The sequence below is a fragment of the Mesorhizobium sp. P160927 genome (assembly GCF_057766385.1).
Map to the genome: position 1 here is coordinate 782450 of NZ_JBYMDW010000001.1, position 223025 is coordinate 1005474.

Below are 223025 nucleotides of genomic sequence, written 5' to 3' on the forward strand. Positions count from 1 at the left end.
CTTTTCGAAGGACATCAAAACGCTGGACGACCTCTTCGTACACACGTTGCGCGACATCTATTACGCCGAAAAGCAGATCGAGAAGGCGTTGCCGAAGATGGTCGACAAGGCAACCGATCCGCAATTGAAGGCCGGCTTCGAAAAACACCTCGAGCAGACCAAGGGCCATATCGAACGCGTCGAGCAGGTGTTCGAGCTGCATGGCGTCAAGGCCAAGCAGGTGAACTGCCCGGCCATCGACGGCATTCTCGAGGAGGCCGACGACGTCAGCGGCGATGTCGACGACAAGGACGTTCTGGATGCCGCGCTGATCGCCTCCGCGCAGGCCGTCGAGCACTACGAAATGACCCGCTACGGCACCTTGATCGCCTGGGCCAAGCAGCTCGGCCGCAGCGACTGCGCCAATGTGCTGGCCAAGAATCTCAAGGAAGAGCAGGCAACGGATCGTAAGCTGACCGAAATCGCGGAAAGCAAGATCAACCTGCAGGCCGCCGAATAGGGGCTGAAAGCCGGGGCCGGCGGCAACCGCGCCGGCCCCGGCGGACCGGGTTGGAACCGAGCGGGGTGGTCGCCCGTTCCAGCTGATCTTTCTCACGGGGAAATCATCATGGCGCCGCGCCCGGCCTGGAAAGGCTATCTGAAGCTCTCGCTGGTCACCTGCGCCATCGAACTGACCAACGTGGTCACCCATGCCGACAAGGTCTCGTTCCATATCCTGAACCGCAAGACCGGCAATACGGTGAAGCGGATCTATGTCGACGCCGAGACCGGCAACCCGGTCGAGGACGGCGACGAGATCAAGGGATACGAGATCGAAAAGGGCGACTTCGTCCACATAGAGGAGGATGAGATCGAGGCGGTGCAGATCGAAACCTCGCACACGATGAGCCTCGACGGCTTCGTCGACAAATCCTCGATCCGGCAGATCTATCTCGACACACCCTACTATGTCGCGCCGGCCGACAAGGTTTCGGAAGAGGCCTTCGCCGTCATCCGGGATGCGATGGCGGGCAAGAAGATGGCCGGGCTGGCGCGCATCGTCCTTTATCGACGCGAGCGTCCCGTGGTCATCGAGCCGCTCGGCAAGGGCATGGTGCTGACCACGCTGCGCTACGACAACACGGTGCGCCAGCCGGAGACTGTCTTCGGCGACATCGAGGCGGTGAAGACCGACCAGGAGATGACCGATCTGGCCGAGCTCATCATCGACAAGAAGAAGACGAAGTTCGATCCCTCGAAATTCGACGACAAATATGAGGACGCCCTGCTCGAACTGATCCGCGCCAAGAAGGCGGGGCACAAGGCGCCCAAGGCCAAGGAGGCGCCCAAACCCTCCAATGTCGTCAACCTGTTCGACGCGCTGAAGAAGAGCCTGTCGTCGGATTCGGCGCCAACCAAGTCATCCCCGGCGAAAGCCAAGCCGGCGGCCAAACGTGCCAAGGCGAAAAGCGTTGCGCCGAAGCGCAAATCGGCCTGAGGATACGAGATGGCCAGCAGCCTCGAACAGTACCATTCGAAGCGTGACTTCAAGAAGACCGCCGAGCCGGCGGGCAAGGTTGCGCGCGGCAAGCAGGACGGCGGCATCTTCGTCGTCCAGAAGCATGCCGCCACACGGCTGCATTACGATTTTCGACTTGAGTATGACGGCGTGCTGTGGAGCTGGGCGGTGACGCGCGGTCCGAGCCTCGACCCGCACGAAAAGCGGCTGGCCGTGCATGTCGAGGATCACCCCATCGACTATGCCGGCTTCGAAGGTACCATCCCCAAGGGCGAATATGGCGGCGGCTCGGTCCTCGTCTGGGACGAGGGCACCTGGATGCCCGAGGGCGATCCGGCCAAGATGATGGCGAAGGGCCACATCAACTTCGAGCTCGAGGGGCACAAGCTGCATGGCAAATGGCATCTGGTGCGGCTGCGGCCGCGCCCTGGCGAAAAACGCGACAACTGGCTGCTGATCAAGTCGGACGATGCCGCCGCACGCCCCGGCGAGGATATTCTGCAAGACGAGCCGAAATCGGTGAAATCGGGCCTGACGATCGAGGAGGTCGGTGAAGGCAAGGCGGCCAAGGGCGAGAAGCCGAAGGTCTGGCATTCGAACAAGCCGGCCGCCGGCAAGGCCAGGACCGGCGGCAAGAAGCTCGATTTCATCGAGCCGCAGCTCGCCACGCTGGAGCGCGACGCACCCTCGGGCCAGGACTGGCTGCATGAGGTGAAGTTCGACGGCTACCGCATGCAGGCGCAGATCGCCGGCACCGACGTTCGGCTCCTGACCCGCACCGGCCTCGACTGGACGGAAAAATTCGGCGGCGAGATCGCGGCCGAACTCGCCGCGCTGAAATGCAGCGACGCCATCCTCGACGGCGAGATCGTCGTTCTGGCCGACAGCGGCGTGTCGTCCTTTGCGCTGCTGCAGCAGGATCTGTCGGCGAAGCGGACGAATCGCTTCATCTATTACGTCTTCGACCTGATGCGGCTAGACGGCAAGGATTTGCGCCGGGAGCCGCTTGTCGAGCGCAAGCAGGCCTTGCAGGCCCTGCTCGGCGAACCTTCCGACGCCGCGGCGGTGCGTTTTTCCGACCATTTTGCGGAACCCGGCAAGATCATGCTGGAACATGCCTGCCGCATGGGGCTGGAAGGCGTCGTCTCAAAGCGCGCCGATGCGCCCTACCGCGGCGGGCGCGGTCCGACATGGGTCAAATCGAAATGCACGGCACGGCAGGAATTCGTGATTGGCGGCTATCTGCCGTCGGACAAGACCGGACGCGGCCTGCGCTCGCTGCTGGTCGGCTATTTCGAAGACGGCGGCCTGCACTATGCCGGCCGTGTCGGCACCGGCTTCTCCACCAAGAGCGCCAACGACCTGAAGAAGAAGCTCGATGCGCTGAAGGCGGACGCCTCGCCCTTCGATGCGGCCGTGCCGAAGGGTAAGGGCCTGGTCTGGGTCAAGCCGGAACTGGTCGGCGAAGTGGAGTTTCGCAGCTGGACGTCGGACCGTATAATACGCCATGCTTCGTTCCAGGGGTTGCGCGAGGACAAGCCGGCGGAGGAAGTCGTGCAGGAAAAGCCCAAGGCAACGGGAACAGGGGCCACGGGAACCAAGGCAGCGACAGGCAAGAGCCCCGCCAAGGCCAAGCCGGCGGCAGGCAACGCCAACACGGCAGCAACCGCGGCGAAAACCACCGTGAAGCTGTCCCACCCGGACAAGCTTCTGTGGCCCGACGAAAAGATCTCGAAGCAGGCCCTGCTCGATCATTACGCGCTGGTATGGCCGCGCATGAAGCAATTCGTGGTCGACCGCCCGCTCAGCCTGGTCAGGGCGCCCGATGGCGTCGGCGGCCAGCGCTTCTTCCAGAAGCATGCCTCGCCCGGCATGCATGCGAAAATCGAGAAGACCAAGGATCCCACGGATGGCGAGGAAATCCTGTTCATCCGCGATTTCGATGGCATCGCGGCGCTGGTCCAGCTCGGCGTGGTCGAGATCCACATCTGGGGCTGCACCATCGACAAGCTTGAACAGCCCGACCAGATCGTCTTCGACCTCGACCCCGACGAGGGCGTCGATGTGAAGGCGGTGCGCGAGGCGGCGCTCGACATCAGGGGCAAGCTCGACGAGCTGTCGCTGCCCAACTTCGTCAAGACATCGGGCGGCAAGGGCTTTCACGTCGTCGTTCCGCTGAAGCCGTCGGCGGATTGGGCCGAGGTCAAAGGCTTCGCCCATGATTTTGCCAGGGCGCTGGAGCAAGGCGCGCCGGACCGCTACACCGCGACGCTGTCGAAGAAGGCGCGCACGGGAAAGATCTTCGTCGACTATTTGCGCAACGGCAGCGGCGCGACCACCGTCGCGCCCTACTCCTCGCGCGCCAAGAAGGGCGCGACGGTGTCGATGCCGGTGACCTGGGCCGAGATCGAGGCCGGCCTGCCGCCGAACGCCTTCCCGATCGGCGACAAGACGACGCTGAAACGGCTTTCCGAAGCCGATCCCTGGGTGGATTTCTTCAAGAAGGGCAAGGTGCTGAAGCGGGGGTAGCTCGACTTCAACGCTGCGGGACTCTCACCCCAAAAACACCCTCTCGAACGCCTGCTTGCCCGGCGGCGAGAAAATCACCGCGCGGCTCTCTTTCTCGCGGCGCGCCCATTTCTCGGCAAGAATCTTGTCGAGGATGGCGGCGCCCAGCGTCCCGGCGAGGTGCGAACGCCGCACGCTCCAGTCGAGGCAGGCGCGGCACACCGGCCGCCGCGGCTTGGTGTAGACATCGATGCCGATCGCCACGAAATGCGATGCGGCGGACGGCCCGAGCCTGATCTCCTTGTCGTCGCGGACCAGTATGTTTTTCTCGACAAAGCGGTCCAGCATCGCAACCGCCTGCTCTCCGGCGAGGTGATCGTAGCAGACGCGCGCGACGCGCATCGCGCTGTCGCGCGGGCCCGGCCGGACGCGCCTGGGGCCAACGGCTTCCGCCACGCCGGTGATAGCCTCGATCATGCCGGCCACCTGCGGGCCGGCCAGACCGTAATAGCGATGCCGGCCCTGGCTGGCCAAGGTCAGCAGCCCGCCGTCCATCAGCTTGGACAGATGCGAGGAGGCGGTCGGCAGCGACACGCCGGCCTCCAGCGCCAGTTCGCTCGCGGTCAATGCCGTGCCGCCCATCAGGGCGTTCAGCATGTTGGCGCGGGCCGGATCGCCGACCAGGCTGGCTATGCGGGCAATGTCGGGTCCTTCACGCATGGTTTGATCCTCATCGAAGCATTCTTGTCAGGTAAGCATTATTCTCCGATGAGATCAAGGAGACGAGGATGGCCGCACGAACCGCTTTCACCCCCGAACCGGTGCCCCGCCGCCAATCGTTCCCGTTCGTCACCTGGGTCCGCTCACGGCTGCTGGCCCGCTGGTATGACCGCCATTCGCAGCGCCGCGACCTCTCGGAGATCGACGACCACCTGCTGCGTGACCTCGGCCTGACACGGGAGGAGGTGCGCCGCGAATGCGCGAAATCCTTCTGGCAGGCGTGATCGCCAAGTCATCTGCCTAGCAGATCGGGTGGCACGACGTTTCGAGGCCGCTCGAACTATCGGCGCGAAAGCCATCAAGGAGAAAACGACCATGACCATCACCTGCTTCATCCGTTATGAGATCGACCCGTTCGGCAAGGCCGCCTTCGAGGAGTATGCCCGCAACTGGGGTCAGGCCATTCCACGCTGCGGCGCCGATCTGATCGGCTATTTCGCGCCGCATGAGGGCTCGGCCACGACGGCCTATGCCGCCTACAACATCGAAAGCCTTGCCGCCTACGAAGCCTACCGCGCCCGGCTTGCCGCGGACCCCGCCGGCAAGGCAAACTATGAGTTCGCCAGGCGCCAACGCTTTATCCTCAGGGAGGACCGCATGTTCCTGAAACTGGCTTCCGGCCCGCATGCGCCGCTGGTGAAGGCATGATCGCCGTCATCTTCGAGGTGCAGCCGGCGCAGGGCAAGCGCGATGCCTATCTCGGCATCGCCGCGAACTTGCGCCCGCTGCTCGACCGCATTGACGGGTTCATCTCCGTCGAGCGCTTCCAGAGCCTTGCCGACCCGAACCGGGTGCTGTCGCTGTCGTTCTGGCGCGACGAGGAGGCGGTGAAGGCCTGGCGCAACACCGAAGAGCACCGGCAGGCGCAGCAGGCCGGGCGCGGCGGTATCTTTGCCGGCTATCGGTTGCGGATCGCGCACGTGGTGCGCGACTACGGACTGACCGAGAGGGACGAGGCGCCGGCGGACAGCCGCGCGACGAATGGATAGCGCCGTTCCTTCCCGCTGCTACGCATTCCCGATCAGCACGCCCGCCGCGAACACCAGGGCGCCGCCCAGCACCACCTGGAAGGCGGCGCGCAGGAACGGGGTCTGCATGTAGCGGTTCTGGACGAAGGCGATGGCCCACAGTTCGAAAAAAACCACCACGGCGGCTACCGCCGTCGCGGTCCAGAAATGCGGGATAAGATAGGGCAGCGCGTGGCCGAGGCCGCCCAGCGTCGTCATGATGCCGACGGTCAGGCCGCGCTTGATCGGCGAACCTCTGCCCGACAGCTTGCCGTCGTCGGAAGCGACCTCGGTGAAGCCCATCGAGATGCCGGCGCCGATCGAGGCGGCGAGACCGACGAGAAGCGTCTGCCAAGTGTCATGGGTGGCAAAAGCGGCGGCGAAGATCGGCGCCAGCGTCGACACCGACCCGTCCATCAGCCCGGCCAGGCCCGGTTGCACATAGGTGAGGATGAACTGGCGCTGCTCGGCGGTCGCCTCCTCGACCTTGACTTCGCCCGGCACATGTTTCTGCTCCAACGCATGCGCCGAGCTTTCATGGCCTTGTTCGGCCGCGGCCAGATCGTCGAGCAGTTTGCGGGTCGAGGCGTCAGTGGTGCGCTTGGCCGCCTCGACATAGAACAGGTAGGCCTGCCGCTCCATCGCCTCGGCCTGGCGGCGCACAGCCTCGATGCCGAGCGGCCGCACCAGCCAGTCGGGCTTGCGCTCGAAATAGCCCCTCACATGCTCACGGCGGACCAGCGGAATGCGCTCGCCGAAACGCTTGCGGAAGAGTTCGATCAGCGAGTCGCGATGGCCGTCTTCCTCCTCGGCCATGGCCTCGAAGAGTTTGGCCGATTGCGGAAAAGTCTCGGACAATCCGTCCGCATAGGCCCGGTAGATACGCCCGTCATCCTCCTCCGATGAAATGGCCAGCGCCAGGATCTCCTGTTCGGAGAGCGATTCGAAGGAGCGGCGGCCGAAGCCGAAAACACGGGAAAGCATGAGGAAATCACCCTAGTTTAGAATTGTTCTAAACTATGATTTGCAACGTCCATGGTCAATCGTGCGCTTAGCCACAGTCAAGAATAGTTGAAGCCGGGCACTGGGCGTCACTCTTCATATCAGCGAATGTTCACCTATATATGGGGGCCAAGCAAAAAAGGAACGAGCTGATGACGGACAAGAAGCCTCCGCACGCCTACGACCCGAGACCGGTCCTCGATCTCATCGCCAGCATCGAGGCCGACCTGCAGCGCCTGAAGGGACTGGTCAAGCAGCAGGTCGAGAAATTCGACCCCGCCAACCCGCACAACAAGGCACCCGACGGCAAGCTGACCGAGGAAGGCGTCGAGTGCTGCTACCGCATGTTCGACGAAGGCAAGTCGCGCTATTCGGTGGCCCAGCAGATGAAGATCTCGTTTGCCGCCGCCACGCATCGGTTCAACAACTGGCGCAAGCTGGGCGGCAGCAAGCGGCAGCGGACATTGCTGGGGTGAATTGCGACATGCGGGCGTGACGGCCGCAACGCTGGATACATTTGTATCTTTGATCACAATCGCGAACTTTGTCCCGGTCACATCTTTTCGTTGGCATCGCGCGAGCCTTTGCGTGCACCATGGCCGGATTGCATCGCCACAGGACCCGCCATGACCACCCCTCCCGGCATCGCCGACATCCACGCCGCCGCCGCACGGCTCTCGGGCCTGATCGTCGAGACCCCCTTGATCGAATCGCAGGAGCTGAACAGGCGCTTCGGCGGCCGCATCCTGTTCAAGCCGGAGACGCTGCAGCGGACCGGCTCGTTCAAGTTCCGCGGTGCCTACAACAAGCTGTCGACGCTGAGCGAGGCGGAGCGTTCTCGTGGCGTCGTCGCTTTCTCCTCGGGCAATCACGCGCAAGGAGTGGCGGCTTCCGCCGCCATGTTCGGCGTCAAGGCGGTCATCGCCATGCCGGCGGACGCGCCTGACATGAAGATCGCCAATGTCCGCAAGATGGGCGCCGAAGTGGTGCCCTTCGACCGTTTCAAGGACGACCGCATGGCGGTCGTGCGCCCCTATCTCGACAGGGGCATGGCGTTGGTGCCGCCTTTCGACGATCCGGCCATCATTGCCGGCCAAGGCACGATCGGACTGGAGCTGGTGAGGCAGGCGCGGGCGCTGGGTGTCTCGCTCGACGCGGTCGTCATCCCCTGTGGCGGCGGCGGCCTGACCAGCGGCATCTCGGTTGCCGTGAAGGATACCTCGTCCGGCACCGCGATCTGGGCGGTCGAACCCGAGCATTTCGACGACACGCGCCGCTCGCTGGCGGCGGGCGCCAGGGTGTCGAACGAGCCGGGCCATAGTTCGATCTGCGACGCCATCCTCACCGCCGAGCCGGGTGCGATCACCTTCGAGATCAACCGCCGCAATCTCGCCGGCGCCGTCGCCGTCTCCGAGGATGCCGTCAGGCAGGCGATGCGCGACGCCATGGCCTTTCTGAAGCTGGTGGTCGAGCCCGGCGGCTGCGTCGCGCTGGCGGCGCTGTCATCGGGCGAGATCGAGCTGTCGGGCAAATGCGTTGCCGTGGTGCTGTCCGGCGGCAATGTCGATTTCGGCACCTATGCCGGGATCATGGCGGCGTAGGGCGGCACGGTTCAGCTCTCGTCAGTCCAGCGTGCGCCTGAACCGCACCAGCGCAACGCCGGCGAACAGCGCGACAAAGACCACCAGCCAGCCGATCTCGGTCGCCACCGCCGGCAGTTCCGCGCCCTTCAGCATCACCGCGCGGGTGATGCGCAGGAAATGCGTCAGCGGGAAGATCTCGCCGAAGGTCTGCGCCCAGTCCGGCATGCCGCGATAGGGGAACATGAAGCCCGACAGCATGATCGAGGGCAGGAAGAAGAAGAAGGTGAGCTGAAGCGCCTGCATCTGCGTGCGTGCGATCGTCGAGATCGTGTAGCCGAGCAGCACCAGCGACAGCACGAACACCAGCACCGCCGACAGAAGCAGCGTCATCGAGCCGGTGAACGGGATGGCGAACAGAAGCTTCGACGCCGCCAGCACCACCCCCACTTGCACCGCTCCGACCGCCAGGTAGGGCAGCACCTTGCCCATCATGATCTCCAGCGGGCTCGACGGCATCGCCAGGAGATTCTCCATCGTGCCGCGCTCGGTCTCACGCGTCAGCGCGATCGAGGTCATCATCACCATCGTCATCTGCAGGATGACCCCGAGCAGGCCGGGCACGATGTTGTATTGCGAGATGCCTTCGGGATTGTAGCGGCGATGGACGACGACATCGAGCTGGCCCCTGGCGGCTTCCGCCGCGGCTTCCTGCGTGCCCTGCGCTCTCAGCAGCGCCTGGCCGGCGATGGTGCCGAGCGTCGAGATGGCGCCGCTGGCGACCGCCGGATCGGTGGCATCGGCCTCGATCAGGATTTGCGGCTTGTCGCCGCGCTCGACGCGCCGGGCGAAATCGGCCGGGATGGTGACGACGAAAGCGACGTCGCCACGCGCCATCAGGAACTCGGCCTCGTCCGCGCTTTGCGCGACATGGTCGAAGCGGTAATAACCGGTGGTCTGCAGCGCCGCGACCATGGCGCGGGTATAGGGATCGCTGCTGGTCGCCACCAGGGCCGCCGGCAGGCTTTTCGGGTCGTTGTTGATGGCGTAGCCGAACAGCACGAGCTGGATCAGCGGCACGCCCAGCATCATGGCGAAGGTAATGCGGTCGCGCCGCATCTGGATGAACTCCTTGATCAGCAGGGCGCCGAGCCTGGCGAAGGAAAAGACGCTGTTCATGCCATGTTGTCCTTCGATCCCGACATGAACTGGATGAAGACATCCTCCAGGCTGGTTTCGCCCGGCGTCACCGTCACGCCCTTGTGCTCTCTCTCGACATCGGTAAGCGCGCCCTCGAGCTTCTCGCGGTCGGAACCGACGACGTGCAGCGTCGCGCCGAACGGCGCCACCTGGTCGACGCCGGGGCGGTCTTGCAGCGCTTGCGCCACCTCGTCGAGCTTTGGACCCTGCAGTACGAAGGTGGTCAGGCCCGCATTCTTCACCACGTCGGCGACGGTGCCGGTGGCCAGCATCTTGCCATAGGAGATGTAGCTGATGCGGTGGCAGCGCTCGGCCTCGTCCATGTAATGTGTGGACACCAGCACGGTCAGCCCGCCGCTCGCCAGGCGATGGATCTCGTCCCAGAACTCGCGCCGCGCCTTCGGGTCGACGCCGGCCGTCGGCTCATCCAGCAGCAGCAGTTTCGGCTTGTGCATGATGCAGGCGGCCAGCGCCAGGCGCTGCTTCCAGCCACCGGACAAGGTGCCGGCCAGCTGATTGCGGCGCGTCGTCAGCCCGAGCTCCTCCAGTGTGCGCGAGACATAGTCCTCGACCGGCCGCAGCCGGTAGAGCCGCGCCACGAATTCGAGGTTCTCGCCGATCGTCAGATCCTCGTAGAACGAGAATTTCTGCGTCATGTAGCCGACTTCGCGCTTGATCCTGAGGCTGTCGGTGCGGATGTTGAAGCCCAGCACCGTGCCTTCGCCCTCGTCCGGCGTCAGCAGGCCGCACATGATGCGGATGGTGGTGGTCTTGCCCGAGCCGTTGGGGCCGAGGAAGCCGACGATCTCGCCCTCGGCGACCGACATCGTCACATGGTCGACGACGGTCTTGTCGCCGAAGCGCTTGACCAGGCCGTGAACGTCGATGGCGTTCATTTTCCCATATCCGCGAGATCGACATCGACGATCTGGCCGGGCTGCAGCGGCCCCGCATCGCCCTCCGGCCGCGCCTCGACGAGGTAGACCAGCTTCTGCCGGTTTTCGAGGGAGTAGATCACCGGTGGGGTGAATTCGGGATCGGGCGAGACGTAGCTGACGCGCGCCTTCACCCCCGGGCCGCAGCCGTCGCAATGGACGCGGAGCAGGCTGCCGACCTTGACCGAGGAGAAGGCGCTTTCCGGAATATAGACGCTGAGCTTCACCGCGCCGTCGGGAAGCACCGAGATGACCGGCGCGGTCGGGCCCGCCGTGTCGCCGGGATTGCGGATGACGTCGTTGACGCGGCCTGGCGAAGGTGCCGCCAACACCCGTTTGGAGAGCCGCCATTGCGCCTGATCCAGTGCCGCCTGCGCCTGTTTGACCTGATTGTCGGCGGCCTTGATCGTTTCGGCGCGCGCCGGCAGGCCGCCGACCGACAGGTTGGCCTCCGCCTGGCCGACCTGCGCATTGGCCGTCTCCAGCGTCGCGGAAGCCGTGTCGAAATCTGCCTGCGTGCCGGCGCCGCGTTTGAACAGGTCGCTGGCGCGGTCGAATTTTCGCTTTGCGTCGGCGGCCTGTGCCTTGGTCATGTCGACCTCGGCCTTCAGCACGGCGATCTCTTCCGGCCGCTTGCCGACCTGGAGATCGGCATACTGCGCCTGCGCCTGGGCCAGCGCCGCCTGCGCTTGCGCCACCGCGATCTTGGCGTCGGCATTTTCGAGTGTCACCACGGTGGCTCCCGGCATGACGCGGTCGCCTCGCTTCACCGCCACCGTATCGACCTGCGCCACCTCGATCGGCGCCAGGAGCACATAATCGCCCTCGACATAACCGACGGCGAGCGGCGCCACCGGCGCGCAGGCGCCGAACAATTGCGCGGCGAGCGGCAGCGAGCACAGAAAGCTCATTGTTTTGATCCCTTCATTCCTGGTCCCTTCCGGGCGGCCAGTATGGCGCCGAGATTGTCCGTGGTGACCGCCACCACCTTGGCGGCCTCGGCGGCGCCGATGTCGCGCCAGCCCATGCGGCGCATGACAGCCTCGCGGCCGATGCGGAAATAGATGACCTGCCCGATCAACGTGAACACAGTGAGCCGGGTGCGTTCGCTCTCGGCCGGCTCTCCGGTGGCCTGCTCCCAGATCTGGCACAGCCGGCGGTGCGTCGGCTCAAAGACGCCGTCATAGATGCGGTCGAGCGCCGCCGTCGGATAAGACAGCTCGCGCAGCACGAATTGCACGATCTCTCCGGCCTGCGGCTGAGCCACGATGAAGCCGACCATCCGCTCGAGCGCCGTGAAGAGCTGCGCGCCTGCCGCTTCCGGATCGCTTGCCGCCGCCTGTCCATGGCCGAGCCTCTCGCCTGCGCCCAGTGCCTGCCCGGCGACGGCCTGGATGGTCGCGACGATGAAGTCGGCGGCAGCGGCGCGAAGACCTTCCTTGCCGCCGAAATGATAGGCGATCGAGCCTATATTGGCGCCCGCCTCGGCGGCAATCTGGCGCGTCGAGGTGCCGTCGAAGCCCTGCCGCCCAAACAGTTTCAACGCCGCCTGGACCAGCGCGGCGCGCGTCGGCTCTGCCGGGGAGGTCTCGCGGCGGGGCCGCCTGGCATCTGGCAATTTGATCATGCAAAAGACTTTAATCAATCGATTGATTAAAGTCAACTTGCATGCGGCGCTGTCTTGCCATCGCGCGCGGCAACCGCTTTAGTGCGCGGCCATGGGCAAGGAAGTCGAGCGTAAATTCCTGGTCTCCAGCACCGCATGGCGGGATCTGGCGGAAGCCGATATCCGCATTCTTCAGTTCTATCTCGCCACGGCACCCGGGCGAACCGTCCGCATCCGCATCAGTGATGGCGCCTCCGCCAAGCTGACGCTCAAATTCGGCAGCAGCGCGCGCGAGCGCGACGAATTCGAATATTCGATCCCGCTGGAGGAGGCGGTGGAGATGCTGGACTTCGCCATCGGACGTGTCATCGAGAAGACACGTCACCATGTTAGGCATCGCGGCTATCTCTATGAAGTCGATGTCTTTGGCGGTGCACTGGCGGGACTTGTGGTGGCCGAGCTCGAGACGCCAGAAGAGGTTCCGGACGAAATGCTGCCTGACTGGCTCGGCCGGGAAGTGACCGGCGAGCAGAAATTCTACAACGCGTCGCTCGCCCTCGGGGGGATACCGGAGATCGCCGCATGAGCTTTCGTATCGATCCGCGCCTGCCGCTGACCGGGGAGGTCAGGCGTATCCTTGCCGAGGAGATCGGCAAGGCCCTGCTGCATCTGGAGATGGCGCACACCCGGCCGGAACAGGGGCTGCACAAGTGCCGCAAGCGGCTCAAGAGCGCGCGTGCCTTGTTGCGCCTGGTTCGTTCCGGTGACGAAACTTTCTGCGCCACGGAAAACCAGTGCTATCGCAATGTCGCGGCGCTGCTTGCCGGTCCGCGTGAAGCCACGGCCCTGATCGAAACCATCGATCGGCTGGCGGCGGACTTTGGCAGGGAAAGCACCGGTAGCGGGCTTGATGCCGTGCGCGACAGGTTGATCGTACGCCAGCATGATCTGCACGAAGGCGCCGGGCTGAAGGCGGCGATCGGGGCGGCCACCGCCGCCTGCGAAGACGGCCTGAAGCGCATTGGAACCCTTGCTTTGCCCGATCAGCCGGAACAGGCCGCCGACGTGCTTGCCGAAGGCGCCCGCGTCGCCTTGCGGCGTGCAAGGAAGGCGCTCGACAAGGCCGGCGCGCGCGGTGAAGCCGACGATTTCCATGACCTGCGCAAGGCTGCCAAGACGCATGGCATGCACCTGTCGCTGCTGGGCAGGCTGTGGCCGACCCCGATCAAGGCGCGGCGCAAGGCCGTGGATGAACTGGGCGAGCGGCTCGGTGAACTGCACGACGTGTTCGTCATGCGCGCGCTGCTCGAGGCGGACAGCGAGCCGCTGGGGCCGCCCGAGGACACAAAACTCCTCGGCAAGTTGCTTAAGCGCTCGGAAAAGAGCCTCAGGAAAGCCTGTCTCGCCGAGGCCGCCGAACTGTTCGGCGACAGCCCCAAGCGCGCGACGAAAAAGCTCGCCCGCAAGGCACGCGACGATCTTGCCGGCGCTGCCTCGCTGGAAGACACGAACGCCACCGCCAATTGACAGCGGCTGGCGCTCAGCCGCCCGTCCGTGGTAATCGCCGTATGGAATGACCAAGCCCGGCGACACGCTCCTGGATCGACTTGGCCGCTGGCTTGCCGGCCGGTTGCAGGACGAATCCTCCGGCTATGAACCCTATACGCCATCGGACCCAGAAACGCTGCGCCGCACGTTGGAGCCGGGCGACATCCTGCTGATCGAGGGCAACCAGAAGATTTCGGCGGCGATCAAGTACCTCACACAGTCAACCTGGTCGCACGCGGCTTTCTATGTCGGCGACGCGCTGGCCGAACCGGAGGACGGTACGGAACGGCGGCGGCTGATCGAGGTCACGCTCGGCGAAGGCAGCGTCGCCGTACCGCTGTCGCGCTACCGGACCTACAACACCCGCATTTGCCGCGCGAGCGGACTGGCGCCGGAGGATCGCGACAAGGTGGTCGCCTTCATGATCGGCAAGCTCGGTTTGAAATACGACCTCAAGAATATCTTCGACATGCTGCGCTATTTCCTGCCGACGCCGCCAGTGCCGGTGCGTTGGCGCCGCCGCATGCTGGCGTTTGGTTCCGGCGACCCGACACGCGCCTTCTGCTCGACGCTGATTGCCGAGGCTTATGGCCAGATCCGCTACCCGATCCTGCCCGAGATCACCCGCGCGCCCGGCCGTGCCTCGGCGCAGTCGAACTATTCGCGCAGGGAAATCCTGCACATCCGCCACCACTCGCTCTATACGCCACGCGATTTCGACCTGTCGCCGTTTTTCCGCATCGTCAAACCGACGCTGGAATACGGTTTCGACTACCGGCAGATGGTCTGGGACGACAAGGCAAGCACAGACGCCGAAGCCGCAAAGGCCGGAACAATCGCCTCAGACACGTGATGGCTTCGGCCTGGGTCAGGACATGCCCTGTGGCGCGGCCTGTCCGACGAGGTGCATGCGTTTCACATGGCGGCCTACATCATGCCGAAACCGCTACAGGGCCCTGGTTTTCGGCTCTGTGTTCGACCCAGACATGGACCGGTTCGTCCCGGCCGCGGATGCTCACCGGTCCATGATCGCGCGCATTCAACTGTGTCGCGGGCGATTCCGCCTTCGCGGCCTCGATCAGTCGTGATCCAAAACAGATATTCGCCTGAACCTCACGGCACAGCGACTGCAAACGGCTGGCGACGTTGACAGTGTCGCCCACCACCGCGAAGGACAGATTGCGCTCGCTGCCGACAGCGCCGATGACGACTGCGCCGTATTGTGCACCGATCCGAACGTCCAACGGCGGATATCCCCTGGACACACGCTGCACATTCCAGTCTTCGAGTGCGGCGATCATCGCTTCAGCGCACTGAATGGCGCGAGTCGCGTCGTCATGGCTGGCTTGCGGAACCCCGAATGTCGCCATGATGCAATCGCCGATATAGTTATCGACGGTGCCGTGGTGGTCGAAAATAACCTGCTCCATGCGACGGTGGAACTGACGCAGAAGTTCAAACACTGCTTCGGCCGGATGATCCTCGGAATAATGTGTGAAGCCGACGATGTCGGCGAACAGCACCGCGATATTCTGCCGGCGGACCGGGCCGAAGGGCTCGTCATCCGTGGCGAGCTGGTCGACGACGTTGGGCGAAAAATGCCGGGCAAGATTGGCGCGGGCACGCTCTGCCTTGACATAGTCCTCCGACAGACGTCGGGAACGAGAGACGACCAGCGCCATGATCGCGCCGATAATCAGCACAACCAACACATTGGTCGCCTGCGCGAACGTATCGACGAAATTGGGGTTGAGATAGAGCCTTAACCGCTCTGTCATCGGCAGCGAATAGAGGTTCGTCGCCGGAATGACGGTTCCCGGATGAAAAATCACCCATCCCACCCCGATCGCCCACGTCAAGGCCGCGAGCGCGCCGAGATAGAGCGCCAATCGTGTCGAAAGGGTCAGCGCGCCAAGGCATACGAAAATCAGCAGGAATTTGAAGCTGCCCTCGCGCAGTTGCATTGCGGCCGGCACCACCTCCGCGGAAAACGGGTTGGGCGTTACCAGCAGAATGGTCAACAGAATGATGTCAAGCGTACCGACGAGGTAACCGATCCACCATGGCCCCGTGCGACGGCGCACAAGAAGAAACTGGATCAGGCCGACGAGCTGGAACAGCACGAGGCCCGCCAGCACGAAGAGCAGTGAGGCATCCCAGCGGCTGATCAATGAAAAGAAGCAGGAGATCACAGCGAGCGATGCCGTACGCGCCCAGAACTGCAATGCAGCACCCTGGCGTTCTGCGCGCTCCCGCAAATTCTTCAGGCGCGAATAGCGGCGAAGTTCAAGTGTCGGTGAGGTCGGCATAGCATCACTTCGATTTCACGGGGACGAGTCACGCATTCGGCAAACTCGCCTACTACAGTCTGGCCCGCCTACTACAGTCTGGCAAATCAGTGTGCGAATTCTATCATGAATGTTGGTGCCGGATCTGTTCTATCCCAACGCGCCCTACCGGCGCGGTCGGTATCGCGGGCCGCGTGGCTGGTCCGGGCGGCCAGCCGGTGGCGAATGGTGGCAGTCGGCGCCGCGGGAGCGGTGCGCGACAAGCTCAGCCGCCAGGTGCAGCCAGGCTCGGGATGATTGGTCAGGCCGGCAGGGGGTGGCGTTTTGCAGGAGCGGCGGGCTGGGCGCCGGCATCGCGCGGATGCGGGCCGATCGGCATGATCGCGGGAAACGGCGTCGCCCCGAAGGCAAACGTCCATTTGTAGCCGGTGAGCCCGTCCTCGGGCGTCGTATGCTGGTCGTGATGGGCGAGCAGTTTGGCGCGCTCGGCCAGCTCCTCCGCCTCGCGCCGCACCATCTCCGCCGTCTCCGGACGCATCCGCCTGGAGAAGCTGACGAAGGTCGCCCCCTTCTCGATATGGCTGATGGCCCAGCCGATGAAATTCTTGTTGGTCATCTCGAACAGCGGCCTGAGTGGCCCCTCGAAATTCCACTGGATCGGCGTTTCGACCAGCAATTTCGCCGACAGGCCACGGCCAAGCGCGATCAGGCCGAGCTGCTCGAGGTCGCGCAGATAGAGGAACATCGAGGCTTCGCTCAGGCCTTGCGAACGCATGATGCCTTCAGGCGTGAATTTCTCCGAGAGCATGACGAAGATGAACAGCAACGCCGGCCGGCCGGCGAGCCGGCGCTCGATCTCGGGCGCGATGTGGTTGACCGGCCCCGGCCCGCGGTTCATCGAGCCGAGCACGTTGTCCAGCTCGACGCCGGCGGCGGCACAGATATCCACCAGCCGGTCGAGCTTGCAGTTCTTCTCGTGGAAGATGCGCTTCACCGTCGGCTCGGAAACGCCCATGCGCTCGGCAAGCTCACGATAGGTGACACCTTTCGCCTTCAGCGTCCGCTTCAGCGCCTCGAAGATCAGAGCGTTCATGGGATGCACCTCTTGCCGGCATTTTAGTATCGATATTCGATACTAGCGGTAATCGAGCTTCCGGAAAAGTATCAAAAACCCTAGCTACCCGCCTGTCATCACAGGAGAACAGCCATGAACCGTTTCATCCTCCCAGCCTTTGCCGCCATCATCGGCATCGCCACCGCACCCGCCGTCCGGGCCGGCGAACTCTGGCGCGCCACGGGCCTCGAACAACCGGAATCGGCGCTGTTCGATGCCGCCAACAATCGCATCATCGTCTCCAACATATCAGGCAATCCGGGCGAGGCTGACGGCAACGGCTATCTCAGCCTGCTGTCGCTGGACGGCAAGACGGTCACCCAGCATTGGACCGACGGCATGGACGCGCCCAAGGGCATGGCGATAGCGGGCGGCAGGCTCTATGTCGCCGACATCACCAAGATCCGCGTCGTGGATCTGGCCAGCGGCAGGCTCATCGCCACCATCGCGGTGCCGAATGCGGTCTTCCTCAACGACATGACCTCGGACCAGACGGGCAAGGTCTATGTCAGCGACATGCTGGCCGAGACGATCTATCGCATCGACGGCGACAAACCGGAGCTGTTCGCCAGGGATGCGTTGCTGGCTTCACCCAACGGCGTCTTCGCCGATGGCGACAGGCTGATCGTCGCCTCCTGGGGCAAGGGCATCAAGGCGGATTTCAGCACGGCGGAGCCCGGCGGGCTGCTGGCCGTCGACCTCGCCACGAGGAAAATCACGCCTTTGCCCGGCGCGCAGAACTTTGCCGACCTCGACGGCGTCGTCGCCATTGGCGACGCCATCTATGCCACCGCCTACATGACCGGCACGCTCTACCGGTACAAGGCCGGCGGAACCCCGGAAGCGGTGGCGCATTTCAAGCCCGGCAGCGCCGACATCGGCACCGACGGCAAGTCGATCCTCTATGTGCCGCTGATGAGCGAGGGCGAAGTGGCGGCATTGAAGCTCGACTGAGCACCGGCGCTTCGGGGTCGATCCATGCGACCCATGCTAACAGCCGTGGAATGGACCGTGCTACGACGGTCGATCCCACGGTAATGGTCAAGGAGGATTGCCATGGACGACCGGGAAATCAGGGCGGCCCTGGATCGCCACTGGGCCGCCTCCGATGCCGGTGACTTCGAGGCCGAACACGAGATCTACCGGGAGGATGCGGTGCTCGACTATCCGCAATCGGGCGAGCGCATCCGCGGCCGGCGCGACATCCAGTCGTCGCGCGCCGCGCAGCCGGACCGCAAGCGCTTCAGCGTGCGGCGGATCACCGGCGCCGGTAACCTCTTGGTCACCGAATATGTGCTGACCTATGACGGGCGGCCCTCCTATACGGTCAGCATCATGGAGTTCCTTGACGGCAAGGTCGCCCGCGAGACGCAGTATTTCGGCGATCCGTTCGAGCCGGGAGCTTCGCGGGCGCAATGGGTCGAGCGGATGCCGTGAGTCACGGGGAGGATCATCAGCCGCTCGCCCGCTCCGAGCTGCCGGACGATACGGCCGCCCTCGCCCGGTTTCTCGTCGGCAAGCTGGTGGTGCGCGACTTGCCCGAAGGCAGGGTCAGCGGCCGCATCGTCGAGACGGAAGCCTATGTCGTCGGTGACGCGGCCGGGCACGGCTTTCGAGGGATGACGCAGCGCAACCGGTCGCTGTTTCTCGAAGCCGGGCACGCCTATGTCTACCTCGCCTATGGCACCTCCTTCATGCTGAATGTCTCGAGCGAGACGCCAGGGGTGGGGACCGGTGTGCTGATCCGGGCGCTGGAACCGCTGGAAGGCGTCGCGATCATGCGGCTGAACCGAGGCGTCGAGCGCCTGCGCGACTTGGCGCGGGGGCCCGGAAGGCTGGCCGCGGCGTTGCGGATAGATCGTTCGCTCGACGGGATCGACCTGTGCCGGGAAGGCCCGCTGTGGCTCGCCCACGATGAATGTGAGCCCTGTGCGATCGGACAGGGCATCAGGATCGGCATTTCGAAGGACGCCGACCGCCTGCTGCGGTTCTACGTCAGGGAAAGTCCGTTCGTCAGCGGCCCGGCATCGCTCAATCGTTGAGAGACAGCTGCTCCGCCCCTTGTTTCCCCGCCAATTGGCCCCGCGCGTCGCGGATCGACGCGGCATAGGTCACCAGCGGCGGCTTGACGCCGTGGTTGATCAGCATGCGCCGGATCTGCGGCGAGGCGCCCGAGATGATGAAGCGCACGCCGGCGCGCCCCGCCTTGTGGGCCGCGCTTTCGATGACATTGGCCGCCGTCGAATCGAAAAGCGGCACGGCCGAACAGTCGAGCACGAAGTTGCGGCGCTGGTCGGCGATGCGGTCGAGCACGCTGCCGACGGTGGACGCGGCACCGAAGAAGAAGGCGCCCGAGATGCGGTAGACGACGGTGTCGGCGTCGCTTGCCTCCGCGGAATCATAGGCGCGGGCGCCGCCGACGCTGTCGGCGACGTCGTCCTGCGCCAGGTCCGCCTCGACCGCGACGGACTTGGCCATGCGGTCGATGAACAGGATCGAGCCGAGCGCGAAGCCGACGACGATGCCTTCGGTGAGATCGCGGAAGACGACGATGAGGAAGGTCGCCATCAGCACCAGCGCATCGCCGCGCGATGCCATGAGCAGCGTGGCGAAGGCTTGTTTCTCGACCATGTTCCAGCAGACCACCGCCAGGACGCCGGCAAGGGCCGCGAGCGGGATGTAGCTGGCAAGCGGCGCCGCCACCAGCATCAGCACCAGCAGGATTCCCGAATGGACCATGCCCGAGACCGGGCCGTGCGCGCCGGCCCGCACATTGGTGGCGGTGCGGGCGATGGTGCCGGTGGCGCAGATGCCGCCGAACAAAGCCGACGCGACGTTGGCGAAGCCCTGCGCCACCAACTCGCAATTCGAGCGGTGCCGCCGGCCCGTCATGCCGTCGGCGACGACGGCCGACAGCAGCGATTCGATGGCGCCGAGCAGCGCGAACGCGATGGCGTCCGGCAAGACGTCGAGCATCCTGCCGAAGCTGACGGGTGGCATGCCAGGCCATTCCAGGCTGCGCGGAATGCCGCCATAGCGCGTGCCGATCGTCTCGGCCGGCAACGCCAACAGCGCCACGACCAGCGAGGCGAGCCCGATGGCGATCAACATGGCCGGCCATTTCGGCCGCCAGCGCTTCAGGAAGACGATGGTCGCGATGGTCAGCGCCGCCACGGCGGTCGCCGCGAGGTTGATCGTGCCGGCTGCTTCGCCAAGCTCGATCAGCTTGGGCACGAACGGTCCGGGCTCCCGGCCCGGCAAGGTCAGCCCGAACAGTTCGACGATCTGGCCGGAGAAGATGATGACGGCGATGCCGGCGGTGAAGCCGACAGTGACCGGATAGGGAATGAACTTGATGTAAGTGCCGAGTCGGAGATAGCCGATGGCAAGCAGGAACACACCGGCCATCATCGTCGCCAGCAGCAGGCCGTCAACGCCGACGCGCGCCACCGTCGCCGCCACCAGCACGATGAAGGCGCCGGCCGGCCCGCCGATCTGGAAGCGGCTGCCGCCCAAGGCCGAGATGATGAAGCCGCCGACGATGGAAGTGTAGAGGCCTCGCTCCGGCGTCACGCCAGAAGCGATCGCGATCGCCATCGACAGCGGCAGCGCGACGATGGCGACAGTCAGCCCGGCGATGACGTCGGCCTTGAAATGCGGCAGGCGGTAGCCCTCCCGCCAGACGGTCACCAACTTCGGCGTGAACAGCTCGGAGAATGTCGGCTTCACCGCCTGATGCACTGCCTGACGCGCTTGATCCATGAACTGCCCCTGCAAAAGGCGGCGGGATCGTCGGCAGGACTGTCGGCGGTCGCCGTCGCGATTTATTCCGGCTCAGCCTTGGGTTCCGGCGGCATGGCGGGCTTGAGGCGCACGCCCCTGCCGCCGCGCTCGCTGGCCTGGTTCTCGCCGATCAGTTCCACCCCGGCTTCGTCGAGAGCCTGGATGACCTTCATCAGCGTATCGACCACGCCCCTGACCACGCCGCCGCTCGCCTCCATGCGCTGGATGGTGGGAAGCGAGACGCCGGCGCGCTCGGCGAGCGTCCTCTGGTCGATGCCGGCCAGCGCCCTTGCGGCGCGCATCTGCGCGGCAGTGATCATCGGCCGGAATCCCCGTCTGAGCCTGCTGACATAACGTATAATACCATTATTATCATGTTTCAAGCTTCATTAATGAAGTTTTAGACGTAACCACTGCCGGCTAATATCCATTTTCTTCGATACTCACCAAGGATTTCGGGTAGGGTGGTGCAACAGAGGCGGGGGGTACGCGGGTGAACGTTTTCAAGACCTTGGTGATATCGGCAGGCTTGCTGTCGACGGTTTTGTCGCTGACAGGCTGCGGAGGCCACCTCATCAACAGGTTGATCTGACTCAGTCAGGCTCCTCGCTCACCGCCCTACGCCGTTGCAGAAGCCTCGCCACCAACCAGCATAGCATCGCCCAGGCGAAGCCGGCACACCAGCCCGCCAGCACATCCGACGGCCAGTGGACGCCGAGATAGATGCGGCTGACGCCGACCAGCACTGTCGTCAGCACCGCCAGGAACAGCACGTAGACCTTGGTCGTCCGGCCCGGCAGGAAGCGCGCCGCCAGCGAACCGAGCGTGAGGTAGGTCACCGCCGACAGCATGGCATGGCCGCTCGGGAAGGAAAGCGACATCTCGTCGACGAGATGCGAAACCAGTTCCGGGCGTGGCCGGTCGACGCCGACTTTCAGCAGGCTCGACAGCACCTGGCCGCCCGCCACGGCAACGAACATGAGAAGCGCCGTCGCCGGGCGGCGAATCAACAGCAGATAGATGATCGTCGCCGCCGTGATCAGCACCAGAACACTGGAGCTGCCGAGACTGGTGATATCGCGCATCGCGCCTTCCAGCCATGGCGGACCGATCGGGATCGCCGGTTGACCGGCCCGGCGGAATGCAAGGAGGATTTCGGTATCGAAGGCGTGCGGCGTGGTGGCCCGTGCCACCTCCATCAATTCCTCGAACCCCCACAGCCCACCGGCGATGACCAGGCCGGCCAGCAGCACCGGGAATTCCACCCGGTTGAGCAGAGCCTTCGCGACGTTCTTCATCGGCACCGTTACATCCGCCCTTGCAGATACGGTCCAAGCGTGATCAGCGCGACTGCGGCGATCGCCAGCGCGATGCCGGCCGCCTGCAGCGCGTTGACGCGCTCGCCGAAGAACACCAGCGCAACGACGTTGACCGAAACCAGCTGGATCACCGCCGAAAGGCTGAACGATACCGACATGCCGAATTCGCGGATCAGCCGCAGCATGATCAGATTGCCCAGCGAATAGAGCGCCAGCGTCAGCAGGATCTTGCCCAGGCTGGGCGCCAGTCCCCATTGCTTGGCGGCGGTAGCCGCCAGGAGGAAGATCACCGTCGAAAAGCCGAGCTGCAGAAGTCCCGAAAAACTCAACGTCCCGTCCCCCTTCGAAGCGGCTTTCGCCTGATAGCGCCGACCTTGTTTCCGAAGCGTGCCGGTACGTCAAGCGACGTCGTTCAAACGAGGGTCTTGGCAACCGCGAGGCTGAAGCTCAATGTGCCGCAATCGCCCAGCCTGTCGATAGAAGGGCGGCAAGGGGTTCATGATTCGTATTTTTCAGAACTTGGCGCGGCGCTGGAGCGAGCTTTCCCTTGCTCTGCAATTCGTCGTTGCCGGCGGTTTTGGGCTCCTGGTCGTCATGGTGATCGTCGGGACCTGGGTGACGACGCAGATCCGGGACGGCGTCATTCGCAATTCGGCCGCCACGACGGCGCTCTATGTAGACAGCGTGATCGCGCCGCTGCTGCCCGACCTGCGCAAGAGCGAGGAGCTCAGCGCATCCGTCAAGCAGGCCCTCGACGAGACGCTCGGCCAGGGCGCGCTCGGCAAACGCCTGGCGTCCTTCAGGCTCTGGCGCCGCGACGGCACGATCCTCTATTCGAAGGACCCGGTTTTGACCGGCCGCCGCTTCGACCTGAACGACAATCTGCGTTCTGCCTTCCAGGGCAGCGTCGTTGCCCAGTTCGATACGTTCGACGAGAACGAAGACAAGGAGCGGGCCGCGGGTGTGCCGTTGCTCGAGATCTACAATCCAGTGCGCGAGCCCTGGTCCGGCGAAGTGGTCGCCGTCACCGAATTCTACGAGGTCGCTAGCGATTTCAAGGCGACCCTTGCTTCCGCCCTGCTGTCGAGCTGGCTGGTCGTGGCAGGCACCACCTTGACGGCATTCCTGCTTCTGTCGGGAATTGTCCTGCGCGGCAGCCGCATTATCGACGACCAGCGCGGGGCGCTGCGCCGCCAGGTGGCGGAGCTGCAGGGCCTGGTGACGCAGAACAGCGCCTTGCGGCATCGTGTGCAGCGGGCGTCCCGCCGCGCCACGGCGCTCAACGAAAGATATCTGCGCCGGATCGGCGCCGATCTGCATGACGGCCCTGCCCAGCTCGTGGCGCTGGCCGCGCTGCGCATGGACAGTCCGGTGTTTACCGGCGACGGCCATGGCAGCGAAGGCCGCTCGACCGAGGTCGCCATGATCCGCAAGACGCTGGAGGATGCGATGCGCGAAATACGCGGCATCTGCACCGGTCTGGTCCTGCCGCAGATAGAAACGGCGGCGGCGGCGGACGTTCTGCGGCTGGCCGTCGAGGAGCATGAGCGCCGGACGGGCACATCGGTGACGCTTACGATGCCGAAACATTTGCCGGAGCCTGGCGCTTCTGAGAAGATCAGCATTTATCGCTTCGTGCAGGAGGGGCTGAACAATGCCTACCGCCACGGACGGGGCAAGGATCAGGCGGTGCGTGCAGGCATGAAAAATGGTCGGTTTTTCGTTGAAGTATCGGACGGCGGACCGGGCTTCGATCTGGCGCGGGCAGAGGGGTTGGGCCTTGCCGGTCTCAGGGAGCGGGTTGAAAGCATTGGCGGCCAATTCGAAACACTGACAGGGCCGAAAGGCACGAAGCTGGTGATCCGTCTTTCGGTCGAGGAGCAAGCATGATCGGCGCCATCCGCATTGCCATTGTCGACGATCATCCGCTGTTCCGCGAAGGCGTGACGCGCAGCCTGTCGGAGATCGGCGGCTTCGAGATGGTCGGCGAAGGTGCGACCGCGCAGGACGCGGAGCGCATCGCCTCGACCATGCAGCCCGACATATTGCTCATCGACATTTCCATGCCGGGCGGCGGCCTGGCCGCGGTTGCCAGCATCCTTGCCGACCATCCCGCCCAAAAGATCGTCATGCTGACCGTTTCGGAGGCGAATGCCGATGTGACCAAGGCCTTGAACGCCGGGGTGCTCGGCTATGTCCTCAAAGGTGTCGGATCGCGCGCGCTTGCCGATATCCTGCGCAACGTGGCAACCGGCGAAAGCTATCTTTCGCCGATGCTGTCAGCCCGGCTGCTTTCCGATGTGCAGTCCCTGCAGCCCGCCAACGGGGTCGCGGACCGGCTGCGGCAGCTCACCGGCCGGCAGACCGAAATACTGCGGCTGGTGGCGGAGGGACTGAGCAACAAGGAAATCGCCTTGCGCCTGGAGCTGCAGGAGAAGACCGTCAAGCATCACATGACGGGGGTGCTGTCGAAACTCAACGTGCGAAACCGTACTGAAGCGGCCCTCATCATGCGCGAGTTTCGCGACCGCGACAGGGACCGTTCGTAGCCATCGCGGAACGCCGCGAAACGAGGTCACCTCCGCCGGGGGCGGCGGAGGTGACGTGTGAAACTGGTCGTTGCCTGTCGACCAACTTCACAAGGCCGAAATTCATGGGGCCGCAATTCATGGGGCCGAAATTCAAAGCGCCTTGAGCCGGCTGGCATCGGCCGGTGTGGCACGGCGATCGATGATCGTGCGGCCGAGCTTATCCATCATGCTGAAACGGCCGTTCTCGATCTTTTCCGTCAAGCCGTCGGGGTGCTGAACTGTAATCTTGTTGCCGTCCACGTCGACCGTGTCGCCGGTCATGGCGTTGACATGGCTTGTGCTCTGGTCGCCCTGGCCCTGGCTCTTACCCTTTCCGCTATTCCCGCCGCCGCTGTTTCCGCCATTGCCACTGTTGCCGTTGTTGCCGCCACCGTTGCCGTTGTTACCCCCACCACCGTTGCCGCCATTGCCACCGCCATTGCCGCCGCCACCGCCGTTGCCGCCCTTGTCGGCATGTGCGGTCGCGGCATCGAGTCCAGGCACGAAGCCATGGAAGACTATTTCATAGGGAGCGATGGTTAGCGCCAGGACGGCCGCCGATCCGATAGCCAGACGGCAACAACGGGCCGTGATCGATCCACGCATACTGATCTCCGTCGATTGAGCCGGCGTGCCCACCCCAACGTCGCAGTGCAACAACATCGCCGAAAGACGTGGTGGCCGGAAGCGACCCCCGACCGTTGCGTTTGTCCCCCAGGACCTTTGCAGGCGCAAGATCGGACCAAAGTCCCAGGGCGACGCGTGGAGAATCGCCCTCGCGAGTGAGCAGCAGCGGAGATACCATGTCACGAAAATGTGATCAGCCTGCCGTAAGCGGTCGAACAGGCAACAAGCTCCAGCCAAAACCAAGCCAGAGGTTCCCATGACCGAACATCGATCCCCCGACGCCCGATTCCGCACCAGCCTGCTCGAGGAAAACGAGGGCCCCGCCAACAATCCTAGCCAAAACCGCACCATGGGCGAGATCATCGCCGCGCGATTCTCGCGCCGCGGCTTCCTCAAGGGTTCGCTTGCTGTTTCGGCGATCGCCGCCACCGTCAGCCCGCTGGCCATGATCGCCGCCGACGATGCCCGTGCCGCGGAAGGTTCGGCCTTCAAATTCGACGAGCTGGAGGCCGGTATCGACGACAAGCACCACGTCGCGCCCGGCTACGACGCCGACGTTTTGCTGCGCTGGGGCGATCCGCTGTTTGTCGATTCGCCGGAATTCGACCCCACGAAGCAGTCGGCGCAAGCCCAGGCCAGGCAGTTCGGCTACAACAACGACTATGTCGGTTACATTCCGCTCGACGGCTCGGCCGAACATGGCCTGCTGGTGGTCAACCACGAATACACCAACCCGCATCTGATGTTCCCGGGCATCGTCAAGATCGTCGAGAAGGACGGCAAGAAGTCGGCCGAGGTGGCGCCGCTCTCGAAGGAGCAGGTCGATGTCGAGATGGCCGCCCATGGCGGCACCATCGTCGAGATCCGCAAGGAGGGCGGCAAATGGCGGGTGATTCGCGACGGCAAGCTCAACCGCCGCATCACCGCCAACACCGAAATGGCGTTGTCGGGCCCGGTCGCCGGCCATGACCGCGTGAAGACCAATGCCGACCCGTCCGGCGTCAAGGTGTTCGGCACCATCAACAATTGCGCCGGCGGGGTCACGCCCTGGGGCACCTATGTGATGTCCGAGGAGAACATCCATGGCTACTTCTCCGGCGAGCTGCCGGAGGGCCACAAGGAGGCCGCCAACTACAAGCGCCTCGGCATTCCGGAAGGCGCCTATGAATGGGGCGCGCACTATGACCGCTTCAACCTGGCCAAGGAGCCGAACGAGCCCAACCGCTTCGGCTGGATCGTCGAGGTCGATGTCAACGACCCGGCCTCGGTGCCGCGCAAGCGCACCGCCATGGGCCGCTTCAAGCATGAGGGCGCCGAATCGATCGTCGCCAAGGATGGTCGCGTGGTCTTCTATCTCGGCGACGACGAGCGCTTCGACTATGTCTACAAGTTCGTCACCAAGGGCATGTTCAACGCCGGCGACCGCGCGGCCAACAAGGATATGCTCGACGACGGCACACTGCATGTCGCAAAATTCGCGGAGGACGGCTCGGTCGAATGGATGCCGATCGTGTTCGGCCACGGCCCGCTGACGGCGGAAAACGGTTTTGCCGGCCAGGCCGACGTGCTGATCGAGACACGCCGCGCCGCCGACCTGCTTGGCGCCACCAAGATGGACAGGCCCGAAGACATCCAGCCCAATGCCGGCAACGGCAAGGTCTATGTCATGCTGACCAACAATTCCAAGCGCAAGGCCGATCAGGTCGACGCCGCCAACCCGCGCGCGGAAAACGCCTTCGGCCACATCATCGAAATCGTCGAGGACGATGGCGATTTCGCCGCCACCAAGGGCAAGTGGGAAGTGCTGCTGAAATGCGGCGACCCGTCGGTGGCGGCCGTCGGCGCCACCTTCTCCACCGCGACGAGCGCCAATGGCTGGTTCGGCATGCCCGACAATTGCGCGGTCGATTCGGCCGGGCGCCTGTGGGTCGCCACCGACGGCCAGGGCCCGAAGGCCACCGGCCGCACCGACGGCCTGTGGGCGGTGGACACGGAAGGATCGGCGCGGGCGACCTCGAGACTGTTCTTCCGGGTGCCGATCGGCGCCGAGATGTGCGGCCCGCAGTTTGCGCCCGACGATCAGACCGCCTTCGTCGCCGTCCAGCATCCGGGTGACGGCGGCGAGGATTGGGAAGCGTTCGGCCGGCCCTCCTATTATGAGGACCTGTCAACCCGCTGGCCCGATTTCAAGCCCGACATGCCGGTGCGGCCGGCGGTGGTCGCCATCACCAAACAGGGTGGCGGCAAGATCGCCATCTGAGGTCACGCGAGACAAAAAATGAGAGGGGCTCCGGCGATCCGGGGCCCCTCCTTTGTGCGACATCGTATTCAAGCCTCGGGAAAGATTGGAAATTTACACGTGGCGCCCTAGATCGTGATCAGGAGATCATCGCCATGCCCAAGTCGATCTACGACCGTGGCCTGCTCAAACCTGACGAAGTGGCCACCTTGCAACGTGTCTTCGACGAGGCCTGCCGCCGACGGCAAGCGCATCCCGAATCCGCCGAGGCGCGTGAATTGGCGCTCACCTTGCTGGCCCTCTACAATGCCGGCATGGTCGACGAGGAGATGCTGACCGAAGCTGTCGGTTTCCGGCGGCTGGAGCCGAAATCGGCGTGAGGCCGACGGAAAATGTTGTCCTATGCGGTCGCTCAGCGTGATGCGCCGGAGGGGCGGGATGAGCCGGCGATCCGAGCAGCTATCGCCTTGGCCAATATGCCGGCATTGGCAAAGCAGCCGCGGATGCTCGGCCGCATGCCGGTGAACCACAGGCCGGGCAGTTTCGGATCGGCCTGGCCGCCGTTGAAGAGCGGAACGCCCTTGTCGTCGAGCACGCCGAGATTGCCGACCATCCGCTCCAGCCCGGTGCGGTAGCCCGTCGCGGCAATGACGATGTCGGGAGCGATCAAGCTGCCATTGGCCAGGGTGACGCCGTCGCGGGTGAACTCCCGAACCCCGGGCACCACCACGATCCTGCCCGATTTGATGGCATCGACGGCGCCATCGTCGGCGGCGATCGCGGTGTAGTCCGAGCTCAGGCGACTGGCGCCGCCGGCGGGCGCGGGTGGCATGCCGAATTTGGTGAGATCGCCGAATACCAGGCGCTGCGTCACCGCCATCACCGCATCGGCGACGCGCAGAGGCAGGCGCGCCATGAGCGGCGAGAGGCGGTGCACGGCGATCTTGCCGACGCGCTTGGGCAAAAGGGCGGGGCCGTTGCGGGCCGACAGCCAGACAGCGGCGGTATCGACACCCGCCAGATGATTGAGTGCGTCGAAGCCCGAATTGCCGGCGCCGACAACCAGAACCTTCTTGCCCGCATAGGCATGGGCATCGCCAAAATCCGCCGAATGGATGATCCGGCCCGCGAACGCCTGCATCCCCTTCCACTGCGGCGTGAAGGGTTCCCGGTCGCGGCCGGTGGCGACAACGACATGACGTGCCAGGCGCGAGCCGGCGCCGGTGCGCACGAGCCAGTGATCGCCCCTGAACGTGATGGCCTCGACGGAAACGCCAAACTCCACCGGCAGACGATTCGCCTCATGGAAATCGCTCATATGACGGATGACGACGTCCCGGTGCGGAAAAGCGGGGGTGCCCTTGGGATAGGCAAGGCCGGGCAGCGCCGAGAGATCGCGGTGGGTGTTGAGGTGCAGCTGCTCGTGGCGCCGGCGCCAGGGCTCGGCCAGCCGGCTTTCCTTCTCCAGGATCGCCGTCGCCACGCCGGCCTTCATCAAGGCCCTCGCGACGGCCAGCCCGGCGGCGCCGGCGCCAATGACGATCGCCGGCTCGACCGTCTCCGCCTGCTCCACCATCGATCTGCTTGTCGTATCAGCCATTCACTCTCGAATCCCATTCGCCCTCGCGGCAGCCCCTGAAGGCTCGCAGGCCGCTGTAACAGTTTGATCGCGCGCAAGAACCCGAACGGCAACTCGATGCCGATTTTCGATGGTCCCGCGCCGAGGCGGCTTCGCTTCCGGAGCGTTCCACCGCCCGGCGCAAACAGCCGGTCGCGGCACCGCGTCAAAACCACGACATGGAGCGGATTACCCGCTTCTGTCCGAATACATACAACCCTATATGGCATATCGGCGACATCGGCGATAATCAGGTCGCGGCAAAGTGATTGATTCGAGGTCCGGGGGCAGGCGGATCTCGTCACGGACGCGGGCATTCGAAACCGGCAACCCGATTTCGGCTTCCCTGCGGAAAATCAAGACGCCGTGGCGCGTCTTGCGTGTCGTCGGACACGTCGCGCCACGGACGGCACGCGGAATCTCGACCATGCCCTCCTTGCGGATCTATTTCGACAACATCCTCGAGGGGGCCTCGCCCAAGGTCGAGCGCCGGGCGCTGACGCATGTCGAACGGCTGGCGCTGGTGCGCCGCCATGGCGGCTTCTCGCTCGCCTATTCCACCGCCGTGCAAAGCAAGCTTTCCTATTTTGGCGATGCCGACGGTTACATCGCCTTCGGCACCAAGATGAAGCATCATTTCGCGCTCGGCGATCCCGTGGCGGCGCCGGATCGGTGGCCCGATTACATCAGACGCTTCGTCGAGAGCGCCGGCGGCCCGTGGTTCGTGCAGATCGGCGAACAGACCGCCCAGGTCCTTGCCGGCCTTGGCTACAAGATCAACCGGCTGGGCATCGACACGCGCCTTGTTCTGCCCGACCATGACTTTTCCGGCAAGCGGAACGAAACGGTGCGTTATTCCGAGCGCTGGCTGCTGAAAAAGGGCTTTTCATTCGAGGAGGACAAACGCACGATCCATCTCGACGAGATCTCCCGGCTGTCTCAAAACTGGCGCGGCGACCGCATCGTCAAGCGATGGGAGATGGGTTTCCTCAACCGACCGTTCTACGATCAGCTCGGCACCGATATGCGCCGTTTCGTGCTGCACGGTCCCGATGGCGATCTGGTCGCCCTGCTCGATTTCGATCCGATGTTCGCCGACGGCAAGGTGATCGGCTACACCACCGCCTTCAAGCGCAAGCATATCGATGCCTCGCCGCATGCCGAGATCGGCCTGACCAAATTCGCCGTCGACCGCTTTCGCGACGAGGGCATTTCGGTGGTGACGCTCGGCCTGTCGCCGCTGGTCGATGTCGGCCCGAGCGGATTTGCCGAAAGCGAGTTCTGGCGCAACACCTTCCAGCGCGCCTACGATTCGCCCTGGGTCAACCGCCGCAGGTTCAACCTGCAGGGACAGGCGGCATTCAAGCGCCGCTTCCACGGCGCCGAGGAGCCGGTCTATATCGCCTTTCGCGAGGGGACCTACATCGAGATGCTGGGATTGCTGCGGCTGGTCAAGGCCATTTGAGGCCTCTCTCACGACTTTAGGGCCGCGTCAGTTCCTCAGCCGGTAGCCGGTCCGGAAGATCCAGGCGACGATCGCGATGCAGACGGCCAGGAACACCAGCGTCATGCCGAGGCTGACGACGACCGAGACATCGGCCTTGCCGTAGAAACTCCAGCGGAAGCCGCTGATCAGGTAGACCACCGGGTTGAACAGCGTGATCGTCTTCCAGATGCCAGGCAGCATGTGGATCGAATAGAAGCTGCCGCCGAGGAAGGTCAGCGGGGTGATGATCAGCAGCGGCACCAGCTGCAGCTGCTCGAAGCTTTTCGCCCAGATGCCGATGATGAAGCCGAACAGGCTGAAGGTCACCGCCGTCAGGATCAGAAAGGCGAGCATCCAGAACGGATGTTCGATGTGCAGCGGCACGAATAGCGAGGCCGTGGCCAGGATGATCAGGCCGAGGATGATCGACTTGGTCGCGGCGCCGCCGACATAGGCGATGACGATCTCCAGGTAGGAGACCGGCGCCGACAAAAGCTCGTAGATCGAACCGACGAATTTCGGGAAATAGATGGCGAATGAGGCGTTGGAGATCGACTGCGTCAACAGCGACAGCATGATCAGTCCCGGCACGATGAAGGCGCCATAGGCGATGCCGTCGATTTCGGTGATGCGCGAGCCGATGGCGGAGCCGAAGACGACGAAATAGAGCGACGTCGAGATGACCGGCGAGATGATGCTCTGCAGCACGGTGCGGAACGCACGCGCCATCTCGACCCGGTAGATCGCCCATACCGCACGCAGGTTCATGGCTCTTGCCTCAGGAGATTGACGAAGATCTCTTCGAGCGAGCTGTTCTTGGTGTCGAGATCGCGGAACTCGATGCCGGCGGCCTCGAGATCCCGGATCAGCGAGGCGACGCCCGGCCGGTCGCTCTGGTTGTCATAGGTATAGATGAGTTGTGTGCCGTCCGGCGACAGTTCGAGCGCGTAGCGCGAGAGCCCGTCGGGCACGTTGCCTAGCGGCGCGCGCAGCTCCAGCCTCATCTCCTTGCGGCCGAGCTTGCGCATCAGTTCGGCCTTGCCCTCGACCAGGATGATCTCGCCGCGGTTGATGACGCCGACGCGGTCGGCCATGGCCTCGGCTTCCTCGATATAGTGCGTGGTGAGGATGATGGTGACGCCGTCCTCGCGCAGCCGGCGCACCATCGCCCACATGTCCTGGCGCAGCTCGACGTCGACGCCGGCGGTCGGCTCGTCGAGGAACAGGATGCGCGGCTCGTGCGACAGCGCCTTGGCGATCATCAGCCGCCGCTTCATGCCGCCCGACAGCGTGATCGCCTTGGCGTCCTTCTTGTCCCACAGCGAAAGGTCGCGCAGCACCTTCTCGACGAAGGCCGGATTGGCCGGCTTGCCGAACAGGCCGCGGCTGTAATTGACGGTCGCCCAGACGCTCTCGAAGGCGTCGATGGTGAGTTCCTGCGGCACCAGCCCGATCATGCCGCGCGCGGCCCGATAGTCCTTGTTGATGTCATGGCCATCGACGGTGACGGTGCCCGACGAGCGGTTGACGATGCCGCAGACGATCGAGATCAGCGTCGTCTTGCCGGCGCCGTTGGGGCCGAGCAGCGCGAAGATCTCGCCGCGTTCTATGTCGAGGCTGACTTCCTTGAGCGCGGTGAAGCCGGTGGCGTAGGTCTTGGAGACCCCGGAAATGGACAATATGGAGGGCATGGTTGAAAACGGCTGCCTGAAAGAGGTGACTTGATATAGGCCTGTTGTCGCCCGGTGCAACCGCAAGTCCATGCCCTGCTGCCAGTTCTGGACATCGAAGCTCGAGGCTGGCTGGGAATGCGCCGCGTCTATCCGGAAAATTGTCCTGCGGCGTTCAGCCTCGCGGCAGGACGCCGCTTTGACCTGACCCTGCTTCGGGCCTATCCTTCGCCGGTATTGGAAGCAATCCCAGGAAAATGTGAACGGTTTTCCGTCCGGAATGCGTCGAAAAAAATAATAGCAGCCGGAGCCCGCCATGGACCCGCTCATACTGTCGCGCATGCAGTTCGGCGCGAATATTTCGTTTCATATCCTGTTTCCGACAATCACCATTGCCCTTGGCTGGGTGCTGCTGTTCTTCAAGCTGCGCTACAACGCGACCAGTGATTCCGCCTGGATGCGCGCCTATTTCACCTGGGTGAAGGTGTTCGCGCTGTCGTTTGCCATGGGCGTGGTTTCGGGCGTTACCATGAGCTTCCAGTTCGGCACCAACTGGCCGGGCTACATGCAGCATGTCGGCAACATCGCCGGGCCGCTGCTCGCCTACGAGATCCTCACCGCCTTCTTCCTCGAAGCGGCCTTTCTCGGCATCATGCTGTTCGGCTTCCGCCGCGTCTCCAACCGCATCCACACGCTGGCGACGGTGCTGGTCGCCGGCGGCACGACGCTGTCGGCGTTCTGGATCATCGCGCTCAATTCGTGGATGCAGACGCCGGCCGGCTTCGAGATGCGCGACGGCGTCGCGCACGCCGTCGACTGGTGGGCCATCGTCTTCAACCCGTCCATGCCCTACCGGCTGGTGCACATGCTGCTCGCTTCGGGGCTGACGGTGTCGTTCCTGATCGCCGGCCTGTCGGCGCTGCGCTACCTCAACGGCGACCGTTCGGAATCGATGTGGAAGGCGCTGCGCACCGGCGTCTTCACCGCGGCGATCCTGATCCCGGTCCAGATCCTGGCCGGCGACCAGCACGGGCTCAACACGCTGGAACACCAGCCGCAGAAGATCGCCGCCATGGAGGCCAACTGGAACACCGGTCCCAACGTGCCGCTGGTTTTGTTCGCGCTGCCCGACGAGGCGGCCAGGGAAAACAAGTTCGAGGTCGCGATTCCGGACGGGGCCAGCCTTATCCTGCGGCACTCGACCGCCGGCGTCGTGCCAGGGCTGAACGACTATCCTGGCAACCATCCGCCGGTCTTTCCGCTCTTCTGGAGCTTCCGCATCATGGTCGGCACCGGGCTTTTGATGCTCGCCGTCTCCTGGTCGGCCGCCTTCTTCCTCAAGCGCCGGCACGCGCTGCCAAGACCGCTCGCCATCCTGATGGTGCCGATGGCGTTGTCGGGATGGCTGGCGACGCTGGCCGGCTGGTACACCACCGAGATCGGCCGCCAGCCCTGGCTGGTGACCGGCGTGCTGAAAACCGCCGACGCCGTCGGCCCGGTGGCCGGCAACCATGTCGCGCTGACGCTTGCCATTTATCTCCTCCTCTACGTGCTTTTGCTGATCGCCTATCTCGGCGTGCTGGTGCACCTGGCGCTGAAGGCGGCCAAGGATGGCGACACCTCGCCGCTGCCGGGGGTGATGAAGACGGCCATGTCGCAACCGGCGGCGGGAGAGTGAGCATGTCTTCATCGCAGGTCCGCGCCGCCCCTCACCTGCCTGCCGGCATCCTCTCCCCGTATAGTGACGGGGAGAGGGGCGCTGTCGTCGCCGGTTTCGCCAATCATCATCGTGGTAGCAGGAAGGGCGCCGGCGCTGCGGCCAGCCTCCTACTCCCCGTCACTATACGGGAAGAAGTGCCCGGCAGGGCGATGAGGGTCAGCGCCAACCCCGACAATCGATTTAAAACGATTGCTTCAAGCGGTAGGGCAGTGCACCCGGCCCATCGCGGCTGGGAGATATACCGATGACCTTCGACTGGCCAACCGCCCTCCCGCTGATCTTTGCCGGCCTGATGGGCCTTGCAATCCTGATCTACGTCATCCTCGACGGCTTCGACCTCGGCATCGGCATCCTGTTCGCCGCCGCCGAAGACACTGAGCAGGACACCATGATCGCCGCGATCGGCCCGTTCTGGGATGCCAACGAAACCTGGCTGGTGCTGGCTGTCGGCCTGCTGCTGGTCGCCTTTCCGCTGGCGCATGGCGTCATCCTGACGGCTCTCTACATTCCGGTCTTCGTCCTGCTGGTCGGCTTGATCCTGCGCGGCGTCGCCTTCGATTTCCGCGCCAAGGTGCCGGCAGGGAAGAAACATCGCTGGAACCGTATTTTCTTCCTGGGCTCGCTCATCGCCTCGCTGGCGCAAGGCTATATGCTGGGCGTCTACGTGCTCGGCCTCGATGTCGGACCAGGCGGCATGGCGTTTGGCGTGCTGGTGGCGTTCTGCCTGGCGGCGGCCTACGCGGCGATGGGCTCCGCCTGGGTGATCTACAAGACCGAAGGCGCGCTGCAGAAGAAGGCGGTGCTCTGGCTGCGCACCGCCCTGGTGCTGACCGCGCTCGGCATGGCCGCCGTATCGCTGGCGACGCCGTTCGCCAGCCCGCGCATCTTCGCCAAATGGTTCGTCTGGCCTGAGATGCTCTATCTGTCGCCGCTGCCGATCGTGTCGGCGCTGCTGTTTGCCTGGCTGTGGCGGCAGACCTTCCATCTACCGAGACCTGACGATCGCCATTCGCTGACGCCGTTCCTGACGCTGGCCGCCATCTTCGCGCTCGGCTTTGCCGGCCTGGCCTGGTCGTTCTATCCCTATGTGGTGCCCGATCGCCTGACCATCTGGCAGGCGGCGTCGGCGCCCGAAAGCCTGGCGATCATCCTGGCCGGCACCGTGGTGGTGCTGCCGGTCATCATCTTCTATTCGTTCTATGCCTACCGCGTGTTCGGCGGCAAGGCGACGGATCTGACGTATGATTGAGGCTTGGTAGAGCGGCAGGCAGGCCGGAGGGGAGGCTGTCCCGCCGGCCTGTCGTCCCTTGTGCACCCTGGCGAGCAACTAATTGCTCGCCGACAGCACCAGCACCGGCTTTTCGCTATAAAGCGCCGGGAAAAGCGTCTTCAAATTCGCCACCTTGGGCAGGTCGTTGTAGACGATGTAGGGATAGGTCGGGTTCAGCGTCAAAAAGTCCTGGTGGTAGTTCTCGGCCGGGTAGAAGGTCTTGCCTGTCTCCAGCGTGGTGACGATCGGCTCGCCGAACACTTTGGCCTTGTCGAGCTGGGCGATGTAGCTCTGCGCGATTTTCTTCTGGGCGTCGTTCTCGGCGAAGATCGTCGAGCGGTACTGGGTGCCCGAGTCCGGACCCTGGTAGTTGAGCTGGGTCGGGTTGTGGGCGACCGAGAAATAGACCTGTAGCAGCTGGCCGTAGGTCACCTTGGACGGATCATAGGTGATCTCGACGGACTCTGCATGGCCGGTGCGGCCGGTGCCGACCGTCTCGTAGACGGCGTCGTCCTTGGCGCCGCCGGTATAGCCCGAGACCGCCTTGCTGACGCCCTTGACGTGCTGGAACACACCCTGCACGCCCCAGAAGCAGCCGCCGGCGAAGATCGCCTTCTCGGTGCCGATGGCCGCCTTTTCGTCGATCGCCGGCGGCGGGACCTTCACGGCATCCTCGGCGGAAATGGCCGGCGTCAGCCAGAAGGCGGCGCCCGCGACGGCAAGGGCGAGTGCGGCGAGCGCGCCGCGGACAAAGCCTGTCGAACGGTTGTTGATAGTGGTCATGGTTGCACTCCTCATGGCTTCCATTTGGGATCAGTCTATTGGATCAGCTACGGTGGCGCGATGCGTGAGTTGCGGCGGAGGCTCACATTCGCGTGCGCCTCCCGACTGTCCCCGGCTGGACAGGGAGCCGCCAGGGACAGAAGGCCAATCTCAATTGGCGGTGGCATCCGTCGCCGGTTTCATCGCGTCCGTCGCCGGTTTCATCGCATCCGTGGCGGGTTTCATGGCATTCGCGGCTGGCTTCATGGAGTTGGTGGCCATCGGGTCGGCCGGCTTCATCGCTTCGGTTGCCGGCTTCATCGCATCGGTTCCCGGCTTCATGGCGTCCGCGGCCGGCGCCATGGCGTTGGCGGCGGGCTTCATCGCATTGGTGGCATCGTCGGCGCGCGCGATGCCGCCGGCAAACAGCGCCGTGGAGCACAAAGCGAGGGCGAGCGCCGGCAGCGTCAGGCGGGAGAAAGTGGTCATGGTCGGTTCCTTGGGTTTACGGGTTGATGGCACGCCTTTTGGCGGCCGGGCTCTTGCACCGCTGCTCTTGCGGCGGCGCAAATCTCTGTTTGAACAATTCCGCTCGAACGCGATCTAATTGGCGGCTGCGGCCAGGATCGGTCCGCCGCCGGGCGACTGCACCAGCACGGCGGTGCTGAGGCCGCCCGAGGCCGCCGGCAAATCGAGCGTCTTGGCGACGCCGCTCCAGCTGCCGAGTTTTGTCAGCGCATGCACGACATTGGCATGCGGCAAGGTGCGGCCGGTGTTTTCGCCGCGCGCCACCGGCACCTCGACGACACCCTTGGTGTAGCGCACCAGCCAGACATCGGCGTGGCCGCCCGGAGCGGCTCCGGCGCCGATCGCGACCTTGCCGCCCTCGAGCAACAGCGACGGGCCTCCGGCCTTGGCCGTAGCCGCGATCAGATGTTCGATCTCGCCGGGCGCGGCGCCGACGACGTCGGCATGGCCGTTGACCACCACTTGCGGCGTGAACGGCCCGTCATGGCCGAGCGGCGGCTCGTAGGACACCTGGCGCTGGGTGAATTCCTGCTTGCCGAACGTGTCCTTCCAGCCGAGGTAGTCCCAGTAGGTGACGTTGAACGACAGCGCCAGCACGCCGGGTCGGTCCTTGACCCTGATGAGGTTGGCGTTGGCCGGCGGGCAGGACGAGCAGCCCTGGCTGGTGAACAGCTCGACCACGGTGAGCGGCTGGGCGACGGCGCCGGCGAGCGATCCGGCGAGCGCCAGCGCGGCGAGGCCGGACAGTGCGAAAAACCTGCTTGATAGGACTGGCGACATCGGCTTGCTCCGTGGGGACGACGCCACGATGCGCCGCTCATATCCCCACTTCGCCGCGACCGACCGTTTCGTTACGGCGCTCACCGGTTTGTGATTGAAGGCGCCTCTTCCCTGCGGGCGTCATTGGCGAACTCGGTCGCCGCATACGATCTCCCCACCAAGAGGGGGAGATCGTCTACGTCACTGCGTCAGTGCCGTCTCCGAGGGCCGCTTGTTGTAGTCGCATTTGCCCGTGACGTTGTAGAAGAAGTCGGCGTTGCTGACAGGCGCCGGAACCGAGTTACCGCCGTCTTCCCAGGCCTGATAGGCTGTCGCGCCGCAAGGCACGACGCTGAAGATATCGACGATCTGGCCGGTCGCGGTCTCATTGTAGGTGACCTGGTTGGTCTGCGGATCCTTGACCCCGCTGTAGAGTCGGTTCGAGGTGGTCGGATCATTTGTCTGGAGGTATTGCGGGTTCCCTGATGGCACATACATCTGCAGAGAGAGGCCACCCATCTGGCTGACGTCGATCGATGCGCCGGGGCCATTGGCGGGGTACATCGTGTCGACACAGTAATAGGACGTGCCACTCGCATCTTTCAGGAGCGTCACGCCGTTTGGCGGGTTTTTGCCGACGGTGCAGACCTGCTTCTGCACCAGCGTGGTGACGGTCTTGCCGGTTGAATCGGTGGTGAGGACGTTGACATTGGTGGTGCCGTAGCCCTTCGGGTCCCCGGTGTTCCCATACGTGTAGTCGATCGTCATCAGCGGCTTGGCCGTCGTCCCGCCGAATTGCGTGCCGTAGAGCGTCATCTTCTTGTTCCAGTAACCCGACACCCCGGAGACCTTGAAGGTGGCATTCACCAGTGCCGGCGGCTTGCTTACCGCCGCGCCGACGGCGATCGGTACGGTGTTGATCCTGGCAATCGACATGAAAACGGTCGGCATGGCGAAGCTTGCCGTGGCCTGCGCCGTGGTGGCGGTGGTGGCGGTGCCGGCCACGAAGTTTGTCAGCGTCGCGGTGCCCTGCCCGCCATTGGCGGCGAAGGAATCCTGCAACAGCGTCTGGCGTTGCGCCAGCGTCGACGTGGTGTCCATGGTGGTGATCGTCAGGATCGCGGCATCCAGCGCCTGCTGCTGGTTGGATTTGGTCTGGACCGCGCCGGTATAGTCGACCGAGAAGCCGATGACCGCGATCAGCGGCATCAGCATCACCAGGAAGAGCGGCATCATCGACCCGCTGCGGGAGCGGGCAAAGCCGCGCAAAACGCTGAACATTTCAAACCCCCGACAGACATTAGCGAGCGTGCAATTACCACGCAGCCGCCAAACCAAGCTCTAATGTGATCGATCAAAGTTTATGCATTCCTTCCACGAGGGCCGGTTTTTTCGATTCTTTTGCCGATCTCACCGCTTTGTGAGTGGTAAGGCAGCCCTTGGGCGCCAAGCCTTGCCGCCGCTTGCCGCCCCTGCTAAAGCGCGCGGCATGAGCACGCCCCTCGACCACATCCGCAATTTTTCCATCGTCGCCCATATCGACCATGGCAAATCCACGCTTGCCGACCGCCTGATCCAGTCGACCGGCGGGCTGGAGCTGCGCGACATGAAGGAGCAGGTGCTGGACTCGATGGACATCGAGCGCGAGCGCGGCATCACCATCAAGGCGCAGACGGTGCGGCTGAAGTACCGCGCCAACAATGGCGAGGACTATATCCTCAACCTCATCGACACGCCCGGCCATGTTGACTTCGCCTATGAAGTGTCGCGGTCGCTCGCCGCCTGCGAGGGTTCGCTGCTGGTGGTCGACGCTTCGCAAGGCGTCGAGGCGCAGACGCTCGCCAATGTCTACCAGGCCATCGACAACAACCACGAGATCGTCGTGGTGCTGAACAAGGTCGACCTGCCGGCCGCCGAGCCCGAACGCATCCGCGAGCAAGTCGAGGAGGTGATCGGCATCGACGCCTCCAATGCCGTGCTGATCTCGGCCAAGACCGGCCTCGGCATTCCCGATGTGCTGGAAGCCATCGTCCACCAATTGCCGCCGCCGCGCGAGGGCGATGCATCAGCACCCTTGAAGGCGATGCTGGTCGACAGCTGGTACGACGCCTATCTCGGCGTCATCGTGCTGGTGCGCATCATCGACGGCGTGCTGAAGAAGGGCCAGACCATCCGCATGATGGGCACCGGCGCCAAGTACCTGGTCGAGCGCACCGGCGTGTTCACGCCCGCCCGCATCAATGTCGACGAGCTCGGCCCCGGCGAGTTCGGGTTCTTCACCGGCTCGATTAAGGAAGTGGCCGACACCCGCGTCGGCGACACCATAACCGAGGACAAGCGCCAGACCGCGCACGCGCTGCCCGGCTTCAAGCCGGCGCAGCCGGTGGTGTTCTGCGGCCTGTTCCCGGTCGACGCCGCCGATTTCGAGGACCTGCGCGCCGCCGTCGGCAAGCTGCGCCTCAACGACGCGTCCTTCTCCTATGAAATGGAAACCTCCGCCGCGCTTGGCTTCGGCTATCGCTGCGGCTTCTTGGGTCTCTTGCATCTCGAAATCATCCAGGAACGGCTGGAGCGCGAGTTCAACCTCGACCTCATCGCCACCGCGCCCTCGGTCGTCTACCGGCTGCTGCTCAATGACGGCTCGATGAAGGAACTGCACAACCCGGCCGACATGCCCGACGTGGTGAAAATCTCGGCGATCGAGGAGCCGTGGATCCGCGCCACCATATTGACGCCCGACGACTACCTCGGCGGCATCCTGAAACTCTGCCAGGACCGGCGCGGCATCCAGGCCGACCTCTCCTATGTCGGCAAACGCGCCATGCTGACTTACGACCTGCCGCTCAACGAAGTCGTCTTCGACTTCTACGACCGGCTGAAGTCGATCTCGAAAGGCTACGCCTCGTTCGACTATCACCTGACCGACTATCGCGAGGGCGACCTGGTGAAGATGTCGATCCTGGTCAACGAGGAGCCGGTCGACGCGCTTTCCATGCTGGTGCACCGCACGGCGGCCGAAAAGCGCGGCCGCCAGATGTGCGAGAAGCTGAAGGAGCTGATCCCGCACCATCTCTTCAAGATCCCGATCCAAGCCGCCATCGGCGGCAAGGTCATCGCCCGCGAAACCATCTCCGCCCTGCGCAAGGACGTGACCGCCAAATGCTACGGCGGCGACGTGTCCCGCAAACGCAAGCTGCTGGACAAGCAGAAAGAGGGCAAGAAGCGGATGCGGCAGTTCGGCAAGGTGGATATCCCGCAGGAGGCGTTTATCCAGGCGCTGAAGATGGGGGATTGAGAAGCCGATTGGCGCGCGGAGCGCGCCAAGTCATCGATCCGGTGGATCGATGACGGCTTCGAAAGCGGGGGAGTTGCCGGAGGCAGCCGGCCCCCCGCCAGCGCGGCGCTGACACTGCGCGGTGGAGAGTAGCCACAACGTCCCGTCACCCTTGCATCTCTACCCCACCGTATCGTTGCCCCGTTTCGGGGACATCGCCTTTTGATGCGCAATAAGCAGAAGGCACGAAGCTCCCTGGAAAGCGCCGAAAGCCTAAATTTTATTCCAATGCCGACTTCAGAGCGGCGGAGGTCGACTTCGGCATCAACTCGCTAGCGCTGTACATCCATCAGCATTTTAGGCATGGTCCAAGAGTCTTGGTTGGATCGTGTCCCTCCAGCCACATGGCACGCCTATACACAACGGTCTTAACCCGCGTTTTCATCTCACGGCCCCTCCCATCACGGGAGGGAACACACTTACGGCTTCTTTGGTAGAACTTTGCCGAGGCTACAAGTGCCTTCTGTTTGTTATGTCTTCCGAGGTTAGAGGCCCTTGGCGCGGCGCCAGCATTGCTTGATGGTGTCGTGAGAAGCGCGTTTCGTCCGAATCCTTGGAAGGTTCCACCGGTACGGTCTTTACCCCCACAAAGCCGCACTTAAGACTGTCTTAGCGGCTGTCATGCCTAAAAGTCATTATCGAAATCGATCGTGCCTGGTCGCGGATGTAGCTAGGAATTATATCCTAATTATATACGTGACAAAGTACTGGCGATTCGATAGCGTCGCCATTGCGTGACAGGCCGGGATTCAGCATAGAATACAGTCATGAGGGTGACTGGGGTAATTAGGCACAGAAAGGCAAACGTCGCGTTCTCTTTGTGGAGCGACGAGAAGCTGAAAACAAAGGACTTCCCTCTCAGTAAGAAGAGGGGGAAAGGCTATCCCCTTACCCGTCGTTGGCGGTGGCAGATCATAACCTTTACCGCCCAAGGGCGGAATTATAGGGTTTTGGTTGCTTACCATGCGCTCGTTCCAGAGTTTATTGTCACGCTGGGCGAGGAAGTCGGCGGTGATTGTCGTGTACTGGCGAGATGGGAGTTTCATGCCAACCACGGCGGTTGGCATGTTCATACGGTCTGCGGCGATACCGACAGCTTGTCAGTAGGCATCGTCAAGCCGGCAGGGACGAGGCGAATTCCAGAGTCGAGGTCCTACCATCGCCACATGAAAATGCTTAAGGATGGGCATGCTATGAGTGAGGAGGTTGCTACGGCGATTGCGTGCAGCCTTGTCGGCATGGAACACCAACACGATATCTTTGCAAAAGACGCGATGCCATGGGCTTGAAGGACCAACTATGCAGGGCGTTCTGTGAGAACGTCCAAGTCACCGCCTTTAGCGGTGGCATGGCTATTGGCACGCCCTATCAAAACTTCATTTCCGGAGACCCAATCGGCATATACGCGCTTGGCCCTAAGGCTGGCGTGTATCGCCTTGTCGATAACGCCCTCACGATAGCCTTCCTCGAAGCTGAAGGCGCCACAATGGACGTTGCCAGCCGCAGGGAGGCATTATCCCAGATCCTGGAGCAGCATGGAGCGGCCTATGACGAGGAGATGGGAGAAATTTTTAGAGAAGGCATCGCTGAAGCCGATCTGCCAACGGCCATCCTCGAATTTTCAGCCCTGCTGCTTCGCCTGAACGATCTGATTCTTTTGACAGTCGAACGTGTAAGGAATGCTTTCGAGGATGACGTGAGGGCCGCAATCAGGGAAGAGATGGACAAGCGTGAAATCAGGTATGTTGAAGGGAAGCCTGTTTCAGAGGAACTGAAGGACATAACGCCCGATATGGTTTTCTATCCGGTGAACCGAGACCCTGTCGCGCTCTTCATCGCCACCAACGAAGCCAAGATTTGGCAGGCAATGCTATTGCGTGTGATAGCGGAAAGCGTAGTGCACCAACCTCTATCGGTGGTGGCGGTGCTAGAGACAGAGAATTCAATCAGCCAGAAAGTACGCCTTCAAGCTGATAACCGACTTGATGCGCTGCCCAGATACAAAAGTGGTCCTCATGATACGATCCAACGAATCGCCCGCGTCGTCGTCGGCAACGAAGCAGCAAGCGTCCACTGACACAAAGCGCTTTAACAAAACGCTTCAGCGGATGCTTAAGACGCCGCCGAAGCCCCATGAACCGCAGAAGGTGAAGCCCGCTAAGGCTTCGCCTTCCTCTTCCTCAAAGCAATAAGCCTTCGCGCCTTCTGCTTAGGCGATACCGCTTTCACCGATCCGCCGATAGGAAAGGCGCTTGCCTTCGATCTTGGCAAGCAACTGGTCGTGGCGTTCGGTATCGGTGATCTTAAGCGCGGTGCGGCGATTGTAGCGGAAATCAAACTCGGCAAGGTAGCGGTGCAAGTGAGCTTCGCCGCAATGCTGGTAGACGCCAACCATGCCGCGCCTGGAGACCGAGAACACGTTCTCAATCGTCTTCGAATGGATCGACACGCCGTCCTCATAGCGGACGTATTCGCCAGCCGAATGGTTGGTCGTCTTGTGTGAGGTGTATTCCTCGCCGGTCGTGGTGTAGAGCTTGGACTCGTCGGTGTAGAGCGTCGAGTTGCGGCCGGCATTGCGCACCAGAATATCGCGCACAACAGCCTTCGTGGCGTGCTGGACGTGAACCATGCCGGCTCTGCCGCCGCGCTCGACAAGGCCGATAACGGTGCGCTTCGGCTTCATCTTGCGCTTCAAGCGCGGCTGGCCTTTGCGCGTTAAGTCGGCTGGACCGCTTGGCGGAGAAGGCAAGACCGTTGAAGCCGACGAAACCTACATCGGACGCGTCGACCGCGATTACATTTCGCCGCAGCGCGGTGCAGCTGGTGCGCGGACATGCCCTTCTTGGACGAAGCCATGAGGAACGTCGCCAGAAGCCACTTGTTCAAGGCGATCTTGGAGCGCTCGAACACGGTGCCGACAGTGACGGTGAACTGCTCACGGCATTACATGCAGTTGTAGAGGCCGGGGCGGTGAGCCTTGCCAACCATCTTGGTGATACGCGTCTTCCGCCTTCGCTTCACGGATGCGGTGCGCCATGAACCAAGCGTTCTTGTAAGTGATGCCAAGCATACGCCGCACGCATCCATTTGGAAGCGCAGCGGTCGGGATTGGCATTGCCGCAATGCGGGCAATTAGGCCCATGCGGCCAAGGTCGGCGTGTTGAAGAAGTCAAATCGGCAATGGCAACTTCCTTTCGCGCCACCCCACCCTTTAAGAACGCTCCGCCCTGACGTATTCTCTCCCCGGCTTGGGGAAGACATCGCATGCGTTCCACTCCAGACCTCATCGCCGCCACCGGCCTCGCCATCGGCGGCATCTTCGGCCTTGCCGGCACCTTCGTTGCCAGCGCTCCGCTGCGTGAATCCCTCTGGGCGATCGACGGCGTGGCGCTCGTCGTCGCCACCGCGCTGCTCACCATGAAATACCAGCGTCTCGGCAATGATTGCGTCGCCGCCGGGTTCCTGACATTCCTGGCCGGCGAAAGCTTGCTTCTATCCGGCAATGCGGCGGGGCTGGAAGCGAGCGTGCCTTCCTATGTCGGCGGCATCTCGCTGTGGGCGGCGGCGCTGATGCTGATCAGCGTGCCCAATACCTTCGCGCTGTGGATGCGGTTCACCGCCTTCGTCGCGGCCGCGCTGTTCCTGGCCTCGGTCGGCATGGTGCTGTGGGGTTCGCCCTTGCTGCCGACCTCGGCGCCGCTGCCGGCGGCAGGCTATCCCTTCCTGGTGGCGACCTTCGCCGGTTGGATCTGGACGTTGGTGAAGCCGGCGCGGTGAGCGGGACCGCCTTGTCTCCATGCGTCGGCGCCGCCCCTCACCTGCCTGCCGGCATCCTCTCCCCGTAAACGGGGCGAGGGACGCTGTCGTGGCGGCTTTCGCCAATCGCCACCGCTTGCACAAAAGGCGCCGGCGTTGCTGCCAGCCCTCTCGCCCGTTTACGGGGAGAGATGTCCGGCAGGACAGTGAGGGGCGGCGCCGACCTTGGCGATAGGAACAGTCCGCCTGAACCATGGCCGGCCCGTATTGACATCAGGTCCACGCATTGGACGCGGGCCGATTGGGGGATTATCCGTGAAAAAGATCTATGCAAAACCGACGCTGAGCAAGCGCGAGACGCTTTCGGCCGTGACGGCTGTCGCGTGTCCAGTGTCGGTCTGCCTGCGCTAAAGACGTTTTCCGGGAACGGGCAGGCCTGCTGCCGCCGCTGGCTCTCCCGCGACAAATCCCAGCAGGGTTGGTACGAATTCATACCAACCATCCGGCTCGGTTGATCGCGCGGCGCGGGGCCGGTACACAAATCTGGCGGCGGACCTTCATCAGGTCGCTAGTGGCCGGCGCGGGGCTCAGGCAATTGTCTCACAGGCATCGCGCCGGCCATCTTTCCCGAACGATATGAGTGTGGACCAAAGGCGCTCCACATCGCCCGGAGGTCCCGGTTTGACCTTCGCCAGTTTGATCTGAACGCTGCTGGGGACCGGGCTGGTACGTCGAGATCATCCCCCGTCCGCGACAGGAAGAACAGCGTCGGCGCGACGTCCAAGATTGGCGCCGCGCCCGCGTCAGCTTTCAATCCAGACCTTCTCGAAATGCTGCTCCAGCGCCTGGTGCTGTTCGCAGCCTTCGATGCCCTTGCGGTAGGTCCGGTAGACGGAGCGCCAGTAGGGCTGGATGATGATGCCTGAGTCGCGCAAATTCTGCTCGATCTTGGCCATGATCTCCTTGCGCGCCTTGGGGTCGGGCATGGCGAGCGCCTTGTCGAGCAGCTCGTCGAACTCCTTCGAGGCATAGGCGCTTTCGTTCCAGGCGGCGCCCGACTTGTAAGCCAGCGCCAGCACCTGGACGCCGAGCGGGCGGCCGAGCCATTCGGTGCACGAGAAGGGATATTTGCTCCAGTCGTTCCAGAAGGTGGCGGCGGGCAACACGGTGCGCTTGATCTTGAGGCCCGCCTCGCGCATCTGCGCCGATATGGCGTCGCCGGTGCTCTTCTGCCATTCGACGTCGACCGAGATGAGGTCGTACTCATGGTCGGCCTTGCCGCTCTCGGCCAGCAGCTTCTTCGCCGCCTCCATATCGCGCTTGGCCGGGCCGATATCGGCATATTCGGGGTGCATGGGGCCGACATGGTGGTTGTCGGCGGGCTTGCCGCGGCCGTCGAGGCCGAGCTTCAGCACGGCGGAATTGTCGACGGCGAGCTGCGCGGCGCGGCGCACCTTGATGTCGTCATAGGGCGGATTGGCGACATTGAAGCGGGCGACGATGGTCGAGCCGGTGGCGATCTCGGAATTCTTCAGCCCCATCTTGTCGGTCTGCGAGACGGCGTCGGAAGCGGTTTCGTGGTCGGTGTCGATCTCGCCGGATTCGAACGCCGACAGCATGGCGTTGGGGTCGGAGCCGTAGTCGATCCACTGGATGCCATCCAGATAGAACTCGCCCTTCCACCAGGGCTTGTCCCTGCGCTTGACCTCCGCACCCGTCTCGGCGTCCCATTTCACCAGTTCGCACGGGCCGGTGGTGATCGCCAGCGCCTTCATCGGATCGCCGTCGCCATCATAGGAGCGGTGCATGATCAGCGCCGGATAGTCGGCCATGCCGGCGATCAGCGAAATGTCCGGCTTCGGCAGATTGAGCTTGATCGTGTAGTCGTCGAGCTTCTCGATGCCGCCATCGACCACCTTCTTGGTGTCGGCATTGACCAGCGCGCCCATCCGCGCGGCGACCGAGTTGCCGGCAACGCCAGCCTCGCACCAGCGGGTGAGGTTGTGGATCACGTCGTCGGCGTTGAAGGCGTCGCCGTTCGACCAGGTGATGCCCTTGCGCACATGCAGCGTCAGCGTTTTGGCGTCATCGCTCATCTCCCATTTTTCGAGCAGCCAGGGCTCGAAGGAGAAGTCGGTGTTCCAGCGCACCAGATATTCGTTGCAGTGGCGCGCGACGTTGGACATTTCGACGCCGTCGAAGGTGCGCGGGTCCTTGAATCCCTTGACGTTCATGGCGACGCGCAGCACGCCGCCCTTCTTCGGCTCGGCGGCGCGGGCGGGCGTCGGGGCAATGCCGCCCAGCGCAAAAGCGCCGGCGGCGCTGACGCCGAGGCCGGCCATCAGCGCCACATATTCGCGACGGCTGATGCCGCCCGCCTTGAAATCGGCGGCGACAGGTTTGGCGCGCGGGTGAAGTTTGCGGTCGGTCAGCATGAATTTCATCGTCGTTCCCTTTGTCGTTGGTGCATGCCCAAAAGTGCCCAGCAGCTTTAGGACGAGGCATGCACGGAAACAGGCTGCGCCCCGGCGGACAAGCCGACGCGGCGCGGCTGCGACCGCCGGGGCGCCATTGCCTGAGAGGGAATGATAGGGCTGGGTGACGTTGCGGAATGTTCTGGAATCCGCAGGAGTTGTGCGGAGCTCCGCAGGGGCCTTTACCTTCGTCATCCTCGGGTCTGCGCCGCGTCGCCGCGCTCCTTGCTCCGCCCGTCACGACGAAGCGATGGCGGCGCCCAACAAAAAAACCCGGCGCGAGGCCGGGTTTTTCAAGCGATGCATGTCAGCCGCGGATCAGCTCACCTGGACCTTCGACGCGGCCTGGTCCTCGGCCAGCTTCTGCTGGAACATCTGCGCGAAGTCGATCGGGTCGAGCATCAGCGGCGGGAAGCCGCCATTGCGCGTCGCCTCGGCGATGATCTGGCGGGCGAAGGGGAACAAAAGGCGCGGGCATTCGATGAACAGGATCGGCAGCATGTGCTCCTGCGGGAAGCCCGAAATGGCAAAGACGCCGCCATAAACCAGCTCGACGTTGAACAGCACTTCCTGGTCGAAGGAAGCCTTGGCGTTCAGCGTCAGATTGACGTCGAACTGCTTGTCGGAAAGCGGGTTGGCGTTGACGTTGACATTGATGGCGATGCCGGGGGCCTTGTCGCGGCCGCGCAGCGAGTTCGGCGCGCCGGGGCTTTCGAAGGACAGGTCCTTCACATACTGGGCCAGCACGTTGAGCGATGGTTGCGCCGCGTTGCCGTTGCCGTTGGCGCCGACCGGCGCGTCATCATTGCTGGCCATGAGCCTTATCCTTTTCCCCTGGGCAGTCTCGCTCACCGAATTGAATCGGGGCTGACCGAATTGAAATCGGGCGTTCGCTACCATGGCCGGCATGACAAGACAAGGTTTGCCGCCCGGTGGTTCCGAGGCAATCGACGCGGACGCTTTGTGACGGGAAGATCATCGCCGAGGGCAGTGCCGCCCCTCACCTGCCTGCCGGCATCCTCTCCCCTTATAGTGACGGGGAGAGGGGTGCTGTCATCGGCGCTTTCGCCAATCGCCAACGTTGCAGGATTGAGCGCCAGCGCCGCCCCAATCAGCCCTTTCTCCCCGTCACTATACGGGGAGAAATGTCCGGCGGGACAATGCGGCGCCGGCCTCGACAAAACAGACCGGAACGCCGCGGCCGCGAGCTAGTCGTCCTTCAGCCGCCGCCACGGCGAATTGTGGTCCGGGCCGCGCTTCAGGTCGTCCTCGCGCGAATAGTCGCCGTAGTCGAGGTCGATGACCTTGTCGCGCTGCCGGCGGAAGCCGCCGGTGGAGAAATTGCTGGCCACGACGATGCGGCCCTTCAGCTTGCTCCAGGCAAGATCGCGCACCGGCGGCAGGAACAGGAGCAGGCCGACAATGTCCGTGATGAAACCGGGAATGATCAGCAGGATCGCCGCCACCACGATCATGGCGCCATGGGCGAGCTGGCCGCGGGGGTCGCGGCCGGCGGCCATCTCGGTGCGGATACGGGTCATGACGCCGAAACCCTGGTGGCGCAGCAAAAGCACGCCGGCGAAGCTCGAGGCCAGCACCAGGCCGACCGTCGCCAGCGCGCCGACCTCACGGCCGACGACGACGAAACCGGCGATTTCCAGCAGCGGAAGCGCCAGGAGAAAGAGGGGAAGCAGCGAAATGCGCAAGTCTTTACCGATCATTCGATTGTTTTGTCCCCCTGGCGGCCAATCGCCGCTGGCACGGAGGCTGTTAGATAGGTATGCCTGCCTTTGATTTGAATGATTGCGCCTTGCGTTCTATATGCTTTGAATGGTGAACGCTATGCGACCGCGGCCTTCGGCTGGACGGTCCGGCCTAGAGGCAGGGATTGATTGGCGGAAAATATGGGCTTCTTCGACTTCGGCACGATTTTCTTCCTGATCGCGGCGGTGGTGATCTTCTTCCAACTGCGCAACGTGCTGGGCCGCCGGACCGGTAGCGAGCGGCCGCCTTTCGACCCCTACACGGCGGCGCGCACCGACAAGGACGCCACGCAGAAGCCCGAGAACGTCGTTTCGCTGCCGCGCAAGCGGGCGCCTGGCGAGCCGGCGGCGGCCGACACCTATACGGCCATCGACGCCTTCGCCAAGCCCGGCACCGATCTCAACAAGGGCTTGCGCGCGATCAAGGACAACGACTCCTCCTTCGACCCCAAGGGGTTCGTCGACGGCGCCAAGATGGCCTATGAGATGATCGTCATGGCCTATGCCGACGGCGACCGCAAAACGCTGAAGAACCTTCTGTCCCGCGAGGTCTATGACGGCTTCGTCGCCGCGATCGGCGAGCGCGAGGCCAAGTCGGAGAAGATCCAGTCCTCCTTCGTCGGCATCGACAAGGCCGACATCGTCTCGGCCGAGATGAAGGGCGGCGAGGCGCATGTGACGCTGCGCATCATCAGCGAGCTGATCTCGGCGACGCGCGACCAGGCCGGTACGGTCATCGACGGCGATCCCGAGACGGTGGCCGAGGTCAAGGATGTCTGGACCTTCGCCCGCGACACACGCTCGCGCGATCCGAACTGGAAGCTCGTCGCCACCGAAGAAGAAGACTGAGTCCGAAAAAGGCAGGCTCCGGTGTCGCTGTCGCCTCTCCTTGTAGAAAGGTCCTTCGGCGGCCTGCCCGGCTGGGGCGACGACGACCACCTGCCGGCCTTCGCTGCTTTTGCCCGGTCCGCCTTCCATGTGCCGGTAAAACCCTATCGCAGCGGTGCGCTCGGCGTCGATTTCGGCGCCTTCGCAGGGGCCTATGCGCAAGCACGCGAAGCCCCTGCCGCCAGTTCGTCCGAAGCGCGTGCCTTCTTCGAGCGCCATTTCGTGCCCATGCTGGTGCGGCCGGACACCGGCGCCGGTCTCGTCACCGGTTTCTACGAGCCGCAAGTCGAGGCATCGCCGGTACGGACGGAGCGTTTCTGCGTGCCGCTGCTGTCGCGTCCGGCCAATCTCATTGACGTGGACGACGCCAACCGGCCCGCCGGGATGGATCCTTACCTCGCCTTCGCGCGCCGGACCGCCGATGGGCTGGCCGAATATCCCGACCGTGGCGCGATCGAGCGCGGCGCGCTCGCCGGCCAGGGGCTGGAGATCGCCTGGCTGGCCGACAAGGTCGATGCCTTCTTCATCCATGTCCAAGGCGCGGCGCGGCTTGTCATGACGGACGGGCGGCTTAGCCGCGTCACCTACGCCGCCAAGTCAGGCCAGCGCTTTACTGGCCCCGGCAAAATCCTGAGCGGGCTCGGTGAAATCCCGCTGGCGCAGGTGACGATGCAGTCGATCCGCGCCTGGTTCAAGGCGCATCCGGAGCGGGTCGACGAGATCCTGTGGCAGAACCGCTCCTACATCTTCTTCCGCGAGGCTGCAGTGGAAGATGCCGCGCTCGGTCCGATCGCCGCCGCCAAGGTGCCGCTGACGCCGGGCCGCTCGATGGCCGTCGACCGGCTGCTGCACACATTCGGCACGCCCTTTTACATCGACGCGCCGACGCTCACCGCCTTCGACGAAAGGCCGTTCCGGCGGCTGATGATCGCGCAGGACACCGGCTCGGCCATAACAGGGCCGGCGCGGGGCGACCTGTTCGCCGGCTCGGGCGATGCCGCCGGCGAGATCGCCGGCGTGGTGCGCAACGCCGCCGATTTTTATGCGCTGGTGCCGCGCGCGCTGGCCGGGGGCGCGAGATGAGCAAGCGCGGGGATAAGCTCAGCGACGACGATCGGGTGCTGTGGAACCTGGTGGCGCGCACCGCCAAGCCGCTCAAAGGCCGCGCCGCCGTCGACATTCCGGACATGGCCGTCGATGCCAGGCCGACGCCGGCGCAGCCGGTCCAGCCTTCCGCCAACGCGCCGGGCACGGTAAAGCCGAAGATCCAGCATGTCACGCACCGCCTCGACGAGCCGACGCTGGACAAGCTGCAAAAAGGCCGGCTGCCGATCGAGGGCCGCGTCGACCTGCATGGCATGACGCAGGACGAGGCCTATTCGCTGCTGTTCTCATTCCTGCACCGGGCGCATGCCGGCGGCGTCCGCTATGTGCTGGTCATCACCGGCAAGGGGTCTTCCTCGGGCGGCGATGGCATCTTGCGGCGCGCCGTGCCGGCCTGGCTGTCGACACCGGCGTTCCGGCCGCTGGTTTCCAGTCACGACCATGCCGCCCGCAACCATGGCGGCTCGGGCGCGCTTTATATCAGGTTGCGGCGGGCGCGCTCATGACGCCGTTCGGCGAGCGGCTGCGGGCGCTGCGCGCCGCGCGCGGCGTCAGCCAGAAGGACATGGCGGCGGCGATCGGCGTCAGCGCCGCCTATCTCTCGGCACTGGAGCACGGCAGGCGCGGCGCGCCGACCTGGACGCTGATCCAGAAGATCATCGGTTATTTCAACGTCATATGGGACGATGCGGAGGAGCTGGCGCGGCTGGCCGAAACCTCGCATCCGCGGGTGAAACTCGATACGTCGGGTCTTTCCCCCGCCGCCACCGAACTTGCCAATCTTCTGGCCGAGACCATCGAGAAACTCGATGAGGCCGAGCTTCTGCGCATTACCGCTTCGATCCGCGCGGCGCTGGGCCGGCGGTCTTAGCTTGACGGCGCCCGTCGGCGAGCAGCAGGCGGGCGCCGTGCTGAGATCAATTCTTGCCGGCTGTGCTGCCGCCATTGCCGCCACGACCATGGTCGCCATGACCCTGGCCCCCATTTCCACCTCCCAGGCAGTCCGAAGCGCCGGCCTCGCCGCAACAGCGGCCGGCCCACAAATCGTTGAGGTTGGTGTTGGCGCAGCTTGGAATGGTCTGCCCGGCCAGAGCGGATCCGGTCAGCGCCGCAACGGCAGCCGCGGCGAGGAGAGTGTTGCGCAGAAAAGCAGTCATTTGAAGTCTCCATGATTTGGGTTTTTATCGTTCACGGCTATGTGTCGCCGGGCGAACGGAAATGGTTCACGGAGGGATGAAAGATTTACTGGAGAGCGACGCAAGACGCGCGATCGGCAATGTTAGCGCCGCCCCTCATCTAACCGGCATCTTCTCCCCGTAGAACGGGAGAAGGGGCAACCTCGCCACCCTTCTTGCACCACTAACAATTGGCGAAACCGTTGATGACGGCACATTTCTCCCCGTCACGGGGAGAAATGCCCGGCAGGGTAATGACGGGCGGCGCCGGCCATCGCAAGGAAAAAGCGGGAAGACACTTTCGGCACGAGAGCTGCGCGGTTCGAACCCGCGGCGCTCTTTGCTACTGCACCGAGCCGACCAGGACCTGCTGGCCGCCGCGGATCGAGACCCAGCGGCCGGTGTTGTCGATCGCCTGCCGCTTGAGGAAGCGGTAGCCGGTCTGGTCCCAGGACTTGACCTTGTCGGTCAGATTGTCGAGCACATAGTCGCCGCCGTCGGTGCGCACCGTCAGCACGGCGTGGCCTTCACCGTCGGGCTTGCGGACCACGGTTATCAGGAGGTCGGCGAGCGACATGCCCATGCGGGACAGCTGGCGCCGCTTCTCCAGCACGTAGTCCTCGCAGTCGCCGGCGCCCTTATCCGGATAGGCCCAGACCTCGTCCTTGCCGTAAATGTCCATGTCGCTCATCGGCTTTACGGCGGCATTGACCCTGGCGGTAACGTTGACCAGCTTGCGCATCAACCCCTCGGTCAGGACCGCCGGCGCGAGATTGGCCGGGCGGATCGAGCATTCGCCTGGACGCTGCTTGCAGAAATCGTAGTGGCCGATCGGCTGCGAGGTGAGGCCCCCGGTCGCCATGGCGCCCGAAGCCCAGGCCGGTGCCATCCAGCCCCCCGTTAACGCCAGCCCTGCTGCCGCGCATACGCGCAGCCTTCGCATGGTTGAGGAATTCATTGTCCCCGCTCGCCCTGTTGTTAACGAAACGTTAAGGGCGATTTACACTCCGTGTCAATTACGACGTCGGCCTCATTTGCGGCATGGTTACCAGCAGGGAGGCGCAGCGGCCCTTGTGCAACAGAATCGGACCCGCGGCCGGTTCCGTCTGCAAAACCGCCTACCTCTTGGCGGTGCGGACCAGCTTCGGCTTCACCGGGACGCGGTTCTGGCGGCCATAGCTGGTGATGAAGTCGACGATGCGCGGCACGATTTCGGAGCGGAAGCGCGAGCCGTTGAAGACGCCGTAATGGCCGACTGCCGGCTGCATGTAGTGCGCCTTCTTGTCGCCGGGAATGTTGACGCACAAATCCTGCGCCGCCTTGGTCTGGCCAAGACCCGAAATGTCGTCGTTCTCGCCCTCGACCGTGAACAGGGCAACGTTGCGTATGACGGACGGATCGATCCTGGTGCCGCGATGCGTCATCTCGCCCTTGGGCAGCGCATGGCGCACGAAGACCGTGTCGACCGTCTGCAGATAGAACTCCGCCGTCAGGTCCATCACCGCCAGATATTCGTCATAGAAGTCGCGGTGCTTTTCGGCGTTGTCGCCATCGTGCTTCACGAGGTTCATGAAGAATTCCTTGTGGGCGATGATGTGGCGGTCGAGGTTCATGCTCATGAAGCCGGAAAGCTGCAGGAAACCGGGATAGACCTCGCGGCCGAAGCCCGGCACTGGCCAGGGCGCGCGCATGACGACATTGTCGCGGAACCAGTCGATGCCCTTTTCCTTGGCCAGCAGGTTGACGGCGGTCGGGTTGCGGCGGGTGTCGATCGGTCCGCCCATCAGGGTCATCGTCGAAGGCACGAACGGGTCGCCCTTCGCTTCCATCAGCGCCACGGCCGCAAGCACCGGCACGGAAGGCTGGCACACGGCCATCACATGCGTGTCGGGACCCAGCGTGTGCAGCATGTCGATGACGTAGTCGATATAATCGTCGAGATCGAAGCTGCCATCGGCCAGCGGCACCATGCGGGCGTCGACCCAGTCGGTGATATGGACGTCGGCATAGGGCAGCATCGCCTCGACCGTGCCGCGCAGCAGCGTGGCATAGTGGCCCGACATCGGCGCCACGATCAAAAGCTTCGGGTCGGCCTTGCGCCCGGCAGGAACGGCGCGCTCGAACCGGACGAGATTGCAGAACGGCTTCGACCAGACTGTCTTTTCGGTGACCGCGACGCTCGTCCAGTCGACCACCGTCTTGGCTAGGCCGAATTGCGGCTTGCCGTAGCGGCGCGTGGTGCGCTCGAACAGCTCGGCGCCCGCGGCGATCGAACGGCCCCAGGGCATATGCGAAACCGGGTTGAGCGGGTTGGAGTAGAACAACCGGACCGCGTCGGCATAGAGCCGCGCCGGCTGCAGGGCGGCGTGGTTCATTTCGTAGAGCTGGTAGAACATACGTTACCCCGCGACCGAAGGGACGACGATCAGCGCCGTGCCCAGATGTCTCGCGGGAACGTTAACAACTAATTGCTGCGATGCAATACGTCACGTGGCGTGACCAATGCTTCTTTCGTTGAAAGCCTTTAAAACCTGGCACGGCCGGCCCAGCCGGCTCAATGTGCAGTGCCGAAATGTGTACGATATGTGTCGCCTGCACCCGACCATGATCCCGAAAGTTCCCGGTTGCTCCGCTGATCCGCGGTCGGCAAGAGATCATGGTCAGGAGACGATCAAATCAGACGCGCGCCATGCAGACGGAAGTCTGTCCGGAGCCGACGAAGCCGAGCTGGCCGGCGGCGCCTTTCGACAGGTCGAGCACCCGGCCCTTGATGAAGGGCCCGCGATCGTTGATGCGCACGACGACGCTGCGGCCGTTGTTCTTGTTGGTGACCCGCAATTTGGTGCCGAAAGGCAGGGTGCGGTGGGCGGCGGTCATCGCCGAGGGGTTCATGCGCTCGCCCGATGCGGTCCTCGAGTGCAGCGCGTACCAGGAAGCGCGGCCACACTGACCGGCGGCGGCGGTTGCCGAAGTGGCGGAAGCGCCTACCATCAGGCCAGCAGCGATCGTTACCGCGACAAGCGCGGTCTGTTTCGTGGTCTTCATATTTGGGGGATGGCTCCGTTTTTGACAGACCCAAGCCGTTAGGTGGGAAATAAGGCAGGAAATGCGGCAGTGATCTGGCGGTTCCATGGCAAGATCACACGTTTGGAGTCGGCGGGTAACAGTTTGTCAGGGATTTTCGGACCGGACTTCATCAGTTATCGATGATGTTCGTGCCGATATCCGAGATCCGTTTGACAAGATCCGATTAATCTCCAAGTAGAAACCGCTGGGATCGAGCCACTTCCTCTGGCTCTTTCATCGCGGCTATGGCGCCGCTGTCGATCGACTGGGAAAGCGAGATCCGACAATGAAACTGACCAAGAATCTGCTGGCGTTGATTGTACTCGCGATCGGTGCGTTGTGGTCGCTGCAAGGCATCGGCGTGGTCGGCGGCAGCTTCATGACCGGCCAATCGCAATGGCTCTATATCGGCCTCGCCGCCATGCTGGCCGGCCTGGCGGGACTGGTATGGGCGAACCGTAGGCAGGGTTGAGGTTCGAGCAAACGCGCCCGGTGCTGAGCGCGCCGGCCGTGACCGCGTTCACTGCGACCAGTACTGCCAGGCCCAGTAAAAACTCTCGTCGCGCGGTGGCAGGCGATCGCGCCCGGCGCGAAGATGGATCGGCGCCGGCGAGTGCGGGCTGTCCTCACTTTCCGCGTTCTCATCGGAAGCAAGGCCGAGCAGCCAGGCGCCGACATGGGCAAACAACACGGCGGTGGAATGGGTCATCGTCATTCTCCTTTTCCGATCATTCCCGCCCCGCCCATGGGACCAGCACGCGCTCGATGCGGCGGATGGTGAATTCGAGCACGAAGGCGATGGCCGCGATCACCAAGATGCCCATGATCACCACGTCGGTGACGAGAAACTGGGCCGCCGACTGGATCATGAAGCCAAGCCCGCGCGTCGCCGCCACCAGCTCGGCCGCGACCAGTGTCGACCAACCGGCGCCGAGCGCGATGCGCAGGCCGGTCAGGATCGAGGGCAGGGCGCTGGGCAGGATCACGTGGCGGACCACTTGGCGCCGAGTCGCACCAAGCGAACGCGCGGCGTTGATGCGCTCCCGCGAGACGCCGCGGACGCCCGAGGCGGTCGACAGGGCGACCGGCGCCAGCATGGCGATGGCGATCACCAGGATTTTCGAAGGCTCGCCGATGCCGAACCAAATGATGACCAGCGGCAGGTAGGCCAGCGGTGGGATCGGCCGCAGGAATTCGAGCAGCGGATCGAAGATGCCGCGCCCCACCGTGCTGATGCCGATGGCGAGCCCCACCGGCACCCCGACCAGGATGGCGGCGACCAGCGCGGCAAAGACGCGGCCCAGACTGGCGACGACATGCTGCGACAGCGTCGCGTCGACGCTGCCGTCGTTCATAACCACGATGAACTTGTTCCACACGGCAAGCGGCGAGGGCAGGAACACCGGCGACACCAGTTGCAGGCGGGCCGAGAGTGTCCAGAGCGCCAGCACCGCCAGGATGGTGGTGGCGCTGACCATGCGCGCCGAAACGCCCGTCCGTTTCGCCCGTGGCCTGGACCAGGGCACCGACAGGCCGTCGGTTTCGTCTGTCCTTGAACCGGGCCGTTCCGTGTAGGAGGAAATGGTCATGCCGCCTCTCCCTCGAAGATCGCGTCGGTCAGTTCGCCGCGCGCAGCCCCGAAGGCCGGATCGGCCTTGATGGCGCGAATGGGCTCGCCTGCCGCGTAACGCCTGGAGAAGCACGGCTCGAAGGTTCGCACCACGCGGCCCGGGCCGGGCGCCAGCACGACGATGCGGGTGGCGAGCACCAGCGCCTCCTCGATGCCGTGCGTGACCATCAGCACGCCGGCATGGCTTGCCGTCCAAAGGTCGAGCAGCGTCGTCTGCATGCGCTCGCGCGTCAGCGCGTCAAGCGCGCCGAGCGGCTCGTCGAGCAGCAGGAATACGGGTTCGGCGGCGAGCGCCCGGGCAAGGCCGACACGCTGGCGCATGCCGCCGGAGAGCTCCCAGATACGTTTGTCGCCGGCTTCAGCGAGTTTGACCAGCGCCAGCAGTTCATCGGCGCGGCGCGCCCGTTCGGCTGGCCTCACACCGCGCAACCTGAGCGCGAAGGCGACGTTCTCGCGCGCCGTGAGCCACGGAAACAGAGCATCGTTCTGGAACACCACCGCCCGATCAGAACCGGGCCCGGTGATCGGCTTGCCATTGACCGTGGCACTGCCGCGCGCGGGCGTGACCAGGCCTGCCGCGACGTTGAGCAGCGAGGTCTTGCCACAGCCGGAGCGGCCGACAAGGACGACGAAATCGTCCTTGGCAACGCCGATCGACACGTGCTCGACGGCGGGTGCCGGCTGGCCGTCATAGTGGATGAAGATCTTGTCGAGCACGAGATGCTGCATGGGCCTCGCCGATTTGAAGGATATCCGCCTGCCCCGAAACCGCGCCTCGTCTGCGACTTCGGGACAGGCAACGCGCGGCGTCAGGGAAGGAGAGCCGCGTGTGCGACGCGTCAGTTCGAGGCCAGCGCCTCGGTGACGTATTTCGAAGTGACATATTTCGAATAGTCCGGCAGCACCGCGTCGACCTTGCCTTGCTCCTTGAGGAAGGCGGATGCCGCCGCGATCGCAGTGACCGTGCCGCCGCCGAGGAACTTCCCGGATGCCTGCTCTTCAAGGGTGGGGAAGACGTAGCCCTTGAGCAACTCCGGCACCTCTTCCAGCTTGGCGCCCGTGAGCTTGGCGATCGCCGCGGCCTGCGGCGACGACACCGACCAGGCGTCGGGCTTGGCGAGATAGTCCCCATAGGCGGTGCCCGTCACCTTGACGAAGTCGCGCACGGCTTCCGGGTTCTTCTCGGCGAAGTCGGTGCGCACTATCCAGGCGTCGAAGGTTGGCGCGCCCCAGGCGGCGACCTGCGAGGAATCCAGCACCACCTTGCCGGATGTCTTGATCTGGCCCAGCGCCGGATCCCAGACATAGGCGGCGTCGATATCGCCGCGCGCGAAAGCGGCGGCGATTTCCGGCGGCCTTAGGTTGAGGATCTGGACCGATTTCGGATCGACATTCTCGTGCTTGAGCGCGGCAAGCAGGCTGTAATGCGTCGTCGACACGAACGGCACGGCGACCTTCTTGCCGGCGAGGTCCGCGACCTTCCCGATGCCGGCGCCGTTGCGGGCGACCAGCGCCTCGGATTGCCCGATCAGGCCGACGACGAAAATGGTCTGGATCGGCAGTTCTCGGCTTGCGGCGGCCGCCAGCGGGCTCGAGCCGACATAGCCGATATCGACCGAGCCGGAGGCGACGGCGGCGATGACATCGGCGCCGGAATCGAACTTGCGCCAATCGATGCTGGCCTTGGTGGCCTTCTCATAGGCGCCGTCGGCCTGCGGCACTTTCGAGGGCTCGACCACCGTCTGGTAGCCGATGGTGATCTTCAAGTCGTTGGCCATGGCCGGGCCGAGGAAGGCGGCGCCGGCAAGGGCAGCGGAAGACAGGAGGAGGATGCGTCGCGAAATGCTGGACATGAAAGGCTCCTTGAAAGGAAAAACCGGATTGCATGTCCATAGTTCGCTAATTCCATGGTTCTTGTAGAGTTAAATCCTTCCAAGGAAGAAGAGCTTATTGGAAAAAAGCCACCGCCGGCGGGTCGCCACGGCGGAAGTGACGGTTGCCGGCGTCCAAGAGCGGCGGCCCACCAACTTTGACCCGAGGGCGCGACCTCGACGGTTGCAGATACAGACAGGTTCAAACGAGATTCCGATTTTTCCCTACTTCCTGCAAACTTGTGCTTCAAACTGCAGAGAATTTAAAACCGGGTTCCGCGTACCGGCATTTAAGTATAGTAACCTTATGGACATAGGAGTGAGGTGCCGATGCCAGGCCATACCAAGCGTATTATGGCGACTGCTGGGGGTACTGGGTTCCGGCTGCAGGCCTTCGTGCAAGTCAGCCATGTTTTCCGTGTCATCGGTGTCACAAGCCGGGGGTAAAATCGCCACAACGGCTTGAAAACCAAGCAAGATCAACCGCAATTGGCTTGAATATCATGTCGCTGGAATTTATGTGTCATGGTGGCTTCGGCGCGGCGGGGAGGCACCCGAGGCGTTTCGCAACGGATGGCTTAGGGCCATCGCAGGACAGAGAAACGTTCGGTTCATGCTCACCAAAAAAGGCAAGTACGGCCTCAAGGCGCTCGTACATCTCGCGCACATGCCCGCCGGACGGCTCGCCTTCGTCGGCGATATCGCAACCGGCAACAACATCCCGAAGAAATTCCTCGACGCCATACTGGGCGAGCTGCGCAATGCCGGCTTCGTCCAGAGCCGCAAGGGCAAGGAGGGCGGCTATCGCCTGGCCCGGCCCGCCGACGAGATCAAGGTCGGCCACGTCGTGCGCGTCCTCGACGGGCCGTTGGCCCCGATCCCCTGCGCCAGCCGCACACAATATCAGCGCTGTGAAGATTGCAACGAGGCGACATGCCAAGTCCGACATCTGATGCTGGAAGTCCGGCAGGCGATCGCCGAGGTGCTCGACCAGCGCAGCCTCGCCGAGATGCGCGACATTGCCGACGACCTCCCGGTCGCGAGGGACGACCTGCCGGTGGTGCGGAACGGCCTGTCGGTCGCGGTGAAGGCCCAGGCCTGAAATCGGTACTTCGCAGGGGGCTCGCTCGCGCATGACCGGGCGAACCAACCCGACCCGTTCCATCATCATCGTTGGCGGCGGCGCTAGCGGCGTCGTGCTGGCCGCGCATCTGCTCAAATCGCCCAATCCGGACCTGCGCGTCACACTGATCGAAAAACGCCCGCATTTCGGCCAGGGCATCGCCTATTCGACGCTGCTGTCGGCGCATGTGCTGAATGTCAGCGCCGCCGGCATGAGCGCCTACGCCGACGATCCCGGCAATTTCTGGCGCTGGCTGCTGGAGCGGGGGTTTGCGACACCGGAGCAGGCTCCGGTCTATGCGCCGCGCAGCCTCTATGCGCTTTATCTCAAGGAATTGCTCGACGACCTGGAAGCGCGCGAGCGCGAGGCCGGCCGGCTGCGCCTGATCCGCGAGGAGAGCCTGTCGATCACGCCGACTGCGTCCGGGGTCGAGGTGGCGCTCGCCAACGGCACCAGCGTGGTCGCCCATCTTGCCGTGCTCGCCACCGGCCATGACGAACAGCCCGCGCAGGGCCATGCGATCCGGATGGGCTCGGAAGCCGACACCGCGCTTGATCCCGATAGCCGTATCCTGGTGCTGGGCACGGGCTTGAGCATGGTCGATGCATTCCTTTCCCTGGAGCAGCGCGGCCATCGCGGCGACATCATCGCGGTGTCGCGGCGCGGCCTGCTGCCCTCGCCGCATCGCAAGGGCAATCCGATCAAACTCGACGTCGCCGATATCCCGCTCGGCACCCAGCTCTCCTATTTCGTCGGCTGGTTCCGCGACCTCATTCGTGAGAACCAGAAGGCCGGCGTCGACTGGCGCGACGTGGTGGACGGCCTGCGCCCCTTCAACCAGAAGATCTGGCAGAACTGGCCGGCCTCGGCCAAGCGCCGCTTCGTCGAACACACCAAGGCCTGGTGGGACATCCATCGCCACCGCATAGCACCCGAGGTCTACGCCAGGGTGACGGAAGCCGTGCAATCGGGCCACGTCCGGCCGCTCGCCGGGCGCGTCGTCGGCGTCACGCCGGGCGACGGCTTCGCGGTGGAGGTCCAGTCGCGCCATACCCAGCGTCTCGAAACATTCGACGTCGCCCGCATCTACGATTGCTCGGGTATCGTGCGCGACATCTCGACCTCGCCGAACAGCGTGGTGCGCTCGCTGGTCGGCCGCGGTCTGGCGCGGCCGGATCCGCTTCGCATCGGCCTCGACGTCTCGGCCAATTGCGAGATCATCGCCGCCGACGGCACCGTTTCGCGAAAAATCCTCGCCGTCGGCCCGCTGACGCGCGGCACCTTCTTCGAGATCGACGCCATTCCCGATATCCGCGTCCAGTGCGCCAGGCTGAGCAAGCGGTTGCTAGGCTAAGCAATCTCGGCGGGTGATCGCCTTCCGCGATCGCACCATATCCGGCTGAGTGCAGTCTGGTATCTATTCGGCCGGAACAACTTCTGTCTTTAACTATAAGACGGCAGGACTAAAGTCTTGCGCGCTGGTAGGCCTTGGTCCGAGAGGCCTTCAAACGTTCTGTTCTTGTCCATTGGACGTTCCGTACTTTAGTCAATTGATATATATACGAGACGTGACGCAGTCCCGTTGCCAAGGCGTTCTCATCCTCGACCGTGCGGAAGTGCATTTCAGCCGGCGCGAAGAGCCATTCTGGTTCGGCGCATCGATCACCGCTCTCCTAGTGGCGACATCGCGCGCCCAGCTTACGAGTTCAAGCTGGCCGCGGGCTATCCAGCGGACAAAGAATGGCCGGTGCGGGGATGCTTGGGTTGGAAGCAGGTCGCACCGGCCATCGCGGGTTAGGCTTCGATTGGGATCGTCCCCCGCATGGCCAAGCTACACATATATTAGCGATTGCTCAACTAAGACTGAAGTCCCTCCAGCTACCGGCCGGAGGGATGGCGTTCAGCCGCCCAATGCCTCACACACAGCGCGCGCGGTCTCGGCGCCGGAAAAATTCTGCTGGCCGGTGATCAGGTTGCCGTCGCGCACCGCAAAGGCGCGCCACAGGCCGGCCTGGACATAGTTGGCGCCGATCGCCTTCAGCTCATCCTCGATCCGCCACGGCATCAGATGTTTGCCGCGCTCCAGCGCACCCATCCCCCAGGTCGCTTTGTCGGCGAAATCCTCCTCGATATTCGCGAACCCGGTCACCGTCTTGTCGGCGACGAGCAGCGAACCGTCGGCGCGCCTGGCATAGCGCAGCAGCGCTGTGCCATGGCAGAGCGCCGCGGCCACCTTGCCCGCTTCGTGGAAGGCGACGAAGATCCGTTGCAGCGCTTCCGCCCGGGCGTAGTTGAACATCGGCGCCTGGCCGCCGGCGACGACGATCGCGTCGAAGCCGTCGAGCGCGATCTCCGCGACAGGCCTTGTGTTGTCGACCAGGCTCGCCAGTTTCGGGCTCGAGATGAAGCCGAGCGAGATGAGGTCGGTTTCCGAATAGCCCGAGGGATCACGCGGATCGCTCAGCGCGTCCGCCTCGCATCTGCCGCCATCGGGCGAGAAGATCTCGACGTCGTAACCCCGCTCGGTGAAAACGAACCACGGATGCGTCAGCTCGCTCCACCAGAAGCCGACCGGCCAGCCGGTCGTGGTCGAGACGGCCGGATTAGCGATGACGATCGCCACCCGTTTCGGCCTGCGCGCATTGACCGGATTGGTATCCCGTACACTCATCCTGGCTCTCCTTCATGAAGCTGTCGCCGATAAAGCCGAATGCTGCAATCTGGCCGTATGGGCGGGCAAAATCCGCTTTCGCCGCCGCCGGGCGTTGCCTACGGTGGCGGCATGGCACCACGCGGCAGACTTTACGGTTGTCCAGTCGAGTTCGCGCTCGACGCACTGGGCGGCAAATGGAAGACGGTAATCCTGGCCCGGATCAAGCAAGGTCCGCTGCGCTATTCCGAGTTGCGCCGATCGATCCCTTCGCTTTCCGACAAGATGCTGACGCAGCGCCTGGCCAACCTGGTCGAGATCGGCTTTGTCGCGCTGGAGGCGTCGCCCGACGGCAAGGGACGCTATGTCTTGACCGAGCGTGGTCGCGATCTGGCCACCACGCTGCAAGCGCTCTACGACTGGGGCGATGTGCACGGGCGCGCGGACGGCGTCCGCTTCCGCACCGACACCGAGACCCGGCAAGGCGCCTAGATCTTTTATTTTACGCAATTCCCTAGGGAAAGCGCGACGCGCTTTTCCCTGGAAAACCGATCGCACTTTTCCTGGAATTGCTTTAGCTCCCGCCGGCAAGCGCGCCGCAAAAACCCGCGACATCGGTGATGGCAGCCTCGCCGAGGAAGCCAAGCGTGGCTATCGAGCGGTCGCGGGCCTCACGGTTGCCGAAGCCGCAGGCGTCCTCGATCACCACGGCGACAAAACCATTGTCGGTCGCCTGGCGAACGGTCGGCTCGATGCCGATCTCCATCGCCACGCCGGCGAGCGCGACGGCGCGCACACCGCAATCGCGCAAGGCAAAGCTCAGCGCCGTGGAATCGAAGGCCGACATGGTCAGCTTGTCGAACACCGCCTCGTCGGCGCGTGGCGCGAGTTCGGGAACGATCTTCGTCGCCTCGGCATCGCGCGGGAACCAGGGCTCGACCGTGTCTGGACTGTCACGCCGCTGCCAGGCCATGGCGGTGCGCAGCTGGGTGGCGCCCATCCACCTGCGTGGCAAGGAGAGATGGCGTGTGAACGCCACCCGCATGCCGGCCGAGCGGGCTGCTTCGAGGACGCTGCCGGTGCGCTCGACGATGTCGGCCGCGCCAGCGATCTGGCGGCAGATGCCGACCTGCATGTCGTAGATCACCAGCGCCATGCGGCGGGGATCGCACCATTCAGCCAGGCTGGCGGGGATCTCGATGTCTTCGCTGGATCGGATCATGCTGCCGTCCGGTCCCATGGCTTGGCGATGTCGACAGTCGGGTCGAACAGATATTCGAGCGGCAAGGGGGCGGGGTCGAAGGCAAGAAAATGCCATTCCAGCAGCCCGGCCTTCGACAGCGGGAAGTCGTCGGTGTAGTTTCTTGCTTCTTCGACGCTGTCGAGCTCGAAAACGACGATGACGCCGCCGACATCGGCGCGCGCATGGTTTTCGCGCACGATGCCTGCCTTCCAAAGCCGCCAGACATTCGAGACTTCATCGCGCAAATAGGGTTTCAAATCGTCGAGGGTGACGCCGGGCTTGAAGTTGTCATAGGCGAGGATCTTCATCGGCCGTCTCCTTGAATTGATATGGCGAATGTTCGGCTAGCACGGCGAAATCGGCGGCGGCAACGAACGAGGTGGTTCGTTAGACGCCTCGCCTGGGACGGGCCCATGGAATTTCATTCCCCGTCTGGCCACCGGATTGGCACGATCTATCTTCTTTCCAACTGCGATCGGCTGGAAAAGACGCTAGGTTGACCCATGGAGGCTCCGACATGAGCGAGCATAGAAAAACCACGGCCGACAGTGGCTCCTCGGACAGCGCACTCTCGCGCCTGCGCCCGCCCTATGCGTCGTTGCTCGATCTGATAGGGCAGACGCCCATCGTCGAGCTGACCAAATTCGACACCGGAAAATGCCGGCTGTTCATCAAGCTCGAGAGCCAGAACCCTGGCGGCTCGATCAAGGACCGTATCGCGCTGTCGATGATCGCGGCGGCCGAGAAACAGGGCAAGCTGAAGCCCGGCGGCACCATCGTCGAGGCGACAGCCGGCAATACTGGCCTTGGCCTTGCCCAAGTCGGCATTCCCAAGGGGTACCGCATCATCCTGGTGGTGCCCGACAAGATGTCGCGTGAAAAAATCCAGCATCTGCGCGCGCTGGGCGCGGAAGTGCGCATGACGCGTTCCGATGTCGGCAAGGGCCATGCCGAATATTACCAGGACATGGCGGAGAAAATCGCCGCCGAACTGCCCGGTGCCTTCTACGCCAACCAGTTCGCCAATCCGGCCAACCCGCTTGCGCATCAGACGACCACCGGCCCGGAGATTTTCTCGCAGCTTGACGGTGATGTCGACGCGGTGGTGGTCGGCGTCGGCTCGGGCGGCACGCTGACCGGGCTTGGCCGCTACTTCGCCGAGGTGTCGCCGAAGACGGAGATGGTGTTGGCCGATCCGGTCGGCTCGGTGCTGGCGCCGCTGATCAAGACCGGCAAGATGGAAGAGGCGGGAAGCTGGACGGTGGAAGGTATCGGCGAGGATTTCGTGCCGCCCAATGCCGATCTGTCTCTGGTCAAGAAGGCCTATTCCATCACGGACAAGCAGAGCATGCTGGCGGTGAGGGATCTGTTGTCCCGGGAAGGCATCCTGGCCGGTTCGTCTTCGGGCACTTTGTTGTCGGCGGCGCTGCGCTATTGCCGCGAGCAGACGGTGCACAAGCGCGTCGTCACCTTCGTCTGCGACAGCGGCAACAAGTACCTGTCAAAAGTGTTCGACGATTTCTGGCTGGCCGAGCAGGGCTTGGCCGAACACGAACAGCATGGCGACCTGCGCGACCTCGTGATGCGCACTCACCGCACTGGCGATACCGTCTATGTCGGGCCGGACGAGAGCCTGCTCAACGCCTATGGACGCATGCGCCGCTCCGATGTCTCGCAACTGCCGGTGCTCGACAATGGCAAACTCGTCGGCATCGTCGACGAGAGCGACATCCTTGCCCATGTCGACGGCCCCTATGACGGGCGCTGGGAGCGCTTCAACGGCCCGGTGCGCACGGCCATGACCTCGAACCTGCACACGCTGCAGGCCAGCCAGACGCTGGACGCGCTGCTGCCGGTGTTCGACCGCAACGAGGTCGCCATCATCTTCGACGGCGACGAGTTCGTCGGCCTGATTACCCGCATCGACCTGATCAACCATTTGAGGCGCGCACGATGACAACATCCGGAAAGAACCGCCTGGCGTTCTCGACGCGCACCATCCATGGCGGCCAGAGCCACGACCCGCTGACCGGTGCGGTGATGGTGCCGATCTACGCCACCTCGACCTATGGCCAGCAGTCGCCCGGCGTGCACAAGGGTTTCGAATATGCCCGCAGCCAGAACCCGACGCGCTTCGCCTTCGAGCGCGCCGTGGCCGATCTCGAAAGCGGCTCGGCGGCTTTCGCGTTCGCCTCCGGCCTGGCGTCGATCGCCACGGTCCTCGAATTGCTCGATTCGGGCGCGCATATCGTCGCCACCGACGACATTTATGGCGGCTCGTTCCGGCTGATGGAGCGGGTGCGAAAGCGCTCGGCCAATCTGCAGATTTCCTTCGTCGATTTCACCAATCTGGCCGCGGTTGAAGCCGCGATCCGGCCGGAAACAAAAATGCTTTGGGTCGAGACGCCGACCAATCCATTGCTGCGTATCGTCGATCTCGAAGGCGTAGCGGCGTTGGCGAAGCGCAAGGGGATCTTGTCCGTCGCCGACAACACCTTCTGCAGCCCCTATATCCAGCGGCCGCTGGAGCTCGGCATCGACATCGTGGTCCATTCGACAACGAAATATTTGAACGGCCATTCCGACATGGTCGGCGGCGTTGCCGTGGTCGGCGACAACAAGGATCTGGCCGACCGGCTGAAATTCCTGCAGAACGCCATCGGCGCCATATCAGGTCCGTTCGACAGTTTTCTGGCGTTGCGCGGTTTGAAGACCCTGGCGCTCAGGATGGAGCGCCATTCCGCCAACGGCCTGAAGATCGCGCAGTGGCTGGAAGCGCGAAAAGATGTGCGCCGCGTCATCTATCCCGGGCTTGCCAGCCATCCCCAGCACGCCATCGCGGTGCAGCAGATGCATGCCTTCGGCGGCATGATCACCGCTGTGCTCGATCGCGACCTTGCCGGCACCAAACGCTTTCTCGAACGCACGCAGCTGTTCACGCTGGCCGAAAGTCTTGGCGGGGTGGAGAGCCTGATCGAGCACCCGGCGCTGATGACGCATGGTTCCATTCCCGCCGAGAAACGGGCTGAGATCGGCATATCGGATTCGCTGGTGCGGCTGTCGGCGGGGATCGAGGATGGCGACGATCTGATCGCCGATCTGAATCAGGCGCTGGGGGGCTGAGTGCCTTCGGCATGACCAAGGAGCCCGCGTTGCTCGCTGCATGCTCCGAGGCGCGCCTTGCTCCGCCCCACGGACTGATGGCCGTCTCGCCGATCTGAGCCAGATCAAGCGTCGTGTTTGTGGCGGTGCTTTCCGCGATCCTTCTCGGCGTGCGACTCTCCGGAGCGCACCGGCTTGGAGTTGTCCTTATCGCGGCGCCCTCGGTGCTGGTCGCCTATCGGAGATAGCGGCACGCCGTGGCGCGCGGTTTTCGTTTCGAGACGGGTGATGAAGATATCGAAGCGATTGGGCATCGTCCGGTCAGTGCTCCGTCGTACTGTCGGGTTTGTTGTCGGAAAGCCTGACGTCTGTCGGCAAGGCACTCGCGGCCTGCTTGGTCAGGCTGGTGTCGTTCCGGGCTGGCAGCCGCTTGTCCTGGCGTGCGGCAATCCGGTCGCGACCGGCATAGTAGGGTTCGAAAGCATCCTGTATCGTCAGGCTGTCCATCCTGTCCTCCCTTGGGAATCAGGGGCTAAATCTGCCAAAACCGGTTTCGTTCCCTACTGTGGCGAAGGAATGGCGATTGGCTTAAATCAGTGTGAGTTTTGCAAGCCGGCGCCAGCCATGCCAAATGGGTTTGGCGGGCCAAACAGGGGCTGCACGGAGACGGCATCGGTGACTGGCGAGACGGGCAAGCGAAGCTATGTGGTCGGACAGACCGAAATCGCGGCCCGTCCGCTCGATCCGGCGCTCTACCTTGTGGCGACGCCGATCGGCAACCTCGCCGATATCACGCTGCGCGCGCTGGAGACGCTGGCCTCCGCCGACATCGTCGCCTGCGAGGACACGCGCGTGTCGCGCGTGCTGCTCGACCGCTACGGCATTCGCCGCCGCACCACGGCCTATCACGAGCACAATGCCGGCGAGGCCGGGCCGAAATTGATCGCGGCGCTCGAAGCCGGCCAGAGCGTGGCGCTGATCTCGGATGCCGGGACGCCGCTGGTCTCCGATCCCGGCTACCGGCTGGTCGGCGAGGCACTCGACCACGGCCTCCGCGTCGTGCCGATCCCCGGCCCGTCGGCGCCGCTTGCCGCGCTGACGGCGTCGGGCCTGCCGTCGGACGCCTTTCTGTTCGCAGGCTTCCTGCCGGTTAAATCGGGACAACGCCTGGCCCGGCTGGAGGCGCTGAAAGCCGTGCCGGCAACGCTGATCTTCTTCGAATCGCCGCGCCGGCTGGCCGAGTCGCTCGGCGCCATGGTCGAGGCGCTCGGCGGCGAGCGCAAAGCCGCCATCGGCCGGGAATTGACCAAGACGTTCGAGGAGATGCGCACCGGCACGCTGCGGGCGCTCGCCGACCACTACGCGGCGGCCGATACCCCCAAGGGCGAGATCGTCGTCTGCGTCGGCGCCGCCGAGGCCAAGACCGACGAACCTGAAGACATCGATCGCCTGCTTTTGTCGCTCGCCGCTGAAATGCCCGCTTCCAAGGCGGCGGCGGAAGCGGCGAAAATGACCGGCGGCCAGAAACAGACGCTGTATCGGCGGCTGCTCGAGCTCAAGGACAGACCATGATCCCGAACCGAAGGTCAGCGAGTGCAAAAAGCGGAAACCGGTTTTCAGAAAAGGTCATGGTCAAGCAAAGAGAGAGAAGCGGTGGCTGAGCGCCCGAGCGCCAGCCGCCAAAAGGCCTACCGGCGCGGCCATCGCGGCGAATGGCTGGCAGCGGCCGCGCTGATGTTGAAGGGCTACCGGATTCTCGCGCGCCGCCACCGCACCCGCTTCGGCGAGATCGACCTGATCGCGCGGCGTGGCGACCTCGTGCTGTTCGTCGAGGTCAAGGCGCGCCACACGCTGATCGAGGCCATGGAGGCGATCGGCCACGAATCGGAGCGCCGCATCGAGGGTGCGGCCGATATCTGGCTGTCGCGACAGCCCGACTATGGCAGGCTGTCGATGCGCTTCGACATGGTCGCCGTGCTGCCCTGGCGCTGGCCGGTGCATGTCCCGAATGCGTTTTATGGAAGGAATTAGGCTCGTTGCCGGAGGCAATCCATTCGTCGAGGTTAGCGCTGCCCTCATCGCCCTGCTAGGCACTTCTCCCCGTATAGTGACGGGGAGAAGGAGGCTGCCGCACCCTTGGCGCCTAACCTGGAACGCGTTGGTGGTTGGCGAAACCGGCGGTGACAGCGCCCCTCTTCCCGTCACTATACGGGGAGAGGATGCCAGCAGGCAGGTGAGGGGCGGCGCTGACGTTCGGGGATAGGTGACTGCAATCGAACCGGTCGCTGCGCTCACCCCCAGATCATCAGGGCCACCAGCCCGGCGATCCCCACCACCAGGCGCCACCAGCCGAACAGCGAGTAGCCGTTGCGCGAGACGTAGTCGAGCAGGTATCGCACCACGACCAAGGCCGTGACGAACGCGGCAACGAAGCCGATGGCGATGATCGGCAAGTCGGCCGAGGTCAGCACGTTGCGGTTCTTGAACAGGTCGAAGGCAAAGGCGCCGACCATGGTCGGGATGGCGAGGAAGAAGGAAAATTCCGCCGCCGCCCGCTTGTCGACACCCAGGAGCAGCGCGCCGACGATGGTCGAACCCGAGCGCGACGTGCCGGGGATCAGCGACAGGCACTGGAACAGGCCGATCTGCAGGTAGAGTCTAGTCGGGAAGCGCTCGACGTCGCGATAGACCGGTTTGAGGTTCATGCGGTCGACGACCAGCAGCACGCCGCCGCCGATGATCAGCATGATGCAGATCAGTCGGGGTGATTCGAACAGCACCGTCTTGATGAAGTCATGCGCCAGCGCGCCGATGATCGCCGCCGGCAGGAAGGCGATAAGGATGCCGATGACGAAATGCCGCGTCAGCCGGTCATGCGGCAGGTCGAGGAGCATCTGCCACAGGCGCCGGAAATAGACGCTGAGGATCGCCAGGATGGCGCCGAGCTGGATCAGGATCTCGAAGGCTTTGCCGGTCGACTGGAACCCGAGGAAATGGCCAGCGAGCAGGATGTGGCCGGTCGAGGACACCGGGATGAATTCGGTCAACCCCTCGAGCAGGCCAAGCAGCAGGGCTTCGACGATGGTCTGGCTTTCCATTTCTACCTCGGCATTGGCGTGACGGCTAACAGAATGGCTTGCTTGTCATGGCGCCGAAGTCCCCCTATAGGTCGCAACACCCCTGACGGCCCGCTAGCCGGGCGGCCAAGACTTACCGGTGCGTCCTGCGATTCGCCAGTGTGGCAATCCGGAATTCGCCACACCTGGGACGAGCGCGATGCGCGAATTCCGGATTCTGAACCATCCCAGTGCGCTTTATCATCGCGGAACCATGCTGACGCTTTTCCACCATCCCATGTTCGCCACCTGCCGCTTCGTCCGCCTCGCCTTTGGCGAGTATGGCGAGGAGTTGGCGCTGATCGAGGAAAAGCCGTGGACGCGGCGCAAGGAGTTCCTGGCGCTGAATCCGGCCGGGACACTGCCGATCCTGCTGGCCGAAGGCGACGTGCCGATCATCGGCGCGACGGTGATTTCCGAATATCTCGACGAGACGCGGGGCGTGCTCAAGCGCGACAAGCGGCTGTTCGCCGAGGACCCGATGCAGCGCGCCGAAATCCGCCGGCTGATCGACTGGTATCTCAACAAGGCCGAAAGCGAAGTGACGCGCCATCTGGTGCGCGAACGCGTGCTGAAGCCGGTGATGCCGGAAACGGCGGGCGGCGGTTCGCCCGATTCAGGCGCCATCCGCGCCGCGCGCGCCAATATCCGCCAGCACATGAAATACACCAACTGGCTGGCCGGCACCCGTCACTGGCTGGCCGGCGGCAGGGTCACCTATGCCGATCTGGCGGCCGCCGCGACGCTGTCGGTGCTCGACTATCTCGGCGAGATCGACTGGCGCGAACACCCCGCCGCGCGCGAATGGTACACGCGGGTGAAGTCGCGGCCCTCCTTCCGGCCGCTCCTGACCGACCGCGTGCGCGGCCTGTCGCCGGTATCGCACTATGCGGATCTCGACTTCTGACGCGCCAAAACTGCGCGCGCTGATCGACGCGGAGGCGCGGCGCGCCGGCTTCGACGCGGTCGCCGTCACCGCCCCAGATGCCATCCCGCTGGCGCCGGCCCGCCTGGCCGAATTCATCGCCGACGGCTTTCACGGCTCAATGGACTGGATCGCGGAGACGATTGCGCGCCGCGCCGAGCCATCCACGCTGTGGCCCGCCGTGCGCTCGATCGTCGTGCTGGCGATGAATTACGGGCCGGGCCATGATCCGCGCGACGTGCTGGCCAAGCGCGATCGCGGCGCGATCTCGGTCTACGCGAAAAACCGCGACTATCACGAGATCATGAAGGGCCGGCTGAAGCAGATCGCCGGCAAGATCGTCGCGCGCGCCGGCGGCGACGTGAAGGTCTTCGTCGACACGGCGCCCGTGATGGAAAAGCCGCTGGCTGAAGCAGCGGGCCTGGGCTGGCAAGGCAAGCACACCAATCTGGTCAGCCGTGAGCACGGCTCCTGGCTGTTCCTCGGCACCATCTTCACCACGGCCGAACTGGAACCGGACAAGCCCGACATCGACCATTGCGGCTCCTGCCGTGCCTGCCTCGACGCCTGCCCGACCGACGCGTTCCCCGCGCCCTACAGGCTCGATGCCCGGCGCTGCATCTCCTACCTCACTATCGAGAACAAGGGGCCGATCCCGCATGAATTTCGGGAAAAGATCGGCAACCGCATCTATGGCTGCGACGACTGCCTCGCCGCTTGTCCTTGGAACAAATTCGCCCGCGCCGCGTCCGAGGCCAAGCTCGCCGCGCGCGACGATCTGCGCGAGCCGCCGCTCGCCGATCTTTTGGCCCTCGACGACGCTGGCTTCCGCGCCTTCTTCTCCGGCTCGCCGATCAAACGCATCGGCCGCGACCGTTTCGTCCGCAACGTGCTGATCGCCGCCGGAAATTCCGGCGATGGCGCACTTGCCGGCGTCGTCCGGGATCTGCTCGGCGATGCCTCGCCGCTGGTGCGGGGCGCGGCAATATGGGCGCTGGCGCGGCTGGTGCCGGAAACCGAATATGCCGAACGGGCCGCGAACGGCTTGAACAGCGAGGACGACGCGGCGGTGCGCGAGGAATGGCGCCTGGCGCGGCCAAACAGGGCACATGCATGAGCGAAAAACAGGTCTTCATTTTCGGCGCCGGTTATTCGGGCAAGGCCTTTGCCCGTGCCAATAGGGGAGCCGCCACGATCGCCGGCACGACACGCTCCGAGGAAAAATTCGAAGCGCTGCGCCAGGCCGGCATCGTCCCGCTGCTGTTCGACGGCAAGTTGACGAACGAAATCGGCGATGCGCTGGAGAAAACCACGCATCTGGTGGTTTCGGTCGGTCCGGAAGAAGCCGGCGATCCGGTGTTGAATGCCACCCGCCAGGCAATCGCAGGGATGCCGGAGCTGGAATGGATCGGCTATCTCTCGACCGTTGGCGTCTATGGCGATCATGGCGGCGCCTGGGTCGACGAGACGGCCGCCTGCCGGCCGGTGTCGAAGCGCTCGGTCACGCGGGTCGAGGCCGAGCAGGCCTGGGAGAAGCTCGGCCGGGAAATCGATTGGCCGGTGGCGATCCTGCGCCTCTCCGGCATCTACGGTCCGGGCCGCAACGCGCTGGTCAATCTGGAAAACGGTACTGCCAGGCGGCTGGTCAAGCCGGACCAGTTGTTCAATCGCATCCATTGCGACGACATATCAGGCGCGCTGTGGCATCTGATCAGCGGCAATAGAGGCGGCATTTTCAACGTCACCGACGATGAACCGGCGCCGCCGCAGGATGTCGTCGCCTACGCCGCACATCTGATGAGCGTTGAGCCGCCGCCCGAAATCCCCTTCGACACCGCCCAACTTTCGCCCATGGCGCGGTCCTTCTATGGCGAGAACAAGCGTGTCGCCAATGCGGCGATCAAGGCGGCGGGCTATCGGTTTCGCTTTCCGGACTATCGCGCCGCTTTCGACCATATGTGGGCAAGCGGCGACTGGCGTGACGGTGCGCCGCGCAGCCCGATGAGGGGCGCGGAGGGCTAGGATGATCGAAGCGTGGCGCTTGGCGTGGTATGATTCGGCGATTGCAGCCACGGGGGTGCGGTTCATGAAATCATCGATGCGGCCGCTTGGCGCCAGAAATGCGTTATTGGCGGCAGCGCTGGCTCTGGCAGGCCTCGCCGCGCAGCCGGCAGCAGCCGAGGAACGGGCGAAAGACCTGTTCGGCGCCGAGAAGCTGCCGACGGCCACCGCCCCGCAATCCTTCGGCTTCTATTCCAAGGGCTGTTTTGCCGGCGGTGTCGCCATCCCCATGGACGGCCCGACCTGGCAGGTGATGCGGCCATCGCGCAACCGCCGCTGGGGCCATCCGGCCATGATCGCCTTGATCGAAAAGTTGTCGCGCGACGCCGTCGCCGACGGTTGGCCGGGCCTGTTGATCGGCGACATCGCGCAGCCACGCGGCGGCCCGATGCTATCAGGCCATGCCTCGCACCAGATCGGGCTCGATGCCGACATCTGGCTGACGCCGATGCCCGACCGCACCATGACCAGGGCGCAGCGCGAGACCATGAGCGCCACCTTGATGGTCGACGACAAGACGCATCTGGTGAAGGACGCGCTGTGGACGGCGGCGCACACGCGGCTTTTGAAGCGCGCGGCGAGCTATCCGGAGGTCGAGCGCATCCTGGTCAATCCAGGCATCAAGAAAAAGCTCTGCGACACGGTCAAGGGCGACCGCTCCTGGCTGCGCAAGATCCGACCGTTCTGGGGCCACGACTATCATTTCCACATGCGCATAGGCTGCCAGCCGGGCTCGCCCAATTGCAAGGCGCAGGAAACGACGCCCGATGATGACGGTTGCGGCAAGCCGCTGGCCTGGTGGTTCACGGAAGAGCCGTGGCGCCCCAACAAGAACCCGGATGCGCCGAAGGCGCGCGACCTGATGACGATGGCGAACCTACCCAAGGAATGCCGCGCCGTGCTCGACGCACCCGGACCGGCCTCCGCCGAGGCGGCGACCTATCACAGTGGCGCCGTGCCGGTCGCGGTGGCAGGGCCCGAACCGGAAACGCCGTCGCAGCCTGCCACCACGGCCAGTGGCGGCGGCGATCTGCCAGGCGCGGCAAATGCTTTCGCGGCGACGCCCAGAATGGGCGCGCCCGTTCCCCGGCCACGGCCGCCGGTTCCCGGGTCACAGCCGCCGGTGAACTGACTGCCAGCAGGTCATTTCCTGCGGCCAAAGATTGCCGCAGACGAGCCGATCGCCGAAGCCGGCGTTGCCCCTCATTGTCCTGCCGGACATTTCTCCCCGTATAGTGACGGGGGAGAAAGGAGCTGATCGTACCGATGACGCCCTTCTTTTAACGTTGGCGATTGGCGAAATCATCGACGTGAGCGCCCCTCTCCCCGTCTCTATCCGGGGAGAGGATGCCGGCAGGCAGGTGAGGGGCGGCGCCTGCGCTTGAAAACCGGCACTGAAGCGGCTTTCCCTTTGTGGGGTCATGCGCTAGTCAACGACCGGGCGGTGAGAGGCTGCCGAAAAGAGGCGGACGAAGAGCATGGCAGGCGAAGACGACACCTCGTTGCGGTTTCCGATCCTGATCGGTGACATTGGCGGCACCAATGCGCGCTTTTCGATCGTGCTCGACGCCAATTCCGAGGGCGGCGAGCCGATCATCGTCCAGACCGCCAATTACAACACCATCGATGAGGCGATCCAGGCGGCGGTGCTCGACCGCTCCTCGGTCCGGCCCAATTCGGCGGTGCTGGCCGTGGCCGGCCCCGTCGACGGCGACGAGATCGAGCTCACCAACTGCCCCTGGGTCGTCAAGCCGAGGCAGATGTTCGCCAATCTGGGGCTGAGCGACATCGTCGTGCTCAACGATTTCGAGGCCCAGGCGCTGGCCGTCGTGGCGCTGGGCGAAGAGCATATGGAAAAGATTGGCGGCGGCACGCCGGAGCCCAATGCCGGCCGCGTCGTGCTGGGTCCGGGAACCGGGCTCGGCGTCGCCGGGCTGGTCCACGCGCTGCATCACTGGATCCCGGTGCCCGGCGAAGGCGGCCATATGGACATCGGGCCGCGGACGCCGCGCGATTTCAAGGTCTTCCCGCATATCGAGAAGCTCGAGGGCCGCATTTCGGGCGAACAGATCCTGTGCGGACGCGGTCTCGTCAACGTCTACCGGGCGGTGGCCAAGGCGGATGGCAAGCCGTCGCCCTTCACCACGCCGGCCGAAGTCACCGCTGCGGCGCTGGCCAAGACCGATCCGGTGGCGCAGGAAGCGCTCGAGACCTTCGTCACCTGCCTCGGCCGCACCGCCGGCGATCTGGCGCTGGTGTTCATGAGCCGGGGCGGCGTGTTCCTCACCGGCGGCATCGCGCAAAAGATCGTGCCGGCGCTGAAACATGGCAATTTCCGCGCCGCCTTCGAGGACAAGGCGCCGCACAGCGCGCTGATGCGCACCATGCCGGTCTATGTCATCACCCATCCGCTGGCCGCCCTTCTCGGCCTTGCCGCCTATGCCAGGAACCCCTCGCTGTTCGGTGTCCAGACATCGGGCCGGCGCTGGCGCGACGAAGTTAGTCACCCCAAGGCATAGGCAAGCCGGCTGCTTGGCGTTAATAGGGGGGCCGAATTGCCCGGCCACGGGACGCGGAAACCGACAAAGCCCTCTGATTTGACACTTCAAACTCCAAACAAGCTGAAAGCCAGGCCCGGCGAGGTCACAGCGGTGCTGCGCCGCATTCTCGCTGAGAACAGCCGTGACTATCGCTGGACCTATGTGATGGTCATCACCTGCTCGCTGATCGTTTCGGGCACGACCGCCTTCACGGCCTGGATCATGGCCCCGATGGTCAACCAGATCTTCTACGAACGGCGTGGCGACGCGATCGTGTGGATCTGCGCCGGCTTCATGGCGGCCTTCCTGCTGCGCGGCTTTGCCGGCTATGGCCAGGCGGTGGCGCTGGCCAAGATCGGCAACAATCTGGTGGCGCGCTACCAGAAGCGCATCTTCGATCACCTGATGAAGCTCGGCGTCGGCTTCTTCAACGACACGCGTTCGGGCCGGCTGGCGGCGCAGGTCAACGAAAACGTCGGCGGCATTCGCGACCTCCTGTCGTTGACGCTGACCTCGATCACCCGCGACGCGGTGACGCTGATCGGCCTGCTCGGCGTCATGGTCTACCAGGATCCGGTCCTGTCGCTCAGTTCGCTGCTGATCGGCCCGCCGCTAATCTGGGCCGTCGTCTACCTCACCCGTCGCGTGCGGCGCATAACCCGCGAATCCGTGCTGATCAATTCGCGCCTGATCGGCGCCGTTCAGGAGGCCACGCAAGGCATCGCCATCGTCAAGGCCTTCACCATGGAGGACGAACTGTCCGGCCGCATCGGCAAGCTCGCCAGCGACGCCGAACAGCGCTCGAACAAGATTGCCCGCGTATCCGAACGGCTGTCGCCGATTTCCGACATGCTGGCCGGCTTCGCCGTCACTTCCGTCATCGCCTATTCCGGTTACCGGGCTCTGGTTCTCGGGCAGCCGCCGGGCGCGGTCTTCTCGTTCATCACCGCGCTGATCCTGGCCTATGATCCGGCGCGCCGCCTGGCACGCATGCAGGTCGGCATGGAACGGGCGCTGGTCAATGCACGCATGATCTACGAGCTGCTCGACCTCGAGCCGAAGCAGGGTGACGCGCCTGGCGCCACCAAGGCAAACTTCACCACGGGCGAAGTGCGCTTCAACAACGTGTCCTTCCGCTATGTCGAGGAGGCGCCTGTCCTTCAGGACCTCAGCTTTGTCGCCGCGGCCGGCAAGATGACCGCCGTCATCGGCGCATCCGGTGCCGGCAAGACCACGCTGGTAGCGCTGCTGCAGCGCTTCTACGACGTCGAGAGCGGCGCGATCGAGATCGATGGCCAGGACATTTCCAAGGTCACCAAACAGTCGCTGCGCGGCTCGATAGCCTATGTTTCGCAGGCGCCCTACCTGTTCGAAGGCACCATCCGCGACAACATCCGCTATGGCCGCCCCTCGGCCACCGATGCCGAGATCGAGCAAGCCGCGCGACTGGCCGCGGCCGACGAGTTCATCCGCCAGCAGCCGCAAGGTTATGACACGCCGGTGGGCGAGAACGGCGCCACGCTTTCCGGCGGCCAGCGCCAGCGCGTGTCGATCGCCCGCGCCATCGTGCGCCAGGCACCGATCCTGCTGCTCGACGAGGCGACATCGGCGCTCGACAACGAGGCGGAAGCGCGCGTCCAGCAGGCGCTCACCAAGGTCATGGAAGGGCGCACAACCATCGTCATCGCGCACCGCCTGTCCACCGTGGTCAATGCCGACCACATCATCGTGCTGGAACAGGGCCATCTGGTCGAAGAGGGCACGCACGCCTCGCTGATGGCCGATCCGCACAGCGTCTATGCCCGTTTCCATCGGATACAGGGCGTCAAGGGCCTGGGGCTTGTCGACGACAGCGCCCCGGTCGAGACGTCGGTTCAGGAACTAGAGACCCAGAACATCGCCGGGAGCACGGCATGAGCGAGACAACATCAGGCGAGCCGGCCAGCGATATGGGCCTTGTGGTGGTCGGCGCCGCCGGCCGCATGGGCCAGACGCTGATCCGCGCCATCCACGCCATTCCGGGCGCCCGCGTCATCGGCGCGGTCGAGCGCCCGGATTCGCCTCACCTGGGCAAGGATGCAGGCGAACTCGCCGGCGTCGGCCGCATCGACGTGGCGATCGGCAGCGATCCGTTGCCGGTCTTCGCGAGGGCCGACGGCGTGCTCGATTTCACCACTCCGGCCTCGACGGTCGAGTTCGCCGGCTACGCGGCGCAGGCGCGCATCGTCCATGTCATCGGCACGACAGGCTGTTCGGCCGACGACAACGCGAAAATCGCTGCCGCGGCCCGCCACGCGACGATCGTCAAGTCGGGCAATATGAGCCTCGGCGTCAATCTGCTGGCGGTGCTGGTCGAACAGGCGGCACGCGCGCTCGATGCCGATGATTTCGACATCGAGATCCTCGAAATGCACCACAGGCACAAGGTCGACGCGCCTTCGGGCACGGCGCTATTGCTCGGCGAAGCGGCCGCCGCCGGGCGCGGCATTGCGCTGGCCGGCAATGATGTGCGTTCACGCGACGGCCATACGGGCGTGCGACAAACCGGCTCGATCGGTTTTGCCACGCTGCGCGGCGGCTCGGTGGTCGGCGACCACAGCGTGATCATGGCCGGCACCGGCGAGCGCATCACGCTGTCGCACCACGCCGAGGACCGCGCCATCTTTGCCCGCAGTGCCGTCAAGGCCGCACTTTGGGCGCATGGCCAGAAGCCGGGACTGTATTCAATGCGGGACGTGCTTGGGCTTGCCTGAAACGACCCTGAACCATCTTCGTTCTTACGCAGGACGGAAAACCGTTACACACTTTTCCTGGAATGCTCAGACCCCAGAGGAGCAAAAATGTCGAGAACCCTCGTGCTCGTGCGCCACGGCCAGAGCGAATGGAACCTGAAGAACCTGTTCACCGGCTGGCGCGACGTCGACCTGACGGAGCAGGGCCATGCCGAGGCCAAGGCCGCCGGCCAAAAACTCAAGGCGCGCGGCCTGAAGTTCGACATCGCCTTCACCTCGGCGCTGATCCGGGCGCAAAAAACCTGCCAGCACATACTCGACGCCGTCGGCCAGAGCGACTTGCGGACCATTCGCGACCAGGCGCTGAACGAGCGCGACTATGGCGACCTCTCCGGCCTCAACAAGGACGACGCGCGCCAGAAATGGGGCGAGGAGCAGGTGCATGTCTGGCGCCGCTCCTATGATGTGCCGCCGCCCGCCGGCGAAAGCCTGAAGGACACCGGCGCCCGCGTCTGGCCCTATTACCTGCACGATCTGCAACCGCATGTGCTGCGCGGCGGCACGGTGCTGGTCGCCGCGCACGGCAATTCGCTGCGCGCGCTGATCATGGCGCTGGACGGCAAGTCGGGCGAGGAGATCGTCAAGCTGGAACTCGGCACCGGCGTGCCGGTGATCTACCAGCTCAATGCCGATTCGACCGTGGCTTCGAAGGAAGTGCTGGAAGGCTAAGCCGGCAAGCGAGCAGCGGGTTTAAAAAAGCGCGTTGACAGCAATCGCTTGCCCGCTTATTGAGCCCGCACCAGCCCAGATGGCGGAATTGGTAGACGCGCACGGTTCAGGTCCGTGTTCCGCAAGGAGTGGAGGTTCGAGTCCTCTTCTGGGCACCAAATTCCAGTTTCGAACCATTCGACCGGTTCAGAAACCCTGAGAAAAAGCCCGGTTCGTCCGGGCTTTTTTCTTGCGCGATGACCTGCCCTCCTGGCCAGTCCCCGAACAAACCGCTTCAAACCGCGCGCCCCCTTCGCTACGCTCGCAACCATGTCTCAATCCAGCACCGCGATCTTCGGCGCCCGCCGCGACCAGGCCTTTCCCGTCCTCGCCGAGGCGGACATCGAGCGCATGCGCCGGTTCGGTGAGGCCAGCACCTATGCCGCCGGCGAGCACATTTTCGAGGCCGGCGATGTGTCCCCGGGGCTGATCGTCGTCCTGGCGGGCAAGCTAGATATCACCCAGGACGGCAAATTTGGCCGGCGCGAGACGATCGTCACGCATGGGCCCGGCAACTTCGCCGGCGAGCTGGCGCAGCTTTCGGCCCGTCCCTCGCTGGTCAATGCGCAGGCGGCCGAGCCGGTCGAGGCGTTCGTCATCTCGTCGCGGCGGCTGCGCGACCTGATGGTTCAGGAGGCCAATCTCGGCGAGCGCATCATGCGGGCGCTGATCCTGCGCCGCGTCGGGCTGCTCGAGAGCGGCACGATTGGTCCCATCATCGTCGGACCTGCCGATAATGGCGACGTCCTTCGCCTGCAAGGCTTTCTCGCCCGCAGCGGCCAGCCCCACCGCGTGCTCGATTCCAAAACCGATCCTTGCGCGAAAACCCTGTTCGAGCACTTCCATGTCGATCCCCACCATCTGCCGGTCGTGCTGTGCCCGAACGGCAGGCTGCTGCTCAATCCGGCGGAGAAAGACCTCGCCCGCTGCATCGGCCTGCTAAGGCCGGTCGACGCCAGCAAGGTCTATGACGTCGCTATCGTTGGCGCCGGGCCGGCCGGTCTGGCGGCGGCGGTCTACGCGGCCTCGGAAGGGCTGTCGACCATCGTGCTCGACTGCCGTGCCTTCGGCGGCCAGGCCGGCGCTTCGGCGCGCATCGAGAATTATCTCGGCTTCCCCACGGGCATTACCGGCATGGCGTTGATGGCGCGCGCCTACAACCAGGCGCAGAAATTCGGCGTCGAGATGGTCATCCCCGACGAGGTGAAGCTGCTCGGTGCCGCCACCGACGGTGCGCATTACCAGCTTGCGGTCGGCGACGGCGAGACGGTGCGCACCCGCTCGGTGGTGATTGCCAGCGGCGCGCGCTATCGCCGCCTCGATGTCGCCAATCTCGCCGAGTTCGAGGGCACCTGCGTGCATTATTGGGCCTCGCCCATCGAAGCACGGCTTTGCGGCGGCCAGGAAGTGGCGCTGGTCGGCGCCGGCAATTCGGCCGGCCAGGCGGCCGTCTATCTGGCCAGCCAGGTCAGGAAAGTGGTGCTGCTGGCCCGTGGCGGCAGCCTCGAGGCCTCGATGTCGCGTTACCTCGTCGAGCGCATCAGGGCGCAGCCGAACATCGAGGTGCTGACCGGCGCCGAAATCGAGGCGCTGGACGGCGAGGACGCCAATCTTGCCACGGTACGCTGGCGCGACCGCTCGAGCGGCGCCTCGACGACGCGGCCGATCCGCCATCTCTTCCTGTTCATCGGCGCTGACCCGAACACCGACTGGCTCGCCCAATCCGACGTGGCGCTGGATGCCAGGGGTTTCATCCGCACCGGATCGGACATAGCATCGGCGCATGGCGTGATGGAGACCAGCCGCAGCGGCGTGTTCGCCATCGGCGACGTGCGCTCCGGCTCGGTCAAACGCGTCGCGGCGGCTGTCGGCGAGGGCGCCCAGGTGGTGGCGGCGTTGCATGCATTTCTTGCGCGGGACGGCAGCCAGGCCGACGCGCCTCACGTATGATCCCGCAAAGTAGGAACCGGTTTTCGGAAAAGATCATGCTTCAAATGAGAGATAGGTCGGGAGAGTGTGATGGCGGATGAATGCAAACACGCCGCTGGGATCAAGGACGTGACGCCGAGCGCGCTCGGCTGCGAGGAGTGCCTGAAGAGCGGTTCGTGGTGGGTGCATCTGCGGCTCTGCCGCACCTGCGGTCACGTCGGCTGCTGCGACGACTCCCCAAACCGCCACGCCACCAAGCATTTTCATGCCACCAGCCATCCCGTCATAGAGGGCTACGACCCGCCGGAAGGCTGGGGCTGGTGCTATGTCGACGAGGTCTTTCTCGACCTCGGCGACCGCACGACCCCGCAGAACGGCCCGATCCCGCGCTTCTATTGACTGTTTCCCAGAGCCGGGGAAAAGCCGGTTCGGCCTGCTTTATCGCACCGAGCCCGTGACGGTCCGGTCGACATCCGGAACGGATTTGCGATCGTTGCCGGCAAGGGCTGCAATAAGCAGCAGGCTGGCCACGACCGGAACGAACAGCACGGCGATGCGGGCCTGTACATGAAGGATGGCGCGCCATTCGCTGCGCTTGTCGGGGCTGTCGCTCATCATACTCACTTTGCCATGGATCCCCCCGCGAGGTCACATAGGCCCGAACGGTTAAGCAAGTCCTTCCGACTTCGTTAACGCAGCTATTCAAGGACGGGTTCAGCCGAGCCCGATCCGCCTGGCGCCTTGCCGAAACAACGCCTCGGCATCCGGCTCGAAGCGGAACGTGGCGATGAAATCGTCGGCGCGGTAGTCCGGCAACGTCTTGCGAATGCCGGCGGCAAAGGCGCGCGCCTCGTCGAGGCGCCCCGCCAGCGCCAGGCAATGTGCCGCGATCGCCAGGATGATGGCGTGCGCGTTGGGCCGGGCCGCTGCCTTCAGCGCCCATCCAGCCGCCTCCTCGAACTGGCCAAGCCGGACATGCGCCATGGCCCGCGCCCCCAGCATGCCGAACAGCAGCGGATCGAAAGGGCTGAGATGGCGCGAATGATCGGAAGAGCCGATCGCCGCCTGCGGGTCGCCCGACTGCGAATGGACGAAGGACAGCGCGTAATGGCCGAGCGCGAAATTGGGGCTGAGTTTGACCGCCTGTTCCAGTTCGCTGAGTGAGCCGTCCTGTTCGCCGCGCAGCCACAGCGCGCGGCCCATGGCCCAGTGCGCGGCCGGATTGTGATCATCGACCAGCAGGCTCTGGCCGGCGCTCTCGAAGGCGAGCGCGCTTTCCCGGTCGCGGTCGCCCCAGCGCTGGAAGGCGTTCTGCCAATGAGTAAAGGACAGGCCGGCATAGGCGCGGGCAAAGGTCGGATCGAGTTGCAGAGCCCTGGCGAAGAAGTGCCGCGCCGTTTCGTTCTCGGCCTGTGTGAAACGGTACATGTGCCAGAGGCCGCGATGATAGGCCTCCCAGGCGTTGAGCGAGTTGGGCGCCTTGAGCAGGGCGCGGTTGCGCTCGACGGTTTCGATCTCGGCCGAGATCGACGACACGATGCTGTCCCCAATGTCGTCGAGCACGGCGAAGATGTCGTCCGGACGGCGCTCGAAAGTCTCGGCCCAGACGATCCTGGCAGTACGCACCTCGACCAGTTCGACGCTGACGATCAGGCGGCCGGTCGGGTTGCGCACCGCGCCGGTGGCCACATAGTCGACATTCAGCCGGCGGCCCGCCTCCTCGGGCGCGATGGCTTCCTCGGCCAGCGCAAACACCGATCCGCGCGCGATGACGAAGAAATCCCGCAGCTTGGCGAGACGGGTGATGATATCGTGCGTGAAACCGTCGGCCGGTCCGCCGCGCGTCTCTCCGGCAAACGGCATCACCGCCAGCGAAGCGTGGCTCGGCTTGGTGGTCTCGGCGACGGTCGGCCCGGCCACCGGCTGCGATACCATGGACAAGGCGGCCGGCCGCCGCTCGCGGATCGCATGCCAGGCCGCGCGCAGAGGCGCGAAATCCAGGTCTTCCGACCCGAACAGCTGCTCGGCCGCCGCCAGATGTTGCTCGGCCGCGCCGACGGCGCCACGCCGCGCCAGACTGGCCAGCAGCGCCCGGTGCGCGCGCTCCTCGAACGGCGACAGTTCCAGCCATCTGTCGAGATGAGCGACGGCTTCGTCGCAATCCGCCGGCAAGGTTTCGACGAGCCTTTCCAGCACGGCCACGTGCCAGGCACCGAAGCGACGGCGTTGTGCCGTCAGCCAGCTGTTGAAAAGCGGGCTTCGCGATAGCTCCAGGCCGTCAAGGAACTCGCCGGCGAACAATTTCGCCAGCGCCTGCAGGCGCTCGACACCAAGCGTTGCGATGCCTTCGAAGCCGGCGCGGCTGACCTCCAACGCATCGACAAGGCAGGCGCCGAGATCGAGCGCGACCGTATCGTCCTGCGTGCGGACACGGCGCCGGTCCGGCGTGTCGAGAGCGCGGCGCAACTTGCTCAGGCACCAGCGCAGTTCGCCTCGCGGATCGTTGGGCACGTCCCACAGAAGTTCGCACAGGCGGCTGCGCCCCACCGGATGTGGCGCCAGCACGAGGTAGGCAAGCAGCGCTCGCAGCTTGCGCGAGGCCGGCAACGCCGTTGGCACGCCGTTACGGGTGATCGCCAGCGGCCCGAGCAGCCGCACCGACAGGCACGGCATGCCGCTGTCCTGCCTCGACGCTGCGGATTCCACGTCCGTTTCCACGCCTGCTCCCACGCTGGCCTGCCGGCCCTTGCTCTAGCACCAAACATGACACGGCGCATCCGGCGGCGAATCTCGTGCCGGCAGCGGTCCTTGCCGCATCGCTGGAACGTCAGTGTTAGCGCGGCAAGGTCTCGAAACCTCGCCGCCTAGGCCGCCGGTTTGTAACCGGCCCGTGAAGATCAACACGATCGAGGAGATCAACGATGTTGAACACACAAAGCATCAGGAGCACCGCAGGGCGCGGCCGCCTGTTCGATAGCATTCTGGACACCGTCGGCGACACGCCGGTGGTGCGCATCAACAATCTCGCGCCGGCGCATGCGACCATCTTCGTCAAGGCCGAGTTCTTCAACCCTGGCGCCTCGGTGAAGGATCGGCTGGCGCTCAACATCATCGAAGAGGGCGAGCGCAGCGGCGCGCTGAAGCCGGGCCAGACCGTGGTCGAGGCAACCAGCGGCAACACCGGCATTGGCCTCGCCATGGTCTGTGCGCAGAAAGGCTATCCGCTCGTCGTCACCATGGCCGACAGCTTTTCGGTCGAGCGCCGCAAACTCATGCGCATGCTGGGCGCCAAGGTGGTGCTGACGCCACGCGCCGAAAAAGGTTTTGGCATGTACAAGAAAGCGATCGAACTGGCCGAGGCCAATGGCTGGTTCCTTGCCCGCCAGTTCGAGACCGCCGCCAATGCCGCCATCCATGAAGCAACGACCGCGCGCGAAATCCTAAACGATTTCGCAAGCTCCCGGCTCGACTGCTTCGTCACCGGCTATGGCACTGGCGGCACCGTCGTCGGCGTGGCGCGCGTCTTGCGCCGGGAACGGCCCGATGTCCGCATCGTGCTCTCCGAGCCGGCCAATGCGCAACTGATCGGCAGCGGCAAGGCGCAGGAGCGCGGGGCCGGCGGCGCCCCCGCCGCCAGCCATCCGGCCTTCGAGCCGCATCCGATCCAGGGCTGGACGCCGGACTTCGTCCCCAACGTGCTGCAGGAGGCGATCGACGCCAGCCTCTATGACGAGGTGATGCCGATCGCCGGGCCAGAAGGCATCAAATGGGCTCGGGCGCTGGCCCAGAAGGAAGGAATCTTCACCGGCATTTCCGGCGGCGCCACCTTCGCCGTGGCGCGTCAGGTCGCGGAGAAGGCGCCACCCGGATCGGTGATCCTATGCATGCTGCCTGACACAGGCGAGCGCTACATGTCGACACCGCTGTTTGACGGCATCGAGGCCGAGATGGACGCCGACGAAATGGCCCTGTCGCGCTCGACGCCCGGCTGCCAGTTTCCGGCGGCTTGACGGGAGGCTGTCATGGACATCGCGCAGGAAAGCCTTGGCGTGTCGGCCGAGGAAACGCTTGACCCCGCCGACTGGGCCGGTTTGCAGGCCTTCTCGCATCAAATCATCGACGATGCGGTGGACTACCTGCGTGAGGTGCGCGAGCGCCCGGTTTGGCGGGAAATGCCCGGCGAGGTGCGGGATCTTTTCACCGCACCCCTGCCGCGCTCGCCGGCACCGCTTGCCGTCGTGTACGGAGAGGTCTCCCGCACCGTTATGTCCTATCCCATGGGCAACATCCATCCGCGCTTCTGGTCGTGGTACATGGGGTCCAGCAACTTCACCGGCGCGCTCGGCGATTTCCTCGCGGCGATCCAGGGCTCCAACCTGGGCGGCGGCAACCATGCCGCCGGGCTGATGGACGGCCAGGTGGTGAACTGGTGCAAGCAGATGCTGGGCTTTCCGGCCTCGGCCTCCGGCACGCTGGTCAGCGGCGGCTCGATGGCCAACATCATCGGGCTGACGGTGGCGCGCAACGTCAAGGCCGGCATCGACGTGCGCGAGCACGGCGTCGCCGCGATCGAGAAGCCGCTGCGCTTTTATGGCTCGGACCAGATCCATTCCTGCCACCGCAAGGCGATGGAAGCGCTGGGCCTCGGCAATCGGGCGCTGCGCCGCATCCCGACGGATGCCGGACTACGGATCGACATATCGGCCTTGCGCACGGCGATCGTCGAGGACCGGGCAGCCGGGTTCAAGCCGGCCTGCGTCATCGGCAATGCCGGCACGGTCAACACTGGGGCGATCGACGACCTGCGGGCGCTTGCCAAACTCGCTCACGAGGAAGGCCTTTGGTTCCATGTCGATGGCTGCATCGGCGCGCTGATCGCCATCGCCCCGCAAAATGCCCACCGCGTCACCGGCATCGAATGGGCCAATTCGGTCGCGCTCGATCCCCACAAATGGCTGCATTCGCCCTTCGAGGTGGGCTGTGCCCTGGTCAGGGACGCCGCCGCGCACCGCCGGACATTCGCGGTGACGTCGGAATATCTGGAATCGACGCCGCGCGGCCTCGCTTCCGGCGAATGGCTACACGATTATGGTCTGCAGACGTCGCGCGGCTTTCGCGCCTTGAAAGTGTGGATGGCGCTGAAGGAACATGGTGTCGAAAAGTTCGGCCGCCTGATCGACCAGAACATCGCGCAGGTCTCCTATCTGGCCGGGCTGATCGAGGCCGAGCCTTCGCTGGAACTGGCGGCAGCTCCGACCATCAACATCGTGTGCTTCCGCTACCAGCCCGGTTTGGCGGGCGAAGCGCTGAAGGCGCTCAACACCGAGATCATGCTGCGGTTGCAGGAGCAAGGCATCGCGGCGCTCTCCGACACCACCGTGCATGGCGGGCATTGGCTGCGTGTGGCGATCACCAACCATCGCACCCGACGCGACGATCTCGATCTGCTGGTGCGTGAACTGGTGAGGCTCGGGCATGAGATCACGGCACAGGGCCACGTGTCTTCCTAGTTCCCGGCCGCCGTGCGAACCTGCCCGCGATGATTCGAGGGAGGTCGGCGGTGACGCTGTTTCGCATGCTTGCGCTGGCGGCACTGGTCCTGGCCAACTCGGCCGAGGCCGCCGACATGGCCTTTTTCGTCAAGAACCTGCGCAAGGAGGGGGTCGCGGTCGAGCTGTTCAGCCGCGATCGCGAAACCGTCTGGCCGGGCAACGACAAGGTGTTCCTCGTCGATCCCGGCTCGCGGAAATCAGTGCCGATCTCCTGCAACCAGGGCGAACGCATCTGCTATGGCGCCTGGGTCGATGGCAATGACAAGATTTCCGCCGGCGTCGGGCCAGACAACGACCAGCCTTGCGATACCTGCTGCTTCATCTGCGTGGAGCACACGACCGAAACCATCGACCTTGTGCCGTAGCGGCGCTTCGGTGCAGGAGCCAACCCGGTGCGTCAGTCCGGAAGGCCGGCCTTGCGAAAGCCATCGACGAAGTGCTCGCGCGTCGCGTCGTCGCGGAAGGGCTCCGTCCAGACCCAATGCCGGGTCGTGAAATGCGGGTTGCCGACGAGGAACAGTTCTACCTCCGTGCGCGCCTCCTCGAGCCGACCAAGTTGCGCAAGGCTTGCCGCAAGGAAGCGGCGTGAGCTCGTGCGGTAAGTCTCGTCCCGGCGCAGCGTCTCGACGGCGGCTGCGTAGTCGCGCGCCGCGTATTGCGCCTGGCCGAGCGTCAGATAGTACCAGCTCGGTGGAAACGGGTTCAGCCGGAACGCCTTGCGGATTTGCTCCAGGGCCTCCTCGACCCGCCCGGCCAGGGTCGTTATATCGGACAATGTCGCCCAGGCATCGGCCTCGTTCGGGTCGAGTTCGAACGCCCTGGCGAATTCGGCATCCGACTCCGCGAACTTATGCTCATAGGCAAGCAAATTGCCGAGCACCCAGTGGCATCCTGCATCGTTGGGATCGATCGCGACCGCCTTGCGCGCCAGCTCCAGGGCAATGCGGCGGTTAGGGTCAATCGGCTCGCCCCAATGCACCCATCCCATCCAGTGGTTCATGGCAAGCCAGCGATAGGCCTCGGCGTAGTGGGGATCGAGCGCAACCGCGCGCGTCAACATCAGATGCGCTTCCCGTGCGGTCTGCGGCGAATCATCGATCAGCTTGCGCGCCCGCACGCACAAGTCGTAGGCGTCGAGATTGGTGGGCCGGTTGCGTGGCGGCGGCGCGCGCAGCCGGCCAAGCAATGCCTCCACGATCTTGGCGGTCACCTCGTCCTGGACGGCAAAGATATCGTCCAGGCCGCGGTCGAAACGTTCCGCCCATAGATGGTCGCCGCTCGCCGCGTCGACCAGCTGCGCGTTGATGCGTACCCGCCCCGCAGCGCGCCGCGCGCTGCCCTCCAGCAGATAACGAACGCCGAGTTCCCTGGCGATCTCGCGCACGTCCATTGCCTTTCCCTTGTAGGCGAAAGTCGAATTGCGCGCGATGACAAACAGGCCGGAGATCCTCGACAGGTCGGTGATCAGGTCTTCGGTCAAGCCGTCGCAGAAAGAGTCCTGCCCGGCATCGTTGCTAAAATTGACGAAGGGCAGCACCGCTATGGAAGGCTTGTCCGGCAGCGGCAAGGGTTTTGGCTTGGCGCCGGCGAGCTGTTCGACGGCCCCCGTGAAGCGATAGCCGACGCGCGGAACGGTCGTGATCCATTCCCCGCCTCCTTCACCCACAATGCCTGGCGGGCCGAGCAGCTTGCGCAACTGCGCGATCTGGACGGTGAGGTTGCCTTCCTCGACGGCCGTGCCGGGCCACGCCGCGTCCATCAGTTCGGCTTTTCCCAGGATTTCGCCGGGTTTTGCGACGAGCGCCGCAAGCAACTTCAGCCCCCGATAGCCGACGGCCACGGGATCGTCGTTCCTAAGCAGCGTTCCCGCGCCCGGATCAAGCACGAACGGACCAAAGGCGAAGCGCTCTCCCTGCATGGGCGCATCTATAGAGCAATTCCGGGAAAAGTGCGAAGCGGTTTTGCCGGGAAACGCGTGGCTAGCTCTCCCCGAGAGTGGCGTCAAAACAAAGAGTTATCGCAAGTTTGGAACTTTTGAGAACTATTTGGGAGGGCTTAATTACGGCGCCGCTCATATCCTGCAGAATTCAATCTCTTTCCGGGTGAGGTCCACGGTTCCCGACGGTGTCGGACCCCCAAACCCAATGGAGGTTGCCCCAATGGAGGTTGCCATGAACAGTACAATCACATCGATCCAGCATCGGGCAGTGCGGCCGGGTGTGCCCGTCCAACGATCGTCGCATCCGCGCTCCCTGCGAAGCATGGTGGCAAGCTGGCGCGAGCGGACACGCTTTCGCTGGGACCTCAAGCGACTATCGGAGGTCAGCCCGCATCTGATCGATGACATCGGCATGACGACACGACAGGTCGAAGCAGAGATCGCCAAACTGCCATTCTGGCAGCGCTAAGGCGAAAATGCCGCGACGATTTGGAGGGGATTGCCGAGCATCGTGCCTTTAGCATCCGCCCGCGTCATGTCATGATCCTGCATCGGCCGTGGGGGCCGATTCTACATCGGGGGTTTCCATGTCCTTCACATCCGCGCGCCGGCTCGCCGCCGCGTTTTCGCTTGCCGTCCTGTTTGTACCAGCCGCCCATGCCGGCGACGTCACCTTCGCTGTCAAGAACAGCCATCCCAACGCGATGCGCCTCGAACTCTATAGCCAGGACCGCGACTATGTCTGGCCGGGCGATGGCAAGGATTTCTATCTCGACGACGGCGAGACCAAGTCGTTGCCGATATCCTGCAACGAAGGCGAATCGATCTGCTACGGGGCCTGGGTCGATGGCGATGAGGGTACCTATTGGGGCGTCGGTCCCGGCAACAAGGAAAAATGCGAGGATTGCTGCTACACCTGCAGCGGCGGCGAGACCGAGGAGATCGATCTGGTCCCCTGACCGGTTTGCCAGCTTGACGGTTTTCCTGTTCGAGCCATAGCTTGGCCATGCATGCCGCCCAAAACCGGTTCGCGGCTTTGGCGCAACGACATGCATGGAAACAAGACCATACCAAGGGCACGCCGCGCCTGTGCATTCAGACGCGGCGTACTCCAGGCAACAGGAGCATCGCGATGGCCGGCACGGTCGAGGGTGAAAAAATCGACGTCGGGTTTTCCGGCAAGCGCTGCATCCACTCGCGCAATTGCGTGCTCGGCGACCCGCATGTCTTTGTGCCCAATGCGCCGGGCCAATGGATCCATCCCGATGCGGCCAGCGTCGAGAAGATCGTCGCGCTGGCCGAGAACTGCCCCTCGGGCGCCATCACCTATGCGCGCAAGGATGGCGGCCCGCGGGAAAAGCCGCCCGTGGTCAACACCGTGCGGCTGCGCGAAAACGGCCCGCTGGCGGTGCATGCCGAGATCGTGCTTGGTGCCGAGACGTTTTTCCGCGCCACGCTTTGCCGCTGCGGCGCCTCGCAGAACAAGCCGTTCTGCGACAACAGCCATATCAAGGCGGGCTTTGCCGCCACCGGAGAACCGGCGCTGAAGGACACGCCGGCGCTGGAGGTCCGCGACGGCCCGCTGCGGGCGACGCCGACCACGAACGGCCCGCTCAAGCTCGAAGGCAATGTCGAGATCGTTACCGGCACCGGCCACACGGTCGACCGCACCACGAAGGTCTTCCTGTGCCGCTGCGGCCACTCGGCCAACAAGCCGTTCTGCGACGGCAGCCATAAGAAGGTTGGGTTCGTGGGATAGGTGGGTAGCCAATCTCCCTCTCGGGGGGAGATGTCCCGCGGGACAGAGGGGGCGCCTCTTGCCAACCTTTCAATATGTTCTCCACCGCGCCAGTGCCGCGTCCCTTGGCCCATCTCTCCCGGCTTTATCCGCAAGCCGGTATCGGCTAAGGGCAGGCAACCAAACAATCTGCCCGGACTTTCGCCCAAAATGACCGCCAAGACCAAGCCCGCCCCTCTCTTCCTCGGCATCGACACCGGTGGCACCTACACCGATGCCGTGTTGTGGTCCGAGACCGAAGGTCCGCGGGAGGGGCCGAACAAGGGCAAGGTGCTGGCCAAGGCCAAGGCGCTGACCACGCGGCATGATCTGGCCGTCGGCATTTCGGGCGCCGTCGATGCGGTGCTGGAAAAGGCGGGCACCAATCCGGCCGACATCAAACTGGTCTCGATGTCGACGACGCTCGCCACCAATGCGCTGGTCGAGGGCCAGGGCGGCCGCGTGGCGCTGGTCATGATCGGCTTTTCCGAGGCCGATCTTGCCCGCGATGGTTTGAAGACGGCACTCGGCACCGACCCGGTGGTGTTTTGTGCGGGCGGCCATGATGTGCATGGCAGCGCCGCCAAGCTCGACCTGTCCGGATTGGAGGCGATGCTGCCGGAACTCGGCGTGTCGGTGTCCGGCTTTGCCGTATGTGCCTATTTCGCCACCCGCAACCCGGCGCACGAGATCGCCGCCCGCGAGCTGATCCGCGACAGGACCGGCCTGCCGGTCACGGCGAGCCATGAGCTATCGGCCAAGCTCGGCGGTCCGCGCCGGGCGCTCACGACGCTGCTCAATGCCAGGCTGATCTCGATGATCGACCGGCTGGTGGCGGCGACCGAGGGGTTCCTTCAAGCCCGCAACATCGCCGCTCCTTTGATGGTGGTGCGCGGCGATGGCGCGCTGGTTTCGGCGGCGTTTGCCCGCCAGCGGCCGATCGAGACGATCCTCTCCGGTCCCGCCGCCAGCCTGGTCGGCGCCCGCCACATGACCGGGTTCGACAACGCGGTGGTCTCCGACATTGGCGGCACCACCACCGACGTGGCGGTCCTCGATGGCGGCCGGCCGCGGCTCGATCCGGAAGGCGCCACCGTCGGTGGTTTCCGCACCATGGTCGAGGCGGTCGCGATGCGCACTTTCGGCCTCGGCGGCGATTCCGAAGTGATGCTGGAGGATGGCGCGCTCAATCCGAAAATTCTGCTCGGGCCGCGCCGCCTGGTGCCGCTGGCGCTGTCCGGCATGGCGCATGGCGAGGCGGTGACCGCGGAACTCGAACGCCAGTTGCGCGCGCCCAACACAGGCCGCATGGACGGCCGCTTCGCGGTCCGCACCGGCGTGCCGGACAGGCTCGCCGCGGGGCTGACCGCCCCGGAGGCAAAGCTCTACGAAGCAATCGGCGCGACGCCGCTTGCCCTCGACAGGCTGCTGACCTCGAATGCCCAGAATGCCACGCTGAACCGCCTGGTCTCGCGCGGGCTGGTGCATATCTCGGGCTTCACCCCGTCGGACGCCGCGCACGTGCTTTGCAAACAGGCGAACTGGGATGCCGCCGCCGCCCGGCTTGGCGCCGAACTGTTCGCCCGCAGGCGCGATGGCCGGGGCCAGGCGATCGCGGCCTCCCCGCAAGCGATCTCGGAACGGGTGCTCTTGACCCTGACGCGCTGGTCGGCCGAATACATCCTGGAGACCGCTTTTGCCGAGGACGGGCTCGACGGCGCGGCGACGGTGGCGCATGCGCTGGTGCAGCGCGCCGTCGATGCCCACCCCGGCATCGCCCGCCTCAGCGTCGCGCTCGACCGGCCGGTCATTGGGCTCGGCGCTTCGGCGCCGCTGCACTATGCCGGCCTGGCGCCCTTGGTCGGCAATGACTGCGTCGTGCCCCGGGATACCGACGTCGCCAACGCGCTTGGCGCCGTCGTCGGCCAGGTCAGGGTTTCGGCGGAGGCCCGCGTCAGCCAGCCCACGGAAGGCCTGTTCCGGCTTGCCTCGGGTGAGACGGTGCGCGATTTCCTCGACGAGACGGCGGCGATCGCGGCCGCCGAGGCCGATGTGCGGGCGATTGTCGCCCAGCGGGCTCTTGATGCCGGCACCGACAGTGCCGAGATCGACGTGGCGACGGAGTTCCGGGTCTCGACTGTCGAAGCGCAGCGCATGTTCATCGAAGCGCATATCGTGGCGGTGGCCTCGGGCAGGCCGAGGATAGCGGTGTGAGGAGAAGAGCCATCTCCCCCTCGTCGGGAAGATTGGCTAACCGCCCAAAATGCCCCACCTTCACCCTAAGCTGAATTGACCCTGCACCCCCTGACATGCCAAACGCCCCGCAACGCCTTTCATCTGGAGTAGCCTGATGACCGATCGCATCGAGATCGCCGGATTGCGCATTGCCCGCGAGCTGCATGACTTCGTCGTCGACCAGGCTTTGCCCGGCCTCGGCATCGAAGCGGCGCGTTTCTGGGACGGGTTCTCGGTCATCATCCATGATCTGGCACCCAAGAACCGGGCGCTGCTGGCAAAACGCGATGCCATGCAGGAAAAGCTCGATGGTTGGTATCGCGACAATGGCGCGCCCATCGACATGGACGCCTACAAGGCGTTCCTGAAGGTGATCGGTTATCTCGTGCCAGAAGGGCCGGCCTTCAGCGTCTCGACCGACAATGTCGACCCGGAAATCGCGGTCGTGGCCGGACCGCAGCTGGTGGTGCCGGTGATGAACGCGCGCTATGCGCTCAACGCCGCCAATGCACGCTGGGGCTCGCTCTATGACGCGCTCTATGGCACGGACGCCATCCCCGAAACGGATGGCGCCGAGAAGCGCAAGGGCTTCAACCCGGCGCGCGGCGCCAAGGTCATCGCCTGGGCCAAGGATTTTCTCGACCAGTCCGTGCCGCTCACCTCCGCAAAATGGGCAGGGGTCAACGGCCTGTCGGTCGCCAACGGCGCCCTGAAGCTCAGCGCCGGCGCCGGCTCGACGACGCTGGCCGATCCCAGGCAATTCGTCGGCTATCGCGGCGACGCCGCCAATCCGCAAGCCGTGCTCCTGGTGAAAAACGGGCTGCATGTCGAGATCGTCATCGACCGCGACAACCAGATCGGCCGCACCGATCCGGCTGGCATTGCCGACGTCATCCTGGAATCGGCGCTGACCACCATCCAGGACTGCGAGGATTCGGTCGCGGCCGTGGATGCCGAGGACAAGGTCGTCGTCTACCGCAATTGGCTCGGCCTGATGAAGGGCGATCTCGCCGAAGAAATCAGCAAGGGCGGCAAGAGTTTCGTCCGCAAGCTCAACCCCGACCGCGCCTACATCGCCCCAGCCGGCGGCCCGGTGACCGTGCCTGGCCGCTCGTTGATGCTGGTGCGCAATGTCGGCCACCTGATGACCAATCCAGCGATCCTGGACCGCGACGGCAACGAGGTGCCGGAAGGCATCATGGACGCGGCGATGACGGCCCTGATCGCGCTGCACGATGTCGGGCCGAAAGGACGGCGGATGAACTCCCGCGCCGGCTCGATGTATGTCGTGAAACCCAAGATGCATGGCCCGGAGGAGGTCGCCTTCGCCGTCGAGATGTTCGACCGTGTCGAAGCCCTGCTCGGCATGGCCCAGAACACCATCAAGATGGGCATCATGGACGAGGAGCGGCGCACCACAATCAACCTCAAGGAAGCGATCCGCGCCGCGAAGGAGCGCGTGGTGTTCATCAACACCGGCTTCCTCGATCGCACCGGCGACGAGATCCACACCTCGATGGAAGCCGGCCCGATGATCCGCAAGGGGGACATGAAACAGGCCGCCTGGATTTCCGCCTATGAGGCCTGGAACGTCGACACGGGCTTGGAATGCGGGCTCGCCGGCCATGCCCAGATCGGCAAGGGCATGTGGGCGATGCCCGATTTGATGGCCGCGATGCTGGCCGAGAAGATCGCCCACCCCAGGGCCGGCGCCAACACCGCCTGGGTACCGTCGCCAACGGCGGCGACGCTGCACGCCACGCACTATCACAAGGTCGATGTCCATGCGGTTCAGGCCGCGCTGAGGACCCGCCCGAAGGCGAAGCTCGACGACGTATTGTCGGTGCCGGTGGCCGTGCGGCCCAACTGGACGCCCGACGAGATCCAGCGCGAACTCGACAACAACGCGCAAGGCATTCTGGGCTATGTCGTGCGCTGGATCGACCAGGGCGTCGGCTGCTCCAAGGTTCCCGACATCAACGATGTCGGGCTGATGGAAGACCGCGCCACGCTGCGCATCTCCTCGCAGCACATCGCCAACTGGCTGCGCCATAAGGTCTGCTCGGAAATCCAGGTGATGGATTCCTTGCGGCGCATGGCGGCAATCGTCGATCTGCAGAACGTCGGCGACCCGCTCTACCGGCCGATGGCCGCCGACTTCGAAAAGTCGATCGCCTTCCAGGCCGCCTGCGACCTGGTGTTCAAGGGAACAAGCCAGCCCAACGGTTACACCGAGCCGGTGCTGCACAAGCGCAGGCTGGAGCTGAAGGCCCATCAAGGGTAGGACGATGTCGCGTTGAAAGAGTTTGGAGCGCCGACTGGATGTCGCCGGTCCGCGTCGGCGAAGACGGCGGCGTCAGCCCAGCGGCAATGTCGTGCCGAAGGCGGCAGGCTCTTATGGCTGGATACGGTTCCTTTGCTTTTTTCAGCTAGTGCTGGCTGGAAGGCTACGGAGCATTGGCATGGCCAACACGATGGCGATCGAAAAGAAACTGTTGAATTCCGTCCATGACCGGGCGGTTTTCCAGCGCCGCGTGCGCATCCTGTCTCAGCGGCTGGCCGACGAACTGGGCCCGGCCGGCACCGTTCTCGATCTTGGCTGCGGCGACGGCTCCATCGCCAAGGCGATCATGGAAAAAAAGCCGGGGCTGACGTTTCGCGGCATTGACGTGCTGATCAGGCCGCAAACCCATATCCCGGTCGAACTGTTCGATGGCGGCACCATTCCCGCCGCGAATGGCTCCTATGACTGGGTGACGATCGTCGATGTACTGCATCATGCCGACCACCCGGGCCATCTCGTGCGCGAGGCGGCCCGCGTGGCGCGCAAGGGCGTTGTCATCAAGGATCACCTGCGCGAAGGCTTCGCGGCCTACCAGACGCTTCGTTTCATGGATTGGGTGGGCAACAAGGGGCACAATGTCCGCCTGCCTTACAACTATCTCTCCAAGGCGGAGTGGGACGCCGTTTTTGCCGCCGCGGGTATCACACCCCGCACCTGGCGTGAGAAGCTGTCGCTCTATCCGTTCCCGGCCAGCGTGTTTTTCGACCGTCGCCTGCATTTCATCTCGACCTTGCGATAGGCAAGGCGGACCGGCTGTTGACAGCTTCATTGACGGGCGCCGTGAAGGTGGGGTGCATGCGTGTGCTGCCGCGGGCAGGCCCTACGCCGCCTGCGCCACGCGCTCCGAACTCATGCGATAGGAAATTGCTTCGGCCAGATGGATGCGGCCGACAGCTTCGCTGGCGTCGAGATCGGCGAGCGTGCGCGCCACTTTGAGCACCCGGTGGTAGGCCCGCGCCGAAAAGGCGAGTTTTTCGCTGGCATCCTTGAGCAGCGACAGGCCGGCGGCGTCCGGCATGGCGATCGTTTCGATGACGGCTGGAGAACAATGCGCGTTGGTGGTGGCGCTGTTGACGCCGAGCCGCTCGAAACGCTCACGCTGAATGGTGCGGGCACGCGCCACCCGCAGCGCCACGTCGGCGCTCTTTTCCGCCCGGTCGGGCCGGATCAGGTCGCTGGCCGAGACCGCCGGCACTTCGATCCTGAGATCGATGCGGTCGAGCAGCGGACCTGAAATACGCGCCTGGTAATCGGTGCGGCAACGGTCGCCGCGCAGGCAGCGATAACCCGGTTCGCCGGCCATGCCGCAGCGGCACGGGTTCATTGCCGCCACTAGCTGGATGCGGGCCGGATAGGTGACGCGATGGTTGGCCCGTGCGATCATGCAGTCGCCGGTTTCAAGCGGCTGGCGCAGCGCATCGAGCGTCTGCGGCGTGAATTCGGGAAACTCGTCGAGGAACAGCACGCCGTGATGGGCAAGCGACACCTCGCCCGGCCGCGCGCGCAGGCCGCCGCCCACCATCGCCGCCATCGAGGCCGAATGGTGCGGGGCGCGGAACGGCCGCCGGTCGGTCAGCTTGCCTTCGCCGAGTTCGCCGGCCACCGAGGCGATCATCGAGACTTCGAGCAGTTCCTTCGGCGCCAGCGGCGGCAGGATCGACGGCAGGCGCTGCGCCAGCATCGATTTGCCCGAGCCTGGCGGACCGATCATGAGCAGATTGTGCCCGCCGGCGGCCGCCACTTCCAGAGCCCGCTTCGCTGTCTCCTGGCCCTTGATGTCGGCAAGGTCGGGCAGGTCGCGTGCCGCCGCGCGGATGCCGGCCTCCGGGCGCGACAGCACCTGCGTGCCGCGGAAATGATTGGCGATCGCAATCAGGCTGCGCGGCGCGAGAATGTCGAATTCCCGCCCTGCCCAGGCTGCTTCCGGCCCGCAAGCGAAGGGGCAGATCAGCCCTTTGCCTTCGCCATTGGCGCCGATTGCCGCCGGCAAGGCACCGGCAACGGCGGTGATCGTACCGTCGAGCGATAGTTCGCCCAGCACGACATAGCCAGCCAGCATGTCGCCCGGAATGGCGCCAAGGGCCGCCATCAAGCCGAGAGCGATCGGCAGATCGTAGTGGCTGCCTTCCTTCGGCAGATCGGCGGGCGCCAGGTTGACGGTCACCTTCTTCGACGGCATCGACAGGCCCGACGCATGCAATGCCGCCTGCACCCGCTCGCGGCTTTCCGCCACCGCCTTGTCTGGCAGGCCGACGATATGCATGTTGACCTTGCCGGGCGCGATCATCACCTGCACATCGACCGGCACCGCCTCGATGCCCTGGAAAGCGACCGTACGAACCCGCGCCACCATTGTCTGCCCCCGATGCCGGCTCGCCCTTGCCCTTGTGAACGGGCCGCGAGTGACGTCAACGCAAGACAACCACGGATTTCAGCCCAAGGCAAGAACATTACAGGAACAAAGTAGAGTAAACGCATGGCTCGCGCCCGATCATGACGGCCTCATCGCCAAGAAGGTGTTCCAGCCCTGCTCATTTCTACCGATGCGGAAGCTGTGGCTGAGAAGCTCCATGCCGGCGGCCTCGATGCGCGCCGCGAAGGCGTCCCTACGCCAGTCGACGCTATGGTACTTGCCACCCGTTTCGCCGTCACCATCTCGCATCGAGACGACGAAGGCACCGCCTTGGCGCAACGAACGCGCAATCTTCTCCAGAACTTGGTCGATCTGGTCGCGAGGCACATGGATCAGCACGGCGAGCGCCACCACCGCGTCGTAGGGACCGCCAAGCTCGTCGGTGATCACGTCGAGGAGTTCGCCTGCCTTGCCGCGCGCGGCCTGCAGTTCGAGAAAGCGTCGTGTGGCGTCGGTCCGCCGGACCTCGACCCCAAGGGCCTCCAGGAAGTCCGCGTCGCGGCCCGGGCCGGATCCGATTTCCAGGATGCGGCCGCCCGCTCCGGCGATCGCCGCGGCGCGCTCGAGCGCGGCCCTGGTCTCGTCATAATGGACCGCATAGTCCTCATCCGACTCTATCGTCCGACGGCTTTGGGCCAGAACCTCTGCCGGTATCTTCATCGTGTTCTCCCATCGGTGTGTGTCTGACGGATTTGGTCAAATCGAGAACATCACGCGAACTGGCAGTTTGCGCCGGTTGCAGCCGGGTGGCGTCCGGTTGCAAAAGCGGAACATGGTTAATACAAAATGAAAACGGAAAACAGGGCCGCGAAGCATGATCGCGGAATGGCGGTTGTGCCGCCATTCATCGTCGGGCTCGGTATCTAGCTCTTCGTTTCGTTAGACCGGTGTCACGGCGAGGGATGTGCGGTGACGTTTGGCGTCGCCGCTTTTTTTGGATATTGGCGCAGCCATCAGCACGGTTGTCAGCCTGATAGCGTTGGCCGTTGCCATACTCAACCGGCTGCCTGATTAGGATCTGTGAAAGAGGCTTGCGCCTACTGCCGCTTTTCCTCCACGCAATCCCAGAACAGGCTGGCGATGTCGGCGCCGCCGAAGCGCTTGACCTCGCGCACGCCGGTCGGCGAGGTGACGTTGATCTCGGTCATGTAGTCGCCGATGACGTCGATGCCGACCAGGATGAAGCCGCGCTCTTTCAGCGACGGCCCGATGCGGGCACAGATCTCTCGCTCGCGTGTCGTCAACTCGGTCTTTTCGGCGCGGCCGCCGACATGCATGTTGGAGCGGGAATCGTGCTCGGCCGGCACCCTGTTGATGGCGCCGACCGGCTCGCCGTCGATCAGAATGATGCGTTTGTCGCCCTTGCGCACGTCCTTCAGGTAACGCTGCACGATATAGGGCTCGCGAAACATCTGGCCGAACATTTCGAGCAGCGAGGCGAGATTGCGGTCGGCTTCCAGCATATGGAAGATCCCGGCGCCGCCATTCCCGTAGAGCGGCTTGACGATGATGTCGCCGAACTCCTTGCGGAAGGCGGCGACTTCGAGCGGATCCTTGGTGATCAGCGTATCTGGCATCAGGTCCGGGAACTCGGTGACGAAAATCTTTTCCGGGCTGTTACGCACCCAGGCCGGGTCGTTGACGACCAGCGTCTTTGGATGGATGCGCTCGAGGATGTGGGTCGTGGTGATGTAGTTCATGTCGAAGGGTGGGTCCTGGCGCAGCAGGACGACGTCCATTTCGGACAAGTCGGTGCGCACCTTTTCGCCCAGCGAATAGTGGCTGCCCTTTTCGTCGCGCACCGTCATCTCCTCGACGCGGGCAAACACCTTGCCGTCGCGCATCGACAGCCGGTCGGGCGTGTAGTGGAACAGCTGATGGCCGCGCCGCTGCGCCTCCAGCGACAGGGCGAACGAGGTGTCGCCGGCGATCGACACGGTGGAGACATGGTCCATCTGGACGGCGATTTTCAACTTCATGGCAGGTCCCCAGCGTAGTCGACGCAAGCGATATAAGCGTCGCGGCGCGTTCTGCCAATCGCGACGTTTTGAACATTGGGATCAGCAAGGCGCGTCTGCCGGTTGCAGACAAGACGAGGACTGACGTCATCGCTTTCTTAAGCCTTGCCGTGCGACGGTAAGCTCCGAATGCAGCGGCCGACCTGACGCAGCGCCGGGCACCCGATGGAACGACGATCATGAACGCGCTCACTGCCGTCCGCGCAGCCTCGACCCAGCAGCTCGAACTCACCATCCTGATGCCATGCCTTAACGAGGCCGAGACGCTCGCCGTCTGCATCGGCAAGGCCAGGGCGTTTCTGGACCGATCCGGCATAGCGGGTGAGGTATTGATATCAGACAATGGCAGCACCGACGGCTCGCGGGAGATCGCCGCGCAGGGCGGTGCTCGTGTCGTCCCGGTGGCGCAGAAGGGCTATGGCGCGGCGCTTCTGGGCGGCATCGCCGCCGCCAGGGGTCGCTTCATCATCATGGGCGACGCCGATGACAGCTATGATTTCGGTGCACTGGAGGCATTCGTGGCGCGGCTGCGCGGCGGCGCCGATCTGGTCATGGGCAACCGCTTCCGGGGTGGCATAGAGGCTGGCGCCATGCCGCCCCTGCACCGCTATCTCGGCAATCCGGTGCTAAGTTTCGTCGGCCGCCTGTTCTTCCGCATCAAGACCGGGGATTTCCACTGCGGTCTGCGCGGCTTCAACGCGGACAGCATCAGGAAGCTCGATCTGCAGACCACCGGGATGGAATTCGCAAGCGAAATGGTGGTGCGCAGCGCGCTTGCCGGCCTGCGTATCGAGGAAGTGCCGACCACGCTCAAGCCCGACGGCCGCGGCCGGCCGCCGCATCTCAGGACCTGGCGCGACGGCTGGCGGCACCTCAAATTCCTGCTGGTCTACAATCCGCGCTGGATGTTCTTCATTCCAGGCGCGGTGCTTTCAGGCCTCGGCACGCTGTTCGCGGCGCTGCTGGTGTTCGGCCCCTTGCGGGTGGTCGACAATCTTTCGCTCGATCTCAACACCTTCGTCGCCGCCTGTTTCATGATCGTCACCGGCATCCAGCTCATCACCTTCGGTGCCATTTCGCGATACTATGCCGAAATTACCGGCATCCTGCCGCGAAGCCGCGGGTCGGACTGGCTGACCAGGACCATCAGCACCGACCGTCTCGCCGCCAATGCCGGCATTTGCTTTGCCGCCGGCTTCCTGTTCTGCCTCTATGCCGTCATGCGCTGGGCCCATCTCAATTTCGGCCCGCTGGACGATTCCGAAATTCCGCGCATCGTCGTGCTCGGGTTGAGCCTGATCGTCATTTCCTTCCAGGCCTTCTTTTCGGCATTCCTGCTCGGTGTCCTGGAAATCCCGGTCAAGCGACTGAAAGCTGGCCTTTCCCAGGAAGCGCCGGCCAGCGAACAGCAATGACCGACGTGCTGCCGGCGCTTGTCCAGGCGCGCCCGTTCCGCTTCATGGTGGTGGGCATCGGTGCGGCGGGATTGTTTTTCGCGCTCTCGTGGCTGCTGGTTTCGCTGGGCGTTTCGCCGTTCGCCGGCAGTGCCATCGCTTATGCAACGGCGTTCGTCATCGCTTATCGGGCGCAACGGGGCTGGACGTTCGGTGCGGAACACGATCACAAGGTCGCGTTCCCGCGCTATCTTACGCTGCAAGCCGGATGCGCCGCTTTTGCCGGCCTTGTCTCGCAGCTGGCGGTGACGCATTTCGGCCTGTCGCCCGTCGCCATGTCGGCGCTGGCGACGGGCGTGACAAGCACCATCAGCTATGTGGTCTCGAGACTGTGGGTGTTTCCGGCGCGCGGCCACGGCAAACTCGGGAAAACCGTGTAGCGGTTGTCCGTCCGGTCGAGCCAAGACCAGGAGTGGTCCAGCGCCTCCGCGACGCACCGTGCTTTACGCTTTGTGAAGCGAGAGGCACTAGCCTGTAGTCCCGACCATCGGCCGAAAGTCGCTCCATGACCGCTGCCCATGCCGCGATGCCTTCAAAGCACACCGCCCGTCCCTCCTGGCGGGCGGACATGCTGGCGGCGCTCCTCGCGGCCCTGGTGCCGCTCCTGGTCTATGCCATCGCCGGATTTCCACAACTGGCCAACCCGGCGGGCGACAATGACAGCCTGCTGCAGCTGGTCGAAGTCCGCGATCTTCTGGCCGGCCAGGGCTGGTTCGACCTGCACCAGTACAGGATGGGACTGGACGGCGGCTTCGTCATGCATTGGTCGCGGCTGCTCGACGCGCCGCTGGCCCTTGGCGTCCTTGTCATGTCGGCCCTGACAGGCAATGTCGCCCTGGCTGAACAGGTCGTGCAAGTCGCCTGGCCTGCCCTGCTGTTCTGGCTGGCGGTCTTCTTCCTCATCCGCGCCGCTCGCGCTTTCGCCGGCGGCCACGCTGTCCTGCCCGCCGCCGTGGTCGGTGGCGCCGCGCTCTACTACCTCGGCATTTTCTCCCCAGGTTCGCTGGATCATCACAATGTGCAGCTGACGCTGATCCTGGCGAGCCTTGCCTTGCTGCTCGAGGCTCCCTTGCTCCGGCCGGCCGCCTTGCTTTCGGGCATCTGCGCCACGCTGAGCGTGGCCATCGGCATGGAAAGCGCTCCCTACGCCGGCACCCTTGGCGCCGCTGTCGCGCTGCTGTTTCTTGGCGATAGTGCTCGGGAAAGGCTGACCGCGAGGGATTTTGGCCTCGGCGTCGCCGCTGTTTCGGCTCTCGTCTTCGTCGCCACCGTCCCGGCATCCGCATGGACCCAGGCACAGTGCGATACATTTTCGATTGTTCAGTTCGCCTTCGCCGGACTTGCCGGCGCGGGGCTGGCGATCATCGCCTCGTGGAAGGCCGCCAGTGCGACCGTCGCCGGCCGCCTGGCCTCGCTCGGCCTGCTTGGGCTAGCCCTTGCCGCTGTCGTCGTATTCCTGTTCCCGCAATGCCTGGCCTCGCCCTATGCCAACCTCAATCCGCGCCTCAAGGAGATATGGCTCAGCCATATCGACGAGGCGCAGCCGATTTTCCAGATCGTCACCCATGATCCGGCCAGGGCGGTGGCCCGGTTTGCCACCCCGCTGGTGGCCATCATCCTGATGGCGCTCCGTATCGGCCATGGCTGGCGTCGGCAGGACAGCCTTGTCGGCTCGCTGCTGGTGGTGGCGTTCCTGGTCAGTGCCTGGGAAGTTCGCGGCTCGACCTTCTCCATCGCCTTCGCGGTGATCCCGCTTGCGGCATGGATCGCCCGCTGGCGCCAGCGTGCGCAAACCAGTCCGTCCAACGGCGCCGCACTCAGGATGGCCGCGGCCTGGCTGATCTCTGTAAATGCAATCTGGGCAGGCGCTGCCGGGGCGGCGTCTAGTGCTTTCCAAACCGACGCGGCGGCCACCAGTGCCAAGGCCGACGATGCGGCTTGCCTTGGCAAGGCCTCGTTCGCGGCGCTCGGCCGGATGCAGGCCACGACAGTCCTTTCGCTGTCCAACCTCGGCTCACCGATTCTGGCCTTTACCAGTCATCGCGTGCTGGCCGGGCTGTACCACCGCAATGTCACCGGAAATCTGGTTGCACTGGATGCCTGGCTGGGCTCGGAGGCGGACGCCAAAACCGTCATCGAAAGCCGCCATGTCGGCCTTGTCGCGCTCTGCCGTGGCAATGCGGAAAGCCACCTGCTCCTGGCCAGGGCACCGGAGGGGTTCCTCGCCAGGTTGATGAGCGGCGATGTGCCGAACTGGCTGGAGCCGGTGGCACAAACCCGAGGTGCCCCGCTGGAGCTTTATCGCGTCAAACCAAAGGGCTGAAAATCCAAGTGTTTGACGCATCTTTTAGCCGGCTTCGCGACGGTGTCGCGGCGAAAGCCGGACCCCATTTTTCGGGATCGTGCTCCGGCCACGAAAATCGGTCAGTGGGATACGTTTCCTAAAGGGTTTGCTGCCAGTCTGGAAATAAATTCCGACGACAAAAGCAGGGACGAACAGGGACACCGATGCAAACTCCGTTTGGCACCGGTCAGGCAAACAGGGAAAGCACGGATCTGGCGTTCACCGATCCGTTGACCGGGCTTGGCAATCATCGCCGCTTCTTCGACAAGGTCGATCGCCTGATCAGCGACCGTTCCGACGATCCCGCGCCCTTCACGGTCGGCATTCTCGACCTCGACGGCTTCAAGCCGATCAACGACCTGTTCGGCCACAAGGCCGGCGACGACATCCTGATCCAGGTGGCGATGCGGCTGCGCGCCTCGATGGACGGCCATTCGACGGTCTGCCGCATCGGCGCCGACGAATTCGCCTTCCTCTACCCGCTGGTGTTCTCGGAGGAGGCGGCGGCGGAAAAATCCCGTATGCTGATCGAGATCCTGTCGGCGCCCTACGATGTCGGCGAGCGCACCGCCAGGCTCTCGGCCTCGGTCGGATGCTCATTGTTCTATTCCGGCGACGAGACTACCGAGATCCTCATCAACAAGGCCGAAACGGCGCTTTACCATGCCAAGCGCTCCGGCCGCGGCCGCGTCGTCGTCTATACCCGCGAGATGGAGGAAGCCGCCAAGCGCGTCACCCGCATCGAGCAGGCGCTGCGCCGCGCCGTCTCGGCCGGCGAGGTGGAGCCGCATTTCCAGCCGATCGTCGATCTCACCACGCGCCGCACGATCGGCTTCGAGACGCTGGCGCGCTGGACAGACCGCGACCTCGGCGCGGTGCCGCCGACCGTCTTCATCCCCATCGCCGAGGAGCGCGGCATCATCGGCCCGCTGTCGCAGCTCGTGCTGCGCAAGGCCACCGAGGCCGCCAGGAGCTGGCCGAAAGACCTGTTCCTGTCCTTCAACCTGTCGCCTTCGCAGCTCGTCGACCAGAACACCGGCCTGCACATATTGGCGATCCTCGACCGCACCGGCTTCGATCCGCGCCGGCTGGAGATCGAGATCACCGAGACCGGCCTGATGAACGACCCGGCCTCGGCCGCGCAGATCGTCGAGGATCTGCGCCGCGTCGGCATACGTGTCTCGCTCGACGATTTCGGCACCGGCCAGTCCTCGCTCGGCCGCCTGCGCGAGTTCCATTTCGACAAGCTCAAGATCGACCGCGCCTTCGTCTCCTCCATTCTCGATGACCGGCCGTCCGAACACATCATCCGCGCCATTCTCGCCATGTGCGAAGGGCTTGGCATGGACGTCGTCGCAGAAGGCATCGAAGAGGAAGCGCAGGCCGACCGGCTGGTCCAGTTTGGTTGCGCCGGCGGGCAGGGCTATCTGTTCGGCAAGCCGGCCGATGCCGACGCCACATTGGGCTATCTCCGGGATTCCTTCCGTGGCGCCTTGCGCGCCAAGGCGATCTGAGCGGCAGGTTTCGGCGCTGCCCGCCATGCGGCGATGCCTCCTGGCGGGTCAAGCGCGGGCGCGATCGCCTTTTTGTCAGACATAAGCCCGGAAATCAGTCTTTTCGCCCTTGCCCGCCGGACGTGTCTGGCTAGGATGCGCGCCGGTTGACCCGGAGACGAAAAATCATGATGCCATCGGCGTATTTTGCCGACCTCGAAGGCGCTTCGGTGCTGATCACCGGCGGCGGCTCCGGCATCGGTGCGGCGCTGACCGAAGGGTTCATGCGCCAGGGCGCCAAGGTCGCCTTCATCGACATCGCCGATGCGCCCAGCACGGCGCTTGCCGATCGCATCGAGAAGGAGGTCGGCCATCGTCCGCTCTATCTCAAGACCGATCTGCGCGACGTCGAGGCTTTGCGGGCGTCGGCCGTGAAGGCAGCCGAGGCGCATGGCGACCCCACGGTGCTGGTCAACAACGCCGCCTGGGACGAACGTCATGCCGTCGAGGATGTCACCGTCGAGTTCTGGGACAACAACCTTGCCATCAACCTGCGGCCGCATTTCTTCACCGCGCAGGCCGTGGCACCAGGCATGAAGCGTGCCGGCGGCGGCTCGATCATCAATTTTACCTCGACCTCCTATCTGATCAACCATCCCGACATGCCGGCCTATACCGCCGCCAAGGCGGGCATACTCGGCCTCACCAAGGGTCTGGCCGGCAAGCTTGGCCCCGACCGCATCCGCGTCAACGCCGTCGCGCCCGGCTGGGTGATCACCGAGCGGCAGCAACAGCGCTGGGTCACCGAACAGGCGCTTGCCGCCCATGTCGCCAAGCAGTGCATCAGGGACGTCATGCGGCCGGACGATATGATCGGCACGGTCCTGTTCCTGGCCTCGGATGCCTCGCGCATGCTGACCGCGCAGATGCTGGTCGTCGATGGAGGTTTCCTGTGAGCCCGGAGTTTGCCAGCAGCGTGCCGGCAGTCGCGGCGCTCGATTGGGGCACGACCCGCCTTCGGGCCTGGCTGATCGACGGCGTCGGCAAGGTGCTTGCGGAGCGTCGCGGCGACGATGGCCTGATCACCGCGCGCGAAAAGGGCTTCGCCAACGTTCTGGAGGGCCATCTGGCAGCGATGGGCGCGCCGGAGGAATTGCCCGTCATCATCTGCGGCATGGCCGGCTCCCGCCAGGGTTGGCTGGAGGCACCCTATGTCGGCGTGCCGTCGCCGCTCGGCGCCATTCTCGGCGGCGCCGCTAGGGTGCCCGGGCAGAAGCGCGACATCCGCATCATTCCCGGCCTCGCCCAGCGTCTGGCCGACGCGCCCGATGTCATGCGCGGCGAGGAGACGCAGCTTGCAGGCGCCGGCCTGCCGGCCAAGGGCCGCGAATTGGTCTGCATGCCCGGCACGCATTCGAAATGGGTTCTGGTGGAGGACGGCGCCGTCGCCGGCTTCGGCACCTGGCCGACGGGCGAGCTGTTTTCCGTGCTTGCCGCGCACTCGATCCTGCGCCACTCGCTGGGTGAACATCCGGGCCCGGTTGCTCCAGACAATCCGTTCTTCCGCCGCTGGTGCGAAACAGCGCTAGGCGATGGCGGCGACGTCACCTCTCGGCTGTTTGCCATCCGCGCCGCTGGCCTGCTCCAGGACCTCGAGGCCGATGATGCGGCCGCCTGCCTGTCCGGCTTGCTGATCGGCGGCGAGATCGCTTCTGCCCGGCGCCGGCATGGCGCCGGCGCGACATCGGTCGTGCTGATTGCCTCGGGCGCGCTGGCCGGGCTCTACCAGGCCGCCCTCGGCCTTGCCGGGCTTGGTGTGCGGACAGTCGACGCGGACGAGGCTGTACGCGCCGGTCTCATCGAGGCCGCGCGGGAGAATGGCATGATTACCAGAAGCGGAGCCGCCATATGACCGAGACCGCACCCTTTCCAAAACTCAAGCGCGGCCTGGTCGCTATCTTGCGCGGCCTCAAGGCAAGCGAGGCGATCGCCATCGGCCAGGCATTGTTCGATGCCGGCATCGAGGCCATCGAGGTGCCGCTCAATTCGCCCCAGCCGTTTTCGTCGATCGCCAGGCTTGTTCAAGTGCTGCCGAAGACAGCTTTGGTCGGCGCCGGCACGGTGCTGACGGCGGCCGACGTCGACAGTCTTCACGCGGCCGGCGGACGACTGCTGGTCAGCCCCAACATCGATGCCGAGGTGATGGGCCGCGCCGCGCGTTACGGCATGGTCACCATGCCTGGCGTGTTCACCCCGACCGAAGCCTTCCAGGCGATCCGGCTCGGCGCCTCGGCGCTGAAATTCTTTCCGGCCAGCGTGCTCGGCGCATCGGGCATTTCCGCGATCCGGGCGGTGCTGCCGGCGCAGACGCTGGTCGGCGCGGTCGGTGGTGTTTCGGAAAAGGACTTTGCCGGGTACAAGGCGGTTGGCGTGACGGTCTTCGGGCTTGGCTCCAGCCTGTTCAAGCCAGGCATGAGCGTCGATGATGTGGCGGCGCGCGCCTACGCAGCCGTCACTGCCTGGGATGAGGTATTCGGAGAAGCATGATGAGTGAACCGATCGTTGCCGTCTTTTCCGATCATGTCTGTCAGCTCGGCGAAGGGCCAAGTTACGATCCCGGCACGGATGCGCTGTTCTGGTTCGACATTGTCAACAGCCGGCTCATGGAAAAGCCCTTGGCGGGCGGTGCGCTGAAAATCCACGAGCTTGGCCAGATGGCAAGCGCGATCGCCATCATCGATGACAAGCGACAGCTGATCGCCACCGAAACCGGGCTTTTTGTCCGCGACGTCGCCACCGGCGCAATGACGCTGCACACCGCCATCGAGGCCGACAACCCGGTCACCCGTTCCAACGATTCCCGCGTCCATCCCTGCGGTGCCTTGTGGGTCGGTACCATGGGCAAGGGCGAGGAGAAGGGCGCGGGCTCGATTTACTGGTTTTTCAAAGGCGAACTGCGCCGCCTGTTTTCGGATATTACCGTGTCCAACTCGATCTGCTTTTCATCCGACGGCGCGCTTGCCCACTACACCGACACCTCGACCGGATTGCTGATGCGCGTTGCCTGCGATCCGGCGACCGGCTTGCCCGTCGGCGAGCCGAAGATCTTCGTCGATCACCGCTCGGCCAAGGGCTATATCGACGGTTCGGTGCTCGACCGCGACGGCATCCTGTGGAACGCCGTCTGGGGTGGCAGCGTCCTCGAGGCCTATGGGCCGGACGGCAAGCTCGTCCGCACGGTCGCCATGCCGGTGACGCAGCCATCCTGTCCGGCCTTCGTCGGCAGGAATGCCGATCGGCTGGCCGTGACCTCGGCCTGGTCGGGCAAGAATGAAAAGCAGCGTCTGCTCGACCTGCAGGGCGGCATGACCTTCCTGATCGATATTCCTGTCAATGGCCGCCTGGAACCGCGCGTCCTGATCGCCTGACTTTGCCGGGCCACGGGGCCACGGTTCTCAATCCCGGCGCTGTCACGCAGGCGTCCGGCGCGCGTCGATTTCGCGAAAGCCGATTGCGCGGGCCGTGCGATGGTAGGCCATCGCACTGTCGAGAACCTGCCACATCATGCCAATGCACAAGCCGAAACTCATCCTTGTCCACGAACCCGAAAAGGTGTGTTTCGACCGCTTGCTCGCCGACGGTCATGCATCGCAGCGTGCCGCCGAAATCTCGTCCTATCTGGCCCAGTCGACCGATCTCGCTCTCGAATTCGATGCGCTGGCCGCCGCCTGCGAGGCGCGCGGCCTGTCCTTTGCGCCGGTGGTGCTCGACGATGCCGCCAAGGTGCTCGACGGTGAGGATCCGCGAAGCGCGCTGGTCTGGACGCTGACCGACGGCGTCGCCTATTTCCGTGGCGGCGCGGCCCCCGCTTTGGCAAGACTGGGCGGGTTCAACACCATCGGCGCCGACGATTCGCTGTTCGCGCTCTGCCAGGACAAGTTCCGCTCCGGCGCCGTGCTTGGCGCGCTCGGCCTGCCGGTGCCGCGGGCCGGTCTTGCCCGGGATGGCAAATGGCTGGTCGAGGCGCCCGCTTCCGCCGCCGGCTGGTTCGTCAAGCCCAACCGGCTCGGCGCCAAGATCGGCATCTGGCCGGATTCGCGCGTAACCGATCTCGATCACGCCCTGGAGCTTAGCCGGCGTGTTTTCGCCGCCTATCACGACGATGTCGTCGTCCAGCCCTATGTCGCCGGCCGCAACGTCCGCGCCAGCTTCCTTGGGCTGATGCGGGATACCGGCGTCGAAGCGCTCGGCGTCGCTTTTGTCGAGTCGGGAGGTGATTTCCAGACCATGGAAGACAGTTTGGCGCTCTATGGCGGGACCGGCGAAGCGGCAAGGGCGGCGGGCCAATATGCCGAGCCGGTACTGCTCCCGGTTGGCGAAAGTCAGCCGGGCGCTGATGCCGCAATCCGCCGCATCGCGCAAAGGCTGATCACCGGGCTCGGCCTGCGCGACGTGTTTTCCGTCGACCTGCGCGTCGAGGCCGACGACACGGTTCATCTGATCGAGTTCGAGGTCTGTCCCGGCCTGCCATGCTTCGATTTTCGCGCTTATTGCGCCTCGCAATGGGGGCTGAGCCTGGCCGACGCGATGGCTGAAACCGCGGCGAACAGGCTTTCGCGCTAGATACCCTCGACCAAGACGATCTCGCCGTCGGCGACCTTCTGGCGGATGGCGACGGCGCGTCGGTATTCCGGCGAGTGGTAGCAGTCATGCGCGGCGGCCAGCGATTCGAACTCGATAAGCACATTGCGCGCCCGCCCCGGGCCCTCGGCTTTCTCATGCTCGCCGCCACGGGCCAGGAATTTCGCGCCGAAGCGCTCGAAAGCTGGTTTTGCCGCCGCGACGTAGTCCTTGTAGCCTTCCGCGTCACGCACATCGACGCGGGCGATCCAGTATCCCTTGGGCATTCTTTTTCTCCTTCCGTGCCGGCTCGTCAGGCCGATCGCATTTCTTCGAGTATCGCCTCCGCCGCGGCGCGCCGGTTGCTGGCCGCGACGATCGGGCGGGCGACGACAAGATGGCTGGCGCCGTTGCGAATGGCTTGCGCCGGGGTCACCACCCGCTTCTGGTCGCCATGGTCGCTCCCCGCCGGCCGGATGCCGGGCGTCACCACCGCCATGTCCGGGCCGACGATGCGGCGCACCGCTTCGGCTTCCGCGGCCGAGCAGACGATGCCGCCCATACCGGCATGCAGCGCCTGTTCGGACCGCCTCAGCACCAGCGTGTGTGGGTCATATTCATAGCCGACATCGATCATGTCCTGCTCGTCCATCGAGGTCAGCACGCTGACGGCGAGCAGGCAAAGCTCGCTGCCGCGCGCGGCCTCCACCGCCGCCTGCATCGCCTTGGGATAGGCGTGGATGGTCAGCATGGTCATGCCCATCTTGACAATGTTCTCGACGCCCTTGGCCACCGTGTGGTCGATGTCGAGCAGCTTCATGTCGAGGAAGATTTTCGTCCCACCGCTGGCCAGCTCCCTGGCAAAGTCGAGGCCGCCGGCAAAAGCCAGCTGATAGCCGATCTTGTAGAAGGAGACGACGCCGTCGAGCTCGCGCACCGCCTGCTCGGCCTCCTTCACGGTCGGCACGTCGAGGCCGACGATCAATCGCTCCTGCATGGAATGAGGCTGCATGGTTGCGGCGGTCACGCCTCGACCCGGATCGACAGCATGCGCGAGGTTTCGATCAGCGTGCGGCATAGGTGCTCCATCGATTTGTGCAGTCTTTCGTCACGGAAATGGCCGTCCCCGTCGAAGGCGTCGCCACCCTCCGGCACCGAGCATTCCGGTGTCACCACTTCCATCTGGCAGCGCACCAGCACGGCACGCAAATGGTTGATGCAGCGGATGCCGGCGAAGTGCCCGTTGGAGGACGAGCAGAGGCCGGCGATCTTGCCGGCAAGCGGCCTGACCGACCGGCCGCCATCCCGTCGCACCCGGCTCACCCAGTCGATCGTGTTCTTGAGCAGCGGCGGAATCGAACCGTTATATTCGGGCGTCGCGATCAGCAGCCCGTCATGGGCGGCAATCAGCCGCGCCAGCCTCTGGGCGTTTTCAGGAACGCCGTTTTCCTGTTCCAAGTCCTCGTCGAGGATCGGCAAGGGGTAATCGGCAAGCGAAATACGGGTCACCTCGGCACCTTGCACCGCAAGTTCCTTCTGCGCCACGTCGGCGGTCCTGCCGCTATAGGCGCCGCTGCGCACCGAGCCGGCGAAGACGAGGATTTTCGGGATCACTGCCATGGGCCACCCTTGTTCCCGGACAGGTACAGCCGGAGGCCGCGCAAATCAACGCGCCAGCGCGAAAATCGAAAACGACCTGGCGTAAACGCCTGATGGGTGCGTCGAAATTCAGGTCAGGGCGAGTCGAAAATGGCTGATGCCGAGAACCGGAGCGGAGCGTACTTTCGTACGTGAGCACCGGAAGCGCAGGTGTCAGCCATTTGCAGGCCGGCCTCACCTGAATCTCGGCGTATCCTAATGTGCCTCGCGCCGGTAGATCCACAGCTGCGTCGGCGGGATGTTGCGGAAGATGAAGTCGAAATGCTTCACCGTGTAGTTGCCGCGGCCGGCCGGGATCGGCGACATCGGACCATAGGTCAGTTGCACGATCGGCCGTCCGACCGGAATGCGGTCGAGCAGGCTCTCGATATAGGCGATGCGCTGGGCGACCGGGAAATTGAGCAGCGGCACGCCGGAAACAACGCTGTCGAACATCATCCCGCTCCTCTCGCCAAGCGTGGCGTCGAGGTTGAAGGCATCGCCCTCGATGACGTTGACGCCGGGGTAGATCTGGCGCAGGTGGCGCACGAAATCGGTGGAATATTCGACCGCGTAGAGGTTTTCGGGCCGCACGCCCTGGGCGAGGATGGCGCGGGTGATGACACCGGTGCCGGGGCCGACCTCGAGCACCGGCAGGCCGGACTTGGGATTGACGATCGAGGCCATCTTGCGCGCGGTGATCGAACTGGTCGGAACGATCGAGCCGACCGTCTTCGGCTTGTCGATCCAGCCCTTGAAGAATTTGAGTTCGTCGTCGAACTTCTCGGCAAACGCCTTCCGCAGTCCGTGACCACGTGCCATGCAAGCTCTCCTCAGCGCGCCCCTTGAAGCTACTTAACACCTGGATGACGCAAGGCAAGGCGCGGCCTTGCCTATGGCGTGGATAAGATAGTTTTCGTCGCGTCTCAACGCTCGCCGAAAGACTCGAAAAAGTCCTTCATGCGGGCGAAAAAGCCGCTCGATTGGGGGGAATTGTCCTGCGAGGAGAGCTGTTCGAACTCTTCCAGCAATTCGCGCTGGCGACGCGACAGGTTCTGCGGCGTCTCGACCGCGGTCTGGATGTAGAGGTCGCCGACATTGGGCTGGCGCAGCACCGGCATGCCCTTGCCCTTGAGCCTGAACTGGCGTCCGTTCTGCGTACCTTCGGTCACCTTCACCTTGGTCTGCGTGCCGTCGAGCGTCGTCACCTCGAAGGAGCCGCCAAGGGCAGCGGTGGTCATCGAGATCGGCACCTTGCAATAAAGATCGGCGCCGTCGCGCTGGAAGAATTCGTGCGGCTTGACCGCCAGAAAGATATAGAGGTCGCCCGATGGCCCGCCGCGCAGTCCGGCCTCACCCTCGTTGGCCAAGCGGATACGGGTACCGTCCTCGATGCCGGCCGGGATGTTGACCGACAGCGAACGCTCCTCGGTGACACGGCCCTGGCCGGCGCATTTCGGGCAGGGATCCTTGATTGTCTGGCCACGGCCCTGGCATTGCGGGCAGGTCCGCTCGATCGAGAAAAACCCTTGCGTGGCGCGCACCTTGCCGTGGCCGTTGCACATCGAGCAGGTGACCGGCTGGGTGCCCGGCTTGGCGCCGCTGCCGGAGCATTCCGTGCAGGAGATCGAAGCCGGCACGCGGATTTGCGCGGTCTTCCCCGCGAAGGCTTCCTCCAGCGAGATTTCCATGTTGTAGCGCAGGTCGGCGCCGCGCTCGCGGCCACCGGAAGAGCGGCGCTGGCGGCCGCCCATCATGTCGCCGAAAATGTCCTCGAAGATGTCGGCGAAGCCGCCGGCGCCAAAGCCCTGCGCGCCATTCATCCCACCCTGCTCGAAGGCGGCATGGCCGAAACGGTCATAGGCCGCGCGCTTCTGCGGGTCCTTCAGCGTCTCGTAGGCTTCGTTGATTTCCTTGAACTTGTGCTCGCAGGAATGATCGCCGGGGTTGCGGTCGGGATGGAACTGCATGGCGAGCTTGCGAAAAGCGCTCTTGAGCTCCTTCTCGTCGGCGCCCTTTTGCACGCCCAGCGTTTCGTAGAAATCAGCTTTCATTTTTTCCCGCAGTCCGGATGTTCAACGTCTTGATGCAATGTTGCGTCGTTTGCCGGCACGTTGTTTCGATTTAGGAGCGGTGCTGCCCGTATGCTAGGGCCGGCGCGAACTTGTCCGTCGTTTTGAGTGATTTTTTCTGAAGTGCGCGCCACTATTTCAGCAAGGGTTGCAAAAAAGCCCGGCCTTGCGCCGGGCTCTTCGCATTATCCTGCCGTCAGGCTGCTCAGGCCGACTTCTTCTTGTCGTCGTCTTCGTTGATTTCCTCGAAATCGGCGTCGACGACGTCAGAGTCCTTGGCGGCATCCGCCTTGGCGTCGGCTTCCGCCGCTTCCTTCTGCGAGGCCTCGTACATGGCCTGGCCAAGTTTCATGGAAGCTTCGGCAAGCACCTGGCTCTTGGCCTCGATGTCGGCCGGATCGTCGCCCTCGGCAGCGGTCTTCAGCGCTGCGATCGCGTCCGAAATCGCCGTGCGCTCGGCCTCCGAGACCTTGTCGCCATATTCCTTCAGCGACTTCTCGGACGAATGCACCAGGGCTTCGGCCTGATTGCGGGCCTCGACCACGGCGCGACGCTTCTTGTCGGTATCGGCGTTGGCCTCGGCATCCTTGACCATCTTCTCGATGTCGGCGTCGGAAAGTCCACCCGACGCCTGGATGCGGATCTGATGCTCCTTGCCGGTACCCTTGTCCTTGGCCGAGACGTTGACGATGCCGTTGGCGTCGATGTCGAACGTGACCTCGATCTGCGGCACGCCGCGCGGCGCCGGCGGAATGCCGACCAGGTCGAACTGGCCGAGCGCCTTGTTGTCGGCGGCCATTTCACGCTCGCCCTGGAAGACACGGATGGTCACGGCGGACTGACTGTCTTCGGCCGTCGAGAACACCTGGCTCTTCTTGGTCGGGATCGTCGTGTTGCGCTCGATCAGCCGGGTGAACACGCCGCCCAGCGTTTCGATGCCGAGCGACAGCGGCGTCACGTCGAGCAACAGCACGTCCTTGACGTCGCCCTGCAGCACGCCGGCCTGGATGGCGGCACCGAGTGCCACGACCTCATCCGGGTTGACGCCCTTGTGCGGCTCCTTGCCGAAGAACTGCTTCACGATCTCCTGGATCTTGGGCATGCGGGTCATGCCGCCGACCAGGACCACTTCGTCGATCTCGCCAGCCTTCAGGCCGGCATCCTTGAGCGCCGCCTTGCACGGCTCGATGGTGCGCTGGACGAGGTCTTCGACCAGGCTTTCGAACTTGGCGCGCGTCAGCTTCAGCGTCAGGTGCTTCGGTCCGGTCGCGTCGGCGGTGATGAAGGGCAAGTTGATTTCGGTCTGTGTCGTCGACGACAGCTCGATCTTGGCCTTTTCAGCCGCCTCCTTGAGGCGCTGCAGGGCGAGCTTGTCATTCTTCAGGTCGATGCCCTGTTCCTTCTTGAACTCGGCCGCCAGATACTCGACCAGGCGCATGTCGAAGTCCTCGCCGCCGAGGAACGTGTCGCCATTGGTCGACTTCACCTCGAACACGCCGTCGCCGATTTCGAGTACCGAAATGTCGAAGGTGCCGCCGCCAAGGTCATAGACGGCAATGGTTTTGCCTTCCTTCTTGTCGAGGCCATAGGCAAGCGCTGCCGCGGTCGGCTCGTTGATGATGCGCAGCACTTCCAGGCCGGCGATCTTGCCGGCGTCCTTGGTGGCCTGGCGCTGGGCGTCGTTGAAATAGGCCGGAACGGTGATGACCGCCTTCTCGACCTTCTCGCCCAGATAGGCTTCCGCCGTTTCCTTCATCTTCTGCAGGATCATGGCCGAGATCTGCGAGGGCGACTGCTTCTTGCCGCCGGCCTCGACCCAGGCATCGCCATTGTCGCCCTTGACGATCTTGTAGGGGACAAGCTTCTTGTCCTTCTCCGTCACCGGATCGTCATAGCGGCGGCCGATCAGGCGCTTGACCGCGAAGATGGTGTTTTCAGGATTGGTGACCGCCTGGCGCTTGGCCGGCTGGCCGACGAGGCGTTCGCCGTCGCCCGAGATGGCGACGATGGAAGGCGTCGTGCGCGCGCCTTCCGCATTCTCGATTACCTTCGGCTCCTTGCCATCCATGATGGCGATGCACGAGTTGGTGGTGCCGAGATCGATACCGATTACTTTTGCCATTTTTCTAGTCTCTCCGCTAAGCAGGCTCTCAGGACCCGGGTAAGGCGTTCCGACGAAAGCCCCTGTTCACAAGAAATACCGTCCACCCACCGGTTCTCCGGCGCCGCACGGCTTGGCGCGTATATAAGAACAGGCGGCATCGCGCGCAAGCATTCTGCGCAACGCTTCCATGAACCTTTCCGCGCCGGCCCGCGACTGATGTCCAGGTGCCGCATGGCGCGGCCCCGGAAAGGAAGCCCCCCATGACTAGCAACCCAGAGACTCCATGGTCTCCGGGACCAACAGGAGCTCGGCGCGACCACCGCCTTCGGGACGGGGTCGATGCGCTGGGCTTCCCGCTGATTCCGTTGACCCTGCGCAGGAGCAGGCGTATCGTCACTGCGAGGAAAGCAGACAATTCGATCAGGGAAGAACGAGCCGGACCACCGCGCCTTGCCCTGATTTGCGCGGCAAGTCCGGACGTCTCTCCCCTGGACTACGGGGGTAGTGTCATGTCTCGCATCCGCGGCGCGTTCGTGCTTTTTTTTGAGTTCGACAACCGCTTGCGCGGTGCCTTGCAGGCCGGTGGCCTGCTGGCTCTGGCGCTTGCCGCCAACCTGTGGCTGAGCGCCGCCGCCCAAGCGCAGGAAACCCAGATCATCTATCCCGGCTCGATGGCGGTCACCGGCTTTCCCGGCACCATCATCCCCAATTTCGACGAGGGGCTGCCGCCCGGCGTCGATCCGGTCGACGAAACCTTCATCGACATCTCGCGCGCCACCTTGCGCGTCTTCGACGTTTCACACCTGGGTGGTCCGGCTTCGGGCCAGCTCGTCTTCACGCCGCCGCCCTTCGAGGTGACAGCAGGCCAGATCGGTGAGGTGTTCGGCCTCACCTATGATGACGCCGTGCGCGACGGTGTGCCGTCTGGCGTTCCCAACCTCTATGCGGCCGCTACCTCGCTGCATGGCATTGAGATCGTCACGCCGGACGCAGACAAGGACGGCAGGCCGGAGCGGCAGCGCCGCGGCACGGCGGGCGCCACCTTCATGGAGGGCCAGTTCGGCACCGAAAACGGCGGCGGACCGGGCACCATATGGAAGATCGACGGCATCACCGGCCAGGTCGCCAAATTCGCCGACCTCGACACCAACAGCGGACCCGGCATCGGCAATATCACCTTCGATCCCGCCCACCGCCAGTTCTTTGCCTCCGATCTCGACACCGGCCTGATCCATCGCATCGACGCCGACGGCAGACTGGTCGACACGTTCGACCATGGCGTCGCCGGCCGGCCGGCGCATGGGCTGGCCCCGGTCGCCGACGACGGCGCGGTGATGGACCTACAGGGCGCGGCCTTCGACTCCGAGGACCCCGACAGCTGGGGCTACACCCAGGACGAGCGCCGGGTCTGGGCCGTCTCCTATCATGGCGGCCGGCTCTATTATTCGGTCGGCGAAAAGTCGGAAATCTGGTCGGTGGGCATTGCTCGCGACGGCACCTTCGCCGGCGATCCCCGCTGGGAACTGACTGTGAAGGCCGACAAGGACTACGCCGTCACCGACATCGCTTTCGACAACAGCGGCTTCCTGTATCTCGCCCAGCGCGGCCCGATCGAAAACCGCTATGATTACAGCCGCTTCGCCGATTCCGGCAAAGGCGAGGTCATCCGCTACTTCAGGGAAAATCCCGACGATCCCTCGACGGAATCGGTCTGGGTGGAAGCGCCGCAGGAATATGCGGTCGGCTTCCCGCAAGGCAACAGGCAGTCGGCCGGCGGCCTCGATCTGCAATATGGCTACGATGCCGACGGCAATCTCGACACCTCGGTCTGCACCCAGACCTTGGTCAACACAGGCGACAAATTGCGCGACAACCCCGAGTTCGCCGAAAAGCTCGCCGTGGGCGGGCCGCTTGCCGTGCATGGCGTGCAGATCACGCCCAAGGAGCTGGTCAAGCCGGACAACGTGCCGCCCTTCGGCTCCTGGTTCGTCGATTTCGACGGCTATTTCGAGGATCCCGAAGTGGAAGGCCATGTCGGCGACGTCGCCGTCTGGCATCCCTGCGAGGGCCGGGCCGGCTATTATGAGGAAATACCGGGCGGTTATGAGCCCCCCTTCTACCCGCCGGATTTCCCACCGCCCGGCAATCTGCCTCCGTGTCTCGATGTGGAGGACGTGCAGTATTACTGCACGCCGCGCGGTCTCGAGGCCGATCTCTATCTCCATGACCATGCCGGCTTCGGCGGCGATTCGATCAAGGCCCAATCCAGGACGCCAGGCGTCGCGGTGACCTCACCTATGTCGCATGCACCGGGCAAGCCCTACACGATCGACATCACCGGCCACTATCCGGGCGACAGAGTGGATGTTGGACTTTGCTTCTACAGGAAGTCCGACAAGGACAAGGGTGGCTACTACCCTTGCTGCAAGATGACCTTGCCGCTCCGGACCCCAGCCGTCAGTTGCGAACGTTGAGGAGGCAAAGATGAACAGTCTTGCCCCATTCCCGCTCGCGGCCAAATCTCCCAAAACCGTCATGGAGACGATCATGAAACCCCTGTCACTCGCCAGGCGCGGCGCGCGCTGGCTGATGGCGGCCGGGATCGCGGTCGCCCTTGCGCCCGCACTGCCGGCATCCGCCGCCCAGACCGTCCAGGCTCTCACCAGCCAGGATGTGCAGCCGCTGCAGTTTGACAATCCGCGCATCATCAACCCGGAACCCGGACGTGTCGTGCCGTTCTTCACCAAGACCGGGGGCCAGCGCAGTTGCGACTATGTCTTCTATACCTTGACCTTCGGACTGCGCGGCAATCCGCAAGGCTTTGCCAATCCGGCCCTCGAGGCCGCGCTGAAGAAAGCCCGGCTCGACTTCAAGGACCAGCTTCCGCACGGTCTTTCGATCGTCAATGTGACCGTCTCCGGCGACGGCACCGATGCATCGGGTGGGGCCTTGCCGGGCGCTGTCGTAAGCGCTTCGGCCGGCCCCAACGACACGGCAACGGTTTCCGATTTCCGGATTTCCGCCAGCGATCTCGATGGTTCGGGCGCACTGAACGAACGCGTCATCACGTTCCGCATCACCGCCAAGATCGACCACGGCGCGTTTCCAGCGCCGGTCAACGTCGACAACCAGGGCATGATCAAGGTCACCGGCGGCACCGGCACGGGCACCATTATCCTGTCGCAGGATCCGGGCAAGCCGGACGACGGCAACATCGCGACCGGGGAAAAGACCTCGATCCGGATCGACCTCACCAAATGCGACAAGCAACCCCCGCCTCCAACCGACCACGGGTGTTTCAAGGTCGAACGCGGCACGGTTGACTGCGTGCCCGGCGGTGGTGCCTTCATCTATCACATGCCTGTCGGCCCCGAAATGAGCGGCAAATGGGTGCAGGTGTCGACGACCTCATCAGGCATCAGCATCGTCCCCGACACTCAGAAGGTGCCGGCGGGCGGCGGCGTGCTCAACTGGAAGATCGTCGGCGCGTCACCCGGCGACGTCATCCACCTCATCGTCACCGGCATCGAGACCTATGCCGGACCGAAGGAGGGCTGGGGCCTGTGCTGCACGCAAACCATCGACATCGTCATCCCGCGTGACCAGAGGTGCCCGCCCAGGGATAAGGAACCGGACCTCAAGGTTGAAAAGCATGCCGACGTCACACGCTGCACGATGGGCGGCGGCTGCGACTTCACCATCCGCGTCACCAATGTCGGCACAGCGCCTTACAACGGTAAGATCGTGCTCGACGAGGTGACGCTGCCGGCCGGCTCGACGCTGAGTTCAGGGCCCAATCCGCCCTGGGTCTGCGCGCCGGGAACCACCCCGATGACGTGCACCTACCCGGTGACCACGCTCGCTCCGGGAGCCTTTGTAGACCTCAAGCTCGGCTTCAAGCCGGCCGGAGGCTGGCAAGGCAGCGTGCTGCGCAACTGCGCAACCTATAATTACGGCGCCAGCGGCAAGCCGCTGTTCGGCAGCCAGGCCAATGACCGGGGCTGCGCCTCGATCCCGATCTGCCGCCGCGGCGACCGCAATCCGGATTGCCAGCCGCCGGTCGAGAAGAAGGTCGACCTGATCCTCAAGAAGCGTGCCCGCACCGAAGTCTGCACCGCCGATGGCGTCTGCACCTTCATCATCGACATCATCAACAACGGCACATCGACCTATAACGGGCCGCTGACGGTGATCGACAACTACCCCGGCGGCGCGCCGGCATCCTCGACCTCCGGGCCGAGCCCCCCCTGGACATGCGGCCCTAACGGCCCCGGCCAGTTCCGCTGCGACAATGCCGGCATCTCGCTGCCCGCGGGCGCTTCGACGCCGATCTTCGTCAAGGCGGTCATGGCGGCCGGCTACCGGTCCGACACGGTCGAGAACTGCGCCGAGGTGAAGGCCATCCCCGGTGAGGTCGATCTCACCAACAACAAGGCCTGCGCCAAGGAACGCATCCGCCATCCCAATAGCGGCCAGCCGACCTTGCGCATCACCAAGGCGTGCAACGGTTCGCTGGCCGGCGCGGCGCTGGTGTCCTGCCGCATCACCGTCGCCAATGTCGGCACGGCTGCCCCCACCGGTCCGGTGCGGGTCGACGATGCCGCCACGCTGGTTTCGGGCGGCGCGCCTGTGCAGATCCAGACCGTGACCCCTGACGGCGCGGAATGGGCATGCGGACCGGTTCCGGCCAATGCGTTGTCGTGCCAGATACCAGGCGCCGTCATGACGCCTGGGACCTCAAGGCATTTCGACGTGACGGTTTGGGCCAATGGCGAATTCGAGAACTGCGCGCGCGGCTCCTATGGGCCGGCGCAGGGCGACGACGTCGTCTACCCCATCGGCCAAGCCTGCGCCAAGGGCGGCGGCTCCTCGACCATCCGTGTCGAGAAGACCGGCGACCGCGAATGCAGGCTGAGCCAGCCCTGCTCGTTCGACATCACCATCACCAATGACGGGACGAGCCCCTTCTCGGGCCCGGTCCGCATCGGCGATGCGATCGGCGTCGATGGGCTTGGCCGGCTGGAAGGCGTCGCGATCACTTCGATCGAGCCGCCCTTCGGCTGTTCGCCGGAACCGACGACCTTGCCGGCCTCCTGCATCGCCAACCTGACGCTCGGCGCCGGCGAAAGCCGCTCGTACCGTGTGACAGTGGTCATCCCCGACGATGGGCGTCTTGCCAACCTGCAGGGTAATGTTAACGGCCGGAACTGCGTTGGCGTGCTCTCTCCCGAGACACGGGTGCAGAACGGCGGCGACGTGCTGTCCAACGACGCGACCAACGTGCAGGGCGATCGCGGCAAGGCCTATGCCTGCCATCCCTTCATCATCACGCATGAGGTGAAGAACCAGTGCTCGCGGGGCTTTGTCATGAACGACGCCGGCAGATGCGTCTGCCCGGAAGGCACCACCTTCCGCAATGGCCAGTGCACCGGCGGCGGCACCAATGTTCTGCCGACACCTCCGCCGCCGCGCTGCGTGCTGCTCGAAGGCCAGATCCGCACCGAGGACGGACGTTGCGTCTGCCCGCGCGGCACGGAGCTGGAGAACGGAAAATGCGTCGGGACCGACAAGCCCGAGCAGTGCACCATCCGTGGTCAGGTCCACAATGCGGACGGGGACTGTGTCTGCCCGCAAGGCACCGAGGTGCGAGACCGGGCCTGCCGCCAGATCCGGCCAAAGCCTCAGCAGTGCCGCATCCCTGGCCAGTTCCGCAATGCCGATGGCGATTGCGTCTGCCCGCAAGGCACCGAGCTGCGCAATGGCGCCTGCCGTCCTGTCGGGCCGAAGCCCGAGCAGTGCACCATCCGTGGCCAGGTCCACAATGCGGACGGGGACTGCGTCTGCCCGCAAGGCACCGAGGTGCGAGACCGGGCCTGCCGGCCGATCAGGCCGAAGCCTGACCGGTGCACCATCCGAGGCCAGGTCCATGACTCAGATGGCAATTGCGTTTGCCCGAAGGGTAGCGAGGTGCAAGGCAATGCCTGTCGGCGCAAGCAGCCGCAGTTGGAGCAGTGCGACATACGCGGCCAGGTCCGCAACAAGCGCGGCGAATGCCTCTGCCCGCGCGGGACCGAGGTGATCGACGGCGCGTGCCGCAAGCCCAGGCAAGAGAGCGAATGCGCGCCGGGTTCGCAGATGGTCAACGGCCAGTGCCAGCCGATCTTCAGGCGGCACTGTCCGGAAGGCATGGTCGGGCGCTATCCGAACTGCCGGCCGATGCGCGGGCAGCCATCGCTGGAAATCGATCCGGGGCAGTTGCTGCAATTGCTGCCGCGGCGCAGGCAGTCGATCGACCAGCAGCAAGACCCGGTGCCAAACAGGGTGCTGAAGCTCCAGCAGCAGTAAGCACCCGCGCGACACCAAACGAAAACCCGCTGGAGCAATCCGGCGGGTTTTTCTTCATGATCCAGGCAGGCGAAGGTTGGCGGCGACAGGATCGGGAACGCCGCGACGTTACCCTGCCTGTGGAACCGCTGTACTGGCGCCCTCGACAAGTCCCCGGGAGCGCTTTAGGCAGTCGGTACGCAGCGATCGTAGCAAAAGGGCGCCCGGAAAGGCCGCGAGATGAGCAAAAAAACCTTGATCGCACCGTCGGTGCTGGCATCGGATTTCTCGAAGCTCGGTGACGAGGTCGAGGCGGTGGCGGCGGCCGGTGCCGACTGGATCCATCTCGACGTGATGGATGGGCATTTCGTGCCAAACATCACCTTCGGCCCGCCTGTCATCAAGGCGATCCGCAATCGCACCAAGGCCTTTTTCGACTGCCACCTGATGATCGCGCCAGCCGATCCCTACCTCGCCGCCTTCGCCGAAGCCGGTTGCGACGGCATGACGGTGCATGCCGAGGCCGGGCCGCATCTCGACCGCTCGCTGCAGACAATCAGGAATCTCGGCAAGAAGGCGGGCGTCTCGCTCAATCCGGCGACGCCGGAAACGGCGATCGAATATGTGCTCGACCGGCTCGACCTGATCCTGATCATGACCGTCAATCCGGGTTTCGGCGGGCAGGCCTTCATCCCGGCAATGGTCGACAAGGTGAGAAGGATCAAGGCGCTGATCGGTGACCGGCCGATCCGCATCGAGATCGACGGAGGCGTCTCGCCGGAAACCGCCCCCTTGGTCACCGCTGCCGGCGCCGACGTGCTGGTGGCCGGTGCTGCCATCTTCAGGGGTGGCAGTGTCGAGGCTTACCGCGCCAATATCGAAGCGATCAGGGCGGCGGCCGACAAGGCCGCCGGCTAACACAGCGCGGTCATTCCGGGGCCAATTGCTGCGGACCGGCGTCGTTGGAAGGGCGTGGTCTGCCGCATATCCGAATCAGGCTGCGCGGCGATCTGATTCGGGCAGTCGCCTGCTGTCTTTGCGCGCGACAGAAAAGATGCTCGCATGGGAGCACAAGAAACAGATGATCCTGCGTGCATACAAACCACGTTAAACTTCTGCTGGTTGTAGAAATATTCGAATTCTCGCGATCGGCTCCGCGCATTTGCGTATATTTCATTGTCCTAAAGTACAATAGCGCGATCTTCTGCTTGAGTGCCGGAAGCGTAGCGCTGTATGGTACACGTACGGAGAGAGAATTTCGGACTCGAATTGCCCAAGACGACAGTAAGGGGACAAGGAGTCGCTTTTGACGTACGGAGCTGCCAATCTGAGCGACGACGGGACCGGAGCCAAGAGCACACTTGCCAGCACGGTCTATCATCAATTGCGTGATGATCTTCTCGGCGGCGCTCTTGAAACCGAAAGCAAGCTGCGCGTCGAGTGGGTCGTTTCCAAGTATGGCGCCGGTGCCTCTCCGGTTCGTGAAGCCCTCAATCGCCTTGCCTCCGAAGGTCTCCTTGGCCGCCATGACCAGCGTGGCTTTTTCATCATGCCGGTCAGCGCGACGGAACTCGAGGAACTGACGCGCACCCGCTGCTGGCTCGAGGAGCGGGCCTTGCGCGAATCCATTGCCCACCGGACCGCCGAATGGGAAGAACAATTGGTGCTGGCGCTGCATCGGCTGGGGCGGGCCTCACGGCTTTCGTCGCAAAGTAGCTCGTCGCTCAATCCGGAGTGGGAGAAAGTGCATCGCACTTTCCATCGGGTGCTGATCTCGGCGTGCCGGTCGCACTGGCTGGTTGGCTTCTGCGACCAGCTTTCCGATCACGCCTACCGCTACAGGCAAATGGCCAATGACGGGGAGAGCATCCAGCGCGACGATTTCGCCGAACATCGGTTGATTGCTGAAAATGCGCTGGACGGAAATGCGGATGGTGCCGTCCAGGCCCTGATCGATCACTACCAGCTGACCGCCGCCATGTGCATGGAACGCTTCAGGCAAGGCGAGGCACCCGCCGGTCCGGGTCAGCGCGCCCAGCGTTGACGGCTGTTTGGTCGGCGCCCTCTGCCGTCCCATCCCTCGAATCTTTTCGGTGGACGCAGGGCAGCCTGTCGCGGCCTTGACGGCAGGGCTGGGAAACGCGAACTCTTCGTCGCGTGCCGCCGAGACCGCGGCCGGCATCACCCTGGGAAGATGTCATGAGCAATCATCTGTTCGATGCGTTCCGGTCCCGGATGCCGGCGCCTGGGCATATGTTGATGGAAACCGATGATGGACGCTCGCTCACCTATGGCGACATGCTGGCACGCTCGGCGCAGCTTGCGCATGCGCTCCTGCAAATGGATGTCGCGCCCGGAGACCGGGTTGCCGTGCAGGTCGAGAAGAGCCCGGAGATGGTTTTGCTCTATCTCGCCTGCGTGCGCGCCGGCGCCGTCTTCCTGCCGCTCAACACCGCCTATACGCTGGCCGAGCTCGGCTATTTCTTTGGGGATGCGGCACCTCGGGTGATCGTCTGCGATCCGGAACGGTCGGCGGACATCCGTGGGATGGTCGAGCCGTCCGGTGCCGTCGTGGTCACGCTCGACCGCGGTGGCCAGGGATCCCTGGCGGACCAGGCATCGCGTCAGTCTTCCGAGTTCCACGATGTGGAGCGCGGCGCGGACGACCTTGCGGCGATCCTCTACACGTCGGGAACGACCGGCCGTTCGAAAGGCGCCATGCTCAGCCATGAGAATCTCGCCTCGAACGCGCGGGTGCTGGTCGAGCAATGGCGGTTCACCAGGGATGACGTGCTGATCCACGCTCTGCCGATTTTCCACACGCACGGCCTGTTCGTCGCCACCAACGTCACCCTGATGGCCGGCGCCTCGATGCTGTTCGAGCAGAAATTCGACGCGGGCCGCATCGTCTCGCTGCTGCCGCGCGCCACCGCCCTGATGGGCGTGCCGACCTTCTATACCAGGCTGCTGAAGCAGGACGGGCTGGATCGCGAGGCGGCGAAAAACATCCGGCTGTTCGTGTCTGGTTCCGCGCCGCTGCTGGCCGAAACGCACAAGGCCTGGCGAGACCGTACCGGCCACGCCATCCTCGAGCGCTACGGCATGACCGAGACCAACATGAACACCTCCAATCCTTATGAGGGCGAGCGGCGCGCCGGAACGGTCGGCTTCCCCTTGCCCGGCGTGTCGCTGCGCATCGCCGATCCCGATTCCGGCAAGCCGCTTGCCCAGGGCGAGGTGGGCATGATCGAGGTCAAGGGCCCGAACGTGTTCCGCGGCTACTGGCGCATGCCGGAAAAGACCAAGGCGGAATTCCGCGCCGACGGCTTCTTCATCACTGGCGACCTCGGCATGATCGACGCCGACGGCTATGTCCACATTGTCGGTCGCGGCAAGGACCTGATCATCTCAGGCGGCTACAACGTCTATCCGAAGGAGCTCGAAAGCGAGATAGACGCGCTCGACGGCGTCCTGGAAAGCGCCGTCATCGGCCTTGCCCATCCGGACTTCGGCGAAGGCGTCACCGCTGTGGTCGTGCGCTCGCCCGCGTCGCGGATCAGCGCGGCCGAGATTCTCGACGCTATCACCGGCCGCATGGCGAAGTACAAGCATCCCAAACGGGTGATCTTCGTCGACGACCTGCCGCGCAACACGATGGGCAAGGTGCAGAAGAACCTTTTGCGCGACAGCTACAAGGATCTCTACATCCCAAGCAAAGCCGGCTAAGCAGATATCGCGCTCCGGCCCGCGAACGCTGGCTCAGGTCGGGTACAACAGTTCGGCGACATGGTCTGCGATGGCCAGGCTCGCCGTCAGGCCTGGGCTCTCGATGCCGAACAGATTGACGATCCGGCCCACGCCATGATCGGCCGGTCCCTGAATCACGAAGTCCGCCGCGGGCTGCCCGGGTCCCGAGAGCTTCGGCCGGATGCCGGCATAGGCCGGCTGCAGCGCGCCATCCGCGAGATCGGGCCAATAGCGGCGGATCGCCTCGTAGAAGACGGCGCTTCGGCTGGGGTCGACCGTGTAATCCACGCCGTCGATCCATTCGACGTCTGGGCCAAAGCGCGCATTGCCGGCCAGATCGAGCGTCAGATGGACGCCAAGACCCCCTTCGACCGGACCCGGATAGATCAGCCGCGAAAAGGGTGACCGCCCTGGAAGCGCGAAATAATTGCCGCGCGCCAGCCACTGCCGGGGGATGACATCCCATGGGAAACCCTCGATCCGACTGGCCACGGCCTGCGCATCGAGGCCGGCTGCATTGACGAAAGTGCCGGCCTCCACGGCGAAGGTCTCGCCATTGGCGTCTCGCGTGTCGAGCCGGATCCGATCGGCTTCGATCGTCGCCCCGGCAACGGAGGTGAGGAAAGCGAAGGACGCGCCTGCTGCTTCCGCGTCACCGCGTAGCGACAGCATCAGCGCGTGGCTGTCTATGATGCCCGTCGATGGCGACAGCAGCGCGCCGGCGCATCTCAGCGCCGGCTCCAGGCTTTCGGCCTCGGCGCGTGTCAAAAGCTCGAGATCGTCCACCCCACAGCGCTTCGCATTGGCCTCGATCGCCCGCAGCCCGTCCGTCTGGCCGGGTTCGCTGGCGACGATCAGCTTGCCGGCGCGGCGACGGCCGATAGTGTGTTCGGCGCAGTATGCATAGAGCTGCCGGCGCCCTTCGACGCACAGCCGGGCCTTCAGGCTGCCGGGCGCATAATAGAGCCCGGCATGGATGACTTCGGAATTGCGTGAACTGGTGACGGTGCCGATCGCGTCGGCCTTTTCGATCACCACCACCTCGCGGCCCGACAAGGCCAGCGCCCTGGCGACGGCAAGCCCGACGACACCTGCTCCGGCGACGACACAATCGATTGTCTGCATGGCCTCGCTCTCAGCGCGGAGCGACAGCCTCGAACACCTTGTCGCCGCCGATCCAGACCCTTCCTATGTCAAGATCGTCCGACAGCGCAACGATGTCCGCTGCCGTCCCATTCGCGAAGCGGCCAAGCCGGTGCGACTGGCCGATCGCCTGGGCCGGGTAGAGCGAGGCCATGCGCAAGACTTCGGAAAGCTCGAGCCCGACAGTGCGGTGCATGAACCGGATGGCCGAGATCATGTCGAGGTCGGCACCGGCCAGCGTCCCGTCGGCAAGCCTGAGGCTGCCATCCCTGCGGTAGATGGTGCGGCCATTGAGCGTGAACGAACTCATCTCGGTGCCGATCGTCGCCATCGCGTCGGTGACCAGCACGATCCTGCCCGGTCCCTGCTTGGCGTCGAGCGCGATCCTGATCGTGGCGGGATGGACATGGATGCCGTCGGCGATCAGCCCCGCCGACAAGGCGCCGATGTCGATGGCGGCGCCCGCCAGCCCGGGCTCGCGGTTGCCGATCTGGCTCATCGCGTTGAACAGATGCGTGACGACGCTGGCGCCGGCCTCGGCGAAGGCTTTTGCCGTGGCATGGCCCGTGTCGGAATGGCCGAGGCTGACGATGATCCCGGCCTCGGCCAAGGCCTTGACGCGGGTAGGGTCGACGGATTCCGGCGCGATCGTGGTGAGCAGCACCGGCAGCTTCTGGCGCGCCGCGATCAGCATGGCCTGGTCGGCGTCCGTCATCGGCCGGATCAGCGCCGGATCATGCGCCCCCTTGCGGGCAATCGACAGATGCGGACCTTCCAGGTGCAGGCCGAGAAAACCCGGCACTTTTTGCAGCACTGCCGCTTCGCCGGCGGCGATCGCGGCGGCCGTGATTGCGGGCGTGTCGGTGATCAGCGTCGGCAGCAGCGCCGTCGTGCCGAACGGCGCGTGCGCGCGGCAGATGGTTTCGATCGAGGCGACATCGGGATGATCGTTCAGCATCACGCCGCCGCCGCCATTGACCTGGATGTCGACGAAGCCTGGCACCAGCATGCCGCCGCCGGTGTCGATGGCGCGGATATCCCCGGGCAGCGCGCCTTGCGGCAGCATGGCTTCGACGAGGCCGCCGCGCACGACAAGGACCGCGCCTTCATGCCAGTCGTCGCCGTCGAAGATGCGGGCGCCCGTCAGGGCAAAACGGTCGCTCATACGGTCTCCGTCACCTTGCGAAGGTTGCGCGGCGCGTCCGGATCGAGGCCGCGATGGCGGGCAAAGGCCTCGACGAACATGTAGAAGGAGACGATCAGCGTTAGCGGATCGGTCAGCGGGTGACCGGTGGCGACATGCGGCAGGCGCGTGGCGCGATTGGCGAGCGCCGAGGTGACGAAAACCGGCGCGCCTTTTGCCGCCAGGCTGTCGGCGGCGTCGGCGACCGAGGGCTCGGACGCGTCGCGAGCGGCCAGCGCCAGCACCGGAAAGTCGGGACCGATCAGCGCCAGCGGGCCATGCATCACTTCGGCCGCGCTATAGGCCTCGGCATGCATGCCGCAGGTCTCCTTGAACTTCAGCGCCGCTTCGTTTGCCATCGCCGCCGACGGACCGCGGCCGAGAATGAACAGCGATCTTTGCTTCTCGATCGTCTCGGCCAGCACGCTCATCCAGTCGCAGCCGATCGCCTTGCCGAAATGGTCGGGCAGGCGGGCCAGAGCCGCGAGAAGCGCTTCGTCGCCGGTCGAATGCGCCATTAAAGCGAGACCGGCAACGGCGGAATTGATGAAGGTCTTGGTTGCCGCGACGCTGCGCTCCGGCCCGGCGAGGATGTCTATCGCATAGTCCGAGGCGCGCGCGAGCGGCGAATCTGCGGTGTTGGTGACGGCAATGGTCAGCGCGCCGCCGGCCCGTGCGGTTTCGGCCATCGCGACGATGTCGGGGCTCTTGCCCGACTGCGAGATCGCCAGGCAGGCCGAGCCGTCAAGCCGGAGCTTGCGGCCGTAGATCGAGGCGATCGACGGCCCGACCGAGGCGACGGCAAGGCCCGCGGTCAATTCGACGGCATATTTCATGAAGGTGGCGGCATGATCGGAGGAGCCTCGCGCCACGGTGACGACGAAATGCGGGTCGCGCTCCTTGATGCCGCGCCCGGCTTCGGCCAGCACGGCACCGGAGCCGTCGAGCAGGCGGGCGACGGCTTGCGGGATTTCCTCGATCTCGCGCTGCATATGAGTGGCGTTGGCAATCATGGTCGGCCCTCTTCGCTCGGCCCTGTCAGCCGCAGTTCGGCGACGAAATCATAGGCGTCGCCCCGGTAGATGGAGCGGGTGAACTCGATCACCTTGCCGCTCGCCAGGTAGGAAATACGTTCGATATGCAGGCCGGCAATGCCCGGCGGCACTTCGAGCAGGCGCGCATCGCCTTCGCCGAGATTGGCGGCGGAGATGCGCTGCACCGCGCGCACCGGCCGGTTGCCGGTCAGTTCCAGTGCCGCGTAAAGCGACGAACCGATGCCAGCCGGATCCGGCAGCACGCTGGCCGACAGCGAAGCGCGTTCGATCGCCAGCGGCGTGTCGTTGGCGATGCGCAGGCGGGCCACGCGTGCCACCAGTTCGCTCGACGAGAGGCCAAGCACCATCATCTCGTCGGGCGAGGGCGCGTAGAGGCCGCGGTCGAGCCAGGCCGAACGCACCGCCATGCCGCGCCGCGCCATGTCCTCGGTGAAGGAGGTCAGCCGCGACAGCGACTGCTCGACGCGCTCCATGCGCGGCGCCACGAAGGTGCCCGAACCGTGGCGCTGCACCAATACGCCGCCCTTGACCAGGTCCTGCACCGCCTTGCGCACGGTGACGCGCGAAATGTCGGCCTTGGTGGCGATGTCGCGCTCGGATGGCAGCGCGTCGCCTGGGCCGATCAGGCCGCGGTTGACGGCGTCCTCGATGCTTTTCCTGAGCTGCAGGTAAAGCGGCGCGCCGCTTTGCGAGGATTGTTTGAGCGTGGCGAAGATCTGGTCGGCGGCATCGCTCATCGCGCAGCCTCCACACGTCCAGCGAAAAGGCGTGCCGCCATCTGCACAGCACCGCCTAGCGCATCGTCGAGCGGTTCCTTCAGCAGGGCGCGGTAGCGCTCCGACAGGCGCGGCGCATAGAGCGGCGCCAGCCCGCCGAGCAGGCAGAGCGGTGCTCCGGCGGCGAGGTCGAGCGCGCCAAGCGAGGCCTCGACATCGGCGACCGCCTTGTCGAGTATCCAGTTGGCGACGATGTCGCCTTTTTGCGCATGTTCGAATACTTTCGGCGCGAAGCCGCCGAAATCGCCGGGCTTGGCGTTGGTCGTGAATTCGACCACGTCCTCGGGATTATTGCGGAAAACGGCCATCATGCTGTCGGTCAGCGGCGAGGCTAGGCGCACGCCATCATGCGCGAGCAGTGTCTGCTCCAGCAGGTCGCGGCCGATGCGGGCGCCGCTGCCCTGGTCGCCGACCTGAAATCCCCAGCCGCCGATGGCGCGGGACTTGCCATCCTTGCGCGCCATATAGGCGGTACCGGTGCCCAGGATCGCCATCGCACCGTCACCGGAACCGACCGCGCCTTCGAGTGCGATCTCCGCATCGGTCTCCACGCGGCTGGTGCTGAACGGCAGGATCGCCTCGAGCTGCTGCCGGTACGTGCCGACATTGGCGCCGGCAAGGCCGAGGATGGCGGGTGTTTGCGGGATCAGGTCCGGATCTTGCCCGGCGGCGATGAAAGCCTGCCGCGCCGCATCGACGATGTTCGAGCGGGCGCCGGTGAGGTCGGTGCGGATGTTGGCGGCGCCGCTTTTGGCGCGGCCGACGACAGCGCCGTCCGCCGTTGCCAGCGCGGCCCTGCAGCTGGTGCCGCCGCCATCGATACCGAGCACGAATTTCACACGATTTCTCCTCCGGCAGGATAATACCAATAAAATACCAATAGCCAAGGGTTAATTTCCGTTTCAAAAAGATTAAGCCGTATTTTATTGAAAAGGTTCCGCAATTCGTCGGCTCACCGATTTCCCGTCCGCGAATTCGTTAATGCATGTGGACAAGTGGTATTTTTTTGGTATTGTTTTGTCGATTGGAGGAACTGGGATGGCCGAAACGCGCACCGAAGCGTTGCATGGGAATGCCGAGGGGCTGGATATCCGGGCTCCCGAAGTCATCCTTGCTTCGCTGGCCGATGCGCAGGTCGAGGCCGCGAAAGCGGTCCGAAACGCCATTCCCTCCATCGCCAGGGCAGCCGAGATCATTGCCGGCTGCCTGAGCGGCGGCGGCAAGCTCGCCTATGCCGCGGCCGGCAGCTCCGGCCTGATGGCGCTGGCCGATGCGCTGGAATTGCCGGGCACGTTCGGCATCCAGCGCGACCGCATCGCCATCCTGATCGCCGGCGGCGACAACGCCTTGAGGACACTGGCGGGTGGGCCCGAGGACGACACCGAGGAGGCCACGACGGCGGTTGCCAATGCCGGTATCGGCGTGGGCGATTGCCTGATCGCCCTTTCCGCCAGCGGCACGACGCCCTATGCGGTGGGCGCCATCGAGGAGGGGCGGCGCCGGGGTGCCGCCACCATCGGCATCGCCAACAACAGGGGTTCGGCTCTGCTCCAGCAGGCCGACACCGCCATCCTGCTCGAGACGCCGCCGGAAGTGATCGCCGGTTCGACCCGCATGGGCGCCGGAACGGCGCAGAAGATCGCGCTCAACATGCTGTCGACACTGACCGCCGTTCATCTTGGCCATGTCCATGACGGCTATATGGTCAACCTCCTGGCCGACAATATGAAGCTGCGCGACCGGGCGGCGCGCATCGTCGCCGCCGTCAGCGGCCGCGGCCAGGAAGAGGCCGCCAGCCTGCTCGAAAAGAGCGGCGGCGCGGTTAAGACAGCCATTCTGCTCGCCGCCGGCGCCGACAGCGCCGATGCGGCGCGGAAGATACTGGAACGGACAGGCCAGAAGCTGCGGCCAGCCCTTTCCGCGCTGGGGCATGATCCCGAAAAGTGGAAACCGCTTTTCGGAAAAGATCACGCTCCAACAAAGAAATAGGCCAGTTTCATCCCGATTCCCATCGGGGTGAAACGGGCTTGCGAGGGGAACAAGGGCTCCAAAGCCTGGGTTCTCATCAAAACCGAACCTGAAAAAGGTCAACAGGGAGACTGAGCATGACAACGAAACTACTGACGGCACTGCTTCTGGGCACCAGCATTCTCGGCTCGGCCGGATTGGCTCACGCCGAGGACGTAACGCTCAACATCGAAAGCTGGCGCGGCGACGACCTTGCCATCTGGAAGGACAAGCTGATCCCGGCCTTCGAAGCCAAGAACCCCGGCATCAAGGTGGTGTTCGCCCCATCGGCTCCGACCGAGTATGACGCCGCCCTCGGCGCCAAGCTCGCCGCCGGCTCGGCGGGCGACCTGATCACCTGCCGTCCCTTCGACAAGTCGCTCGAACTGTTCAAGAAGGGCAACCTTGCCGACCTCTCGGCGCTGCCCGGCATGGAAAACTTCTCGCCGGTCGCCAAGTCCGCCTGGCAGACCGATGACGGCAAGGCGAGCTTCTGCGTGCCGATGGCATCCGTCATCCACGGCTTCATCTACAACAAGGACGCCTTCGACAAGCTCGGCATCAAGGTGCCTCAGACCCGTGACGAGTTCTTCGCCGCGCTCGACAAGATCAAGGCCGACGGCACCTACATCCCGATGGCGATGGGCACCAAGGATCTCTGGGAGGCCGCGACCATGGGCTACCAGAACATCGGCCCCAACTACTGGAAGGGCGAGGACGGCCGCAAGGCGCTGATCAAGGGCGATCAGAAGCTGACCGACAAGGACTGGGTCGCGCCGTATGAGGAACTGGCCAAGTGGAAGCCTTATCTGGGCGACGGCTTCGAGGCCCAGACCTATCCCGACAGCCAGAACCTGTTCACGCTCGGCCGGGCCGCCATCTATCCGGCCGGCTCATGGGAAATCGGCCTGTTCAACACCCAGGCCCAGTTCAAGATGGGGGCCTTCCCGCCGCCGGTCGAGAAGGCCGGCGACACCTGCTACATCTCCGACCATACCGATATCGGCATGGGCCTGAACGCAGCCTCCAAGCACGCGGACGCGGCCAAGACCTTCCTGTCCTGGGTGGCCTCGCCTGATTTCGCCACCATCTACGCCAACGCGCTGCCGGGCTTCTTCAGCCTGAACTCCGCGCCGGTGAAGATGGAAGACCCGCTGGCGCAGGAATTCGTCTCCTGGCGCGGCAAGTGCAAGTCGACGATCCGCTCGACCTACCAGATCCTGTCGCGCGGCACGCCGAACCTCGAAAACGAGACCTGGGTTGAATCGGCCAACGTCATCAACGGCACCGATACGCCCGAAGCCGCGGCCAAGAAGCTGCAGACCGGTCTCGACAGCTGGTATAAGCCGGCCAAGTAAGAGCTCAGGCAGCGGAGCCGGCTGGGCGCATGCCCGGCCGGTTCCGGATTATCCTGTTTTCATATTGCGATTGTCGGCTCTGCCTCACGGCCTTACCCTTGCTGTTGGGGAAGGCTGGCTGACCAGTCGCAGGCTTTTGTCTTGCCGCGCCGGGCAAGGTTTGGGCCACGCATCGGGGCATCATCTAGCATCACATCATCTGGAACCGAGAGACGGCGGGGACCGAACTCATGGCCGCACAAACACGACCCAAAAGACCATTCCGCTGGCATATCGCCGTCTTCCTGGCGCCGGCGGTGCTCGTCTACACGGCGATCATGATCCTGCCGCTCGCCGGCACGCTGCAGCTCTCGCTGTTCCGCAATGTCGACCAGTCCCAGATATTCGTCGGCCTGGACAATTTCCGCACCTTGTTCGGCGACCCCAACTGGTCGGTCAATTTCTGGAATGCGCTGCGTAACAATGTCTGGTTCTTCATCATCCACATGCTGGTGCAGAACCCCGTCGGCGTGCTGTTGGCGGCAATTCTCTCCAGCCCGAGGCTGAGGTTCGCCGCCTTTTACCGCACCGCGATCTTCGTGCCGACCATCCTGTCCTTCGTCATCGTCGGCTTTGCCTGGAAGCTGATCCTGTCGCCGCTATGGGGCGTGGCGCCGCATCTGCTCGACTTCGTCGGGCTGAAGAGCCTGTTCACGCCCTGGCTCGGCAAGGAGCAATACGCGCTGACCGCGCTCAGTCTGATCTCGGTGTGGCAATTCATCGGCATTCCGATGATGCTGATCTATGCCGCGCTGCTGTCGATCCCGGAAGAGGTGCTCGAGGCGGCCGAATGCGATGGCATCACCGGCCTGTCGCAGTTTTGGAAGATCAAGCTGCCGCTGATCCTGCCGTCGATCGGCATCATCTCGATCCTCACCTTCGTCGGCAATTTCAACGCCTTCGACCTGATCTACACCGCGCAGGGCGCGCTCGCGGGTCCCAATTATTCGACCGATATTCTCGGCACCTTCCTCTACCGCGCCTTCTTCGGCTTCCAGTTGCAGGTCGGCGACCCCAACATGGGCGCGACCATCGCCACGATCATGTTCCTGATCATCCTGGGCGGTGTCTGTGTCTACCTCTTCCTCATCCAGACGCGCCTGCGTCGCTACCAGTTCTGAGGGGACGGAGATGAGCATCGCCACCCGTTCACTGCCCCGCGCCATCGGCGCCCACGCGATCCTGCTGACCTACACGGCGATCGCGCTGTTTCCGGTGATCCTGGTCATCATGAATTCGTTCAAGTCCCGCGCCGGCATCTTCGGCGCGCCGCTGACGCCGCCGACGCCAAAGACGTTCGACCTGATCGGCTACACCACGGTGATCGGCCAGGGCGACTTCATCCATTATTTCCAGAACAGCCTCGTCGTCACCGTCGGCTCGCTGTTCTTCGTGCTTCTGTTCGGCGCAATGGCTGCGTTCGCGCTGTCGGAATATCGCTTTCGCGGCAACACGATGATGGGGCTTTATTTAGCGCTCGGGATCATGATCCCGATCCGGCTCGCCACCGTCGCCATCCTCCAATTGATGGTGGCGAGCGGGCTGGTCAACACGCTGACCGCGCTGATCCTGGTCTACACCGCGCAGGGGCTGCCGCTCGCCGTCTTCATCCTGTCCGAATTCATGAAGCAGGTGTCCGACGATCTGAAGAACGCCGGCCGCATCGATGGCCTGTCGGAATACACCATCTTCTTCCGGCTGGTCGTGCCGCTGGTGCGGCCGTCGATGGCAACCGTCGCCGTCTTCACCATGATCCCGATCTGGAACGATCTGTGGTTTCCGCTGATCCTGGCGCCGTCGGAAGAGACCAAGACGGTGACCCTCGGCGCCCAGCTTTTCCTCGGCCAGTTCGTCACCAACTGGAACGCCATCCTGGCAGCACTGTCGCTGGCGATCCTGCCGGTGCTGGTCCTCTATGTCATCTTCTCGCGGCAGCTGATCCGCGGCATCACGTCGGGGGCCGTCAAGTGAGCGACGGTCAGGAGATTGTCGGACAGGCCCTTGTCGAGACGGCGAGCCGGCATGGATTTCGCGGTGTGCGCGCCAAGAATTTCTACCGGGAATGGCCGGAGACGATCTGCGTGCTGAACCTTCAGAAGTCTTCCTGGGGGCCGCGGTTCTATATCAACGCTGCTGTCTGGTTTACGCGGCTCGGGCCGGAGCGCCGGCCGAAGGAATACAATTGTCACATTCGTTGGCGCGTTAATTCCTTGATGGGAGACGAGCAGTCAAAGGCATTCGAGCAGGCCCTCAATCTGGAGCAGCTCTTGTCTGACGATCAGAGGCTTTCATTGGTCAAGGACGGAGTCGATGCCTACGGCTTCAGGCTTCTGTCTCGCTGCGACAGCGAACAAACTGCCTTGCAGGTCGCGGACGAATGCGAGCCTCATGTCATGGTTGCTCTCAAGGCTCGCACGCAAGAAAAGGTGAATTGATACATGACTGAACCCCTTCGCGTCGTCGTCGCCGGCCTCGGCAATATGGGCCGCAGCCATGCGCTGGCCTATCACACCAATCCGGGTTTTCAGATCGCCGCGCTGGTCAACCGCTCCGACGTGCCTTTGCCTGGGGGGCTTTCCTTCTATGGCATCAGGCGTTCGTTCGATGACGCCCTGCGCGACGAAAAGCCCGACGTCGCCTGCGTCGCCACCTATTCCGACAGCCATGCCGATTATGCGGTGAAGGCGTTCGAGGCCGGATGCCATGTCTTCGTCGAAAAGCCGCTGGCAACGACGGTGGCCGATGCCAGGCGTGTCGTCGCGGCAGCCAAGGCCAACGGACGAAAGCTGGTGATCGGCTATATCCTGCGCCACCACCCGTCCTGGATCCGGTTGATCGCCGAAGCGCGCAAGCTCGGCGGTCCCTACGTGTTCCGCATGAACCTCAACCAGCAATCCTCGGGCCATACCTGGGAGACGCACAAGCAGCTGATGCAGACGACATCGCCGATCGTCGATTGCGGCGTGCATTATCTCGACGTCATGCTGCAGATCACCGATGCCAAGCCGGTCGAGGTGCGCGGCATGGGCGTGCGGCTGACCGAGGAAGTCGCGCCTTCCATGTACAATTACGGCCATCTGCAGGTGCTGTTCGATGACGGCTCGGTCGGCTGGTACGAGGCCGGCTGGGGTCCGATGATTTCGGAAACCGCCTTCTTCGTGAAGGACGTGATTTCGCCCAAGGGCTGCGTGTCGATCGTCATGAAGGAGGGCGTGAAGTCCGACGACATCGACACCCACACCAAGACCTCGACCATCCGCCTGCACAGCGCCGCGACCGGCCCGGACGGCAAGTTCGTAAAGGCGGACGAGATGCTGTCCATGGAAGGCGAACCCGGCCATCAGGATCTCTGCGATCTCGAACAGGCTTTCGTCCTCAAGGCGATCCGCGAGGATATCGATCTCACCAGACATATGGACGACGCGGTGCGGTCGCTCGCCGTCTGCCTTGCCGCCGACGAGAGCGTGCGCGGCGGAAAGGCGGTGCGGCTATGATTAGGCTGTCGTCTTCCGCGCCCTACGGCGCCCGCTTGGCGCCCACTCATCAATTTGGAGGACTGCCGTGGGCTCGCTAAAAATCGAGAACGTGAAAAAGGCATTTGGGCCGGTCGAGGTGCTCAAGGGCATCGACCTTGAAGTGACGGATGGCGAGTTCGTCGTCTTTGTCGGCCCTTCGGGTTGCGGCAAGTCGACATTGCTCCGGGTCATCGCCGGTCTGGAGGATTCGACCTCGGGCCGGGTGCTGATCGATGACGAGGATGTCTCGGTCACCCCGCCGGCGAAACGCGGCATCGCCATGGTGTTCCAGACCTATGCGCTCTATCCGCATCTGACGGTGAAGAACAATATGGGCCTCGGCCTCAAGCAGGCGAACACGCCGGCGGCGGAAATCGACCGCCGCATCGGCATCGCCTCGTCCATGCTGTCGCTGGAGCCCTATCTCGAAAGACGACCTGCGGAACTTTCCGGCGGCCAGCGCCAGCGCGTCGCCATCGGCCGCGCCGTGGTGCGCGAGCCGAAACTTTTCCTGTTCGACGAACCGCTGTCGAACCTCGATGCGGCGCTGCGCGTCAACACGCGGCTGGAGATCGCGCAACTGCATCGCCGGCTGAAGGCGACGATGATCTACGTAACCCACGACCAGGTCGAGGCGATGACGCTAGCCGACAAGATCGTGGTGCTCAATGCCGGCAAGATCGAGCAGATCGGCGGCCCGATGGAACTCTACAATTCGCCGGCAAACGAGTTCGTCGCCGGCTTCATAGGCTCGCCGAAGATGAATTTCGTCGACGGCGCCCGGCTCGGCGAGACAGCCAAGACCATCGGTGTGCGGCCGGAGCACCTGACGGTCGATCCGAAATCCGGCGCCTGGAAGGGCACGGTGGTGCATGCCGAACATCTCGGCGCCGACACCAATCTCTATCTCGACTGCGAGAAAGCCGGCCTGATCACCGTGCGCATTTTCGGTGTTTATGACGCCGAGCCCGGCGCGACGCTTTATGCGACGCCGGAGCCAGGGAAGACGTATCGATTTGGCGCGGATGGGAAAGTGCTGAAGTAGTATCGCAACATAGGTTTGCGCCGCCCCTCATCCGCCTGCCGGCACCTTCTCCCCGTATAGTGACGGGGAGAAGGAAGGTAGCTCCAGCGCCGGCGATTGGCAAAAGCAGTAACGACAGCGCCCTTCTCCCCGTTCTACGGGGAGAAGATGGCGGCAGCCAGATGAGGGGCAGCGCCAGCGCCTAAAATGTCACGCCTAGAGCAATTCCAGGGAAAGTGTGAAACGGTTTTCCGTCCGGAACTGCTCTAAACGTCTGCCCTGAACGTCTGCTTCTGCTGACCCAATCCCTCGATCCCCAGCTCGACAACATCACCAGGCTTCAAGAACACCGGCGGCTTCATGCCGAGCCCGACGCCGGGCGGGGTGCCGGTCGAGATAATGTCGCCGGGGTGCAGCGACATGAACTGGCTGAGGTAGGAGACGAGATAGGCCACTCCGTAGACCATGGTCTTGGTCGAGCCGTTCTGCATGGTCTTGCCGTTGACCGTCAGCCACATCTTCAGGTTCTGCGGGTCTGATACTTCGTCCTTGGTTACCAGCCACGGGCCGGTCGGGCCGAACGTGTCGCAGCTCTTGCCCTTGGTCCATTGGCCCTGGCGCTCGGCCTGGAAGGCGCGTTCGGACACGTCATGGGAGACGCAATAGCCGGCGACATGGTCGAGCGCGTCGGCTTCGCTGACATATTTGGCGGTTTTGCCGATGACCACGCCGAGCTCGACTTCCCAGTCGGTCTTCTCGGAGCCGCGCGGGATCAGCACGTCGTCGTCCGGGCCGACGATGGCCGAACTTGCCTTCATGAAGATGATCGGTTCCGGCGGCACGGTGGCCCCGGTCTCGGCGGCATGGTCGGAATAGTTGAGGCCGATGCAGATGAACTTGCCGGTGCCGGCAACGCAGGCGCCAAGGCGCGGCTTGCCGGAAACCGCCGGCAGCGACTTCGCGTCGAGCTTCGAAAGCATGTCCAGCGAGGCCGGATGAAGTGTCGTGCCGGCAATATCGGCGACATGGGCGGAGAGATCGCGGATCGTTCCATCCGCATCGAGCAGGCCGGGACGTTCGCTTCCCACCTCGCCATAGCGCAGCAGTTTCATGCATCTTCTCCTGATTGCGGCCTCGTGGCCGTCCTACAAACTCTCCGCCGGGGCGGCCGTCCTCTGGAACCCGCCGGAGCCTAGCCATGGGCCTGCTCAGCGACAAGCGCGAACAGCCTCTATTGGCGGCCGGCGGGCGGGATTTTCAGACTTCCCGATCCTGCACCAAACCCGATGTCCGGTTGTCCCCAGGCAGCGCTCAGATCGACCAGCCGCCGTCGATATTATAGGCCTGTCCGGACGTGTAGGTGGCGCCGGCCAGGTAGACGGCGAGATCGGCGATCTCCTCCGGCGTGCCGAGCCGGCCCATTGGCTGGCGGGCGATGAAAGCGGCGCGGGCGGCGTCATAATCGCCCTGGGCGTGCATGCGGTCCTGCAGCGACGGGCTTTCGACCGTGCCGGGGCAGATGGCGTTGCAGCGTATGCCCTTGCCAACATAGTCGGCCGCGACCGCCTTGGTCAGCCCGATGACGGCGGCCTTGGTGACGCCATAGGCGAAGCGGTTTGGCACGCCCTTGGTCGAACTGGCGAGCGAAGCCATGTTGATGATCGACCCGTCGCCACGCTCCAGCATGCCGGGCAGCACCGCCCGGATGGTTCGGATCATGGCGCGCACGTTGAGATTGAAAGCGAAATCGAGATCGGCGTCCTTCATCTCCAGGATCGAACCCGAATGGACGAAACCGGCGCAATTGAACAGCACGTCGACGGCGCCGATCTCGGCAAAGGCGGCATTGACCGCCTCGTCGTTGAGCACGTCGACCTTACGGGTCTTGATCCCTGATGTCTTGGCGAGTTCCGCCAGCAGCGTCTCGTTGATGTCGGTGGCATGGACGGTGGCGCCAGCCTTGGCGAAGGCCAGCGCGCTCGCCTTGCCGATGCCTTGCGCCGCTGCCGTGATGACAACGACCTTGCCCGCCAGTTCCGCCATGCTTTGTTCCTCGCCTGCTTGGGTCAATTGCCTTTATCGGCTGCCGGCGAAAGCGTCATGTGCCAGTCAGGCGCGATTGTGCAGCCGGTGCCCAGTTCACTGATAAGATGTTTTTTCTCGTTAAAGAACATATGGCCAGGCGTCAAGCCCGATCGCGATCACTGTGGGCCTTAGTCGCCGTAAGGCACCCAGACATTCTTCACCTCGATGGCACGGCGCAGAAAAACGTCGCCGGCGGCATCTTCCGAGGCCCAGTCGAGACTGCGGCCGTTGCCGCTCCAGACGCGTTTGAGGTTGCCGATGGACTCGGCTTCCGCCTTGGCGCAGGTATCCGCGTCGGTGAACAGCCACAGTCCGTCGACGTCGTCGTGCTTGGCCAGCACGACGGCAAGCTCCGCGGTGCGTCCGGTGACGATGTTGACGGCGCCGGCCGGCACATCGGAATATTCGATGACCTGATAGAGATCGGTGGCCAGCAGCGGATACCGTTCCGACGGCACGGCGACCACCGTGTTGCCCATGGCCAGCGCCGGCGCGACCAGCGAGATGAAGCCGAGCAGGGGCTGATCGTCCGGCGCCACGATGCCGACGACGCCAACAGGCTCATGCAGCGCCAGCGTCACGGCACGCGCTGGCGGCTGGTGCACGCGTCCCTCGAACTTGTCGGCCAGGCCGGCATAGAGGAACAGCCGCTCGATCGAGAGCTCCACCTCGTCCCGCGCGGCCTTGGCATTGGCTCCGGTCAGTTCGGTGAGCCGGGCGGCAAATTCTTCCGCGCGGCCGGAAAGGTTCTCGGCCAGGTAATAAAGCACCTGCGACCTGTTATAGGCGGTCGCCTCAGGCCAGCTTTTGCAGGCGCGGGCAGCCGAAACCGCATCGCGGATATCCTTGCGGCTGCCGAGCCCGACTTCGCCGGCGAGCTTGCCCTTGGCGGTGGCGACGGCAAGCGAGTAATTGCCGTCCGGCCGCACCTGCTTGCCGCCGATGAACAGCTTCGCCGTGCGGTCGATAGCGACGCCGTCCGCCTGTTCCACGGGCTGCGCCGAAGACGTCGCTGGCTTGATCACCGGGCCGAGCGGCAGTTTTGCCGAGAGATATTCGAACATGCCCTCGCGCCCGCCCTCGCGGCCGAAGCCGCTCTCGCGATAGCCGCCAAAGCCGCAGGCGGCGTCGAACATGTTGGTGCCGTTGACCCAGACCACGCCGGCCTTCAATTGCGGCGCGACATGGAGCGTCAGGTTGACGTTCTCGCTCCACACCGAGGCCGCGAGGCCATAGCGCGTGTTGTTGGCGAGTTCGATCGCTTCCTCGGTGTTGCGGAAGGTCATGGTGGCGAGCACCGGCCCGAACACCTCTTCTTGCGCCAGGATATTAGCCGGCGAAACACCGGTGGCGAGCGTCGGCAGGTGATAATAGCCGGAAGACGGCAGCGTTGCATCCGGCTGCCAGCAGACGGCGCCCTGCCGGGCACCTTCGGCGATCAGTCCCTTGACCCGGTCGAGCTGGGTCAGATCGACCAGCGGGCCGATATCGGTGTTCTTGTCGAGCGGGCTGCCGACACGCAGCCGGCTCATCCGCGTCTTGACTTTGGCGATCAAGGCGTCGGCGATGCCTTCCTGTACCAGCAGCCGCGAACCGGCGCAGCAGACCTGGCCCTGGTTGAACCAGATGCCGTCGACCAGACCCTCGACGGCGCTGTCGAGATCGGCGTCCTCGAAGACGATGAAGGCCGACTTGCCGCCAAGTTCCAGCGACAGTTTTTTCCCTGACCCGGCGGTGGCCTTGCGGATGATCTTGCCGACTTCCGAGGAGCCGGTGAAGGCGATTTTCTGGATGCCAGGGTGGTTGACGATCGCCGCACCCGCTTCCGGACCGCCCTGCACGATGTTGACGACGCCTTTCGGAACGCCGGCGCGTTCGCAGATCTCGGCGAACAGGATTGATGTCAGCGGCGTGAACTCGGCCGGCTTCAGCACCACGGTGCAGCCCGCCGCAAGCGCCGGTGCGATCTTCCAGGCCAGCATCAGCAGCGGAAAATTCCACGGGATGATCTGGCCGACGACGCCGACACCCTTTTGGCCGGGAAAATCCCTGTCCAGCGCCTGAGCCCAGCCGGCATGGTGAATGAAATGGCGGATTGCCAGCGGCACGTCGATGTCGCGGCTTTCGCGGATCGGCTTGCCGTTATCGATCGTCTCAAGCACCGCGAACAGCCGCTGGTGACGCTGCATGGCGCGGCCGATGGCGTAGAGCACTTTCGCGCGCTGGTATCCGGAACTGGCGCTCCATTTCGGCAACGCCTTTGCGGCGGCAGCAACCGCCGCGTCGATGTCGGCGGCATTGGCATCGGACACCTTGGCCAACAGCTTGCCGGAAGACGGCTCGCTGGTGTCGAAGGTCTTGCCGCCGCCGGCCGCTTTCCAGTCGCCACCGATGAACAAGGCCTTGGAGAAATCGCGCCCGGCCAGCCAGGCATCGGCCTCGTTGCGAGCCTCCGGCGCCGGGCCGTATTCCATGGCGTGATAGCGTTCAAGGATATTCATCAGGTTCCTCCTTCACCCTCCCACTTGTGGGGAGACCCCGATCGGCAAAGCCGATCGGGGTGGGGTGCTCAAGCCATCGCGTGGCGGTGATTGGCCGAATAATGCCCGGTCAGATGATGCTCGAGCTGACGTTCGATATCGGTCAGCAGGCTAGAGGCGCCAAAGCGGAACAGCTCGGGCTCCAGCCATGGACGGCCGAGTTCCTCCTTCATCAGCACCAGCCAGTCGAGCGACACTTTCGCGGTGGAAATGCCGCCCGCCGGCTTGAAGCCGATGAGATAGCCTGTTTCCTCGAAATAGGCCCTGATGGCGCGCACCATGGCGAGGCCGACGGGCAGCGTGGCGTTGACGCTTTCCTTGCCGGTCGAGGTCTTGATGAAGTCCGCACCCGCCATCATCGCCACCATCGAGGCCAGCATGACATTGCGCAGCGTGGCGAGGTCGCCGGTCCCCAAAATGACCTTGAGATGCGCGTCACCGCAGGCGGCACGCATCGAGACGATCTCATTGTAAAGCTCGCGCCACTTGGCGCCGAACACCAGGCCGCGCGGGATGACGACATCGATCTCGTCGGCGCCGTCCTTCACCGAGGCCTCGATCTCCTGCAACCGGGTCGACAGCGGCGCCAAGCCATGCGGGAAGGCGGTGGAGACCGCGGCGACATGGATGCCGGTGCCGCGCACCGCGTCCACGGCCGTGGCGACGAAGGGATGGTAGACGCAGACGGCGGCCGGCCGGATGGTCTCGCCCGCAATGCCGAGACCTTCGATGATGTCGCGGCGCAACGGGTTGATCGCCTTGGCGCAGAGCCGGCGCACGCGCTCCTCGGTGTCGTTGGAGTTGAGCGTCGTCAGATCCATGCAGGCGATCGCCCGCAGCAGCCATGCCGCCTGGTTGTCGGCCTTGATCGAGCGCCGCTTGGTCAGGCTGGCGACGCGGCGTTCCAGCGCGGAGCGGTTGACGCTGCGTACCGATTCGAGAAAACCGAGGTCGAGTTTCAGGCCGGGATTGCGCGTGATGTGATGGTCCAGCGGCACCGGCGTGTTCGCGGCGGCGCGTGCCGGCAGCGGCGTCACCTTGGTGCCAAGATCGGCTTCGCGGATGGTGCTGCTCATCTCCTGCCCTTTCATTCAAGTGCCGTGCGCTTGATATCTCGTCGCGCATCTTTACCCCAAAGCGGTTGACAGTTTTGGGCGACACGCACGAAGATAGCCCGCGAAGTCGCGCTTCACGAGTCCTCAAGCGAGGGATAGCTGAAAAAGGCCGCGAAAGCAGCTGATTTTTGACCGGAAGGTCAAAACCAGCTTTCTGGGAGACGCGCTGGCCTCAGCCGACGAAGGCGCGTTCGACGACGAAGCTCGAGGGATGGCTGAGCGAACCTTCCTGGAAGCCGAGGCTTTCGGCCAGCTCCTTGACGTCTTTCAGCATGTGCATCGAGCCGCAGATCATGACGCGGTCGGTTTCGGGATTGAGCTTTTCGATGCCGAGGTCGCTGTAGAATTTGCCGGAGCCGATAAGCGCGGTGATGCGGCCCATGCGCGCCGACTCTTCGCGGGTCGTCGAATTGTAGAGCGTGACGCGCCCAGTGGTCAGCTCGCCGATCAGCGGGTCGCTTTCGAGCGCCGCCACCAGTTCCTGGCCGTAGATCAGCTCGGCATTGTCGCGGCAGGTGTGGGTCAGGATCAGCTGGTCGAACTTCTCGTAAGTGTCGGGATCGCGCAGCAGGCTGGCAAAGGGCGCGATGCCGGTGCCGGTCGAGATCATGAACAGGCGCTTGGCGGGGGTCAGCGCGTCGACGACCAGCGTGCCGGTCGATTTTTGGCGCATGATGACGGTGTCGCCGACCTGGATCTTCTGCAGTTCCGAGGTCAGCGGGCCATCCGGCACCTTGATCGAGAAGAATTCCAGCTCTTCGTCCCAGGCCGGGCTGGCGACGGAGTAGGCGCGATACACCGGCTTCTCGGCATTGGGCAGGCCGATCATGACGAATTCGCCCGAGCGGAAGCGCAGCGATTGCGGCCGGGTGATGCGGAACGAGAACAACCGGTCGGTATAGTGTTTCACCGAGACGACGGTTTCGGCATAGACATTGGCCGGAATCGGAAACTGCAGCGGGCGGGCTTCAGCGGTGTTGAACGAGGGCGTGGTGTTCATCAATTCCAACCTTCTCGCCCAATGACAGACGCGGGCGCCAAACTTTCCCGTGCGCGCCCGAACCATTCAGGTTCCGGCATGCCAATGCACGCTACCGAAGCGGTAAGCTCTTGTGTCCGGAATTTATTAGTATACAAACGATATTTGCGTCAAGACGCCGCCGTAAAACACCTTTCCAAACTGCGGCATATCCGTAGTCCCAGCATTTCGGGTTTCGACAATGAAAGAGAATTTTTCGGTGCAGCCGCCGGATTCCCTGGGCAGCGTCGTCGCCGGCATCGATGTCGGCGGAACCTTCACCGACCTGCTCCTGATCGACGGCAAGGACGGTGGAAGAGTGTATCTGGCCAAGACCCCGACCACTGTCGACAACCAGGCCTTTGGCGTGGTTTCGGCGCTTGGCGCCACCGGCTTTCCGATCGACGGTATCGACCTCATCGTGCATGGAACGACCACCACCACCAATGCGGTGCTGGAGCGCCGGCTGGCCAGGACCGGCATGATCACCACGCGCGGTTTTCGCGACGTGATCGAACTCGGTCGGCGGACACGGCCGCAACCCTATGGCATGACGGGAACGTTCGTCCCGATCATTCCGCGCAACCTGCGCCTCGAAGTGTCGGAGCGCGTCGAGGCATCAGGTGCGGTGCGCACGCCGCTTGATGAAGCCGAGATGCGCGAGGCGGTACAGGCGCTCATCGCGGCCGGCTGCGAATCCCTCGTCATCCATTTCCTCCACTCCTACGCCAACCCCACGCATGAGCGGCGCGCCGCCGAAATAGCCGCCGAGCTCTGGCCGAACGGCTACATCACCACGGGCCATGCGCTATTGTCGGAAGCGCGCGAATTCGAGCGCGGGGTGACGGCATCGGTCAACGCTTCGGTGCAGCCGATCCTGGAGCGCTATGTCGAGCGCCTGCGCACGGAATTGGCCGACAAGGGCTATGCCCGCGACTTCCTGATCATGAACGGCAATGGCGGCATGATATCGGCCCGCTTCGTCACACGTGAATCGGCCAAGACGGTCATGTCGGGCCCCGCCTCCGGCGTCATCGCCGCCGCCTACACGGGCAAGCGCGCAGGCTTCGAAAACCTCGTTACCTACGACATGGGCGGCACCTCGACCGACGTGGCGCTGATCCGCAACGCCGAGCCGGCTGTCTCGAACGAGATCGAGATCGAATATGCCATGCCCATCCATGTGCCGATGGTGGCGGTGCATACGGTGGGCGCCGGCGGCGGCTCGATCGCCCGCGTCGATGCGGCCGGCCTGATTCAGATCGGGCCGGAAAGTGCCGGCGCCAATCCCGGCCCGATCTGCTACGGGCGCGGCGGGACCGAGCCGACGATCACCGACGCCAACCTCGTGCTTGGCCGGCTAGCGCCGAAGAAGCTGCTGGCCGTCGAAAACCCAGTCACATCGGAGCGCGTCACCGGCATTTTCGAGGACAGGATCGGCAAGGCAACCGGCCTGTCGGGTGTCGAGGCCGCGGGCGCGGTGCTCAGGCTGGGCAACATGAAGATGGCCGGCGCCATCCGCATGGTGTCGGTGTCGCGCGGCCACGACCCGCGCGATTTCGCGCTGTTCGCCTTCGGCGGCGCCGGGCCGCTGCATGCGACGGCGCTCGCCCGCGAACTCGGCTTGCCCAAAGTGCTGGTGCCGGCGCGGCCCGGCATCACCAACGCGCTCGGCTGCGTCGTCGCCGATTTGCGCCACGACTTCGTCAACACCATCAACCAGCCCGTGGCCGTGCTGGACGGAAGCCAGCTCCACCAAGTACTGGAACGGCTCCGGAACGAAGGCGAGGAGCTGATCGCCAAGGAAGCGGTGAAGCCGGAATCGATCCGCGTCTCCCACTCCGCCGACATGCAGTTCGTCGGCCAGACCCACATCATCAACGTGCCGCTACCGTCCTCGTCGGTGACCCGGAGCCAATTGCAGGCGTTGTTCGAGAAAGCCTATTTCGCCCGCTTCAAGGTGGAGTTGCCGGAAATCCGCGCCAACCTCGTGAACCTCAACACCTCCGTCACCGGCGTGCGTCCGGCGATCGACCTGTCACGGCTGATCGACCCGGCCGGGCGGGCAGAAACGCTCGACGCGGCGCGTCGCGAAATCCGACCGGTCTGGTACGCCGGGCGCTGGCACGACACGCCGGTCTATAGCAGGGAAAAGCTGCCGCTCGATGCGGTCATCGAAGGGCCGGCGATCCTCGAACAGATGGACGCGACCACCGTGCTCGAACCGGGCGACCGCGCGCGCTCCGACGCCGACGGCAACATCATCATCGACATTGGCGAGGCCTGACATGTCAGTTGATAACGCAAAGCTCGACGCAATCACGCTTTCGGTGCTCCAGGCCGCTTTGCAGCAGGTCTGCGACGAGATGGACCTGACCTTTTCCCGCGCCGCCTTTTCGCCCGTGATCGCCGAGGCCAATGACCGCTCGGACGGCATCTATTCCGCCGTCGACGGCTCGTTGATCGCGCAGGGCAGTCAGGGTCTGCCTGTGTTTGTCGGCGTCATGCAATATTCGACCAGGACGGTGATCGAGATGATCGCCGACGGCCGCTGCCTGGCCCCGGAGCCGGGCGACATCTACATCGTCAACGATCCCTATCTCGGCGGCACGCATCTGATGGATGTGCGCTTCGCCATGCCGGTCTATCGCGGTGAAAAGATCTTCTGCTGGTTGTCGAACACCGGCCATTGGCCCGACATTGGCGGCTCCGTGCCCGGCGGCTTCTCGGCTTCGGCGACGGCGGTCGAGCAGGAAGGCCTGCGGCTGCCGCCGGTAAAGCTGTTCAAGAAGGGCGTGCTCGACGCGGAAATCTACGCCATCATCTGCTCCAACATCAGGGTTGCCGACCAGCGCATCGGCGACATCCGGGCCCAGGCCGCCGCGCTGCTGATCGGCCAGGACAGGCTTAATGGAATCCTGGATCGTTACGGGGACGAAATCGTTGTCGAAGCGATCGCCGAATTGCGCCACCGTGCCGCCGAGCAGATGCGCGCCAACATAGCGGCCATTCCCGACGGCACCTACCGCTCCAAGGCTTTTGTCGATTCCGACGGGGTGGTCAACGAACCGCTGACCATCGCGCTCGCCGTCGAGAAACAGGGCGACACTCTGACCTTCGATTTTTCAGGCTCGTCAAAGCCTTGTGCGGGACCGATGAACAGCGTGCTGGCGACGACATTGTCCTCGGTCTATCTCGCCATGCGCCATATCTTCCCGGACGTGCCGATCAGCGCTGGTGCCTTCGAGCCGCTCGAGGTCAAGCGGCCGGAAGGCACTTTCCTCGACGCCAAATATCCGCGTCCCGTGTCTGGCTGTGCGGCCGAAGTATCGCAGCGCATCGCCGAGGCGGTGTTCGCGGCGATGGTGCAGGCGCTGCCCGACAAGGTGACGGCGGCCCCGGCCGGCTCCAGCGGCAATTTCGCGCTCGGCGGCAATGATCCGGCGCGCGGCCGCGACTACGTCATGTACCAGATCTCCGGTGGCGGCTATGGCGGCAATTCGGGGCATGACGGGCTGACCAATGGCTGCTCGACCATCGGCATTTCGAAGTCGCCGCCGGTCGAGATCATGGAGCAGGCCTTTCCGGTGCTCTATCGCCACTATGCCTTGCGCGAAGGCTCGGGCGGCGCCGGCAAGCATCGTGGTGGTTTTGGCCTCGCCTATGAGGTCGAGATCCTGCGCGGCGAGGCGCGAGCCTCCTTTGTAATGGACCATGGCCGTTTCGGTCCGCAGGGCGCCCTTGGCGGTCGGGACGGCGAGCCCAACAGCGTGACCGTGTTCCGCAACGGCGAGGAGCATGTGCCGCCGCACCTATCCAAGGAGCAGGACATCCCACTGAAGGCCGGCGACCGCGTGCGCGTCGGCACGCCGGGTGGCGGCGGCTATGGCGATCCGCGTGAGCGCGATCCGGAACTGGTCGCACGGGACGTCCAGCTTGGTTATTATACGACGAAGCAAGCAAGGGATCTGTTCGGAGCCGAGGCACAAGGAACCTGATCGGACGCGGAGGAACTGCACCGCGCCGTGATCGCCGCGGCACATGTCGTTTTCGTCTCCGCCGGGAGCATGAAAGCCCGTAGATTTACCCGGTCAACGGAGATCTGGACCATGCGTCTTTTCGGTCGTTTCGTGCTTGCCGCTTCCGTGGCTTTTGCGCTTGCCACCGGTGCTGCTTCCGCCCAGGAGAAAAAACTGAGGCTCGGTACCGAGGGTGCCTATCCGCCCTTCAACCATGCCAATGCCGATGGCACGCTCGGCGGTTTCGACATCGATCTCGGCAACGCGCTGTGCGCGCAGATGAAGGTCGAATGCGAGTTCACCGTGCAGGATTTCGACGGCTCTATTCCCGCGCTCCAGGCCGGCAAGTTCGACGCCATCATCAACATCACCATCACGCCCGAGCGGGCCGAAAAGGTGGAGTTCACCCACAAATACTACCAGACGCCGCCGGCCATCGCGGTGCCGAAGGACTCAACCATCGCGGGCACCTCGCCGGACGATCTGAAGGGCAAGGTGCTGGGTGTGCAGAGCGCCACCATCCACCAGAATTTCGCCGAGCAGAAATATTCGGGCTCGACCGTCAAGGCCTACCCGACCGGCGACGACGCCCGCGCCGACATGGCTAATGGCCGCCTCGATGCGATTATGGATGGCTCGATCATCCTGACCGAATGGCTGAAGAAGCCCGACGGCGCCTGCTGCAAGCTGCTCGGCACGCTGACGGCAGATCCCGCCATTCACGGCCCGGGGGTCGGCATTGCGCTGCAGAAGGGCAACAGGGAACTGGCCGACAAGTTCAACGCGGCAATCGACGCGCTGCGCGCCAACGGAAAGTACAAGGAAATCAACGACAAGTATTTTTCATTCGACGTCTATGGGAGTTGATCCCGGTACCAATCGAGCTCGGCGGCGCAACCCGGCGCTGCCGATTTGAATGATGGAGATTTTATTGGCTGAGCGTCGCTCCCCCTTCTACAGCAGCATCGTTGGGCTGGGCGCGACCATGGGTCGGGTCGGCGGCGATTTCATCTCGGCCAAACATTATTCCGGCATCGCCGACGAACATTTGAATACGCGTAAAAATGTTGGCGTGCAGGACCTCAGCACCATGGGCAAGATGGACATTAAGGGTGCCGACGCCGAGGCGCTGGTCAACCATGTCATTGTCAATGACGCCGCGGCGATGGGGCCGGGCCAAGTACGCTATTCCACCGTCTGTCGTGAGGACGGCGGCATCATGGACGACCTCACCGTGTTCCGGCTGGGCGCGGAGCATTTCATGCTGGTGACCGGTTCGGTGAACCGCCTCAAGATGCTGCCCTGGCTCCAGCATCATGCGCAAGGGCGCAGGGCCTATGTCACCGACATCACTGCCGCCGTCGCCTTCCCGACCATCCAGGGCCCGCGCTCACGCGATCTCCTGAAGGCGATGATCTCGGACGCCGATCTCGACGAATTGAAGCGCTGGGCGTTTACGTCAGGCCATATCAACGGAACGCGGGTCTTGATCTCACGTACAGGCGTGACCGGCGAACTCGGCTTCGAACTGTTCGTGCCGGCCGACGAGGCGACCTCGGTTTGGGACGCGCTGATGCGCACTGGCCAAGCTTTCGGCTTGAAACCCTATGGCGTGCTGGCCATGTTCACGCTCGGCCTGGAAAAGGCCTATCCGGCGCACGGGCTCGACATGGACGAGACGCGCACGCCGTTCCATGTCGGCCTCGACCGCTGCTCAAGTTCGATAAAGGCGATTTCATCGGCCGGGACGCGCTGCTCAAGGTGCGCGACAAGGGCCTCGACGAGCGCTGGACCGGGCTTTTCCTCGACGGCGACAAGCCGGCGGCGACGGATGCACGGGTGATGGCCGATGGTGAGAACGCCGGTGTGGTCACCTACAGCGACCACGGCTATTCCCTGGGCAAGGTGCTGGCGACAGCGCATTTGCGATTGCCGTTCACGGCTGTTGGAACAGAGCTCAGCATCGCCATCGATGGCAAGCCAGTACGCGCGGTGGTGGCGCCGATGCCGTTCTTTGACCCGGAAGGGGCGAGGCTGAGGGGCTAGCGCGGAATGATTTTGGTTTCCGCTTGGCGTCCATGATATGGTTCGCGGATGAAGTCTCCTAGTTCAAGAATCGGCCGTTCAGTAAGGCAGGTCATTTCGAGCTGACGAGCGCGCGTGGCGAGAAAATCAGCGCTGTCGAAGGCATGAAGCTGTCGCCCCCCATGGCCAAGGTACTCAACCATGGTGCGCGGCAGGGATTGTCGGGTGATGAGCGGCGCTCACTCGTCAAGGAAGAAGTCCGTAGGAACAGCCCTACAGTGTCACGGCAATTACTGATAATGGCGAGCGATCGGCGCTGCCCCTCACCTGCCTGCCGGCATCCTCTCCCCGTATATAGTGACGGGGAGGGGGTCGCTCACATCGACGATTTCGCCAATCATCGGCGTTGCTTGCAGAATGCCGGCGTCCAGGGCTAGCCCCTGTCTCCCCGTTCCACGGGGAGAGATGTCCGGCAGGACAGTGAGGGGCAGCGCTGACGTTGATGAGAAGGTCACGGCCACCCGGATGTTCAGCCGGCTCATCACCCCCGCCGATCCAGCCTCGCCACCAGCCGGTCACCCACCCACTGGATGCCGCAGACCAGGATGATCAGCACGATCACCACGGCGATCATCACCGATGTCTCGAAGCGCTGGTAGCCGTAGCGGATGGCAAGGTCGCCGAGGCCACCGGCACCGATGGCGCCTGCCATCGCCGAGGCGCCGACCAGCGTCACCAGCGTCACGGTGAAGCCGGCCACGATGCCGGGTAGCGCCTCCGGCACCAGCACCTCGCGGATGATCGTCCAGCGGTTGCCGCCCATGGCGCGCGCCGCCTCGATCAGTCCGTGGTCGACCTCGCGCAATGACACTTCGGCGATTCGCGCATAGTAGGGTGTGGCGGCGATCGACAGCGGCACGATGGCCGCCCATGTGCCGATCGAGGTGCCGACGATCAGCCGCGTCACCGGGATCAGCGCCACCAGAAGGATGATGAACGGGACCGAGCGGAAGCCGTTGATGACGGCGCCGAGCACGCGGTTCACCCATGGGCTTTCGGCGATGCCGCCGCGTTCGGTGGCAATCAGGGCCAGCCCGAGTGGCAGGCCGAACACCAGCGAGATCAGGCCGGAGGCGGCCGTCATCAGCACCGTCTCCCAGATCGATCGCAACAGAAGCTCAAACAGGATCGGTGACATGGCCAAGCACCTCCACCCGCGCCTGGCGGGATTTCAGGAATGTGACGATTTCCGCGAGGTGGCTCGCATCGCTGCCGGCGACGGAAAGGAACAGCGTTCCGACCGGCTGCCGCTGGATGTGGTCGATGCCGCCATGGACGAGGCGGAAGGGACCGGGCACCGCGGCCGCAAGGTCGAACAGCAGCGGCTCGCGCGCCGCCTCGCCCGCCACGTCGACGCGCAGAACCGTTTCGGTGCCGGCCCCCGGCACCAGCCGCGCCGCCAGTTCGGCCGGAAGTTGCGGCCGGATGGTCCCGAGCAGGCGTCTTGTGACGTCCGATTGCGGATCGGCGAACACCGACCAGACCGGCCCTTCCTCGACGATGCGCCCGGCGTCGATCACCGCCACGCGGTCAGCGATCGAGCGGATCACTTCCATTTCATGGGTGATCAAAAGGATGGTCAGGCCAAGCTGGCGGTTGATGTCCTTCAGCAGGGCGAGAATGGAGCGCGTCGTCTCCGGGTCGAGCGCCGATGTCGCTTCGTCCGACAGAAGCAGCGCCGGCCGCGCGGCAAGCGCTCGGGCAATGCCGACGCGCTGTTTCTGGCCGCCGGACAGCGACGCCGGATATGTCTTTGCCTTCTCCGACAGGCCCACGAGACCGAGCAGTTCCGCGGCCCGCTTCAGGCGCTCCGCCTTCGGCCGGCCCTCGATCTTGAGCGGCAGCGCCACATTGTCCTCGACTGTCTTGGCCGACAGCAGGTTGAAATGCTGGAATATCATGCCGATGCGCCGCCGCAACGGCTGCAACTCGCGCTCGCCAAGTCGGCTGATCTCGCGGCCTTCGATGAACACCTCGCCGGTGTCAGGGCGCTCCAGTCCGTTCAGGCAGCGGATCAGGGTGGATTTACCGGCGCCGCTGCGGCCGATGATGCCGAGAACCTCGCCCTTGCGCACCGTCAAGGAAATGCCGTCGAGCGCCGCCGTCTGGCCGAAGCGGCGCTTCAGGTCGACAAGGCGCACCACGTCCTGCGTGGCGGCCTGATCAGCGGCTTCGGTGGTTGCGATAAAATGCTGGTTCATAGGCAGGTCCCGAAATGCGATCGCGGCCCGCGCATCGCGCGGACCGTGTAAGCTGTCAACGGCATATCGGTGCCCGCATAACTCAATAGGCGCTGAGACCGGTGCCCTTATAGACCTTGTCGAACTCGGCCTTTACAGCCTCGTTCTGATAGGACGCGACCAGCGTCCTTACCCAGGCCTCGTTCTCATGGCCGACCTTGACCGCGATGAAGTTGCGATACGGATTGTCTGCGATCGGCTCCTGAGCGATGCGGTTCTCCGGTGTGAGGCCGCTTTTCAGTGCCCAGTCGGTATTGACCACGGCGGCGTCGAGATCCTCGACCGAGCGGCCGACGATGCCGGCATCCAACTCCTTGATCTCGACCTTTTTCGCATTCTCGGCGATGTCGGCGGTGGTGGCGAGAATGCCGGTGCCATCCCTGAGCTTGATCACGCCCTCATTCTGCAGCACGCGCAACGCCCGGCCTTCGTTGGACGGGTCGTTCGGCACGCCGATCACCGCGCCCTCCGGCAGATCGGCAACCTTGGTGTACTTCTTGGAGTAGAGGCCGATCGGCCACACGCCGGTATAGCCGACACGCACGATGTGGTAGCCCTGCGTCTTGATCTGGTTGTCGAGATAGGGCTGGTGCTGGAAGGCGTTGGCGTCGATCTCGCCGCGCTCCAGCGCCTCGTTGGGCTGGGTGTAGTCGTTGAACACCACCGTCTCGATGCTGAGGCCCTTTTCGGCTGCTTGCGCGACGACGACACGCCAGACATCCTCGTCCTCGCCGCTGATGATGCCAACCTTGATCGCCTTCTTGTCCTCGGCCAAGGACGCATGCGGCGCCATCAGGCCGCCGATCGCGACAGCCGACGCGAACAGCAGAGCCAGGCCGCTGCGGCGGTTCAGGGGTGCCCATGGGGAAGATGGCAAAGTGTTGTTGGGATCGGACATGATTGATCTCTGCGGTTGTGAAGTCATGGCAGCAAGGCGGATTGCCCAAGCTTGTTCACATCGTCAGAAATTCTACTGATTTTATCAAAGAACGTGTTTCGCCGTTCTCGGCAAAGCCGGGAATATTCTCTCAAAAAATTCAGGCATGTGAGCACAGGACGCCGCCGGATCGACCATGGCGGCGCCGCGCTGCCATCCGGGATGTCGGGGAAGGCAGTCAAGTTTTCAACGAGCCCGCCTCGACCGACCGGCTGCGCAGATATTTCATCCGGTTCGACGCGAGCTTCGAGACATCGCCCGGAAACGATGGACGGCCTTCATTGGCTGCCGGCGGGTCCATTTATGGCGAAGTCAAAAGCTCTTCGGCTTGCTCAGCCACTTTTTCGTGAAGCTGTGCGGGTTGATCCGACCGTCGGCCTGCCTAGGTAGAGAGGGCGGCCGGGCGCCACGCGATCTCAATAATCGGTATGACATTTTCCTGCATTCGAAAGCTTGCCCTTTTAGCCCTCCTCGTCGTCATCCAGTCTTCCTGCGTCGTTCCCGACGACACGTCGCGCATCGCCAAGGTCGATCCCACGGCGGCTGCGGCACGCAAGGAGATGGTCGGCCTCAGCGAAGCCGACGTTCGAATGTGCGCGGGATTTCCGACCGCCACCGCCGATGTCGGCCAGTCCGGGCAGATCTGGACCTATAAGCGCATCGTCCAGCGCGGCAATCTCAGCGTCGTCGTTCCCGCCTTGGCCGTGGGGGCGATCCCGACGGTCGGCGGTTCCGTCAATGTCGCTCCCGGCGGTTACTGCGACACGCAGGTTCGCATGGTCGGCGGCCGTGTCGCCGAAGTTGCCTACGCCGGCGACAACAACCTGCCGAACAAGCGCGACGCGCTTTGTGTCAGCACCGTGGATGCCTGCGTGGCCTATGCCCGCCAACACAGGCCGGCGGCCAAATAGCGGCAGCGGATTTCGCGGGAACCAGCGGTGGCCGGACACTCGGTGTTTGACGCGGATGGCGTTGAGGGCTTGACTGACCCGCCGGACCGAATACGCTAGGGCAAAATACCGGCTCTGATCGCCGGGCGGCAAACATGCCTCGTATGCCTCGCCTTTCCGGCGCTGGCTGCGGGGCATTGTCATTTTGGGGATCGGTTTGAAACGGCGCATCGAGATCGGCATCCTTTATTCCCGCTCGGGAAGCTATCAGCTCGTCTCCGACGCGTGCCGGATGGGTGCTATGCGCGCCATCGCCGACATCAACGCCGACAGGAGCTCAGGCATCGAACTGGCGCCGGTAGAGCGCGACCCGCAAAGCAATGCCGACCGTTACGCGACGCTGTGCGAAGACATCTTCAGGACCAGCAGTGCACGCCATGTCGTCGGCTGCGTCACTTCCTGGAGCCGCAAGGAGACAATCCCTGTGCTGGAGAAGGCGGGCGGCATGCTCTGGTATGCCTGCCCCTATGAGGGCTTCGAGGCCAACGAGCATGTCGTCTACATGCATGCTTGTCCCAACCAGCATCTGGTGCCGCTGCTGGCCCATGTCGTGCCGCGCTTCGGCGCCAACGGTTTCCTGCTCGGGTCGAACTACATCTGGGGCTGGGAGATGAACCGTGTTGCGCGCGACCTCATCGCCGATGCCGGCGGCAAGGTGCTGGGCGAGCGCTATCTGCGCATCGGCGAGACCGACGTGTCGCGGCTGATCGCCGAGATCCGGGCGACGCGGCCAAGCTTCATCCTCAACAACCTGATCGGCACCTCGTCCTATGCCTTCCTTGCGGCCTATCGCGATCTGGCGGGCGAGGATGCGGCTTTCAGTCCTGAATCTTGCCCAGTGATCTCGTGCAACCTGACCGAAGGCGAACTGCCGGCGATCGGCGAAACGGGCAAGGGTCACCTGTCGGTCGGACCGTATTTCGCGCCACGGCCGGCCGCGTTCGCGTCGTCCTTCGAAGCCTCCGCCTATGCCTCGGTGCAGGTACTGGCCGACGTGCTGTCGCGCGATCCCGACGCCGGCCCGGCGGAATTTTCCAAGGCCTTCGCCGAGCGGCGCTTCTCCACCCGGCTCGGCCCGATCGCCATCGACGCCCATTCCCAGCACGCCACGCTGCCTGTCATCATCGGCCGGATCGCGGACGGCTACTTCGAAGTCGTCAGCCGGCAGCACGAGGTCGCGCCGGACCCGTATCTGTCGCGCTACGACCCCGCAAAGACATTCGGCCGGCCACGCTTGCGGGTGGTGTCGTGACCAGAACCCCGCGCATCCCCAACCTCGGCGGCGCCAGGGCCTTTGTCCTGCATCGCCCGCACCCGACGGTGCAGGCGATCACCAGGCAATTGTCGGCCATCGGCCTTGTCACCGTGGATTGCTGGCCGGAACTGGCGCCGGAGGCGCTGGCCGCCGACTTCGTCTTCTTCGACGCCGATCTCGGCTTCGACGAGCAATTCCCCTGGAAGCCGGGCGAGGCGCCGATGCCGCTGGTGGCGCTGATCGGTTCCGAGGCGCCGGGCCGCATTGAGTGGGCGCTGTCGCACAAGGCCGACGCCCAGCTCCTGAAGCCGGTCGGCAATGCAGGGGTCTACAGCGCGCTGCTGATCGCAAGGCAGAGCTTCGAGGCGCGAAAACATTTAGCCGGCGAAATTGCCGCGCTGCGCCAGCGGGTCGCCGAACGCCAGACCATCGTGCGGGCTGTCTCGGCTTTGTCGAAGGGCGGCGACGACGACCGCGCCTATGCGCGGCTGCGCTCGCTGGCGATGAGTTGGCAGGTCAGCGTCGAGGACGCCGCGCGGCGTATCGTGGCGATGACGGAGGAAGCCAAGATCGGGGAAAACAGGACCGGGGAAACCAGGACCGGGGAAACCAAGACCGGGGAAGCCCCGATCGAAGATGAGAGCGGCGATGACCAGCCCTATCGCGCCTGATCTCACGGCAGGGCGCATGCCGGCCAAGGCGCGCGCCGGTGTCTGGCGCCGGCTGGTCAAGCGCCGCCTTGCGCTGCTCGGCCTGGTCATCGTCGCCATTGTCGTCGCCGGCGCAATCCTGGCGCCATGGCTGACCGGCTATGACCCCAACGACCAGATGTTCGATGGTCTGACCATCGAGGGCTCGCCTCTGCCGCCAAGCGCGAAATTCTGGCTTGGCACCGACCTGCTCGGACGTGACCTGTTGACCCGCATCCTCCATGGCGCGCGCACCTCGCTGATCATCGGCATTGTCGCCAACGGCGTGGCGCTCTTCATCGGCACGCTGGTCGGCGTCACCGCCGGCTATTTCCGCGGGTGGATCGGCGGCGCACTGATGCGCTTCACTGATTTGATGATGGCGTTCCCGGCCCTGCTGCTCGCCATCTGCCTGGCGGCGGTGTTCCAGCCGAGCCTGTGGATCGTCGCCATGGTCATCGCGCTGGTCAACTGGGTGCAGACCGCTCGCGTCATCTACACCGAGACGTCATCGCTCGCCGAGCGCGAGTTCATCGACGCCGAACGCACCATAGGGGCGAGCGCGCCGCGCATCCTGTTTCGCCACATCCTGCCGCATCTCCTGCCGACCATCATCGTCTGGGGCACGCTCGGCATCTCGACCACGGTGCTGCTGGAAGCGACGCTCTCCTTCCTCGGCATCGGCGTGCAGCCGCCGACGGCATCCTGGGGCAATATCATCTTCGAGAACCAGACCTATTTCCAGGCAGCACCCTGGCTGGTGTTCTTTCCCGGCGCCGCGATCCTGGCGCTGGCGCTGGCCTTCAACCTGATCGGCGACGCGCTGCGCGACATTCTCGATCCGACGCAGCGAGGGCGGGAATAATGGGTGGCCGGACATGATCGCCTACCTCGGCCGCCGGCTGATCCAGTCGCTGCTCATCCTGCTCGGCGTCTCGCTGATCACCTTCGCGCTGCTCTATCTCCTCCCGGCCGACCCGGTGCGCCAGATCGCCGGCCGCAGCGCCACGCCGCAGACGGTCGAGAACATCCGCCAGCAGCTCGGCCTCGACCAGCCCTTTACCGTCCAGTACTGGCACTACCTGACCAGGCTCGTCAGCGGCAATCTCGGCCGCTCTTACATCCAGCGCTCGGAGGTGACCGAACTCATCGTCTCGCGGCTGCCGGCGAGCCTGCTTCTGATGGTCGGCGCCATACTGTGCGAGCTGCTGATCGGCCTCTCGATGGGCCTGATCGCCGCCGTCAAGCGCGGCACCGCGACCGACCAGGCCCTGATGGTCGCCTCCTTCATCGGCGTCTCGGCGCCGCAATTCGTCGTCGGCCTGCTGCTGCTCTATGTCTTCGCCGTCAGACTGAGCTGGTTCCCGATCGGCGGCTATGGCACATGGCGCCATCTCGTGCTGCCGTCGCTCACCATGGGCATCCTCGGCGCCGGCTGGTACGCGCGCATGATGCGCTCGTCGATGATCGACGTGCTGCGCCAGGATTATGTCCGCACCGCGCGCGCCAAGGGCCTGGCTCGCGGCGCCATCATTTTCCGCCATGCGCTGCCCAACGCCATCCTGCCGGTCGTCGCCATGATCGGCATCGACATCGGCATCTTCATGGGCGGCATCGTCGTGGTCGAAAGCGTGTTCGGCTGGCCCGGCATCGGCCAGCTCGCCTGGCAAGCCATCCAGCGTGTCGACATCCCGATCATCATGGGCGTCACGCTGGTCTCGGCCTTCGCCATCGTGCTCGGCAATCTCTTGGCCGACATCATCGCGCCCTTCATCGACCCCCGTATCAAACTGAGATGAGTATCAAACCGAGATGAGCATCAACTCAGATGAAACCAGAAAACAAACAGAGAAAGGGAACATGACAATGAAGAAGTTTCTCGCATCGACCGTCGCGGCATCGGCGCTGGCGCTGATGCTCGGCATGACAAGCGCCCGCGCCGAGGACGCCGTCGACCCGAACGCCAAGCAGGGCGGCGCCATCACCATAACCTACAAGGATGACGTCGCGACTCTGGACCCGGCGATCGGCTATGACTGGCAGAACTGGTCGATGATCAAGAGCCTGTTCGACGGCTTGATGGACTATGAGCCGGGCACCACCAACCTCAAGCCCGACCTCGCCGAAAGCTATGAGATTTCGCCCGACGGCAAGACCTTCACCTTCAAGCTGCGCCATGGCGTGAAGTTCCACAATGGCCGCGAGATGACCGCCGACGACGTGAAATATTCGCTCGACCGCGTCACCAATCCGAAGACGCAGAGCCCCGGCGCCGGCTTCTTCGGCTCGATCAAGGGCTATGACGATGTCGCTGGCGGCAAGGCCGAGACGCTGTCCGGCGTCACCGTCGTCGATCCCTACACGGTCAAGTTCGAGCTGACCCGCCCGGACGCCACCTTCCTGCATGTCATGGCCATCAACTTCTCGCATGTCGTGCCGAAGGAAGAGGTCGAGAAATACGGCGCCGATTTCGGCAAACATCCGGTCGGCACCGGCGCCTTCAAACTGGCGGAATGGACACTTGGCCAGCGCATCGTCTTCGAGCGCAACGCGGACTATTGGCACAAGGGCCTGCCGCACCTCGACAAGATCACCTTCGAGATCGGCCAGGAGCCGATCGTGGCGCTGCTGCGCCTGCAGAAGGGCGAGATCGACGTGCCCGGCGACGGCATTCCGCCGGCCAAATTCCAGGAAGTGATGGCCGATCCCGAGCAGAAGGCGCGTGTCGTCGAAGGTGGCCAGCTGCACACCGGCTATGTCACCATGAACACAACCATGGCGCCGTTCGACAATGTGAAGGTGCGCCAGGCCGTCAACATGGCGCTCAACAAAGCGCGCATCATCCAGATCATCAACGGCCGCGCCGTGCCGGCCAACCAGCCGCTGCCGCCGTCGATGCCCGGCTACGACAAGGCGTATGAGGGCTATCCCTATGACGTTGCCAAGGCCAAGGCGCTGCTTGCCGAGGCCGGCCATCCCGATGGGTTCGAGACGCAGCTGTTCGCCATGAACACCGACCCCAACCCGCGCATCGCCCAGGCGATCCAGCAGGATCTGGCGGCGATCGGTATCAAGGCCAGCATCCAGTCGCTTGCCCAGGCCAATGTCATTGCCGCCGGCGGCGACAAGGCCGGCGCGCCGATGATCTGGTCGGGCGGCATGGCCTGGATCGCGGACTTCCCCGATCCGTCCAACTTCTACGGCCCGATTCTCGGCTGCGCCGGTGCGGTACCAGGCGGCTGGAACTGGTCGTGGTATTGCAACAAGGATCTCGATGCCAAGGCGGCCGAGGCCGATTCGGTGGTCGACCCGGCCAAGGCCGCCGAGCGCGACAAGATGTGGAGCGCCATCTACGACAAGGTGATGGAGGACGCCCCTTGGGCGCCGGTCTTCAACGAACAGCGCTTCACCATGAAGTCCGCCCGCATGGGCGGCGCCGACAATCTCTATGTCGACCCGGTCCATATCCCGATCAACTATGACAATGTGTACGTAAAAGATGTGCAATAACTGCGATTACACCATCCACGGGCGCCATCACCATTTCGGCTGGGACAATTCGTTTGTCCCGGCTGAGCGGGTGGCGCCTGGCTCCACCATCGAGTTCCAGTGCCTGGATTCCTCGGGCGGCCAATTGCAGCCCGACAGCACCGTGGCCGACATCGCCAAGCTCGATTTCGACCGGATCAATCCTGTGACCGGGCCGATCTTCGTCGAAGGCGCCGAGCCGGGTGACGCGCTGAAGGTGACGATCGAGATGTTCAAACCGTCCGGCTTCGGCTGGACGGCGAACATTCCCGGTTTCGGCCTGCTCGCCGACGATTTCCAGGAGCCGGCGCTCAACATCTGGAAATACGATGCCACCTCGCTGGAGCCGGCATTGTTTGGCAAAAACGCCCGCGTGCCGCTAAAGCCATTCGCCGGCACCATCGGCAATGCGCCGGCCGAAATGGGTCACCACTCGGTGGTGCCGCCGCGCCGCGTCGGCGGCAATCTCGACATCCGCGACCTTGCCGCCGGCACCACGCTCTACCTGCCGGTGGAGGTGGCGGGCGCGCTGTTCTCGGTCGGCGACACGCACGCCGCGCAAGGCGACGGCGAGGTCTGCGGCACGGCGATCGAAAGCCCGATGAACGTCGTGCTGAAGCTCGACCTGGTGAAAGATGCTCGGCTGAAAACGCCGCGCTTCACCACGCCGGGTCCGGTGACACGGCATCTCGACGCCAAGGGCTATGAGGTGACGACGGGGATCGGGCCGGATTTGATGAGTGGCGCAAAAGAGGCCGTGGCGCAGATGGTCGACCTGCTCGCCGGCCGCTACCAGGTCGACCCGGTCGAAGCCTACATGCTGGCCTCGGTCTGCGGCGACCTGCGCATCAGCGAGATCGTCGACATGCCCAACTGGGTGGTGTCGTTCTACTTCCCGCGGTGCGTGTTTGAATGAGGCTGGGTTTGCGTCAAGACACGCCCGTTGTCCTGCCGGACCCGGCAGGACAGAGGGGTGCGTGCCGGAAAAGACCTCTCGGAACTCTCCATCTGCAATGACCTCAACTCCCGAACCAATCCTCACCATCGCCAACCTCCGCGTCTCGGTACGCGGCGAAGAGGGCGCCCGCGAGGTTGTCTCCGACCTGTCGCTGACGCTCAAGCGTGGCGAGACGCTCTGCATCGCGGGCGAATCCGGCTCCGGCAAATCCATGACCGCGCTGGCCATTATGCAGCTCCTGCCGCAGCCCGCCGCGCGTATCTCCGCCGGCAAAATCCACCTTGGCGCCACCGAGCTGACCGCCCTCGACGATCGCCGGATGCGGCGGATTCGCGGCGACCGCATCGCCATGATCTTCCAGGAACCGATGACCTCGCTCAACCCGGTGCTGTCGATCGGTCGCCAGCTCACGGAAGCCATCGAGGCGCATACCAGCCTGTCGCGCGACGAAGCCCGCCAGCGTGCCATCGAGGCGTTGAAGGCGGTGCGCATTTCGGAGGCCGAAAGCCGGCTAAGGCAATTTCCCCACGAGCTCTCCGGCGGCATGCGCCAGCGGGTGATGATCGCCATGGCTCTGGCGCTCGAACCCGACGTGCTGATCGCCGACGAGCCGACGACGGCGCTCGACGTCACCGTGCAGGGCGAGGTGCTGGAGCTGCTGCGCGACTTGCAGCAGAAGCACGGCACCAGCGTCATCCTGATTACCCACGACATGGGCGTTGTCGCCGAAATGGCCGATCGCGTCATCATCATGCGGCATGGACGCATGGTCGAGGAAGGCAAGACGTCGGACATTTTCGCCCGCCCGCAAGCCCATTACACGCGCGAGCTGCTCGCCGCCGTGCCGCGCATAGGCAGCGGCGCCGGCCGCCAGGAATCCAGGGATGCTGAGCCGCCGAGGCCGGCCAAGGTCGCCGAGGTCACCGATCTGCACGTCCGCTTCGACCTGCGCGGCGGCGTCTTCGGCCGGGTCACCCGCCGCGTTCATGCCGTCGAGGGCGTCAGCTTTTCGATCGCGCCCAACGAAACGCTGGCGCTGGTCGGTGAATCCGGCTGCGGCAAGTCGATCACCGCCAAGGCGCTGGCGGGGCTGGTGCCGTATAGCGGCGACATCGTCGTTGGCGGCCGCAATTTGTCCGGCCTCGGCCGCGACGAGCGCAAGGCGGTGCGCCGCGACGTGCAGATGATCTTCCAGGACCCCTACGCCTCGCTCGACCCGCGCATGCGCGTCGGCGACCTCGTCGCCGAGCCGCTGCTCATCCACGGCATCTCCTCGAAGGTAGAGCGCCGCGAGCGCGTCGCCGCGCTGTTCGACCGCGTCGGCCTGTCATCGGACCAGATGGAGCTCTATCCGCACGAATTCTCCGGCGGCCAGCGCCAGCGGGTCTGCATCGCGCGTGCGCTGGCGCTCAGGCCAAAACTGATCATCGCCGACGAAAGCGTCTCCGCGCTGGACGTCTCGGTGCAGGCGCGCGTGCTCGACCTCCTCAAGGAATTGCAGCGCGAATTCGGCGTCGCCTATCTCTTCATCTCGCACGACATGGCCGTGGTCGAGAATATCTCCGACCGTGTCGCCGTCATGTATCTCGGTCAGATCGTCGAGATGGGCACACGCGACCAGGTTTTTTCCAACCCCCGCCATCCCTACACCAGGCGCCTGATCGAAGCCGTGCCGGTGCCGGATCCGGCGCGGCGCCGAAGCCGTTTCGCCCGCCTCGACCAGGAAATCCCCAGCGCCACGCGCCGGCTCGGCGAGGCGCCGCTGAAACTGGCACTCAGCGATGTCGGCAACGGCCATCTCGTCGCCGCCGAGGTCTGAAGCCGTCCGGGCTCAAACAAACCCGGCGTGCGGCAGGTCGAGCTTCACATAGTCGTGTCGCACGCCATGGGTCGGTCTCGGCGTCATGAAATCCGTGGCCGCCCCTTGCCGTTCCACGTCATTTTCCTAATCTTCCATAGTGCTTGCGGATGACGATCGTAGGGGGCGGGCGGATTCATCCACATTGGGAGGAAGTAAACTCATGAAGCTTCGCCATGTCGTTTCCGCCGCGCTTCTCGCGGCCACCACTATCCCGGCCTCGGCCGCCGAGATTTCCGACGGCAAGGTCAAGATCGGGATCCTCAACGACCAATCCGGCGTCTATGCTGATTTCGGCGGCAAGTGGTCGGTCGAGGCGGCCAAGATGGCGGTCGAGGATTTCGGCGGCAAGGTTCAGGGAGCGCCGGTCGAGATCATCAGCGCCGACCATCAGAACAAGCCCGATATTGCCTCCAACATCGCACGCCAGTGGTATGACACCGAACAGGTCGATGCCATCATGGAGCTGACGACCTCTTCTGTCGCGCTCGCCGTGCAGGGGATCTCCAAGGAAAAGAAGAAGATCGACATCGTCACCGGTGCGGCGACCACCGACCTCACCGGCAAGCAATGCTCGCCCTACGGCTTCCACTGGGCCTACGACACCCATTCGCAGGCGGTGGGAACCGGCGGCTCGCTGGTGCAGCAGGGCGGCGACAGCTGGTTCTTCGTGACCGTCGACTATGCGTTCGGCTATTCGCTGAAGGAGCAGACCGCCAAGTTCGTCGAGAGCCATGGCGGCAAGGTGTTGGGCGAAGTGCGTTATCCCCTCGGCGCAACCGACTATTCGTCCTTCCTGCTGCAGGCGCAATCGTCGGGCGCCAAGGTCATCGGCTTGGCCAATGCCGGCCTCGATACCTCCAATTCCATCAAGCAGGCAGCCGAATTCGGCATCGTGCAAGGCGGCCAGCGCCTGGCCGCGCTCCTGTTCACGCTGGCCGAGGTGCATGGGCTCGGCCTGCAGGCGGCGCAGGGCGTCGTGCTGACCGAGGGCTATTACTGGGACCGCGACGACAAGAGCCGCGAATTCGGGCAGCGCTTTTTCAAGCGCACCAACCGCATGCCGAACATGATCCAGGCCGCGACCTATTCGGCGGTGACGCAGTATTTGAAGGCGATCGACAAGGCCGGCACCGACGAGACCGAAGCCGTCGCCAAGCAACTCCATTCGCTGCCGGTGGACGACGCCGTCATCACCGGCGGCAAGGTCCAGGCCGACGGCAACATGGTCCACGACATGTATCTCTACCAGGTCAAGACGCCCAGCGAGAGCAGCAAGGATTGGGACTATTACAAATACCTCGCCACTATTCCCGGCAAGGAGGCGTTCCTGAGCGAGAAGGACAGCGGCTGCGCGACGGCCGCCCAGTGACGGGCGCGGCCACGGTGCCGCCCGACCTGACCGACCAGGAGCCGCGGGTGGTGCTTTCCGCCCGCGGCCTGCGGCGTGACTTTGCCGGCTTCGTCGCCGTCAAGAATGTCGACCTCGATGTCCGCCACGGCAACATCCATGCGCTGATCGGACCCAACGGCGCCGGCAAGACGACCGTTTTCAACCTGCTGACAAAATTCCTGGCGCCGACCAGCGGCAGGATCGAGCTGCTCGGCCACGACATCACCCGCGCCTCGCCGGCCAAAGTGGCGCGGATGGGGCTGGTGCGCTCGTTCCAGATATCGGCGATCTTTCCGCATCTCAGCGTGCTCGACAATGTGCGGGTCGCGCTGCAGCGGCCGGCCGGGCTCGGCATCCAGTTCTGGCGCTCGCTGGCGGCCCTCGACCGGTTGACGCCGCGTGCCATGGAACTGCTGCGGTCCGTCGGCCTCGACGATGCGACGAACAGGCTGGCCGGCGATCTTTCCTATGGCAGGAAACGCGTGCTCGAGATCGCCACGACGCTGGCGCTGGGTCCCAAGGTGCTGCTGCTCGACGAGCCGATGGCGGGCATGGGCCATGAGGACGTGGCCACGGTTTCCGCCCTCATCCGCTCGGTGGCGAGTGACCGCGCGGTTCTGATGGTCGAGCACAATCTGACCGTGGTCGCCGATCTCTGCGACTGGATAACGGTGATGCAGCGTGGCGAGGTGCTCGCGGCCGGCGACTACGCCACCGTCAGCCGCGACGAGCGCGTCAAGGTGGCCTATATGGGTACCGCCGATGACTAGGGCTTCCCCCCTGCTCGCGGTCCGCGGCCTCAATGCCTGGTACGGCGAGGGCCATGCGCTGCACGGCGTCGATCTCGAAGTGTTTGCCGGCGAGACGGTCACATTGCTCGGCCGCAACGGCGTCGGCAAGACGACGACGCTGCGCGCCATCATGGGCCTGATCCGCCGGCGCACCGGCAAGATCGTTTTCGACGGCGCCGACCTGATGCGGCTGCCGCTGCACCGCACCGCGCACCAGGGCATCGGCTTCGTACCGGAAGAACGCGGCATCTTCTCGACGCTGACCGTCGACGAGAACTTGGTGCTGCCGCCGGTCGTCGCCTCGGGCGGCATGAGCGTCGAGGAAATCTTCGATCTGTTCCCCAATCTGAAGGAGCGGCGCAACAGCCCCGGCACAAGGCTGTCGGGTGGCGAACAGCAGATGCTGGCGATCGCGCGCATGCTGCGGACCGGGGTCAAGATGCTGCTCTTGGACGAACCGACCGAGGGCCTCGCTCCCGTCATCGTCCAGCGCATCGGCGAGCTGCTGGCGACGCTGAAGCAGCGCGGCATGACCATCCTGCTGGTCGAACAGAATTTCCGCTTCGCCAGCCGTGTCGCCGACCGCTTCTACCTAATGGAGCACGGCAAGGTCGTGGCCGGGTTTCCCACCGGCGAACTGGCGGACCGCATGACGCTGCTCCACGAAATTCTGGGTGTATGATGGCGCCATGACGATGATCTTCGGCATCCCCGTCCAGGCATTGCTCGGCCAATTGCTGGTCGGGCTGATCAACGGCTCCTTCTACGCCATGCTGAGCCTTGGCCTGGCCGTGATTTTCGGCCTGCTGCGCGTCATCAATTTCGCCCATGGGGCCCAATATATGCTGGGCGCCTTCATTGGCTATCTCCTGCTCACCCATCTCGGCATCGGCTATTGGCCGGCGCTGGTCTTGGCGCCGCTGATCGTCGGCATCTTCGGCGTCGTGGTCGAGCGCCTGGCGTTGTCGCGGCTCTACGACACCGATCCGCTCTACGGCTTGCTCTTCACTTTCGGCCTCGCGCTCGTGCTCGAGGGCATCTTCCGCTACTATTACGGCGTGTCGGGAAACCCCTACGCCGTGCCGCCGCTGCTGGCCGGCGGCACCAATCTCGGCTTCATGTTCCTGCCCATTTATCGCGGCTGGGTCGTGGTCGCCTCGCTCATCGTCTGCTTTGGCACCTGGGCGTTGATCGAGAAGACCAGGCTCGGTTCCTATCTGCGCGCGGCAACCGAAAATCCTCGCCTCGTCCAGGCCTTCGGCGTCAACGTGCCGTTGCTCTTGACCCTCACCTACGGGCTCGGCTCGGCCCTTGCCGGGCTCGCCGGGATAATGGCCGCACCGATCTACCAGGTCAGCCCGCTGATGGGATCGGATCTCATCATCGTCGTCTTCGCCGTCGTGGTGGTCGGCGGCATGGGCTCGATCCTCGGCGCCATCGTCACAGGCTACATGCTTGGCCTCGCAGAAGGCCTGACCAAGGTTTTTTACCCGGAGGCCTCCAACCTGGTGGTCTTCGTCATCATGGCGATCGTGCTTTTGGTCCGGCCGGCCGGCCTGTTCGGAAAGGACGCCTGAGATGACGGAAGAGACATCCGACATGGCCGGGCTTTCGCTGCGCGAGGCATCGGCCAACCCCTCGCCAAGGCTCGAATGGGTGCTGGTCGGGCTCGGCATGGCGGCACTGCTGGCGGCGCCGTTCTTCGTCTATCCGATCTTCCTGATGAAGATGCTGTGCTTCGCGCTGTTTGCCTGCGCCTTCAATCTCCTGCTCGGCTATACCGGGCTCTTGTCCTTCGGCCACGCCACCTTCTTCGGCGGAGCCGCCTATTTCACCGCGCACGCCGTCAAGGTCTGGGGCTGGCCGCCGGAAGCCGGCATCCTGCTCGGCATGGGGGGCGCCGCACTGCTCGGCCTCGTCATGGGCTTCTTCGCCATTCGCCGGCAAGGCATCTATTTCGCCATGATCACGCTGGCGCTGTCGCAGATGTTCTTCTTCTTTTGCGTGCAGGCGCCGTTCACGCAAGGCGAGGACGGCATCCAGGGCGTGCCGCGCGGCGTCCTGTTCGGTGTCCTCGATCTCAACGCCCCGATGAACATCTATTATGTCGTGCTCGTCGTGGTCCTGCTCGGCATCTTCGCCATCTGGCGCATCGTCAACTCGCCCTTCGGCATGATCCTGCGCACGATCCGCGAAAACGAGAACCGCGCCATTTCGCTCGGCTATTCCGTAGCCGGCTACAAGCTCGCCGCCTTCGTCATGTCGGCGGCGCTGGCCGGGCTCGCCGGCTCGCTGAAGGCGATCGTCTTCCAGTTCGCCACGCTCACCGACGTCACCTGGCAGATGTCGGGCGAGGTCATCCTGATGACGCTGCTCGGCGGCATCGGCACCATGGTCGGCCCCATCATCGGCGCCAGCCTCGTCGTCGGCCTGGAAAACATGCTGGCTACATCAGGTTTCCCCGTGACCATTGCCACCGGCCTGATATTCATGGTGTGCGTGCTGGTCTTCCGGCGTGGGATTGTCGGCGAGGTTTACGCGCGGGTGCTGGGGCGGGCGGGAAAGGGGTGAGGGGCGGCCGCCGCAGCGCGGAAACATGTCACTGCTTAAAGCAGTGCTCACGGTGCCATTGTAGGAAATGAGGATGAGGGCGCTCAAGCGGTCGACGGGGTGGAAGCGCACGGCCTGACTTGTTGACGAATGCCCTTACGCTCTCAGGATCATTGACCAGCCCCGAAATCAGGATTTCCAGACCATCGTTTAGGCCGATCAATCCGCGATTGAGCTTGGAATATCTTACTCCCGTGCTGCCGGCCCATAAGCACCAAAGCTCAGTCCACCTCACCCATAACACCCGCGCTCCACCGCCAGCCGCCGCACCAGCGCCAGCACCCCATCGATCGCCGGCGTCGGCTTGCCCACCAGTCGCCCAAGCTCCTGCACCGCGCCGACCAGCGCGTCGATTTCCATCGGGCGGCCGCGTTCCAGGTCCTGGAGCATCGAGGTCTTGTGGTCGCCGACGTCGCCGGCGCCCTTCATGCGGCGGTCGACGTCTATGGGGAAGCGCACGCCGAGGCTTTCGCCGATCGCTTGCGCTTCCAGCATCATGGCGCGGGCGAGCGTGCGGGTGCCTTCGTCGGCGACGATCGCGGCCAGCGTCGAGCCGGTCAGCGCAGAGATCGGGTTGAAGGAGAGATTGCCCCACAGTTTTATCCAGATTTCTGCGCGTATGTCGTCGCGCACCGGCGCCTGCAGGCCGGCCTTGACCATCTCCCCGGCCAGGAGCGTCGCCCTTTCGCTCTTTTCGCCCGAGGGTTCGCCGAGCGAGAAGCGCCGGCCCTCGACATGGCGGATCAAGCCGGGCGCATCGACCTCGACGGCGGGGTAAACCACCGAACCGATGACGCGCCGCGGGCCGAGCCGGTCCCAGATCGTGCCGCCGGGATCGACCTGATGTAGCCTCGTGCCTTCGAGCGCGCCGCTGGTTTTATAGAAATACCACCAGGGAACGCCGTTCTGCATGGTGACGACCGATGTGTGGTCCCCAAGCAGCGGGGCGATCTGGTCGAGCGCGGGCGCGACGGAATGCGCCTTCAGCGCCAATACGACATAGTCCTGTTCGCCAAGGTCTTCGGCCTTGGCGGCGGCCCTGACCGGGGCGGTCGTTTCCTGTCCGTCCTCGATCAGGCGCAGGCCAGTGGCCTTGATCGCTTCGAGATGCGCGCCGCGGGCCACGATCGACAGCTCGGTGCGGCCGGCGATGGCCAGCTTGGCCGCGAGATAGCCGCCGATGGCGCCCGCGCCGAAGATGGTGATCTTCATGATCGGAGCCCGAGCTTGGCGGCGAGCCCGATGCGCTGCAGCTTTCCGGTCGCCCCCTTGGGAATCTCCTCCAGGATCAGCACCTTGCGCGGCACCTTGAAGTCGGCGAGCCGCATCGCGGCGTGGGCGCGGATATCGCCCTCGCTGGCGCTCATGCCTTCGCGCAGCACGACCGCCGCCGCCACCTCCTCGCCGAGCTTGTCATGCGGCATCGCGAAGGTGACGACCTGCGCCACCGCCGGATGGTCCATCAGCACCTCGTCGACCTCGAGCGGCGAGATCTTCTCGCCGCCGCGATTGATGATCTCCTTCAGCCGGCCGGTGATCCTGAGATAGCCGTCATCGTCGAGCACGCCCTGGTCGCCGGTGTGGAACCAGCCATGCGCGAAGGCCGTGGCGTTGGCGTCCAAGTTCTTCTCGTAGCCTGAGGTGACGTTGGGGCCGCGAATGACGATCTCGCCCGTCTCGCCGGCCCGCATCAGCCGCCCGTCCGGCGCCATGACCGCAACCTCGGGTCCGCCGGCCGCACCCACGCTGCCCGGCTTGCGCAGGCCCGGCGGCAGCCGGTTCGACGCCATCTGGTGCGCGGCCTCGGTCATCCCATAGGATTCGATCACCGGGCAGCCGAAGGTCGCCTCGAGCTCGGCCATCACCTGCGTCGGCAGCGACGCCGAGGACGAGCGGATGAAGCGCAGGCGTGCCGCCGACAGCGCTTCGGCATTGCGCGCCGCGCGCGCCAGGATCGCCTGGTGCATGGTCGGCACCGCCGTGTACCAGCTCGGCCTGGCGTCACTCAGCCACAGGAAGAAGCGCAGCGCGTTGAAGCCTGGCGTGCAATAGATGCTGCCGCCGGATGCCAGTGACGACAGCACCGCCGCGATCAGCCCATGGATGTGGAACAGCGGCATGATGTTGAGGCAGCGGTCACCGGCCGTCAGGCCGAGCGTCGCGCCGATATGACGGGCGGAGGCCGCGACATTGGCATGGCTGAGTGGCACCAGCTTGGGCCGCGACGTGGTGCCGGAGGTGTGCAGCAGAAGCGCGATGTCATCGTCCCCGGCCATGGCGGGCGCCGCCTGCGGTCCGACCGCCGCGCCGTCGATGGTGAAGCCGCCGGCCGTCGCATCCGGCGGCACGATGAGCCGCAGCACGCCGATGCCGAGGCGCTCGGCCACAGTCACGGCAGGGCCGGTCTCGTTCTCGGCGACCAGGATCGCCTTCGGGCCGATGTCGGTGAGATAAAAGTCGAGCTCGTCCGCCCGGTAGGCGGGGTTGAGCGGCGCCGTCGGGGCTGTGGCGGCGACAGCGATGAAGGCCGTCGCCATCTCCGGCCCGTTTGGCAGCACGATCGCCACCCGGTCGCCTCGGCCGATGCCGAGAGTGTGGAGCTGTTTGGCCGTGGCGGCGATCAGCGCGCGCAGTCCGCCATGGGTCAGCATGGGCCTATCGGGCGCCAGGATCGCTGGCGCGTCGTCCACGCCGGCGACGAGGCGGCGGGAAAGGTCTGTGTGGGTTTGGATCATGGTCACCAGCTATGTTTCAAGACTATGGCTTGCGAAAGTCCATCGGACGTCCGCGCCGCCCCTCATTGCCCTGCCGGGCATTTCTCCCCGTATAGTGACGGGGAAAAAGTAGCAGTTTCGGCCTCGGTGCTTGTTCAGCGTAGGCGATTGGCGAAACCGTCGATGACATCACCTCTCTCCCCGTCATTATACGGGGAAAGGACGCCGGCAGGCGGGTGAGGGGCAGCGCCAACGCCCGGTAGTTGCCTTGCCAATCACCTCAATACCCCAGCGCCATCCCGTCCTTGCGCGGATCGGATGCCCCCGTCAGCGTTCCCTTTTCCCAGTCGATCAGCACCGCCTGGCCGCCGCCGAGCGGATGGTGCGGCTCGGTGATCGCGTGGCCGCGCCGCCGCAGGCCTTCGATCGCCTCGGTGGGCACGTTGCGCTCGGCTTCCACTAGGCCGTCATTGTAGAACACGCGCGGCGCATCGAGCGCTTGCTGCGGGTCCATGCCGAAATCGATCATGTTGGTCAGAAGATGGACATGACCGAAGGGCTGGTAGCCGCCGCCCATGACGCCGAACGGCATCACCACGCGGCCGCTTTTGGTCGCCATGCCCGGCATGATCGTGTGCATCGGCCGCTTGCCGGGCGCGATGGCATTGGGATGACCTGCGTCAAGGCGGAAGCTCGAGCCGCGGTTCTGCAGCATCACGCCGGTCTTCGGGCCAACCACGCCGCTGCCGAAGGAATAATAGGTCGAGTTGATGAAGGAGACCGCGTTGCGGTCGCGGTCGACGATCGAGACATAGACCGTGTCGCTGCCCGGCAGGTCCACGTCGGGCAAATGGGTCATGGCGCGCTCGCGGTCGATCTCGGCGCGCAGCCGGTCGGCATAGGCGGCCGATAGAAGCGCCCTCACTGGCACCGGGACATGGTCCTGGTCGCCAACGAAACGGTCGCGGTCGCGATAGGCCAGCCGCCCGGCCTCGATTTCCAGGTGCAGGCGCTCGGCGCCGTTGGGGTCGAGCCCGCCGAGCTTGAAGCCCGACAGCACGTTCAGCATCAAGAGCGCCGTCAGCCCTTGGTTGTTCGGCGGCATCTGGTGGATCTCGTGGCCGCCATAGCTGACGCTCACCGGCGCCACATAGTCGCCCCTTGTCGCGGCGAAATCTTCCGCCGTGTGCAGCCCGCCCAGCTCCTTGAGCCGGCGCACCATGTCGACGGCGACCGCGCCTTCGTAGAACCCGGCGCGGCCCTGTTTGGCGATCACCCGCAAGGTCGCGGCCAGTTCCGGCTGCTTGTGCACGTCGCCGGCCTTTGGTGCCACGCCACCCGGCAGGAAGATGCGCGCGGCATGCTCGTCGGCGGAAAGATCGGTTTCGGGTTCGGCCCAGTCGAAGGCGACGCGGTCGTGCACGACATAGCCGTTCTCGGCATAGTGGATCGCCGGTGCCAGCACCTCGGCCAGGGTCTTGCTGCCATGGTCCTCCAGCAGCCGGCACCAGGCGTCGATGGCGCCCGGCACGGTCACCGCATGCGGTCCCTGCTTCGGTAGCTCGTTAAACCCCTTGTCGCGATACCAGTCGACGGTCGCGGCCGCCGGCGCCCGCCCCGAGCCGTTGAAAGCCAGCACTTGGCTTTGTCCCTTGGGGCAGTAGAGGACAAAGCAATCGCCTCCGATCCCCGTCGATTGCGGCTCGACCACGCCCTGCACGGCGGCGGCGCAGATGGCGCCGTCCATGGCATTGCCGCCGGCGCGCAGCATCTCGACGGCCGCAAGCGTCGAGAGCGGATGCGATGTCGCGGCAATCGCTTCCGTGGCACGAACCGGCGAGCGGCCGGGAAACTGGAAATCACGCATCTGTTCTGGATATCCTAGGGCACTTGAAAGAATGGGTCACTTGAAGCGATGAGTCCGATGAAATCAATGCCGTCGGCCGAAGATCTGCGCCAGCGACAACAGCAGGACAGACAGCACGATCAGGCAGGTCGAGATGGCGGCGATGGTCGGGTCGATCTGGTCGCGCAGCGCGTTGAACATGCGGCGCGTCAGCGTCGTGGTCTCCCCGCCCGAGATGAACAGCGAGACGACAACTTCGTCGAAGGAGGTGATGAAGGCAAACAGCGCGCCCGAGACGATCGAGAAGCGGATCTGCGGCATCGTCACCTGCCAGAAGGCAGCGACGCGTCCGGCACCCAAGCTGCGCGCCACCCGCTCCTGGTTCATGTCGTAGGAGCGCAGGCCCGACAGCACCGTCAGCACCACCAGCGGCAGCGCCTGCACCGTATGCGCGATGACCAGGCCGGTCAGCGTGTTGTTGAGGCCGATGCGCGCATAGAGGAAGAAGGTGCCGATGCCGACCAGGATCACGGGGATGATCAGCGACGCGGTGAGCAGCGCGTTGATGGTGCCGTTGAAGCGCAGCGTGCCCCGGTTGACCGCATAGGCGGCGGCAGTGCCGAGCGGTGTCGCCACCAGCGCGGTCATGACAGCGACCTTCACCGACACGATGGTGGCGTCGCGCCATTCCAGCGACTGGAAATAGCTTTCATACCAGCGCAGCGACCATTGCCGCGGCGGGAACTGCAGCAGCGTCGAATCCGAGAACGACATGATGAGGATGATGACCGACGGCGCGATCAGGAACAGCAGCACGAGGCCGCCGAAGGCGTAGAGCCACAGCCGTTGCCGGTGCGAGATCGGCAGTCCGACGCTGTCACTCATCGCGAACTCCATACGCCGGTGGCGTGCGCGCCGAGCAGCCACTGGAACAGGCCGAGAAGCGCCAGCGTGACCGTCAGCAGCACCACGCCGAGTGCCGCACCGGCGCCCCAGTTGGAATAGAGGCTGGTGGTCTGTTCCATGCGCATCGCCCACATCACCACCTTGCCGCCACCCATCAGCGCCGGCGTCACGAAGAAACCGAGGCACAGCACGAAGACGATGACCACGCCGGAGGCGAGGCCGGGCACCGACAGCGGAAAGAAGATTTGCCGAAAGGTCGCGGCCGGGCCGGCGCCGAGGTTCATGCCGGCGCGCAGGCAGTCGGTGTCGATCGTCTTCATCGAGGCATAGAGCGGCAAAACCAGAAACGGCAGCAATATATGCGTCATGCCGATGACGACGCCCGAAAAATTGTTGGCCAGCGACAGCGGCTGGCTGATCACGCCGAGATCGATCAGCCAGCTGTTGATCAGGCCCTTGCGCTGCAGGATCACCAGCCAGGCATAGGTGCGCACGAGCACCGATGTCCAGAACGGCAGGATGACGAAGATCAGGCAGATCGACGCGGCCCGGCGCGGCAGCTGCGACAGCATGTAGGCCAGGGGATAGCCGAGCAGCACGCAGGCGCCGGTGACGATGAAGGCGACCTCGAAGGTGGTGATGAAGGTCCTGATGTAGGAGGCCTGCTCGAAGAAGCGCGCATAGTTGGCGGCGCTCAAGGCGCCGGTCTCGTCGAACAGCGACAGCCAGAACAGCCAGCCGATCGGCACGATGATGATGGCGCAGACGAGGAACAGGCTCGGCGCCAGCAGCGCCAGCAGCCGCAATGACTCGCGCCGCGCATCGGCGCGCAGGGCCTGCGTGTTCAGGTCCTGCCCCGCCGGCCTGGCGGTCTCCGTCACGATGGCGAACTGCGCGCTCATCCCTCGGCCGCCACCAGGATCGTGTCCTTGGCATCGAGGCCGAGCGTGATCGGCTGGCCGGGCGCCGGCAGCCTTGCCAGCACGTGGCTGCGGCAATAGTCGCGCAGCGTCAGCTGGCGGCCGTCGCGCAGGCTGGCATAGCAGACGAAACTGTCGCCCTGGTAGATGATGTCGCTGACCGTCGCATCGAGCACATTGACGCCCGTCGACGGGTCGGATGCCCTGACCAGCCGCAGCTTCTCGGGTCGCACCACCATCAGATGCGGACCGGCCGGCGGCGTCGGTGCGCCGGTCTGGATCAGCCTGTCCTCATACCAGACCGAGCCATCGCGGCTTTCGACCGGGATAAAGTTCGATTCGCCGATGAAGCCGGCTACGAATTTTGTCTTCGGCGCGGAATAAAGCGTTTCGGGCCTGTCGAGCTGTTCGATGCGGCCGCCGTTCATCACCGCGATACGGTCCGACATGGTGATGGCTTCGCGCTGGTCGTGCGTGACATAAACCGTGGTCATGCCGAGGCGGCGATGAAGCGCACGCAATTCGATCTGCATATGCTCGCGCAAACCCTTGTCGAGCGCCGACAAGGGTTCATCCATCAAGACGATGCGCGGCTCGAAGACGATGGCGCGCGCCAGGGCCACGCGCTGGCGCTGGCCGCCGGAAAGCTGGTCCACCCGGCGCTCGCCCAGGCCCTGCAGCTTCACCAGCTCCAGCGCGTTCTCCACCCGCTGCGCCGTCTCTGTCGCACCAACGCCGCGCTGCTTCAGCGGAAAGGCGATGTTGTGGAAGACGTTCATATGCGGAAACAGCGCATAGTTCTGGAACACCATGCCGATATTGCGCCTGTGCGGCGGCGTGGTGATGATCTCGTCGCCGCCGACCTTGATCGATCCGCCATTGGCGCGCACGAAACCGGCCAGGATCATCAGCAGCGTCGTCTTCCCCGAGCCCGAAGGCCCAAGCAGCGTCAGGAACTCGCCCGCCTCGACATCGAGGTTCAGGTCACGCAGCACCGGCACGCTGCCAAATCGTTTCTCGATCGCCCGCATGCCGATCGGCAGCGCGGATGGTGCAATGGACAAGGTCGTTATCTCCGAGGCAGAGACTGAAGGAGCGGGGCGGCGCTGGTGCCGTCCCGCAAGGTCAGGTTCCAGCCTATTGCTGGATCAGATTGTTGAACTTTTCCGTCGCCTCGACGAGGTTGTCGCGCCAGAACTCGGCATCCTGCAACACCTGCTTCTTGACGTTTTCGGGCGCCGAGTTGATGTCCTTGATCCGCTCCGGCGGGATCTTGCCGGTCTCGAAGGCCTTCTCGTTCACCGGTCCATTATCGACATAGAGCGGCAGATTGGCCTGCAGTTGCGGGCTGACGAACATGGCCAGCGCCTTCATCGCCGCGTCCTTGTTCTTGGCGCCCTTGGGGATGACCATGCAATCGGCGGTGAGCACGCCCTGGTCGAAGGAGAAGCTGACCGGCGCGCCTTCCTTCTTCAAAGTCCCGGCGCGGCCGTTCCAGATGCTCGCCATGTCGACTTCGCCATCCTTCACCAGTTGCATGGCCTGGGCGCCGGAGGTCCACCAGGCATCGACATGGCCACGGATCTTGTCGACCGATTTCAGCGCGCCGTCGATGTCGACGGGATAAACTTTGTCGATCGGCAGGCCGGAGGCGAGCGCTGCGACGCTCAGCGTCTCCGTCGCCTGGCTGCTGCTCAGTGCGCGCCGTCCCGGAAACTTTTCCACGTTCCAGAAGTCGGCCCATGTCTTCGGGCCCTTGTCCCCGAAGACGTCGGTCCGGTAGATCAGCACGACGGAAGTGTAGGAGATGCCGACCCAGTCGTCATGCACCAGCTTCGGGTTGATGCCGCTCTTGTCGATGATGCCGTAATCCAGCTTTTCGAACAGCCCTTCCTTCGAGCCGCGCGCGCATTCGTCGGCGCCGAGTTCGGTGATGTCCCATTTCACCGCATTGCCGGTCACCTGCAGCCGCACGTCATCGAGGCCGTTGGTCGTGTCTTCCTTGATGGTGATGCCGAGCGCATCCGCGGTCGGCTTGAAGAAGGCCTTGGTCTGCGCCTCCTGATAGGTGCCGCCCCATGAGGCGACGGTGATCGTGTCGGCGGCGACGGCCGGCACTGCCACGGAGGCAATGAGCCCGGCTATCGCTAAAGTTCTAAAGCTGGTGGTCCTGTTCATTTCAGTTCTCCGACCGGTGTTCCCATTTGTTTTTGATTTGGCATGCGATTTTGTATACAATTTAGAATGTAGCCGAGAGATCGGTGTTGTCAACCGCGACGGGCGCGATCGGCTGGACGGTGGGGACGGCGCCGCGGGCCGTGGCAAATTACGCCGACTGCGACTACAAACGAGGCGATGTCCGGCTGAAGCGGCCGGGGAACTGGAAACGGAACTTGGCCAAGGAACCAAAAAACACGCTGCGCGACTCGGTCTATTCCGCGCTCAAGGCGATGATCGTGACCGGCCAGATTCCGCCGGGCTCACGCGTCACTGAAAGCGACATCGCGGCAAAACTCAATGTCAGCCGCACCCCCGTGCGCGAAGCCTTCAACCGCCTGGAGCGCGACGGGCTGGTCACCGGCCGGCCGCGCCAGGGCTATGCCGTCACCGAGTTCGACATCAACATGTTCCGCGAGGCCTTCGCCATCCGCGAACTGCTCGACGGCCATGCGACGGAATTGGCGGCGGCCGCCGCGACCGAGAAGGACAAGGCGCGGCTGCGCGCCATGCTGGCAGAGTGCGAGCGGCTGGCCGCCATTCCCGATCGCACGACGCGCGAAAAATTCCAGGAACTGGAGGTCGGCATCGATCTCCACCGCGTCATTGCCGAAATCAGCGGCAATGTCATGCTGCATGGCATGCTGTGCGGCATCCTCGACAAGTGCCAGCATTATGTCTGGACCGAACTCTTGTGGCTCGATGAATGGAAGATCGCCCGCGACGAACACGCAGAGATCGTCGAGGCGATCTGCGCAAATGATATCATCCGCGCCGGCGCCCTGGCCCGCGCGCATGTGCGCGGTTCGCGCGAGAACGTGCTGCGCCTGCTGCAGGCGAAATCGGATTATCAGAGCTTCCTGGCCAAGGCGTCCTGAGCGGACCAGCCATTCTTCCTACCTGGTTCAGCCGCCCTTTCCGAGCGTGGCCACCGCGTCGACGATCCGGGTGAAGCTCGCGCGGGCGCGGCCAACGGTATGCCGAGCCCTGAGATAGCCGTGCACGAGGCCGGGTTCCTCGAACCAGGTGGCGCGCCCGCCTGCCGCGACGATGCGGTCGCGATAAACCTCGCCATCGGATGACAGCGGGTCGCACTGGGCGGTAATCAGCACGGTCGGCGGCAAATTGGCGAAATCGGCATCGGCCAGCGGATACAGCGTGATGTCACCGGTCTGGTCCACACCGCCGGTACGGACGTGTTTGTAGAATTCAAGGTCGCGCACCGTCAGCATGGGCGCCTCGGCATGCGTCACGTAGGAGCCGAGCGCGCGATCGCCGCCGAGACCGGGATAGATCAGCACCTGGCCGACCGGCTTTTTCGAATGGCCACGGGTCGCGTGCGCAACGGCGGCGCAAAGATTGCCGCCGGCGCTGTCACCGCACAGCAAGACGGGGCGGTCGTAGGTCCCGGCGGCCCATTCGAAGGCGCTCATCGCATCGTCGAAAGCGGCCGGATGCAGATGCTCCGGCGCCAGCCGGTGGTCGACCGAGACCACCTCATAACCGGTGCGGCCGCAAAGTTCGGCACAGACGTCGTCATGGCTGTCCAGCCCGCCAAGGATGAAGCCCCCGCCATGGAGGTAGAGCACCATGGCGGCGTGGTCCGGCTTTGCGTCGCGGTAGATGCGGACCGGTATGTTGTTGACAGGTGTGGTAATGGCGGTCGTCTCCGCCGTCACGCCTTGCGGGTAGCCGGCAAAGAACTCACGGCACATGCGATCGTAGATCTCGCGCTGCTGCGCGATCCTGTGATCGATCGTGTCGGGCGGATAATAGGAATTCGTCCGCTCGATGAAGGCCCAGGTCTCGGCGTCGATCAGTTTGACGTAGTCGGTCATGAAGGGAGACCAGCTTTAGGTGATGGCGCCATCATCTCCGCAGCGTCACTTCCCCTTCCACACCGGTTCGCGCTTTTCGGCGAAGGCGCGGAAACCCTCCATGCCGTCCTCCGACCCGTAGAGCGCATCGACCGTCGGCAGCTGCCGGCGCGTCACCTTGTTCATCGCCTCCTGGAAGGTCAACGATTCCGCCACCCGCGCGGTCTCCTTGATCGCTGCGAACACCAGTGGCGGGCCGCTGGCGAGCAGCCGGGCGATCTCCCAGACGCGGTCCTCGAGCTTTTCCTTGGGCAAAACCTCGTTGACCAGGCCCCAGCGATGCGCCTCGGCGACATCCATCCAGCGGCCGGTGAGCAAAAGGTCCATGGCGACGTGATAGGGCATGCGCTTAGGCAGCTTGATCGTCGCCGCGTCGGCCAGCGTGCCGGCGCGGATTTCAGGCAGCGCGAAGGAAGAATGGTCGGAGGCATAGATGAGGTCGCAGGACAGCGCCAGCTCGAAGCCGCCGCCCACCGCCATGCCGTTGACGCAGGCGATGACCGGCTTGTTCAGGTCGCGCAATTCCTGCAGGCCGGCAAAGCCGCCGACGCCGTAATCGCCGTCGACCGCGTCGCCGCTCGCGGCGGCCTTCAGGTCCCAGCCGGCGCAGAAGAACTTGTCGCCGGCGGTCTTGACGATGGCGACGCGGAGGTCGGGATCGTCGCGGAACGCCTTGAAGGTTTCGCCCATCAGCCGCGAGGTTTTCAGGTCGATGGCATTGGCCTTGGGGCGGTCGAGCGTGACCTCGAGGATCGAGCCTTCGCGGCGGGTCGAAATGACGTCAGACATTCTTGTTTTCTCCCAGCACCAGCAGCGCATCGGCGATCCAGGCGCCCTTGCCCTCGGAGCAGACGATCAGCGGATTGATGTCGAGTTCCTCGATCTCGCCGGCATTCTCCTGCACGAAGCTGGCAATGCCCGCGATGGCGTCGATGGCGGCCGCGAGATCGGCCTTCGGCCGGCCGCGATAGCCTTCGAGCAGCGGGAACAGTTTCAGGCCGCGCAGTGCGGCCTCGATGTCGTCGCGCGTTGCCGGCAGCATCAGCGTGACGCTGTCGCGCAGCAATTCGACCAGCACGCCGCCAGTGCCCAGCGTCATCACGGCACCGAACATCGGGTCGCGGGTGAAGCCGACGATCAGTTCGGCGACGCCGTCGCGCACCATGCGCTCGACATATAGCCCGGTGCCGAGCGGCAACAGATCATGCGCCGCGGTGCTGACCGATTCGGCGTCCTTGAGATTCAGGCTGACGGCGCCGACCTCGGACTTGTGGGTGACGCCAAGGGCCTTCAGGGCGACGGGGAAGCCGAGCGCCATGGACGAGATCACCGCTTCGACCGCATTGCCGGCGCGTTCGCCTTTCGGCACCGGAAGCCCGGCCTTGATCAGCCGCGCCTTGGCTTGCGCCTCGTCGGGCGTGGAATGGTTACCGCCGGCAGCACCGGAGGCGGAGGTATCCACCGGCTGCGCCTGCGGTTCGCGCCAGGCCCAGCCGATGAAGGCCGCGGCCTGGGCCGCATCCATCGCCTCGGAAATGCCGAACAGCGGCACCATGCCGCGCGCCATCAGCTCGGCGGTGTATTCCTCCGGCAGGTTCTCCGGCAGCGACGAGACGATGGCGCCGTGCGCCTTGTTGGTCTTCAGCGCCGATTCGAAAGCGCGCAGCGTCGCCCACCAGTCGGTCACCGAGCAGCGATCGGGACGCGGGAAGTCGAGCACCAGCATGTTGAGGTCGAAGCCGCCCGACACCATGGCGGTGAAGGTAGCGGTCATCGCCGGCTCGTTGTTCCAGATGAAGGTGTGATAGTCCAGGGGATTGGCCACCGCGACCAGCGGCCCGAGCGTCGATTTGACATGGGCGCGATGGGTGTCGTTCAGGACCGGGAAGTTGACCCACCGGCCTTCGGCGCTGTCGGCCATGACCGATGCCTCGCCGCCCGAACAGCTCATCGACGAGAGCTTGTAGCCGGGCAATGGGCCGGTGATGTGAAGCAGCTTCAGCGCCTCGATGAAGGAGGGGATGGAATCGACGCGAGCGATGCCAAGGCGCCTCAGGAAGGCGCCCGAGGCCGCATCGGACCCGGCAAGCGAAGCGGTGTGCGAGACGGTCGCCTGCCGCGCCTGTTCGGAGCGGCCCACCTTCATGGCAATGATCGGTTTTTTCAGCTCACGCGCCCTGGCGGCCAACCGCTCGAAGCCGGCTACCGAATCGAAGGCCTCGATGTGCAGGCCAAGCGCGGTGACCCGCTCGTCCTCGATCAGGCCAAGCGCCATTTCGGACAGGCCGGTCTGCGCCTGGTTGCCGGCGGTCATCAGGAAGGCGATCGGCAGGCCGCGCTTCTGCATCGTCATGTTGATGGCGATGTTGGACGACTGGGTGATGATGGCGACGCCCTTGCCGCCCTCCTCCAGCCTGATGCCGCCATGCTGGTCTGGCCACAAAAGCGCGCCATCGGCATAGTTGATCAGGCCGTAGCAGTTCGGTCCGATGATCGGCATCTGGCCGGCGGCGGCCACCAGCTCGGCCTGCAGCCTTTCGCCATCTTCGTCATAGGCCTCGGTTTCGAGGAATCCGGCGGCAAAGCAGACGGCGCCGCCGGCCCCGCGCTCAGCCAGTGCCTTGATCACCTCGATTGTCAGGTGCCGGTTGACGCCGACAAAGGCCGCGTCCGGCGCGCCGGGCAGATCGGCGACCGAGCGGTAGGCCTTGCGTCCGGCAACCTCGTCCTTGGTCGGGTGCACCGGCCAGATCTCGCCGGCAAAACCCATCTTGATCGATTGCGCGACGACCGCGGCGGCCTGCACGCCGCCGAACACGGCGATCGATTTGGGGCGCAGGAGGCGTTCAAGTTTATGCATGGTCATCTTTTCGTTTGAGCATGATCTCAGGACAAACGATCTCGTTTGCCCGACAAAACCGGACTCCGGCTTTCGCGGATCATGCTTTAAGCTCCGAAAGGACGCAGCAGCGCCCGCGAAATAATATGTCGCTGAATCTCCGACGTGCCCTCCCATATGCGCTCGACGCGGGCGTCGCGCCAGATGCGCTCCAGCGGCAGGTCATCCATCAGCCCCATGCCGCCATGGATTTGGATGGCCTCGTCGGCAACGAAGGCGAGCATTTCGGTGGCCTTCAGCTTGGCCATGGCCATGTCCTGGTCGGTGACGGTGCCCTGATCGTACTTCCACCCGGCTTCGAACACCATCAGGTCGGCGGCCTTGAGTTCCGTCGCCATGTCGGCGAGCTTGAACGACACGCCCTGGAACTTGCCGATCTGCTGGCCGAACTGTTGGCGCTGCGCGGCATATTCGACCGCATGGCCAAGCGCCCGCTCGGCACGGCCTAGGCAGGTGGCGCCGACCTGCAGGCGCGTGGCGCCGAGCCAGGAATTTGCGACGTCGAACCCCTTGTGCACCTCGCCCAGAACCTGGGATGCCGGCAACCGGCAGTCGTCGAATTCGAGAATGGCGTTGGTGTAGCCGCGATGCGAGACATTGCGATAGCCGTCGCGCACCGTGAATCCCTTGGTGCCCTTGTCGACGAAGAAGGCGGTGATCTTCTTGCGTTTTCCGCGCGGTGAATCCTCTTCGCCCGAGGCCATGAAGACGATGGCGAAATCGGCGAGATCGGCGTGGGAGATAAAATGCTTGGTGCCGTTCAGCACCCAGTCGTCGCCGTCCTGCACGGCGGTCGCCTTCATGCCGCGCAGGTCGGAGCCGGCGCCCGGCTCGGTCATCGCCAGGCAGTCCCATTTCTCGCCGCGGATGCAGGGGAAAAGATACTTTTCGCGCTGCTCCGGCGTGCCGGCGAGCAGGATGTTGGAAGGGCGCGCCACGCAGGTCCAGTGCAGCGCGTAATTGGCGCGGCCGAGTTCCTTTTCGTAGAGCAGCCAGGTCACGGTATCGAGCCCCGCGCCGCCGACATCGGCAGGCATGTTGGCGGCGTAGAGGCCGGCCTCGATCGCCTTGGCCTTGATCTCCTCGATCAGTTCGCGGCGCAGCACGCCGGTGCGCTCGACCTCGCGTTCATGCGGATAAAGCTCATTCTCGACGAAGGCGCGCGTCGTCTCGACAATGAGTTTCTGCTCTTCCGAAAGACCGAAATCCATGGTCTCAGCCCTTCTTCTTTTTCTTCGGCTTTTCGGCTTTCTTGACCGGCTTGGCGGTCCTGGCCCTTTCCGCTGCCTTTGAGGCCACTGGCTTCTTCGCCGCCAACTTGGCCAGTTGCCTCGTATAATCCTTGTGCAGCGCGCCGGCGCCCCAGCCCTTGCCCTTGTTTTGCTTCGACAGCGCATCCATGATCGCGACCAGATTGTCGTCGCGGATTTTTTCCAGTTCGCGGATCGAAAGGCCGTGCGCCTGGTCGTCCGACTGGGTGGCGATCAGGTCGACCAGTTCGTCGCTGAACTCGGGCACGTCCATCAGCTTGGTCCACGGCCATTTCAGGCACGGTCCGAACTGCGCCATGAAGTGGCGCATGCCGGCCTCGCCGCCGGCAACACGATAGACCTGGAACATGCCCATCTGCGCCCAGCGCAGGCCGAAGCCGTAGCGCATGATGTCGTCGAGTTCCTCGACCGTGCAGATGCCGTCCTTGATCAGCCACAGCGCCTCGCGCCAGGCCGCTTCGAGCAGGCGGTCGCCGACGAAAGCCTCGATCTCCTTGCGGATGACGACCGGCTTCATGCCGATAGAGGCATAAATCTCCTTGGCGACTTCGATGGCTTCGGGGAAGGTCTGGTCGCCGCCGACGATCTCGACCAGCGGCAGCAGATAGACCGGATTGAACGGATGGCCGACGACCAGCCGTTCCGGGTGCTTCTTCATCGCCACCTGCATGTCGGTCGGCTTGATCCCCGAGGTCGACGAACCGACGATGGCGTTTGCCGGCGCGTGGGTGTCGATCTCGGCCAGCACCTTATGCTTGAGGTCGAGCCGTTCCGGTACGCTTTCCTGGATGAAGTCGGCATCCGCCACCGCTTCGGCGATCGTCTTGGCGAAGATCAGCTTGCCCTCTTTCGGCAGGCCGCCCGGCACCATCTGCTTGTAGGCGCGGCGCGCGCCCTTCATCACTTCCGAGACCTTGCGCGAAGCTTCGGGATCAGGATCGAAGATCGACACGTCAATGCCGTTAAGCAACAGCCGCGCCACCCAGCCGGCGCCGATGACCCCGCCGCCAATGGCGGCCGCCTTGTTGATGATGCTCATTGAGAGGCTCCGGTTCTTGTCCTGGCGGTTTCGGGATCGGTGAGAGGCACGCGCTCGCCGGCGCGGATGACCGATGGGTCGTAGGCTTTGCGGGCGAAGACTTCGAGCACGAACGGCCGGAAGAAGTCGATCGGCAGCGTCTCATAGTCAGGGTCGAAGCTCGACTGGTCCCAGCGTTCGCAGAATTGGTCGCACTCGTCGAAATAGGCATGGCCGGCGAAGCGGTCGCGCGCATGGCGATTGCCGCCGAGATGGTGGGCGTAATAGAGGCGCTGGAAGTCGCCATGCTTCTCCACCACCCAGGTGCATTGCTCGCGCACGAAAGGTTTCAGGATCGAAGCGGCATATTCGTCATGATTGTAGGGCGCGTAGATGTCGCCGATATCGTGCAGCACGGCGCAGGCGATCCAGTCGATGTCGGCGCCGTCACGCCAGGCCCGCGTCGCCGCCTGCAGCGAATGGCCGAGCCGGGTGATCTTGTAGCCCGACAGGCCTTCGTCGAGCTGCACCAGCGCGTCGAGCAGCCGCTCGCCGGTCCTGGCCGCGTAGTCGATCTCGTGGGCGGTCAGGAACTCGTAGTCTTGCCTGTCGCCATCCTTCATGGCGGTGAATTTTACGGTAGCCATATCGACCCTCCTGCGAATTAGTCTTCTTGTTGTTTGAGCATGATATTATCCGAAAACCGGTTCCCACTTTTCGGGATCATGCTCACGCCGCGATCGGCGCTCGCTTGGTCAGATTGAGCTTCTTGCGCACTTCTTCCGGCCCCAGGATCCGGGCGCCGAGATTGGTGACGATCGAGGCGGCACGCTCGACCAATTGCGCATTGGTCGCCAGCACCCCCTTGTCGAGCCACAGATTGTCCTCGAGGCCGACGCGGACATTGCCGCCGGCGAGCACGGCGGCGGCAGCGTAGGCCATCTGGTTGCGGCCGATGGCGAAAGCCGACCAATTCCAGGTCGACGGCACGTTGTTGACCATCGCCATGAAGGTGTTGAGATCATCCGGCGCCCCCCACGGCACGCCCATGCAGAGCTGTACCAGCGCGTCCGGATCGAGCACCTTTTCCTCGACCAGTTGCTTGGCGAACCAGAGATGTCCGGTGTCGAAGGCCTCGATCTCGGGCTTGACGCCGAGCGCCGTCATCATGCCGCCCATGGCGCGCAGCATGCCGGGCGTGTTGGTCATGACATAGTCGGCCTCGGCGAAATTCATGGTGCCGCAGTCGAGCGTGCAGATTTCGGGCAGGCATTGGCGCACATGTTCCATGCGGTTGGTGGCGCCGCCCATGTCGGTCCCTTTTTCGTTGAGCGGCAGCGGCGCCTCGGGCGAGCCGAACACCATGTCGCCGCCCATGCCGGCGGTGAGGTTCAGGATGACGTCCACGTCCGCCGCGCGGATGCGCTCGGTCACTTCGCGGTAAAGATGCACGTCGCGCCTGGGCTTGCCGGTTTCGGGGTCGCGCACATGGCAGTGGACGATGGCAGCGCCGGCCTTGGCCGCGTCGATGGCCGAATCGGCGATCTGCTTGGGCGAGCGCGGTACGTGCGGTGAGCGATCCTGCGAGCCACCGGACCCGGTCACGGCACAGGTAATGAAGACCTCACGGTTCATCGCGAGCGGCATCGAAACTCTCCTCCCATTCGAAACAGCCCCTACCATCGCTCGACTTGATCAAGGCTGCTTTGCGTTTTACGAAGGTGACATGATCAAAAGCGAAAAGTCCGTCTTTCAGGCCGAACGTGAGACCCTCAAGGTAACGTTCCTGGTGTTTTCCGGCTCCTCGATCATGTGCGTCGCCTCCGCCGTCGACCCGCTGCGCGCCGCCAATCGCATTTCCGGCGAGACCCTGTTCGATTTCAAGCTGGTCTCGGTGACAGGCGAGGCGCCGGTCACCACCTGCGGCCTGCCGGTGGCCGTCAGCGGCCGTTTCGACGCCAATGAGACAACCGACGTTCTCGTCGTCGTCGCCGGTTTCGGTACCCAGAATTACGCGACGTCGGCTCTGCTTTCAGGTTTGCGTAGGGCAGCGCGTGCGGCCCGCGCGTGCGGCGGTGTCGAGGCCGGCACCTGGCTGGTAGCGCGCGCCGGCCTGCTGGAGGGCCGCAGCGCAACCACCCATTGGGAAGACATGGAGGATTTTTCGTCCGCTTTTCCCGGCGTTGATGTCCGGCCGGACCGCTATGTCATCGATGGGCCGGTGTTCACCTCGGGCGGCGCCTCGCCGACCTTCGACCTGATGCTGCACTTGATTCGCACGCGGCTCGGCATGGCGGTGGCGCTCGATGTCGCCAGCGTCTTCATCTACGACCAGGCGCGTGCCGCAACCGATGCCCAGCCGCTGGTCTCGCTCGGCCGGCTCGACGGCTACGATCCGCGCCTGGCCCACGCGATCCGCTTGATGGAAGCGCATGTCGACCAGCCACTGACCATCGACGCTGTGGCCAGGCGCGCCGGAGTGACGGCGCGGACCCTGGAAAGCATCTTTCGCAAGTCGATCGGCGAGACGCCGGGCGCCTACTATCTCAGGTTGCGCCTGGGTGCCGCGCGCCGGCTCGTGGTCGACACGCGGATCGCCATGGCGGATATCGCCGGGCGGACGGGGTTCTCGTCTGCGGCAGCCTTTTCGAGAGCCTTTTCGAGAGCTTTTGGCGAAGCCCCTGTCAGGCTTCGCCGAGGTTGAATCCAGCTGGCTCAGGCGGCGTTTTGCCGGTCGCTCCCGCCATCGATCTGTGAGCGCATCTGTCTGGCCAGATGAGTCTCGAAACGGCTGGCGACAGCACGATCCCATTCGTTGGACCGGCGCGCGCCATCCCTGGGATGCGGCATTGCCATCAGCCGGTCGATGATCGATCCGGCCTTGCCAGGTGAGAGCAGGGCGTCGATTTCACGTTCGTTCTGCATATCGGTTCGCCTCCTTCTTCCTCTCCCGCTACGAGCCATACCTATACGAGATTCGTGACGGCAGTTTGAAGGCAAGAGCGAGGTCATTGAGAGGCGGCAAGGGGCAAAACCTTGTCGTCGATTTCAGCTTGGCGCGAAAAAAGGTTTCCGAGCGCCAAGCTTTCGAAATCGCATAGGGCGCCGGCTTGAATTGCCGACGGTCAGGCAGCGTCAGACGTAGCGGTTGACGATGTTTTCGAGCAGTTCCTGGCGGCCGGAGCGCGGCTGCGGCTCGATCTTCTTCTTCACCACGCGCTCGGCGATCTCTTCCAGCGTCCGCTTGCCCGACAGCATCGCCTTGGCCTCGGCGCTGTTCCAGCCGGCATAGCGCTCGGCGAGCGGACCCGACAGCGCCTTGTCCTCCATCATCTTCGCTGCCGCCTTGAGGCCGCGCGCGCAGGAATCCATGCCGCCGATGTGGCCGATCAGCAGGTCCTGCGGGTCGAGCGACTGGCGGCGCAGCTTGGCGTCGAAATTGGTGCCGCCGGTCTTGAAACCGCCGGCCTGGAGCACCTGGTAATACGCCAGCGCCATTTCCGGCACGTTGTTGGGGAACTGGTCGGTGTCCCAGCCCGACTGATAATCGTTGCGGTTCATGTCGATCGAGCCGAAGACGCCGAGCGCGTTGGCCAGCGCCAGCTCGTGCTCGAAGGAGTGGCCGGCCAGGATGGCGTGGCCCTGCTCGATGTTGAGTTTGACCTCCTTCTCCAGGCCGAAACGCTTGAGGAAGCCGTAGACGGTCGCGACGTCGTAGTCATACTGGTGTTTTGTCGGCTCCTGCGGCTTCGGCTCGATCAGGATCGTGCCCTTGAAGCCGATCTTGTGCTTGTAGTCGATGACGAGATTCAGGAAACGGCCGGCCTGTTCCTGCTCGCGGGCAAGGTCGGTGTTGAGCAGCGTCTCATAGCCCTCGCGCCCGCCCCACAACACGTAGTTCTCGCCCTTCAGCCGCTTGGTGACGTCGATGCAGCTCTTCACCGTCGCCGCCGCGTAGGCGAACACATCCGGATCGGGATTGGTCGCCGCGCCCGACATGAAGCGGCGGTTTGAGAACAGGTTCGCCGTGCCCCACAAAAGCTTGACGCCGGTCTGCTTCATCTTGCCGGCGAAATAATCGGCGATCTCATCCAGGCGGGCCGCACTTTCGGAGAAATCCTTGCCCTCTGGCCGCACATCGGCGTCGTGGAAGCAGAAATAGGGAGCGCCGAGTAGCGAGAACATTTCGAAGGCGACATCCGCCTTCAGCTTCGCCAATTCCATCGTGTCGACGCCGCCGGCCTTGGGAAACCAGGGACGGTCGAAGGTCTGGCCGCCGAACGGGTCGCCGCCCGGCCAGGCGAAGGAATGCCAGTAGGCGACGGCAAAGCGCAGATGGTCCTCCAGCCGCTTGCCGGCCACCACTTCGTCGGGATTGTAGAAACGGTAGGCCAGCGGATTGGTCGAATCCGGTCCTTCATATTTGATTGTCTGGATGTCGCCGAAAAAGCCGCTGCTCATGGTTCTCTTCCTCTCCAAGATAAGTTTGCCCGATTACCTCAGGCGTAATTGGTTTCACGCCGGCGCTGGTCGAAAACGGTCCTGTCAAAACCGTCAAACCAAGGAGACAGACCATGACCGACCTCAACACGATCGCCCTGAACTACATCACCGCCTGGAACGAAAGCGATGCCGGCCGCCGGGCGGCCTTGCTCAAGGCTGCTTTCACCGAGGACGTCAGCTATCGCGATCCGCTCATGCAGGGCGACGGCCATGAAGGCGTCGCGGCGCTGATCGACGGTGTCCAGCAGCGCTTTGCCGGCTTTCGCTTCTCGCTGAAGGGCACGCCGGACGGCTTTGCCGACAGGATCCGCTTTTCGTGGAATCTTGGCCCGGAAGGTGTCCCTTCCGTCATCGAAGGCACGGATATCGGCGTTATCGAGAACGGTCGCCTGAAGAGCGTCACCGGGTTTTTGGACAAGGTTCCGGCGCAGTGACGTTTTGCCGGCAAGTTGAGTGGCTCCGACTCTTACGGCAGTTGCTTGCCTAATCTGTAGAGGGGACCAATTGGCGAAGTCGGCGCCGCCCCTCATCGCCCTGCCGGGCACTTCTCCCCGTGTACTGACGGGGAGAAGTGGGCCGGCGGCAATCTCGACGCCTTTCCTGCGACGTTGGTGATTGCCGAAACCAGCAATGACAGCGCCCCTGTCCCCGTCTCTACACCGGGAGAGGATGCCGGCAGGCAGGTGAGGGGCAGCGCCAACGCCCGCACGAAAGTAATGGGACAAGCGCCAACTCACGCGGTTACGGCCTTGATCGCCGGATAGAGCGCGCGGTAGCGGTGATAGGCATCGGCGAAGGCGCCGCCAAGAGCTGCATCCGGCTCGATCGTGGCATCTGTCCTCGGCGCGGAGCACACGGCCAGCGGATCGGCGCCGGTCGCCGCGATCAGGCCCAGCCTGGCGGCACCGAAGGCAGCGCCGAAATCGCCGTCGGCGGGGATATCGACGGGCAATTGCAGCGCGGTTGCGATCGCCTTCAGCCAATAGCGCGAGCGCGAGCCGCCGCCGATCGCGGTCACGCGCGTCAAGGTCGTGCCGGCGGTTTTCAATGCTTCCAGGCTGTCGCGGAAGGCAAAGGCGACGCCTTCGAGCACGGCCTGTGTCAGCACGGCGCGGCCCGATTCATGCGCCAGGCCGGTGAACGAACCGCGAATGGCGGAATCATTGTGTGGCGTCCGCTCGCCCGAGAGATAGGGCAGGAAGGATACGCCGGTCGGCGCCTTCAGCGTCTCGCCGAGTTCGGATGTCAGTTCGCCCGCGCCCTTGCCCGTGATCTCCGACAGCCAGTTGAGGGAATCGGTTGCCGACAGGATGACGCCCATCTGATGCCAAGTGTTGGGCAGCGCATGGCAGAAGGTGTGCACCGCGCTGGCCGGGTTGGGCAGATAGGCGGCGTTGGCGGCAAACAGCACGCCCGATGTGCCGAGCGAGACAAAAGCGTGGCCGGCCCCCACCGTGCCCATGCCGCAGGCGGACGCCGCATTGTCGCCGGCGCCGCCAGCCACCGGGGTGCCGGCCGCGATGCCCCACCGCGACGCGAGTTCGGCGCGCAGGGCACCAGCCTTCGCGGTGCCTTCGACCAGCGCTGGCATATGGTTCTCGTGAAGCGATGTCGCGGCGAGCAGCTCCGCCGACCAGCGGCGCTTGCCGACATCGAGCCAGGATGTGCCGGCCGAATCCGACATTTCCGAAATGTGCTCGCCGGTCAACCAGAGCCGCAGGAAATCCTTGGGCAAAAGCACCTTTGCCACTTTGGCGAAGACAGCGGGCTCGTTGTTCTTCACCCAAGCGAGCTTGGGCGCGGTGAAGCCGGGAAAGACGATGTTGCCGGTGAGCGCGCGGAAGCGTGGATCGGCGTCCAGTGCCGCCGCCTCGACATGGCTGCGCGTATCGTTCCACAGAATGCAGGGGCGCAACACCTGATCGGCCGCATCGAGCAAGGTCGCGCCATGCATCTGGCCTGACAGGCCGATGCCCTTGATTGCCGCGAACTGCCCGGGATGTGCCGCCTTCAGTTCGGCGATCGCGTCTTCGCAGGCGCGTATCCAGTGCATGGGATCCTGTTCGGACCAGCCGGGATGAGGGCGAGAAACATCAAGCGTGCCATGGCCGGAGCCGATGACGCCCTGTCCGGCATCGATCAGCAGCGCCTTGACGCCCGATGTGCCCAGGTCGAGGCCGAGATACATGGTTTCCTCCCACGTTCTTATTTTTTTCGGAACCCGAAAAATATGTTGAGCCAGTTTTTAAGGCAAGATCCGCTCCGGGTCAATTCTCTGACAAATCGGCGGCGCGTCGCAAAAACAGCGCCGACAGCGGGCTGTCCGGGCGTGCAGTCGAACGCTCCGTCGTCAGCGCCCTGGCCAGCGCACCGTCGCCGACGCGCAGGGCGGCCTCTATCAGCGTCAGATCGATGACGTCGCGCTGCGCGTGGCTGCCGCCAAAGCGATGGGCGATGGCCCGGATCGGCCGGATCAGTCGGATGGTTTCGGCGTAGTTGCCCTCACCGAACGACTTGATCGCAAGCGTCAGGGGATGACCGACATCCCGCGTGAAAGCGGCATTGTCGTCACCGCCCAGCATCGCCTCGCGCTGTGCTTCGAGCAATGTCCGGGCCGGAGCATCGAGCCCGGCGCCGACAAAGGCCATCATCGCATGGGCGTCGTTGAAGGCATAGTTGGAGCCACTGGCCTTGGGCACCCAATTGGCGGCCAGCGCCGTCCAGCGGTCGCCGACATCGACGCCGCCGAGATGAAGCCGCCACAGGATCGCCGATGCATCGACCATGTTGAGCGCCAGCGTCGATCTGGCGCCGTAGATCGGCCCGTCATAGAGCGCCAGCACCTCGCCGGTCTCGCCGAGATCGTAGTGGAACAGCGCCAGATGCCACCAATTGTGTACCTGAAGGAAGCTTTCCTTGGTCCAGGCTTCGGGGTCGGTGCGCATCCAGGCGATGCCGTCCCTTTGCCGGCTTTGCATCTCCATCACATGCGCGACCGCATGTTGCGCCCACCCATCGCGCGGTTCGATTTCGACCGCCGTACGGCCGAGCCTTTCGGCCTGCGCATACTCAGCCATCTCTTCGAGCCCGAAGGCCTGCATGCCGAGGATCGCGTGGTAACCCGGCATGTCCGCCTGCCACGACGGCAGGGCGCGGGCGATGCGGTCGCGCAGCATGCGGGCGTTGCCGGTGAAGAAATCGACCTGATGTCCGACCTGGAGCGCCACGGCGTCGAGCGGGAAATCGATCGCTATGTCCCGCAGAATGCCGGAGGCCTGATGCCAGTGTCCGTTGGCGAGGTTGCCGAGGGCAGAGACATGCGCCCGCTCGCGCGTTGTCGCTGCAAGCGGCAGCGCTGCCTCGTGGCAGGTCCTGGCCACGGCCGTCGCCTCCGGTTCGGTGGCAAGCCCGAAGAGGTAGCCCTTGAAGACATGCGCCATGACAAACCCGGGGTCCTGCGCGATGGCGCGATCGACGGATTTCACGGGATCGCCAATGAAGCACTGCAATTCGCGCACGGCCTGGCCGTAGGGCGCGAATCCCGCTTCCGTCGCGCCCGAAAATGCCAGGCCAAATGCGTCCCTGATGGCCATGCGAGAGTTCCCTGGTCGAGGCCCGATGGGCATGATGCCCTCGGTCCAGCGTCATCTTAAAGCATAGGCCAAAGCTACGCCATTTCACGAGTCGCGCCGCGGCTCCAGGTCGAGCTCGTTCGAGTTCGGCGGCGCTATCGTCGCCAAGGTGACGGACAAGGTCAGCATCTTCGCCACCGGCGACTACACCACCAATCTCGGCGGCGACGAACGCCGCATCCTCGCGGGCAATCTGGGCTTCAGCGTTAAACGATGAGGCCCTCCGGCCTCACCTGCGTCAGGACATCAATTGCCGGAACGCATCGCCACCGTGGCGATGCCGGCGCCGACCAGGAGCGTGCCGCCGGTGCGGTTGAAGATGCGGATCGCCTTGGGATTGCGCACCACGTCGCGGGCGCGTGCCGCGATCAGCGCGTAACCGAAGGCGTTGGCGAAAGCGAGCGCCAGGAAAGTCGTCTCAAAAATCAACATCTGCGTCCAGAAATCGGCATGCCGGTCGAGAAATTGCGGCAGGAAGGCGACGAAGAAGGTGATGCTCTTCGGGTTGAGCGCCGTGACCAGCCAGGCATGCGCCATCATCTTGGCCGACGACACCGCGTCGGTGCGTGGTTCGGCCTTCAGCGTGCCGCCGGCGCGGAACAGTTTCACGCCGAGATAAATCAGATAGCCGGCGCCGATCAGTTTCAGGATGGTGAAAACACCAGCCGAAGCCGCAAGCAGCGCGCCGATGCCCAGCATCGACAAGGTCATGGCGGTGAAGTCGCCGAGCGCCACGCCGACGGCCATCGGCAAAGCGGTGCGCCAGCCCTGGCCCAGCGCATAGGAGACGACCAGAAGGATTGTCGGGCCCGGGATGATGAGGAGGATGGTGGACGCGGCAGCGAAGGCGGCCCAGTTTTCGAAGGACATGCTCGTCTCCTTTGCGCTCAAGGAAGAGGATAAATCCTTGGCTCCCGAAGAATGTAAAGGGTCGAATCCTTGTTTTCGCGTATTGTGGCCGGACAACCCGCACGACCCTTACGGGACTGCGACGTCAATTGCGCCAGTGGCAGCTAGGCATCAGTTCGCGCCGCCCAGCATGCTCACGATATCGGCCAGGCTGACATTGGCCCGAGAGCCGTGGCGGCCGCGATAATGGCGGCGCCAAAAAGCTTGATGGCGGTTTTCAACGTCCTGCACATGTTTAATGGCGGCCGCGCGGGAGGGCGGAGCGGCGCCTCGGCAAGGCGCAAACGCAAGCAGCGCAAGGCATTCACGCTTTATCAACCATGAATGATGAAAATGCCCGCTATCCGGCCGGACCGTGCTTCCCGCCGACAGCCTAGGGTTTGGGTATATGCGTGAGTTGCCACAAGGTCCGACGCCGCAAAGAAACGGCGACGCAGTCGAAGCCGATCTTCTTCTCTCCCGCCGCGCCGTCCTGTCCGGGGCGGGCGCTTTGGCATTGCTCGGCGTTGCCGGCTGCTCGACCTCGGGTGGTGGCGATCTGCCGGCGCTCCAGCTCGACGATACGGTCACCGGTTCGGTGCGGCCGATCCGGCCCTCGATCAGCGTCGACAAGAACATCACCAGCCCCGATGTCATGTATGCCTCCTTGACGGATAACGGCTTCAACGTGCCCGAGGTGCCCTATCTCAAGGTCAAGCCGGAGTTTCGCCGCCAGATCGTCGTCGATACGACCGGCGAGGCGCCCGGCACCATCGTCGTGCATCTCAAGGAACGCATGCTCTATCTTGTCCAGCCGGGTGGCGACGCCATCCGCTACGGCGTCGGCATCGGCAAGGATGGGTTCCGCTGGTCCGGCCGCGCCAACATCCAGTACGGCAGGGAGTGGCCGACCTGGACGCCGCCGCCCGAAATGATCCAGCGCAAGCCGGAACTGGTGAAGTGGCAGGGCGGCCAGCCCGGCGGCCTGACCAATCCGCTCGGGGCGCGTGCGCTCTACATCTACCAGGACGGCAAGGATACCGGCTACCGCATCCATGGCTCTCCGGAATGGTGGAGCATCGGCCAGGCGATGTCGTCGGGCTGCGTGCGCCTGATCAGCCAGGACATCATCGACCTCTACAGCAGGGTCTCGAAGAAAAACCCGGTCGTCGTCATGTGATCGTCCAGCCCTCCGTTTCTCCCGTTGCGCGACGCGGCAAGACAGGCCAAGGTGACCTGAAAACCATCGCCTAGAGCCGGATGGTTTCAGGTCCGTTCGACCTGAAATCCGAATCCGTCTCTTTCGGCGTCATGCTCTAGGGAGACATCAAGCATGGCCGGAACTTTCGTCATCGCGCAGGGCGGCGGCCCGACCGCCGTCATCAACCAGACGGTCGTGGGCGCCGCGCTGGAGATCCGCGGGCGCCATCCCGGCGCCAAGGTGCTGGGCTCCCTGCACGGCGTGCGCGGCATCCGTGACGGGAACTATGTCGACCTCTCCGCCATCCCGGAGGACCGGCTGCGGCTGATCGCCGGAACGCCGAGCGCCGCCCTCGGGTCGACGCGCGACAAGCCGGATGCCGCCTATTGCGAGGTCATCCTGAAGGGCCTGCGGAAGGCTGGCGCCGACGCCTTCATCTATATCGGCGGCAACGACACCTCGGGCACGCAGCAGATCCTGACCGATGCCGCCGGCGGCAAGATCGCTTTCGTCCATGCGCCGAAGACCATTGACAATGATCTCGAGGAAAACGACCATACGCCCGGCTTCATGTCCGCGGCCGAATTCGTCGCTGGCGCCTTCCTGTCCGTCGATCTCGATTTCCGCGCGCTTCCCGGCATCTATGTCGGCATCGTCATGGGCCGCCATGCCGGCTTCCTGACCGCGGCGTCGGCGGCCTGGCAGCTCGATTCCGACAGCGGCCCGCATCTGGTCTACGTCCCGGAGCGGCCGTTCTCCGCCGCCGGTTTCATCGACGACGTGCGCGCCACGCTCGACCGCCACAAGCGCTGCATCGTCGCCGTGTCGGAAGGCGTCAGCACCGCCGACGGCAAGGCGCTGGTCGAAAGCCTGGTGCCGGCGGACAAGCTCGAGCGCGATCAGCACGGCAACGTCAAACTCTCGGGCAGCGACCTGCCGGCGGCGCTCGAACGGGCATTGGCCGAGGGGCTGCCGGGCAAGCGTGCCCGCGTCGATGCACTTGGCTACATGCCGCGCGGCTACGTCGGCTCCATCAGCGCGGTCGATGCGCAGGAGGCCTTCGATGCCGGCGCCTTCGCCGTCACTGTGGCCGAACAGGGTGGCGGCTCGGTGGCGCTGCAATATGATGGCAGCAAGATAGTGCTGAAGAAGGTGCCGCTGAAGAACGTCGCCGGCAAGACCCGCCACATGCCCGACGATTTCATGAAGCCCGACGCCAACCAACTGTCCGAGGCCGGCATGGCCTATCTCAAGCGGCTGGTGCCGGAAAAATACAAGGTCGGAAAGCCGTTCGTCTGATGCCGGGTTCGCTGATGCCCGGCTCACACTTGATGCCCGGCTCACACCTGATGCCCGGCTCACAGCTGATGGATAACTGGTTCTCCAGGCGCATCGTCGACGCCAGGACGACGATGCTGACCGAACCGTTCGTGCACGACTATGTGCGCGCCAATATCTGGCATTTCACCGGCCGCGACGCCGACCTTCTGGTCGACACCGGGATGGGCATCTGTCCGCTTGCGCCGGAGATAAGGACGCCTGAAGGCAAGCCGCTTCTGGTCGTCGCCACCCATATCCACCTCGACCATGTCGGCTCGCTGCACGAATTTCCGCTGCGGGCTGGGCCAAGGATGAGCGCGGCGCAATTCGAGAGCATGGATGAGGCCGCGACTTACGCTTACATGTTCCACGATCTAGAGGGCGCCGTTTCGAAATTGCCGGCGCCTGGCTGGAAGTCGGCCGACTATGCGATAGCGCCGGCGCCGTTGACGCGCATGCTCGACGAAGGCGACGTGGTCGATCTCGGCGACCGGCAATTTCGGGTGCTGCATCTCCCCGGACATTCGCCGGATTCGATCGCGCTGTTCGATGAGGCCGACGGTCTGTTGTTCAGCGGCGACGCTATATATGACGACACGCTGATCGACGACTTGCCGGATTCCGACCGGGAGGCCTATCGCAACACCATGCGCCGGCTGCTCGACCTGCCGATCCGCATCGGCCTTGGCGGCCACGGCCCGAGTTTCGACGGCGCACGCATGCGCGAAATCGCGTCGGCCTATCTGCGGTCCGTAAGCGCACTCTGAATTAAATCTTCGTAAGGTTGGGCTAAAACCCTAAATCGCGCAGATCGGCGCCCTAGATAGTTGTGGTCGATCCGGCCGGCCGCCATGCGTGGCGAGGCAGGCAACCCAGGCCGTCGACACGCTGATGGGCACTTCTCCCAGAAGACCCGCGGCGCGGATCAACCCCTCGCCCGGACAGAACGACCATGTCAAACCTGAGCATTCTTGGTAGGCATCGCGTCGCCGCCCTGCTGGGCGCCGCGCTGCTGGTTTCTCCCTTTGTCGTCTCATTCGCCGACAGCGCGAACGGCGTCGGCACGGGCAACACGGTTGCAACGACGCAGACCCCCGTTGCCGGGACCACGGCCCCGAGCGGTTCGTTGGCGCCGATCGTGGCCACAACCAAGCCGGCCGTCGTGACCGTGACCACGGTCATGAAGGGACAGCCCGAGGTAATGAACGAAGCGTCGCCCTTCGATGGCACCTCGCCCTTCGATGACTACTTCCGCCAATACTTCGGCGATCAGGGCATGCCCGCTCCCAAGACGCCTCCGCAACAGCGGTCGCCGCGGGCCGAAGCGCTTGGTTCGGGCTTCATCGTCGGTGCCGACGGCACCATCGTCACCAACAACCATGTCGTCGACGGCGCTTCCTCGATAAAGGTCACGCTCGACGACGGCACGGAGCTCCCGGCCAAGCTGGTCGGTCACGATGCCAAGAACGACCTCGCCGTGCTGAAGATCAACGCCGGCAAGTCGTTGCCAACCGTGAAATGGGGCGACTCCGACAAGCTCATGACAGGTGATCAGGTGCTGGCGATCGGCAATCCGTTCGGCATCGGCACCACGGTAACGGCCGGTATCGTCTCGGCGCGGGGCCGCGACCTGCATAGCGGGCCGTTCGACGATTTCATCCAGATCGACGCGCCGATCAATCACGGCAATTCCGGCGGCCCGCTGGTGGACGTCAATGGGAGCGTCGTCGGCATCAACACGGCGATCTATTCGCCCAATGGCGGCAGCGTCGGTGTCGGTTTCGCCATTCCGTCGGACCAGGCTGAGAGGGTGGTCGCCAAGCTGATGAAGGGCGGCAACATCGAATACGGCTATCTCGGCGTCGAGATCCAGCCCGTCACCCCGGATGTGGCAGGCGCCATCGGACTGGATCATCCCGGCGGAGCCTTGGTCTCGCAGGTCAATGACGGCTCGCCCGCGGCCAAGGCCGGCGTCGAGACCGGTGACGTCATCACCGGCTTCGCCGGACAGGACGTCAAGGATCCCAAGGACCTGTCACGAGCCGTCGCCGACGTTGCGCCGGGTGCCAAGGAGAGACTGGATGTCTGGCGCAAGGGCAAGGCCATGCAGATCTCGGTGGAGGTCGGGCGCAACGGCGACGACGCGAAAACGGCCTCGACGGATGACTCCAGCGCGCCGGGCACCGAGCAGGGTTCCCGCGTGCCGGCCGTTGGCCTAGGCTTGATGGATATCACGCCGGACATCCGCCAGCAGATGAACCTCCCCGAGAACGAGCACGGTGCGGTGGTTGCGAGCGTCAATCCCGACAAGCCGGCGGCGACTGCTGGCATCCAACCGGGCGATGTCATCGTCGCCGTCAACCAGGCTCCTGTGAAGAGTGCGAAGCAGGTGACCCAAGCGATTGCCCAAGCCGGCAAATCCGGACGCAAATCGGTGCTGCTTCTGGTGGAGCGTGGCGACACCCAGATCTATGTCGCCGTGCCGTTCGCCAATGGCTGACACATGAACAGCGGCGTGGCGGGCTTGTGGACGAGCCCGCCAAGCTGGGTTCTATCTGTTACAACTTGCGCAGCGCCACTTCCTCGATCAGATGGTCGGCGCCCTTGCGCAGGATCAAGTCGGCGCGGGCGCGCGTCGGCAAGATGTTTTCGCGCAGGTTCTTCAGGTTGATGTTGGTCCACAGGCCCTCGGCGATCGCCTTGGCCGCATCCTCCGACAGCTGCGAATAGCGGTGGAAGAAGGAGTCCGGATCGCGGAAGGCGGTCTCGCGCAGCCGCATGAAGCGGGAAATATACCAATTGTGGATCAGCTTCTCGTCGGCGTCGATGTAGATGGCGAAGTCGAAAAAATCCGACAGGAAGGGCACGATCTTGCCGTCCTGTGGCAGCTTGCCCGGCTGCAGCACGTTAATGCCTTCGAAGATCAGGATGTCGGGCCTGTCGATGGTGACGAACTCGCCGGGGATGACGTCGTAGGTAAGGTGTGAATAGACCGGCGCGCGGACATCGGGCAACGCCGACTTGATGCCCGAGAGGAAACGCAGCAGCGCGCCGACATCGTAGCTGTCGGGGAAACCCTTGCGCTCCATCAGGTTTTCGCGGCGCAGCACCTCGTTGGACAGCAGAAAGCCGTCCGTGGTGATGAGGTCGACCTTGGGGCTCGACGGCCATCGCGCCAGAAGTTCCTTCAGCACGCGCGCCGTGGTCGATTTGCCGACCGCGACAGAACCGGCAATGCCGATGATGAACGGCGTCTTGGCCACGTCGACGGCGTTGAAGAAGGCCTGGCGCTGCCGGAACAGAAGCTGGCTCGCCTCGACATGCGCCGACAAAAGCCGCGACAAGGACAGATAGATGCGCTTGACCTCTTCGAGGTCGACCGGGTCGTTGAGCGAACGCAGGCGGCGGAACTCGTCCTCACTCAGCGTCAGCGGTGTATCGGCGCGGAACCGCGACCATTGCTCGGCCGAGAAGAAGCGAAACGGAGAATATTTCTCGGTTGGCGCGAGCTGATCCATCGAGATACCTGCCCTTCCTCCCGATCAGCCCTTGGGCCGCGACGCCTTCTCGGCGATGCCCGAACGCCCGGTACGGGCTTCGAGCTCCTTGAGCACGTCGTTCAACGGAACACCCGAGATGCCGAGAACGACAAGCCAATGATATATAAGATCGGCACTTTCGGAAACGAGACCCTGTTTGTCGCCCTTCACGGCGGCGATCACGGTCTCGACCGCCTCCTCGCCGAGCTTCTGCGCCGCCTTGTCGATGCCCTGGGCGTAAAGCTTGGCCGTCCATGAATCCGGATCGCCGGAATGGGCGCGGTGGCTGACGATTTTTTCCAGGTCGGAGAGCGAAAACTCGGCCATGTCGGTCTATCTTCTTGTTTAAGCCGGATTTTTCCCGAAGTCGGCTTCGGGAGCATGCTCTAGGACCTGTTGCCCAGCGAGTCCAGCCGCATCGGCAGGCCGGCCCCGGCCATATGCGCCTTGGCTTCGGCGATGGTGTAGGTGCCGAAATGGAAGATGGAGGCCGCCAGCACAGCCCCCGCATGGCCGTCGCGAATGCCTTCGACCATGTGGTCGAGCGTGCCGACGCCACCCGATGCGATGACCGGCGCGCGCACCGCGTCCGACACCGCGCGGGTCAGCGCGATGTCGTAGCCGGCCTTGGTACCGTCGCGGTCCATCGAGGTCAACAGGATCTCGCCGGCACCGCGATGGACCATTTTCCGCGCGAATTCCACGGCGTCGATGCCGGTCTTCTCCCGCCCGCCATGGGTGAAGATCTCCCAGCGGTCGGCCTCGCCGGGACCGGAGACTTTCTTGGCGTCGATGGCGACCACGATGCATTGGTTGCCGAACTTGTCGGCGGCTTCGGCGACGAAATCCGGGTTCTTCACCGCCGCCGTGTTGATCGACACCTTGTCGGCCCCGGCCAACAGCAATTTTCGGATGTCGGCCACCTGGCGCACACCGCCGCCGACGGTCAGCGGCATGAAGCATTGTTCCGCGGTGCGGGCGATGACGTCGAAGATGGTCTCGCGATTGTCCGACGAAGCGGTGATGTCAAGAAAGCAAAGCTCGTCGGCGCCGGCGGCATCATAGGCCTTGGCTGCCTCCACCGGATCGCCGGCGTCGATGAGGTCGACGAAATTGACGCCCTTGACGATACGGCCGTCCTTGACGTCGAGGCAAGGGATGACGCGGGCTTTCAGCATCAGCGGCCCTCTATCGTGGCAAGCAGATCGTTGAGCAGCTGCCCGACCAGCGGCGGCACATCGGCCTGGGCATCGAAGGCTGGATCGTAAGCGGAAACGGTAATGCCGACGACCGGCACCGCAAGCGCCATGGCGCAGGCCGCGTCGCGCAGCTGCTCCGGGTTCGGCCCCCCTGATGTGACGTAGCGATTGGCCTGCAGCGCCTTGGGATCATGCACGTCGAGATCGAGATGCATGTGCACGCTGTTGGCGCCGGCGGCCTTCAGTTTTTCCGTCGCTTGCGCCACGCCGGGACATTCCATCCGGATGACGGGCAATGTTTTGAGTAGTTTTTCCTCCGCCGGATCGAGATCACGGGCGTTGAGGAGCACGCAGCGCGCGGGATCGATCGGCCTGAAGCCGGGAATGGCCGCCGCCATCGGACGCCAGCACAGGCCGAGCACCGTCGACAGCGCCATGCCGTCGAGAAAGCCGTAGACGGACGTCTCGGGCGTGTTGAGGTCACCGTGCTGGTCGGCCCAGATGATGGCGTCGGCGCCTTCGCCGGCGACGGCGCCGGCCGACGTCAGGCAGTTTCCGGCCAGCACGATGGGAAACCGCCCCCTGTCGAGGGCCATGCGGACCTCGCCCGAGACGGCGTTGCAGACGGCAAAACCCGTGGCGATCTCACGCTCCTGGCCGTCGCCGACCCTGCCGATATCCTCGACCATGACGTCATGGCCGGCAAGGGTCAGGGCATCGACGAGCCCGCCCGATATCAGCGCGTCGGGCCCCTGGCCCATGCCGCCATGATAGTGGCCGCTGTCATAGGAGGCCAGGATGAGCGAAACTTTCATGACCGCGGCTCCATCGCCGGCCGGCCGCGCAGGATCGCCAGCGCCTCCGCGGGATCGATGCGGCCGTCATAGAGGGCGCGGCCCGAGATCGCGCCTTCGAGTTTTTGCGCGTCGGGCATGGTCATGCGCACGATGTCGGCGATCGAAGCCAGCCCGCCCGAGGCGATGACCGGGATCGACACCGCGTCGGCGAGGTCGATGGTGGCGTCCCAGTTGATGCCGGTCAGCACGCCGTCGCGGTCGATGTCGGTGTAGATGATGGCAGCGACGCCGGCGCCTTCGAATTTCCTCGCCAGTTCGATAACGCCGAGGCTCGAGGCTTCCGCCCAGCCTTCGACCGCTACCTTGCCGCCCTTGGCGTCGATGCCGACCGCGACCTTGCCCGGAAACGCTTTGCAAGCCTGCCTGACCAGATCGGGATCGCGCACCGCCACCGTGCCGAGGATGACGCGGGCCAGTCCACGGTCGAGCCAGTCCTCGATCTGCTCCAGCGTGCGAATGCCGCCGCCGAGCTGCACCGGGCTCTTGGTCGCCTTCAGGATGGCTCCGACCGCGGCGCTGTTGACGCTCTGGCCCCGGAAGGCGCCGTTCAAGTCGACGACATGCAGCCACTCGAAGCCCTGCTCTTCAAAGGCTTTTGCCTGCGCGGCGGGGTCATCATTGTAGATCGTCGCGGTCGCCATATCGCCGTGCTTCAGCCGCACGCATTGGCCGTCCTTGAGGTCGATGGCTGGAAACAGGATCACTCAGGCACCCTCGACGATCGCGAAATGTCCGCTCGAAGCCGCCAGCCTGTTCTGCAACGCTGTCTGGTAGGCTGGGGATCGATAGCAGCTGAGCGCGGTTTCATAAGAGTCGAACTCGACCACCACCTGCCTGTCAAATTCCGACCTTCGGGATTGGTCACTTGTCCGCCCCGCACGAGATAGCGGCCTCCGAAAGACGAAACCGCGTCGCCGATGGCGTCGCGGTAGCGCTGATACCCTTCCGGGTCTGTCACCGTCAGCATCACCAGCCAGTAGCCCTTCTTGCTCATGGTTCAGGGCCTCCAGCGCAGGAAATTGGTGATCAGCGCCAGGCCCAGCGCCTGGCTCTTCTCAGGATGGAACTGCGTGCCGGCGAGATTGTCACGGGCGACCGTGGCCGTCACCGGACCCCCATAGTCGGCGACCGCAAGGACCTCGTCCGGCTTTCTTGCGTCGAGATGGTAGGAGTGGACGAAATAGGCATGCAGTCCCGTCTCGCCGGTCGGAATGCCGGAGAACAATGGGTGCTTATGCCTCAATTCGATCGTGTTCCAGCCGATCTGCGGGATCTTCAGCGCCGGATCGGAAGGCGTGATCTCCTTGACGTCGCCCGATATCCAGCCGAACCCGTTGCTGACGGTCTTTTCGAGGCCGCGGTCGGACATCAGCTGCATGCCGACGCAAATTCCCAGGAAAGGCCGGCCCTTGGCGATGGCGACCTCCTCGACCGCCTCCCACATGCCTTCCACGGCACGCAGGCCGGCCGCGCAATCGGCGTAAGCGCCGACGCCGGGCAGGACGATGCGGTCCGCGGTGCGCACCCGGTCGGCATCGGCAGTCAGGTCGATCTCGGCCGCGATGCCGGCCTCGCGCGCGGCGCGCTCGAAGGCCTTGGTGGCCGAGCGCAGATTGCCCGAGCCGTAATCGATGATCGCAACCCGCATCTCAGCGCCGCCCCGGAATGTGGGTCAGCCCCAGCGCCATGCCCGGCTGCGCAGGGCGCGCCAAAGCGGCATCTGGAACGATGCGCGGCGCGGGTGCTGCTTCGTCCGAAAGCCCTTCGACCTCAAGGGCATAGCGCATGTCGGCGTCGCTGAGCCAGCCGGCCTCGACGACGCCCCACTCATGCCAGCCGAGGCGGCGCAGCGCCGCGATGCGCAAGCCCTGGCCTTCCAGCCCGACGTAGAGCGAGACGAGCAGCGACAAAAGCGAGCCGCCAACACCAAGGCCAAGTCTCTGGCCAAGCATCGAGAGCACGCCCATGACGACAAAGGCGAGCGCCGCTTCGACCCACAGCCGGTGACAGGCAAGCCACAGCGGCGGCACCAGCAGGCCGAGCCAGGTGAAGCCGTCGCGGACGAAGGTCGTCGTGTCGACTTTCTCGCTGCGGCCAGGTGGCTCCATCACGACATAGGCGGTCATGAGGCTATCCCTTCAAAGAACCCTTGGTGGAGGGAACCGCGTCAGGCTGGCGCGGATCGCGCTCCAGCGCGGCGCGCAACGCGCGAGCCACCGCCTTGAAGCAGGTCTCGGCGATATGATGGTTGTTTGCGCCGTAATGGTTGGTGACATGCAGCGTGATGCCGGCGTTCTGCGCCAGCGCCTGGAAGAATTCGCGCACCAGTTCGGTGTCGAAGGTGCCGATCTTGGGCGACGAGAACGAGACGTTCCAGACCAGGAAGGGGCGGCCCGACACGTCGATCGCCGCGCGCGTCAGCGTCTCGTCCATGGCAAGGTCGATCGAGGCGTAGCGCATGATGCCGCGCCGCTCGCCCAGGGCCTTGGTCAGGGCCTGGCCGAGCGCGATGCCGGTGTCCTCGACCGTGTGGTGGTCGTCTATATGCAGGTCGCCCGTCGCCCTGACGGTCATGTCGATCAGGGAATGGCGGGAAAGCTGGTCCAGCATATGGTCGAAGAAGCCGACGCCGGTGGCGATGTCCGATTTGCCGGAGCCGTCGACATGGATCGACACGGAGATGTCGGTTTCCCCGGTCTTGCGGCTTGCATCGGCGGAACGAGGCGCCATCACTCTATCCTTGTGCCAGTGGGTCAGATCGTGACCGGTTCACGGGTCTCAAGCGCTCGCTGGCTTGAAAACGAGAGCCTTCTAGCAGCATGATCCGGCGATTGCCAGTTGCGATCCCGGCCGCTATCGAGCCGTTTGCAATCATTGGCCCCATGCATACATATGGCCGATCAAAGTCACTCGTACCGCGCCAAATCGCCTTTTGAAGGGATGGTGCGAATCGGAGCCAAGAAATGTCCAATGATTTGACCATGCACGCCACGACCATCGTGACCGTGCGCAAGGGCAACAAGGTGGTGATCGCCGGCGACGGCCAGGTCAGCCTGGGCCAGACCATCATGAAGGGCAATGCCCGCAAAGTGCGCCGCATCGGCAAGGGCGGCAATGTGATTGCCGGTTTCGCGGGCGCCACCGCCGACGCCTTCACGCTGCTGGAACGCCTCGAAGCCAAGCTCGAACAATATCCCGACCAACTGACGCGCGCCTGCGTCGAGCTCGCCAAGGACTGGCGCACCGACCGCTATCTGCGCCGGCTGGAGGCGATGATGCTGGTCGCCGACAAGTCGGTCTCGCTGGCGCTGACCGGCAATGGCGATGTGCTGGAACCCGAACATGGCGTCATGGCCATCGGTTCGGGCGGCAATTACGCGCTGGCCGCGGCGCGCGCGCTGATGGACACCGACAAGGATGCCGAGGAGATCGCCCGCAAGGCGATGCAGATCGCGTCCGACATCTGCGTCTACACCAACAACAATTTTGTCGTCGAAACGCTCGATGCCGCCTGAACCAGACCATGACCCCGCAAAGTGGGAACCGGTTTTCGGAAAAGATCATGGTCAAACAAGAAAGTAGCTACGATTTTCGGCCGGTGACCAAAAAGGACCTGCCGATGATCGCCGGCTGGCTCGCTCAGCCGCATGTCGCGGAGTGGTGGGACGATCCCGAGACGGAAATCGCCGAGATTGCCGATCACATAGACTCGATCTCCGTCGAGCCGCTGATCGTCGAGCTCGACGGAAAGCCGATCGCCTATCTGCAGAGCTATGACCCGCATATGGAAGACGGCCATCCCTATGCCGATCAGCCGTTCGGCACGCTGGGCATCGATGTCTCGATCGGCCGGCCGGAACTGATCGGCATCGGCCATGGCTCGGCCATCGTGCGTCAGTTCGTCGAAGACCTGTTCGAGGAAGGCGTGCCGCGTGTCGTCATCGATCCCGACCCCGCCAATCTCAGGGCCATCCGCGCCTATGAAAAGGCGGGTTTCCGGGCCATTGATCGCAGGCAGTCGATCTATGGCGACGTCGTGCTGATGGCGATCGATGCCGAAGACGCGCAAGAGGGGTAATCCAGGGCATGGTCACATCCAACGAGGACAAGGGCCTTTCGGCCTACGAGGACAGCTGGCGGATGGGGCTGCTGATCGTCGCCGGCCTGCTCGTCGGCCAGGCTCTCACCCTCTACCTGATGGGCCATCCGCCGATCTGCACCTGCGGCTATGTCAAGCTGTGGCATGGCGTGGTCAACAGTTCGGAGAATTCCCAGCACATTTCCGACTGGTACACCTTCTCGCACATCATCCACGGCTTCCTGTTCTACGCGCTGGCCCGGTTCCTGTTCCCGCGCTCGCCGATCGGCTTGCGGCTGGCATTCGCCGTCCTCGTAGAGGGTGGCTGGGAGATCCTCGAAAACAGCCCGTTCATCATCGAGCGCTACCGCGCCGGCACCATTTCGCTCGATTATTACGGCGACTCGATCATCAATTCGGTGTCCGACACACTGGCCATGGTGCTGGGATTTGTGATGGCGCGAAGGCTACCTATATGGGTGATCATCAGCCTCGCCATCCTCTTCGAACTGGGTACCGGCTACCTCATTCGGGACAATCTTACACTCAACGTGATCATGCTGCTGCATCCGTTCGAGGCCATCAAGCAGTGGCAAAGTGGAATTTAGTGATATGAGCACATTTTCTCCCCGCGAAATCGTTTCGGAACTCGACCGCTTCATCATCGGCCAGAAGGACGCCAAGCGCGCCGTGGCCATCGCCTTGCGCAACCGCTGGCGCCGCCAGCAGTTGGAGGGCCAGATGCGCGAAGAGGTGATGCCGAAGAACATCCTGATGATCGGCCCGACCGGCGTCGGCAAGACCGAGATCTCGCGCCGCCTGGCGCGGCTGGCCGGCGCGCCGTTCGTCAAGGTCGAGGCGACCAAGTTCACCGAGGTCGGCTATGTCGGCCGCGACGTCGAACAGATCATCCGCGACCTGGTCGAGATCGCCATCGGGCTGGTGCGCGAAAAGATGCGCGAGGACGTGAAGGCACGCGCCCATGTCAACGCCGAGGAGCGCGTTTTGGAAGCGCTGGTCGGCAAGACGGCGAGCCCGGCGACGCGCGATAGTTTCCGCAAGAAGCTGCGCGACGGCGAACTCGACGACAAGGAAATTGAAATCGAGGTGGCCGACACCGGCAATGGCGGCATGCCCGGCTTCGAAATTCCCGGCATGCCGGGCGCCAATATCGGCGTGCTCAACATCAACGACATGCTGTCGAAGGCAATGGGCGGCAAGAAGACCAAGCTGCGCAAGACGACGGTGAAGGAGTCCTACGACCTGCTGGTCAGCGACGAATCCGACAAGCTGCTCGACCAGGACGAGGTGGTGCGCCGGGCGTTGGACGCCGCGGAAAACGACGGCATCGTCTTCCTCGACGAGATCGACAAGATTGCCGCCAGGTCGGACATTTCGGGCGGCCCGTCGCGGGAAGGCGTGCAGCGCGACCTGCTGCCGCTGGTCGAGGGCACCACGGTGGCGACCAAATACGGGCCGTTGAAGACGGACCATATCCTGTTCATCGCCTCGGGCGCGTTTCACGTCTCGAAGCCGTCAGACCTGTTGCCGGAATTGCAGGGCCGCCTGCCGATCCGCGTCGAACTGCGTGCGCTGGAGAAGGACGACTTCGTCCGCATCCTGACCGAGACCGAGGCCAGCCTGATCAAACAGTATATCGCGCTGATGAAGACCGAAGGCGTCGAGCTGACTTTCACCGACGATGCCATCGATTCGCTGGCCGGCGTCGCCGTCGACCTCAATGCCAGCATCGAGAACATTGGCGCGCGGCGGCTGCAGACGGTGATGGAGCGGGTACTGGACGAGATCTCCTACGATGCGCCGGACCGCAACGGCACGGCCGTCACCATCGATGCCGCCTATGTCCAGAAGCATGTCGGAGACCTCTCCAGAAACACCGATCTGTCGCGGTTCATCCTCTGAACGAAGACGCCGGAGCAGTCCGGCGCGGCATCAAGTAACAACTCCGGCAGGAGCCATGTGTGGCCAGATGGTACCATCTGGCCACCTTTCGTCTCGCCGGATGAAGAGGCGCTCTCGACTCGACTAGGTGCTTTACCTAGTTTGCGCGGCAATTCTCTAGGCGGCGGCGCATGAAAAAACTCATCCTGGTCATTCTCGGCTTTACGCTGGCTGCGACGCTGTTCGCCGCCGACGCGGCGACATTGGTGCCGCCGGGCAACCGCAATGCCGAGCAACCTGACATTCCCGGCGCCTCCAGCCGCCGCACCCAGGCGACCAGCACCACCTTCCAGGCGAAATATCGCAAGGTCTATGCCTTGCTGCAGAACGACGCCGATCTGCGCGCCAAGATCAAGAAGGCGGCGAGCGCCTATGGCATTGACCCGATGCACATCGTCGGCGCGATCGTCGGCGAGCACACCTACAATGTCGACGCCTATGACCGGCTGCAGACCTACTATGTCAAGGCGATCTCCTACCTCTCGAGCAAGCTCTCCTTCGCCTATGATGGCGAGGACATCACTGATTTCGTGCAGCGGCCGGAATTCAGGAAATGCGCCGCGATTTCGGACAGCTACGATCTGTGGGAATGCCGCGAACAGGTTTGGAACCGCTCGTTTCGCGGCAAGACCGTCGGCGGCGAGGATTTCCCCGACAACCGTTTCGGCGCCACCTTCTTCCAGCCCTACTATGCCGGCCAGACCTTCGGCCTCGGCCAGCTCAACCCTCTGACCGCCCTGCAGATGAGCGACCTCGTGCACAAGGTGTCGGGCCTGCCGAAGCTCGATGTCTCCGATCCCAACTCGGTCTACAAGACCATCATGGATCCGGACCTGACGCTTCCTTACGTCGCCGCGACGATCAGGAAGTCGATCGACGCCTATAAGAGCATCGCCGGCTTCGACATTTCTGGCAATCCGGGACTGACCGCCACGCTCTACAACGTCGGCAATCCGGAACAGCGCGCCTATGCGCTGAAGGAGGAAAACGAAAAACGCCGCGCCACCGGCGAACCGGAGAAGCTGCCGGAAGAGAATTATTACGGCTGGCTGGTCAACGACAAGCTGGACGAGTTGAGGGCGCTGTTCTAGGCGTGAGAGGATACGCTCGACGATTTCGCCAATCGGTAGCGGTGCGTGAATCGCGGCGAGGTTGCCACAGCCCCTTTCTCCCGGTTGTCCGCGGAGAAGATGCCGGCAGTCAGATGAGGGACGGCTGCGGCATCGACGGATAGTGCGACCGTTCAGGCCGCCAGCAACGCCTTCAGCTTGACTTCAGGCGATCCCAGCGCGTCCGCCGACGGCTTCGCACGCTTGCCGATCAACATTTCGGCCAGCCTGATGTCGCGTGCCACCGCATTGCCTGGGCCGATTCCGCTGGCCGCCACCAGCCTGCCGTCGTCGGCCAAATGGAACAGGATGAAGGCGCCGTCGCCAAGGTCGCGGCGCACGGCCGTTTTGCCTTCGTCGGAAAGTCCCGCGATCTGCAGGGACAGGCCATACTGATCCGACCAGAACCAGGGCACCGCCGCATGCGGCTCGCCAGCGCCCAGCATGTTCTTCGCCGCCAGTGCGCCCTGTTCCTGTGCATTGCGCCATGCCTCCAGCCGCACGCGGCGGCCGCCATAGACGGCAAGCGGGAACGAGCAGCAGTCGCCGGCGGCGAAGATGTCGGGATCGCTGCTGCGCAGTTCTGCGTCGACCGCGATGCCGTTTTCGATGGCCAGGCCGGCTTCCGCCGCGAGCCCGGTCACCGGCACGGCGCCGATGCCGATCACGGCGAGGTCGGCAATGATCTCCCGGCCGCCGGCAAGCGTCACCCGCACCTCCTTGCCGTCGTCGGCGATGGCGGAGATGCCTTCCCCGCAGACCATGTCGACGTCCTCGGCGACATGCGCGTCATGGATGATTTCGGCGATCTCGGCCGGAACGCCGCGCATCAGGATGCGCGACTGCGCCTCGACGACGGTGACCGAAGCGTCAAGCTTGCGCGCCGCCGCGGCAAGCTCGAGGCCGATGAAGCCGCCGCCGATAACCGCGATGCGATTGCCGGCGCTGAGATGAGCGCGGATGGCCAGCGCATCGGCGAAGGTTCTGAGATAGACGCAGCGCCCGCCAAGGCCAGGCATCGGCAGCTTGCGTGGGGTCGAGCCGGTAGCCAGCAGCAGCTTGTCGTAGGGCAGCACCGAGCCGTCGGACAGGCGCACCGTATGCGCCGCGCGATCGATCGCAATGGCCTGAACGGAATGGATATGCCGGATCGACTTTTCAGCCAGGAGTTCGTCGCTGGCGATCGCCTTGATTGCAGGCACGTCGCTGGCCATCGCCTCTTTGGACAAAGGTGGCCTCTCATAGGGCAGATGCGGCTCGTCGCCGACGAGCGTCACCGGCCCGTCATGGCCGAGATCGCGCAGCGTGAGTGCTGCCCGTCCGCCGCATTCGCCGGCCCCGATGATCACCATTCCTGGCGCCATGTCCTTCACCCGATCTGAACCAGCACTTTGCCCGCGTCGACCTTGACCGGATAGGTCCTGAGGTTGACGCAGACCGGCGCGCCCCTGGCCGCGCCCGTCTTGTAGTTGAAGCGGCCATTGTGCTTGGGGCATTCGATGATGTCGTCCATCACCAATCCGTCGGCGAGATGCACCTTCTCATGCGTGCAAAGTCCGTCGGTGGCGAAATAGTCGTTGTCCGGGCTGCGATAGATGGCGAAGGTACGCCCGTCATGATCGAAGCGCATCACATCCTCTTCGTCGATGTCACCGGCGGCACAGGCCTCGACCCAATCGCTCATTCAGTCCTCCCTGCAGTCGTCGGATGTCATTCCGCCGCCGCGGCGACGGTGTCGTTGTGGAATTCCTCGCGGTACGGCCTGGCGGTCGGCGGCAGCTCGCGCTTGAGGAAATAATCCTCGTTGCGCAGCTGGCGGCGGAAGGCCGGGATCATCTCGCGGTAACCGGCCAGGATCGACGGCGTCGGCGCCGGCAGATCATGCTTGATCAGCGCGTGCAGCCTGGGCAGCGCATGATAGGGCACCATCGGGAACATGTGATGTTCGACATGGTAGTTCATGTTCCAGTAGATGAAGCGGCTGATCGGGTTCATGTAGACGGTGCGGCTGTTCAGCCGATGGTCGGTGACGTTGTCGGCAAGGCCGCCATGCTGGAGCAGGCCGACCATCACATGGTGCCAGGCGCCGTACAGCCTGGGCAGGCCGACCAGCATCAAGGGCAGGAAAGACCCGGCATGGAGCGCCAGCGCTATTGCTCCTGCATAGATGGCCGTCCAGATGCGGGCAATATGGATCGCTTTGGGCTGCTCCTGTTCGGGAATGAAGGTTTTTTCCGCAGCGCTGATGTTGCCGGCGGCGTTGCGCAGCATGTCCGACATTGCGTGCCAGGCGTCGAGCACGCCGACAAAACCAAGGATGAGGCGCGCTAGGTCGGGCGGCCGCATCACCGAGATCTCGGGATCGCGGCCGACGATGATGGTGTCGGTGTGATGGCGCGTGTGGCTCCAGCGCCAGGTCACCGGGTTGCGCATGATCATGAAGCAGGCAATCTGATAGACCGCGTCATTCATCCACTGCGTCCGGAACGCGGTTCCGTGGCCGCATTCGTGCCAGCGTGAATCGGTCGATGAGCCGTAGAGCACGCCGTAGACGAAGAAGAACGGCACGCACAACCAGCTGCCCCAGAACCAGGCGCCGCCGACGCCGCTGATGATGAGGGCGGCCAGCCAGATCGCGGTGTCGCGGATCGCCGGGCCATCGGAGCGCTGCATCAGCTCCTTCATCTGCTTGCGGGGAATGTCGGTGTGATACCACTCGGCCGCCGATAGGCCGTTCTCGACGGCAAGGCGGGCGTCGCGGCCGATCAGGCTGTAGTCACGCCGGGACGGCGCTGCGGTCATGATTGCCTCCCAAGGCACCGGGCTCGATACCCAGAAATAACGCCCCGCCATGATAGACTCAACATCACAAAGATAGTTTCTATCATTTCCTATCAAAGTCAGGTATCGATATCAGTGAATCGAGCGAGGGGCGATCATGGCGAAACGGCCGACCATCACTGATCTGGCGCGCGTCTCCGGCGTCAGCGTTGCCACGGTGGACCGCGTGCTCAACAATCGCTTGCCGGTGCGCGAGGAAACGGCGCGCCGCGTCTACGAGACCGCGACCGAGATCGGCTATCACGCCGCCGGCCTGATCAAGCAGCGTATGCGCCACGAGCTGCCGGAATACCGGCTGGGTTTCCTGCTTCTGAGAGGCAATGATGTCTTCTACGCGGAGTTCGCGCGGCAGCTCGAACTCGCGGTATCGCAATCCCAGCGCTTCCGCGGCGTCGCCATCATCGACTTCGCCAGTTCGCTGGCGCCGGACGAAATCGTCGACCGCACGCGCAAACTGGCGGCCAAATGCAGGGCGGTCGCCCTGGTCGGGCCGGATCACCCGGCGCTGACGGTCACCGTCGAGGAGATGAAGGCCAAGGGGTTGCCGGTCTTTTCCCTGCTGTCCGACTTCGCGGCCGGCATTCGCGAGGGCTATGTCGGCCTCGACAATCGCAAGGTCGGCCGCACCGCGGCCTGGATGATCTCCAAGGCGGCGAAGCGGCCGGGCAAGGTCGCGCTGTTCGTCGGCAGCCACCGCTTCCACGGTCACGAACTGCGCGAAATCGGCTTCCGCTCCTTCTTCCGCGAACAGGCGCCGGACTTCACCTTGCTGGAAACGCTGGTCAATCTCGAGGCCAACCAGATCACGCAGGACACGCTGCTCGACCTGCTCGGCCGCCACCCGGACCTCGTCGGCTGCTATGTCGCGGGTGGCGGCATGGAAGGCGCGGTCGCGGCGCTGCGGCAGGCCAGGCCCGCCGAGATGCCGGCGGTCGTCTGCAACGAGATATCGGCGGTCTCGCGGTCCGCCTTGGCGGATGGGGCGCTCACCATGGTGATCTCCACGCCGCTGGCCGCCTTGTGCCGCGAACTGCTCGACCTCATGGCGCATGCCATCGAGACGGGTGCGGCCAACGCACCCGGCCAGACCTTCCTGCCGTTCGACATCTACCTGCCCGAGAACATCTAGCGAGCATTGACCTCGGGCACCGCGCCCGACGAGCCGCCACTGGCTGCCGATCCGCAACTACAGCACCAGGGGAAAGAAGCTCCACGCCCGCAGGCGAATTGGAGCTTTCTTCGATCTCAACGGCAAGCTCAGTGTCGAACGGCAAGTGAAGCAGGCGGCGGCGTGCAGGGTCTGGAGAGCGCCGCTCGATCTCTTGTTGCAGAGAGACATCTGGCATTTCTGAACGCCATGCCATCGCCCGCCCACGGCACCCAAGGAATGGACCCGGCGCGCAGACGCCGTTCGGCTCCGCCAGCATCCCCTGTCCGCCAAAATCGCACATCCGGTTCTGGAATCTCCCTTGACGCCTCCCGAGCAAATGGAATAAATATTTCACCAGGCATGTATTTTGGTTCTTTCGTTCCGGAAGATCTGTTTGATCAAGAGGCCTTGGCGTTCCAGCAAACGGCAGGCGTAACCCGGGGAGAGAGACGGTAATCGGGAGAGATTCCCCAGCCAGATCGGGGATTCCGGAGAGATCGGTGCAACCGGACACCAAAAGTGGAGGAGAAATACAATGAAGAAACTGCTTTTGGGCGTCGCCTTCGCGGCGCTGATGAGTTCATCGGCCATGGCCGCCAAGATCGGCGTCTCGATGGCCAAGTTCGACGACAATTTCCTCACCGTGCTGCGCAACGGCATGATCGAGCAGGCCAAGGGCATGAGCGGCGTCGAGCTGCAGGTCGAAGACGCGCAGAACGACGTCGCCAAGCAGCTCGACCAGATCAAGAACTTCGCCGCTTCCGGCGTCGACGCCATCATCGTCAACCCGGTCGACACCTCGGCCACGCAGGCGATGTCGGATGCGGCGGCCGCGGCCAAGATCCCGCTGGTCTACGTCAACCGCCAGCCGGTCAATGTCGACACGCTGCCCGACAACCAGGCCTTCGTCGCCTCGAACGAGGCCGATTCCGGCACGCTCGAAACCAAGGAAGTCTGCCGCCTGTTCAAGGAAGCCGGCAAGAAGGAAGCCAATGTCTATGTGATCATGGGCGAGCTTTCCAACCAGGCCGCCGTGCAGCGCACCAAGGACATCGACGATGTCATCGCCACGCCGGACTGCAGCTTCATCAAGATCATCGACAAGCAGACCTCGAACTGGGATCGCGACCAGGCGCAGAACCTGATGACCAACTGGCTGTCGACCGGCAAGAAGTTCGACGGCGTCATCGCCAACAATGACGAAAGCGCCATCGGCGCCATCCAGGCCATGAAGGCCGCCAACGTCGACATGAAGTCGGTTGTCGTCGGCGGCGTCGACGCCACCCAGGACGCACTTGCAGCCATGCAGGCGGGCGACCTCGACGCCACCGTCTTCCAGGACGCCGCCGGCCAGGGCGCCGGGGCGCTGGATGCGGCGCTGAAGCTCGCCAAGGGCGAGAAGGTCGAGCACAAGGTCTATGTCCCGTTCCAGCTGGTCACGCCGGCCAACATCGACAAGTTCCTGAAGAAGAACTGAGCCGCGGACATACGGGGCGGCGCTCTCGCACGGCGACAGCGCCGCTCCGCTTCCCTCGGCGCCCGAAAGGTGCTCGGGACGGCCGCGGCTGACGGAGGATAGAAGAATTGGCACAGACATCTCACGGCGTCGGCGGGGTCAGCTATGACGCCAGGAAGCGCACATGGCCGGCCGAATTCAACGTCTTCCTGGCGCTCGTCATCCTCGTCGTCGTCTTCGAATTGATCGGCCGGGTCTTCCTCGGCGACAGCTTTCTGTTCAACACCCGCAGCGACGTCTCCGGCCTCTTCAACGAGGCGCGCCTGCAGATCATCATCCTGCAGGTGTCGATCGTCGGCATCATCGCCATCGGCGTCACCCAGGTGATCATTACGGGTGGCATCGACCTGTCCTCAGGCTCGATCGTCGGTGCGACAGCCATGATCGCCATGAGCTTCGCCCAGGTCGCGACCGTCAACGGCAATCCCAACCCCAAGGCGATGTTCCTGGCCCAGGGCTGGACCGACCTGCCCGTGATCGTCCCGGTGCTGGTGGCGATCGGCTGCGGCCTGCTCGCCGGCCTCGTCAATGGCGCGCTGATCGCCTACACGCGCATCCCGCCCTTCATCGCCACGCTCGGCATGATGGTGACCGCGCGCGGCATCGCCAAATGGTGGTCCAAGGGCCAGCCGATCTCGTTCCCGACGGACAGTTTCGCCGCGATCGGCAAGGGCTTGATGCCCGTCATCATCTTCCTGTCGCTGGCCGTGCTGTTCCAGCTGATCATGACCTACACCAGATACGGCAAGCACTGCTACGCGATCGGCTCCAACGAGGACGCAGCGCGCATGTCTGGCATCAAGATCGCCAACCACAAGATCCTCGTCTATGTCATCGCCGGCATTCTCGCCGCGCTCGCCGCCGTCGTGCTCTCCTCCAAGAACCTCACCGCCCAGGCCGGCATGGGTGTCATGTACGAACTCGATGCCATCGCCATGGCGGTCATCGGCGGCGTCTCGCTGTCGGGCGGCCGTGGCTCCATCATCGGCACGGTGATCGGCGCGCTGATTTTCGGCGTCATCATCTCCGGCTTCACCTTCCTGCGCCTCGACGCCTACTACCAGGAGATGGTCAAGGGCGTGATCATCGTCGGCGCGGTAGTTCTAGACCAGTGGCGCCAACGCATGCGGGCAATGAGGGCTTGACCATGTCAGACATCGTCCTGAAGACCGAGAACCTCACCAAGCGCTATGGCGGCGTGCATGCGCTCGAAGGCGCCAATTTCGAGCTGCGCAAGGGCGAGCACGTCGCCATCATGGGTGACAACGGCGCCGGCAAGTCGACCTTCGTGCGCCAGATCACCGCCGTCGAGCAGCGGACCAGCGGCCAGGTCTGGTTCGATGGCAAGGAAGTGAATTTCGCCGGACCGATCGAGGCCCGCGAGGCAGGCATCGAGACGGTGTTCCAGAACCTGGCTCTGGCCGACGACCTCGACGTGCCGTCGAACCTGTTCCTCGGCCGCGAGAAAGTCCTGTTCAATCTCGGGCCATTCTCGATCCTGGACCGCAAATACATGCGCAAGGCAACCGAGGCGGCGCTGGTCCGCACCGCGGTGAAGATCCCGAACCTCTCCAACACCATCCGCCATATGTCGGGCGGCCAGCGGCAGTGCGTGGCGATCGCCAGGACGGCGACCTTTGCTTCCAAGCTGATCATCATGGACGAGCCCACGGCGGCGCTCGGCGTGCAGGAGACGGCGCAGGTCGAAAACATCATCCGCACGCTGAAGGACAATGGCGAGCCGCTGATCCTGATCAGCCACAACATGCGCCAGGTGTTCGATCTTTGCGACCGCATCGTGGTGTTCCGGCGCGGCCGCATCGTCGCCAATCTGCGCAAGGAAAATACCGACGGGCAGGACATCGTATCCTATATCACCGGCGCCAAGACCGGCGAGGCGGAACTCGCGGCCTAAGGGCCGGGCTCGGAGGCGAGGTCATCGCCTTCCCGTCGATTTGTCTTGACCGGAAAATCGTTCAGCGCCCATGACCGGCGCCCCGCTCCGAACCATCCCCAGAGGAAAATATCCATGACTGTTCGCTTCGCCCTCCTTGGTGCCGGCCGCATCGGCAAGGTCCACGCCCGCGCCGTGGGTTCCAATCCCCAGGCAAAACTGGTCGCCGTGGCCGATGCCTTCGAGAAGGCGGCGAGCGAATTGGCTGTTGCCTATGGCGCCGAGGTGCGCAGCATCGACGAAATCGAGAAGTCCAAGGACATCGACGCGGTCGTCATCTGCACGCCAACCGACACCCATGCCGATCTGATCGAGCGCTTCGCCACGGCCGGCAAGGCGATCTTCTGCGAGAAGCCGATCGACCTCGACGTCAAGCGGGTCGAGCAGTGCCTGGCCGTTGTCGACAAGGCCAAGGCGACCCTGATGGTCGGCTTCAACAGGCGTTTCGACCCGCATTTCGCCGCCGTGCGCAAGGCTATCGTCGATGGCGCCATCGGCACGGTCGAGATGGTCATCATCACCTCGCGCGATCCCGGCGCGCCACCCATCGACTACATCAAGCGTTCGGGCGGCATTTTTCGCGACATGACCATTCATGATTTCGACATGGCGCGCTTTCTGCTCGGCGAGGAGCCCGTCGCGGTCAGCGCGCACGCCTCGGTGCTGGTCGACAAGAAAATCGGCGAAGCCGGCGATTTCGACTCGGTCAGCGTCATCCTCGAAACGGCTTCGGGCAAGCAGGCAGTCATCTCCAATTCGCGCCGCGCCACATATGGCTACGACCAGCGCATCGAGGTGCACGGCTCGAAGGGCATGGTGGCGGCCGAGAACCAGCGGCCGGTGTCGATCGAACTCGCCAACGAAAAGGGCTATACGCGCCCGCCGCTGCACGACTTCTTCATGACCCGCTACCTCGACGCCTATGCCCTCGAGATCGCCGCCTTCATAGCGGCGGCGACATCCGGCAAGAAGGCGGCGCCGAGCGGCGCTGACGGCCTGGTGGCGCTGAAGCTGGCCGATGCGGCGCTGAAGTCGGCGACCACGGGCAAGACCATTCGTCTCGACAAGTAAGAACCGGACCCCCAAGGCACAGGAGTAGAGCGATGAGCGCATCCGCCGATCGCAATTCGAATACACGCGCCATCGTCACCGGCGGTGCGCAAGGCATAGGATTCGCGGTCGCCGAGGCGCTGGCCGACGAAGGCTGCCGGGCGCTGGCGCTCATCGGCCGCTCGCAGGAGAAGGGCGACAAGGCTGTTGCTCATTTCAAGAAATCGGGCGTCGACGCGATCTTCATCAGCGCCGACGTCTCCAAGGTTGCCGACTGCAAGCGCGCGGTCGCCACCGCGATCTCGCATTTCGGCACACTCAACGCACTGGTCAACGCCGCCGCCACCTCGGCGCGCGGCACGCTGGTCGAGACGTCAGAGGAGCTATTCGACCAGATATTCGACACCAATGTGCGCGGCCCGTTTTTCCTGATGCAGGGCTTGGTGGCGCATCTCTTGGAGAAAAAGGCGCCCGGGTCGATCGTCAACGTACTGTCGATGTCGGCGCATACCGGGCAGTCCTTCCTGACGCCCTATTCGACCAGCAAGGGCGCGCTGATGACACTGACCAAGAACGTCGCCAACGCCTATCGCTTCAACCGCATCCGCTGCAACGCCGTGCTGCCCGGCTGGATGGACACCGAGGGCGAGGACATCGTGCAGAAGAAATGGCACGACGCGCCCGACGACTGGCTGGCGAAGGCCGAAGCCGCGCAGCCGATGGGCCAATTGGTCAAGCCGGACCAGCTCGCGCGGCTGATCAGCTATATGGTCAGCCCGCAATCGGGCGTCATGACCGGATCGCTGGTCGACTACGACCAGAGCGTTGCTGGGTCTTTGCCGGAGTAGCTTCATGCGAGCGATCTGCGGGGCGCACATTGAACCTATCCTATGTCAGTCTTTGTGAAATCCTGACCGGTGTAGAGCAAAGCCAAATTATATGCCTTGCAACAGGCATAGGAAAAGCAATCGCCCATATTGAGCTGCGCCGGCGAATTGACACCCTTGCCGTAGTTTTGTGCGGCTTCGATGGCGAGCCGCCCGACTTCGGCCGAAATGACGACCTCGCCGATCCCCAAATCCTGCACGAAACGGTCCACGGCCGCATTCGCCTTTGCGACCGCCGTCGGTTGGACGGGTGAAGGCAGGGGGGTCTTTGAACGCGCCAAGGCCATTGCGGTCTCGAAACGAACGACCGCCGAAATGAAGAAAGGCCCGCCATGGGCATCCATCCGGGCGGCTAGTTCTCCTGCCGTGGGCTCCGGACGCAACAGAGCGACGACCGCCGAAGCGTCAATGAACAAGCTCATAATCCCCCTGAAAGCTCGTCCGAATAGGCTCGCATATCGAAGTCAGGATTATCCGCTCCGATTTCACCAGCCATTCTGACTGCCTCCGCCAAGCGTTCCGATACACTTTGGACACTGCGGGCGCGCTCAATTTCATGCGTCAGGGCCCGGCGAACCGCCTCGGCTTTACTCGGCGCCTTTGTGAGGCGCTGCACCTCAAGTACCAGCCGGTCGACTTCTCGGTCCTTCACATAAAGCGGCATCGGAGCATATCCTTTTTGGAATATCCAACATATACCTTCCTGCATATTCAAACAAGACCGCCATCAGGTGCGTGACATTAAACGCGAGTTCGGCTATAGCCCACGCATGATCAACCTGACCGCCACGTATTGGTACTTTAGGAGCTCGCTGGCGGCGGGAGGATTGCGCTCGATCTGAAGATTGCAGCAACAAGATCCGAACAGCCGCCAGACCTGGCGGCTTTTTTGTTTCAGCCGGCAGGTTCCCAAACAGGAGCAGAAAGCCGTGTTGACCACCACAGACGACCTCCGGGTCAAGGAACTGAGACTGCTGAGCACGCCGGACGAGGTGATGCGCGAGATACCGCGCTCACTCACGGCGACACGCACCGTTGCCGCCTCGCGCAACGCCATTCACTCCATCCTCACCGGGACCGACGATCGGCTTGTCGTCATCGTCGGCCCTTGTTCCATTCACGATCCGGTCGCGGCCGTTGAATATGCCAGCCGTCTGGCGGCGCTGCGCGAGGCACTGTCCGACCGGCTCGAGATCGTCATGCGCGTCTATTTCGAAAAGCCGCGCACGACGGTCGGCTGGAAAGGCCTGATCAACGATCCCGACCTCGACGGCAGCTTCAACATCGACAAGGGGCTGCGGATGGCGCGCAACGTGCTGTCCGCCGTCAACAATCTCGGCCTGCCGGCGGCGACCGAATTCCTCGACATGACGACGCCGCAATACATCGCCGACCTCGTCGCTTGGGGCGCCATCGGCGCGCGGACGACCGAGAGCCAGATCCATCGCGAGCTGGCCTCGGGTCTCTCCTGCCCGGTCGGCTTCAAGAACGGCACCGACGGCAATCTCAGGATCGCCGGCGAGGCCGTGAAGTCGGCCGCCCAGCCGCATCATTTCATGGCGGTGACCAAGGGCGGACGCAGCGCCATCGCGGCGACGACCGGAAACGAGGATTGCCACGTCATCCTGCGTGGTGGCGTTCAGCCCAATTACGATGCGGCAAGCGTCGAAGCCGCATCGGTCGAACTCATCCGCGTCGGTATCGCCCCCCGTCTGATGATCGATGTCAGCCACGCCAACTCAACCAAGAAGCCGGAGAACCAGCCCAAGGTCGCGGCCGACGTCGCTGGCCAGGTCGCGGCGGGCGACGAGCGCATCATCGGCGTCATGATCGAGAGCAATCTCGTCGCCGGCCGGCAGGATGTGATGGCCGGCAAGCCGCTGGTCTACGGCCAGAGCATCACCGATGGCTGTATCGACTGGGCGACCACCGAGACCGTGCTGCACGGCCTTGCCGGCGCTGTCGAATGGCGCCGCTCGGCACGCCGCGCGATCATGGAGAGCCGGCAGGGCGCCGCCTGATCTGTGGAGCATAAGGGCGGCGCTTCCGGGTTTCAGCCCAGGACCACGCCGCTCTTAGGCCCCGCAGCTCCCCACCTCCTTGCATGCCGCCGATCCGCGTGTTACATACTGAACCAAATGGTTCAGTATCATCCTGCCCGCCTGGATTCCTCGTTCGCCGCGCTTTCGGACGCCACCCGACGCGGGGTTCTGGAGCAGCTCGGCCGTGCGGATGCTTCGATCACGGACCTGGCCCAGAAATTCCACATGACCCTCACGGGCATGAAGAAGCATGTCGGCGTCCTGGAGCAGGCGGGCCTCGTCACGACGCGGAAGGTCGGGCGCGTGCGGACCTGCAAGCTCGGCCTGCGCCGCCTGGAGGAGGAGACGGCATGGATCGAGAGATATCGCCAGCTCTGGGCCGCACGCTTCGACGAGCTGGACAAGGTTGTCGAGGAATTGAAACGGAAGGAGGAAGCCGATGGACCAAAAGAGAGCGAATGAGCCCACCCCCATGCAGAACCGCACGACGGTGGAACGAAAGTCCGACCGGGAGCTGGTCGTCACGCGAAGCTTCGACGCGCCGGCCCGCATCGTCTTTGAAGCGTGGACAAAGCCCGAGCTGTTCAAGCAGTGGTGGGCGCCGAAGTCGATGGGCATGTTGCTGCGTTCGTGCGAGATGGATGTTCGTGCGGGAGGCGGGTACCGTTTGGTGTTCGGGAGTGATGACTCGCACCCTGCCGAATTCTTCGGAAGGTATCTCGAAGTGACACCGCCCTCGCGCCTTGTCTGGACCAATGACGAAGGTGGTGACGATGGCCCCGTCACCACGGTGACCTTCGAGGAGAAAGGCGGCAAGACGCTGCTCATCATGCATGAGCTTTATCCCTCGAAGAAAGCCCTCGACGCCGCCGGCACCGGGGCGGCGGATGCGATGGCCGAGACGTTCGGGCAGTTGGACGAGCTTCTCCCCACGCTGCGGCAGGGCGCCGCCTGATCCGGCCGGCGCCAGAAGGGCGGCGGTTCGGTTCAGCCCGAGACTACGCCGCCCTCAGCCCTTCCCATGCAGTGAACACGGAGACCGCGAAGAGCAGCAGCCCGGCCGCCCGGCCGGCAAGAATGGTTACCCGTGGATTGGCGATCAGAAGCTTGCGGCTGCGGCCGGCCGATATTGCGAGCCCGCCATAGATCGCGGCCTGCGTCAGCACGGTTAGCAGGCCCATCACCGTCGCCTGCATCCAGATCGGGCCGTACACAGGTTTCAGGAACTGCGGATAGACGGCGAGCACGAAGAGGTAGGCCTTCGGGTTGATCAGGCAGGTCACCAAGCCCTGGCGAAACGCCTTCCATGCCGAGCGGCTGCCGGCGGGTCCGTCGTGACCGACGGTGATGGAGCTGCGCATCAGCGTGATGCCGATGAAGGCCATGTAGGCGGCGCCGGCAATCAGCAGCGGCTTGAACAGGATCGGCACGAAATGCATCAGCAGGCCGACGCCTATCGCGCCGTTCAGCGTGTGCACCATGCCGCCGACCATGATGCCGCCGGTCGCGGCAAGACCCCTGTCGCGCCCGCCGGTCAACGCATTGGCAAGCACGAACAGCATGTCCATGCCTGGAACGGCGATGATGCCGAACAGGAGGATAAAAAACAGCCAGAGATTTTCAGCATAGCCCATGTCAGTTGCCTGTCGTCACGCTCGGCTCAGCCTCCGCCGAACCCGTTGATTTTCAAACCGATAGGCAGTCCTATAGGCTGGCCCAACTGACGATGGTGTGTCAGTTGTAATTGGTGCCGGGTTAGAAAAATGCGCAAGGCGTCACGCCTGTTCGAGATCATCCAGATCCTGCGGCTGGCGCGCCAGCCGGTGACGGCGTCAATGATCGCCGGCCAGCTGGAAGTGACGATCCGCTCGATCTATCGCGACATCGTGGCGCTGCAGGCGATGCGCGTGCCGATCGAGGGCGGGCGTGGCATCGGCTACATCCTGCGCCCCGGCTTCGACTTGCCGCCGCTGATGTTTTCGATCGAGGAAATGGAGGCGATCGTCCTGTCGCTGGCGCTGCTGGAGCGCACGGGCGACGACGAGCTCAAGCAGGCGGCCAAGCGCGTCGGCGCCAAGATCGCCGGCGCCGTGCCGCCGCCCTTGCGCCAGACGCTCGACGCCAATGCACTGCATGCGTGGGGATTCGCCGCGCCCTCCGCAGGTGCGATCGATCTGGCGCTGGTGCGCCGCGCCATACGCGACGAGGAGAAGCTCGAGCTCTCCTATCGCGACGAACTTGGCCGCGCTTCCGAGCGCCTCATCCGCCCGATCGCTCTGATCTACTACGCCGAAACCGCCAACATCGTCGCCTGGTGCGAGCTGCGCCAGGCGATCCGCAATTTCCGCAGCGACCGGATCGAGGATTGCCGGCCGACCGGGCTACGTTTCAAGGGCGAAGGCGATCGTTTGCGGCAGGTCTGGGTCGATGGATGGGAAGTCAATGCAGCGGCCTCCGGCTAAAGCGACCAGCGCAGCGAATCCTACCTTACATCCACCCAGCGCTTCTCCTCGAAGGAGCGCGCCATGGCGTGCACGGTGCGCTCGATCTCCAGTCCTTCGGCGAACTCGAGGAGCCGGGCCGGCTTCCCGGCAATCCGTGTCAGCAATTCGTGGCATTCGATGATCTTGAGGTCGTTGAAGCCGAGGCCGTGGCCGGGCGCCGGGACGAAGAGGTCATAGGGTCTGTGCTGCGGCGCCACCAGAATGTTGCGATAGCCCTGTTCGGTGGCTCGGTCGGACGTCAGGTAGAGCTGGAATTCGTTCATCCGCTCCTGGTCGAACAGGATCGATCCCCTGGAGCCGAAGATCTGGATGGCGATGCGGCCTTTGCGGCCCCAGGCCGAGCGGTTGACCTGCAGCGTTCCGGCAATGCCGTTTTCCAGATGCATCAGCACGCTGGCGATGTCGTAGGTCTCCACCGCGCGTCGGCCGCCTGAAGCAAGCTTGCGGTCGGCATAGGGCTTGGCCATGTCGCAGATGACGCTGCCGACACGGCCGAACAGCGCCGAGACCAGCGACAGCGGATGCACGGCGAAATCGTCGAGCGCGCCGTAGCCGGAAGTCGCCTCGTGCTTCCAGAAGAACAGCGCCTCGGGATCGGCCATGAAGTCCTCGTCCATCTCGATGCGCAGATGGTTGACCTCGCCGATGATCTTTTCGTCGAGCAGCGCGCCGATGTGACGGATGGCCGGGCTCTGGATGTAGTTGTAGCCAAGCGCCGCGACCTTGCCTGATTTCTTCGCCGCGGCCGCCATCGCTTCGGCTTCGGCAAAGCTCGGCGCCATCGGCTTTTCGCACCACAGATGCTTGCCGGCTTCGAGGACAGCGATGGCCATTTCCGGATGGAACTGGTTGGGCGTTGTCAGCGACACGATATCGACCTCCGGGTCGTTGACGACGGCGCGCCAGTCACTGGTGGCCTTGGCGAAGCCGAACTCGCCGGCCTTGCGCTTGGCGAGATCCTCATTGACCTCGCCGAGATGGACGAGCCGTGGCTTGGCCGAATCGGGGAAGACGGCCCCGACGGCGCTCCACGCGATGGCGTGGCATTTGCCCATGAAACCCGTGCCGATAAGACCGACGCCGACCATTTTTCGTTCCTTCGCTGCCACAAAACCCGAGTGGATGAATTAGTCCATTTTTTCTAGGAATGGAATGTCTGCCTCATTTTTTATGGCGTTCTTGCGCAGGCTCGCTATGATGGGGCAGAGAGGGTGTCCAGACAGGCTTGGGCAGAGGGACGATGGACGAACAGGTACCTCGCGACTTCGAGACGCTGCGTGCCACGATTCTGGACCGGCGCGAGACCCTGCCCAAGCGCATCGCCCAGATCGCCGCCTATGCGCTAGACAATCCCGACGACATCGCCTTCGGTACCGCCGCCAGCATCGCCGCTTCGGCCGGCGTGCAGCCCTCGACCCTGATCCGTTTTGCCCAGCAACTTGGCTTCGACGGTTTTACCAGCCTGCAGCAGGTATTCCGCGAGCGGCTGCGCGAGCGCAACTCTTCCTATGACGAGCGGCTGCAGGCGCTGCGCGCCAAGGCCGAGGGCGGCGCCGGCCACCGGGCGATCTTCGATGGCTTCATCGCCGCCGCCAGCACCTCGCTCAACGACATTTCCCGCACCCTGGACGATGCGCATCTGGAAGAGGCGATTTCGCTGCTGGCGAAGGCGCAGACCATCTATGTCTTGGCCAAGCGGCGCTCCTATCCGGTGGCTTCCTACATCGCCTATGCGCTCGGCAAGCTGAAGATCCGCAACCAGCTGATCGAATCGGCAGCCGGCCTGAATGCCGAGATGGTCGGCTTCGCCACACCGGCGGACGCCGTCATCGCCATCAGCTTCTCGCCCTACGCACCGGCCACGATCGAGGAGGCGCGTGCCATTTCCGAGCAGGGCGTGCCGATCGTCGCCATAACCGACAGCTCGTTCTCGCCGCTCGCCCAGTTCGCCAGGGTCTGGTTCGAGGTTGCCGAGGCGGATTTCGCCGGCTTCCGTTCGCTGTCGGCGACAATGGCGCTGGCCATGGCGCTGACCGTCGGCGTCGGCGAGAAGCGGCGCGACGCCAGCCGTAAGCGCAAGGCTTGATCAGGCATTCCATCAAGGCAATTTTAGCCAAGGGAACGCTCATTCCATATTGACTATGGATTGGAATTATTATTTCATATTGCCGGCGCCACGCAGCCGCTCGCGCGTGTTACCCAAACAATGTTGT

At 64.3% G+C, this 223025-nt stretch carries 216 protein-coding genes, 1 tRNA gene and 3 pseudogenes (1 of these 220 cut by a window edge); 120 read left to right on the forward strand and 100 right to left on the reverse strand.

The window, feature by feature from the left end:
* The 3 genes from AC3CB8_RS04005 to ligD all read left to right on the forward strand — a co-directional run.
* Positions 1–499, forward strand: partial view of a YciE/YciF ferroxidase family protein gene (locus AC3CB8_RS04005; RefSeq protein ID WP_015314781.1) — the 3' portion only. 8 nt of this gene lie to the left of the window's left edge; only the last 499 of its 507 coding nucleotides appear in the window; the start codon falls outside the window, past its left edge; its stop codon occupies positions 497–499.
* Between the two features lie 108 nt (positions 500–607).
* Positions 608–1477: a non-homologous end joining protein Ku gene (gene ku / locus AC3CB8_RS04010; RefSeq protein ID WP_352563442.1), complete on the forward strand. Its 870-nt coding sequence runs from the start codon at positions 608–610 to the stop codon at positions 1475–1477.
* A 9-nt stretch (positions 1478–1486) separates the two neighbouring features.
* Positions 1487–4027: a DNA ligase D gene (gene ligD / locus AC3CB8_RS04015; protein WP_352563441.1), complete on the forward strand. Its 2541-nt coding sequence runs from the start codon at positions 1487–1489 to the stop codon at positions 4025–4027.
* Between the two features lie 24 nt (positions 4028–4051).
* Here ligD and AC3CB8_RS04020 read toward each other — a convergent pair whose 3' ends face one another.
* Positions 4052–4726, reverse strand: coding sequence for an ArsR/SmtB family transcription factor (locus tag AC3CB8_RS04020; RefSeq protein WP_352563440.1), 675 nt, complete (start codon positions 4724–4726; stop codon positions 4052–4054).
* Positions 4727–4794: 68 nt separating this feature from the next.
* Between AC3CB8_RS04020 and AC3CB8_RS04025 the strand changes: the two genes are divergently transcribed.
* From AC3CB8_RS04025 to AC3CB8_RS04035, 3 genes are all read left to right on the forward strand, one after another.
* Entirely contained in the window at positions 4795–5010 is a 216-nt protein-coding gene (locus AC3CB8_RS04025) for a DUF1127 domain-containing protein (protein ID WP_352563439.1), read from the forward strand.
* A 91-nt stretch (positions 5011–5101) separates the two neighbouring features.
* A complete protein-coding gene (locus tag AC3CB8_RS04030; RefSeq protein WP_023782018.1) occupies positions 5102–5434 on the forward strand; it encodes an NIPSNAP family protein in 333 nt (110 codons plus the stop codon).
* The gene (locus AC3CB8_RS04035) at positions 5431–5775 is read left to right on the forward strand and encodes an antibiotic biosynthesis monooxygenase family protein (RefSeq protein WP_023771971.1); all 345 of its coding nucleotides are present in this window, start codon (positions 5431–5433) and stop codon (positions 5773–5775) included. The genes AC3CB8_RS04030 and AC3CB8_RS04035 overlap by 4 nt, the downstream gene beginning before the upstream one ends.
* Before the next feature lie 18 nt (positions 5776–5793).
* On the opposite strand, the gene mbfA is transcribed toward AC3CB8_RS04035, so the two are convergent.
* Positions 5794–6777: an iron exporter MbfA gene (mbfA, locus tag AC3CB8_RS04040; RefSeq protein ID WP_023782016.1), complete on the reverse strand. Its 984-nt coding sequence runs from the start codon at positions 6775–6777 to the stop codon at positions 5794–5796.
* A gap of 170 nt (positions 6778–6947) precedes the next feature.
* Here mbfA and AC3CB8_RS04045 point away from each other — a divergent pair, with 170 nt between their 5' ends.
* Entirely contained in the window at positions 6948–7271 is a 324-nt protein-coding gene (locus AC3CB8_RS04045) for a hypothetical protein (protein ID WP_352563438.1), read from the forward strand.
* A gap of 150 nt (positions 7272–7421) precedes the next feature.
* The gene (locus tag AC3CB8_RS04050; RefSeq protein ID WP_023782015.1) at positions 7422–8396 is read left to right on the forward strand and encodes a threonine/serine dehydratase family protein; all 975 of its coding nucleotides are present in this window, start codon (positions 7422–7424) and stop codon (positions 8394–8396) included.
* A 21-nt stretch (positions 8397–8417) separates the two neighbouring features.
* Here the strand turns inward: AC3CB8_RS04050 and AC3CB8_RS04055 are convergent, their stop codons facing one another.
* Genes AC3CB8_RS04055 through AC3CB8_RS04070 form a run of 4 tightly spaced genes read right to left on the reverse strand, consistent with a single transcriptional unit; the run spans position 8418 to position 12137 of the window.
* Complete coding sequence (locus AC3CB8_RS04055; protein ID WP_023771976.1) at positions 8418–9554, reverse strand: ABC transporter permease; 1137 nt, start codon at positions 9552–9554, stop codon at positions 8418–8420.
* Positions 9551–10471: an ABC transporter ATP-binding protein gene (locus AC3CB8_RS04060; protein ID WP_352563435.1), complete on the reverse strand. Its 921-nt coding sequence runs from the start codon at positions 10469–10471 to the stop codon at positions 9551–9553. The genes AC3CB8_RS04055 and AC3CB8_RS04060 overlap by 4 nt, the downstream gene beginning before the upstream one ends.
* Positions 10468–11421, reverse strand: a complete 954-nt coding sequence (locus AC3CB8_RS04065) for an HlyD family secretion protein (protein WP_352563434.1) — start codon at positions 11419–11421, stop codon at positions 10468–10470. Before AC3CB8_RS04065 ends, AC3CB8_RS04060 begins: the two co-directional genes overlap by 4 nt.
* Positions 11418–12137 (reverse strand): CerR family C-terminal domain-containing protein, encoded by a 720-nt coding sequence (locus AC3CB8_RS04070; protein ID WP_023771978.1) that lies wholly within the window; start codon positions 12135–12137, stop codon positions 11418–11420. Before AC3CB8_RS04070 ends, AC3CB8_RS04065 begins: the two co-directional genes overlap by 4 nt.
* Before the next feature lie 91 nt (positions 12138–12228).
* On the opposite strand from AC3CB8_RS04070, the gene AC3CB8_RS04075 reads away from it, so the two are divergent.
* From AC3CB8_RS04075 to AC3CB8_RS04085, 3 genes are read left to right on the forward strand one after another with little or no spacing between them, the layout of a single operon-like run.
* Complete coding sequence (locus tag AC3CB8_RS04075; RefSeq protein WP_023771979.1) at positions 12229–12702, forward strand: CYTH domain-containing protein; 474 nt, start codon at positions 12229–12231, stop codon at positions 12700–12702.
* Complete coding sequence (locus AC3CB8_RS04080; RefSeq protein ID WP_023771980.1) at positions 12699–13643, forward strand: CHAD domain-containing protein; 945 nt, start codon at positions 12699–12701, stop codon at positions 13641–13643. Before AC3CB8_RS04075 ends, AC3CB8_RS04080 begins: the two co-directional genes overlap by 4 nt.
* Positions 13644–13689: 46 nt before the next feature.
* Complete coding sequence (locus AC3CB8_RS04085) at positions 13690–14517, forward strand: C40 family peptidase (protein ID WP_352726424.1); 828 nt, start codon at positions 13690–13692, stop codon at positions 14515–14517.
* 79 nt (positions 14518–14596) lie between these two features.
* Here AC3CB8_RS04085 and AC3CB8_RS04090 read toward each other — a convergent pair whose 3' ends face one another.
* The gene (locus AC3CB8_RS04090; protein ID WP_023771982.1) at positions 14597–15973 is read right to left on the reverse strand and encodes an adenylate/guanylate cyclase domain-containing protein; all 1377 of its coding nucleotides are present in this window, start codon (positions 15971–15973) and stop codon (positions 14597–14599) included.
* Between the two features lie 280 nt (positions 15974–16253).
* Positions 16254–17045 carry a helix-turn-helix domain-containing protein gene (locus AC3CB8_RS04095; protein ID WP_352563433.1) on the reverse strand — a complete coding sequence of 264 codons (792 nt, stop codon included), beginning with the start codon at positions 17043–17045 and terminating at the stop codon, positions 16254–16256.
* 114 nt (positions 17046–17159) lie between these two features.
* Here AC3CB8_RS04095 and AC3CB8_RS04100 point away from each other — a divergent pair, with 114 nt between their 5' ends.
* The 3 genes from AC3CB8_RS04100 (at position 17160) to AC3CB8_RS04110 (ending at position 19108) form a co-directional block, all read left to right on the forward strand.
* A complete protein-coding gene (locus AC3CB8_RS04100; protein WP_352563432.1) occupies positions 17160–18020 on the forward strand; it encodes an SMP-30/gluconolactonase/LRE family protein in 861 nt (286 codons plus the stop codon).
* Positions 18021–18122: 102 nt separating this feature from the next.
* Entirely contained in the window at positions 18123–18503 is a 381-nt protein-coding gene (locus tag AC3CB8_RS04105; protein ID WP_023793411.1) for a nuclear transport factor 2 family protein, read from the forward strand.
* Complete coding sequence (locus AC3CB8_RS04110; protein WP_023771986.1) at positions 18482–19108, forward strand: DNA-3-methyladenine glycosylase; 627 nt, start codon at positions 18482–18484, stop codon at positions 19106–19108. The genes AC3CB8_RS04105 and AC3CB8_RS04110 overlap by 22 nt, the downstream gene beginning before the upstream one ends.
* Here AC3CB8_RS04110 and AC3CB8_RS04115 read toward each other — a convergent pair.
* From AC3CB8_RS04115 to AC3CB8_RS04130, 4 genes are all read right to left on the reverse strand, one after another.
* Positions 19098–20828, reverse strand: coding sequence for a SulP family inorganic anion transporter (locus AC3CB8_RS04115; RefSeq protein WP_023771987.1), 1731 nt, complete (start codon positions 20826–20828; stop codon positions 19098–19100). The two genes, AC3CB8_RS04110 and AC3CB8_RS04115, sit on opposite strands and share 11 nt — an antisense overlap.
* A 62-nt stretch (positions 20829–20890) precedes the next feature.
* Entirely contained in the window at positions 20891–21169 is a 279-nt protein-coding gene (locus AC3CB8_RS04120; protein ID WP_023771988.1) for a helix-turn-helix domain-containing protein, read from the reverse strand.
* Positions 21170–21442: 273 nt separating this feature from the next.
* Entirely contained in the window at positions 21443–22147 is a 705-nt protein-coding gene (locus tag AC3CB8_RS04125) for a phosphatase PAP2 family protein (RefSeq protein ID WP_023793405.1), read from the reverse strand.
* An 8-nt stretch (positions 22148–22155) separates the two neighbouring features.
* Positions 22156–22497, reverse strand: coding sequence for a hypothetical protein (locus AC3CB8_RS04130; protein WP_015314759.1), 342 nt, complete (start codon positions 22495–22497; stop codon positions 22156–22158).
* A gap of 169 nt (positions 22498–22666) precedes the next feature.
* Between AC3CB8_RS04130 and AC3CB8_RS04135 the strand changes: the two genes are divergently transcribed.
* Together AC3CB8_RS04135 and AC3CB8_RS04140 are read left to right on the forward strand one after the other, a co-directional pair.
* The gene (locus AC3CB8_RS04135; protein ID WP_023771990.1) at positions 22667–24058 is read left to right on the forward strand and encodes a sensor histidine kinase; all 1392 of its coding nucleotides are present in this window, start codon (positions 22667–22669) and stop codon (positions 24056–24058) included.
* Positions 24055–24717 (forward strand): response regulator, encoded by a 663-nt coding sequence (locus AC3CB8_RS04140; RefSeq protein ID WP_023771991.1) that lies wholly within the window; start codon positions 24055–24057, stop codon positions 24715–24717. Before AC3CB8_RS04135 ends, AC3CB8_RS04140 begins: the two co-directional genes overlap by 4 nt.
* 132 nt (positions 24718–24849) lie before the next feature.
* Here the strand turns inward: AC3CB8_RS04140 and AC3CB8_RS04145 are convergent, their stop codons facing one another.
* Positions 24850–25344, reverse strand: coding sequence for a hypothetical protein (locus tag AC3CB8_RS04145; RefSeq protein ID WP_352548944.1), 495 nt, complete (start codon positions 25342–25344; stop codon positions 24850–24852).
* A gap of 277 nt (positions 25345–25621) precedes the next feature.
* On the opposite strand from AC3CB8_RS04145, the gene AC3CB8_RS04150 reads away from it, so the two are divergent.
* Complete coding sequence (locus AC3CB8_RS04150; protein ID WP_352563430.1) at positions 25622–27625, forward strand: PhoX family protein; 2004 nt, start codon at positions 25622–25624, stop codon at positions 27623–27625.
* A gap of 134 nt (positions 27626–27759) precedes the next feature.
* A complete protein-coding gene (locus tag AC3CB8_RS04155; RefSeq protein ID WP_023771993.1) occupies positions 27760–27984 on the forward strand; it encodes a hypothetical protein in 225 nt (74 codons plus the stop codon).
* Between the two features lie 32 nt (positions 27985–28016).
* On the opposite strand, the gene AC3CB8_RS04160 is transcribed toward AC3CB8_RS04155, so the two are convergent.
* The gene (locus AC3CB8_RS04160; RefSeq protein ID WP_352563429.1) at positions 28017–29204 is read right to left on the reverse strand and encodes a flavin-containing monooxygenase; all 1188 of its coding nucleotides are present in this window, start codon (positions 29202–29204) and stop codon (positions 28017–28019) included.
* Between the two features lie 445 nt (positions 29205–29649).
* Between AC3CB8_RS04160 and AC3CB8_RS04165 the strand changes: the two genes are divergently transcribed.
* Positions 29650–30687, forward strand: coding sequence for a phosphatidylglycerol lysyltransferase domain-containing protein (locus AC3CB8_RS04165; protein ID WP_023771995.1), 1038 nt, complete (start codon positions 29650–29652; stop codon positions 30685–30687).
* Positions 30688–30714: 27 nt separating this feature from the next.
* Here the strand turns inward: AC3CB8_RS04165 and AC3CB8_RS04170 are convergent, their stop codons facing one another.
* On the reverse strand, positions 30715–31476 hold the full coding sequence (locus tag AC3CB8_RS04170) for an ABC transporter permease (protein ID WP_023771996.1): 762 nt from the start codon (positions 31474–31476) through the stop codon (positions 30715–30717).
* Entirely contained in the window at positions 31473–32399 is a 927-nt protein-coding gene (locus AC3CB8_RS04175) for an ABC transporter ATP-binding protein (protein WP_023771997.1), read from the reverse strand. Before AC3CB8_RS04175 ends, AC3CB8_RS04170 begins: the two co-directional genes overlap by 4 nt.
* Before the next feature lie 295 nt (positions 32400–32694).
* Between AC3CB8_RS04175 and AC3CB8_RS04180 the strand changes: the two genes are divergently transcribed.
* The gene (locus tag AC3CB8_RS04180) at positions 32695–34056 is read left to right on the forward strand and encodes a cytochrome ubiquinol oxidase subunit I (RefSeq protein WP_023782000.1); all 1362 of its coding nucleotides are present in this window, start codon (positions 32695–32697) and stop codon (positions 34054–34056) included.
* 286 nt (positions 34057–34342) lie between these two features.
* A complete protein-coding gene (locus tag AC3CB8_RS04185) occupies positions 34343–35347 on the forward strand; it encodes a cytochrome d ubiquinol oxidase subunit II (protein WP_352563428.1) in 1005 nt (334 codons plus the stop codon).
* A 78-nt stretch (positions 35348–35425) separates the two neighbouring features.
* Here the strand turns inward: AC3CB8_RS04185 and msrA are convergent, their stop codons facing one another.
* From msrA to AC3CB8_RS04205, 4 genes are all read right to left on the reverse strand, one after another.
* Positions 35426–36151, reverse strand: a complete 726-nt coding sequence (msrA, locus tag AC3CB8_RS04190; protein WP_023781999.1) for a peptide-methionine (S)-S-oxide reductase MsrA — start codon at positions 36149–36151, stop codon at positions 35426–35428.
* Positions 36152–36301: 150 nt separating this feature from the next.
* Positions 36302–36619: a hypothetical protein gene (locus AC3CB8_RS04195; RefSeq protein WP_352594835.1), complete on the reverse strand. Its 318-nt coding sequence runs from the start codon at positions 36617–36619 to the stop codon at positions 36302–36304.
* Positions 36620–36733: 114 nt separating this feature from the next.
* Positions 36734–37438 carry a DUF1223 domain-containing protein gene (locus AC3CB8_RS04200; protein ID WP_352563426.1) on the reverse strand — a complete coding sequence of 235 codons (705 nt, stop codon included), beginning with the start codon at positions 37436–37438 and terminating at the stop codon, positions 36734–36736.
* A gap of 180 nt (positions 37439–37618) precedes the next feature.
* Positions 37619–38698, reverse strand: a complete 1080-nt coding sequence (locus tag AC3CB8_RS04205) for a TadE/TadG family type IV pilus assembly protein (RefSeq protein WP_352563425.1) — start codon at positions 38696–38698, stop codon at positions 37619–37621.
* Between the two features lie 208 nt (positions 38699–38906).
* Between AC3CB8_RS04205 and lepA the strand changes: the two genes are divergently transcribed.
* The 3 genes from lepA to AC3CB8_RS04220 all read left to right on the forward strand — a co-directional run bounded on the left by lepA (position 38907) and on the right by AC3CB8_RS04220 (position 42828).
* The gene (gene lepA, locus AC3CB8_RS04210; protein ID WP_352548957.1) at positions 38907–40712 is read left to right on the forward strand and encodes a translation elongation factor 4; all 1806 of its coding nucleotides are present in this window, start codon (positions 38907–38909) and stop codon (positions 40710–40712) included.
* An 806-nt stretch (positions 40713–41518) separates the two neighbouring features.
* Positions 41519–42040 (forward strand): hypothetical protein, encoded by a 522-nt coding sequence (locus AC3CB8_RS04215; RefSeq protein WP_352563423.1) that lies wholly within the window; start codon positions 41519–41521, stop codon positions 42038–42040.
* Complete coding sequence (locus AC3CB8_RS04220; RefSeq protein ID WP_352594838.1) at positions 42031–42828, forward strand: DUF1828 domain-containing protein; 798 nt, start codon at positions 42031–42033, stop codon at positions 42826–42828. The genes AC3CB8_RS04215 and AC3CB8_RS04220 overlap by 10 nt, the downstream gene beginning before the upstream one ends.
* A 132-nt stretch (positions 42829–42960) precedes the next feature.
* Here the strand turns inward: AC3CB8_RS04220 and AC3CB8_RS04225 are convergent.
* Positions 42961–43954: pseudogene (locus AC3CB8_RS04225) on the reverse strand (IS1595 family transposase).
* A 61-nt stretch (positions 43955–44015) separates the two neighbouring features.
* Here AC3CB8_RS04225 and AC3CB8_RS04230 point away from each other — a divergent pair.
* On the forward strand, positions 44016–44528 hold the full coding sequence (locus AC3CB8_RS04230) for a hypothetical protein (protein ID WP_352594841.1): 513 nt from the start codon (positions 44016–44018) through the stop codon (positions 44526–44528).
* Between the two features lie 782 nt (positions 44529–45310).
* On the opposite strand, the gene AC3CB8_RS04235 is transcribed toward AC3CB8_RS04230, so the two are convergent.
* The 3 genes from AC3CB8_RS04235 to AC3CB8_RS04245 all read right to left on the reverse strand — a co-directional run bounded on the left by AC3CB8_RS04235 (position 45311) and on the right by AC3CB8_RS04245 (position 48687).
* Positions 45311–46951 (reverse strand): ABC transporter substrate-binding protein, encoded by a 1641-nt coding sequence (locus AC3CB8_RS04235; RefSeq protein WP_352563418.1) that lies wholly within the window; start codon positions 46949–46951, stop codon positions 45311–45313.
* Between the two features lie 348 nt (positions 46952–47299).
* Positions 47300–47797 (reverse strand): protein-export chaperone SecB, encoded by a 498-nt coding sequence (secB, locus tag AC3CB8_RS04240; RefSeq protein ID WP_023772008.1) that lies wholly within the window; start codon positions 47795–47797, stop codon positions 47300–47302.
* Between the two features lie 392 nt (positions 47798–48189).
* Positions 48190–48687, reverse strand: coding sequence for an FxsA family protein (locus tag AC3CB8_RS04245; RefSeq protein ID WP_352563492.1), 498 nt, complete (start codon positions 48685–48687; stop codon positions 48190–48192).
* Between the two features lie 198 nt (positions 48688–48885).
* On the opposite strand from AC3CB8_RS04245, the gene AC3CB8_RS04250 reads away from it, so the two are divergent.
* The 4 genes from AC3CB8_RS04250 to AC3CB8_RS04265 are packed head-to-tail and all read left to right on the forward strand — an operon-like array spanning position 48886 to position 51607.
* Positions 48886–49593, forward strand: coding sequence for a Tim44/TimA family putative adaptor protein (locus AC3CB8_RS04250; RefSeq protein WP_023772010.1), 708 nt, complete (start codon positions 48886–48888; stop codon positions 49591–49593).
* Between the two features lie 21 nt (positions 49594–49614).
* Entirely contained in the window at positions 49615–50715 is a 1101-nt protein-coding gene (mltA, locus tag AC3CB8_RS04255; protein WP_023793374.1) for a murein transglycosylase A, read from the forward strand.
* On the forward strand, positions 50712–51242 hold the full coding sequence (locus AC3CB8_RS04260; protein WP_023781992.1) for a Smr/MutS family protein: 531 nt from the start codon (positions 50712–50714) through the stop codon (positions 51240–51242). Before mltA ends, AC3CB8_RS04260 begins: the two co-directional genes overlap by 4 nt.
* A complete protein-coding gene (locus AC3CB8_RS04265; protein ID WP_352563416.1) occupies positions 51239–51607 on the forward strand; it encodes a helix-turn-helix domain-containing protein in 369 nt (122 codons plus the stop codon). The genes AC3CB8_RS04260 and AC3CB8_RS04265 overlap by 4 nt, the downstream gene beginning before the upstream one ends.
* A 46-nt stretch (positions 51608–51653) precedes the next feature.
* Here the strand turns inward: AC3CB8_RS04265 and AC3CB8_RS04270 are convergent, their stop codons facing one another.
* The 4 genes from AC3CB8_RS04270 to AC3CB8_RS04285 all read right to left on the reverse strand — a co-directional run bounded on the left by AC3CB8_RS04270 (position 51654) and on the right by AC3CB8_RS04285 (position 54956).
* Entirely contained in the window at positions 51654–51893 is a 240-nt protein-coding gene (locus tag AC3CB8_RS04270; RefSeq protein ID WP_023772014.1) for a hypothetical protein, read from the reverse strand.
* A gap of 361 nt (positions 51894–52254) precedes the next feature.
* A complete protein-coding gene (locus tag AC3CB8_RS04275; protein WP_352563415.1) occupies positions 52255–52869 on the reverse strand; it encodes a transglutaminase-like cysteine peptidase in 615 nt (204 codons plus the stop codon).
* Positions 52870–53029: 160 nt separating this feature from the next.
* The gene (locus AC3CB8_RS04280; RefSeq protein ID WP_023781991.1) at positions 53030–54307 is read right to left on the reverse strand and encodes a polyhydroxyalkanoate depolymerase; all 1278 of its coding nucleotides are present in this window, start codon (positions 54305–54307) and stop codon (positions 53030–53032) included.
* Between the two features lie 280 nt (positions 54308–54587).
* Positions 54588–54956: a septal ring lytic transglycosylase RlpA family protein gene (locus AC3CB8_RS04285; protein WP_023772017.1), complete on the reverse strand. Its 369-nt coding sequence runs from the start codon at positions 54954–54956 to the stop codon at positions 54588–54590.
* A gap of 307 nt (positions 54957–55263) precedes the next feature.
* Here AC3CB8_RS04285 and AC3CB8_RS04290 point away from each other — a divergent pair, with 307 nt between their 5' ends.
* On the forward strand, positions 55264–55449 hold the full coding sequence (locus tag AC3CB8_RS04290) for an LPXTG cell wall anchor domain-containing protein (protein WP_023781990.1): 186 nt from the start codon (positions 55264–55266) through the stop codon (positions 55447–55449).
* A gap of 48 nt (positions 55450–55497) precedes the next feature.
* Here the strand turns inward: AC3CB8_RS04290 and AC3CB8_RS04295 are convergent, their stop codons facing one another.
* The 4 genes from AC3CB8_RS04295 to tauA form a co-directional block, all read right to left on the reverse strand.
* Positions 55498–55686 (reverse strand): hypothetical protein, encoded by a 189-nt coding sequence (locus AC3CB8_RS04295; protein WP_352563412.1) that lies wholly within the window; start codon positions 55684–55686, stop codon positions 55498–55500.
* Positions 55687–55705: 19 nt separating this feature from the next.
* Positions 55706–56566 carry an ABC transporter permease subunit gene (locus AC3CB8_RS04300; RefSeq protein WP_352563411.1) on the reverse strand — a complete coding sequence of 287 codons (861 nt, stop codon included), beginning with the start codon at positions 56564–56566 and terminating at the stop codon, positions 55706–55708.
* A complete protein-coding gene (locus AC3CB8_RS04305; RefSeq protein WP_023772021.1) occupies positions 56563–57336 on the reverse strand; it encodes a taurine ABC transporter ATP-binding protein in 774 nt (257 codons plus the stop codon). The genes AC3CB8_RS04300 and AC3CB8_RS04305 overlap by 4 nt, the downstream gene beginning before the upstream one ends.
* 110 nt (positions 57337–57446) lie before the next feature.
* Positions 57447–58460 (reverse strand): taurine ABC transporter substrate-binding protein, encoded by a 1014-nt coding sequence (gene tauA / locus AC3CB8_RS04310; RefSeq protein ID WP_023772022.1) that lies wholly within the window; start codon positions 58458–58460, stop codon positions 57447–57449.
* Between the two features lie 631 nt (positions 58461–59091).
* Between tauA and AC3CB8_RS04315 the strand changes: the two genes are divergently transcribed.
* Together AC3CB8_RS04315 and AC3CB8_RS04320 are read left to right on the forward strand one after the other, a co-directional pair.
* Positions 59092–59580: an RrF2 family transcriptional regulator gene (locus AC3CB8_RS04315; RefSeq protein WP_023772023.1), complete on the forward strand. Its 489-nt coding sequence runs from the start codon at positions 59092–59094 to the stop codon at positions 59578–59580.
* 31 nt (positions 59581–59611) lie between these two features.
* Positions 59612–60955 carry an FAD/NAD(P)-binding protein gene (locus tag AC3CB8_RS04320; protein WP_352563410.1) on the forward strand — a complete coding sequence of 448 codons (1344 nt, stop codon included), beginning with the start codon at positions 59612–59614 and terminating at the stop codon, positions 60953–60955.
* A 546-nt stretch (positions 60956–61501) separates the two neighbouring features.
* Here AC3CB8_RS04320 and AC3CB8_RS04325 read toward each other — a convergent pair.
* Complete coding sequence (locus AC3CB8_RS04325; RefSeq protein WP_023793356.1) at positions 61502–62272, reverse strand: type 1 glutamine amidotransferase domain-containing protein; 771 nt, start codon at positions 62270–62272, stop codon at positions 61502–61504.
* Between the two features lie 39 nt (positions 62273–62311).
* Here AC3CB8_RS04325 and AC3CB8_RS04330 point away from each other — a divergent pair, with 39 nt between their 5' ends.
* A complete protein-coding gene (locus tag AC3CB8_RS04330; protein ID WP_352726429.1) occupies positions 62312–62743 on the forward strand; it encodes a winged helix-turn-helix transcriptional regulator in 432 nt (143 codons plus the stop codon).
* 82 nt (positions 62744–62825) lie between these two features.
* Here AC3CB8_RS04330 and AC3CB8_RS04335 read toward each other — a convergent pair whose 3' ends face one another.
* On the reverse strand, positions 62826–63473 hold the full coding sequence (locus tag AC3CB8_RS04335) for a cysteine hydrolase family protein (protein ID WP_023793354.1): 648 nt from the start codon (positions 63471–63473) through the stop codon (positions 62826–62828).
* The gene (locus tag AC3CB8_RS04340; protein WP_023772027.1) at positions 63470–63802 is read right to left on the reverse strand and encodes a hypothetical protein; all 333 of its coding nucleotides are present in this window, start codon (positions 63800–63802) and stop codon (positions 63470–63472) included. Before AC3CB8_RS04340 ends, AC3CB8_RS04335 begins: the two co-directional genes overlap by 4 nt.
* A 209-nt stretch (positions 63803–64011) precedes the next feature.
* Between AC3CB8_RS04340 and AC3CB8_RS04345 the strand changes: the two genes are divergently transcribed.
* Both AC3CB8_RS04345 and AC3CB8_RS04350 read left to right on the forward strand, forming a co-directional pair.
* Positions 64012–65451, forward strand: coding sequence for a pyridoxal-phosphate dependent enzyme (locus AC3CB8_RS04345; RefSeq protein ID WP_023772028.1), 1440 nt, complete (start codon positions 64012–64014; stop codon positions 65449–65451).
* Positions 65448–66617, forward strand: coding sequence for a trans-sulfuration enzyme family protein (locus AC3CB8_RS04350; RefSeq protein ID WP_023772029.1), 1170 nt, complete (start codon positions 65448–65450; stop codon positions 66615–66617). The genes AC3CB8_RS04345 and AC3CB8_RS04350 overlap by 4 nt, the downstream gene beginning before the upstream one ends.
* Before the next feature lie 104 nt (positions 66618–66721).
* Here AC3CB8_RS04350 and AC3CB8_RS04355 read toward each other — a convergent pair whose 3' ends face one another.
* Positions 66722–66910, reverse strand: a complete 189-nt coding sequence (locus AC3CB8_RS04355; RefSeq protein WP_023781985.1) for a hypothetical protein — start codon at positions 66908–66910, stop codon at positions 66722–66724.
* A gap of 7 nt (positions 66911–66917) precedes the next feature.
* On the reverse strand, positions 66918–67103 hold the full coding sequence (locus AC3CB8_RS04360) for a hypothetical protein (RefSeq protein WP_023772030.1): 186 nt from the start codon (positions 67101–67103) through the stop codon (positions 66918–66920).
* Between the two features lie 168 nt (positions 67104–67271).
* Between AC3CB8_RS04360 and rsmI the strand changes: the two genes are divergently transcribed.
* Positions 67272–68168, forward strand: a complete 897-nt coding sequence (gene rsmI, locus AC3CB8_RS04365; RefSeq protein WP_023772031.1) for a 16S rRNA (cytidine(1402)-2'-O)-methyltransferase — start codon at positions 67272–67274, stop codon at positions 68166–68168.
* A gap of 81 nt (positions 68169–68249) precedes the next feature.
* The gene (locus AC3CB8_RS04370; RefSeq protein WP_352594847.1) at positions 68250–68627 is read left to right on the forward strand and encodes a YraN family protein; all 378 of its coding nucleotides are present in this window, start codon (positions 68250–68252) and stop codon (positions 68625–68627) included.
* 260 nt (positions 68628–68887) lie between these two features.
* Here AC3CB8_RS04370 and AC3CB8_RS04375 read toward each other — a convergent pair whose 3' ends face one another.
* Positions 68888–69694 carry an undecaprenyl-diphosphate phosphatase gene (locus AC3CB8_RS04375; protein ID WP_352563407.1) on the reverse strand — a complete coding sequence of 269 codons (807 nt, stop codon included), beginning with the start codon at positions 69692–69694 and terminating at the stop codon, positions 68888–68890.
* Between the two features lie 232 nt (positions 69695–69926).
* Between AC3CB8_RS04375 and AC3CB8_RS04380 the strand changes: the two genes are divergently transcribed.
* The 11 genes from AC3CB8_RS04380 (at position 69927) to AC3CB8_RS04430 (ending at position 81066) form a co-directional block, all read left to right on the forward strand.
* Positions 69927–70619: a glutathione S-transferase family protein gene (locus AC3CB8_RS04380; RefSeq protein ID WP_015314714.1), complete on the forward strand. Its 693-nt coding sequence runs from the start codon at positions 69927–69929 to the stop codon at positions 70617–70619.
* The gene (queG, locus tag AC3CB8_RS04385; RefSeq protein WP_352563406.1) at positions 70600–71754 is read left to right on the forward strand and encodes a tRNA epoxyqueuosine(34) reductase QueG; all 1155 of its coding nucleotides are present in this window, start codon (positions 70600–70602) and stop codon (positions 71752–71754) included. Before AC3CB8_RS04380 ends, queG begins: the two co-directional genes overlap by 20 nt.
* Positions 71751–72659, forward strand: coding sequence for an SDR family oxidoreductase (locus AC3CB8_RS04390; RefSeq protein WP_352563405.1), 909 nt, complete (start codon positions 71751–71753; stop codon positions 72657–72659). Before queG ends, AC3CB8_RS04390 begins: the two co-directional genes overlap by 4 nt.
* Before the next feature lie 64 nt (positions 72660–72723).
* Entirely contained in the window at positions 72724–73830 is a 1107-nt protein-coding gene (gene mepA / locus AC3CB8_RS04395) for a penicillin-insensitive murein endopeptidase (protein ID WP_352563403.1), read from the forward strand.
* A 346-nt stretch (positions 73831–74176) separates the two neighbouring features.
* On the forward strand, positions 74177–75217 hold the full coding sequence (locus AC3CB8_RS04400) for a glucokinase (RefSeq protein ID WP_352563402.1): 1041 nt from the start codon (positions 74177–74179) through the stop codon (positions 75215–75217).
* Positions 75218–75295: 78 nt separating this feature from the next.
* Positions 75296–77155: an ABC transporter ATP-binding protein gene (locus AC3CB8_RS04405; protein WP_023781978.1), complete on the forward strand. Its 1860-nt coding sequence runs from the start codon at positions 75296–75298 to the stop codon at positions 77153–77155.
* On the forward strand, positions 77152–77991 hold the full coding sequence (gene dapB / locus AC3CB8_RS04410) for a 4-hydroxy-tetrahydrodipicolinate reductase (RefSeq protein WP_352563401.1): 840 nt from the start codon (positions 77152–77154) through the stop codon (positions 77989–77991). Before AC3CB8_RS04405 ends, dapB begins: the two co-directional genes overlap by 4 nt.
* Positions 77992–78078: 87 nt before the next feature.
* Positions 78079–78699, forward strand: coding sequence for a 2,3-bisphosphoglycerate-dependent phosphoglycerate mutase (locus tag AC3CB8_RS04415; RefSeq protein ID WP_023772042.1), 621 nt, complete (start codon positions 78079–78081; stop codon positions 78697–78699).
* Positions 78700–78772: 73 nt separating this feature from the next.
* Positions 78773–78857: transfer RNA gene (locus AC3CB8_RS04420), tRNA-Leu, on the forward strand.
* Positions 78858–79008: 151 nt separating this feature from the next.
* Positions 79009–80688 (forward strand): FAD-dependent oxidoreductase, encoded by a 1680-nt coding sequence (locus AC3CB8_RS04425; RefSeq protein WP_352594849.1) that lies wholly within the window; start codon positions 79009–79011, stop codon positions 80686–80688.
* Positions 80689–80757: 69 nt separating this feature from the next.
* On the forward strand, positions 80758–81066 hold the full coding sequence (locus AC3CB8_RS04430; protein WP_015314705.1) for a UBP-type zinc finger domain-containing protein: 309 nt from the start codon (positions 80758–80760) through the stop codon (positions 81064–81066).
* 39 nt (positions 81067–81105) lie between these two features.
* Here AC3CB8_RS04430 and AC3CB8_RS04435 read toward each other — a convergent pair whose 3' ends face one another.
* Positions 81106–81285 carry a hypothetical protein gene (locus AC3CB8_RS04435; RefSeq protein ID WP_032922059.1) on the reverse strand — a complete coding sequence of 60 codons (180 nt, stop codon included), beginning with the start codon at positions 81283–81285 and terminating at the stop codon, positions 81106–81108.
* A gap of 96 nt (positions 81286–81381) precedes the next feature.
* A complete protein-coding gene (locus AC3CB8_RS04440; RefSeq protein ID WP_352563491.1) occupies positions 81382–83340 on the reverse strand; it encodes a BTAD domain-containing putative transcriptional regulator in 1959 nt (652 codons plus the stop codon).
* Between the two features lie 248 nt (positions 83341–83588).
* Between AC3CB8_RS04440 and cysK the strand changes: the two genes are divergently transcribed.
* The 3 genes from cysK to AC3CB8_RS04455 are packed head-to-tail and all read left to right on the forward strand — an operon-like array spanning position 83589 to position 86584.
* Positions 83589–84677: a cysteine synthase A gene (cysK, locus tag AC3CB8_RS04445; RefSeq protein ID WP_352563399.1), complete on the forward strand. Its 1089-nt coding sequence runs from the start codon at positions 83589–83591 to the stop codon at positions 84675–84677.
* Positions 84678–84689: 12 nt separating this feature from the next.
* Complete coding sequence (locus tag AC3CB8_RS04450; RefSeq protein WP_488377265.1) at positions 84690–86177, forward strand: pyridoxal phosphate-dependent decarboxylase family protein; 1488 nt, start codon at positions 84690–84692, stop codon at positions 86175–86177.
* 50 nt (positions 86178–86227) lie between these two features.
* The gene (locus tag AC3CB8_RS04455) at positions 86228–86584 is read left to right on the forward strand and encodes a hypothetical protein (protein ID WP_023772047.1); all 357 of its coding nucleotides are present in this window, start codon (positions 86228–86230) and stop codon (positions 86582–86584) included.
* Positions 86585–86616: 32 nt separating this feature from the next.
* On the opposite strand, the gene AC3CB8_RS04460 is transcribed toward AC3CB8_RS04455, so the two are convergent.
* On the reverse strand, positions 86617–88137 hold the full coding sequence (locus tag AC3CB8_RS04460) for a winged helix-turn-helix domain-containing tetratricopeptide repeat protein (RefSeq protein WP_352594852.1): 1521 nt from the start codon (positions 88135–88137) through the stop codon (positions 86617–86619).
* Positions 88138–88390: 253 nt separating this feature from the next.
* Here AC3CB8_RS04460 and AC3CB8_RS04465 point away from each other — a divergent pair, with 253 nt between their 5' ends.
* From AC3CB8_RS04465 to AC3CB8_RS04490, 6 genes are all read left to right on the forward strand, one after another.
* Entirely contained in the window at positions 88391–88627 is a 237-nt protein-coding gene (locus AC3CB8_RS04465) for a hypothetical protein (RefSeq protein ID WP_023772049.1), read from the forward strand.
* A gap of 118 nt (positions 88628–88745) precedes the next feature.
* Entirely contained in the window at positions 88746–89117 is a 372-nt protein-coding gene (locus tag AC3CB8_RS04470; RefSeq protein ID WP_023772050.1) for a hypothetical protein, read from the forward strand.
* 173 nt (positions 89118–89290) lie between these two features.
* Positions 89291–89917, forward strand: a complete 627-nt coding sequence (locus AC3CB8_RS04475) for a CDGSH iron-sulfur domain-containing protein (RefSeq protein ID WP_352546331.1) — start codon at positions 89291–89293, stop codon at positions 89915–89917.
* 189 nt (positions 89918–90106) lie between these two features.
* The gene (locus AC3CB8_RS04480; protein ID WP_352563397.1) at positions 90107–92149 is read left to right on the forward strand and encodes a hydantoinase/oxoprolinase N-terminal domain-containing protein; all 2043 of its coding nucleotides are present in this window, start codon (positions 90107–90109) and stop codon (positions 92147–92149) included.
* 136 nt (positions 92150–92285) lie between these two features.
* Positions 92286–94454: a malate synthase G gene (locus AC3CB8_RS04485; protein ID WP_352563396.1), complete on the forward strand. Its 2169-nt coding sequence runs from the start codon at positions 92286–92288 to the stop codon at positions 94452–94454.
* 178 nt (positions 94455–94632) lie between these two features.
* A complete protein-coding gene (locus AC3CB8_RS04490) occupies positions 94633–95253 on the forward strand; it encodes a class I SAM-dependent methyltransferase (protein WP_023781959.1) in 621 nt (206 codons plus the stop codon).
* Positions 95254–95334: 81 nt separating this feature from the next.
* Here AC3CB8_RS04490 and AC3CB8_RS04495 read toward each other — a convergent pair whose 3' ends face one another.
* From AC3CB8_RS04495 to gshB, 3 genes are all read right to left on the reverse strand, one after another.
* Positions 95335–96867, reverse strand: coding sequence for a YifB family Mg chelatase-like AAA ATPase (locus AC3CB8_RS04495; RefSeq protein ID WP_352563395.1), 1533 nt, complete (start codon positions 96865–96867; stop codon positions 95335–95337).
* 138 nt (positions 96868–97005) lie between these two features.
* Entirely contained in the window at positions 97006–97587 is a 582-nt protein-coding gene (locus AC3CB8_RS04500) for a methyltransferase (protein WP_352563394.1), read from the reverse strand.
* Between the two features lie 377 nt (positions 97588–97964).
* Positions 97965–98906 (reverse strand): glutathione synthase, encoded by a 942-nt coding sequence (gene gshB, locus AC3CB8_RS04505; RefSeq protein WP_023781957.1) that lies wholly within the window; start codon positions 98904–98906, stop codon positions 97965–97967.
* Between the two features lie 218 nt (positions 98907–99124).
* On the opposite strand from gshB, the gene AC3CB8_RS04510 reads away from it, so the two are divergent.
* The 9 genes from AC3CB8_RS04510 (at position 99125) to AC3CB8_RS04550 (ending at position 108859) form a co-directional block, all read left to right on the forward strand.
* Complete coding sequence (locus tag AC3CB8_RS04510; protein ID WP_352563393.1) at positions 99125–100360, forward strand: glycosyltransferase family 2 protein; 1236 nt, start codon at positions 99125–99127, stop codon at positions 100358–100360.
* Positions 100357–100779, forward strand: coding sequence for a GtrA family protein (locus AC3CB8_RS04515; RefSeq protein WP_352563392.1), 423 nt, complete (start codon positions 100357–100359; stop codon positions 100777–100779). The genes AC3CB8_RS04510 and AC3CB8_RS04515 overlap by 4 nt, the downstream gene beginning before the upstream one ends.
* Positions 100780–100904: 125 nt before the next feature.
* Positions 100905–102722 (forward strand): GtrA family protein, encoded by a 1818-nt coding sequence (locus AC3CB8_RS04520; protein ID WP_352563391.1) that lies wholly within the window; start codon positions 100905–100907, stop codon positions 102720–102722.
* Positions 102723–102907: 185 nt separating this feature from the next.
* A complete protein-coding gene (locus tag AC3CB8_RS04525) occupies positions 102908–104257 on the forward strand; it encodes a putative bifunctional diguanylate cyclase/phosphodiesterase (protein WP_015314675.1) in 1350 nt (449 codons plus the stop codon).
* A 167-nt stretch (positions 104258–104424) separates the two neighbouring features.
* Positions 104425–105192, forward strand: coding sequence for an SDR family NAD(P)-dependent oxidoreductase (locus tag AC3CB8_RS04530; protein WP_023772061.1), 768 nt, complete (start codon positions 104425–104427; stop codon positions 105190–105192).
* Positions 105189–106148: a 2-dehydro-3-deoxygalactonokinase gene (locus AC3CB8_RS04535; RefSeq protein ID WP_352563388.1), complete on the forward strand. Its 960-nt coding sequence runs from the start codon at positions 105189–105191 to the stop codon at positions 106146–106148. Before AC3CB8_RS04530 ends, AC3CB8_RS04535 begins: the two co-directional genes overlap by 4 nt.
* Positions 106145–106783, forward strand: a complete 639-nt coding sequence (locus tag AC3CB8_RS04540; RefSeq protein ID WP_023772063.1) for a 2-dehydro-3-deoxy-6-phosphogalactonate aldolase — start codon at positions 106145–106147, stop codon at positions 106781–106783. Before AC3CB8_RS04535 ends, AC3CB8_RS04540 begins: the two co-directional genes overlap by 4 nt.
* Positions 106783–107664 carry an SMP-30/gluconolactonase/LRE family protein gene (locus AC3CB8_RS04545; RefSeq protein WP_352563387.1) on the forward strand — a complete coding sequence of 294 codons (882 nt, stop codon included), beginning with the start codon at positions 106783–106785 and terminating at the stop codon, positions 107662–107664. Before AC3CB8_RS04540 ends, AC3CB8_RS04545 begins: the two co-directional genes overlap by 1 nt.
* 136 nt (positions 107665–107800) lie before the next feature.
* Positions 107801–108859 (forward strand): D-alanine--D-alanine ligase family protein, encoded by a 1059-nt coding sequence (locus AC3CB8_RS04550; RefSeq protein ID WP_352563386.1) that lies wholly within the window; start codon positions 107801–107803, stop codon positions 108857–108859.
* Here AC3CB8_RS04550 and AC3CB8_RS04555 read toward each other — a convergent pair.
* The 6 genes from AC3CB8_RS04555 to dnaK form a co-directional block, all read right to left on the reverse strand.
* On the reverse strand, positions 108856–109143 hold the full coding sequence (locus AC3CB8_RS04555) for a DUF1330 domain-containing protein (RefSeq protein WP_352563385.1): 288 nt from the start codon (positions 109141–109143) through the stop codon (positions 108856–108858). The two genes, AC3CB8_RS04550 and AC3CB8_RS04555, sit on opposite strands and share 4 nt — an antisense overlap.
* Before the next feature lie 26 nt (positions 109144–109169).
* Complete coding sequence (pyrF, locus tag AC3CB8_RS04560) at positions 109170–109868, reverse strand: orotidine-5'-phosphate decarboxylase (protein ID WP_031240318.1); 699 nt, start codon at positions 109866–109868, stop codon at positions 109170–109172.
* 11 nt (positions 109869–109879) lie between these two features.
* The gene (locus AC3CB8_RS04565) at positions 109880–110476 is read right to left on the reverse strand and encodes an NADPH-dependent FMN reductase (protein ID WP_352594859.1); all 597 of its coding nucleotides are present in this window, start codon (positions 110474–110476) and stop codon (positions 109880–109882) included.
* Positions 110477–110710: 234 nt separating this feature from the next.
* Complete coding sequence (gene pmtA / locus AC3CB8_RS04570; protein WP_023772070.1) at positions 110711–111316, reverse strand: phospholipid N-methyltransferase PmtA; 606 nt, start codon at positions 111314–111316, stop codon at positions 110711–110713.
* A 104-nt stretch (positions 111317–111420) separates the two neighbouring features.
* Entirely contained in the window at positions 111421–112548 is a 1128-nt protein-coding gene (dnaJ, locus tag AC3CB8_RS04575; protein WP_015314665.1) for a molecular chaperone DnaJ, read from the reverse strand.
* A 223-nt stretch (positions 112549–112771) separates the two neighbouring features.
* Entirely contained in the window at positions 112772–114688 is a 1917-nt protein-coding gene (gene dnaK, locus AC3CB8_RS04580; RefSeq protein ID WP_023772071.1) for a molecular chaperone DnaK, read from the reverse strand.
* A gap of 242 nt (positions 114689–114930) precedes the next feature.
* Between dnaK and AC3CB8_RS04585 the strand changes: the two genes are divergently transcribed.
* The 5 genes from AC3CB8_RS04585 (at position 114931) to AC3CB8_RS04605 (ending at position 124720) form a co-directional block, all read left to right on the forward strand.
* Complete coding sequence (locus AC3CB8_RS04585) at positions 114931–117144, forward strand: NHL repeat-containing protein (protein WP_352563383.1); 2214 nt, start codon at positions 114931–114933, stop codon at positions 117142–117144.
* A 10-nt stretch (positions 117145–117154) separates the two neighbouring features.
* Positions 117155–121015 (forward strand): DUF7929 domain-containing protein, encoded by a 3861-nt coding sequence (locus tag AC3CB8_RS04590; RefSeq protein WP_352563382.1) that lies wholly within the window; start codon positions 117155–117157, stop codon positions 121013–121015.
* 219 nt (positions 121016–121234) lie between these two features.
* Positions 121235–121912 (forward strand): ribulose-phosphate 3-epimerase, encoded by a 678-nt coding sequence (gene rpe / locus AC3CB8_RS04595; protein ID WP_015314661.1) that lies wholly within the window; start codon positions 121235–121237, stop codon positions 121910–121912.
* Between the two features lie 388 nt (positions 121913–122300).
* Positions 122301–123038, forward strand: a complete 738-nt coding sequence (locus tag AC3CB8_RS04600) for a GntR family transcriptional regulator (protein ID WP_023772074.1) — start codon at positions 122301–122303, stop codon at positions 123036–123038.
* A 155-nt stretch (positions 123039–123193) separates the two neighbouring features.
* The gene (locus AC3CB8_RS04605) at positions 123194–124720 is read left to right on the forward strand and encodes a malonate--CoA ligase (RefSeq protein WP_023772075.1); all 1527 of its coding nucleotides are present in this window, start codon (positions 123194–123196) and stop codon (positions 124718–124720) included.
* Between the two features lie 33 nt (positions 124721–124753).
* Here the strand turns inward: AC3CB8_RS04605 and AC3CB8_RS04610 are convergent, their stop codons facing one another.
* The 5 genes from AC3CB8_RS04610 to AC3CB8_RS04630 are packed head-to-tail and all read right to left on the reverse strand — an operon-like array spanning position 124754 to position 129737.
* Positions 124754–125866 (reverse strand): NAD(P)/FAD-dependent oxidoreductase, encoded by a 1113-nt coding sequence (locus AC3CB8_RS04610; RefSeq protein WP_352563380.1) that lies wholly within the window; start codon positions 125864–125866, stop codon positions 124754–124756.
* A gap of 10 nt (positions 125867–125876) precedes the next feature.
* Complete coding sequence (nagA, locus tag AC3CB8_RS04615; protein ID WP_352563379.1) at positions 125877–127049, reverse strand: N-acetylglucosamine-6-phosphate deacetylase; 1173 nt, start codon at positions 127047–127049, stop codon at positions 125877–125879.
* A complete protein-coding gene (locus AC3CB8_RS04620) occupies positions 127046–128080 on the reverse strand; it encodes an SIS domain-containing protein (protein ID WP_023772078.1) in 1035 nt (344 codons plus the stop codon). Before AC3CB8_RS04620 ends, nagA begins: the two co-directional genes overlap by 4 nt.
* On the reverse strand, positions 128077–128859 hold the full coding sequence (locus AC3CB8_RS04625) for a GntR family transcriptional regulator (RefSeq protein WP_023772079.1): 783 nt from the start codon (positions 128857–128859) through the stop codon (positions 128077–128079). The genes AC3CB8_RS04620 and AC3CB8_RS04625 overlap by 4 nt, the downstream gene beginning before the upstream one ends.
* Positions 128856–129737 (reverse strand): glucosamine kinase nucleotide-binding domain-containing protein, encoded by an 882-nt coding sequence (locus tag AC3CB8_RS04630; protein ID WP_023781945.1) that lies wholly within the window; start codon positions 129735–129737, stop codon positions 128856–128858. The genes AC3CB8_RS04625 and AC3CB8_RS04630 overlap by 4 nt, the downstream gene beginning before the upstream one ends.
* A 199-nt stretch (positions 129738–129936) precedes the next feature.
* On the opposite strand from AC3CB8_RS04630, the gene AC3CB8_RS04635 reads away from it, so the two are divergent.
* From AC3CB8_RS04635 to AC3CB8_RS04665, 7 genes are all read left to right on the forward strand, one after another.
* Positions 129937–130887, forward strand: coding sequence for an N-acetylmuramic acid 6-phosphate etherase (locus AC3CB8_RS04635; protein ID WP_352563376.1), 951 nt, complete (start codon positions 129937–129939; stop codon positions 130885–130887).
* Positions 130888–131003: 116 nt separating this feature from the next.
* Positions 131004–132263 carry an ABC transporter substrate-binding protein gene (locus AC3CB8_RS04640; RefSeq protein ID WP_352563374.1) on the forward strand — a complete coding sequence of 420 codons (1260 nt, stop codon included), beginning with the start codon at positions 131004–131006 and terminating at the stop codon, positions 132261–132263.
* Positions 132264–132493: 230 nt separating this feature from the next.
* Entirely contained in the window at positions 132494–133423 is a 930-nt protein-coding gene (locus AC3CB8_RS04645) for a carbohydrate ABC transporter permease (RefSeq protein ID WP_023772083.1), read from the forward strand.
* A gap of 10 nt (positions 133424–133433) precedes the next feature.
* Positions 133434–134273 (forward strand): carbohydrate ABC transporter permease, encoded by an 840-nt coding sequence (locus tag AC3CB8_RS04650; protein ID WP_023772084.1) that lies wholly within the window; start codon positions 133434–133436, stop codon positions 134271–134273.
* Entirely contained in the window at positions 134270–134737 is a 468-nt protein-coding gene (locus AC3CB8_RS04655; protein ID WP_352546352.1) for a DUF4304 domain-containing protein, read from the forward strand. The genes AC3CB8_RS04650 and AC3CB8_RS04655 overlap by 4 nt, the downstream gene beginning before the upstream one ends.
* A gap of 3 nt (positions 134738–134740) precedes the next feature.
* Positions 134741–135796: a Gfo/Idh/MocA family protein gene (locus tag AC3CB8_RS04660; protein WP_352563372.1), complete on the forward strand. Its 1056-nt coding sequence runs from the start codon at positions 134741–134743 to the stop codon at positions 135794–135796.
* A 67-nt stretch (positions 135797–135863) separates the two neighbouring features.
* Positions 135864–136862: an ABC transporter ATP-binding protein gene (locus AC3CB8_RS04665; protein ID WP_352563370.1), complete on the forward strand. Its 999-nt coding sequence runs from the start codon at positions 135864–135866 to the stop codon at positions 136860–136862.
* 245 nt (positions 136863–137107) lie between these two features.
* Here AC3CB8_RS04665 and AC3CB8_RS04670 read toward each other — a convergent pair whose 3' ends face one another.
* The 5 genes from AC3CB8_RS04670 to AC3CB8_RS04690 form a co-directional block, all read right to left on the reverse strand.
* Entirely contained in the window at positions 137108–137953 is an 846-nt protein-coding gene (locus AC3CB8_RS04670) for a fumarylacetoacetate hydrolase family protein (RefSeq protein WP_352546354.1), read from the reverse strand.
* Between the two features lie 199 nt (positions 137954–138152).
* On the reverse strand, positions 138153–138884 hold the full coding sequence (locus tag AC3CB8_RS04675; RefSeq protein ID WP_224586847.1) for an SDR family oxidoreductase: 732 nt from the start codon (positions 138882–138884) through the stop codon (positions 138153–138155).
* Between the two features lie 170 nt (positions 138885–139054).
* Positions 139055–141427, reverse strand: a complete 2373-nt coding sequence (locus AC3CB8_RS04680; protein WP_352563368.1) for an aldehyde dehydrogenase family protein — start codon at positions 141425–141427, stop codon at positions 139055–139057.
* A gap of 68 nt (positions 141428–141495) precedes the next feature.
* The gene (gene deoC / locus AC3CB8_RS04685; RefSeq protein ID WP_031251958.1) at positions 141496–142542 is read right to left on the reverse strand and encodes a deoxyribose-phosphate aldolase; all 1047 of its coding nucleotides are present in this window, start codon (positions 142540–142542) and stop codon (positions 141496–141498) included.
* Positions 142543–142753: 211 nt separating this feature from the next.
* Positions 142754–143581 carry a ferredoxin--NADP reductase gene (locus AC3CB8_RS04690; protein ID WP_023772091.1) on the reverse strand — a complete coding sequence of 276 codons (828 nt, stop codon included), beginning with the start codon at positions 143579–143581 and terminating at the stop codon, positions 142754–142756.
* A gap of 220 nt (positions 143582–143801) precedes the next feature.
* On the opposite strand from AC3CB8_RS04690, the gene AC3CB8_RS04695 reads away from it, so the two are divergent.
* The 5 genes from AC3CB8_RS04695 (at position 143802) to AC3CB8_RS04715 (ending at position 149664) form a co-directional block, all read left to right on the forward strand.
* The gene (locus tag AC3CB8_RS04695; RefSeq protein ID WP_352726433.1) at positions 143802–145886 is read left to right on the forward strand and encodes a hydantoinase/oxoprolinase family protein; all 2085 of its coding nucleotides are present in this window, start codon (positions 143802–143804) and stop codon (positions 145884–145886) included.
* Between the two features lies 1 nt (position 145887).
* The gene (locus AC3CB8_RS04700) at positions 145888–147597 is read left to right on the forward strand and encodes a hydantoinase B/oxoprolinase family protein (RefSeq protein ID WP_352546357.1); all 1710 of its coding nucleotides are present in this window, start codon (positions 145888–145890) and stop codon (positions 147595–147597) included.
* A gap of 111 nt (positions 147598–147708) precedes the next feature.
* Positions 147709–148485 carry an ABC transporter substrate-binding protein gene (locus AC3CB8_RS04705; protein ID WP_352563366.1) on the forward strand — a complete coding sequence of 259 codons (777 nt, stop codon included), beginning with the start codon at positions 147709–147711 and terminating at the stop codon, positions 148483–148485.
* A 64-nt stretch (positions 148486–148549) separates the two neighbouring features.
* Positions 148550–149461 carry an aminomethyl transferase family protein gene (locus AC3CB8_RS04710; RefSeq protein WP_352563365.1) on the forward strand — a complete coding sequence of 304 codons (912 nt, stop codon included), beginning with the start codon at positions 148550–148552 and terminating at the stop codon, positions 149459–149461.
* Complete coding sequence (locus AC3CB8_RS04715; RefSeq protein ID WP_245276053.1) at positions 149461–149664, forward strand: glycine cleavage T C-terminal barrel domain-containing protein; 204 nt, start codon at positions 149461–149463, stop codon at positions 149662–149664. The genes AC3CB8_RS04710 and AC3CB8_RS04715 overlap by 1 nt, the downstream gene beginning before the upstream one ends.
* A gap of 302 nt (positions 149665–149966) precedes the next feature.
* Here AC3CB8_RS04715 and AC3CB8_RS04720 read toward each other — a convergent pair whose 3' ends face one another.
* The 4 genes from AC3CB8_RS04720 to AC3CB8_RS04735 form a co-directional block, all read right to left on the reverse strand.
* A complete protein-coding gene (locus tag AC3CB8_RS04720) occupies positions 149967–150185 on the reverse strand; it encodes a hypothetical protein (protein WP_023781936.1) in 219 nt (72 codons plus the stop codon).
* Positions 150185–150841: a methionine ABC transporter permease gene (locus AC3CB8_RS04725; protein WP_023772097.1), complete on the reverse strand. Its 657-nt coding sequence runs from the start codon at positions 150839–150841 to the stop codon at positions 150185–150187. The genes AC3CB8_RS04720 and AC3CB8_RS04725 overlap by 1 nt, the downstream gene beginning before the upstream one ends.
* Entirely contained in the window at positions 150822–151904 is a 1083-nt protein-coding gene (locus tag AC3CB8_RS04730) for a methionine ABC transporter ATP-binding protein (protein WP_352563364.1), read from the reverse strand. Before AC3CB8_RS04730 ends, AC3CB8_RS04725 begins: the two co-directional genes overlap by 20 nt.
* Positions 151905–151986: 82 nt before the next feature.
* Positions 151987–152841 (reverse strand): MetQ/NlpA family lipoprotein, encoded by an 855-nt coding sequence (locus AC3CB8_RS04735; RefSeq protein ID WP_352563363.1) that lies wholly within the window; start codon positions 152839–152841, stop codon positions 151987–151989.
* Between the two features lie 2 nt (positions 152842–152843).
* On the opposite strand from AC3CB8_RS04735, the gene AC3CB8_RS04740 reads away from it, so the two are divergent.
* The 14 genes from AC3CB8_RS04740 (at position 152844) to AC3CB8_RS04805 (ending at position 166873) form a co-directional block, all read left to right on the forward strand.
* Entirely contained in the window at positions 152844–153230 is a 387-nt protein-coding gene (locus AC3CB8_RS04740; protein WP_352563362.1) for a hypothetical protein, read from the forward strand.
* Between the two features lie 78 nt (positions 153231–153308).
* Positions 153309–153791, forward strand: a complete 483-nt coding sequence (locus tag AC3CB8_RS04745) for a hypothetical protein (RefSeq protein WP_023781931.1) — start codon at positions 153309–153311, stop codon at positions 153789–153791.
* A gap of 196 nt (positions 153792–153987) precedes the next feature.
* The gene (locus tag AC3CB8_RS04750; protein WP_023772100.1) at positions 153988–155082 is read left to right on the forward strand and encodes a transporter substrate-binding protein; all 1095 of its coding nucleotides are present in this window, start codon (positions 153988–153990) and stop codon (positions 155080–155082) included.
* Entirely contained in the window at positions 155079–155756 is a 678-nt protein-coding gene (locus tag AC3CB8_RS04755) for an ANTAR domain-containing response regulator (protein WP_352563361.1), read from the forward strand. The genes AC3CB8_RS04750 and AC3CB8_RS04755 overlap by 4 nt, the downstream gene beginning before the upstream one ends.
* Positions 155734–156639 (forward strand): ABC transporter permease, encoded by a 906-nt coding sequence (locus AC3CB8_RS04760; protein WP_023772102.1) that lies wholly within the window; start codon positions 155734–155736, stop codon positions 156637–156639. The genes AC3CB8_RS04755 and AC3CB8_RS04760 overlap by 23 nt, the downstream gene beginning before the upstream one ends.
* A gap of 13 nt (positions 156640–156652) precedes the next feature.
* Positions 156653–157573, forward strand: a complete 921-nt coding sequence (locus AC3CB8_RS04765) for an ABC transporter permease (protein ID WP_352563360.1) — start codon at positions 156653–156655, stop codon at positions 157571–157573.
* 67 nt (positions 157574–157640) lie between these two features.
* Positions 157641–159284: an ABC transporter substrate-binding protein gene (locus AC3CB8_RS04770; protein ID WP_023781929.1), complete on the forward strand. Its 1644-nt coding sequence runs from the start codon at positions 157641–157643 to the stop codon at positions 159282–159284.
* On the forward strand, positions 159274–160218 hold the full coding sequence (locus AC3CB8_RS04775; protein ID WP_352594866.1) for an acetamidase/formamidase family protein: 945 nt from the start codon (positions 159274–159276) through the stop codon (positions 160216–160218). Before AC3CB8_RS04770 ends, AC3CB8_RS04775 begins: the two co-directional genes overlap by 11 nt.
* Positions 160219–160315: 97 nt before the next feature.
* Positions 160316–162079 (forward strand): ABC transporter ATP-binding protein, encoded by a 1764-nt coding sequence (locus AC3CB8_RS04780; protein WP_352563357.1) that lies wholly within the window; start codon positions 160316–160318, stop codon positions 162077–162079.
* A gap of 202 nt (positions 162080–162281) precedes the next feature.
* Positions 162282–163490 carry an ABC transporter substrate-binding protein gene (locus AC3CB8_RS04785; protein WP_023772105.1) on the forward strand — a complete coding sequence of 403 codons (1209 nt, stop codon included), beginning with the start codon at positions 162282–162284 and terminating at the stop codon, positions 163488–163490.
* The gene (locus AC3CB8_RS04790; RefSeq protein ID WP_023772106.1) at positions 163487–164281 is read left to right on the forward strand and encodes an ABC transporter ATP-binding protein; all 795 of its coding nucleotides are present in this window, start codon (positions 163487–163489) and stop codon (positions 164279–164281) included. The genes AC3CB8_RS04785 and AC3CB8_RS04790 overlap by 4 nt, the downstream gene beginning before the upstream one ends.
* Entirely contained in the window at positions 164274–164984 is a 711-nt protein-coding gene (locus AC3CB8_RS04795) for an ABC transporter ATP-binding protein (protein WP_352546368.1), read from the forward strand. The genes AC3CB8_RS04790 and AC3CB8_RS04795 overlap by 8 nt, the downstream gene beginning before the upstream one ends.
* Before the next feature lie 7 nt (positions 164985–164991).
* A complete protein-coding gene (locus AC3CB8_RS04800; protein ID WP_023772108.1) occupies positions 164992–165879 on the forward strand; it encodes a branched-chain amino acid ABC transporter permease in 888 nt (295 codons plus the stop codon).
* A gap of 22 nt (positions 165880–165901) precedes the next feature.
* Positions 165902–166873: a branched-chain amino acid ABC transporter permease gene (locus AC3CB8_RS04805; RefSeq protein WP_435053098.1), complete on the forward strand. Its 972-nt coding sequence runs from the start codon at positions 165902–165904 to the stop codon at positions 166871–166873.
* Between the two features lie 28 nt (positions 166874–166901).
* Here AC3CB8_RS04805 and AC3CB8_RS04810 read toward each other — a convergent pair.
* The 8 genes and pseudogenes from AC3CB8_RS04810 to AC3CB8_RS04845 form a co-directional block, all read right to left on the reverse strand.
* Positions 166902–167084, reverse strand: a pseudogene (locus AC3CB8_RS04810) (HNH endonuclease); the annotation flags it as partial.
* Between the two features lie 59 nt (positions 167085–167143).
* Positions 167144–168124: a 2-dehydropantoate 2-reductase gene (locus tag AC3CB8_RS04815; RefSeq protein WP_352563355.1), complete on the reverse strand. Its 981-nt coding sequence runs from the start codon at positions 168122–168124 to the stop codon at positions 167144–167146.
* Positions 168121–169647, reverse strand: coding sequence for an acyl--CoA ligase (locus tag AC3CB8_RS04820; protein ID WP_352563490.1), 1527 nt, complete (start codon positions 169645–169647; stop codon positions 168121–168123). Before AC3CB8_RS04820 ends, AC3CB8_RS04815 begins: the two co-directional genes overlap by 4 nt.
* A 259-nt stretch (positions 169648–169906) precedes the next feature.
* A complete protein-coding gene (gene ggt / locus AC3CB8_RS04825; protein WP_352563354.1) occupies positions 169907–171493 on the reverse strand; it encodes a gamma-glutamyltransferase in 1587 nt (528 codons plus the stop codon).
* Between the two features lie 63 nt (positions 171494–171556).
* Entirely contained in the window at positions 171557–172357 is an 801-nt protein-coding gene (locus AC3CB8_RS04830) for an ABC transporter permease (protein ID WP_023772113.1), read from the reverse strand.
* The gene (locus AC3CB8_RS04835) at positions 172354–173280 is read right to left on the reverse strand and encodes an ABC transporter permease (RefSeq protein ID WP_023781917.1); all 927 of its coding nucleotides are present in this window, start codon (positions 173278–173280) and stop codon (positions 172354–172356) included. The genes AC3CB8_RS04830 and AC3CB8_RS04835 overlap by 4 nt, the downstream gene beginning before the upstream one ends.
* Positions 173277–174362 carry an ABC transporter ATP-binding protein gene (locus AC3CB8_RS04840; protein WP_352563351.1) on the reverse strand — a complete coding sequence of 362 codons (1086 nt, stop codon included), beginning with the start codon at positions 174360–174362 and terminating at the stop codon, positions 173277–173279. Before AC3CB8_RS04840 ends, AC3CB8_RS04835 begins: the two co-directional genes overlap by 4 nt.
* Before the next feature lie 73 nt (positions 174363–174435).
* Positions 174436–175476: an ABC transporter substrate-binding protein gene (locus AC3CB8_RS04845; RefSeq protein WP_023772116.1), complete on the reverse strand. Its 1041-nt coding sequence runs from the start codon at positions 175474–175476 to the stop codon at positions 174436–174438.
* A gap of 215 nt (positions 175477–175691) precedes the next feature.
* Here AC3CB8_RS04845 and AC3CB8_RS04850 point away from each other — a divergent pair, with 215 nt between their 5' ends.
* Positions 175692–176393: a GntR family transcriptional regulator gene (locus AC3CB8_RS04850; protein WP_031240303.1), complete on the forward strand. Its 702-nt coding sequence runs from the start codon at positions 175692–175694 to the stop codon at positions 176391–176393.
* Between the two features lie 27 nt (positions 176394–176420).
* Here AC3CB8_RS04850 and AC3CB8_RS04855 read toward each other — a convergent pair whose 3' ends face one another.
* The 7 genes from AC3CB8_RS04855 to bcoG form a co-directional block, all read right to left on the reverse strand.
* The gene (locus AC3CB8_RS04855; RefSeq protein ID WP_352726441.1) at positions 176421–177353 is read right to left on the reverse strand and encodes an alpha/beta hydrolase; all 933 of its coding nucleotides are present in this window, start codon (positions 177351–177353) and stop codon (positions 176421–176423) included.
* A 45-nt stretch (positions 177354–177398) separates the two neighbouring features.
* Positions 177399–178181, reverse strand: a complete 783-nt coding sequence (locus tag AC3CB8_RS04860) for a carnitinyl-CoA dehydratase (protein WP_023793246.1) — start codon at positions 178179–178181, stop codon at positions 177399–177401.
* A complete protein-coding gene (locus tag AC3CB8_RS04865) occupies positions 178174–180252 on the reverse strand; it encodes an acetate--CoA ligase family protein (RefSeq protein ID WP_031247919.1) in 2079 nt (692 codons plus the stop codon). Before AC3CB8_RS04865 ends, AC3CB8_RS04860 begins: the two co-directional genes overlap by 8 nt.
* Before the next feature lie 86 nt (positions 180253–180338).
* Positions 180339–181502 (reverse strand): acyl-CoA dehydrogenase family protein, encoded by a 1164-nt coding sequence (locus tag AC3CB8_RS04870; RefSeq protein ID WP_023772121.1) that lies wholly within the window; start codon positions 181500–181502, stop codon positions 180339–180341.
* A 4-nt stretch (positions 181503–181506) separates the two neighbouring features.
* A complete protein-coding gene (locus AC3CB8_RS04875; RefSeq protein WP_352563350.1) occupies positions 181507–182601 on the reverse strand; it encodes a 3-hydroxyacyl-CoA dehydrogenase NAD-binding domain-containing protein in 1095 nt (364 codons plus the stop codon).
* Positions 182598–183227 carry an HD domain-containing protein gene (locus AC3CB8_RS04880; protein ID WP_023772123.1) on the reverse strand — a complete coding sequence of 210 codons (630 nt, stop codon included), beginning with the start codon at positions 183225–183227 and terminating at the stop codon, positions 182598–182600. Before AC3CB8_RS04880 ends, AC3CB8_RS04875 begins: the two co-directional genes overlap by 4 nt.
* Positions 183228–183309: 82 nt before the next feature.
* Positions 183310–184227, reverse strand: coding sequence for a 3-dehydrocarnitine:acetyl-CoA trimethylamine transferase BcoG (bcoG, locus tag AC3CB8_RS04885; protein WP_023772124.1), 918 nt, complete (start codon positions 184225–184227; stop codon positions 183310–183312).
* Positions 184228–184306: 79 nt separating this feature from the next.
* Here bcoG and AC3CB8_RS04890 point away from each other — a divergent pair, with 79 nt between their 5' ends.
* A complete protein-coding gene (locus tag AC3CB8_RS04890) occupies positions 184307–185284 on the forward strand; it encodes a GlxA family transcriptional regulator (RefSeq protein WP_023793238.1) in 978 nt (325 codons plus the stop codon).
* Positions 185285–185295: 11 nt separating this feature from the next.
* Here the strand turns inward: AC3CB8_RS04890 and AC3CB8_RS04895 are convergent, their stop codons facing one another.
* Both AC3CB8_RS04895 and xylA read right to left on the reverse strand, forming a co-directional pair.
* Positions 185296–185505 (reverse strand): hypothetical protein, encoded by a 210-nt coding sequence (locus AC3CB8_RS04895; RefSeq protein WP_352563349.1) that lies wholly within the window; start codon positions 185503–185505, stop codon positions 185296–185298.
* A 210-nt stretch (positions 185506–185715) separates the two neighbouring features.
* Positions 185716–187041, reverse strand: a complete 1326-nt coding sequence (gene xylA, locus AC3CB8_RS04900; RefSeq protein ID WP_352563348.1) for a xylose isomerase — start codon at positions 187039–187041, stop codon at positions 185716–185718.
* 113 nt (positions 187042–187154) lie between these two features.
* Here xylA and AC3CB8_RS04905 point away from each other — a divergent pair, with 113 nt between their 5' ends.
* Positions 187155–187517: a nuclear transport factor 2 family protein gene (locus AC3CB8_RS04905; RefSeq protein ID WP_023772128.1), complete on the forward strand. Its 363-nt coding sequence runs from the start codon at positions 187155–187157 to the stop codon at positions 187515–187517.
* 299 nt (positions 187518–187816) lie between these two features.
* On the opposite strand, the gene xylB is transcribed toward AC3CB8_RS04905, so the two are convergent.
* The 3 genes from xylB to AC3CB8_RS04920 form a co-directional block, all read right to left on the reverse strand.
* Positions 187817–189271: a xylulokinase gene (gene xylB / locus AC3CB8_RS04910; protein WP_352563347.1), complete on the reverse strand. Its 1455-nt coding sequence runs from the start codon at positions 189269–189271 to the stop codon at positions 187817–187819.
* A 79-nt stretch (positions 189272–189350) separates the two neighbouring features.
* Positions 189351–190676, reverse strand: a complete 1326-nt coding sequence (locus tag AC3CB8_RS04915) for a tetratricopeptide repeat protein (RefSeq protein WP_352546385.1) — start codon at positions 190674–190676, stop codon at positions 189351–189353.
* 285 nt (positions 190677–190961) lie between these two features.
* On the reverse strand, positions 190962–191585 hold the full coding sequence (locus AC3CB8_RS04920; protein ID WP_352546386.1) for a LysE family translocator: 624 nt from the start codon (positions 191583–191585) through the stop codon (positions 190962–190964).
* A gap of 427 nt (positions 191586–192012) precedes the next feature.
* On the opposite strand from AC3CB8_RS04920, the gene AC3CB8_RS04925 reads away from it, so the two are divergent.
* The 4 genes from AC3CB8_RS04925 (at position 192013) to AC3CB8_RS04940 (ending at position 196624) form a co-directional block, all read left to right on the forward strand.
* Positions 192013–192783 (forward strand): L,D-transpeptidase, encoded by a 771-nt coding sequence (locus tag AC3CB8_RS04925; protein ID WP_352563346.1) that lies wholly within the window; start codon positions 192013–192015, stop codon positions 192781–192783.
* A gap of 153 nt (positions 192784–192936) precedes the next feature.
* A complete protein-coding gene (locus AC3CB8_RS04930) occupies positions 192937–194103 on the forward strand; it encodes a diphosphate--fructose-6-phosphate 1-phosphotransferase (protein ID WP_023781905.1) in 1167 nt (388 codons plus the stop codon).
* A gap of 68 nt (positions 194104–194171) precedes the next feature.
* Complete coding sequence (locus AC3CB8_RS04935; protein ID WP_352595199.1) at positions 194172–194891, forward strand: MBL fold metallo-hydrolase; 720 nt, start codon at positions 194172–194174, stop codon at positions 194889–194891.
* 185 nt (positions 194892–195076) lie between these two features.
* Positions 195077–196624: a DegQ family serine endoprotease gene (locus tag AC3CB8_RS04940; protein WP_023781903.1), complete on the forward strand. Its 1548-nt coding sequence runs from the start codon at positions 195077–195079 to the stop codon at positions 196622–196624.
* A 58-nt stretch (positions 196625–196682) separates the two neighbouring features.
* Here the strand turns inward: AC3CB8_RS04940 and coaA are convergent, their stop codons facing one another.
* The 9 genes and pseudogenes from coaA to hisB all read right to left on the reverse strand — a co-directional run bounded on the left by coaA (position 196683) and on the right by hisB (position 202449).
* On the reverse strand, positions 196683–197642 hold the full coding sequence (gene coaA, locus AC3CB8_RS04945; protein ID WP_023781902.1) for a type I pantothenate kinase: 960 nt from the start codon (positions 197640–197642) through the stop codon (positions 196683–196685).
* Between the two features lie 24 nt (positions 197643–197666).
* A complete protein-coding gene (locus AC3CB8_RS04950; protein WP_023772140.1) occupies positions 197667–197990 on the reverse strand; it encodes a phosphoribosyl-ATP diphosphatase in 324 nt (107 codons plus the stop codon).
* A 59-nt stretch (positions 197991–198049) separates the two neighbouring features.
* The gene (hisF, locus tag AC3CB8_RS04955; RefSeq protein ID WP_031240296.1) at positions 198050–198841 is read right to left on the reverse strand and encodes an imidazole glycerol phosphate synthase subunit HisF; all 792 of its coding nucleotides are present in this window, start codon (positions 198839–198841) and stop codon (positions 198050–198052) included.
* Positions 198841–199677, reverse strand: coding sequence for an arginase family protein (locus tag AC3CB8_RS04960; RefSeq protein ID WP_352563344.1), 837 nt, complete (start codon positions 199675–199677; stop codon positions 198841–198843). The genes hisF and AC3CB8_RS04960 overlap by 1 nt, the downstream gene beginning before the upstream one ends.
* A complete protein-coding gene (gene hisA / locus AC3CB8_RS04965; protein WP_023781899.1) occupies positions 199674–200423 on the reverse strand; it encodes a 1-(5-phosphoribosyl)-5-[(5-phosphoribosylamino)methylideneamino]imidazole-4-carboxamide isomerase in 750 nt (249 codons plus the stop codon). The genes AC3CB8_RS04960 and hisA overlap by 4 nt, the downstream gene beginning before the upstream one ends.
* Positions 200424–200713: pseudogene (locus tag AC3CB8_RS04970) on the reverse strand (DUF1330 domain-containing protein). It lies immediately after the preceding gene.
* Between the two features lie 3 nt (positions 200714–200716).
* Complete coding sequence (gene hisH, locus AC3CB8_RS04975; RefSeq protein ID WP_023772145.1) at positions 200717–201367, reverse strand: imidazole glycerol phosphate synthase subunit HisH; 651 nt, start codon at positions 201365–201367, stop codon at positions 200717–200719.
* A 1-nt stretch (position 201368) separates the two neighbouring features.
* Complete coding sequence (locus AC3CB8_RS04980) at positions 201369–201845, reverse strand: DUF2628 domain-containing protein (RefSeq protein ID WP_352563343.1); 477 nt, start codon at positions 201843–201845, stop codon at positions 201369–201371.
* Between the two features lie 4 nt (positions 201846–201849).
* On the reverse strand, positions 201850–202449 hold the full coding sequence (gene hisB, locus AC3CB8_RS04985) for an imidazoleglycerol-phosphate dehydratase HisB (protein ID WP_023793212.1): 600 nt from the start codon (positions 202447–202449) through the stop codon (positions 201850–201852).
* A 233-nt stretch (positions 202450–202682) separates the two neighbouring features.
* On the opposite strand from hisB, the gene hslV reads away from it, so the two are divergent.
* The 5 genes from hslV (at position 202683) to AC3CB8_RS05010 (ending at position 206850) form a co-directional block, all read left to right on the forward strand.
* A complete protein-coding gene (hslV, locus tag AC3CB8_RS04990; protein WP_023772148.1) occupies positions 202683–203234 on the forward strand; it encodes an ATP-dependent protease subunit HslV in 552 nt (183 codons plus the stop codon).
* A 47-nt stretch (positions 203235–203281) separates the two neighbouring features.
* On the forward strand, positions 203282–203797 hold the full coding sequence (locus AC3CB8_RS04995; RefSeq protein WP_023781893.1) for a GNAT family N-acetyltransferase: 516 nt from the start codon (positions 203282–203284) through the stop codon (positions 203795–203797).
* 8 nt (positions 203798–203805) lie between these two features.
* Positions 203806–204405, forward strand: a complete 600-nt coding sequence (locus AC3CB8_RS05000; RefSeq protein ID WP_023772150.1) for a DUF2585 domain-containing protein — start codon at positions 203806–203808, stop codon at positions 204403–204405.
* Between the two features lie 4 nt (positions 204406–204409).
* Positions 204410–205720: an ATP-dependent protease ATPase subunit HslU gene (gene hslU / locus AC3CB8_RS05005; protein ID WP_015314577.1), complete on the forward strand. Its 1311-nt coding sequence runs from the start codon at positions 204410–204412 to the stop codon at positions 205718–205720.
* 170 nt (positions 205721–205890) lie between these two features.
* Entirely contained in the window at positions 205891–206850 is a 960-nt protein-coding gene (locus tag AC3CB8_RS05010; protein ID WP_023793206.1) for a DUF1402 family protein, read from the forward strand.
* Between the two features lie 152 nt (positions 206851–207002).
* On the opposite strand, the gene AC3CB8_RS05015 is transcribed toward AC3CB8_RS05010, so the two are convergent.
* Genes AC3CB8_RS05015 through AC3CB8_RS05025 form a run of 3 tightly spaced genes read right to left on the reverse strand, consistent with a single transcriptional unit; the run spans position 207003 to position 209670 of the window.
* A complete protein-coding gene (locus AC3CB8_RS05015; RefSeq protein WP_352563342.1) occupies positions 207003–208232 on the reverse strand; it encodes an NAD(P)/FAD-dependent oxidoreductase in 1230 nt (409 codons plus the stop codon).
* 5 nt (positions 208233–208237) lie between these two features.
* Entirely contained in the window at positions 208238–208552 is a 315-nt protein-coding gene (locus AC3CB8_RS05020) for a MocE family 2Fe-2S type ferredoxin (protein ID WP_023781890.1), read from the reverse strand.
* A gap of 26 nt (positions 208553–208578) precedes the next feature.
* Complete coding sequence (locus AC3CB8_RS05025) at positions 208579–209670, reverse strand: fatty acid desaturase family protein (protein ID WP_023793201.1); 1092 nt, start codon at positions 209668–209670, stop codon at positions 208579–208581.
* A 136-nt stretch (positions 209671–209806) separates the two neighbouring features.
* Here AC3CB8_RS05025 and AC3CB8_RS05030 point away from each other — a divergent pair, with 136 nt between their 5' ends.
* From AC3CB8_RS05030 to AC3CB8_RS05055, 6 genes are all read left to right on the forward strand, one after another.
* The gene (locus tag AC3CB8_RS05030; RefSeq protein WP_352563340.1) at positions 209807–210838 is read left to right on the forward strand and encodes a LacI family DNA-binding transcriptional regulator; all 1032 of its coding nucleotides are present in this window, start codon (positions 209807–209809) and stop codon (positions 210836–210838) included.
* Positions 210839–211394: 556 nt separating this feature from the next.
* Complete coding sequence (locus AC3CB8_RS05035; RefSeq protein WP_023772156.1) at positions 211395–212336, forward strand: sugar ABC transporter substrate-binding protein; 942 nt, start codon at positions 211395–211397, stop codon at positions 212334–212336.
* 107 nt (positions 212337–212443) lie between these two features.
* Entirely contained in the window at positions 212444–213520 is a 1077-nt protein-coding gene (locus tag AC3CB8_RS05040) for an ABC transporter permease (protein WP_023772157.1), read from the forward strand.
* Positions 213521–213522: 2 nt separating this feature from the next.
* A complete protein-coding gene (locus tag AC3CB8_RS05045; protein ID WP_023772158.1) occupies positions 213523–214290 on the forward strand; it encodes an ATP-binding cassette domain-containing protein in 768 nt (255 codons plus the stop codon).
* Positions 214291–214404: 114 nt separating this feature from the next.
* A complete protein-coding gene (gene iolG / locus AC3CB8_RS05050) occupies positions 214405–215400 on the forward strand; it encodes an inositol 2-dehydrogenase (protein WP_023772159.1) in 996 nt (331 codons plus the stop codon).
* 32 nt (positions 215401–215432) lie between these two features.
* Complete coding sequence (locus AC3CB8_RS05055) at positions 215433–216227, forward strand: SDR family oxidoreductase (protein WP_023772160.1); 795 nt, start codon at positions 215433–215435, stop codon at positions 216225–216227.
* A gap of 35 nt (positions 216228–216262) precedes the next feature.
* Here the strand turns inward: AC3CB8_RS05055 and AC3CB8_RS05060 are convergent, their stop codons facing one another.
* On the reverse strand, positions 216263–216688 hold the full coding sequence (locus AC3CB8_RS05060) for a type II toxin-antitoxin system VapC family toxin (RefSeq protein ID WP_031240294.1): 426 nt from the start codon (positions 216686–216688) through the stop codon (positions 216263–216265).
* On the reverse strand, positions 216685–216930 hold the full coding sequence (locus AC3CB8_RS05065) for a type II toxin-antitoxin system VapB family antitoxin (RefSeq protein ID WP_023772162.1): 246 nt from the start codon (positions 216928–216930) through the stop codon (positions 216685–216687). Before AC3CB8_RS05065 ends, AC3CB8_RS05060 begins: the two co-directional genes overlap by 4 nt.
* A gap of 265 nt (positions 216931–217195) precedes the next feature.
* Here AC3CB8_RS05065 and AC3CB8_RS05070 point away from each other — a divergent pair, with 265 nt between their 5' ends.
* The 3 genes from AC3CB8_RS05070 (at position 217196) to AC3CB8_RS05080 (ending at position 219263) form a co-directional block, all read left to right on the forward strand.
* Positions 217196–218287 carry a 3-deoxy-7-phosphoheptulonate synthase gene (locus AC3CB8_RS05070; protein WP_023781886.1) on the forward strand — a complete coding sequence of 364 codons (1092 nt, stop codon included), beginning with the start codon at positions 217196–217198 and terminating at the stop codon, positions 218285–218287.
* Positions 218288–218404: 117 nt separating this feature from the next.
* Complete coding sequence (locus AC3CB8_RS05075) at positions 218405–218770, forward strand: ArsR/SmtB family transcription factor (protein ID WP_352563339.1); 366 nt, start codon at positions 218405–218407, stop codon at positions 218768–218770.
* On the forward strand, positions 218748–219263 hold the full coding sequence (locus AC3CB8_RS05080) for an SRPBCC family protein (RefSeq protein ID WP_023781884.1): 516 nt from the start codon (positions 218748–218750) through the stop codon (positions 219261–219263). Before AC3CB8_RS05075 ends, AC3CB8_RS05080 begins: the two co-directional genes overlap by 23 nt.
* Before the next feature lie 43 nt (positions 219264–219306).
* Here the strand turns inward: AC3CB8_RS05080 and AC3CB8_RS05085 are convergent, their stop codons facing one another.
* Complete coding sequence (locus AC3CB8_RS05085) at positions 219307–219942, reverse strand: LysE family translocator (protein ID WP_023772166.1); 636 nt, start codon at positions 219940–219942, stop codon at positions 219307–219309.
* Between the two features lie 129 nt (positions 219943–220071).
* On the opposite strand from AC3CB8_RS05085, the gene AC3CB8_RS05090 reads away from it, so the two are divergent.
* Complete coding sequence (locus tag AC3CB8_RS05090; protein WP_023793190.1) at positions 220072–220770, forward strand: helix-turn-helix transcriptional regulator; 699 nt, start codon at positions 220072–220074, stop codon at positions 220768–220770.
* Positions 220771–220790: 20 nt separating this feature from the next.
* Here AC3CB8_RS05090 and AC3CB8_RS05095 read toward each other — a convergent pair whose 3' ends face one another.
* Entirely contained in the window at positions 220791–221900 is a 1110-nt protein-coding gene (locus tag AC3CB8_RS05095; RefSeq protein ID WP_023793188.1) for a Gfo/Idh/MocA family protein, read from the reverse strand.
* A 152-nt stretch (positions 221901–222052) separates the two neighbouring features.
* Between AC3CB8_RS05095 and AC3CB8_RS05100 the strand changes: the two genes are divergently transcribed.
* Positions 222053–222898 carry a MurR/RpiR family transcriptional regulator gene (locus tag AC3CB8_RS05100; protein ID WP_023772168.1) on the forward strand — a complete coding sequence of 282 codons (846 nt, stop codon included), beginning with the start codon at positions 222053–222055 and terminating at the stop codon, positions 222896–222898.
* Positions 222899–223025 lie beyond the last annotated feature (127 nt).

Bases quoted from the DNA above. Each gene is read 5' to 3' on its own strand.
- ku (WP_352563442.1), top strand. From the start codon at position 608: ATGGCGCCGCGCCCGGCCTGGAAAGGCTATCTGAAGCTCTCGCTGGTC.
- ligD (WP_352563441.1), top strand. From the start codon at position 1,487: ATGGCCAGCAGCCTCGAACAGTACCATTCGAAGCGTGACTTCAAGAAG.
- AC3CB8_RS04020 (WP_352563440.1), bottom strand. From the start codon at position 4,726: ATGCGTGAAGGACCCGACATTGCCCGCATAGCCAGCCTGGTCGGCGAT.
- AC3CB8_RS04025 (WP_352563439.1), top strand. From the start codon at position 4,795: ATGGCCGCACGAACCGCTTTCACCCCCGAACCGGTGCCCCGCCGCCAA.
- AC3CB8_RS04030 (WP_023782018.1), top strand. From the start codon at position 5,102: ATGACCATCACCTGCTTCATCCGTTATGAGATCGACCCGTTCGGCAAG.
- AC3CB8_RS04035 (WP_023771971.1), top strand. From the start codon at position 5,431: ATGATCGCCGTCATCTTCGAGGTGCAGCCGGCGCAGGGCAAGCGCGAT.
- mbfA (WP_023782016.1), bottom strand. From the start codon at position 6,777: ATGCTTTCCCGTGTTTTCGGCTTCGGCCGCCGCTCCTTCGAATCGCTC.
- AC3CB8_RS04045 (WP_352563438.1), top strand. From the start codon at position 6,948: ATGACGGACAAGAAGCCTCCGCACGCCTACGACCCGAGACCGGTCCTC.
- AC3CB8_RS04050 (WP_023782015.1), top strand. From the start codon at position 7,422: ATGACCACCCCTCCCGGCATCGCCGACATCCACGCCGCCGCCGCACGG.
- AC3CB8_RS04055 (WP_023771976.1), bottom strand. From the start codon at position 9,554: ATGAACAGCGTCTTTTCCTTCGCCAGGCTCGGCGCCCTGCTGATCAAG.
- AC3CB8_RS04060 (WP_352563435.1), bottom strand. From the start codon at position 10,471: ATGAACGCCATCGACGTTCACGGCCTGGTCAAGCGCTTCGGCGACAAG.
- AC3CB8_RS04065 (WP_352563434.1), bottom strand. From the start codon at position 11,421: ATGAGCTTTCTGTGCTCGCTGCCGCTCGCCGCGCAATTGTTCGGCGCC.
- AC3CB8_RS04070 (WP_023771978.1), bottom strand. From the start codon at position 12,137: ATGATCAAATTGCCAGATGCCAGGCGGCCCCGCCGCGAGACCTCCCCG.
- AC3CB8_RS04075 (WP_023771979.1), top strand. From the start codon at position 12,229: ATGGGCAAGGAAGTCGAGCGTAAATTCCTGGTCTCCAGCACCGCATGG.
- AC3CB8_RS04080 (WP_023771980.1), top strand. From the start codon at position 12,699: ATGAGCTTTCGTATCGATCCGCGCCTGCCGCTGACCGGGGAGGTCAGG.
- AC3CB8_RS04085 (WP_352726424.1), top strand. From the start codon at position 13,690: ATGACCAAGCCCGGCGACACGCTCCTGGATCGACTTGGCCGCTGGCTT.
- AC3CB8_RS04090 (WP_023771982.1), bottom strand. From the start codon at position 15,973: ATGCCGACCTCACCGACACTTGAACTTCGCCGCTATTCGCGCCTGAAG.
- AC3CB8_RS04095 (WP_352563433.1), bottom strand. From the start codon at position 17,045: ATGAACGCTCTGATCTTCGAGGCGCTGAAGCGGACGCTGAAGGCGAAA.
- AC3CB8_RS04100 (WP_352563432.1), top strand. From the start codon at position 17,160: ATGAACCGTTTCATCCTCCCAGCCTTTGCCGCCATCATCGGCATCGCC.
- AC3CB8_RS04105 (WP_023793411.1), top strand. From the start codon at position 18,123: ATGGACGACCGGGAAATCAGGGCGGCCCTGGATCGCCACTGGGCCGCC.
- AC3CB8_RS04110 (WP_023771986.1), top strand. From the start codon at position 18,482: ATGGGTCGAGCGGATGCCGTGAGTCACGGGGAGGATCATCAGCCGCTC.
- AC3CB8_RS04115 (WP_023771987.1), bottom strand. From the start codon at position 20,828: ATGGATCAAGCGCGTCAGGCAGTGCATCAGGCGGTGAAGCCGACATTC.
- AC3CB8_RS04120 (WP_023771988.1), bottom strand. From the start codon at position 21,169: ATGATCACTGCCGCGCAGATGCGCGCCGCAAGGGCGCTGGCCGGCATC.
- AC3CB8_RS04125 (WP_023793405.1), bottom strand. From the start codon at position 22,147: ATGAAGAACGTCGCGAAGGCTCTGCTCAACCGGGTGGAATTCCCGGTG.
- AC3CB8_RS04135 (WP_023771990.1), top strand. From the start codon at position 22,667: ATGATTCGTATTTTTCAGAACTTGGCGCGGCGCTGGAGCGAGCTTTCC.
- AC3CB8_RS04140 (WP_023771991.1), top strand. From the start codon at position 24,055: ATGATCGGCGCCATCCGCATTGCCATTGTCGACGATCATCCGCTGTTC.
- AC3CB8_RS04145 (WP_352548944.1), bottom strand. From the start codon at position 25,344: ATGCGTGGATCGATCACGGCCCGTTGTTGCCGTCTGGCTATCGGATCG.
- AC3CB8_RS04150 (WP_352563430.1), top strand. From the start codon at position 25,622: ATGACCGAACATCGATCCCCCGACGCCCGATTCCGCACCAGCCTGCTC.
- AC3CB8_RS04155 (WP_023771993.1), top strand. From the start codon at position 27,760: ATGCCCAAGTCGATCTACGACCGTGGCCTGCTCAAACCTGACGAAGTG.
- AC3CB8_RS04160 (WP_352563429.1), bottom strand. From the start codon at position 29,204: ATGGCTGATACGACAAGCAGATCGATGGTGGAGCAGGCGGAGACGGTC.
- AC3CB8_RS04165 (WP_023771995.1), top strand. From the start codon at position 29,650: ATGCCCTCCTTGCGGATCTATTTCGACAACATCCTCGAGGGGGCCTCG.
- AC3CB8_RS04170 (WP_023771996.1), bottom strand. From the start codon at position 31,476: ATGAACCTGCGTGCGGTATGGGCGATCTACCGGGTCGAGATGGCGCGT.
- AC3CB8_RS04175 (WP_023771997.1), bottom strand. From the start codon at position 32,399: ATGCCCTCCATATTGTCCATTTCCGGGGTCTCCAAGACCTACGCCACC.
- AC3CB8_RS04180 (WP_023782000.1), top strand. From the start codon at position 32,695: ATGGACCCGCTCATACTGTCGCGCATGCAGTTCGGCGCGAATATTTCG.
- AC3CB8_RS04185 (WP_352563428.1), top strand. From the start codon at position 34,343: ATGACCTTCGACTGGCCAACCGCCCTCCCGCTGATCTTTGCCGGCCTG.
- msrA (WP_023781999.1), bottom strand. From the start codon at position 36,151: ATGACCACTATCAACAACCGTTCGACAGGCTTTGTCCGCGGCGCGCTC.
- AC3CB8_RS04195 (WP_352594835.1), bottom strand. From the start codon at position 36,619: ATGACCACTTTCTCCCGCCTGACGCTGCCGGCGCTCGCCCTCGCTTTG.
- AC3CB8_RS04200 (WP_352563426.1), bottom strand. From the start codon at position 37,438: ATGTCGCCAGTCCTATCAAGCAGGTTTTTCGCACTGTCCGGCCTCGCC.
- AC3CB8_RS04205 (WP_352563425.1), bottom strand. From the start codon at position 38,698: ATGTTCAGCGTTTTGCGCGGCTTTGCCCGCTCCCGCAGCGGGTCGATG.
- lepA (WP_352548957.1), top strand. From the start codon at position 38,907: ATGAGCACGCCCCTCGACCACATCCGCAATTTTTCCATCGTCGCCCAT.
- AC3CB8_RS04215 (WP_352563423.1), top strand. From the start codon at position 41,519: ATGAGGGTGACTGGGGTAATTAGGCACAGAAAGGCAAACGTCGCGTTC.
- AC3CB8_RS04220 (WP_352594838.1), top strand. From the start codon at position 42,031: ATGGGCTTGAAGGACCAACTATGCAGGGCGTTCTGTGAGAACGTCCAA.
- AC3CB8_RS04230 (WP_352594841.1), top strand. From the start codon at position 44,016: ATGCGTTCCACTCCAGACCTCATCGCCGCCACCGGCCTCGCCATCGGC.
- AC3CB8_RS04235 (WP_352563418.1), bottom strand. From the start codon at position 46,951: ATGAAATTCATGCTGACCGACCGCAAACTTCACCCGCGCGCCAAACCT.
- secB (WP_023772008.1), bottom strand. From the start codon at position 47,797: ATGGCCAGCAATGATGACGCGCCGGTCGGCGCCAACGGCAACGGCAAC.
- AC3CB8_RS04250 (WP_023772010.1), top strand. From the start codon at position 48,886: ATGGGCTTCTTCGACTTCGGCACGATTTTCTTCCTGATCGCGGCGGTG.
- AC3CB8_RS04260 (WP_023781992.1), top strand. From the start codon at position 50,712: ATGAGCAAGCGCGGGGATAAGCTCAGCGACGACGATCGGGTGCTGTGG.
- AC3CB8_RS04265 (WP_352563416.1), top strand. From the start codon at position 51,239: ATGACGCCGTTCGGCGAGCGGCTGCGGGCGCTGCGCGCCGCGCGCGGC.
- AC3CB8_RS04270 (WP_023772014.1), bottom strand. From the start codon at position 51,893: ATGACTGCTTTTCTGCGCAACACTCTCCTCGCCGCGGCTGCCGTTGCG.
- AC3CB8_RS04275 (WP_352563415.1), bottom strand. From the start codon at position 52,869: ATGAATTCCTCAACCATGCGAAGGCTGCGCGTATGCGCGGCAGCAGGG.
- AC3CB8_RS04280 (WP_023781991.1), bottom strand. From the start codon at position 54,307: ATGTTCTACCAGCTCTACGAAATGAACCACGCCGCCCTGCAGCCGGCG.
- AC3CB8_RS04285 (WP_023772017.1), bottom strand. From the start codon at position 54,956: ATGAAGACCACGAAACAGACCGCGCTTGTCGCGGTAACGATCGCTGCT.
- AC3CB8_RS04290 (WP_023781990.1), top strand. From the start codon at position 55,264: ATGAAACTGACCAAGAATCTGCTGGCGTTGATTGTACTCGCGATCGGT.
- AC3CB8_RS04295 (WP_352563412.1), bottom strand. From the start codon at position 55,686: ATGACCCATTCCACCGCCGTGTTGTTTGCCCATGTCGGCGCCTGGCTG.
- AC3CB8_RS04300 (WP_352563411.1), bottom strand. From the start codon at position 56,566: ATGACCATTTCCTCCTACACGGAACGGCCCGGTTCAAGGACAGACGAA.
- AC3CB8_RS04305 (WP_023772021.1), bottom strand. From the start codon at position 57,336: ATGCAGCATCTCGTGCTCGACAAGATCTTCATCCACTATGACGGCCAG.
- tauA (WP_023772022.1), bottom strand. From the start codon at position 58,460: ATGTCCAGCATTTCGCGACGCATCCTCCTCCTGTCTTCCGCTGCCCTT.
- AC3CB8_RS04315 (WP_023772023.1), top strand. From the start codon at position 59,092: ATGCTCACCAAAAAAGGCAAGTACGGCCTCAAGGCGCTCGTACATCTC.
- AC3CB8_RS04320 (WP_352563410.1), top strand. From the start codon at position 59,612: ATGACCGGGCGAACCAACCCGACCCGTTCCATCATCATCGTTGGCGGC.
- AC3CB8_RS04325 (WP_023793356.1), bottom strand. From the start codon at position 62,272: ATGAGTGTACGGGATACCAATCCGGTCAATGCGCGCAGGCCGAAACGG.
- AC3CB8_RS04330 (WP_352726429.1), top strand. From the start codon at position 62,312: ATGCTGCAATCTGGCCGTATGGGCGGGCAAAATCCGCTTTCGCCGCCG.
- AC3CB8_RS04335 (WP_023793354.1), bottom strand. From the start codon at position 63,473: ATGATCCGATCCAGCGAAGACATCGAGATCCCCGCCAGCCTGGCTGAA.
- AC3CB8_RS04340 (WP_023772027.1), bottom strand. From the start codon at position 63,802: ATGAAGATCCTCGCCTATGACAACTTCAAGCCCGGCGTCACCCTCGAC.
- AC3CB8_RS04345 (WP_023772028.1), top strand. From the start codon at position 64,012: ATGAGCGAGCATAGAAAAACCACGGCCGACAGTGGCTCCTCGGACAGC.
- AC3CB8_RS04350 (WP_023772029.1), top strand. From the start codon at position 65,448: ATGACAACATCCGGAAAGAACCGCCTGGCGTTCTCGACGCGCACCATC.
- AC3CB8_RS04355 (WP_023781985.1), bottom strand. From the start codon at position 66,910: ATGCCCAATCGCTTCGATATCTTCATCACCCGTCTCGAAACGAAAACC.
- AC3CB8_RS04360 (WP_023772030.1), bottom strand. From the start codon at position 67,103: ATGGACAGCCTGACGATACAGGATGCTTTCGAACCCTACTATGCCGGT.
- AC3CB8_RS04375 (WP_352563407.1), bottom strand. From the start codon at position 69,694: ATGGAAAGCCAGACCATCGTCGAAGCCCTGCTGCTTGGCCTGCTCGAG.
- AC3CB8_RS04380 (WP_015314714.1), top strand. From the start codon at position 69,927: ATGCTGACGCTTTTCCACCATCCCATGTTCGCCACCTGCCGCTTCGTC.
- queG (WP_352563406.1), top strand. From the start codon at position 70,600: ATGCGGATCTCGACTTCTGACGCGCCAAAACTGCGCGCGCTGATCGAC.
- AC3CB8_RS04390 (WP_352563405.1), top strand. From the start codon at position 71,751: ATGAGCGAAAAACAGGTCTTCATTTTCGGCGCCGGTTATTCGGGCAAG.
- mepA (WP_352563403.1), top strand. From the start codon at position 72,724: ATGAAATCATCGATGCGGCCGCTTGGCGCCAGAAATGCGTTATTGGCG.
- AC3CB8_RS04400 (WP_352563402.1), top strand. From the start codon at position 74,177: ATGGCAGGCGAAGACGACACCTCGTTGCGGTTTCCGATCCTGATCGGT.
- dapB (WP_352563401.1), top strand. From the start codon at position 77,152: ATGAGCGAGACAACATCAGGCGAGCCGGCCAGCGATATGGGCCTTGTG.
- AC3CB8_RS04415 (WP_023772042.1), top strand. From the start codon at position 78,079: ATGTCGAGAACCCTCGTGCTCGTGCGCCACGGCCAGAGCGAATGGAAC.
- AC3CB8_RS04425 (WP_352594849.1), top strand. From the start codon at position 79,009: ATGTCTCAATCCAGCACCGCGATCTTCGGCGCCCGCCGCGACCAGGCC.
- AC3CB8_RS04430 (WP_015314705.1), top strand. From the start codon at position 80,758: ATGGCGGATGAATGCAAACACGCCGCTGGGATCAAGGACGTGACGCCG.
- AC3CB8_RS04435 (WP_032922059.1), bottom strand. From the start codon at position 81,285: ATGATGAGCGACAGCCCCGACAAGCGCAGCGAATGGCGCGCCATCCTT.
- AC3CB8_RS04440 (WP_352563491.1), bottom strand. From the start codon at position 83,340: ATGCCGTGCCTGTCGGTGCGGCTGCTCGGGCCGCTGGCGATCACCCGT.
- cysK (WP_352563399.1), top strand. From the start codon at position 83,589: ATGTTGAACACACAAAGCATCAGGAGCACCGCAGGGCGCGGCCGCCTG.
- AC3CB8_RS04450 (WP_488377265.1), top strand. From the start codon at position 84,690: ATGGACATCGCGCAGGAAAGCCTTGGCGTGTCGGCCGAGGAAACGCTT.
- AC3CB8_RS04460 (WP_352594852.1), bottom strand. From the start codon at position 88,137: ATGCAGGGAGAGCGCTTCGCCTTTGGTCCGTTCGTGCTTGATCCGGGC.
- AC3CB8_RS04465 (WP_023772049.1), top strand. From the start codon at position 88,391: ATGAACAGTACAATCACATCGATCCAGCATCGGGCAGTGCGGCCGGGT.
- AC3CB8_RS04470 (WP_023772050.1), top strand. From the start codon at position 88,746: ATGTCCTTCACATCCGCGCGCCGGCTCGCCGCCGCGTTTTCGCTTGCC.
- AC3CB8_RS04475 (WP_352546331.1), top strand. From the start codon at position 89,291: ATGGCCGGCACGGTCGAGGGTGAAAAAATCGACGTCGGGTTTTCCGGC.
- AC3CB8_RS04480 (WP_352563397.1), top strand. From the start codon at position 90,107: ATGACCGCCAAGACCAAGCCCGCCCCTCTCTTCCTCGGCATCGACACC.
- AC3CB8_RS04485 (WP_352563396.1), top strand. From the start codon at position 92,286: ATGACCGATCGCATCGAGATCGCCGGATTGCGCATTGCCCGCGAGCTG.
- AC3CB8_RS04490 (WP_023781959.1), top strand. From the start codon at position 94,633: ATGGCCAACACGATGGCGATCGAAAAGAAACTGTTGAATTCCGTCCAT.
- AC3CB8_RS04495 (WP_352563395.1), bottom strand. From the start codon at position 96,867: ATGGTGGCGCGGGTTCGTACGGTCGCTTTCCAGGGCATCGAGGCGGTG.
- AC3CB8_RS04500 (WP_352563394.1), bottom strand. From the start codon at position 97,587: ATGAAGATACCGGCAGAGGTTCTGGCCCAAAGCCGTCGGACGATAGAG.
- gshB (WP_023781957.1), bottom strand. From the start codon at position 98,906: ATGAAGTTGAAAATCGCCGTCCAGATGGACCATGTCTCCACCGTGTCG.
- AC3CB8_RS04510 (WP_352563393.1), top strand. From the start codon at position 99,125: ATGAACGCGCTCACTGCCGTCCGCGCAGCCTCGACCCAGCAGCTCGAA.
- AC3CB8_RS04515 (WP_352563392.1), top strand. From the start codon at position 100,357: ATGACCGACGTGCTGCCGGCGCTTGTCCAGGCGCGCCCGTTCCGCTTC.
- AC3CB8_RS04520 (WP_352563391.1), top strand. From the start codon at position 100,905: ATGACCGCTGCCCATGCCGCGATGCCTTCAAAGCACACCGCCCGTCCC.
- AC3CB8_RS04525 (WP_015314675.1), top strand. From the start codon at position 102,908: ATGCAAACTCCGTTTGGCACCGGTCAGGCAAACAGGGAAAGCACGGAT.
- AC3CB8_RS04530 (WP_023772061.1), top strand. From the start codon at position 104,425: ATGATGCCATCGGCGTATTTTGCCGACCTCGAAGGCGCTTCGGTGCTG.
- AC3CB8_RS04540 (WP_023772063.1), top strand. From the start codon at position 106,145: ATGACCGAGACCGCACCCTTTCCAAAACTCAAGCGCGGCCTGGTCGCT.
- AC3CB8_RS04545 (WP_352563387.1), top strand. From the start codon at position 106,783: ATGAGTGAACCGATCGTTGCCGTCTTTTCCGATCATGTCTGTCAGCTC.
- AC3CB8_RS04550 (WP_352563386.1), top strand. From the start codon at position 107,801: ATGCCAATGCACAAGCCGAAACTCATCCTTGTCCACGAACCCGAAAAG.
- AC3CB8_RS04555 (WP_352563385.1), bottom strand. From the start codon at position 109,143: ATGCCCAAGGGATACTGGATCGCCCGCGTCGATGTGCGTGACGCGGAA.
- pyrF (WP_031240318.1), bottom strand. From the start codon at position 109,868: ATGCAGCCTCATTCCATGCAGGAGCGATTGATCGTCGGCCTCGACGTG.
- AC3CB8_RS04565 (WP_352594859.1), bottom strand. From the start codon at position 110,476: ATGGCAGTGATCCCGAAAATCCTCGTCTTCGCCGGCTCGGTGCGCAGC.
- pmtA (WP_023772070.1), bottom strand. From the start codon at position 111,316: ATGGCACGTGGTCACGGACTGCGGAAGGCGTTTGCCGAGAAGTTCGAC.
- dnaJ (WP_015314665.1), bottom strand. From the start codon at position 112,548: ATGAAAGCTGATTTCTACGAAACGCTGGGCGTGCAAAAGGGCGCCGAC.
- dnaK (WP_023772071.1), bottom strand. From the start codon at position 114,688: ATGGCAAAAGTAATCGGTATCGATCTCGGCACCACCAACTCGTGCATC.
- AC3CB8_RS04585 (WP_352563383.1), top strand. From the start codon at position 114,931: ATGACTAGCAACCCAGAGACTCCATGGTCTCCGGGACCAACAGGAGCT.
- AC3CB8_RS04590 (WP_352563382.1), top strand. From the start codon at position 117,155: ATGAACAGTCTTGCCCCATTCCCGCTCGCGGCCAAATCTCCCAAAACC.
- rpe (WP_015314661.1), top strand. From the start codon at position 121,235: ATGAGCAAAAAAACCTTGATCGCACCGTCGGTGCTGGCATCGGATTTC.
- AC3CB8_RS04605 (WP_023772075.1), top strand. From the start codon at position 123,194: ATGAGCAATCATCTGTTCGATGCGTTCCGGTCCCGGATGCCGGCGCCT.
- AC3CB8_RS04610 (WP_352563380.1), bottom strand. From the start codon at position 125,866: ATGCAGACAATCGATTGTGTCGTCGCCGGAGCAGGTGTCGTCGGGCTT.
- nagA (WP_352563379.1), bottom strand. From the start codon at position 127,049: ATGAGCGACCGTTTTGCCCTGACGGGCGCCCGCATCTTCGACGGCGAC.
- AC3CB8_RS04620 (WP_023772078.1), bottom strand. From the start codon at position 128,080: ATGATTGCCAACGCCACTCATATGCAGCGCGAGATCGAGGAAATCCCG.
- AC3CB8_RS04625 (WP_023772079.1), bottom strand. From the start codon at position 128,859: ATGAGCGATGCCGCCGACCAGATCTTCGCCACGCTCAAACAATCCTCG.
- AC3CB8_RS04635 (WP_352563376.1), top strand. From the start codon at position 129,937: ATGGCCGAAACGCGCACCGAAGCGTTGCATGGGAATGCCGAGGGGCTG.
- AC3CB8_RS04640 (WP_352563374.1), top strand. From the start codon at position 131,004: ATGACAACGAAACTACTGACGGCACTGCTTCTGGGCACCAGCATTCTC.
- AC3CB8_RS04645 (WP_023772083.1), top strand. From the start codon at position 132,494: ATGGCCGCACAAACACGACCCAAAAGACCATTCCGCTGGCATATCGCC.
- AC3CB8_RS04650 (WP_023772084.1), top strand. From the start codon at position 133,434: ATGAGCATCGCCACCCGTTCACTGCCCCGCGCCATCGGCGCCCACGCG.
- AC3CB8_RS04660 (WP_352563372.1), top strand. From the start codon at position 134,741: ATGACTGAACCCCTTCGCGTCGTCGTCGCCGGCCTCGGCAATATGGGC.
- AC3CB8_RS04670 (WP_352546354.1), bottom strand. From the start codon at position 137,953: ATGAAACTGCTGCGCTATGGCGAGGTGGGAAGCGAACGTCCCGGCCTG.
- AC3CB8_RS04675 (WP_224586847.1), bottom strand. From the start codon at position 138,884: ATGGCGGAACTGGCGGGCAAGGTCGTTGTCATCACGGCAGCGGCGCAA.
- AC3CB8_RS04680 (WP_352563368.1), bottom strand. From the start codon at position 141,427: ATGAATATCCTTGAACGCTATCACGCCATGGAATACGGCCCGGCGCCG.
- deoC (WP_031251958.1), bottom strand. From the start codon at position 142,542: ATGAGCAGCACCATCCGCGAAGCCGATCTTGGCACCAAGGTGACGCCG.
- AC3CB8_RS04690 (WP_023772091.1), bottom strand. From the start codon at position 143,581: ATGAACACCACGCCCTCGTTCAACACCGCTGAAGCCCGCCCGCTGCAG.
- AC3CB8_RS04695 (WP_352726433.1), top strand. From the start codon at position 143,802: ATGAAAGAGAATTTTTCGGTGCAGCCGCCGGATTCCCTGGGCAGCGTC.
- AC3CB8_RS04700 (WP_352546357.1), top strand. From the start codon at position 145,888: ATGTCAGTTGATAACGCAAAGCTCGACGCAATCACGCTTTCGGTGCTC.
- AC3CB8_RS04705 (WP_352563366.1), top strand. From the start codon at position 147,709: ATGCGTCTTTTCGGTCGTTTCGTGCTTGCCGCTTCCGTGGCTTTTGCG.
- AC3CB8_RS04715 (WP_245276053.1), top strand. From the start codon at position 149,461: ATGGCCGATGGTGAGAACGCCGGTGTGGTCACCTACAGCGACCACGGC.
- AC3CB8_RS04720 (WP_023781936.1), bottom strand. From the start codon at position 150,185: ATGAGCCGGCTGAACATCCGGGTGGCCGTGACCTTCTCATCAACGTCA.
- AC3CB8_RS04725 (WP_023772097.1), bottom strand. From the start codon at position 150,841: ATGTCACCGATCCTGTTTGAGCTTCTGTTGCGATCGATCTGGGAGACG.
- AC3CB8_RS04730 (WP_352563364.1), bottom strand. From the start codon at position 151,904: ATGAACCAGCATTTTATCGCAACCACCGAAGCCGCTGATCAGGCCGCC.
- AC3CB8_RS04735 (WP_352563363.1), bottom strand. From the start codon at position 152,841: ATGTCCGATCCCAACAACACTTTGCCATCTTCCCCATGGGCACCCCTG.
- AC3CB8_RS04745 (WP_023781931.1), top strand. From the start codon at position 153,309: ATGACATTTTCCTGCATTCGAAAGCTTGCCCTTTTAGCCCTCCTCGTC.
- AC3CB8_RS04760 (WP_023772102.1), top strand. From the start codon at position 155,734: ATGACCAGCCCTATCGCGCCTGATCTCACGGCAGGGCGCATGCCGGCC.
- AC3CB8_RS04765 (WP_352563360.1), top strand. From the start codon at position 156,653: ATGATCGCCTACCTCGGCCGCCGGCTGATCCAGTCGCTGCTCATCCTG.
- AC3CB8_RS04770 (WP_023781929.1), top strand. From the start codon at position 157,641: ATGAAGAAGTTTCTCGCATCGACCGTCGCGGCATCGGCGCTGGCGCTG.
- AC3CB8_RS04775 (WP_352594866.1), top strand. From the start codon at position 159,274: ATGTGCAATAACTGCGATTACACCATCCACGGGCGCCATCACCATTTC.
- AC3CB8_RS04780 (WP_352563357.1), top strand. From the start codon at position 160,316: ATGACCTCAACTCCCGAACCAATCCTCACCATCGCCAACCTCCGCGTC.
- AC3CB8_RS04785 (WP_023772105.1), top strand. From the start codon at position 162,282: ATGAAGCTTCGCCATGTCGTTTCCGCCGCGCTTCTCGCGGCCACCACT.
- AC3CB8_RS04795 (WP_352546368.1), top strand. From the start codon at position 164,274: ATGACTAGGGCTTCCCCCCTGCTCGCGGTCCGCGGCCTCAATGCCTGG.
- AC3CB8_RS04800 (WP_023772108.1), top strand. From the start codon at position 164,992: ATGACGATGATCTTCGGCATCCCCGTCCAGGCATTGCTCGGCCAATTG.
- AC3CB8_RS04805 (WP_435053098.1), top strand. From the start codon at position 165,902: ATGGCCGGGCTTTCGCTGCGCGAGGCATCGGCCAACCCCTCGCCAAGG.
- AC3CB8_RS04815 (WP_352563355.1), bottom strand. From the start codon at position 168,124: ATGAAGATCACCATCTTCGGCGCGGGCGCCATCGGCGGCTATCTCGCG.
- AC3CB8_RS04820 (WP_352563490.1), bottom strand. From the start codon at position 169,647: ATGATCCAAACCCACACAGACCTTTCCCGCCGCCTCGTCGCCGGCGTG.
- ggt (WP_352563354.1), bottom strand. From the start codon at position 171,493: ATGCGTGATTTCCAGTTTCCCGGCCGCTCGCCGGTTCGTGCCACGGAA.
- AC3CB8_RS04830 (WP_023772113.1), bottom strand. From the start codon at position 172,357: ATGAGTGACAGCGTCGGACTGCCGATCTCGCACCGGCAACGGCTGTGG.
- AC3CB8_RS04835 (WP_023781917.1), bottom strand. From the start codon at position 173,280: ATGAGCGCGCAGTTCGCCATCGTGACGGAGACCGCCAGGCCGGCGGGG.
- AC3CB8_RS04845 (WP_023772116.1), bottom strand. From the start codon at position 175,476: ATGAACAGGACCACCAGCTTTAGAACTTTAGCGATAGCCGGGCTCATT.
- AC3CB8_RS04855 (WP_352726441.1), bottom strand. From the start codon at position 177,353: ATGACCGACTACGTCAAACTGATCGACGCCGAGACCTGGGCCTTCATC.
- AC3CB8_RS04860 (WP_023793246.1), bottom strand. From the start codon at position 178,181: ATGTCTGACGTCATTTCGACCCGCCGCGAAGGCTCGATCCTCGAGGTC.
- AC3CB8_RS04865 (WP_031247919.1), bottom strand. From the start codon at position 180,252: ATGCATAAACTTGAACGCCTCCTGCGCCCCAAATCGATCGCCGTGTTC.
- AC3CB8_RS04870 (WP_023772121.1), bottom strand. From the start codon at position 181,502: ATGGATTTCGGTCTTTCGGAAGAGCAGAAACTCATTGTCGAGACGACG.
- AC3CB8_RS04875 (WP_352563350.1), bottom strand. From the start codon at position 182,601: ATGAGCATCATCAACAAGGCGGCCGCCATTGGCGGCGGGGTCATCGGC.
- AC3CB8_RS04880 (WP_023772123.1), bottom strand. From the start codon at position 183,227: ATGGCTACCGTAAAATTCACCGCCATGAAGGATGGCGACAGGCAAGAC.
- bcoG (WP_023772124.1), bottom strand. From the start codon at position 184,227: ATGCCGCTCGCGATGAACCGTGAGGTCTTCATTACCTGTGCCGTGACC.
- AC3CB8_RS04890 (WP_023793238.1), top strand. From the start codon at position 184,307: ATGATCAAAAGCGAAAAGTCCGTCTTTCAGGCCGAACGTGAGACCCTC.
- AC3CB8_RS04895 (WP_352563349.1), bottom strand. From the start codon at position 185,505: ATGCAGAACGAACGTGAAATCGACGCCCTGCTCTCACCTGGCAAGGCC.
- xylA (WP_352563348.1), bottom strand. From the start codon at position 187,041: ATGAGCAGCGGCTTTTTCGGCGACATCCAGACAATCAAATATGAAGGA.
- AC3CB8_RS04905 (WP_023772128.1), top strand. From the start codon at position 187,155: ATGACCGACCTCAACACGATCGCCCTGAACTACATCACCGCCTGGAAC.
- xylB (WP_352563347.1), bottom strand. From the start codon at position 189,271: ATGTATCTCGGCCTCGACCTGGGCACATCGGGCGTCAAGGCGCTGCTG.
- AC3CB8_RS04915 (WP_352546385.1), bottom strand. From the start codon at position 190,676: ATGGCCATCAGGGACGCATTTGGCCTGGCATTTTCGGGCGCGACGGAA.
- AC3CB8_RS04920 (WP_352546386.1), bottom strand. From the start codon at position 191,585: ATGTCCTTCGAAAACTGGGCCGCCTTCGCTGCCGCGTCCACCATCCTC.
- AC3CB8_RS04925 (WP_352563346.1), top strand. From the start codon at position 192,013: ATGCGTGAGTTGCCACAAGGTCCGACGCCGCAAAGAAACGGCGACGCA.
- AC3CB8_RS04930 (WP_023781905.1), top strand. From the start codon at position 192,937: ATGGCCGGAACTTTCGTCATCGCGCAGGGCGGCGGCCCGACCGCCGTC.
- AC3CB8_RS04935 (WP_352595199.1), top strand. From the start codon at position 194,172: ATGGATAACTGGTTCTCCAGGCGCATCGTCGACGCCAGGACGACGATG.
- AC3CB8_RS04940 (WP_023781903.1), top strand. From the start codon at position 195,077: ATGTCAAACCTGAGCATTCTTGGTAGGCATCGCGTCGCCGCCCTGCTG.
- coaA (WP_023781902.1), bottom strand. From the start codon at position 197,642: ATGGATCAGCTCGCGCCAACCGAGAAATATTCTCCGTTTCGCTTCTTC.
- AC3CB8_RS04950 (WP_023772140.1), bottom strand. From the start codon at position 197,990: ATGGCCGAGTTTTCGCTCTCCGACCTGGAAAAAATCGTCAGCCACCGC.
- hisF (WP_031240296.1), bottom strand. From the start codon at position 198,841: ATGCTGAAAGCCCGCGTCATCCCTTGCCTCGACGTCAAGGACGGCCGT.
- AC3CB8_RS04960 (WP_352563344.1), bottom strand. From the start codon at position 199,677: ATGAAAGTTTCGCTCATCCTGGCCTCCTATGACAGCGGCCACTATCAT.
- hisH (WP_023772145.1), bottom strand. From the start codon at position 201,367: ATGCGGGTTGCGATCATCGATTACGGCTCGGGCAATCTGCGCTCGGCC.
- AC3CB8_RS04980 (WP_352563343.1), bottom strand. From the start codon at position 201,845: ATGACCGCCTATGTCGTGATGGAGCCACCTGGCCGCAGCGAGAAAGTC.
- hisB (WP_023793212.1), bottom strand. From the start codon at position 202,449: ATGGCGCCTCGTTCCGCCGATGCAAGCCGCAAGACCGGGGAAACCGAC.
- hslV (WP_023772148.1), top strand. From the start codon at position 202,683: ATGTCCAATGATTTGACCATGCACGCCACGACCATCGTGACCGTGCGC.
- AC3CB8_RS04995 (WP_023781893.1), top strand. From the start codon at position 203,282: ATGGTCAAACAAGAAAGTAGCTACGATTTTCGGCCGGTGACCAAAAAG.
- AC3CB8_RS05000 (WP_023772150.1), top strand. From the start codon at position 203,806: ATGGTCACATCCAACGAGGACAAGGGCCTTTCGGCCTACGAGGACAGC.
- hslU (WP_015314577.1), top strand. From the start codon at position 204,410: ATGAGCACATTTTCTCCCCGCGAAATCGTTTCGGAACTCGACCGCTTC.
- AC3CB8_RS05010 (WP_023793206.1), top strand. From the start codon at position 205,891: ATGAAAAAACTCATCCTGGTCATTCTCGGCTTTACGCTGGCTGCGACG.
- AC3CB8_RS05015 (WP_352563342.1), bottom strand. From the start codon at position 208,232: ATGGCGCCAGGAATGGTGATCATCGGGGCCGGCGAATGCGGCGGACGG.
- AC3CB8_RS05020 (WP_023781890.1), bottom strand. From the start codon at position 208,552: ATGAGCGATTGGGTCGAGGCCTGTGCCGCCGGTGACATCGACGAAGAG.
- AC3CB8_RS05025 (WP_023793201.1), bottom strand. From the start codon at position 209,670: ATGACCGCAGCGCCGTCCCGGCGTGACTACAGCCTGATCGGCCGCGAC.
- AC3CB8_RS05030 (WP_352563340.1), top strand. From the start codon at position 209,807: ATGGCGAAACGGCCGACCATCACTGATCTGGCGCGCGTCTCCGGCGTC.
- AC3CB8_RS05035 (WP_023772156.1), top strand. From the start codon at position 211,395: ATGAAGAAACTGCTTTTGGGCGTCGCCTTCGCGGCGCTGATGAGTTCA.
- AC3CB8_RS05045 (WP_023772158.1), top strand. From the start codon at position 213,523: ATGTCAGACATCGTCCTGAAGACCGAGAACCTCACCAAGCGCTATGGC.
- iolG (WP_023772159.1), top strand. From the start codon at position 214,405: ATGACTGTTCGCTTCGCCCTCCTTGGTGCCGGCCGCATCGGCAAGGTC.
- AC3CB8_RS05055 (WP_023772160.1), top strand. From the start codon at position 215,433: ATGAGCGCATCCGCCGATCGCAATTCGAATACACGCGCCATCGTCACC.
- AC3CB8_RS05060 (WP_031240294.1), bottom strand. From the start codon at position 216,688: ATGAGCTTGTTCATTGACGCTTCGGCGGTCGTCGCTCTGTTGCGTCCG.
- AC3CB8_RS05065 (WP_023772162.1), bottom strand. From the start codon at position 216,930: ATGCCGCTTTATGTGAAGGACCGAGAAGTCGACCGGCTGGTACTTGAG.
- AC3CB8_RS05075 (WP_352563339.1), top strand. From the start codon at position 218,405: ATGGTTCAGTATCATCCTGCCCGCCTGGATTCCTCGTTCGCCGCGCTT.
- AC3CB8_RS05080 (WP_023781884.1), top strand. From the start codon at position 218,748: ATGGACCAAAAGAGAGCGAATGAGCCCACCCCCATGCAGAACCGCACG.
- AC3CB8_RS05085 (WP_023772166.1), bottom strand. From the start codon at position 219,942: ATGGGCTATGCTGAAAATCTCTGGCTGTTTTTTATCCTCCTGTTCGGC.
- AC3CB8_RS05090 (WP_023793190.1), top strand. From the start codon at position 220,072: ATGCGCAAGGCGTCACGCCTGTTCGAGATCATCCAGATCCTGCGGCTG.
- AC3CB8_RS05095 (WP_023793188.1), bottom strand. From the start codon at position 221,900: ATGGTCGGCGTCGGTCTTATCGGCACGGGTTTCATGGGCAAATGCCAC.
- AC3CB8_RS05100 (WP_023772168.1), top strand. From the start codon at position 222,053: ATGGACGAACAGGTACCTCGCGACTTCGAGACGCTGCGTGCCACGATT.